This is a genomic window from Butyrivibrio sp. Su6 (genome assembly GCF_900108105.1).
Lineage (GTDB): Bacteria > Bacillota > Clostridia > Lachnospirales > Lachnospiraceae > Butyrivibrio.
In genome coordinates, this window is record NZ_FNUR01000003.1 from 57,672 (window position 1) to 288,357 (window position 230,686).

The window sequence follows — 230,686 nt, forward strand, 5'->3', positions numbered from 1 at the left end:
ACCCTCTCCTATGTAGCCTGTTGTATTGTATGTAAATTCCAGATCAGTTGTAAGGTCTGAATAGAACCTGATCACAAAGCCCTTATATCCTGATACTCCTCCAACAGTTACTTCTTCGCCATTCTTCACAGATATGTTTCCGCTATATCCAGCCTGTCTTATAGCAGCTTCAAGGTCTGACAGCTGAGACTCTGATAGATACTCATTACTATCCTGAATAGCATCCGTAAATGACCAGTACTCAGAATTGTTATTTCCTTCATTACATTTTATTGGAGCATGTATTGTAACATTCCATTTAACAAGTACTGTGGATGCATCATCAGTAGCATTATCTATGCCGTCAGCTTTTTTCTCTACTACCTTTGTATTGTCACCTGTATATACACTTGCTGTCTTGTCATCTCCATAGGTTTTACCATTCAATTCCCTGGTGATACTCGCTTCATTGACAAGACTCCCCCATTTGAGGTCAAAAACAGTGTAGGTATAAGTATAAGTAAATTCATATGTACTATAATCATCCGATGTAAACTTATATCCATTTTCATCAAGACTGATCTCTTGGCCAACTTTTAAAGAGGCCGTTTTACCACTTGGCGTTGAAACACTGGAAACCTTTATTTTTCCAACGTAAGGTGTTGAGACATCTTCCCAACCATTTTCAGCCAATGTATGAACAAAGTCTTTTAGTGTATAACCATTTAAGTTATTACCCAGCGAATTAAGTTTGATAGTCCAGGTAACAGTCTTATTGGCTGTATCTGCTGTTCCATACTTATCGATATTTGGAACATTACCATTAATATCAGTTTCTACCGTATATGACCTGTTCTTTTCCTCATCAAATACAGCCTTTACAGAGTTATTTACTTTAACAGGCGTATCGGTTCCCGCTACAGAATCTGGCACATTAAATGTATATGTGATTGTATAGCTCTCACCTTTACCAAGATCAGGGAGACTGATTGTGGCTGTTCCATCAGTTCCAACACTTACCGCATTTCCGGAAGCTATATTAGTGCCATCACTCTTTGTTATCTTAATCTTCTTCAGCTGGTTTTTCAGATTGATATCACTCGTCAATCCGGAATTCAGATTCTTATCAGTCAAACTATTGTTATATACAGTCAGGACATCCGTAAGAGTAATGCCTGAGGTACCTGTTCCATTATTGGATGAGATAACAATTGTATAATCTATAGTTTTATTTGTTTCATCATAACTTGAAGCTTTTTTCTCAAGTGTCAGGTCATAGCTATCGCCTTTTACAATATAGATGTATATTTTTAAGTCATCATCAAAAACATACTCTTTATATGTCTTTTCACTATCACTATTGGCATTTGCCATTTCGACAAAATAAAAATCGCCTTCGATTTCCTGCGTACTGTTCTTGGCAGCAAATTCAGGATAATAGGTGATAGTCACAAGGCCGCTTTTTTCAACCGAAAATGTACCAACAGCTTCATTTTCTGAGTTATAAACCATACCTGATATTGCTTCATAAACTTCTATCCCATGTTCAGCAAGATCATAAGTAATTGTTGGATTTTCTGCACTTACTGTATTCTTGGCAAGAGTATACTCAATAGTAAAATACAGCTTGTCACCTGCAGTTACTTCTGCACCGCTGCTTATGGGTGTTCCGCCGCTGTATGTTTTTGAACTTCCACTGCCTTTTTCATCAGGATTTTTAACTAAAGTAACACCAGTGATAGTCATTCCCGCTACTGTTGTGTATACAGTTGCTGATCCAGATGTACTGTCAGCTGCATATGCTGTAAGTGAAAAGAGGTCAAAAAAACTATCTATTCTCCCTATAAGAGAAGTAGCTTCATCGCTATTTTCTTCTTCACTCTCTCCGGCTTCACTAATTATTTCTTCTTTTACTTCGTCACTATACTGGATTATAAGCTGATTATCTTCAGTGACCTCATAGCTTCCCTTACCATCATCAAGTTCTGCAGTATCCGTCTCTGCTGTTCCAAACTCTTCAGGAATCTCAAGGTGGATATCATCACTAACAACCGCCTCTTTTGGCAGAACATAATTAAAGGTTATTCTAAGCTTATCAGCAGGCTTTATATCATCCTTGTCAATAACTTCCCATTCACCATCGGCATTTTTACGCTCAATGATCGTCTCTGTGACGTATTCCAAAAGATCTACAGACTCAGGAATATCTAATGCTGCCTTCCCTGAAGAAAGGCTAGTTGACTTTTCAGCATCCAAAGAGCTTCCGGAAGAAGCCATACCTGATGCCTCACTTGCAGAATCCTTCACTGTAGATGCTGATGAAGCACTTGAAGATATGCCTGATTCATCCTCTGATGATGCTGCATTTGAAGCCTCGCTGCTCGTTGCAGCTGCAGCACCAGCTTCCGGAGAGTTTTCCTCTTCCTGAATCTCATTGCCGTTTTCAGAAACTGTTTCAGGGGTAGCATTACCAGACTCTTCATTAGAAGTCTCTTCTGCAGTGCCCTCTTCATTCTCTAATGATACGGAACCCTCCCCGCTCTCCTCATCTTCTTTTTGCATCTGCTCTATAAGCCCCTGCTCAAACTCATTATCAGCAGTTTCCATAACAAGTCCAACCTGCCCTGCACCTTCTTCAGTCATTGCAGTAGCAGGCTTATTAAGGCCATAAAGCGTAGCCGTTCCTGTAAAAAGAGAAAGACAAAGAACAAAGGCTAACCACTTTTTTCGGTTCTTGTGATTTCTTATGTACTTTTCTGCGCGATTTTCAGTCTCCCCTCGCATTCTTTTACCTCAATCGAAGTCAATTGAAAGTTACCGTTATCAAAGTCCTCCAAATACATTAAATGGATAGACCCTAAATATCACTTTCCCAATAAGCTGCTCTTTAGTAACGCATCCCACCACGCTACTTCTTGAATCTATCGATGCACTTCTGTGATCCCCTAACACAAAATACCTGTTTTCAGGCACCTGATACGGAAATGAAATATCTGTTGGTTCAAGACTTTTGTCAGTAATATAACCTTCGTCAAGAACCTCCCCGTTAACAGAAACATTTCCGTCGCTGTCAATATTTATCCAGTCTCCAGGTGACCCGATTACTCTTTTTACCAGGACTTTGTTGTTATAATAAAATGCTATAAGTTCTCCCGGTTCAAAGCCCGAACTGTTCTGGGCTATAACTATCTGGCCTGTATCAAGAGTCGGAGTCATTGAATCACCGTTTATCTTAAGAACGGTGATAAAAAAGCTGGAAATAAGTACAGCCAAGGCAGCAACAACAACGACTACAAAAAGCGTATTCCTAAGTACTGTACGATATTCCTTTTTACTGTTTTCCCTCTTAAGTTCCTTCTTTAATTCCTCTATAGAGGGTTTATAATCCTTTACTTCACTCATCAGCTTTCTCTAATTAACACGCCTTTTCCTCTTTTTCTGTAACTTCTCTAAGAGGTCCGTATTTCTTTTCTGCCTGTTTTTCCATAAGTTTTATCTTCTTACGGGATTCTTCAATTTCCTGCATAAGCTGCTGATATTCAGCACTTGCATTCTTTTTAAGGGTTTCCACATACAGATCAGCCGACTTCTGGGCTGCTTCCATGATGCCTCCAAGCTGGATGGATGCTTCAGCAAGAGACTGTGAATTGTCTATCTTCATAAGAGCATCATCAACCTGCTTTTGAAGTTCTGCTTTCTCTCTGGTGAGTCTGTTCTTTAGACCTGCCATATCTTTTTCGAACTTCTCCTGCATCTGAGCCTTCTGTTCACCAAACTTAGCTCTCATCTGAGCTTTTTCTTCTTCAAAATTATTGAGCATTTTAGCTCTCTCTTCAGCAAAATCACGCTGAAGCTGCAGTTTCTCTTTATCTAATTCTTCCTTATATTCCTGCTCATGCTTTTTGGCGGCTTCCGCCTCCTCAGAGTAGGTGATCATCATCTCCAAAAGATCTGCTCTGGAGAGTTTCTTTAAATTTATATCTGACATACTTCTCCTTATTCAGGGTAAAAAAATAAGGTATGTTGCGACTTCACCGTGTCGCAAAATACCTTTTCAAAATTTATGACAAGGCAGTTGCAATACTAAATGACCAGTCGCTGAAATTACTTCCATGTACACCCTGATGCCACCTGCATCCAGGGGTTCTTCCCTGAACTTATATGTACCGTAATTACTGCAAATAAATAGACCGTCTGTTTTACACAGTCCGGTCACCATTAGTGCTTAAAATATGCACCAGCAACTGGCTGTCTGTCACATACCTATGTGATTTAGACCCTTTAGCTTTGCGTCACCACTTTTCAGCGGTTTTGCCCTTGTATCATACTTAACAAAAATTCTGTTTTTTAAGTACCAAACTATGATGTCTGAATCCCTTGTAATGTTGAATATACAACATAGCACACATTTTTACAACAGTTTTTTCATACATTTTTCACAGTTTCCATTTAAAAAGAGCTGGAAACCGCTCCAGCTCTATGAAACAAAATTTTATATTTTTTTTAGATTTTTCTCGTTTCCTTCTTAATAGTTTCCATGAAATATTAACGTTTTAACGATTTTAGTATCTGCAGCATCTCATCAGATGTGGTTATTACCTTACTATTTGCCTGGAAACCACGCTGAGTTGTGATCATATCCGTAAACTCTTTTGCTAGGTCAACATTACTGCCTTCCAAAACTCCCGATGACATATAGCCGCCATCACTTGTAATATCCATATACATAGGAACACCCGAGTTAAGTGAAGCTGCATAAAGATTATCACCAACCTTCTCAAGGCCCATGGCATTATTAAACTCTGCTACAACTATCTGAGCTTTTTTTACAGTCTGTCCGTTTGAGTATCTTCCAAATACAGATCCATCAGTACCAAAAGAGATTCCTACAAGCTCACCTTCCGGATATCCCATATTCTGTCCCTCTTTATCACCTTTATAGCCATAGATTGAAGATGAATGTGACCAAGCATCACCTGCATAGTTGGATGTACTTGAAAAATCAATATTCAAAGGTCCCACAACTGATGCGTCACCTGTAATTGTAAAATTGACTGACTCTGTAGGCAGACCATTTATAAAAAGAAGTTTTCCGGAATGAGCATCATATTCAAGCTCAATTTCAGTTGCTGTATCAAAAGCAACTTTTTTGGAGTTTTCATCAAGCACAGAAGACAAGGTAAGTTTGAAGGTTTCATCGTCGTTCTCATCACTTGTCAGGTTAAATTTTAAAGTATAGACCTTTCCATCACTTCCATAGGTCTCTATTGTAAGAGTCTTTCCGTTTTCCAGATTGGGATCATCGCTGTCAATGTTACCTTTAAAATAAGCAGCTGTAGTTGCTGCACCAGGCATAGCGTCAACCTGGTAAGTTACCTGATTGCCCTGTGCATCATAGCTTATTCGCTCAGTATTTCTGTTTATGACCTTGATGTTAGTAAGAGTTGGATTATCACCAATTGTTACATCCCCCATGACGCCCATAACATAGTAACCGCTGTTCTGAGTTACAAGGTCACCGTTCGCATCAATAGTAAAAGATCCATCTCTTGAAAAATTCACTTCCGCATCAGAAATATCCGGATCTATGCAAAAAAACGAATCTCCTGTAATCATAAGATCCAATACATTATCTGTCAGAACAGCTGAACCCTGCTTTGTGATATTAGTTAGGATAGAGCTCATCTTGGCTCCAAAACCAACCTGGGCAGCATTAGTTGTCGCTATGTTGTCGCCCGCTCCGGTTCCGGGTTTTATTGTCTGATAAAGAACATCCGAAAAACCTGTAGCCTGTGATTTATATGAAGTTGAGTTAACATTGGCAATATTGTTACCAATGACATCCATTTCTAACTGGTGGGTTTTAAGTCCGGCAACACCAGACCACATAGATCTCATCATAGAACACGCACCTCCATTGGAAGCTTTGTACATTGTTTAAATGATTTTCCACTTTCTTAAACATCCGTGTTCTACCAGAAAAGAGGCTTTCCTTGCCAAAAGAAAATCAAAATATTATTTGTCATGTCATATATCGGAGAATGATTAAAAAATATTTAGTCTTTTTGAAATTTTTTAAACAAAAATTAAAGTAATTACAATTTTCTTTTGCACCATCTAATAAGTAATGTATAATAGTCGGTAACAGTAAATCGCTCTATAGTTTGCTGATTAAAAAGGCATGGAGATTACAAGATGGACTATAAATCAAATGGCAGAGATGCTTTAAAAGAAGAAATCAAGGATATCGTAGACCTGATTCTTTCTGACTATGATAAGGCCAGAGACATTGATCAGATGGATGTCTACAACCAGCCTGACAGAGACGCGGTAAAAGATATTGTGATAAAACTCATCAGAATTCTTTACCCGGGCTATTACAGAGACAAGGTCTATAAAAGTTACAACGACAATAACAGGATCGCAGTTGTGCTTGAGGACGTTATCTACAACATGCAAAAGCAGATAGCCATCGCTTTTCATCACAGTCCTGACTATAAAAATGCATCCGATGAAACGCTGGACTGCGCTGCAAGATGCATCACTCATGAATTCTTTAAGCAGATTCCAAAGATTCGTGAATATCTGGACACAGACCTTCAGGCCTGCTATGACGGAGACCCTGCTGCCTACAGTAAGGGAGAGATAATCCTTTCATACCCGGGGCTTACTGCTACAACAATCAACAGGATTGCCCACGAGCTCTACGTGCTCAAGGTGCCGCTTATTCCCAGAATGATGACTGAATATGCCCATTCAAAAACAGGTATAGACATTCATCCCGGTGCAACCATCGGCAAATACTTCATGATAGATCACGGAACCGGTATTGTTATCGGCGAAACCTCCATAATCGGAGAACATGTTAAGATCTACCAGGGCGTAACTATCGGCGGTCTTTCAACTCGCGGCGGTCAGGCCCTTAAGGGAGTAAAAAGACATCCCACAATCGAGAACAATGTCACCATTTATTCAGGTGCTTCTATACTTGGCGGAGAAACAGTTATCGGTGCAGACACTGTAATCGGTGCCAACGCATTCATCACATCTTCTGTTCCATCGGGAAGCCGCATCAGTATGAAGAATCCTTGCGACTGCGTCGATAAGAAATAATTTAGATAACTTTTTTCACTCTGATATCTTTCGTTGCAATGTATAGGTCAAATAAAAAGAGCTTTAACTTGAAAGTTAAAGCTCTTTTTTATATTAGTTTGAACTTGCTTCTGAGGCTGCTTCTGCTTCAGATGTTTCAGCAGATGCCTCCTCTGATGATGCTTCTGATGACTCGTTTGCTGCCTCTTCAGAAGTTTCTACTGATGAAGCATCAACGGATGTCTCTACTGATGCACCTTCTGTAGCTTCAACTGATGTTCCGCGCTTGTTCCAGATAACTGCTCCTGCGATGCCTAGGGCTAATGCAACAACTACAATAAGACAAACAATCTTAGCAATTTTCTTTCTCTTTTTCTGTTTTGCAAGGCGCTCTTTTCTGCCTGCTTTTTCCTTCTTATAAGCGTCTATTTTTTCCTGACTCATACCCTTTTCCCTCTTTCCTTACATAGCTTTATAACGTAAAACTCATACGCTAATGCAGGTCTGTCATCATTAGCGTCAGTTGGTATTATATCACAATCAATAGATTTTGGGCGCTACGTTTTATCACAAGCTTCTATAGCTCATGAATTGCATTTTAGTCTGCTCAGTTTATAAACTCACAGCTTGAAAACATGTTGGTGACAGCAGCTTTGTATTCACCTTTGCTGCGGGATTTCCTGATGGTCTTAAGCTGTTTATCACAGTCTTTGAAATGAACATGGAGAAATGCCCAGTGCTCAAGCATCTTAAAAATTACATTCTGATCTTCCGGAATGTACTCTTCGTATGCATCATAGAGTCTGTCTAAATAGGTTCTAAGCTCTTCCGCCTTCAAAGCTTCTCCGCCCTCTATCTCTCTTGCAAGCGCGGGATCAAAGATAAGTCCTCGCCCGATCATAAACCTGTCAATACCGGAAACTTTGCTGTTTATCATATTAAAGCTTTCAACAGAAGTAATATCTCCGTTATAAACAATAGGAGCCTTTCCGCCATTTTCCCTGTAAACTTTGACCGCATCGCAGAAAGCATCCAGCCTTATAGCACCTTTGTAGTAATCATCCCTGACTCTTGAGTGGATAGTAAGTTCACTGGCAGGGTATTTGGCTAAAACCTCCATAATACCTGCAGTCTCACTTTCATCGTGCATCCCGAGTCTTGTCTTTAGAGAAAATTCAATTCCAGAATTTTCTTTTTCTAAAGTATCAAAAATCTCATACAACATTGCATCAAGTTTAGCAGTGTCTTCCAAGAGGCCTGAGCCCTTGTGCCTGTTTACTACTGTCGCAACCGGGCAGCCCATGTTCAGATTAGCCTCTTTGTATCCAAGGTCATACATCTTTTTGGCCGCCCAGACTATCTGCTCTGCCTTATTTCCCATGATCTGCGGAACAACCTCACTTTTATAATCATCAAAAGATGTACAAAACTCAGGAAGTATATCTCTTTGTTCTCTCTTTTTAAACTTATAAGTCCGCGCCGTCGACACAAATGGAGTGTAGTACTTGTCAACGCACTCTCCAAACATTTCCTTATGTATATTTCGCAACGGATAAAGGGTGATTCCTTCCATTGGCGCAAAATATATTTTCATCCAAAACCTCTTTGCCACATAAATTAAATAAAAGGATTATAGAATCTGCTTCCATCATAGAAAGTTATCACCATTGCAGCGATAAAAAAGCAGATGATAAAGGCAAGTGCAAGATAATCTCCCGTCTGAAGGGTTCTCTTCGAGTACCAGCTGCGCTGTTTTTTCTTGCCAAAGCCTCTAAGCTCCATGGCATTGCTGACAACATCGATCCTCTCCATTGTGGTAAAAAGAAGTGGGAAGATAATTGCTGAAGTGTTCTTTATCCTTGACATCAGTCTTCCCTTGGAACTCATCTCTATTCCCCTTGCTTCCTGCGCATTTTTGATCTTGTGGTATTCATCCTGCACATCCGGAATATATCTGAGTGCTATCTCTATTGAATAAGCGATCATGTAAGGCACTCCGATACTGTTCATAGAAGCTGCAAGCTCACTTGGATCAGTCGTTACAAGAAAAATAAATATGGAAGGGATTACTGTAAAATACTTGATAAGCACGTTAAATTCGTAAAACAGCTGCTCTTTTGTAAGGGTGTAACCTGCAAAAAGATGACATATATCTGTTCTGCTGCCGTATATTTTGCAGCCTTCATAAGGTGAAAAGAAAAATATCCACACAAGGTTTATCACCATAAAAAACATTATAGCTAAAAATACGCTGCTTACCTGCTTCCATTTCGTTCCTGAAACAATATAGAGCAAGGCTCCAATTACTATCATTGCAAGAAGTATTCTTGTGTCAAAAGTAAGCGCACTTGCCGTACACCATAAGAGGAAAAAGACAAGCTTTGTAAATCCGCTTAATCTGTGTATTGGCGTATTCTTTTTTTCATAAGAAATCATTCTGCTCATAAAAATATATCCAATCAAATAAGCTCAAAGGATCATGCTTTCTCGCTCAGGCATGTTTCCTTCTTTACGCGTTCAGACTCAATAAATCTTGCAACAAATTCATCTGCTTCAGCTATGTCGCATTTTTTTGCAAGATCATAAAGAGACGTTCTTTTAAGATATGCTCTATTACATATCTCATCATTTGTAAGTACTTCTTCCGGCTTGGCATCCATTATAAGCTTGCCATCTGTAAGCACTAGAGTTCTGTCAGTGTATTCAAGCATCAAATGCATATCATGAGTTATCATCATGATCGTAATTGACAATTTCTTTCTTATATCACACAAAAACTCCATGATTTCAGTGTAGTGCTGATAATCCTGACCTGCTGTAGGTTCATCCAGGATCAAAAGATCCGGATCAAGCACTAATATAGAGGCAATTGAAACTCTCTTTTTCTGTCCATAAGAAAGCGCTGATACTGGCCAATTTCTGAATGGGTAGAGACCGCATATCTTAAGAATCTCATTGACTCTTTGTTTTACCACATTTTCAGGAACTCCCCTGACTACAAGCCCCAAAGCTACTTCATCATATATCATAGGCTTGGATATCATCTGATTAGGGCTCTGCATTACATATCCAATCTTCTCGCCGCGCTCCTTAATTGATTTTTTCTTAAGGTCATCGCCGCAGAAGCTGATCTTACCTGCATCCGGTTCATAAAAGCCGCAGATAAGCGAAGCAAGAGTTGACTTACCCGCTCCATTTTTACCCACAAGTGATATCATTTCACCGCGTTTTATATCAAAGCTAACATCCTTAATGATCTGTCTGGAACCATCATATCTGAATTCAAGTCCACTGACAGACAAAAGAGTGTCAGCTGTACTCTTCTGTCTTGAAAGGCTTGTATTGGTAAACCACTCTTTTACCTGCGCCTTATAATTCTCAACATCCATTGTCTCTATATGCTGAGGCTTTGAGGATGGTGATAACTTAACACCTGCTGCCTTTAGAGCAGCAACATACAAAGGCTCTCTGATTCCGTGCTCAGGCAAAAGATCTGTACAGAGCATTTCATCCGGAGTCATATCCGCAACGATCTGTCCATCTTCCATAAGCACGATTCTGTCGATATCCTTATAAAGAACATCTTCAAGCCTGTGTTCAATTATTACAACTGTTAAATCTTCCTGTTTTAAAAGCTCATCAATAAGAGCGATAGTTCTTTTGCCTGTTGCAGGATCTAAGTTTGCAAGAGGCTCATCAAACAAAAGCACTTTGACATCAAGTGCCATTACTCCGCCAAGAGAAACTCTCTGTTTCTGTCCACCTGAAAGAGCTCCCGGTGCATTGGAAAGAAAATCTGTAAGTTCAAGTTTTTCTGCCACATCTGAGACTTTCTCGAACATCTCCTCCTGTGGCATATTGTCATTTTCAAGGGCAAATGCTATGTCCTCTGCTACTGTCAGGGCTATAAACTGGCCATCTGTATCCTGAAGGACAGTTCCAACAGTTTGTGACATGCCAAAAACTCCGAGTTTAGAAGGTTCTTTTCCGTCTACTCGGAGAGTTCCGCTCATGTCCCCCGCAAAAGAGCAGGGGATAAGAGCGTTAAGGCAATGTGCCAGTGTTGACTTTCCTGACCCGGACTGGCCCGCTATAAGGACCTTCTGTCCGGGATAAATTTTAAGATTAATATTTTTAAGTGTGGGCTGTGTCTGCGCACGGTACTTAAAAGAAACATCCGAAAATTCAATAATTGGGGATGCGGTATTCAAAAATTAATCCTCCATCTTCAAATCAGAAGATTTTCCAGAAATTCTAGAATAAACTGAAAGAAGAATTGTGCCAAGAATTCCTATTATAACTACATTACCAAGAAAAGCAAATGCACCCTGTGCAAATACTTTATTAGCTGGTTCTGAATATACTAAAATATCAAGAACCGGTGCAACTACGATCCAGGCAACAGCATTAGCTACAACCTGAGTTACATTAAAGAATATAATATTCTTTGTTGTATTAAAGCCACCCTCTTTTACAGCAAACTTCTTGGCAAAAAGACCTACTGCTATGCCAACAACTGCTTCTGGGAATACCCAGCTCCACCATACTGAGCCATAGAAAATAGCATCACCAAGAGCATGTCCAAAGAAGCCGATAACGCCGCCAACAATTGGTCCGAAAACAGCTGCAAAGAAGGCCATGATAGCCATACGTGGCTGAAGATATGTATTAGGAACAATAACAATCGGAATCTGAACATTTGTAAGGACAACAAACAGAGCAGTTCCAATACCCATAGCTACAACTTCTTTAATCCCAAACTTTTTTTCCATCACCTTTTCCTCCATCTGGTTAGATTTACCAGCTCATTTTAATACTTCTGCACCAATTCCTCAACAGTGACTATTATCAAATCTTATTTTCTTAATTATTTACACATTTTTAAGCATAAATTTGTCCGTTTTATAGTATGATGAGTATAGTGAAAGGGGTGCTAAGATGCACGAATCTACCAATATAAGCTATGGTTCAGGAAATGTAACTATCATAGCCAATTCCGACAGTCTTACAGAAGTTGCAGCTCCTATAATAAGGGCTGGAGACTACAACGAGCTTGTAACTTCATGTCTGACCAAGAAAGAAATGAATGAGGTTTTCGAAGGAGCATCTGCTGAAATTGTGTTTAATTATGTAATGCGAGATGATGCCCCATCAGAAGCTATTAAGGAACAGTTTTATGAAGTCATTGATGGTGACAGAACCCTTAGCAGCTACAATGAGGGCTTTTACATGGATGTTTCTGTTCAGAAATCCATTGGTTCAGAGCCTGAAAGTGACATCTATACTCTTAATAATGAAATCGAACTCCAAATAGAAATACCTCTTTTCCTGAAAAAAGACGGCAGGCGTTATATATGCATTGCCAACAATATGGGCGTTTGTAAAGTTCTCGACGATGTAGATGTAGACGCTGACACCTTTTCTATTTCAAGCGACTGTACAGGAAACTACATGCTTTTGTACAAAGACTCTTCGTTTTCTGCTGTAGAGAAGCAATTTTCCCACAAACCCGCCCAATACCTTTTCATCATCGGAATCATAGCTCTTTTGGGACTATGGTTCATCCTGGATAAAATACATAGCCAAAAATAATAAGCTCCCCGCAAAGAGGAGCTTATTTTTTGCTTATTCATAATGAAGAGCTTATTTTTTGCTTATTCAGAGCGCAAAAAAAGGACCGCATAACTATGCGGTCCTGAAATGATTGCTTATGAATAAGCAATGCTAATATCCGAAGTAATAGTAATATAAATCTCTTTTGTCAAATCTGAGGAGCAAGGATATCTACGTGATATCCTGCTTCATCATATGAAGCCTGGATCATGATATCATATCCATAGTCATTTCTGAATCTGAAATCTTTTCTGGACTTGTACGCTATGGCTGCGTCATCTCCGGGAGCGTAATAGTCAACCGGCTGTGTATGATTATGTCTTTCAATGATCTTGCATCCTGCGTTAGCCGCTGCATGGTAAAGAGCACTGCTTATCTTGCACACCCCTCCGCCATAATCATATCCACCAACAACATGGGCTATGACATATCCTCTCTCTGGCGGTGTTCCCTGACCGATAGTTGTTGCATATGAGAAAGTTTCACCTGCCTTAACCACATATCCGTTGATATATCCACACGCCACCTGAGCATTTGTATTATTGGCATTCTCCTCAGCAGGATATAAAACAATGTCTTCATGTCCGATGCTTACCCATGTTGTATTTGCAGCGACTGCAGTGTTTGGATCTGATGCTGCTGCCGGTGATGCGGGTGTTGTCGCTGCGGATGCCGCTGTCTGTTCTGATGCTGTCGCTGCTGCCGGATCCTGCGCTACCTGTTCTGACGCTGTAGCTGCAACTGCTGCCTGATTCTGCACTACCTGTTCTGACGCTGTAGCTGCAACTGCTGCCTGATTCTGCACTACCTGTTCTGACGCTGTAGCTGCAACTGCTGCCTGATTCGCATCCGCGGCAGGCGCTTCTATTGTCGCCGTAATGCCCTCTATTTCATTTTGTGCAAAGGCATTTTCCATAACCACTGTAACGCCTTCTGAATTTTCGTTTGATCCTACGCCTTTAAAAATCACTGCACAAAACACTGGTAAAGCTATTAATAACGCTATTCTATTACTTTTCATAATCTCCCTCAAACCTATCAAACATTTATGCTCAAAAGTAAATATCTTTTCACTAAGCAGTTTTCTTAATTACTAAACACATTTCTTAATTACTAAACTATTTCTTTATTACTAAACTATTTCTTAATTACTAAGCTATTTCTTAATTACTAAGCTATTTCTTAATTACTAAGCAATCATTTTATCCCTAAGCAATTGTCTTGAAATGTGCATAAAAATGGCGATGCTCACGCACCGCTATCGATAAATTGCAACTGGCTATCCTTGCGGACCCTATAGCTTTGCGACATTAGATTTCTCTAATTTTGCTAATCAATATATATTGCATAATTATTACTTTTTACAGCAGGATTTATTTTAACTGATAGGTATTGAAAAGTCCATGTTACAATTTGATATATTATGGATGATCTTGTGAAATATTATTATGAATTTTTTCTGATGATCATTGCTATTCTTCTACCTTTTTTTCACTATTTTTTTACTTGTTTGGTTCCACAATTACGGTTCCACAATTTGCTATTTATACTGTACAAAAAAGATTTTAACTGCTGGTACAGTAATTATTTATTCCCACTACTGCACCAACGCAAAAAATATTATTGATACAGTATTATTTTTCTTTTATTGATTAGTCCTGCCAGATTTACTACTGCAGGAATAAGATAATTTAGAGATCTACAGTAAATATTTTTTACATTTACTGTAGGATATTAAAAAACAAGATAATTACAGTAATCACGTTACTGTATGAATACAGTTCTTTTAAATGATACAGTATTCAAAAGAAAGCACTACTGCACATTCTAGGATTTCATTTAATATGCAGTAATGCTCCTTGTTCTCTTGTTCTCTTGTTCTCTTTGTTCTCTCTGTTCTCTTTGTTCTCTCTGTTCTCTTTGTTCTCTCTGTTTTCTTTGTTCTCTCTGTTTTCTTTGTTCTCTTTACCCTCTTTGTTCACTTTGTCCTCTTTGACTGTTCCCTTTTGTTCTCTTTGTTCTATTTATTGCATTATATATCTATTCTATCTAGCCCACTCATTTCATCCTTATTTACAGACTTTGCCTGCATCTCATCTCGCTGAAGCTTTGCAGCAAATATTTCCTAACTAATGTCTTTTGACTGTCTATTTACTGAAGTAATATCGATACCTGCCATAATCATCTACCTCCTTTTACATGATTTGTGAATATCACAAGGGTTTCTCTTTTTCCTTTCAGCATCAATCCTTTATCAGATAATACTAATGTCACCAATAGCATCATCTATGTCATGAATAGCCTTCTTATATCTGACTGTCAACAGCGCTGCCCTTAACATCATTTGAAAGTAAGCTCAGCTTATTGAGGATATTTGTAATTTCAGAATTAACAGCATTCTGTGCATCCTCCATTGAAGCACCCTCAGATATAATAGTTCTCTGGACATCCTCTGCTCCATAGCTGTCAGCTTCAGCTCGTTCTCTTCTTGCTATGGCACGTTTGGCATCAGCACTGGTCTTTTGAGTCTCTGCAGCGTGTTCTTTGATGTTCTCGATCATTTCCTGCTGCATAGCTTCTTTTTCCAGTTTCTTTGCCTCTTCCTTCTTCTCTTCTTTTTTCTTTTCGGCAGCTTCTTTGGCCTCTTCCTCTCGTTCCTTCTGCTCTTCGTCAACATGCTCTACTGCTTCCTGTGTCAAAAGAGCTATCGTCTCTTCGCCAGCGGCTTCCATAATATCTTCAGCTGCATCCTGGGCTTTCAGCATATCCTGCGATTTAGCACGTTCTCTTTTCATATCTGCATAGCCCTGAACATTTCCCATCTGCTGAGCTTTGGCCCTGTCTATATCAAGGCTGTTCTGCTGGTTCTTTGCAACAAAGTAAAGTGCCTGTTGCTGGTACTCGGACATTTTACTGATTTCTTCATCAGATAAACCATCTTTAGAATTGTTCATCTTAAACGCAAGCTTAGAAAGCTCATTATTCTCTTCGCTGTCAGGATCAATTCCATATGCTTCCTGGAGTTCTTTTAACCTGGCATCATTATCCCTTGTTTCCGCAGCCTTCTCGTTTATCTCGTCCTGAAGACGCTTTATCTCATCTTTGATAGACTGCATCTGGGCATCCAGCTTTTTCTCTCCATCAAAAGCATCGGAAACTACCTTGAGTGCCTGCTTTCTGGCCATTCCCTGCCTCTGCTGAACAAGACTTTCCCCTTTCAGATTAGCCCCGGATATTGAGGACAAATTGCCACTCTTATTAGCAGCCTTTCCTGCACCAGTGGCCGCCTTCACGCTGTCCTGGCTCTGAAATGGATTGAATTGAAGGTCAGTGTTCTGTTGTATTTTCATAAAGCACCTCCAAAATGGCCCTAAGGGACGGGGTTTGTGGTTCATTTCAAATTACGGTAAAAGAGCCGTCCCTTTGACTCACCTTGACTCTGTCACATATAACGCATAGTAATGGTTTTCTATTTGTATATCGGCAAAAATGAATTTTTTATCAAGCCCTACTGTTTCTTCCGCGACCTCCATCATGTCCTCGGCTGCCATTTCCAGCTTTTCCATGAGAGCTTCAAACTCAGCCTGCTCAAGTTCTTTTTAGATTAAGAATTGCTCAACATTTCTCTTGATAAGTTCAATATCTAAAGGTCTTTCACGAGTTTCTAATGTAATGATCAGGTTGTCTCCTAACAATAGTCCACTTTTTTCATAATCCATCAGCTTACTCATATTTCTAATGACATATCCAGCGTCATCCATTTTTCCGAGGTGTTCCCAATATATAGTCTTGTTATTTCTGACATTAAGAAGCACAAAGTCGGGATATACATTTTTTCCTGAAAAAAGAGTGAACTTGGGCTCGCACTGATATGGAATCCCGGCTCTATAAAAATAATCAGCCAATATTTTCTCAGATTTTGACCTGACATATTCTCCACGATTAGTTCTTATATCTGGTTCTTCGTCAATTGTGTTCATACCACCAGGATTCATTTCCATCCATTTATTTATTATCGAGTCCTTGTCAGGTTTTATCGGGGTAACCAATCTTTTTCGCCCTTCGCACATATTTTCATATATCGCATCTATGCTGTTTTCATCATAGTTTTTTATGAAGCGCTGAAGCCTTGCTTTAATAGTATTCAAATGCTCGTACATCTTTTCATCATATTCACGCTGAGCAAATAGTCTTACTTTTTCCCTCTCTATAGCAGGCATATATCTTGGAACAGTAGTCCCATCCTCGACAAATAAATACTGTATATTCCCATGGCTTGCAGTAACTTGCAATTTGCCTTTTTCAAGCCCTTTGTATTGTTTTAACCTGCTGTTTTCCTTGTCAATCAAGCTTTCTATCTCTAATAACTGCTGATTTAGCTCCTTCCTTATGTTATTCACTATAAATTCTCCTTTCCTGTTTTGTTCCGTAATTATCTATTCAATATATCCTGATGAGCTATTGAATATTTGCGCAGTTGACCGCTTTTGAGTTTTTTGAGGCATTTGGGTATTTTTTTATTTTCCTTGGACTTCCTTTTAATTCCTTTATGTTCCTGTTACACCTTTTACATATTTCTTTTAGTGCGTTTAGGCGCCATATTACTGCAATACATCCAGTTATTTGCCTCGTGCAGTAATTGCTAATTCCTATTACTGCACAAGTGCAAATACTATTATTGATACAGTATTATTTTTCTTTTATTGATTAGTCCTGCCAGATTTACTACTGCAGGAATAAGATAATTTAGAGATCTACAGTAAATATTTTTTACATTTACTGTAGGATTTTGAAAACCAAGATAATTACAGTAATCACGTTACTGCATAGATATATTTTTTCACAAGATACAGTATCTAAAGAGAAAACCTACTGCACATTTTAATAATTCATGTAGTATGCAGTAATGCCATTTGTTCTCTTTATATATTGATTTCATTGCAAAAAAGCTCATCACAAAATAGCTCTCTAAAACTAAAAGCTCTCTAAAACTAAAAGCTCTCTTAGCCATAAAATACCCAGTCTTTCCAGATATTAGGCACTAAAAAACCGCTCAACTGAGCGGTTTAAATCAATCGGAGTGACGTGATTCGAACACGCGGCCCCTACCTCCCTAAGATAGTGCTCTACCAACTGAGCCACACCCCGACGACGTTCTACATTATATAACGGCGAAAATATAAAATCAACCATTTTTATTTCGTTTATTGAAAATTGAAAATCAATTAGCCAACTGAGAGTCACATGCCTCTCCATAACTCAACTACTTCAATGTAAATCCCAGAACATATACACAACTGCGGAGCAGACAAGGGTCAAAATAACAGCAGTGTTGGTGATAAATCGAAGCACACGACCAAGTATACCTGTGACACCATTCTGACCAAGTTCACCTTGTGATACCCCTGCCTTTGTGACACCATCATGACCATGTTCACCTTGCGATACGTGGCTAATTGCAGCACCTTCACGATTAAAGCCACCCTTTGTAACACCCTCCTGAATCTTCACAAGCCCCAGTGAAGTAAATACAAGCGATGCTGTCATATATCTAAAGTCGCTGCTACAGGTATATGGATACTTAAATACAAAAAGGCTGTAACTGATGATCATAAATATATAAGTGAACAACACAAATGTGGTGCGAAGTCTTGTATCACGCTCCTTGTATGCGGAAAAATAGCACACAAAGAAAGCTACTGATGTTACAATTGCTGCTATTATGGATGCCACATAGGCAATCTGCGCAAAGGCAAGCAGGTAATCATTTATCTCGGCAGGAAAAGCCTCAGCAAAAAGACCTGTCTGGAAAAGAATGACCCATGAATTGTGGATTGATGCAGCACTTATCGGATGGAATGGGAATTCCACATGAAGATCTGCTATCCCCGGAATTCCTATGATAGACCATACTGAATAAGTTCCGGTGTACATCACTGATTCACTTGGAATAAGTGCAGGGGAGGGTATCCCCGGCTTTTCTCCAAAGAGAATAAGATTTCTGATGATATATGAAAGTCCAAGCGGAATAACTATCACTCCAAAGAGAAGATATTCTAAAATGCAGTCCCTAAGCTCTATAAGATTTCCCTCTCTTATGCACCAGATAAGATAGCACAGGAAAACAAGTGCGATTGAGAAAGCACAAATAGCCGTATTTAACTTGCTCACCATGCCAAATCCAAGAGAAAGGGCGATAAGAACGATGTTTATAAAACTCTTGTCTCTGATCCAGACAAGGGTTCTCCAAATAGTAGTCAGCAAAAGAAGCAGTGCCAAGATATCATTGTTAACAGAACCTGCAAGCACCATCATTCTTGGATGAAATGCAAAAAGAGCCATTCCAAAACAGATACCTTTTTCTGAAGCTTTGCACTCTTCCAAAATGTGAAGCATTACAATAATGCAAAGACTAGAATAAATAAGTGTCGGCACCTGAAGATTCTCAAAAGCTAGGGCCTCCGGAATGCCAATAAATCTCTGCAGAGTAAGCCAGATAGCCTCAATTATGTGATGAAGTGGTGGATGATAGTATCCAAAATGATCATAGGGGTTCATATCAGGCAAATGGAAAAACTTATAAATATACTCAATATATCCGATATGTCCGTTATTGATGTCAGGAGTTCCAAATCCGGTAAAGGTTCCGCCATCATTTTGCAGAGTCCAGATATCAGTGAAAAGAACATAGAATGTTCTCATGAGTGTTCCAAAAAATACTATCCAAAGAATCTTTCGTTCTGTGGATAGTTTCCCCGAAATATATGATTTAAAAAAGTAGCATACAACCAGCAAAGAAATCGCAAAGAAAACTGCTATCTGCGGCTGTCTGTCCACACCAATAGCCACTGATGTATATGGATTGCCCTGAAGAACCGCTACCATAAGTGCCATCAAAATGATGATAAGCACTGATTTTCTATAAACTTTTCCAGATATATTCATTACAAAATCCCCAAATGTCCTTATTTCTTTATTTTATCAAGTATTTCCTGCGCATTTTTGGTTGTTACCTTAACGTAGTGACAGCCTACATAATGCTCAACTTTTTCCATTTTGATATAGTTTATGGCCGTGTCTGCTGCGGAATGCGACTGTGAAATATAGTCATTAAAAACAGTGCCTGTAATTCGGCCTTCAAGCACACATCCTATAACTTCCTCAAGTGCATCAACACCAACAAGAAAAATATCCTGACCTACAACCTTGCCATCAGCCTCTATAGCCTCTAAAGCCCCCAATGCCATAGCATCATTATTGCAAAAAACAACTTCAATATCCTTATCTTCCTCTAAAAACTTAGCCATAAGCTGTCTTGCAGTCTCCTGGTGCCAGTTACCAACTTCATCACCCACACACTCAAGCTTCCATGCAGAATCCTTCAGAGTTCTGACGGAGTACTCTGTTCTGTACTGTGAGTCAATATTTTCAGGATCTCCTTCTATCATGTAATACTGCAGCTTGCCGTCACCATTTAGATCGACCGTGTCAAATCCCAAGGCTTCAATGATCTCGCCCTGATAAGTGCCTGACTGACGCGCGTCGCACCCAACATATGAAACATGATAATCATTGTCGACCCACCTGTCTTCCTCATCGCCATCAGGCTCTCTGTTCACATATACAAGAGGAATACCGGCACCAACAGCAAGATCTGTGATTTCTTTTGCAAAAGATGGATTGACGGGATTAACGATCAGCACATCAACTCCGTCATTTATAAGTTCCTTTACCTGCTCAACCTGTGTATTATGGTTATTCAGACTATCCAATATCTCGATATTATCTTCTGAAATGCCCTTCTCTACGAGACGATCCTTTAATTCGTCCCTAAACAAAGTCATAAAATCATCTGCAAATTGATAAATACATACGCCAACCTTCTTTTCTGAAAGAACGTCACCGCTTCCATAACCAGACTCAGTATTTTCTTTTTGAGAAGTTTTGACACCACAACCGGTCATGGAACATGTAGCTACCATGACTGCCATAAAAAGACTAATCAGTCTTCTTTTCATAACATAGTTCCCTCCACATAGAAAAATCCAACAATATTATACCAAAAAAAGAGCCGAAACCGACTCTTTTTTTATCCCTCTGTAATAATATTGAAAATCAGTCAAACTTAAGGATTATGCTAAGGATTCTCTTGGCGCTCGTTTCAAGCACATCGCGGCTTAACGCTCCTGCATCCATGGCTTTTCTTAATCTGTCCGGGAAGCCATTTCCCATCTTAAGATCATTTCCGGCATTTACTTCCTTGTAGTGTTCTGCTCTAGTCCACCAGTCAGAAGTGACAATCCCATCAAAATGCCACTCATCACGAAGAATTCCTGTCAAAAGATCTGTATTCTCAGAAGCCCTGTATCCATTCAATGCATTGTAAGAAGACATGATAGTATATGGCTGAGCTTCCTTAACAATAATCTCAAAGGCTTTTAAGTATATCTCACGAAGAGCTCTCTCTGAAACCCTTGAATCAGCGTGCTTTCTATTGGTCTCTTTATTATTGCAGGCAAAATGTTTTACGCTGGCACCGATGTGATTTCTCTGAATACCACATACCAGTGAAGCAGCCATTTTTCCTGTAAGGTATGGGTCTTCGGAGTAGTATTCAAAATTTCTTCCGCACATAGGATTCCTGTGGATGTTTATGGCCGGAGTAAGCCATACAGCCAAATTGTTTTCCTTAACTTCTTCTCCGCCTGCAAAACCAATTTCCTCCGCAATTTCCTTATTCCAGGTGCAGGCAATAGTAGTTGCACATGGGAACGCAGTTGTCACTATGCCTGTTTCCGGCGAAATTCTAAGGCCCGCAGGGCCATCTGCAGTACCTGCACTGGGAACACCATATTCCGGCATATTACCAAAGCTGAAGGTATTGGAAACACCCACATTAGGCTGCCCACCAACCAGGTCAATAAGCTCATCATCAGAAAGCTGCCCTACAAACTCATCAAGAGTTGCCTTGCCTTCTGCAACCTCATCAAAGCTCTTTGCTCCCTCCTTGTAAGGATTTATAAGTGAACGTATCGGAAGAGACTTCTGAGCCGGAAGAAGTGCTTCTTCCGTTCCCGGCTCCATCTTTTCAAAAATGCATTCATTGATATCCCTGTCATCACCTAGTGGAAGCTTCTCATATGTTCCATCAGAGAGCATTCTCTCCTTTAATGATACAGGAGCCGCCTTGTGGCTGAGCTGCACTATGACCTTATCCGCAGGATTCTCATATTCAAACTCAGTTTTCCTCGCATCTCTGACATTTGATCCCACATAGAACTTATATGTGCCCTTTTCAAGGACATATGCTGCATCACTGATCTTGCCCAGATCATCATAGGATGACATCTCATATTCACTGACCTTTAAAGTCAGAAGCTGACTCTCACCCGGTAAAAGATTTCTTGTCTTCTCAAAATCTCCAAGAGCCTTAGAAGGCTTGCCCAAAAGTCCCTGTGGTGCGCCATAATAGAGCTGCACAACTTCTTTTCCTGGCACATTGCCTGTGTTGGTGGCCTTAACTGTAAATACTATTTCTCCGTCAAAAGAAACTGCATCAACTACCTTTGTTTCAAAGCTTGTATAAGAAAGCCCAAATCCAAAGGGATAAACCACCTTTTTATCGGCACCGGGAATTGTTTCAAAATAGCGATACCCTACATAAATGTCCTCGTTGTAATCCACATAGTCAAAAGACTCATGGAACTTTTCTGTTGATGGATAATCCTCCAACGTTCCTGCAAATGTGTCTGATAGTCTTCCTGATGGATTAACTATTCCAAACAAAACATCCGCAGCGGCGTCGCCACCTTCCATTCCACCCTGACCGATGAAAAGAACTGAATCAATCTTCGGGTTTTCTTTTGCCCATCTCAGGTCTATGATCCCACCAATATTAAGGACAACTATAACCTTGTCAAAGCCTGCACAGGCAGTTTCAACCATCTCTTTTTCTTCTGATGTAAGATAAAAATCCCCATCAGGAAAGATCTGTCCTGAAATCTTTGGCATAGATGTTTCCGAAGGCCATGGATTGTACTCATTGTTACACTCTATGCTGCTTCGATCCCATCCCTCCCCGGAGAATCTGTTCAAAACGACAATTGCAGTATCGGTAAAAGACTTTGCGCCTTCAAGAAGATCATCAGGAATCTTCACCTCTCTTGTCATTCCCGGAGCCAGGCCCTCTTTATACTGCTTCTGAATTTCATCTTTGTAGAACCTCACAAGAGGCTCATACACTGCTATATCCTTGGCCCTTAAGCCGTCATAAAGTGAATGTATATATTTGCAGAAAACATCTCCTGATCCGCCTCCGCCTTTGACATAGTCAACTGACGCTTTTCCGATCAATGCAACCTTCTTATCCATGGAAAGCGGAAGTGTTCCATTGTTCTTTAAAAGAACTATTCCTTCACTGGCAGCTTTCCTTGATACTCCAATATGCTCCTTACTTCCGGTTATTCTTGTATCTCCATATAACGGAATTCCGGGCTGATATAGTAGCCTTGCCCATTTCTTCATTCTAGTTCCCTCCAAATGCATTACATTATTATTCCACGTGGACTCATTCTACCATTTAGTTCTTTAATTTAAAATCTGTTTTCATGCTGTTTTTTGCCAAAAAATAAAGAACCTTTGCGGCTCTTTATCCTTTACTATTATTCAACTATCCTGCTGCCGTCGTTGTAGGTTATAACCCAGTAGCCTTTTCCGGTTCCGCAGTCCTCATAATATACTTTATCGATTATTACTTTTTCAGGTTCCTTTTCGGCCTCTTCGCTTTGAGATGATCCGGTAAAAGAAATTACAGTTTTCCCTTCCGCTGCTGTTGCAGTAGTTGCATCTTCTATTTCGGTTATCTCATCTGCATATATCACAGGCTCGTTGCTGGCCTCAACCACAGGAATATCCTCTTTTCCAAGTGCTCCGTTTAGCGCCTCCCTATAAAAAGGAACTGTAGTATACAGCATTATGTTAAGCATGAAAAGGAAAACAAATGTAATAGGAATCGCCAGAAATATACCTGAAAATCTTCTCATAAAAGGTAACCCTCTTTCTCAATAATAGACAGTCCAGGTCAGCTGCTTTTCCAATGGTCCAGCCGGATAACTGTCATATGTCTGTTTGTAATAGCCTCCCCCTTTGGCATCCTGCATCTCTGAATCAAAGATGTACCATTTGTCTCCCAATTTAACTTCAGTCCAGGCGTGAGGTGTTTTCCCGCCAAGCGAAGACTGAACCATTCCACTGCATACCCTTGAGTCAAACCCAAGTCCCTTTGCTATATATGCAAAAGCCGCTGCGTACCCATAGCAGTTACCTTTGCCATTCAAGAGCATGTCCGTCGCATAACTCCCAGTCCAGTTCCCTATAGGAACATCCATCTTTCTCTCATAAGAAACTGAAGAAACCAGATAGTTAAAGGCATTTTCAAGCTGCTGCCTCTGATTCATGGACTCTGTTGTGCTAGCTTCTAAAACTGAAGCAATCAGCTTTTTTAAATCCGTGTCAGGCTCCACTGTATTTCCTTCAGCATCTTTCCATTTAACCCCGTAAGATGTATGAATGAAATGTGCCCCCGGAATCTGCCATTCCATGAGATTGCTTTCAGCCTGCGACTCGATAAGATGCCTTATCTCTGCCCTTAAGCTGTCAGCCACGCCGTACAAGGCATTTTTTCCAATGGAGGTGACTGTTTCCGGTATATAAGCTCCTGTCAGAGCAGCCGGAAAGCACAAAAGCTCTGTTTGGTCCTTGTTATAAAGGCAATTGCTGTATGAAGAATAAAAAGGATTGTTCTCGCTTACAGTAATTGACCTAAGAGCCATCAGCCCTCTGAATGCATTAGAGGAAATGTCCGTAACATCGCTTCCTATGTGGATTGTAGAAATGTCAGGTGTTCCTCTGAATGTTGCCTGATCAATCGTAGTTATCCCGCTTGCCCTTGCTTTTACAGGAAAGATCGTGGATATTACCATCAGCATAAGCGTAATAATCAATATTCTTTTGTAAAAAGAAATCTCTTTTCGCCCCATACCCTATCAATCCGTAGCTCTTGCTCTCTGTGAAGCCATATCAAACTTGCTTCTGATCTTTGCATAAGTTACTGCATCTTTAGCATTTCCACCTTCATTAGGATGCTTGCCATAGCCGGCACTTGCACTGATAGCATCGGCATAGCCTTCCTTGCCGTCAACAATTACCTGGCACCACTGATCATTCCAGGTATTTGCATTTTTGTGAACCCAGGTAATTCCCAAATAGTCAAGAACAAGTCCAAGGGCCCTTGTTGCGCCAGCACAGGAATATTCGCCGCCTACAAACACGCCATAGGCTGTCCTGTAGATTTTTCCTTCTGTTGTGTATGTGCCCTGAGCGCAATAGGCATTTATAACACCCGCTGCATAGGCAACCTTCTCAATGTCTTTTACTGTATTCTTACTCGAAGAGCTTGAGCTGCTGGAAGAACTGGATTTTTTTGATGAACTACTGGACTTTGAAGCATTCACCTCTTCAATAGCCTTGTTTATTCCATCCGCAATCTGCTTGGCGTAACTTCTGGCGATAACCTCCTGATCATAGGTCATTCCACCATTTCCATGCTTGGCTTTAGGAATGATAACAACACCCGTATCACCTGTAGGAACAACATACTCAGTGCTGTCGCCTATAAGTCTGTTGGCAACTCTTTTTTCTTTTTTGCCAAAAACAACCCAGTGCTCTATAAGCTTACCAGCATCTGTGCCATAAGCATCACGAAGGTCCTGATAATTCAGGTAGTAATAAAGCGGATTATACTCATTTTTATAATCCACGCCATTATATTTTGTTGTAGCTTTGGAAAGGGCTACGTACGGATCGTCCGCAGCCTGGACCATGATTGAACTTAAGTCTGATCCAATAATGAAAATACCGGCAATAACCGCCAGAACAATACTCAATGCCTTTTTTAAGATAAGCATCATATTCTCTCTCCATCCCGCGCCTTAGCGCGCACAAAACTAAAGTCTTAAAAATATGCTCACTTATCTTATCGACATTTAATACTTTTTATTAACCTTTTTTAAGAAAAAAACTTTTTATATTAAAACCGCCAAATATTAAAGCTACGGCAGCTATGCTGCTTAACAGAACAAGCACCCTTGCTGTAATATCAGCATTTTTATCACCTGTTGCAGACATTCTGGCTCCTAAAACAGATGAACCTGGAACGGCGCTGAGCGAATTCTCATCAAACTCCAAAAGAGCTGCATCTGCACTGCTGCCCAAAGCTGCCATTGATCCAAGTGTATTGACGCTTGCAGATACGTTTCCATTAGTGTCAGCTGTAACCGTAGAAGTCTCATAGTTTAAAGCCGCCTCATTCCTACTTGCATCAACAAGAACAAGTCTTCCCTTCTGGCACTTCACAACATATTGTGAAGAAACATCCCTGCCTTCACTATCCACAATAACAACAGAAGTTATCTCGTTGCAGCTCTCGCCCACTCCTGTCTGACTTCCATTGAACACTACTTTAGAAATGGTATGTCCATTCTTTAATTTTCCATCAACGATGGTGTAACTATCGTTGGTAAGTGTCTTTCCGTCATCATTTTTAACTGTGCTGCCGGCTTCGATAGTGATCACGTTACTCACATCTACCGCCGCCTGTTTTGTCTTTATCTCAACAGAAGACTCGCTCTTTAAGGCTGTAATCACACCTGTAACCGCATCTTTAATTCCAACCCTGATATTTTCAGGTTCAATTTCTTTTCCATCAAAAATAAAAGGAATAGTAAGCCCTTTTTCTGATAAATCCTTGGCAGTAACATAGGCATAGGCAGCATCAATACTTACCCAATATTCCCTGTTCTTGTATTTAAATGTTGTACCATTGCCATCAGATGCTGTTACTGTTAAGACATCTGTCCTAAGGAACTTACCAAAGGCATCATAAATCTTCTCTGTAAGCGTCTCTGGCTCTTTTTCATCGATGATCCTGATCTTAAATCCATCTCCCACAAGATGAGCTTCGCCATCATCAGGAACTATTGGATTATTACAGATAGTTTCAATCTCTATTGATATTTCAGGTTCCTCTGTATCATCCACAGAAGCTGATGAGCTTGTAGAAGCAGATGCTGCCTCTGAAGAAGCACTGCCAGCACTTTCTGATGAAGCTGATGATGAAGAAGATGCTTCACCTGAGTTTTCTGATGAAGCACTAGAAAGAGCCTCTGAAGAGGCTTCTTTTGATTCCCCATTGCCGGGATCATCTGTAATCTCAGAAATCGGATCTTCTGAAGGCTCCTCAGTAGGATCTACTACCGCTTGTCTAGTCCTTATAACACCGTCAACATGCATTTCATAACCAATATTTTTGATAACATACCATTGAATATAATGGACAGAAGGGTCAAAATCACTTCTAACTGACTGAATCTCCTCCAAAGAAGGAACCTTACTCAGGGACTCAAAAACTTCATTATCACAATAAAGATCATCCTCTGAAGGTTCCTCTTCAAGATCAGTTCCAACAATCTCATCAAAGCTGTTTACAGCTCCAAACTTATAAATCCCATCAGAATAGTTAGATGCTGGATATGCTGAAATTTCATATGGAATATCAGAATCTATTCCATTAAGAAGGTAAAAATATGTTGAGCAATAAAAAGAAGTATCCAAATCAGTAACTTCATCTGTCAAAATTTCTGTACCTGAATCTGTAGAGGCATCTGAGCTGTCATCGTCGGCATATGACGTAAAAGCAGTAAGTCCACTACTTAAAACTGCTATCACTGCCATCATCATTATCAAACTAAATACTACAGCTCTTTTTATCCCTTTCACTTTGATTCTCCAGTCATTGCCACCAGGCTTTTCCGATTTACCTTGTTAAAAACACATCTTCATAAATATAGCAGAAGAACAATCATACAATCAATCATAATTTGCTATAAAAATGATAAAAAAAGACCAAATATCTTTTCAGCCTCAGATAAGGCCCATGGCATCACTGACTGAATAAACACCAATTATCTCAATTCCCTTACAGCTTGACTTAAGCTTTTTTTCAAGAGCTTTAGGGACGATGCAGCGCTTAAATCCAAGCTTTTTGGCTTCCTGAACGCGGGCCTCAGCCATATTTACTGACCTCACTTCTCCTGAAAGACCAACTTCACCAAAAGCAATCGTGTCATCACTGATAGGTTTATTTTTAAAACTGGAAATAATCGCAAGGCAGATGCCAAGATCCAATGAAGGCTCTGCAATCTTCATTCCACCGGCAAGATTGATGTATGCATCATAGTCTGCCATCTGAAGACCTATCCTCTTTTCCAAAACTGCCATGAGAAGATTAACTCTGTTATAGTCTGTTCCATTGGCCTGACGCCTCGGAAAGCCGAAATTAGTCCTGCACACCAGCGCCTGAATTTCTATCAGTATAGGACGTGTTCCCTCAACAGAACAGGTGACGATGGACCCGCTTGCATTGACAGGTCTTCCATCCAGCATGAATTCTGAAGGATTGGCCACCTCCATAAGGCCTTTTTCCTGCATTTCAAATACGCCAATTTCATTGGTTGAACCAAATCTGTTTTTAACTGCCCTTAAAATCCTGTAAGAAGCGTGACGGTCTCCTTCAAAATAAAGAACTGTATCAACCATGTGTTCCAAAACTCTCGGTCCTGCAACCTGGCCTTCCTTGGTCACATGTCCAACAATAAACACTGATATATTCATGCTCTTGGCAATTCGAAGGAGTACCGATGTGGACTCCCTTACCTGTGAAACACTTCCGGGCGCAGATGAAACATCCTCGTTGTACATTGTCTGGATTGAGTCAATAACAAGCACCTGAGGTTTTTCTCTATTTATAGCCTCTTCGATATTGGAAAGATTTGTCTCACACATGAATTTCAAAGTATCAGAAAAGTCTCCAAGCCTGTTTGCACGAAGCTTTATCTGTCTTAAGGACTCCTCACCTGAAATATAGAGAACATCTCTTTTATCTCCTGAAAGATTTCCTGCAACCTGCAAAAGAAGCGTTGATTTACCGATTCCCGGATCTCCGCCCACAAGAATAAGAGAGCCTTTTACAAGCCCTCCACCAAGAACTCTGTTAAGCTCACCTATATGCGTATCAAAGCGGTCTTCATCTGTCATCACTATTTCCGACAAAGTCTGAGGCTTTTTATACTCGCCGTTTGTTAACGCTGAAGCTTTAGCTGCGCCACTTCCTGACTTAGGCGCTGCCTTGACAGTCTCCTCAACAAATGTATTCCATTCTCTGCATCCCGGACACTGCCCCATCCACTTGGATGATTCATACCCACACTTCTGACAAAAAAATACGGTCTTGATTTTTGTTGCCATAACTCCTCCAAAAAATAAGGGCCTTTCGAGTTTTCTCGAAAAGCCCTAAACTTTTTTTACCTTTCAACTCTTACCTGTGTTGCCTTCTCTTCAGAAAGTTCAACACTTAAATTAAGTTTACCACCTACGTTCGTAGTCATCTTACCAATGCTGGTGCCATTTACGAACACATTATATTCAGTTTTTTCAAGAAGTCCCAATGTTATCTGAGCATCACTGGAACCTTCAACAGCGAACTCTACGCCTTTTTCAGTTTCTTTAAACTCAGTAACTGTAGTTCCGGGCACGGACTCATATACGAAGTTCTCATTGCTTTCAAGCTTGGTAATATCCTTAAAAGTCTTTACCTTATAGATGTCTCCGCCATGCTCAAAATTTTCGAGTTTCTTTTTCTCTGGAAGCTTATAGTTACCAAAACTGATGCTCCCATCCTCTTCAGCACGAATCAACTGCTCAACAACAGGCATATCTAAACCTCCTAAAAATGTATAGCTCGTTTCTTATAAAACATTATAAGTCAAAGAACCTTAATGTAAAATTAAAATTTTGTTACTTTTTTGAAGTTTTTTTCGCTGGCTTTTTTACAGTTTTTTTAGCAGGTTTTTTGGTTGTTACAGTGCTTTTTGTCTTAGATGACTTTGAAGGCTTTGTGGTCTTGACGCTGACCTTTCTCACTGAAGTTTTGGATCCTTCTGCTGTGGTGAAAACAATCTTGTCATCCTTAAGTCCAACTGTCACATCTGTTCCGGCCTTTATATTTCCCTTTAAAAGCTCTTCTGCCATTGCATCCTCAATAGTCTGCTGAATAGCTCTCTTAAGAGGTCGTGCACCCATCTTTGCATCTGAATGCTTGGTCACAAGGAACTTCTTAACAGCAGGAGATATTGTAAGATTAATATCCATCTGATTCTTGCAACGCTTGCTTAAGTTCTGTGAAAGAAGTGTTACAATATCCATCATCTCTTTTTCATTGAGAGTATGGAATACCATAATCTCATCTATTCTGTTGATGAACTCAGGTTTAAAGAGACGTTTAACCTCTTCCATTACACCTGACTTCATATCTTCATAGTCCTTTTTTGCATCAGATCCGGCACCAAATCCAAGCTTCTTAGGATCAACTATCTTCTGGGCTCCAACATTTGAAGTCATGATAAGGATAGTGTTCTTAAAACTTACCTTTCTGCCCTTGGAATCTGTGATATGTCCATCATCCAGAACCTGCAAAAGAACATTAAAGATATCAGGATGTGCTTTTTCAATCTCATCAAAAAGAATTACTGAATATGGATGTCTTCTTACTTTCTCACTGAGCTGTCCGCCATCATCAAATCCCACATATCCTGGAGGTGATCCGATCATCTTGGATACGGAGTGACCTTCCATGTACTCAGACATATCTACTCTGATAAGAGCATTCTCATCGCCAAACATTGCCTCTGCAAGGGCCTTTGAAAGCTCTGTCTTACCTACACCTGTTGGGCCCAGGAAAAGGAAGGAACCAATTGGTCTGTTAGGATCCTGAAGTCCTACACGGCCTCTTCTGATAGCCTTGGATACAGCCTTAACTGCATCCTCCTGACCGATAACTCTTTTATGAAGGACTGACTCAAGTTTAAGAAGCTTTTCAGATTCTTTTTCTGCGATCTTCTTAACTGGAATTCTTGTCCACTCTGCTACAACCTCTGCTATATCATTCTCATTAACAACATAGGCAGATGTCATTTCTTTTTTCTTTTCAGCATTCTTTGCTCTGTTTAACTTGGAGATAAGAGCGTTCTGTTCTTTATTAAACTCACCTGCTGCCTTGAAATCCTGCTCTTTAAGGGCAGTTTCAATCTTTCCATCGTAAGACTTTATAAGCTCCTCAAGCTCTTTTATCTTGGGGGATACACCCATAGTCCTAAGTCTTACAGCTGATGCAGCCTCATCAATAAGGTCGATCGCCTTATCGGGAAGATTTCTGTCGTTGATATATCTCTCAGACAGCTCAACCGCAGCCTTGATAGCCTCAGGAGTTATAGTAACCTTGTGATGCTCCTCATACTTGCTGACAATTCCATTGAGGATCTCAGTAGCCTCTTCCTTGGTAGGTTCATCCACATTAACAGGCTGGAATCTTCTCTCCAAAGCGGCATCTTTTTCAACGTACTTGCGATACTCAGTAATGGTTGTAGCACCTATCATCTGAATCTCGCCTCTTGCAAGAGATGGCTTCAAGATATTGGAAGCATCAATTGCTCCCTCTGCACCACCGGCGCCAATAAGAGTATGCATCTCATCAACAAAAAGAATTATATTTCCATCTTCTGAAACTTCTTTGATGACTTTTTTGATACGCTCTTCAAACTCGCCTCTGTATTTGGAACCTGCGATCATTCCTGAAAGATCCAGAGTAACAAGGCGCTTGTTCTGAACTGTTAAAGGCACATTTCCGGAAGCAATCCTCTGGGCAAGTCCCTCAACAACTGCTGTCTTACCTACGCCCGGCTCACCGATAAGGCAAGGATTATTCTTGGTCCTTCTGCTGAGGATTTGAATAACTCTCTTTATCTCTCTTTCTCTTCCCACTACGGGATCGAGTTTGTTTTCGACAGCAAGAGCAGTAAGGTCTCTGCTGTACTGTGCAAGGATTGATGCCTTTTTGCCTGCCTTAGGAGCTGACTTTCTTCCAAGGTCCTCTTTTACAAGGTTAGGATCCTCTCCCATGGCTGCAAGGGTCTCAGCATATATCTTCTGTGCAGGGACATTGAGGGTACTGATAAGTCTTACTGCAACATTTTCTCCCTCTTTTATGAGCGCAAGCAAAATGTGCTCAGTTCCTGTCTTGTCTGCGTGGAATCTCTCAGCAAGTCTGTGAGCTTCCTCGAGCACTTTCTCCGCACGTGGAGAAAAGCCGTCTTTATCAAGGGTACTGACTGTAGAATCTGGAACGATCAGGTCTTTTATCATATCCATCATGCGATTCTCGTCGATACCGTTATCAATAAGGATTCTGGAAGCAACGCTTCCATCTTCTAATATAAGTCCCATGAGAATGTGCTCAGTACCTACATAATTAAGTTTAAGGCTTCTGGCTGTTTTCCTGGCAAGCTTAAGTGCATCCGCCGCCATTAAGGTAAACTTTGAATCCATATTATCTCTTCCTTTCTTCAAGAGTTTCTCTCGTAGTTGTCATAAAGCTGATCTACAAGTTTGTGAATATCATCTCTTCCAATCCCCTTACAGATAGCTCTTGCAAGTACGACCGCAAGTTCCGACTTGGCTTCACTAAGAGCCTGAAGCTTGTCAATATCAATAGCGATGATAGCTCCACGTCTCCTGTCAATCTTAACAAAGCCCTCCTGCTGAAGGATTGAATAAGCTTTGTTGACAGTGTGCATGTTGATACCGATTGTCTCAGCAAGCTGGCGCACACTTGGAAGCTGTTCTCCCTCGCGGAATTGAGACGTAGCTATACCTAATATGATCTGATTGCAAAGCTGCATATAGATTGCTTCACCACTATTAAAATCAATCTCTATGATCATAAACGCCTCCTAATCTGTGATATATTTAGTATAACACATGCTACAGATTAATCAAATCGAGACTTATCCGCAAGATGTAACAAGGTTTTTATAACAAATTTGGCAAATATTTGATATTCAAGATTTCATGTTTTATTCGTATAATAGTACCTATGAATAAAAATATGACTATTGGCATCCTGGCTCATGTGGATGCGGGAAAAACAACAATTTCAGAAGGTATTTTATATATTGCAGGTGCCCTGCGCAAAATGGGTAGAGTTGACCACAGGGACACCTTTCTTGATAACTATGATCTTGAGAGAGACCGCGGAATAACCATTTTCTCAAAGCAGGCGATTTTCGAGTACGACGGATATCATTTCACTCTTTTGGATACTCCCGGACATGCTGATTTTTCAGCTGAAATGGAGAGAACACTTTCCGTTCTTGATGCGGCTGTTCTTCTCATCAGCGCACCCGATGGCATAACAGGTCAGACAAGGACTTTGTGGAAGCTTCTTAAGCACTACCATGTACCAACTTTCATTTTCGTAAACAAAATGGACCAGTACCAGGGTGACAAAGAGGATTTGTTAAAAGAGATAAAGTCAAGCCTTAGCAGCAACTGCATTGATTTCAGTTCTGACTTTGCTTCTCCCGAATTTCAGGAAGAATTAGCTGTATGTGATGAGGAACTTCTGACCAGCTTTCTTGATGGAAAAGAGATAACAAATGATCAGATAAAAGAACTGATCTCAAAGAGAAAATGCTTTCCCTGTGCCTTTGGAAGTGCCCTGAAAATGGAAGGCATAGAGAGTTTTCTTTCTCTTGTTGCCTCTTTTGCCCCTGTTAAAAAATATGACGAAAATGGCGAATTTTCCGCAAAGGTCTTTAAAATAAGCAGAGACACAAATGGAAACAGGTTGACTCATATTAAGATCACCAGCGGATCCCTTGCTCCAAAAACTCTTCTTGGAGATGAAAAGATCGATCAGATCCGCTTCTACTCAGGAGAAAAGTATGACACTGCCACAAAGGCTGTCGCAGGTCAGATCTGCGCCGTAACAGGCTTATCTTCTGCTCTCCCCGGAGAGATGATAGGTTCATCCAAAGCCCTCTCAGCAGGCAGTATTATGCAACCCATCCTTTCCTGTTCAGTTCTTTTACCGGATGGCAAGGATCCAATCGCCTTTTACAAAGAGCTGAAGGTCTTGGAGGAAGAGGATCCGACTCTCCAGCTTAGTTTCAATAACAAAGCTCAGGTAATTGAGATCAAGGTAATGGGCGAAGTTCAGAAAGAGGTCCTAAAGCACATAGTAAAGCAGCGCTTTGGAACCGAAATAGACTTTGGCCCAGGTCACATTGTCTACAAAGAGACCATTGCAAATAAAGTTGAGGGTGTAGGTCACTTTGAACCTCTTCGCCACTACGCCGAAGTCCATCTCCTTCTTGAACCGGCAGCACCGGGAAGCGGCATTTCTTTTGCCACCAAATGCAGTACTGATAAGCTGTCTCTTAACTGGCAGAGGCTCGTACTTACTCACCTTCAGGAAAAGAAGCATCTCGGAGTCCTTACAGGGTCTGAGATCACTGACATTAAGATAACTCTAATCGCCGGAAAAGCTCATGAAAAGCACACCGAGGGCGGCGACTTCAGGCAAGCCACCTACAGAGCTGTAAGGCAGGGACTTATGAGTGCCAAGTCAGTTCTGCTTGAGCCTGTTTTGGATTACAGACTTGAGATCCCCGCAGATGCTGTAGGAAGAGCACTTACAGACATGCAGCGCATGAACGGAACTACTTCTCTTCCTGATATCATTGGTGAAAAAGCTCTTATCACAGGAACTGTTCCTGCTGCCTGTTTTCTCGACTATGCATCAGAGCTTTCATCCTATACAAGAGGCGAAGGTCAGATCTTTACAACCTTTAGGGGATACGAACCATGTCATAACGAAGAAGAAGTAATAGAAAGCTTTAGATATGACCCTGAGCTTGATCTGGACAATCCTTCATCTTCTGTATTTTGCTCTCACGGAAGTTCTTTAATAATCCCCTGGGATGAAGCTCCTGAAAAAATGCATGTAGATTCAGGTCTTTTCCCTAAAGAGAGAACTGCTGCTGTCATAGAAAAAGAGTTTGTGAAATATAAAAATTCTGAAGAAGAATTAAAAGCAATATTCGAAAGAACCTATGGAAAGATTGCTCCAAGGTACGTGGAAACTGCCGTCACCTATGATTCTTTAAACCAGGCTGATGCTCCTGAAAATGACAACAGAGACTACGATCTTGAAGCAGCCAAAAAGGAAAAGCACCAGAACACTGCTTCATCCATAAAAAATGAGCTAAATAAGGAATATCTTCTGGTTGATGGTTACAACATAATATATGCTTCACCTGAATTGTCAGACCTTGCAAAAACCGACTTAAAGGCTGCAAGAGATAAGCTTATCGATATTCTCATAAACTTTCAGGGATTCAGGCGTGAACAGGTGATTGTTGTGTTTGACGCCTACAAGGTCGCCGGAGGCAAAGAACATACAGAGGAAATGAGCGGGCTTTTGATTGTCTACACGAAGGAAGCAGAAACTGCGGATCAGTATATAGAAAAGGCAGCTCACGAAATAAGTAAAAAGTATAAAGTGACTGTTGCCACTTCTGATGCAATTGAGCAGGTGATCGTCCTTAGCAGCGGCGCCTATAGACTTTCTGCCAGAGACTTTTGGGATGAAATTAAAAGAACCAATATCCTCATCTCAGAGAGCATCGCATCGAAAACTTGGAAATAATATAGACTTTCACTAAAGCGCCAGTGAGAGTATTTTGTAATAAGCTTTGTGTTTATACCAAAATACTCTCACTTTTTATATGCGTAAGTAATTGGCTTCGTACGCCACCATTGACTGAACCTGAGGAAAACGCCCTGGTCTGCGAGCCGACGGTGAGGATGATGGGAACAGTAGTTAGATTCATGCACCGTCGTAACCAGCATTGTAGCGTTTTCCCCAGAACCCGTCAATGGCAGGCACCTGCGGTGTGGCTGGGGGAAGATGCCTCAGGATCCAATTCCGAGAACAGTAGGGGATGAAGGCGCCTCGGACTCTGAATTCAGTGGCAGCAGAAGCGGCTAGTTTCTAGGGAACATGGGCTCGCAGCTTTCGCATGCCGCATGTGAAAGCAGGGCTAAAAGGAGTTTATATGTGTACACTATACAAGTAGCAGTTTAGGGAGTCCGAAAGCGTTACCTTTGGGCATATAGCTTGTTTTTAATAGCTCAGCCACCTGCAATCAAACAAGTTTTGGGCTCATAGCCGGATATCAGGCTTGCAGCCACCCCTCGTCATAGCTTTTATCGCAGACGACTGGGCATATACGGTAACTATCCGTCCACAGCCACCCTTTTAACGGGTGGCCAGAGGCTTGAAATCAGGCTATATACCCATTTGAGCGCTCGTGAGGGTGGCTGGCCTCGCAAAAAGCTGCTATATGCCCAAAATAGTAAGAATCAGAGGTGGCTGGGAGCTTTACAAAGCGCTATATGCCCAGAATAACTATCTCCATTAAATATGGACTGTTATACGGACGGAATGATATGAATTGCATCTTCTCCTAGCTTTGGATTATCACAGTGAAATGGGTATATAGCTATACTTTTTAAGTTACCACATCCCTCGGCAGAATTTTTGGGAAGCGAAAATGGGCATATACGAGAAAAAATAGAACTACGCATCCATTGAATGAGTGATATGAGACGATCAACCACCTATAAAAGGATGTGTAAACTTCAAAAATGCCGTATATACCCAAAATCGCTAGTCAAAAGAATTGGCGAGTGGTGTGGTAATCATAAAAACATGAAATGTGCCCAAATCACGTTTTATTGCGGGTGGCCGAACTATTTAAAGCAAGCTATATGTCAAAACAACACTTTAACGCTTTGTATGCAGCATTCGAAAACCGCGTCCATGGAGCCTTGAAAGAAGCCACCCCTACTGTTCTCGGAATTGGATCCAGAGGCTATAAAACCAGCCACACCGAAGGTGCTTGCCATTGACGGGGGCTGAGGAAAACGCTACAATGCTGATTCCGACGGTGCGAGATAATCTACTGTTCCCATCATCCTCACCGTCGGCTCGCAGACCAGGGCGTTTTCCTCAGGCTCAGTCAATGGTGGCGTACGGAGCCAATTTCTTACGCATATACAAAAAGAGAGCATTTTGCTATAAGTAAAAACTCATGCAATAATACTCTCTCGTCTACCTGTAACTTAATGCACTGGCAAATCCTTTTATATCTTATTCTATTATTCTCCTATTATCGTTCGTATTTACACATCTGTTGCTACTACTGACATGTAGTATGAATAAAGATTCTTGTATGTAGTCTTGTCGTAGTGAAGACCATCTGGTGTGCTAAAGCCTGTCTGTGTAAGATATGAGTAGCTGTCGATCCACTTGATTCTTGGGTCAAGCTCGGCCTGCAGCTTGGCATTAAAGCTCTCAATCTGTGCATTGGACACTGAGTTGCAGTTGCCGACAGGTGTTACAGATGAATAATAAACTGTCACTCCTGCCGCATCCCAAACATCAATGTAGCTGTTCACAAGACTGATGTATTTAGACGCATTGGCCAGATCGTTAACACCAAAGTTAATGATCATAGTGGTCCCATTGCCGGCGTACTCCTGTATCTCTGAAAGAGCTGTGTTCTTAAACCAGCTGTATCCCTCACCAACCTTGGCAACATATGCCTTGTCGGTAGTTCCTACTGCATTCTCAAGCTGGACAGTTCTGGAATCACCAACGAAAAGATATGGGACACTTGGAAGTTCAGAAGTCACATAATCTCCGCTTATAAATCCTGCTCCATCGCCATAGGAAATCTCGTACCAGTTGTTGTCTGTTACTCCGATAACCTGAAGTTCACTTCCCCAGGTAATCCTTCCAAGCTTGTCATAATCTGTTCCAGCGCCGCTTCTGACATTAACCGTATCACTGGCATACATAACAAGGGGAGTTTCATAAGCTGTTACAGTATATGGCAGCACTTCCTCTATTACCTCTTCTGAAGAAGCTTCTGTAGCTGCTATCATATCCACTGTTTCTGTGACAGCCCCGTCACTCAGATCATCCTCTCCAAGTGCTTCATCAAGCTGGATATTTAAGACTTCACCTGCTACTAATGTGGTTTCATCTGAAGCAGCATTAGCCATAGCAATATGCTTGTCAGCAACAAGTCCTGCCAGCACAACTACTGAAAAAGCTGCAGCAAAAGAACCTAAAATTATTTGGTTTTTATTTGTTTTCTTTTTAAGCATGACACAAATTTTACAATAGTCGTAATAACTTGTCAAATTTCATTCACCTTTATACAGCTTCCATACCTTCCATCTGTGCAGTAAACAGATGATAGTAAGCTCCTTTGCGGGCCATCAGCTCATCGTGACTTCCACATTCAGTTATTCCACCGTTGTCTATATACATTATTTTATCACATTTGGTAATGGTAGACAGTCTATGAGCAATGATAAAACTCGTCCTGCCCTCTAGCATTGTATCAAGTCCCTTTTGAAGAGCTTTTTCTGTCTGAACGTCAATACTTGAAGTTGCTTCATCAAGTACCAGAATTGCTGGATCAGATAAAAGAGTTCTCGCAAAGGACAGAAGCTGCTTTTGCCCCTGAGAAAGAAGCGCGCCTCTTTCCTTAACTTCAGTGTTGTAGCCCTTAGGCATGACTTTTATAAAGTCGTGAGCACATACCGCCCTGCTGGCTCTTCTTATATCCGCCTCAGTTGCATCAAGTTTTCCATAGCGGATATTATCTCCAATTGTTCCGGAGAAAATAAAGCTGTCCTGAAGCATTATTCCCATCTGTGACCTCAGAGAATGAAGCGTCACCTTTGAAATATCCTGTCCATCAATAAGAATTCTTCCACTATCAACGTTATAAAATCTTGAAATAAGGCTTACAATAGTACTCTTTCCTGCTCCTGTAGGACCTACAAGAGCAATACTCTCTCCTGGTTTTACACTAAATGAAACATCATGCAGGATTTCTTTTCCCTTCTCATAGGAAAAAGAGACATGGTCAAAGGTCACTTCGCCGACCATCTTCTTCATCTCCACTGCATCAGGCGCATCATCTACAGTTACAGGCTCATCCATAGTCTCAAAAATTCTCTCTAGATAAGCCATGTTGTTGATGAAGTTATTAAATATATTTCCAAGGTTCATGATAGGCTGCCAAAATCTGGATGCATAGCTTGAGATAGCCACGATCACACCAAGGGACTCATTTCCCTTTGAAAAAACTACAAGTGCAAACATGAATATTGCAGCTCTGACAAGAACAGAGATAGTATCAATTCCCGGCCAGACCATTGTTGAATAGCTGACTGCCTTCATCCATGCCTTTCTGCAGTTGGAAGAAAGGACTTTGAATATCTCAGCATTCTCATCTTCTCTTGCAAAGATCTGTGTTATCCTTGCACCAACAATGTTCTCCTGAAGATAGGCGTTTAAATTGGAGTTCTTGTTTGATACTGCCTGCCAGGCTTTTCTCTGCTTGTTCTTTATCCAGAACATAAATACCATAAGAAATGGCACACCGGCCAGAACCACAAAGCTCAGCTTAACGTCCACTGCAAACATAAATATTACGATGAATACAAGGTTTAATATCTCAAGAACCACGTTGATAAGGCCGTTACTTAGCATATCTGAAACGGAATTTACGTAGTTTACTACTCTTACAAGGATCTTTCCGTGTGGTCTGTCATCGTAATACTGGAATGGCAGTTTCTGCAGGTGCTCAAATAGATCACTCCTTATCTGATAAATAATATTCTGGCTGACATTTACCATGATCCTTGAGCGGATTGTAGTAAATATCACGCTGCATACGTAAAATAGTGCCGCAGCGACAACCAGTTTGTAGAGAAGGCTCTCATCCCCACTTGGAATCGCCACATCCAAAGCCCTTTGCACGATCATGGGGCTCACAAGGGCTGCTGCTCCGCCAAGGGCAGAAAAAACAAGTGCCATCGCCATTTTTCCTGCATGCTTTTTTATATATCCTGAAGCCCTGAGAAGGTGCTTTATATCAAAGGGCTCTTCTAATATCTCATCTTCTTTATATGTATTTCGTCTCATGTACGTCTCTCCTGATTATATCTCCTGCCTATAGTTGCGGTATTACCTGTACTTTGAAAATTCATAGCATCTATAGAGTTTTGTAAGTGCATATATGTTTTTGCTGCCTTGAAAAACGTCAGCACTTAGCTTACGTTTTTTGTAAGCTTAGTACTGCTACGTTTTTCACGGAATGAAAATGTCAGCTAAAACAGATATGTGCGCATCAAAACGTTTAGCCTGCCTGCAGTTTCACAAGTTCTGCATAATATCCGCCAAGTTTGATAAGTTCCTCGTGAGTTCCACGCTCCGTTATCTCTCCATGCTGCATGATCAGTATCTGGTCTGCATCCTTGGTAGTTGATATACGCTGCGCAATGATGATCTTTGTGCACTCAAAATCAAGATTTCTTAGGCTCTCCTGAATCTCTTTTTCCGTCTCAAGGTCAACAGCTGAAGTTGTATCATCGAGAATAAGGATGGATGGCCTTACTGCCAGCGCTCTTGCAAGAGATATTCTCTGTTTCTGTCCGCCGGAAAGGCCAACACCTCTTTCACCTACTATAGTTTCGTAGCCTTCAGGCATCTTGGCGATAAAGTCGGAAGCCGCAGAATATTTGGCAAAACGAACAACCTCCTCACGACTTATTTCGCTGTCACCATAGGCAATATTTCCATCAATCGTGTCAGAATAAAGAAGTACATCCTGGGTAGCAAGACCTATGTTTTTCCTGAGCTGATTGAGTTTTAATTTATTGACATTTACGCCATCAATAAGGATTTCTCCGCTTGAAGGCTCATAGAATCTAGGGATCAGATGGATAAGAGAAGTCTTTCCGCATCCTGTCTCACCCATAATCGCAATTGTCTGTCCTTTTTTAGCAGTAAAAGAAATATGCTCAAGGACCGGGAGATCATTGTCTGCATAGTGAAAAGAAACATCTTTAAATTCTATGTTTCCTTCGAATCTTCCAGGCTTATCAACAGCGTCTTTAGCGTCAACGATCTCTGCCTCTGAGTAGTAGATCTCCATAACCTTTGCAGATGCTGCCGAGAATCTCTGGAATTCATTCATAACGTTTCCAAGCTGCCTCATAGGGTTGGCTATAGCCCAGATAAGGCCTGAAAATGCCACGTATTCGCCCATTGTCATATCGCCATGGATAAGGAAAAGACCTCCAACCAAAAGAAGTATTACCGCAAGGGCATTGGCAAGAGTTTCTACAAAAGGATAGAAACGAAGCCATATCATTGCTGTCTTTTTATTGGTATCTCTAAAATCAGAATTGCACTCATCAAATTTTTTTATCTCATAGGCTTCCCTTGCAAAAGCCTTAACCACTCTGTTTCCGGCTATATTCTCCTGCGCCACTGTGTTCATATATGCCAGTTTTTCACGAAGAAGCGCATGCATTGGCGCAACTAAAAGCTTAAATACATATATGATAAAGAAAATGAGCGGAGCCACGATCAAAAGGCTAAATGCCAGTCTCCAGTCCATGTAGATAAAGTAAATTGCAGTTGCTGTGACCAGAGAAAATGCTTCAACAACCATTCTGACTACCCACGCAACCATGTGCCTTACAGCATCAAGGTCTCCCGTAACTCTGGTCATCAGATCACCTGTACGATAGGTGTTGTAAAATTTCATGTCCTGTCTCTGAATCTTGTCATAGAGAAAATTCCTTACTTTAAAGAGAACCTGCTGCGATACAAACTCATATCCCATGCAGTCAAAATAGACTATGATGCACCTAAGTACAGTAAGGCTTATCATAAGAACAAGGAGCCTGATAAATTCATCCGGATGCCCCGTAAGATTTTCTTTTGCACCGGGGCCAGACAAAAATCTGTCCACAATTTGCGCAGAAAAAAATGGCACAGTCAGTTGCAACATATTGTAGACAACTGTGCCAATCACCGCCAGTACATATAAAGCTCTGTACCCTTCCATATTATCCCACAACCACTGAAGCCTCGTCCTGGGATACTTCCACCTCGAGTTTCGTTTTTTCATAATAACCACCCCATTAAATAAATAGTAATAATAAAAATAGTTTCTGCTAATCTTGATTGTATTCCACCCATACACCTAATTCAATCTAAAATAATCTGATTTCTTATCATTTTTTGCTTTGTTTTTATTCTTTTATCGCTTTGTTAATCAAATTATAAGAATTATCGTTATATAGCACATGATATAATTATAATCAGTAGATTTATGGAGGTTATTGCCTATGGATACGCGCTTTAGGAGACGTATAATTGCTTTTGCCTACATACTCATGATTCTATTGTTTATAGGACTTGGTTTTTGCTATTCAAACGAATCAAATAATTATTATAGAGAAAACTCTGTATCTCTTAATGACTATTGGAAAATTGATGGTAAATACATTACCTTTCCATTTAGCAGCGACGAAGCCTTTACGATCAACAACACCCTTCCCACAGTATATGGTGATCAGCTCCTTGTAATCCGGTGCTACTATAAATCTTTTTCCGTTTTCATCGATGGAACAGAAGTTTTAGAATCAAGAAACAACGTATTATTTGGTCATAGTACTGATGTTGGCAAAAAAGAGATCTGGATTCCGCTTGAATATGAATACACCGGAAAAAAAGTCGAAGTAAAGATTACTCCTCAAGAATCCCTTTATGGTGCAGAACTCACTGAAGCCTTTGTAACCACCAGATCCGCATACGTTATTGCCCAGTTAAGGAGCAACGTTCCCTCAGTTGTCCTGTTTATCCTTTTCACAGTTACCGGCTTTTTTGAGATGCTGGTATCAACTGTATTTATCCTAAAAAGAGCTAACCTTATCAGAAAGCTCTCATTTGAGGCCCTTTTCTATGCAGGAGCCTTTTCTATAGTTGCAGGGCAGTGGATCATAAACGAGACAAGGATCCCTTTCATTGCAGTTGGCTATATAACAGGCTTTTCAATCCTTACTATAGTCTCATTTTTGCTGATGCCTCTTTTGTTCTTTGAAATCGCAAGATGCATCTTCCTACGTGTAGCGCTGATCGATCATATAATTGATGGCGCTATTGCAATTGTTATCCTGATTGCCTGCACTTTAGCGTCATTCGACATCTTCGAGTGGGGATGGCTGGTCTATGTAGCGCATGTACTTGACATAGTTGTTATGGTCATGGTCGGCTACTACTCATATTCCAGTGTAAAAGAAGAAAAGAAGCTTTCAAGCAGAACAGGAATAGCTGTAGCTAATGGAATATTCATAATTCTGGCAGGATACTCACTTATTAAATACATCGACAATGTAGGCTATAACTACATCTTTTTCATAATAATAGCTCTTATGCTCTACATTATGGTGCAGGTTGGCCTCATTTACAGAAGAATAGGCCTTAACGTAAAGGAAGAAAAAGAATTTGCACAGGCCAAAATAGATGCCTATACAGATCAGCTTACAGGCATTGGTAACAGAAGGCATTTTTACGCACTTGCTGATGACTATGAAAAGAACCGTCTTCCAAATGATCTTACTTATATAGCCATAGACGTTAACAGGCTTAAATACTACAATGACACCTTAGGTCATGACGCCGGGGATGAGCTGTTAAAAGGAACTGCAACATGCCTTAAACTTGCATTTTCTTCATCCTCTACCAGCACCCTTTCAAGACTTGGCGGTGATGAATTTGCCATTTTGATAATCGCAAATAGGAATGAACTTGAAAAAAGAATCAGCTACTTAAGAACACAGCTTGAGCACTGGCATGGAGAATACGTTAAGGGAATCAGTGTCGCCCTTGGATATGCCACAGTCAGAGAAAATCCTCACTGTAACATAGAAGATCTCGCCAAGATTGCCGACAACAACATGTACGAGGATAAAAAAGCCTTCTACGAAAAGACAGGCTATGACAGGCGAGGCCAAAGCGACGTCAAAAACGATGTTTAAAGCCATATCCAGATGAATGTTAGAATTAATACAAAAAATCCCATCGGATAAACTCCGGTGGGATTTAATATACACAGCTGCTGACGGGAATCGAACCCGTGACCTCCGCACTACCAATGCGACGCACTACCGACTGTGCTACAACAGCTTGGGCAATTTAGCCACGAATGATATTATAGCAAGTGATAACCCTTAAGTCAATCACTCATCAAACATTAAATTATTGATCAAAAACTGATATACTTCCTGATTTTTTTCAAGCCAGTTTCTGCAGATGGCCTGAGCCATTTCCTCTGTAGGAACAGGAATCTGAATATCTATGAGAGTATGTCCGCTCTCTCTTGCAATAACGCGGGCTGTATACTCATTTTCACCTGTCTTCTGGTAATCTCCGATTATTGAGCCTTCACTTCTAAGCTTCATACTGTTGGCTTTTAAGTAATCATCGATCTGAGATTTGATAGAAGGATTGATCCTGTTTCCGAAAAACTTAAGGGCCTCTTCTCCCTCCTGCGTTATTTCAAGATAAGTTCTATTGGCAACAGTTTTTTCTTTGATAAGATCAGAGGAAGCCATCTCTGCAAAAACTTCCTGTAGAGTTAAGAATGTCGTATATTCTTTTTCCAGTATAAAATCATAAATCTGTGACTTGCTAAGAGGCACTTCGCACCTCTTTAACATGTACAGAACAATCATCTTGTATAAAGTAAGATACCTTGAGCTCACGCTCATACCTCCAAATTAAATAAGTTCTTTTACTGCTTTTGAAACAACTTCCGCACATCTCGGGTCAAATGCAGGAGGAAGTATATTTTCTTCGTTAAGTTCGCTATCAGGAACAAGACCTGCCAAAGCTTTTGCAGCTGCAAGCTTCATCTCATCAGTGATGCGCTTTGCGCCACCCTCAAGAGCGCCCTTAAAGATTCCTGGGAAAACAAGCACATTGTTTACCTGATTAGGGAAGTCACTTCTTCCTGTACCTATAACCCTTACTCCTGCTTCTCTGGCAAGGTCAGGCATGATCTCAGGAACAGGGTTTGCCATAGCAAACATTATAGCTCCATCATTCATTTCCTGTGCCATTTCTTTGGTAACAATCCCAGGTGCAGATACACCAACGAATATATCAGCTCCCTTTAAAGCATCAGCAAGCTTTCCTGTCTTCTGCTCAGGATTGGTAACATCCATCATCTTTTCCTGCATCCAGTTAAGATCTGCAGATGCCTTGGAAAGAATTCCTGACTTATCACACATTGTAACATTTTTAAATCCATAGGTAAGTAAAAGTTTTGTTATAGCAATTCCTGCGCTTCCTGCGCCGTTAACTACTACTTTGCATTCTTCTTTCTTTTTGCCTACTACTTTCAGGGCATTTATAATACCTGCAAGAACAACAATCGCTGTTCCATGCTGATCATCATGAAAAACAGGGATATCCAGCTTTTCTTTTAATCTCTCCTCTATTTCAAAGCATCTTGGTGCTGAAATATCTTCAAGATTTATTCCGCCAAAACCAGGTGCAAGATATGTAACTGCCTTAATGATTTCTTCTGTATCCTGAGTATCAAGGCAGATAGGAACAGCATTAACTCCGCCAAACTCTTTAAAAAGCACTGCCTTGCCTTCCATAACAGGCATTGCTGCATGAGGTCCAATATTACCAAGTCCCAAAACTGCGCTACCATCAGATACAACAGCAATTGTGTTTGACTTGATCGTGTATTTGTAAGCAAGGCTCTTGTCCTCAGCAATCAGCTTGCAAGGCTCTGCCACACCCGGTGTATAACATACAGCCAGATCTTCTTTTGAATTAACCTTGGCTTTGGAAACTATCTCAAGTTTTCCCTGCCATTTTTCATGCATCTCAAGTGCTTTTTCAGCGTTTGTCATAATAATGCTCCTCCTAAAACTTCTTTCCTATTATATCGTAAGCAAATGCGCATACTTCATCTCTTTTATCCGGGTCATCGATATATTTGAAAACAAAGTATAAATGTTTTGGTGAACCACTTGAAGTTTCAAGTCCAAGAGCAAGTCCAAGCGCCGCAATCTCTTCAGGGGCATCGACCTGCCTTGACAACATAAGAGCATCTATATAGCCATTTTGAACCATCTTGGTGTAGGCATAAGCAAAAGCAGCCGCCTGAAGGTTCTCGCCCTGTGTAGATGAATAACCGATCTCACTAAGGATAATAGATCTGACATCACCATTGGGGTTAAGCATGTTTGTTTTTTGCATGTAGTTAGTCAAAACCTCAATATTCTCCATAGTAATACAAGGTGTTGACTCAGTGTGGTTAACATATTTGGAAGTCTTCCAAAATGCGGTGTTGTCATTAGGGAACGAGTACGGATGCGCCGCAAGTCCCCAGTTGACATTTCCATAATCATTCATGGAAGAAGCAAAAATATCAAGGACATCCTTGGCATCATAATCACCGGTGCTCTCAGTATTATAGGTCCATCTCTGATCCAATGGAATATACACAAGGGCGCCAGCATTCTGACTCTTTATAGCATTGTAAAAAACTCTGAAAGCTCTTGTAAACGCCGTAGTGTAAGTATTCACATCTGTATAAGACATGTAGTTATATTCTCTTCTGGCATTGACCTCATTGGCAATGATCCACATGCTGACATTGCCGTGACCGGAACCGGAGTATCTGCCTGCAAGGAAACTTCCAATGGCAGCTAGTGCCTTTACACCGCTCTCATCGGCAGCATTGAACATATAGTACGGAGCCGTTGAGCCACTTCGCGCACTTGGATGCGTGATCTCAGGGTAAGCTGAAGTACTGGCGTCATTCAAGATGATGGCCGCTATATCTATGCCCATGGAATTGAGCTTTTTGAACAATGTATCATAGTCATTGATAATGCGGGCATTGAAGTGATATGTCACTCCGCCATATGAATAGGCAATTCCCCCTGACGTAGTAAGGATATGTGAAAGAGGAATATTATAAGCGCAATAATTAACTCCAAGGTCAGAGAGCTCATCAAGTCGAAGAGGATATGGCAAAATACCCTTTATAGAATCATGGTCCATGCTGTCATAATAGTATCCTGCACAATCCTCAGGATTGGTTATGTACTTGGCATGTGCCACCTGAACATACTGATCTTCCATCTTTACAGCAACTGCAAATTTGGAAAAGAGTCTTGTGTTAGAGAGACCTTTGTTAAGCTTTATGGTAAAAGAAGCGTCATCTCCCTTATAGATCTTGGAAAGAGGCTCTGCATCTGCAGCGATGCCATCCTCATAGGTCGCCATCTCAAAAAGGTAATAATACTTATCGTCACTGGCAGGAATGCCCTCAGAAGTAATGTTTACTTCAACATTGGATGTTCCGACAATCTGGCATTCAAGATTGCCAAATTCTGCAGCATCTTCAGCTGTAACTTCTACAGTTTTAGGTCTTTCAGAAAGGGCCTTTGACACTCTTTTTCCACCGTTTACGATCGTGTCAACAACGCTTTCCTGAACATACACGATCTCGCTGATGGATGTCTGTTCTATAGAAGCCTGATAAGGCGCTTCATCCTGCCCTTCATCAGACACTCTTCCGGTGCTGATAAACAGCCACATAGTCATGGCTACAATGAATAAAACCGCAACAACTACGCCTATTCCTGTAAGAATTATTAACTTTCTATTGTGACGGGCTTTTCTCCCTGTGCGAAGCCTGCGTTTCTTTTTATCCATGTAACCCCTTAGTTATCTTTATCTTCTCTGTTTTTGAGCTTTCTCATGTGATCTTTTATCTTGAGCTCATAGCCGTTTCCTGAAGGGCTGTAGAACTCCTTGCCATTAAGCTCATATGGCAAATACTGTTGTTTAACATAGTGATCAGGATAATCGTGGGCATATTTGTAACCAATACCGTGGCCCAGCTTGGATGCTGATTTATAATGTGCATCCTGAAGATGTGGTGGTATCGGAAGATTGCCTGTTTCTGTAACTGTACTCATTGCACTGTCTATTGCAACGATAGCTGAATTGCTCTTGGGCGCTGTAGCTATATAACTTGCAGCCTGGGCAAGTGTTATCCTCGCTTCCGGCATTCCAAGCCTCTCTACAGCAAGAGATGCCGCAACTGCCACTTGAAGTGCCTGAGGATCTGCATTTCCAACATCCTCAGAAGCACAGACCATCATACGTCTTACAATAAACTTGGGATCCTCTCCTGCATTCAACATTCGGGCAAGGTAGTAAACCGCCGCATCAGGATCTGAACCTCTCATGCTCTTGATAAAAGCGGAGATCGTATCATAGTGGTTGTCTCCATCCTTGTCATATCTGGCAACCTTTTTCTGGATACACTCCTCAGCAACCTCTTTAGTGATATGAATAAGTCCATCATCACTTCTCTCAGTCGTAAGGATTCCAAGTTCAAGAGCATTCAGAGCATGCCTTGCATCTCCATCAGCAAGATCTGCCAAAAAGTCAGCTGCATCAGGCTCCAAAACTGCCTTGTAGGAACCCATCCCACGCTCTTTGTCAGTAACAGCCCTACTCAGCAGCTCTTTTATATCATCTGGTCCAAGCGGCTTAAGCTCAAAGATAACAGACCTTGATATAAGAGCTCCGTTCACTTCAAAATAAGGGTTCTCAGTTGTAGCCCCAATAAGTATTACCGTTCCATCCTCAACAAATGGTAAAAGATAATCCTGCTGACCCTTATTAAATCTATGAATCTCATCTATAAAAAGAATTGTCTTTTTGCCATACATTCCAAGATTATCCTTGGCCTTTTGTACGACTTCCTCCATATCCTTTTTACCGGCTATGGTGGCATTTATCTGAGTAAACTCAGCCTTTGTGGTACCTGCTATGACCTTGGCAAGAGTAGTCTTTCCTGTTCCGGGCGGGCCATACAAAATGATAGAACTTAACTTATCTGCCAAAATCGCACGATAAAGAAGCTTGTCTTTTGCAATGATGTGCTGCTGACCCACTACTTCATCAAGGGTCCTCGGGCGCATCCTGGCGGCAAGCGGCGATTCCTTCTCATAGTTATTTTCTCTCATATATTCAAACAGATCCATAAATGCTTCGTTACTTTTCTTTATAATTGTAGACAGACTATATTATTCTACAATTTTTGCCCATAAAAATAAAGAGGATATATACACAAATTGCACAATCTTTTACAAGGTTTTCCACCAGTAGACGTAAAAGATTGTGCACTATAGATCAAGCGTGTTTAACTATATTGCGGACCCATACTCCGCTTCGCACTAAAAGAAATCCGATCGTACATTTTAACAGTTCAAGAGCTGAAACCATCATAAATATGCTAAGTACCGGAAGATTTGTAAACCTTGAAAGGATATAGGCTGCCGGTACACTGATAAGCCATGCAAAACAGCTGTCAAAGACAAATGTAACCGCTGTCTTCCCACCTGAACGAAGAGTGAAATAAGACACATTCGCATAGGAATTTATAGGCATGCAGATTGCAACAACCCAGATAAACCTGGTGGCAAGCTGCCTTATCTCCGGCTCAGTATTGTAGATCTGAGGGATTACAGGCGCTGCGATTGCAAGGAGCGAACCCATTACAAAGGTGGAAGCCACGCTAAGTGAGGCCATTCTCCAGGCAGTCCTGCGGGCAGATACAAGCCTGTCTGCGCCAAGCTCCTGTCCTACAATGATTCCTGTGGAATTACCAATTGATAAAAAGACCTCATTAAATATCTGAGATACTGTTCCGCTTATATTCATCGCAGCGATTACAGCTATTCCTCTTACCGAGTATGCCTGCAACAGCGTTGCCTGAGCAAGGCTCCATAAAAACTCATTGCAAAGAAGTGGAAGGGATTTTACAAGTATCGTTTTTACCAGATAAAAAGGTACATAAAGGCTTCTGAATACACCTTTAAAGAATGGATACTTGGAGTTCTTCCTGTGTGCACCTGTTATTACTATCAAAAGCTCTGTAAATCTGGAAATGACAGTTGCAGTAGCCGCACCCATAACTCCCATTTTAGGAAGACCCAAAAGTCCAAAAATAAGAAGTGCGTTGAACACGAAGTTCACAAGCATAGCTGTCATACCTGCGATCATTGGAAGAGTGGTCTTTCCTGATTCTCGCATGGCACTTGCATAGACCTGCGTCAGGCTAAAAGGGATAAGTCCCACAAGCATTATATCAAGGTACGATGTAGCGTAGGCCAAAGTGGCAGCCCTGTCTGCATCTGCAGTGCCGGAAGAAATGTAAAGGGATATCAGATTTTCTTTTGCCAGAAAAAGGAACGTTACTGCTATAGCGCAGATAACGACCGCATCCATCAGCTTAAATCTAATGGAATATCTGACGCCATCCATATCTCCTTTTCCAAAGAACTGTGTGCTGAAAATTCCGGCACCGGCAAGGGATCCCCATATGCACAAATAGAAAATAAACAGCAGCTGATTCACAATAGCTACTGCTGACATCGGAAGTGTTCCGACCTGTCCGACCATTACGTTATCCAAAAGTCCCACGACATTGGACAGCGTATTCTGTATGATCATCGGGGCAACTATCATAGCTGCCCTGCTGTAAAATGCCCTGTCTCCGACAAGGCATTCACGCAAAGTAAATTTATATTTTATTGCTTCTTCTCTGTTACTTGTTTCGTAGGTAGTCATAAGTATTTCCTTATTAACTGAAGTGGCTGCCTACTTTAAATGCAGCTTTACTCCAGATTTTCCTTTATCTTATTGATCATTTCTTCATATTCTGCATCTGTAAGGAACTTCTTGCCAGGGTTCATTTCAAAAACTCCTCCCCACTCAAATTCGTCCTTGTACTTTGGTACAAGATGCATGTGAAGATGACAGCCTGTATCGCCATATGCGCCATAGTTTACCTTATCAGGGTTAAAGGCCTTATGTATAGCCTTGGATGCTCTGTTTACATCTCTGAAAAATGCATCTCTTTCTGCATCTGAGATATCAACTATCTCACTGACATGATCCTTGTAAGCCACAATGCATCTTCCCGGATGGCTCTGCTCTTTAAAAAGAATAAGCTGGCTGACCTCAAGGTCGCAGATCTTTATACCAAATTTTGCAAGTGGCTCTCCGCCAACACAATATCCACAATTATTATCTTTTACCATCTTTTTATCCTCCAAAATCGTTTTTTTCTGACAAGTTGTCTGTGAAAAACTCCGCATCGCATCAGCAATACACATTCTTACAACTGCATCTTTTTTCCATTGAGAACTGCCTCAATGAGATTGTCTTCTCTATCATATACCATTTTCAGTGAAAAGAAATCATGACTTTTTTCCATGAGTCTGAAAAATATTTTGTCTCCTTCCCAGAGGTTAAGGTCAAAAAGCTTATCCTTCTCTACCCATGTGAGCACTCCTTCATCGCAATCTTTTGGCTCACCGTCAGGTGCTTTGGCAGTAAATAAAGACATAAGCTCATAGTCACCTTTTTGTGAAATGAATGTGATTATTGCACGATATTCCAAACTTTCAAGCGGAACATCATATCCTGTCTCCTCAAGAATTTCTCTTTTTATGCATTCTTCAGGGCTCTCATCTTCCTCAAAGTGCCCGCCAACGCCGATCCACTTGTCTTTACTGATATCATTCTTTTTTGATACTCTGTGAAGCATTAAGTATTTATCGTCTCTTTCAAGATAACAAAGAGTCGTTAAGCCTTCTCTTCTTGCCATTTCTTTGACCTCTCATAATTTACTATAATAATCCCGGCTGAAACAAGCAAAAGTGCCACAATGCTCGCCATTGACAGTGCTTCCTGTCCCTCTCCCAGAAAAAGCGCTGACAGCAAAACTCCCATTATCGGATTAACAAATCCAAGGACTGAAACTTTGCTGACCGGATTGTATTTAAGAAGAACTCCCCAAAGTGTGTATGCTCCTGCGGAAATAAAGCCCATGTAGATCAGGTTAAGATAACAGCCTGTACTGTAGAAATTAAGGCTTCCTCCAAGGGCCAGTCCAATGATAAGCAGAACTGCACCGCCTAAAAAGAACTGATAGCCACTGAGGATAACAGGATTCTCATGCTTTGAAAAGATTTTGATACTGCAGCCTGATATAGCATAGAAAAAAGCTGCTGCAAGCATCGCTCCCTCACCATTTAAAGTCATCGGCGCTCCGCTCACCAAAGCTCCTGCGCCGCCAAAGAACATAATGATTCCAAGAAAACCTGTTGCGCAGCCGATGAGTTTTTTGGCTGAAACCTTCTCAAGCTTAAATAGAAAAATAGCAAATAGCGGAGCCAGGAAGTTTCCTGATGCATTTATGATAGAGCCTCTCACGCCTGAAGTATTTGCCAGTGACATAAAAAAGAAATAATACTGACCTATAGTCTGAAAAAGTGAGAGTACCACTATATATTTCCACGAATCTTTCTGCGGTATCAAAGGCTTTTTGGCCAGTATTGAGCCCAAAAATATAGTCATAACTCCCGCAAGCATAAACCTCGCACCTGCAAGAACCAGCCTTGATGGCGTATCGCTTGCATCTATTTTGAATAACTCATAAGCAATCTTGATTGCAGGTGATGCGCTTCCCCACAACACGCAGCAAAATATGGCCACCAGCACAACCAACGGCGCAAGTGTCCAAAATGAATTTTTGTTTTCTGTCATTTTTCAATTTCCTCCATATAGCATATGAAGTTCATTATACAGGAAATTGATTGCAAATAACTATAGCATAATCTTAGCATTAACAAATATCAATTCTAATTATTCACCCTTTTGCATATAGCTCGTCGCTGTCAAGAAGTATTGTCACCGGTCCGTCATTTATAGACTCAACCTTCATATCAGCGCCAAAGACGCCTGTTTTAACTTCAAAGCCTCTGTTTCTGCACTCTTCAACTACAAGCTCGTACAGCGGATTTGATATTTCAGGTCTTGCGGCATCTGTAAAGCCCGGACGCCTTGACTTGCAATCTGCATAAAGTGTGAACTGGCTGACAATTAGTATCTGCGCTCCTGCATCTTTTGGATTAACATTCATCTTACCGTTTTCATCCTCAAATACTCTGAGCCCGCAGATCTTATCTGCTATTTTTATTGCTATTTCTTTTGTATCATTCGTATGGACTCCCAAAAGGACCATGAATCCTTTCCCGATTTCTGAATATTTCTCTCCATCTATCGTCACTGACGCCGAGAGAACCCTTGTAACAACTGCTCTCATTCTGCTTCCCCTCTTTCCGATACAATTTTTAGTGTGTTAGGTGTCACTTCACACAGATAAAAAACAATCTCAACTCCTGCTTTTTTCGCCTCATAAAACGCTTTGGCAAATTCAGGATCTGTCTCCTCATTTGGCCTTACTTCACTGATTCCCTCTCCCTGAATAACAAAGGCAACTCTGGTTTTTATTCCTTTTTCCAAGGCCATAGTCAGCTCTTTTAAATGCTTGGTTCCTCGCTCCGTCGGTGCATCAGGAAAATACCCTATTCCATCCTTAAAAAGCGTGCAGCCTTTAACTTCCATAAGGTAGGGCTGTACTGATTTATTAGGAATTTCTTTTTCCATATAAAAGTCAATTCTGGAATTTCCATACTTGTATTCAGGCTGCACCTTGCTGTACTTACCTGTGCTTTCAAGCCATTCCTTAACAACTTTATTTGGAGCCTGGGAATCAATATTTATTATTTTCCCGTCTTTTTCAACTGCAACAAGATCATACGGCGTCTTTCTCTCCGGATTGCCAGCCTTTTCAAGATATACCGTGCATCCTGGGATCAATAATTCTTTGCATCTGCCGGTGTTCTTTACATGCACCTTGATTTCATCGCCATCTACGCTCACTATGGCAATGAATCTGTTTGGTCTTGATATGAATTTTGCTTCTATAATGTTTTCGTAAATCATAAGCTGATTTTACCATTACTTTGTAGCTAATGACCAGTAATAAGGAATCAAAGATTCAAGATACATGCCTGCTATGATAAAATAATAGTGAGACAAATAATTCGCATTTCATAATCAGGAAAAATCAAGCCACATGAAAATAGATATTCAAAAAATCGATTTCGGCGAAGAAAGCATTACCATCAGGTATAAAGCGCTTTCTCCGGATTTAAAAAGAATAATTGGAATTCTGGAGAAGTCGGAAAATAAACTTTGGGGCAAGACTGATACAGAAACTGTAAGCATCAGCATTTCAAGTATCCTCTACCTGGAATCCGTTGATGATAAGCTTTTCGCATACACCGGAAACAGAGTCGTGCGTTTAGACGGAACTCTCAACTCATTTGTCATGGAAATCAGCGATGAAGCCTTTTTCAGATGCAGCAAGTCAATGGTGATCAATGTCAATAAGGTAAAGACCTTAAAGAGCCTGTCTTCAAACAGGATTGACGCGACCATGGAAAGTGGTGAACACATAATCATTTCAAGAAGATATGCATCAGATTTCAGGCGTCTTTTGAAAGGAGGCAGATAGATGAAGAACAAGAAAAAAGTAACACTTTGGGAGTTGTACCTTACAAAAGAAATAGGGATTGAGTTTAAAGCATGTCTTTACTTCTTTGCCTTCCTGTTCTATTACTGCGTATACAGGTTGATAAACGGTGTCTATGATGCCAGCATCCTGCACATGACAGAGCTGATCCTCGCCTGCTATATCATTGGCTACATTCAAGTTTACCTATTGTGGAACTTTGATGAAGCAGATACTCTTAAGGCAAAAGAAATTGTAGGAATGGTGGGGTGTACTTGCGTATACTGCCTACTTTCCTGGCTTTTTAACTGGTTTAACAAAGACCTTTTGGTCACTTTTCTATTTGCAGCATATATCCTTCTTGTCTATGTCTGCGTATATTTGATTTACAAGTATAAACGAATAATTGATGATAAAAAACTTAACGAAGATTTGAAACTCTTTCAGACTGAGCACAAAAAAGAGGATAGTTAAGTGAATGTTAGCGGCATAATAGTGCACCTTACGGGAACAGATATTGTTCCCGTTTTTTATTTTTGTTATGAATAAATTACAAGAACAAGAGGAGGTGCTTTATGAAAGAAAACGTTATTGAGATAAGTCATTTAACCAAAAGCTATGGCAAGAACAGAGGCGTTATCGACGTTTCCCTTAATGTAAAAGAAGGAGATATATTCGGTTTTCTTGGGCCTAATGGCGCAGGAAAGTCTACTACCATCCGCTCTATGCTGGGCTTTTTGAAGATAAATTCCGGCAACATAAGGATACTTGGCATGGACAGTGTAAAAGACCATGAGAAGATTTTAAAGAATGTTGGATATATGCCTTCAGAAGCCTGGTTCTACGATTCCCTGAAGGTAGCTGATGTCATAAAATACGCTGCAGATGTCCGCGGACTTAATTGCAGCGAAGAAGCAGGCAAACTTTGTGAAAGACTAAAAGTTGACACTCATAAAAAGATCAAACAACTATCCCTTGGAAACAGAAAAAAAGTCAGCATAGTCTGTGCCATGCAGCATAGACCTCGCCTTTTTATCTTTGATGAGCCCACCGGAGGTCTTGATCCTCTTATGCAAAAGAAATTCTTTGAACTTATAAATGAATATGTCGCCCAGGGAGCCACTTGTCTTTTGTCTACCCATGTGCTGTCGGAAGTCGATAAGTATTGTAAAAATGCCGCAATCATGAGAGAAGGCAGGCTCACGATGCTGGACACTCCGCATATAGATGATGAAACGTTCCTTAGTTTCTACGAAGAAGAGGAGGGATAAAAATGAGAGCTGTATTGAAAAGAGAGCTATTACTTAATCTTAAAAATCTTCTGATATGGAGCCTGTCCGTTGGTGCTCTCGGGCTCGTCTGCATATTATTATATAAGTCTATGGAAGGTGAAATGAAGGATATGGCTGATGCCTTTTCTAATATGGGAGCCTTTTCAGAGGCCTTTGGAATGAGCACTTTGAGCATCGCAACCTTGAAAGGGTACTTTGCCACTGAAATAGGCGCAGTTCACGGCCTTGGAAGCTGTATGTTTGCAGCGATCATCGCAATCAATATCATTTCAAAAGAGGAAGATGCCCACACAGGCGAATTTCTTTTTTCTCTTCCTCTTTCAAGGAATCGGATTCTTACTGCCAAATCGCTGTGCGTTGCTATTATGCTGGTTCTTTTTACCGCTGTATGCACTTTGTTTTATCTGCTGGGCTTTAGTATTTTAGGAGAAGAAATGCCTCTGGATCTCTTTTTCACATTTATGGCAAGACAGCTTCTTATGAACCTTGAAGTCGCAGGAATATGCCTTGCGCTCTCATCTCTTACCGGCAAAAACAGGATGGGACTTGGACTTGGAATGGCTCTTTTATTCTACGCCTATGACGTAATGGGCAGGGTTATTCCTGATTTAAAGAAGTATTTGTTCATCGGGCCCTTTTCCTATGCAAATGCTTCGGAGATATTCACTGAGGCTAAGCTTCCGGTGACCGGAATTGTCGTTGCCTGTGGCGTTTTGATTTGTGGAGTACTGTTTGCTTTCTGGTTCTATAACAAAAGAGATCTGGCGTCCTGAGAAATTACGTAAAGACGAACAACTCCAGCTTTGCGACAAGGTCCTCAATGATGTACCTTGAATCCACATCTGTGTATATTCTGATGTCCGGATTATCATCTTTTACTGCAGACGAAGTGTCATCCAGCACCAGAGGTGCCTTGGCAGTGTGATAGTGGCCGCATCCGGGATTAATAGTTACTGCAATAGCTGGAGAATCGCCAAGAGACCAGCTCTCTCCCTGGGTCCAGCCTGCTGCCTCGGACATATTGTATTCAGTCATCTGAGTGTAGAGGTGATTTCCTATTTTTCCGCATGGCTTTATACGGCGCTCAATCTCTGCAAGCCCTATGTTGACTGTAATGTATACATGTGAAGGAATAAGCCAGATATTGGCTCCGCTCTGAAGCACGTAGTTGGCTGCTTCGATGTCATTCACTGAATTAAACTCTGTAAATGGCGCTTTGCATGGAGCCTCCCCATGAGTTCCTATCCAGACTATCGTCATTTTGTCTTTTATCTCAGGACAGGTTTGAAGCGCTTTGGCCACATTGGTTATAGCGCCCTGACACAGAACGAATAAAGGATTGGGCTCATCCTTCAAGGCTTCATCAATTATAAATCTTGATGCTTCCGAAACTTCTTTATCCTCACTTAATGGTCCCTTTTGACCGTGAAGCACCGGAACTGATAAATCCATAGCATCAAGGATTGTCTCTATCTCTTTGTAGCTTCTTTGTTCTGAGTCTTTTACCTTAAAATGCTCTGCCGCTATGGCTTTAACAATAAGCTTAGGACTTAGCAGTCCATGAACAATTGCAAAAGGATCGTCCGCCTCACAGGCCGCATCCGTGTCTATTATTACTCTGATTTTCTTGTAATCCGGAACTTTGTACTGTATCCCCATTTTGTATTCCCCCAATAACTGTATTTGCTCGATAGATTATTTGACGCGCGTCAAATAGAATTTATAATCTTGATAACCGCTGATCATATTCCCCATATTCACAACCAACATTTTCACAGATAACTTCGTCGACAAGTCGTCCGCAATGGAAAAGCATTACTGTGCCCTTTCCGTTTCCGCCGTTCCAAAGACGTTTGTGAAGTTTCTTTCCATTTGGAGCTTCATAGTTCACAAGGAGCATGTCTTTTTTATCACATGAAATATTGGCAACTATACAATCAAACAGATTCTTTTGTTCTACTCGCCAAACAATCTTGTCATCAGTTTCCTTGCAATTAAATGAGGTTCGCGTAAAAGTCCAAAACTTAGAGAAATTGAACTCATATGGCTTTCCTTCATACCAATAGGCTGAAAGAAGCTCCCTGTTCAAGGCAATAGGCCCAACTTTTGGCCTTCCACCACCTATATCAAATACACTATTTTCAAGTTTCTTATCAAGAAGCTTACTTGTAAGATTGTTGGATGAAAGCCACACCCAGGGAGACGTAAAATCTTTTCCCCAATTCTTGTCAGCATATCCATAGCAGGTCTTGGGATCAACAGTGTACTTATGCCCATCCAATACTATCTCACCTGAATACTCTGTCTTCATGCCCTCTGCGTGCCAAAACATCTCAAAAAGCTGGAGCTTTCTAAAAAGGTTTCCTGCTCCGTATCCCACATTAAAGGCAATTTTCTTATTTATTGTCAGATTCCATGTAATTTCTCCACTTCCTGACATATATTCAGGGTGCTTATCCACTTCTTCCTCAGACAAACTCACTCTTCCCCAGGTTTTATCCTCAGTAAGAAAGCACTCTCCTGCCTTTATTGAAAAAGGAACTCCCATATCCACGTCAATCTTTTCCCAGCCATAGAAATTATGGATCTGTCTGGCTCCTTCGCCCCAGCAACCAGCCTTAACCATGAGGTACGAAGGCTTCACACCTTTCGCTCTATTCGCAGGAAGCTGCCCAAGTACTGGTTCAGCCCCTCCACAGGCAGGATTACATAAAAAGAACTCTATAAAAAAGGGCTTTTCATCTCCGGTTTCACTATCTATTGCAGTAAAAGAGTGCCACCACCAATCGTACCCAAGCTTCGCCTGACCACCAAAGAGTTGGCACTGATTTCTGGTTATGTCTGATCTGTTAAACAATGGTTTACCTCATTTTCACATTTTTACTATCTTACTTTTTGTCTTTTAAAAAAAATTCTTTTGTGCTATTATCATATTAACAAAAGTGCTACCGATAGACGGTTAGCCCTTTAAATGATTAGTTATGATAATAACCGTTCAGTTGCTAGGCTGGGGCGGTTATTTTCTTTTGCCTAAAAGATAAGCAAAGGTTGCTACGGCAACAATCATCATCGTGTATTGAAACAGATCTGAAAAGTTCACCATTATGTATGCCCTCCTTTCGATTGGATTATTACCTCCTTTCGTTAGGATAGGGCTAACCGCCTACCGTTATGGTAGCACCAGTCTATTTTAGCAAACATCAGTTCGGGTGACAACATATTCTTTTTTTCGCAAAAATGATAATTCCTAATACTGCCAAATAAAATATGCCACTTATTATTATTTTCACAAGCAAAGCAAGGATATCATTTTGCAATGGAGGCCTGTATCCCTTAAATACAACAAACATTAATATTCCAGAAATAATGAATGGTAAAGAATTGACCACATTTCTACCTATGTTGGCTTCCTTGTAAACGAAAGCTGCCTGGACAACACATACCACTATCTCCGCTGTCAAAGTACCTATCGAAGCACCAAGTGAAGCATATTGTGGTATAAGTATTAAATTCAGCAACACATTTACTGCCGCGCCCAAAAACAAAGATGTAATAAATAGTTTATCCTTTTTCCTTGGCAACAGATATTGTGTTCTAATAACATTAGCAAACGCAAGAAACAAACAACTTGGAAGAAGTATATAAAACAATGATATACATCTTTCAAATCCCATTCCATAAAATATAGGAACAAACTCTACTGCTACAGTCATTATTCCCATACAGACAGATGAAGACATAAACATTGCAAATATAATTGATTTATTAAATATGTTTCCTATTTCATCTTGTGTTTTTCCTACAGATATCATGTTGGACATCCTCGGAAGCATAACAGTCCCTAATGCTGTAATTAATGCCAACGGAACACTTATAATACTTTCACAACTATGGTAATATCCCAGCTCTAATTCCGTTGTCATAGAACCAAGCATTATTTTATCCATTGTCTTATAAATGCTTACCGCAATTGTAGGCAGGAACAAAAACAAATTAGGCTTAATGTGTGCCACTACCCCATTAATACTAGGAGCAACAAATTTCACCTTTGAACAAATATATGGTAATACAACAAGCTGGCTTAATAACCCCCCCGCTGAATAAATCAACGCATATTTCCAAACATCCGTCTCAGTTTTCACAAGCATAAAAATACATATTGCTGTAGCAATTTTTATTATAATATCTCTAACAGATGTTATTATGAATTCCTCAAGTCCATACAATAACCAAGTAAGATCTATTCCTCCTGCCATAACCAATAGTAAAAAAATAGATGCCAAAAGTTTATTAGGTGCTAAGCAAGCAACATATATAGCATATACTGATATTACTAGTCCCGCCATAAATAATTGAAATACATATATCTCACTAAATACTTTTGACAAGTTGTCTTTATCATTTCTTGCATACGCTATCGTTCTATTTCCGTAGTTTTGCAACCCCAACTTAATGAAAATATAAAAATAGTAGGCCACTGAATAAGCGAATGAATAACTCCCCAATCCATAAGCATGAAGAACGCGCGATAGATACGGGAGTGTAATAAGAGGCACAATTATACCTGAAATTTGGTACAAAGAATTAAAAACAAAATTAGTCTTTATACTTTTTCCTTTGCTTTTCATATTCCTAAATGTAAATTCCACTTTTCACCAATTATTTCATCAAACTCTTCCGGATCATATTTAAAAAAACCACTTCCAGTGGTAAACGTCATCTCTCCAAAATAAATTTTTCCATTAATATTGTATAGATCAACCCTAACGTGTGAAAAACCTTCAGACAATTTCTCTGCCAATTCAATCATTTTTTCATAATTCATAGGTTTTTTCAAAGGCCTTTCTATTGCTTCAAAATCCGCTCTTCGATAAGGCAACATATTAAAGTCCCGATCTAATATACCCAATTTAGCTTTTTTATGATCTGGATATGTGTCTATCATCACATATAAACAAAAAACTTTTCCATTGAAACAAAAGAATTTATAATCCGTCAAACCTTTCATTTCAGATGTAAGAAGATTTTTCTCAAAGTAAATTTTGGGTTCAATATTCTTATATTGCAGTTCAAGAGTTTCAAAAGCAAAATTATGTTTTAACCAGTTATCAGCTTCGAATCTAAGTCTATCCTTATCCACTTGGCATGCATCATTTATCACTGCAACAAAGCCGCATCCATGATTAGCTTTCATAACATATCTATTAGGCAAGTTATCAAAACTAATGTTCTCTGCCCTTGAATAAATATCACCAACTAAAGGAACTAGATATTCTTCTCCTACCTTTTCTTTTATCCATTCTCTAACTGTTATTTTATCTGATAGCCTAGTTAACAACTCATTTGTTCTATGTAGCTTACTCCACTGTATTTTTTCCGAATAGCTTTTGGGAGATGATAAGCTGCATATTTTCCCAAATTGCTTAAAATAGGCATATTTCAAGTATAATGGATACATTTCCTTAGGCATATATGACTTTATAGTATAATTAATTTTCTTTATATTTTGCATTGCTACCCCATAGAAAACACAAACTTTTTTATATAAGATAACCACAATTTATAGCAAAATCACAAACGTTCTCAATATCACAGACTAAACCTCTAAAGAATTCTTATTCTATTCGCATATAGCTTTTGTAAGATTGATATAAACATCTTAAAGCCATACCCCTTTGTAAGAGTCATAATAAGCATATTTCTACCATTAATATGTAAAGCTTTATAATCGCTTTCTGACAATTCGCATAGTAAATAATTACTTTTATTTATTAATACATCTATTCGGCTCATCCAATTTTCTGCTGATTTTTTGTTAGTAAGTGAACCATCATTCTCAGTAATAATATAAAATTTTTCATCTACAACGCATATTTTCTTAGCAACATTTCCCACTTTACATGAGAACATTACATCATTGGCCACTTTAATTTCATCAAACTTAATATTGTTCTTGGTAACAATCTCTTTCTTAATTAGTTTTGACCATGGTGCATCCCAAAGATATCTTATTCTGAGTTCGCCAACATTACTTTTATCATACGACCATATTAACCTTTGATAAAACAGAACTCGATTAGATCTTTTATCTTCATGATCTGGTGAAAAAAAAACTATATCATATTCAAAATAGGTATTGGCATATTTCAGCAGCAATTCAAATGCATCATCTAGGAAATAATCATCAGAATCTGCAAATAACAACCATTTTCCTTTAGCTTTTTTTATACCAATATTTCTACATCTTCCCGCGCTTCTCTGATTCACATCATTGCAGTAGAACTCCACCTTATCCTTATATTTTTCTACCAATTCTGCATATTGTTCAGTAAATAATGTGCTTTGATCATCCACTACAATTATTTGAATCATATCATCGTTATAAATTGATGCTATTAATCTACTTAGTTTTTGTGGACAATTATAGTGCGGAATAATAACAGATATAAGATAATTATCAATAGTTTCACTTCTAGAAATCATTCTATTCTCCCAATAAAGATGCTCTCTTCTCCCCCAAATACTTCATCCATTAAAAAAATAGTACTCCAATACCCCTGAATAATTACCATTCAGTTTCATTATCATATAAATAATCAAAGGCATTAGAGTTAATGCCAGCAAAAGATATTTGTACCCCTTAATGTTTTCAATAGAATTTGCTAACAAAATGATAATGTAAACAAATAACGTATATGATACCCTCGTGAACAAGATAACCGATGGAAAAAAGGCATTTATTACAAAAGTCACAGTCATCATAGCCATCAATTCAAACAAAAACTGTGTCTTATTAATAGTACTTTCACACTCAATCCTTTTATTGTTTATTATCAAAACAATAATCTGATTACTTGAAAGAATCCAGTATAGACAAAGCAATACTGCTAATGCTGCATAACTAGCCAATATAATAGAGCTTTTTCCACTAGAAGACCACTTATACAAATATGAGCTTTTTATTATCCACCTATATTTTGGAAAAAAAGCAACAAAAATGCTTAAAAATTGATTCTTAAGTACCGTAGCAATAGCAGTCGCAATTGACATAATCATGTATTTGGCTATCGTCCACTTAATGAAATGAAATATATAAAAAACGCCAAATACTATGGTTGAATTATGAATACTGATAGCCATAAAATAAAGAACCAACGATGATACTATTTTCTTTCTCTGTGTAAAGTCAAATGCCAACATAGTAATGGCTATTGCTAAGAATTGTCTACTTGCATTAAATGAAAAAAAATAAAGGTAAGATGATAGAAAAATAACTATACTAGCATAGTAGTTTTCAGAGTATTTTTTTATAATGTAAAAAACTATCGAAACAGTAGGAAAAGCAGTGGCTATCATGTACCCATTAGCTTTTTTTAAAAAAAGTGAAACGCCTCTAAGATAATAGTAAAATACTGAGTTTTTCTCAATAATTGTGCTCCCATTAAAAACTCCATCTACAATTCTCAAGTAATCAATAGTATACCTATATGTATCACTTCCAACATGGGCGCCTCTAAGTGTAGCTATCGTACACAAATGTACAAATGCTATCATTAAATACTTGTTATTCTTCTTTTCTATGAGTCCCCACAACGAGTAGACACCAAAAATAATCGCATTTATAAGCCAGAAAAGCATTCTTCCTACCTTTGAAACATATAATATACTATCTTCATCTTTTCATAGAAACGTACTATATACAGAAAAGCATCTCTTCCAAGATAACTTAGAATAGCCAATGCTCTTTCATATTTTTTGGCTCTTCCATCGTGCACAACTGCTTTTCTATAATTACAAATTTGATTCCAAATCATTTTTTTATTATCTATATCACGCCAATTAATTCTGTAATATACCAATCTGTTAACTCTAAACGCGGCGCAACACGCAGCATTATAACAGTAAGCATCGTCCTTTAAATCTTCCAACATCTGTTTAGAAACCCATATTGCACTGTAACATTTGTTAGAAAACGGACTATTTAAAGTTGAGCCCACACGCTTTCTATAGCCATATAATTTAGGTTCAATAATTGTAACTTTATCTGATAACAATAGTACTTTATAAGTCGTAGCCAAATCCTCAAAAATGAGTCCCTCCGGAAACATCACCTTTTCGAATAAAGAAGTTTTATATATTTTCCCTACAGGCTCTGTAATACGGATTTTTTCATATAAACTATCTGGTATTAGCTCCTTGCCTTCGTATGATCTATATTTTTCATTATACAAATATTCTTTAGTCCAAAGATTTTTTAGTTTGTTATTATCATTGTCCAAGAATTTTACAGTTTCGCAACACGCCAAATCACTTTTTTCCCGATTAACAGCGTTGTATAATAGTTCCACATACGTTGGCGCCAAAATATCATCGCTATCACAGAACATGATATATTTGCCTGTTGCTTGCCTTATGCCATAATTTCTAGCACTTGCTTGCCCATTATTGTCTTTACAAAAAACTTTAATTCTTTCATCTCCTTCAATTATAGATTTACATTTTTCAATAGAATTATCTTTTGATCCATCATCAATAAGTAATATTTCTATATTTTTATATGTCTGTGTTTTTATACTGAGGAGACACTCTACTATATACTTTTCTGCATTATATACAGGGACAATTATGCTTATTAATTCCATTCTATATAAACCTCTAAACACCTATGGCAAAAGTACCACATACACGTTACTCAAATTAGTGTTTCGCACATTGTATTCCTATAACAAATATATGCGGTCCCATTGCCAAGATTCCTATAGTTTTCAACATCCTCAATGCTAACCTTTTTTGCAAGTTCCTATTATCTTCATAACAACTTTTTCCATCCACAGCGTTAAATGTAATAACAAACACATTTTTCCCAAAAACACATTCTTACATATTTTCATAGTTTCATCATATTCATATTTTCCACATGCACTTATAATCACATGCGCTCAAGCACTGCAACCTGTGCATTTTTCTCTATCTGCTAACATACTCAAGTATCCAATTATATAATGTACTGTAGAGGTTTTATATACGCATGAATAAAGCCCGTAATCTCTATTCGAAATAATTTAGGCAATTTCATAGCAATATTCCTTGCTATCCTCTTTTTCTTGCTCCTATTATCTTTTGCTAACTCTCTATCTTTCCAGGGCGATTCGCTTTTATAATAATCCCATTTATCCTTAAATGGGTGACTACAATCTTCTACCCATGGCCTGTTATCCAAAAATGTAGAAGTAAAATGTACAATTCTCGGATCAGATAATGCTGCTTTTCTCTCCTCGTCAGTATACGTATGATAAGACTTTCTATACTTCTTCAATTCTTTTTCATTGAAATAAACTGTAAGTGAAGTAACATTGTACTTAGGATCTACACTCATAAGCTGTGAAGACAAAACACCATTTAGTACAGATTCATCTGCGTATTCAAGCTTTCCCTTATGACTTTTAACAAATATAGATGCCTTTTTATCTATTTCATATTCTCTCCATTTAGCTAAATCAATCAAAAATACCCCAGCATTATAATAATTATCGAAATTTTTTAATCCAATTGCCTTTTTATGAAGATTTCCCATAGCCTCACAGACTCCAGCTCCAATATAGCTACCAAGCTTAGTATTCCATAAGGTTTCTATATTCCCTAGAACCAAAGTATCACAATCAATATATAGTAGCCTATCTACATCAGGATATTCCTTAAATACTTCCTGTAAAAAAACACGCGAAAAAACATTTTCTATCCACCAATGCAATTGTATTCTTTCCCCTAACAATGGTTTAAGGTCTGGTTTAGGAATAAAAAAAACACTTCTATGAAATCTATCTACTAACTCTTTTATCTTGGTTTTATTTTCATCATCAATACCATCTTCAACAATGTAGAATGTTATATCCTCAACATCTTTATTATTATCCATAAGTGACAGAATACTTATTCCAGCAATATACGCGTAATTGTTATCGCAAAGATACATAATATTCATAATCAACCTCACTATGTAGAATGGTTAACCTTCTATTTAGATTAATTATAAACTATATATTGTTCTCTGTCATATTAAAAAGCGTAGATTTTGCATCAAATCTACGCTTTCAATCCTTTTAGTTTCATATTTTGATCAATAATCCCCCACATCAAATTTACGATCCCGATAGTAGAAGTCCCTATCCTTTTCAGTGATTTCGCGGATTATCTTACATGGATCACCGGCAGCTATTACATTATCCGGAATATCCTTAGTTACTACACTTCCCGCGCCGATCACCACATTGTTTCCTATGGTTACTCCCGGCAGAATACATGTATTTCCGCCAATCCAAACATTATCGCCGATAGTAATTGCTATTCCATATTCATAACCTGAATTGCGAGAGTCTGGATGAACAGGGTGACCAGCGGTATAAATTGAAACATTAGGTGCAATCTGAGCATTGTCACCGATTTTCACCTTTCCAACATCGAGAATAGTAAGATTATAATTGGCAAAAAAGTTCTCGCCCACCTCAATGTTATAACCATAGTCGCAATGAAAAGGAGCTTCAATATTGATATTTTTTCCTGTTTTACCTAGTATTTCTTTAATAAGCCTGTCTTGAGCTTCGAAATTACCAGGTTCAAGATTGTTGTACTTATATATCTTCTTTTTGTTTTCAAGACGTTCCTCGCTTAAGCCGTCCATCCATGCCTTGTAAGGAAGTTCTGCCAACATTCTCTCTTTTTGATTCATTTTTATCTCCTGGTTATTCATTACACAATGATTCCCACTACCATTTCCTACAAAAGTTAACAGCTTTTATCCATCGCATTTCTTGCATGCTCCACATAAAGGGCAGCATTATCAAGTATCCCCTGCTTTTCCTCATCTGTCAGCTGTCTTACTACTTTTGCAGGAGAGCCATAAACCATGGAGCCAGAAGGTATCTCTACATTCTCCGTAACAAGGGCGCCGGCACCAATTATACAGTCATCTCCTACCTTGGCACCGTTCATTATAATGGCTCCCATGCCGATAAGGACTCTGTTTCCAACCTCACATCCATGAACTATTGCGCTATGTCCGATGGTGACATCATCTCCAACTACAAGCTTATATTTTTTATCAACATGAAGGCATGCAAGATCCTGGATATTGGTACGTTCACCAATTGTAATCTTGCAAGAATCTCCTCTTACTACAGCGTTATACCAGACAGCACTGTCCTTACCTATCGATACATCACCTATTACTTTTGCGCCATCTGCTATGTAAGCAGTTTTATCAATTACATGTTCAGTATTTTTCATTACGCCACTTTTCCCCAGCTTACTTCAGATCATACTCCAACCTGACAGTTATAGTAGCAGTCTTATAACGTGAGCTTGTGTCGAAGGCTCCGTCGTAGGAGTAGCTGCTTGTGCCTGAGTTCTTGGCTGTGATCTGGAAAACTCCAAGGCTTGAGTTTTTGAGTTTTCCAAGCTTGGCACCGGAGTTCTCAGCAACTATATCGATCCTGTCCTTGGCATTTACAGAAGCTTTATCGATAAGGTCAAGCTTTAGGGCATCAAGATCTGAATAGTAGTACTCAGGATAATCAGATGTCAGTTCCACTCCTTTATCCAAAAGAGTTGAGATATCTCTGGAAATCTTTTCAACATTATCGAGATTACCTGATGAAACAGTTACGCTCTGGGTAAGCTGATAACCATCCGGTTCAGAGCCCGTATAATTACCGTTAGCATCATAAATATCTCTGTAAGTTCTTCTGATATCAACTGAACTGAAAACTATCTCATCCTCAGATACGTTGTTATCCAAAAGATACTGTCTTACATAATCTGCATCCTGTTTAACTTTTGCATAGGCTTCCTGAGATGTATATGCAACTGATGAAAAAGAACCTCTCCAGATAATAATGTCTGCTTCAAAATCAACGCTTGCGCTTCCTGTTGCAGAAATGACATGGCTGCTCTCTGACCTGAAATGAGACAAGCCAAATGCCAAAAGTGCACAGCTTGCTACAATGCAGACCCCAATAATAAGTGCGTTTACCCAACTATTTTTCTTTACTTCCATAACAACCTCCTGATAAGTAAAAGTGATGCCATTCACAAATAGCACCACTTTTATCATAGCATTTTTATTAAATTTACGCATTTCATATGATGGTTCAAATAGACCATTATCCGAAATCTACTCTTGCCGCTCCCGGTCAAATCAGTCCGCACTCGTAGGTCTCGACGGGATGTCCCAACAGCTCTATGATTTTAAGCTCTTCCACAGCGTCATATACTGCGTTATGAACTTCACGGTATCTGCTATCGCCTGTTAAATAATGCATGATCGGCTCAACGCCATAGCCTATCTTTAATCTGCCGGTTTTACAGCAAGGAAGCTCCGCAGGAATAGATGTGTTGAACTGCCTGTAGGCAGCTATACGCATAATGTCGTACCAGTCAAATTCCTGCAGCTCCGGAAGGTGATTGTAATCAAACTTTGCATTGTAAGCAAAAATTTTATCTATACCATTTTTATTCAAAAAAGCTTTCAGATCAGCCAATGCATCTGCCCTGTTCATTGATTTTCCTTTAACTCCGCCATAATACATAACATTGGAGTAAATACCGCCCACACGGCATTCCGGGTCAAAGACATAATATCTTTTCCCAAGAAGTTTATAGGTAGACGCATCTGCTATTGCAACGCCAAGACTCATCACTTCATCATTCCAATTGGTCTCAGTATCGATAACTGCAATTACGGCACCAAAATCATAGCTCTTTACTTCTTCAACCAGTCTATTTTCCTTAGCTTTTTCCTTATTCCCGGACTGATTTTTTATCATGTTCAAAAACTCGAGTGAGCCGTTCATATAAATCCTGCTTTCAATTATCTGGAACTTCTGTACTGAACAGGAGTCATTCCATATTTCTTCTTAAAGAGTCTGTTGAAATGCTCAACATTCTGATAGCCTGCTGCCTCTGCTACTTTCTCAACTTTCATGTTACCATTGCGAAGAAGTGTGCTGGCCTTATTGAGTCTTATCCTCTTCACATTCTCTCCAAAGGTCATTCCGGATTTTTCCTTAATGTACTTTGAAAGATATGGTTTTGAAAGATAAAACTGTTTTGAAAGATCATCAAGTGTTACTGTCAGGTAATTCTCCTGAATATAATTGATGATGGAGTTAATTCTTTCATCCTTACTATTCTTGATGTCTTTTACCGTATCAATCTGATTAACCGCTATTACAAGAGCGTTGATGGAAGATTTGATAATATCTTCATCAATTCCTACGCCCCAGAACTTCTTGCCATTGAAGGTAATGCCAACATATGTGCAGGCCTTTGAAGATGAACCTCTTGAAAGAGCATGCTCTTCATAAGTTGAAAGCTCATAGCTCACATTAAAGTACTGCTTTATAGCATTACTTACAGCGTCAAGACGACCGTTACCATTGGCCTCAACAATATGCTCTTTATCCGCATGAGCAATTGTAACCTCTGCAAGTATACCATCAATCTGCTTAAAGTGAACAGAAGGAATCTTGAACACATTGTCGTTGTGGACGTATTTGTCCTCGAAAATCTGATAGATTCTGGCAGGTGAAAGCTCAGCATGCTCTCTGTCAGAAATATCCTTGATGGTGTAGCTGACATCGGCCTGCATTTCCTTAGGAACCATCATGCCATAGTTAGTCTTAAGAATGTAGCTTACGCCGCCTTTACCGGACTGGCTGTTGATCCTGATAACATCACCGTCATACTCTCTTCCAAGGTCTTTTGGATCAATAGGAAGGTATGGAACTGACCAGATTCCGCCATCCTTTTTCTGCTCATGCCAGGCAAAGCCTTTTGAAATAGCATCCTGATGAGATCCTGAAAAAGCAGTAAATACAAGCTGTCCTGCGTATGGCTGTCTCTCATATATGTGCATTCTTGTAAGGCGCTCATAGGTCTCACCGACCTCTGTGATATGGCTGAAGTCAAGCTTTGGATCAACACCATGTGAATACATGTTGATTGCAAGAGTCACGATATCAACATTTCCTGTTCTCTCACCATTTCCAAAAAGAGTTCCCTCAATCCTGTCTGCACCGGCGAGGCATCCAAGCTCAGCATCACTGACGCCGGTACCTCTGTCATTGTGTGGATGAAGAGAAAGAACTACCGCATCACGGTACTTAAGATTCTTACTGATATACTCAACCTGAGTTGCAAAAACATGTGGCATTGCAATCTCAACAGTTGTTGGAATGTTGATGACAACTTTATTCTTTGCAGTTGGCTTCCATACATCCAAAACAGCATTGCAGACATCAACTGCATAGTCAACTTCTGTTCCCGGGAAACTTTCCGGTGAATATTCAAAAGAGAAATTGCCTGTTGTCTCTTTTGCAAGCTTATCAAGAAGCTTTGCGCCATCGACAGCAATTTTCATTACTTCCTCTTTGCTCTTTTTAAACACCTGCTCACGCTGTGCTACAGATGTGGAGTTGTAGAGGTGAATGATGGCTCTTGGAGCACCCTTTACAGCTTCGAAAGTTCTTTTGATAATATGCTCTCTTGCCTGTGTAAGAACCTGAACTGTAACGTCATCAGGAATCATGTTCTTCTCAATAAGAGTCCTGGCGAACTCAAACTCGGTTTCAGAAGCTGCTGGGAAACCAATTTCAATTTCCTTAAAGCCGAGGTTAACAAGCATGGTAAAGAACTCTAGTTTCTCATCGAGACTCATAGGCTCAATAAGTGCCTGATTACCATCTCTTAGATCAACACTGCACCAGATTGGCGGATGATCAAGGTAATCTTTTTTTACCCAATCATAGGTTGCTTTTGGCGGCATAAAGTACTGACGCTGATACTTGTTAACGTTTTTCATTGCTTTCTCCCCTTGATGTTTTTTATTGTAGCGATATTAATTATGTTCATCTTTATTGATATTTTTTCGCAAAAGAGATTAATATTGCTCTGTTTTATTGATAAATATTATGTTACCACAATTTTGTCCAATTACATCATGGTGAATTTAATCACTTTTATTGATTAAAATTAATGTGATTCCTTGCAAAGAAATATTTATGAAAAAAGAATCAGCCACGTTGGCAAGACGTGGCTGAAATAGGTAGGAGATTTCTTATGACTATGTATGTCATTTGATTGTTAGCTCTTGCTAACAATATGTATGTTAGCATTGTCTAACATGTTTGTCAAACACTTTTTTTAAATTTTTTTATTTTATCTCTCCCAAAACCTTAATAAGTGCATCATGAGCAAGGGTAAAGGCTTCAATTCCGGACAATTTTCTGCCTTCGCCGGAGGCAATTGAAACATTGTTCTGCTCAAGATCTGCAAATCCAACAAAATCAAAAAGGTGTGGCTCGAGAGATAAAAATCCATCAAATCCCTTTTCGAAAAGTTTTGTCAGTATCAGCTTTACATTTCCATCCCCAAGACCTGCAGGAACAACACTGCCGTCTTTTAAAAGCGCGTCCTTGACGTGAACATAAACAATGAAATCTTTCAAAAGCTCATAAGCTTCCAGCGTATCCTGGCCTACCTGAACAAAATTCGCAAAATCAAATATAGCCTTGAAATTATCTCCATAGAACTCATCCATAAGCTCACGGCATTCTGCTGCCTTGTCGCCATAGATTCCTTTTTCATTTTCATGAAGGAGTAGGATTTCTTCTGACTTTGCATAGTCTACAAATTTCCCAAGGCGATCAAAGACCTCTCCCTTATACATTTCATGTTTATCTTCAGGAACATAAAAGCTGAACATTCTGATCCTTGGTGTTTCCATCAGATGTGCTATCTCGACAGCTCTTTTGAACTCTTCAAAATGCTTTTCAAAGGGATCTGTTATCTGGATCTTGCCAAGAGGTGATCCAAGAGCCGAAAGGGCTATTCCATTTGAATCCAGTTTTTCCTTAATTTCTTTTACCTTCTCGTTACTGTGGAAAATAAGGTTGTTACCGTCAGCACCTCGCATTTCAATATGCTTCATGCCAAGTCCCTTTATTCCTTCTATCTGTTTATCAAGTTCAGGTGCAATTTCATCTGCAAAGCCTGTAAGAATGTATTTTTTATCCATGATTTATCTCTCCATTTTTAGGCTTTTTATTCAAAACATATGTCTGGCCAATTCGCTATTTAGTATGTTCCCGTAGTGTCAAAAACAATTCCCTTGTCTTCCTTCAGTTTTGATGTTGCTCTCCTTTTGTCCAATTCTCGAAAAAAAAGGTCTTCGTCAAACGGAAGTTCAATAGTCTCATCGAGCCAGGATGAAAGGTACATTGCATTTGAAAGAGTAAGTCCGTTTATTCCTTCTATTCCCTCGGCAACAAGCTCTCCCTTTCCCAAAATTTTGTCAGCAAATGCCTTTAAGACTCCAACATGCTGTTCATTTAGCCCATCTGTCTCAATCTCCACTCTGGTGCAATCCGGCTTTTTAAATCCTTCCTTTTCATGCTTGCAATGCTCAAAAACGCTCTCTGAAAGCTTGTCAAAAATAAGCTTGTCATCTTCGCAAACTATCTTGCCCATTTCAAAAGTAAGTTCAAGTCTGTTTGTTCCGGGAGCATCACCTGTTGTAGTAACAAAAACTCCTGTAGCGCCGTTTTCGAACTCCATATAAGCTGTAACATCATCTTCAACTTCAATATCATGCCATTTTGCATTGTGACAAAAAGCTCTCACTTTTACAGGCATGCCGCAGAGCCACTGCAACAGATCAAGCTGGTGAGGGCACTGATTTATAAGCACTCCGCCACCTTCGCCTGCCCATGTTGCCTTCCACCCGGCTGCATCGTAATAACTCTGAGTCCTGTACCAGTCAGTAATTATCCAGTTCATGCGCTTTAGCGCACCAAGTTCTCCACTTTCTATCATCTCATGGAGTTTTCTGTAAACACAGTTTGTTCGCTGATTGAGCATTATGGCAAAAACTTTATCACTCTTACCTGCTGCCTCATTCATCTCTTTTACCTGCCTGGTATATACACCCGCTGGTTTTTCTGTGATAGCATGAACTCCGTGAGAGAGTGCATAGATCACATAATCAGGATGCATATAATGTGGCGTTGCTACAAGTACCGCATCAACATCTCCTGAGTCGATCAGTTCCTTTCCATCTGAATAAAGAGCCAGATCCTTTGACAGCTCTTTTTCTGCAAATGAAAGCCTTTCTGGCCTGGTATCAGACACCGCAGTCAAAACCATGTTAGGCACTTTGCCTTCCAAAATGCTGCGTGCATGGTTGGTCCCCATTCCTCCAATACCAATAATCCCAAGTCTTACCTTCTCCATGTAACCACCTTGTCAGTAATTATTTACCGACTCCTTTCCATGTATATTCCCCATAAAATCAATCAAAACAAGCATTCAGGAATACTATATTTTCCACTATTTTAGTCCTCTGATTCATGATATGATATATACATATATAACTATTTATATGTACTTTTCCGACTTCTTTTGCAGCCGGTATAATCTGCAGATAATTAAGAACTATACGGAGAGCGTATGAAACATCCGATTTTCACTCAGGGACAGCCCTATACAATTGCATATAGAAAAAACAAGCCTCAAAACCCGGTTGCGATTCACTCACATGACGCAGCAGAACTTTATCTCACATTAACAGATTTAGAGGATGTGATTTTGGAGGATAAAGTCCTGAGGGTACCGGCTGGAACTTTGATAGTAATTCCACCCTTCTGCCTTCACCAGCTCTACCACAACAGCGATGTGTTCTATGAACGATATGTCATCAACATTCAGATGAAATGGCTTGATGATGTATTTTCAGGGACAGATGATTCTCTGCACTACTTAGGCCAGAGCTCAGCTCCTGTTTTGATCTCTCTATCTGATGATCAGTTAAAAGAAATAATAAAACAAATAAGAAAAATGATAGTTTTGGGGAATGAATTTAACTCAAGGTCATTTTCAGAATTCTTTCTTCTGATGGCCAAGATTGACGAGGCAGTATCTGAAACTGTCTCCAAGAATAAAGATGTGTACAACACAAATAAAACTCAGGAAAAAGTCAGCGAAATGATCAGCTACATAAACGACCATATATGCGATGAAATATCCGTTTCATCTATCGCTGACCATTTCTACCTAAATCCTGACTATATTTCCAGGTTGTTCAAGAGGTATGCTCATGCTTCCCTCGGAAAATATATAAGCCTATCAAAAATGAGCGCAGCTCAAAACCTTTTAAAACAAGGCTTTTCCGTTAAAGAGGTACAGGAAAAACTAGGGTATTCAAGCTATGCTCACTTCTTTAAAACCTTCAAAAAAATCGTTGGCATATCACCAAGTACTTTTAGGAAAAACAACGCAAAATAACCAGATTACAAAACAAGTTCTTTTACAATATCCTTAAGCTCCTGCTTTCTGTCATTTAGCAGCAGGAGCTTATTGTATTTATAATAAGCATCATTGCCTGTCTCACGGACAAATTTAAGACTGTGGTAAGCGCTTGATAACTCCGTAAGGAAAATAACCATTTCCTGACTTCCTGACAAAGACTCTTTATCTCCAAAGGTCTGCTCAAGGAACTCAAAGCTGTTTGTAAGATGTCGTCCGGTCTCCACAATCCTTGCCTGCCTTGCATCTTCTCTTTCTTTGAACCAGCTCTTTGAGGCTTCAAACTGATCACCATCAGTTAACGTTAGTTTTTCCACAAGCTCTTTCAAAATAGTAACAACAAGTCGCCTTGTTCGCTCATCCTCTCTGCTGATCATGCCTATAGAAAGCTGATCCTCAGTCTCTTTTTCCAACAAAGCAGCCCTGTTTTCCAGATAATCGCGCACACCTTCTGCATTCTCTGCCTGAAGCTTTCCTGCTGCCTTGATGATTTCAAACAGTTCCTTCTGAACAGCCTCATCCTGCGCATAATCTCTGAATTCTTCCATGAGCTTATCAGACAAAAGACCTATGATACTAAGCTTCTCATCGAAAGATCCTTTTCGTAAAGTCTCCTTATCCTCAGGAAATCTTCCCTCCAAAATATCAGGTATCTTGTAAAGCTCATTGTATCTTCTGTACAGCTCATAATATGTAGCAAAATTCCTCGCTATTTCCTTATTCTGCAGATACTGGGCAGTAAGGTTCTCATCAACACCAATACCAAGTTTCTCATAAACCTTGATTATCCTCGATAAATCTTCCCAGCCTCTGGCTGTCACAAAGCTCCTGCCATTTACATCTGTACTTATGTTGTAGAAATTATCTTTTTTAATCTCAAGATAGGCCAAAATAGAGCCATGAACTCCCGCCTTGTAGGCGTAATCCTTCCAGGCTTCAAAATCTTCTTCAATGTTGATCTGCCGTACTCGGTCCAAGGTTACAATATCAAAATCCCTAACAGACTTATTGTACTGGGGCGGATTACCTGCGGTAACAATTATGTAGCCTTCAGGAAGCTTATGTGATCCAAAGGTCTTGTACTGCAGGAACTGAAGCATTGTAGGCGCAAGCGTTTCAGACACGCAGTTAATCTCATCGAGGAAAAGAATTCCCTCTTTTACCCCTGACTTTTCAATCTGCTCATAGACAGCCCCAATAATCTCACTCATAGTGTACTCAGTCACAGAATACTCTTTTCCCCCAAAGCTCTTTTCCGTAATCTTTGGAAGACCTATTGCGCTCTGCCTTGTGTGGTGAGTTATTGTATAGGACACAAGTCCAATTCCCAGCTCATGGGCTATCTGCTCCATAACTGCAGTTTTACCTATTCCGGGAGGACCCATGAGAAGGATTGGCCTTTGCCTCTCCACAGGAATCTCATACTGTCCCACCTCATCTTTTTCAAGATAGGCTCTCACTGCATTTTTGACTTCAACTTTTGCTTCATCTATATTCATGATCTGCTTCCTCTTTAATCATACATACAATTTCATTGCCCAAACAGGCACATTTTCATCCTCATAGTCACCGTCCTGCGGAAAAATAAAGGCAGTGTCATACGAAGTCTCTTTTTCCGGATAGATGCCGTAGCCATCAGTAAAATAGATAAGACCCTTGAGATTCTCAAACTCGCCGGATAGTTGCAACTTATCAACATAGTCAAAGACAGGCCTGAAATCTGTTCCATAGCCGCCTTCAACATGTATCCCGGTAGCATATTTCTTCATTGCTTCTACGCTGTCAATAAGTTCATCCCTCTGAACCTGATCATCACACTGTATAACATGTATTTTTATCTTTTGGAAAAAAGATCCTTCTGTAAAAAGAAGTCTTGCTGTCTCATTAAGAAAGTGCTGAACAAGTTCGTCTTTACAAGACGCTGAAGTGTCGATGGCTATTACCAGCTCTTTTACCTTGCGAACTTCCTTAAACTCATTCTCCTCGATCAGAGGCATATTCCCATAGTGCTCTATTCCAAAGCTGTACATGCCATAGTCAAAGCTGTCCATGTCAATACCGCCCTCTTCGCGGATAACCTTAAAGCGGTTTAAAAACTCCCTGTAATCAGTCCGTGAAGTATTCTCGTACTTCAGTATCCATGCAAGTTTCCCGAGTTTATCGCTATGTCTTTTGCCGATAGTCTCTATCTCGGTTTCCATACGCTTTGCTGATTTTTCCCAGTCTTTTTCTTTGTTCTGTATAGCCTTAAGCCTTTTGGGATTTATGTACTTTTCCGTCGTTTTCTGATCTTCATTTTTACCGGAAGGGCCATCAAAATCCTCATCTATCGGAGGCTTCTCTTTCTCTTTGCCATCAGGCTTTTGGTCGTCTTTGGGAAGCCTTTGCCAAAAGCTGTGGTCATCCATCTTAAACTCTCTTGAGAGCTTTTCTATTTCCAAAATATCTATGTTATTTTCAGGATCAGAAAAGAACTTGTATAGCTTTTCTACCGTCAGGACCTTCAGCTCTTTTTCAAGGCGCTCGTACCACCTTTCGCGATAGTCCGATGTAACCCTGTAAATGCACTGATAGTCCATCCCATCAAGGATCATCTCCACCACTATGTCAGCACACAGGTCAAAAAGATCCACATCCTCGTATCTGGCCGAAGTGTACATGTGCCTGAAAATACAGTGAAGTATCATGTGAAGATAGGTTCTGTTTAATTTCCCCGGCTCTTCCACAAACAAAGATGACACGTAAGTCGGATTATACCTGATGGACACAGCATCAGTACCTACCGTAGTCGTTGAAAGGTCCATTTCATAAGAGAGCGAAGAAAGAGCTTCTCCCATAAATCTCATGGCTACGTAAAGCTCAGTTCTTGATGCTTCAAGAACCTGCCATCCTATCTTTTCAAGTTTTTCCCTGTAACTTATCTCCTCGTGTAACATAAGTTTATTGTCTGACCTGCTCCATGATCACATTAGTTTTCATTACATCGTACTTACAAATTTACCCAGCGGATTTTCATGTACTTTCATAGCTCCCTTTGGGCAAAACTCCTGACAACAAAAGCACTTAATGCACTTGCTTCTGTCAATCTCAGGGACCAGTAAAGCCTTCCCCTTCACATTTCTTTCTACCATTGTGATAGCCTTTGCAGGACATGTCTCATAGCATTTCTTGCAGCCAACGCATTCTGACGCCTTTACCTGTGGTCTGGTCTGTAAAAAGAGCTTTATCAATACGGACTTCATCTTATTGCCAAATCCGTCTCCGCTAAAGTCAATTGACTGATGTATAGTTGCTCTCTTAAAATCAGCTATCTTAATATGCTCTCCATCAGATGAAGAAACAATATCAACATCTGCAATGCTTTCAGGTCCAAGGCCCCTTTCAAAAGCAGCCCCTATAGTCGGAACATCCCTGATGCCCATTCCAATCATGTCTGCGCAGACAACGTCAAGAGCATAGGGCTTTTTAGAGGCCAAGACTGCACCGATATGTCTTTTGTCTCCTGCTGTAGGGCCATTGCCCTCCATTCCATCTATGGCATCAACGATATAAAGCTGCGGCTTAAAAAACTCATTGAGATCCACCATGACATTGGCAAACGCCCTCTCCTCTGGAAATCTCATATGATACTGAGGCTTAGTAACTCCGGGGATAGTTCCGAACATATTTTTAACCGCACAGCTCATACCCATCATAGCGTGAGTCTTAAGCTTTGATATATTTATGATAGCATCCACATCATCAAGCCAGCCTGTATAGGTAAAAGTCTTTATGCTGACTGCATCTGCAAACTCTGCATCTTTTTCCGAAAAGTCTTCATTAAGCTTCACCTTTCCGTCAAAATCCTTTTCAAGCTCAAGAAGCCCGCATGCCTTATAAATTCCAGACACGTAGTTTTTGTTAAATACTCCTCCCGGACTGTCTCCTATGACAACCCTTGCCCCCATTTGTGTCAGGCGCTCGCATAGTCTTCTGACAATCATAGGATGCGTTGTCACTGCCTTTTCCGGAGCTGCTGCCCCTACAAGATTAAGCTTAAGCCCAACAGTCATGCCTTCCTTAACAAAAGAAAGACCATCTATCTCATCAATTGCCTTATCAAGGCTATTTTTCACAAGTTCTTTATCGTATGATGCACACTTTTCTACAGATACTTTTTCAAACACCCTTTACCCTCAACATTTTCACTAGAATTCAAATCTCGAAACACTGGCCACAGGTGGCTTCTTACTCCCTATCAAAACTGCACTCAATAGAGTAAGTCCCTTTTCTGAAGCAAGCTTTATAGCATGATCCATGGCCTCATCATCCAAAAATGCGATCAGCTTTTTTATCAGATTCATCGGAGAAACCTCATCAGCATCCAAAGCTGCATTTTCTCCACTGCTTTCAATATTTTTTATGAGTCTTTCCACAATGCTTTTGCCATTTTTCTTTATAAAGCTCTCGTACTTTTCTTTATAGCCTTCTGCAAGCTCATATGGAAAAAGAACTCTTCCTATGGCGATATCTTCTGAAACAGCGTTTCCATCTATAACGGCCTTTTCAAAAAGTTTGTCATACTCCCTGTAGTTCACGTTCTTTCGGTCAACGCATTCCCTGTAGATCATCCCGCTGCCGCCAATCGAAAACTGGATTGTCCTTGCCATGGTATTTTCAGAAAAATCGTAAACATACTCAGGAAAAACAAGGCAGGATGTATATTCATCTCTTTTTATCAGAAACCTAAGTGTCTTGTCATTATCAGCCAGAAAGTTTCGAATTACCTCATACCAATTTCTCTCTATACGTATCTCAATATCAGACAAGGAGTCGCACTGCCTGCATACTCCGTCATAATAGTCATCAATACTGTCAAAAAGACTTATCTTCCTTAGTTTCCTGCAGTTATGAAAAGCAAAGCCGTAAAGAGTCTTTATAGTATTCGGAAGAACAACACTTTCGATATCATCTCTTCCGGAAAAAGCATGATTACCGATAGCCTCAACCACATAGCCATCAATTCTATCCGGCACAACCAGCTCTCTGACACTTCCCTCAAATCCTGTAATCTCTGCAAACTTATGACTGTCTTTTTTACTTACATTTATTACATATAAAAATGGCATATTGCCTTCACCCGACCTCAAATAAATTCCACCTCATAATAATATACATTCTAAAAATTACCAATTCAAGAATATATAGATACATGAGATTTCTATGTAAAAAGGGATATCAGCATCTTTGCCAATATCCCTTTTTATAACCATCATTCAATGGTATCCATATTCAGTGATTTTTCTTAACTCTTCAGGAAGAACAGCGATAATAGCATCTTTGGTTTTGCCTTCAATATAATAAGGCTTTAACTGGCTCTTATCATATTTCTTAATACTATCATCAGCAGTTGCTGTAATGAGCAAATCAGTAAAATACCTCTCCCAACTAAAGAACTCCTTGCTTACACGCCTTAGAAAAGAACTGATATCCAGACTTTGAATCTTCTACCAACACCAAAACTTCTTTATCCAATGCCTCATTTGAATCATTATAAATTCTGTAAAACTCGTGGTAGACTTGCTCGGGGTAGTGATATTTACCTGTAGTCCTGATTCCATAGATTTCCTGAACACTATATGGCAAATTATACAGAGGCTGTCTTGTAATCAAGACAAAATAATTCGAAGACGCCTGTACCAACTCCGCAAAATCTTTGGAATAAATAAATGGATAATCTTCATCGATAAATACTATACTATCTTGATAAGCTTCTAAAATCGTCTTCCAAAGACCTGCATCTCCACCAAATACCACACAAGGAACATCTGACTGTACGCTAATGCCACTTTCTTTTCCAAACCTTGAATGCGTCCCCAAAAGGTCCAAGAGTGTAGTCTTTCCAGATGCGCTATCACCTTGAATGACAGTAATATTCCTCTTTATATCAAATTCGTATTTAAGTCGCTTTGATTCAACAACTACATGATGTTTATTCTTCATATGTATAATACTTCCTAGTCATCAAACATATTTTAATGCTTCATGCATATAATCCTTGGCATTTGTTACCTTGATATTCTCATTAAGAATTTCGATTTCTATATCACCGCAATCATCAAAAGGCATGTAATATCTAAGATTTACGGTAATATCCTCTCTTCTTCCAATCTCTATAAGCCATTTTGCGCAGTTCTCTCCACAGCTTGTGGCATTGAAAACTAGATCCGGTCTTTTATAAATGCAAATAAGAGTCTGCAATCCACCTGATAGTTTCTCTGGCGGAATTGGTCCCAAAACATCACTTTCAATTAGCTGACCTCCCTTATAATGTGATTTATCAATATCTGTCATCATCTCTTCCACAAAAGGGTCTGCCAGCCATTCTTCATCATAATTAAATCTAAACCATGATGGCCCATGCATTACATCTTCTTTTTCACCAAAATATATTCTTAGCATATATGTTCACCTAATAAATGAAGTCTCATTATTACCGTATATCTTATGATATTATAGCATCATTTCTTCAATCATCGGAACTATATCATTTTTTACAGATGTACAAAATAGTTGTTGCCCAAAATGCAACAACCACTAATCTCAGCATACATTTTTACTGTGTCTTTGCGAATACTCCGAGATCTATCCGAAGTTATGGGCACTTCTGGATTTTATGCCACTCGCAAGAAAGTATATTTAATTGTCAAGTCTTACGGTTCTTGTGCAGACTTTTTCTGCAAGGGCCTTGTTGTGGGTGATCACTGCCATGCCCATGTTTCGCTCTTTGGCAATATCAAGAAGGATATTCCAGACCTGAGCCTGAGTGATCACATCCAGCATCGTTGAAATCTCATCACAGATAAGGATTTTTGTCTTTGGTGTAAGGATCCTTGCTATGCAGAATCTTTGAAGTTCTCCACCTGAGAGCTCTGAAGGCCAACGGTGCAACCACTCCTTCTCGATTCCCATTTTGGTCAAAAGAGCTTCATCCGGAGTAAAGCACTCATTAAGTGTCTTTTCCATTCTCCATCTGGGATTTACCGAAAGCTCCGGATGCTGATAGATAAGCTGCACCGGGCAAAAACCTTTTGAAGGCAGCTCCTTTCCATCTATGAGCACCTGGCCTTCCGATGGTTTCTCATATCCTGCCAGTATCCTTGCAAGAGTTGTCTTTCCAAAGCCGGATGGAGCAACTATTCCCACTCTCTCGCCTTCTTCTATTGAAAGTGAAACATCCTTCAAAACCCATGGACTTTTTTTGTCATATCTAAAGCTTATATTTTTTGCTTCAAGTTGCATGAGCGCACCTAACCTTTCCGCCTCTTACTTCACGCTCAGGCTGCGCACCGGCACAGGCATCGTCCCTGTATGGACAGCGGTCTGCAAAAAGACACCCTGAAGGAAGGCTTCCTGCATAGGGCTGTGCTCCGGGTATAGGCTTAAAGCCGTTTTGTGGAAGCGCATCATAAAGAGCCTTTGTGTATGGATGTCTAAGAGCATCTCTTCCACTTAAAAAGTCCTTTGTCGATGCAATCTCAACTATTGTTCCTGCGTAAAAAACTGCGATCCTGTCTGCCACATTAAGGGCAAGATCTATATCATGTGTGATCATAAGGATTCCTGTCCCCTGATCGGCAAGAGTTCTGAAATGCTTTAATGTCTCCATCGCCAGTTCAAGATCAAGGCCGGGTGTTGGTTCATCGGCTATTATAAGCTTTGGATCTCCCATCACCGCTCCTGAAATGAGCACACGCCTTGCCATTCCTCCAGAAAGCTGGAATGGATACTTTTTCTCTGTATCCCTGCCTAAACGGTACTTCTCAAAGAGTTCTTCCTGTCTTGCTTTGCTGCCTTTTACTCCCTGGACCTGCTTTCCAACCTTCATAAGTGGATCAAGATAATCCACAGACTGAGGGATAAAAGAGATTTCTTTTCCATAAAGATCAGGTGTAGCCTGCATGGAAAGTGGTTTACCATTGTATGTGATCTTTCCGCTCACAACTGCATTCTTAGGAAGAAGGTCAAGGACAGCGCTCGCCAAAATACTCTTTCCTGATCCGCTTGATCCAACAACAGCAAGGATCTCACCCTCTTTTACATCAAGTGAGAGTGAGTGGATAACTTCAAGGTTTTCTTTTTTTAATGAGTCGCCCTGGTACATAGAAAAAGCTACAACCAGGTCTTCAACGTTTAATAGTGTCTTTCCCATGTTCCCTCCTTACTCGTTACCACTGTTTGGATTCCAGAGTTTTTTGAGTGTCTCACCGATAAGGTCAAACAAGACAACAGCAAGTAGGAGCATAAGCCCTGGAAAAAGAGCCATCCACCATTTCCCGGTGGTGATATGGTTCATGGATTCTGCCAAAATAACTCCGATAGCCGGCATTTCTTTTGGCAGGCCAAATCCAAGGAAAGTAACTGATGCTTCATGCATGATAGCATGTGGGAACAAGAGTATAAGACCTATAAGATAAGCCGGAAGCACATGGGGAACCATATGTGTAAGGGCAATAGTCAGATAGCTTTTTCCCATTTTTCTGCTTGCCAGCACGTACTGCGTATTTCGAAGCTGCAAAACCTCCTGCCTCACGATTCGGGTAAGTGATGGCCAGTGTGTAAGGGCAACCGCCACAGTAACGCCAACTGTTCCTCTGCCTGCCATGCATGAAATAAGTATCAGCAAAACAAGATGTGGAAGTCCCATGCAAAGATCAACGCACAAATTCACAAATCGGTCCACAAATCCGCCAAATACCGCAGATGCAATTCCCATGACAAGCGCAACCACAGAGCTTACAAGAGAAGCCAAAAGACCTATCACAAGACTGTTTGAGAGTCCCTTGATGCAGCGCTTGAACATATCCCTTCCCATTGCATCTGTTCCAAAAAAATGCTGAGCGCTTGGAGCAAGGAGCTTATTTTCGTAATGAACACCATACTCGCTTGGATCAATAAAAAGGCCCCAGAAGAACACCCCTAAAAGATAAGTAGCTGCTAAAACAATAAGGAGAGTGAGTCGTGTTCGTCTGTTCCACAAAGATGTATTTCTCATGACTCCTCCTTTTCCCTGATCCTTGGATCACAAATTCCATACAAAATATTGGCAATAAGATTGCCTGTAAAAACAAAGAGTGCACTGATAAGCGCAATCCCCATAAGAAGAGGTGCATCGCCACTTAAAGCCGCAGCTGTAGTCGCTGTTCCAATCCCCGGATAAGCAAATACATTTTCAGCAAGTGCCATCCCGCCAAAGAGCTCACTAAATGAAGCAAACTGCAAAGTAATAGCAGGAAGCATAACGTTTCTAAGAACATGACGTCTAATGATCTGTCCCTGGTTCTCACCCCGGGCTCTTGCATACAAAATATAATCACTTCCGATAATCTCAACGACTCTTTGCCTTGTATAGAGAACCACTTCACTTATATTGGCCACAGTAAGAGTGATTACCGGGAGCACCAAATGATAAAGCCTGTCCCATACAGTAACTTCACTCTTTAATTTTCCCATAGGAACAGCCATTCCAATGGGGAACCATCCAAGGCTGACTGCAAATATAACAAGAAACATCAGTCCCAGCCAGAATGTAGGTGCTGATTTGACCATCAGGCAAAAGAGCTTTGTAATCCGGTCATATATTCCGCCCTGCTTTATTCCGCAGATAACGCCTATGACAAATCCCAGTATTCCTGACAATATCCACGCCAAAAGCATAAGCACTATCGAATATGAGAAGCGTTCAATAATAACGCTGCTAACTGCTTTTTTATATGTTATTGATATTCCCATATCTCCATGAAGGATATTAACAAGCCACTTAAAAAAGCGCGTAAAAACAGGCTCATTTAATCCCCAATGCTCCACAATCTCCTGTTTAGCTTCAGGTGACAATGTTGAGTTGGCTCCAATATAAGATACCAGCGGGTCAATTGGCGATTTTGCAATCAGTACAAAAGCCAAAAAGCTCACAAGTATCAATAAAAGAAGCATACGAATCAGTTCGTATAGGATATTTCTGGTTCTCATAGCTACTTACCTCAAAAAAGATACCACCTCATTCATGGGGTGGTATCCGAATGATTTATCTTCGATTTTAATATTTTATTAGTTTAACACCCAGTCCTTAAGGTTGCATATGATTGGGCTTCCATGTCCATGTGGATGCGGAATCTGCGTAGATTCTGAAATATCAAGATTATCTTTTACAAAGTATGAATGCTCTATATTTACAAGGTACAGGTATGGATACTCACTGTCACCGATAGCCTGCGCCTCTTTCCATGCAGCATTGGCATCTGCCTGATTTGATGCTGCAAAGGCTTTTTCAATAGCTGCATCGCAATCTGCATTTGTATATCCTGTTACATTGGCATACTGAGTCTCAAGGAACATCTCTGAATCATATGTTGAATAGATAACTGTTGGTGAGAACTGTCCCCAGCCCCAAACAATAGGAGTTGTATTTTCTTCTACTACAGCAACATCCCACGACTCGTTGCGAACGTTTATCTCTATTCCAAGGTTTTTAGCATTCTCAGCAAGAGCTGTCGCAAGCTTATAACGATCTTCATCGTTACCTGGAGCTATAAGATCAAATGAACACTTAAGATCTCCTTTTTCACGAATTCCATCGCCATCAGCATCAGTCCAACCAGCATCTTCAAGGATCTTTTTAGCCTCATCAACCTGATTGTCTTCATAGTCATCAGTTGAAGCCCAAGGAAGATTATCTGTGAAATTAACAGCAGGCTTTCCTTCGCCGTTAAATGCGTTATCAATGATCTCCTGACGATTGATACCGATTGAAAGTGCCTTACGAACGGCGATGTCACTTGTAACATTATTACCTACGTTGTACTCATTGCCCTGGCTGTCCTTCATAACCTGCTCTGTAAGAGTAGGAAGGCTCACATTACGAACGTCCATTGTCTCAAGCTTATGGAGAGTCATGCTGTCAATTGTCTCATTGATATATGTTGAACCAACCATGACTACATCAAGCTGACCTGATACTGCATTGGAATAAGCTGTATCCTGATCCATTGAAATGATGTTTACCTGCTCAATATCAGGTGTGCCACCCCAGTAGCTGTCATTGATCTGCAGAATGATCTGCTGATTTGTATCATACTGAGCAACCTTATATGCACCTGTTCCTATAGGCGCTGTATCAAATGTCTCGCTGTTATATGAATCGCTTGGAACGATCTGAAGCATTGCTACTGTATCAAGGAATGGTGAATAGCACTCATTAAGTGTGAATATAACTTTGTAATCACCGTCTGCTTCTACAGATTTAAGCTTTGTAAGATCAACATTTTCATTATTGGCCTGGTTCTTTTGAACCTCTTCATAGGTAAAAACAACATCTTCTGCTGTGAAAGGTGTTCCATCGCTGAATGTAACTCCCTCACGAAGATTAAATGTATAAGTAAGTGCGTCCTCACTTACTTCCCAATCAGTTGCAAGATCTGCAACATATTCAGAATTGGTATCAGCCTGGATAAGTGCCTCATTTACAAATGGATATCCATAGCTCATAAAGCCTTTAACAGGATCCATGCTCGAATCAAAAATAGATCCACCTATATAAACATTGATGCTCTCGGAATCATTAGATACCTCTGCATTTTCAGCTGTAGTTTCTGCCTGTCCCTGGCTTGCTTCCTGTTTTGCCTGTGCATTCTGAGTTTCTGAAGTTTGAACCTCCTTTGACTCAGTAGTTGCGCTCTGGCCACATCCGACCATAGAGAAAGCTAAAATGATCCCCAGTACTAATGAAATATTTTTACTCTTCATCCCCATCCTCCAATTTTTAATGTCTATTGGATTATATGACAGAGAAAAGTCCATTTTAAGCCCCCTGGGGGGTTATTTTTTTATATGATTTTATGCTTTTAATCAATTAAAGCAACGTTTCATCTGGATAAATCGAGTAATCAGAGTATTTGAGGGGCTCTTGAAATAATATAGATCACTACAGCACCAATGAGAGTATTTTTCGTAAGCTTTGTGCTTAGTAAAATGCTCTCATTTTGTATACACGTAAGTGAGTTGACTCCGTCCGCCACCATTGACTGAACCTGAAGAAAACGCCTTGGTCTGCGAGCCGACGGTGAGGATGATGGGAACAGTAGTTAGATTCATGCACCGTCGGATTCAGCATTGTAGCGTTTTCCTCAGAACCCGTCAATGGCAAGCACCTTGCGGTGTGGCTGGGTACAAGGGCCTCGGGATCCAAATCCGAGAACAGTAGGGGTAGCTACTTTCAAAGATATATGTGACTATATGTCTGCGTCTTTCAATGTAAAGAGAGTGAAGATACTGTTTTGGAAATATAGCCTGATTTTTGAGCTTACGACACCATGCGACAAGGGTTTTGACTTGTGATTTTGGGCATATACGGCCTTATTTGAGATTACCACACCATTATATAGAGATCATATGTCCTCAGTTCACTCATCCAATGGATGTGGCAATCCATTTTTTCTCGTATATGCCCAGTTTCACTTCCTGAAAATACTGTCAATGGATGTGTTAACTTAAAAATATGACTATATACCCAATTCGCTTTGACAATCCGAATTTTCTATGTTCCATTCAGTCCATATGATTGTGAAGAATAATGGTTTGGGTATATCGCGCTTTGTAAAGCTTCCAGCCACCTCTGATTCTTACTATTTTGGGCATATAGCAGTTTTTTGCGAGACCAGCCACCCTCACGAGCGCTCAAATGGGCATATAGGCTGATTTCAAGCCTTTGGCCACCCGTTAAAAGGGTGGCTGTGGACGGATAATTACCGTATATGCCCAATTGCCTGCGATAAAAGCTATGGTAAGGGGTGGCTGCAAGCCTGATATCCGGCTATAAGCCCAATAACGGTTTTATTACAGGTGGCCGAGCTATTAAAAACAAGCTATATGCCCAAAACAGAATTGCAGCTCTCTCTACAGCGGGAACCACGGGCATATAGCCCTATACATTTTGGAAAGTATCCGTATCTGCAATTCTTAGTCCTACATATTCCAGGAAGTATCCGCATCTACTATTCTTAGCCATACTCAGCCCTAAAAGTAGCCACCACTACTGTTCTCGGAATTGGATCCCGAGGCAATAATCCCAAGCCACACCGTAAGGTGCTTGCCATTGACGGGTTCTGAGGAAAACGCTACAATGCTGAATCCGACGGTGCATGAATCTAACTACTGTTCCCATCATCCTCACCGTCGGCTCGCAGACCAAAGCGTTTTCCTCAGGTTCAGTCAATGGTGGCGTACGCAGCTACAACCTATACTTTTCTAAGAAGTTAAATGGACGGTTGAGTGACTTGCTTTTAATAAGTCATTGGAACCGTCCCTGTGTCTTCTCACTTACGCATATTCAAAAAGAGAGCATCCTAACATAAGCAAAAACTTACGCTAGAATACTCTCTATGTCTTACATTTCTTTAGTTTTTATAACTTTTACAGAATCAATCACAAGACCACTCTGGGCAAAATAGAACTTCAGGTAGAAGTTCCCAAGGAAAGATGGAGCAAGTTTTATACGGAATTTCTTCCATTCTTTGTCCATTCCTGTAAGTGTGATGGTCTGTATGAGCTGTCTGTCCTGGAAGATAGAAAGAGGGAGCTGCGCAACATCTGGCTGATTATCTGCTCGAAGTACAAGTTCAACATCCATTTCGCACTTTGTAGGTGTAGACAAAAGAAATACTGTTGTTTCACCTTTTTCTGTATTTATAAGCTTTGTATCAAGTGAAAGTTCTTTTTTATCAAACTTAACCTTGATCATATCCTGAAGAGATGCATCATCCTCATCAATCGCATCCTTCAGTTCCTTATCAAGAGCAGACTCTTTGCCGATAAGATGCTCAAAAGCAGGTGTCTTAAGAAGGAATCTTAAGATATTTCCTGCACATCTTGCAAGCTCATCTCTTGTTACAAGTCCTTTTTCTATAGCATCATCAAGATTATCCTTGTTGGAATTCTCTTCAGCGCTTGAATTGACCATGTTGAGGTCGTTCTGGGCACGTACCTGTGCAGCAACGTTGGCATAGCTTCCCTTGCCATTTGCTTCATCATTTCCCATTGCCCACCAGTCTGTCATGACAATGCCATCAAATCCCCACTCTCCTCTAAGGATAGTAGTAAGAAGATCATAGCTGCTTGCTGTCCAGAGACCATTAACAGGGCCATATGTGCTCATGACTGCTCTTGCTCCGCCTTCTCTTACAGCAATTTCAAATCCCTTTAAGTAAATCTCACGAAGTGCTCTCTCAGATACAACATTGTTTACATTGTGTCTGTTAGTCTCCTGAGTGTTTCCCGCAAAGTGCTTGATAACTCCTGTTACGCCGTACTTGTGCATACCACGAAGCTGCGCAGAAACAAGCTTACCTGTAAGGAATGGGTCTTCAGAGAAATACTCAAAGTTTCTGCCGTTAAGAGGACTTCTGTGGATATTCATTCCAGGTCCTAAAAGGGCATCAATCCTGAACTTTCTAAGTTCAAGTCCCTCCCAGCCAAATAATTCTTCGTTTATATCTTCATTAAATGTGCAGGCAAGACATGTTCCATTCGGAAGTGAAAAAGCGTGGGTTCCACAGTCCATACGGATTCCGGAAGGTCCATCTGAACATCCGCCTACAGGAATTCCAAATTTTGAAAGAGAATCTGTTACTCCGCCATAAGCACCTGCAATTCCAGCAGTTACTTTTGGAGAGCACATTCCCTCGCCGCGCATCATAGTAACAAGATCACGGTCAGAAAGCTGAGCTATAAACTTATCAAGGCTGACTTTCTTATTGGCCACATCAACAAGCTTATATCCCTTGTCCCCTGTATATTTAAGAGCCTTTGGAAGTCTGTCCTTTCTCTTTTTGTTAGGATCAAGAGTTCTAAGAGGAACGTCTTCATAGGCTTTTTTAACGGTTTTTCCAGATACTTCTGCCTTAAGACGCTTAAACTTGTCAACAGGTGCATACGCTTCCTCGCATTCACATACAACTTCAAGTTTGTCTAAAGAAAACTCACCTGCCACTTCAGCACTTCTTACATCACTGCCTGCATAAACAGTGTATTTGCCCTCTTCAAGAACATATGAAGACTTGTGACCTGTAACACCGCCGTCATCATAAGAAGCCATCCAGTACTTAGGCACATCAAATTCAAGTTTCTGACACTGACCAGGCTTTAAAACATCTGTCTTTTCAAAGCCGCAAAGGACTCTTTTAGCCTTTCCAAGCTTGCCGTTTGGTGCTTCAAAATAAACCTGAACAACTTCCTTACCTGCTCTGTCACCGGTGTTCGAAACTAATACTTCAAGGGATACTCCTTCTTTTTTGTCAAAAGAAAAATCTCCCAAAGCTATATCAAAGCTTGTATACGACAGTCCATATCCGAATGGATAAAGAACCTTCTCTTTATCAAAAGTCTCAAAATAGCGGTATCCGACATAAATATCCTCTGCCTGGAAATTCTGTTTATCTGAGCCAAAGTTTTCAGTTGAAGCATAATCCTTAATATCTAAAGCAATCGTATCTGAAAGCTTACCTGAAGGATTAACATCTCCGCAAAGGACATCGCAAACAGCGTTTCCACCTTCCTGACCGCCCTGCCAGACGTACAGTACGGCTGAAGGCTTGCACTCCTTTACCCACTTCATATCTATGATATTTCCAACATTCAAAAGAACTATTGTCTGCTTAAATGCCTTGCATACCTTAGAAAGAGCCTTACTTTCTTCTTTGGTCAAAAGATAGCTTCCCTCTGTGGCCTTATTATCCTGATCTTCACCGGCAGTTCTTCCGATGATGAAAATAGCCTTATCAGATTCAGCTGCTGCCTTTTTTACAAGAGTATCAGTTATAGGCATTTCTTTCTGAAACCATGGTTCTGATGCCCAACCAAATCCTGACTCATAAGGATTTTCTTTTACAAAATCTTCATATGCTTTCCTGACATCTTTGTTTATCTTAAATTTGCCTGAAGCCTCTATCGCCTCGTAAATTCCTACAACGTAGCGGGCATTGACCATTCCGCCTGAACCTGTTCCACTCTTGTAATAGTTCATCTGAGCTCTTCCAAAAACAGCAATCTTCTCATTTTTCTCAAGAGGAAGCGCACCGTCTTTATTCTCGAGCATAACAATGCCCTCTGCTGCTGCACTTCTTGCTGCGAGCTTAAACTTTTCTATATCCCACGTCTTGCTCATAACCTAACCTCAAAAATAAATGTTTTTTACTAATGATATTGACTTACTTAAACGTTTTCGTCAATACTATTTTTTTCCGACAAGAATGGTTATTGCCTTTTCAACAACTTCTATCTCAGTTTCTTTGAATGCTCCGCCAAATTCCCCATCCAGAGTCCACTCAGTTTCATCGTCTGAGACAAACTTTGCGCTTTTTACCTGCTTGTAAATAATATATGGGTTGTCAGGCTCTTTTGTAGCAAGCGCAGCTATTACCGCATTGAATTCAGCCAGATTCTTAGGAGCTTTGATCAAAAGAAGCTCCATGAAACCATCATCCTGCTTTATATCGCTGTCTGCAAAAAGAGTCATTCCTGCAACTGAAGCAGAATTACTTACTGCGCCAAAAATAAAATCTCCCTCTTCATACAGATCATCAGCTTCAATCTTCATATGACAGCTATAACCTATATTCTGAGGAAGTTCTGCTATTGCACTGATAACATAGGCAGCGTAGCCCAATACGTTTTTCAGATCCTGATCTGTAGCATAGCTAACCTTTGAAAATGCACCAAATGCAGCCACATAATTAAAATATTTGTCGTTCATTCTTCCAACATCATAGGTATAAGGCATCCCTTTGGAAACCACCTCTATGGCTTTTGCCTTGGAAGAAGGAATTCCCAGTCCCTTGGCAAAATCATTTGTGCTTCCCGATGGAACATAGGAAAGAAGTGGCTTTTTCTTCATATGCATAATGGCGTTCATGACATGGTTCAGGGTTCCATCTCCGCCACTGCACATGATCATATCCACTTTTCCATCATATTGAGGTATTATCTCCTCTGATGTCAGATTGCTCCCCGGAAGAATAGGGTAAACAATTGGTTCATACCCTTTCTGTGCAAGAGCTGTCGCTATTTCCAAAGTCTCGCTGGCAGCCCTTCCTGTTCCGGATGTCTTGTTTATAAGAATCAATGCTCTTTTTTTATCCATAATTAAAAATACAACTCCGCTCACATTTTTTTATTACAGCCAAATCAGCACTGATGCCCGCTTATTATTTGCGTTTATAGGTCCTATATGTGTAGGTTATATCAAAATAAACCTGTTCGTCGCTCTCATCTACAAGTTCCCAGTTTGGATCCTTATCAAGATTAGGGAAGTAAGAATCAGCCTGGTATTCCTTGTCGATAAAAGTAACTATTGCAGTATCGCATTCATCAATAAACTCGTTATAGACACTTGATCCTCCAATAATAAATACGCTGTCTGTATCAACATCTTTAACAAGTTCCAAAAGCTCTTCTTTGCTGTGAGCCACCTCTGCATTTTTTACTGTATAGTCCTCTCTTGTTGAAAGGATTATGTTCCTTCTGTTTGGAAGAACCACCTGCTGTGGAAAAGTCTCAAGAGTCTTTCTCCCGTAAACTATAGTATTTCCTGTTGTGAGATTTCTGAAATTCTTCTGATCGGCAGGAATACTGACAAGGAGCTTGCCCTTGTGTCCAATTGCCCAATTGCTGTCTACTGCTACTATTGCTTTCATATGTCCTCCAAATTGTGTTATTAGATGGCTATCGGAATATCTTTTATCTGGTCTCCGGCTACTTCATAGCCTTCGAGTGATACATCGTTCCTTGTAAACTCATAGAAATCTTTTACATCAGGATTAAGTTTGAATTTTGGAGCCGGCAGAGGTTTTCTCTCAATAAGCTCCTTGATAAGCGGCACATGACGGTCATAGATGTGAGCATCTGCAATAACATGTACGAGCTCACCTACGTTCATATCACAAACCTGTGCGATCATGTGCACAAGAACTGCATACTGGACCACATTCCAGTTATTGGCTGCCAGAACATCCTGTGATCTCTGGTTGAGAATCGCATTAAGCGTAAGCCTGTCCTCACCTTTTTTCTGTGTTACATTGTAAGTTACGCTGTAAGCGCAAGGATAAAGATTCATTTCATGGAGATCAGAGAATACATAAGTATTAGTCATGATTCTGCGGCTAAAAGGGTTATTTTTCAGATCATAGATAACCCTGTCCATCTGGTCAAACTCACCCTCTTTATAAATGCTCTTTTGTCCGATCTGATAGCCGTATGCTTTTCCGATTGAACCTGTCTCATCAGCCCACTCATCCCAGATATGGCTGTTAAGATCATTTATGTTGTTACTCTTTTTCTGGTATATCCATAAAATCTCGTCTGTTGCGCTCTTAAGTGCTGTCTTTCTAAGGGTCATTATCGGAAATTCCTTGGAAAGATCATATCTGTTGACCACGCCGAATTTTTTTATGGTATAAGCCGGTGTTCCGTCCGGCCAGTGCGGTCTTACCTTTTCTCCCTCTGTTGAAGTTCCGTTCTCCAATATATCTTTACACATATTGATAAAGATCTCGTCAGCTCTGCTCATACTTTCCTCCTACTTGCTCCACTTATCACAAAGTGAATTAATCTGATCTGCAAATTTAGCTTTATCTTTATTGCTTATCCCCTCGCTCTTTGCAATTATACCCATAAGTCTTGCCCCGGCAGCTTTAAGCCTTGCATAAACATCCGAAACAAGCGTTGACTCTTTTCTCTTTACAGGAATAGGCAGTCCTTCCTTAAGAACAACTCCTGAAACAAGATCAACTTCCGTGCCGCTGTAAGGTGCCATGGCATCGAATCCGTATTCGCTTCTCAGACACTCGGCAAAAGAGCTGCATACACTGTCCTCACCATGAACCACAAAAACTTTTTTAGGTCTCTGCACAGTGAAGCCATTTATCCACTCTATAAGTCCATTTTTATCTGCGTGTCCTGACAAGCCCTCAAGCTTACAGATATCTGCCTTTACATCAATCGTCTCTCCAAAGAGTTTTACCTGCTCGGCTCCATCTACTATAGCACGTCCTGTCGTCCCTACCGACTGATATCCAACAAACAATATCGTGCACTCAGGTCGCCAGAGATTGTGCTTTAAATGGTGTCTTATTCGTCCTGCCTCGCACATTCCGGAAGCAGAAATGATGACCTTTGGCTCAGGGTCCTCATTTATTGCTCTTGATTCCTCGGTGGTGATTGCAAGATTAAGTCCAGGGAATGTGATAGGATTTATCCTATTTTTAACAAGCTCCATGGCTTCTTCATCATAGCAATCCATCTGATTGTCGTTGAATATCTCTGTGGCCTCAACAGCAAGCGGACTGTCCACAAACACCTGGAAATTCGGATTTGACTTTACCAGTCCTTCTTTTTTTATCTTTCTGATAAAATACAGCATTTCCTGGGTTCTGCCCACAGCAAAAGAAGGAATGACAACATTGCCGCCTCTTGCAAAGGTTCTTTCAAGAATCTCTGTAAGAGCTTTAATATAGTCAGGCCTGTCAGTTGTATGAAGTCTGTCACCATAAGTAGACTCCATTACCACGTAATCTGCCGCATCAGTTTTTTGTGGATCCCTTATAAGTGGCTGGTCCTTATTTCCAATGTCCCCGGAAAAAACAATCTTTTTAGATACATTTTTTTCCTGAAGCCACACCTCAATGCTGGACGATCCAAGCAGATGTCCTATATCGGTAAATCTGATCTTAATGCCTTCACAGACCTCAACCTCTTCATCATATCTGCAGGGCACAAAGCTCTTTATGGTCTTCTCGGCGTCTTCCATGGTATATGCCGGTTCCATCTCGGATATGTCTTTGGTTCTTTTGGCCTTTCTGTTCCTCCACTCTGCTTCCTGCATCTGTATATGGGCGCAGTCTCTTAGCATTATATTGCACAAAGAAGCTGTCGCAACAGTAGAAAAAATCTTTCCTCTAAAGCCCTTAGAATATAAAAGCGGAAGATTTCCGGAATGATCAACATGGGCATGAGTCAGAAAAACATAATCAATTTCAGGCGCACTCACCGGAAGTGAAACATTCTCAAAATAGTCCTTGCCCTGTTCCATTCCATAATCCACCAGTATCTTTTTACCTGCTGCCTCAAGATAATGACAACTACCCGTCACCTCATGATCAGCACCAATAAACATAAGTTTCATCTGCAATACCTCGCTTTTATCAGTATAACATACTTTCGGTTTCACACGGCACTTTGTTGTTTCTTTGACATTATTGGAAATATTTTCGTAAATTTGTTACAATATAGATTGACTTTATTTTAAGGAGACTTTGGAAATGTATATTAATAGATATGCCAAAAAAGCTATCGCTTCCATAATGTGTGCTGTTACTGTGTTTTCAGTAGCTGCATGTTCATCAACTGACACAGAGGATACTTCCTCAGGTGATGTTTCTTATGAAGCAATAGAAAAAAATGATTCAAGCACAGAAGCTACAACAGTAGAGGATGTTGCGACTTCTGACGAACCTTACGTTCTCCCTGAGGGAATGTATTTCAGTGAACTCACAGGTGAGCCGATTAGTGAAGAATTCAAGGATCAGCGCCCTATTGCAGTTATGGTAGATAACGAGATCAAGGCTCTTCCACATTATGAAACAGCCAAAGCTGACGTAGTCTACGAGATGATGAACAGCACTGCCAATGACCGTATTACACGTCTCATGTGTGTTGTAAAAGACTGGAAATCACTTGAACAGTTTGGAAGCATTCGTAGCACCAGACCTACCAATATCATCTTAGCTTCAGAGTGGAATGCAATTCTTTGTCATGATGGTGGTCCTGTCCATAACGATGCTTATTTTGCCATGGATTGGGCTAAAGACCATATATCAGGATTATTCTCAAGAATCAACAACGGTAAGGACAAAGAGTTTACTGAATACATTGTTTCCGGCGATCTTGAAAGAGAAATACCTAAAGCAAACATTTCAGAAACCTATAACGAATTTGCCAATGAAGGAAGCCACTTTAACTTTACAGACTATGGCACAGAGATAAAACTTGATGAGAAATATGACAGATCATATTCTGCCAACAAGGTATCTCTTCCATTCCCTCATAACAGTTCAACACTTACCTATAACCCTGAGACCGGACTTTATGAGTACTCTGAATATGGAGAGCCTCATGAAGATGCCGACAGCGGCGAAGTTCTTTCGTTCAAAAATGTTATTCTTCAGAAATGCAGCTTCACACAGCTTGATGATGAAGGATATCTGATCTATAACTGTGTCGGCGCTGGTGAATACGCCTGGTACCTCACAAACGGCGTTGCCAAGGACGTTACATGGGTTAAATCAGGATACACTGATGTAACAAAGTTCTATGATGAAAACGGCGATGAACTTGAGATCAACAACGGTAAAACATACATTGCACTTGTTCCTGATGACACCTGGGAAAAAATTATCTTCGAATAAAACAATATGACTTTCAATATAGACAAATACCGCAAACTTAATGGCAATACACTTAAATTAATAGCATGCATATGCATGCTTATAGACCATATCGGCGCAGCAGTCATTCTCCCGGTATTCCAGGCCGGAGTTCAGAAAGATATCTTTGAATTCGATAAGCTGAACATGTTTTACAAGGTTTTACGATTTGTAGGCCGCAGTGCCTTTCCGATATTTGCCTTTCTAATGGTTGAAGGTTTTTACCACACTAAAAACAGACTAAGATACGCTCTTAGTCTGTTTATTTTTGCTATTATTTCTGAATATCCCTATGATCTGGCCTTTAATAAGACTGAAGGTGATTTCATGTACAGCTCAAATGTCATGTTTTCACTTTTTATCGGTCTTCTCGTAATATGGGCTGTAGACTTTTTCAGAAAAGAATTTTCTATGTCAGATAAAAAGATATACCGCATTGCATTTTATCCTGCAAGTGCCCTTGTTATAGCAGTTGGCGCCTACACGGCGCATGTTATTAACTGTGACTATCGCGAATTTGGCATTGGCATAATGCTAATCTTTTACTTCTTTCATTCCTTTGAATCCGTAAGCCTTTTAGCTTCATATTTCCTGCTCTGCGGAATCAACAATGAATTCAAATCCTTCCCAGGCTTTATTCTCCTATTTTTCTATAACAAAAAGCGGGGCAAAAATCTAGGAAAGCTCAAATATCTTTTCTATATCTTCTACCCCGCACATTTACTACTGTTGTACGCAATCCGCTATGCAATTTATAAAATATGATCAGTTGCCTACGAGACTAGCCATAGCCTCCTGAGCACCACAAATATTTGTAGTAGAAAGTGTATAATTCTGCAATATGTTTGTCTGGAACTCAACACAATTCGGTTCATGAGCGACTACTTCAGCATACTGTGAATATCCACCATCCTTATTGCCTGTAAGAATATATACAGTCTCTCCCTCTTTTACCTGGAACTTAACCTCTATAGTTGCTGTATCAGTCAAAATAGCATTGTTACTGAAAACTATCTTGTATGTTCCCGGATAAAAAGCATCCTGCGACTTGGTAATCGTTCCGCTAAAAGGGAGCGTTCCCTCGTCAGTCTTAACTGTCACTCTCTGTGAGAGCCTAATATGTTCGCTCTTACTCGATGTTTCATGAGAACCCTCATAAATACTACGGCTAATATCCATATTGGCTTCACTTGCAGTACTAAATAACACTATCGCACCGGCAAGTATCGATATCCCCAAGAGAAATGCGCCAAGAACAATAAGCATTGTTCTCCTTGTTTTTGTCATTTCAACCCACCTATAAATTCATTTCTATTCACAAATACTACTAGAGTCTATCACATTTTGGACACAATTTTCAAGAGCTTGTTTATAGAAATTTAATAATTATTTTATCTTTTCCAGGTCTTGGGCTTTATGAATATGAGTATAGGAAGTAGCTCAAGTCTTCCTGCAAGCATGTCAAACATCAATACAATTTTGGCAAGAGGTGAAAACTCTGAATAATTGCCCATAGGACCAACCATCCCAAGTCCGGGACCAATGTTATTCATGGTTGCTGCCACTGAAGTAACTGTGGTCTGAAAATCAAAATTATCAAGAGCCACCAATATGCAGGAAATCATGAAAGTAACTACATAAAGACCCAAATAAGCTGAAACTGATTTTACAGTGGTACCCTCTACAGTATGACCATCCATATATACTCTTTTTACAGCCTTTGGATGAACAAGGTAGTTAAGCTCGTTTCTGGCATTTCTTATGACGATTATTGCTCTTGAAAACTTAAATCCGCCACCTGTTGAACCCGCGCAGGCTCCTACAAGAGATAACAGACAAAGGATCATTTTGGAAAACATAGGCCACTTATCAAAATCCATTGTTCCAAAACCTGTAGTTGTCATAACTGATGTAACTGCAAACAGAGAGTGATGGAAGGAAAGTCTTCCATCGGTAATGATTCCTGCTCTGTATACATTTATTGAGATAAGGCACGCAGCTATGAGCATAGTCGCAAAATAGTACTTAACCTCATCTACAGCAAAAGCCTCTTTTGGCTTTCTGTTGATCAGGAAATAATAAACGGTAAAGTTAACACCGCAAAGTGCCATGAATACAATGATAACCGCCTGGCTTGCGATTGAATATCCACCAATACCGGCATTATTAACTGCAAATCCACCGGTTCCCACAGTTGAAAAAGTAATTGTAACCGCATCGTAAATAGGCATTCCTGTGATAATAAGGCAGATGATCTCCAAAAGAGTGATAGCTATATATATCTGGTAAAGGATCTTCGCTGTATCTTTTACCTTTGGAACAATCTTACCAACAACCGGTCCCGGGCTCTCTGCCCTCATAAGGTGCATACTGTAGCCATCAACCATTGGAATAACAGCGATGAGGAACACCAAAACTCCCATTCCACCGATCCAGTGGGTAAATGTACGCCAGAACTGAACACTGTATTCAATGCCATCCACAGAGGTAAGGATACTTCCTCCTGTGGTCGTAAAGCCCGATATAGTCTCAAAAAGGGCATCAATATAATTGGGGATAGTTCCTGTCATAACAAAAGGCACAGCTCCAAGCATACTCATAAATATCCAGGCAAGAGCTGTTATGGCAAAGCCTTCTTTAGCATAAATAACGGTACTCTTTGGCTTTTTTATCGAGCCTAGTATACCGACAACAAGCGTGATAACAATCAGTAAAAAGAAAGACTCCGCGCTGTCATATTCCTTGTGAATGATTGCCACAAAAAACGGCAACATCAAAAGAAATCCCATGATCCTGAAAAGTCTGAACAGGATATATCTGATCATTGAATAGTTCATTTTACTTCTCCAGTATGTCGTTAATATCATCTAATCCGGTACGTGTTGTTACTACGATTACCGAATCTCTGTCTCTTATAACGCTCTCTCCACTAGGAGTTATGATCTCTCCGTAATGATTTATGCAGGCTATAAGAATACCCTTCTTAAGATTAAGCTGAGACAAAGGAACGCCAATAACAGGGCTTCCACTTCTTACAATAAATTCAAGAGCCTCGGCTCTTTCATCATTGAGCTTATAAAGTGCCTCTATGTTACTGTCCTTTGACGCCGACATTCCTCGTACAAACTGCACGATTCTCTCTGCAGTAATATTCTTTGGATAAATTATACTTCCAATATCAAGTGATCCGATTATCTCACCATAGTTAACTCTGTGGACCTTTGTTATGAGCTTAGCCTTTGGATTGATGTTTTTCACATACATTGAGAGCATTATGTTCTCTTCATCAAGATTGGTAAGGGAAGCAAAAGACTCAACTCTGGTAATTCCCTCTTCCAAAAGCATATCCTTATCAGTGCCGTCACCATTTATGACAAGCGCCTGTGGAAGAAGCTCAGAAAGCTCCTTGCAGCGCTCTGAATCTTTATCAAAAATAGTTACTTTAATACCGTAGGATATAAGCTGTCCCGCAAGATAGTAACCGGTTTCTCCGCCTCCAACAATAATTGTTGAGTGCACCTTTGCAGTAGGAAGTCCCATCTTTTTAAAGAAATTAAGTGTATTTCTGCTGGATCCGATGATAGTAATCTCATCTCCCGCCCTTAATATAAAGTTTCCATCAGGGATAAAGACATCTTTTCCTCTTGAAACAACTGCGATGATAACCTGCTTTTTCAGATCTGCTGGAATATCCTTAAGTGCCTTATCGCAAAGCCTTGAGTCCTCACTGATGACCATCTTGATAAGTTCTGCTCTGCCCCTTGCAAAGGTCTCAATCTTTGTAGCTGAAGGGAGCTTTAACAGTCTTGCAGCTTCATTTGCAGCTGCTTCTTCAGGGTTGATGACCATTGATAAGCCAAGTTCTTCTTTGATAAAATTAATCTCTTTTTTATAGACAGGGTTACGTACGCGTGCGATAGTATGGCAATTACCTGCCTTTTTAGCTATAAGGCAGCATAAAAGATTAAGCTCATCCGAATCAGTTACAGCCACCATCAGGTCTGCCTTTTCAATACCGGCATCCTTCATGATAGAGTAACTTGCGCCGTTGCCCACAATTCCCATAACGTCATAGCTGTTTACAACGTTTTGTACAACACTGCTTTTTTCTTCTATTACGGTTATATAATGTCCTTCTTTACTGAGCTGCTGAGTAAGAGTCTGACCAACATTTCCACAGCCCACGATAATAATTCGCATAACATTCCTCCAAAGACATAAAAATCCTTATATATTCTACCACAAATAGCTATTAATATATCGGCTATTCCAAAGAATAAGCTAAGTATTGCCCAAAAAACAGCAATACTTAGCTCATTTAATTTACATGAATTGTAGCTGCACTCTGCTCAAACAGCTCCTGACAATTGTCATCTTCCGCTCTCTGATAAGTAATCGTAAAGGTCTTGTACTTTGACATTATCATGTACACCGTCTGGTACGCCTTCTGCTGATCAGGCACCATAAAACTAGACTCGATATGGTAGCCCGGATAACCGTCGATAGTAATATTCTCAAAGCTCTCTACTGTAAAGTCCACGTCACTGCCAAAGGCTTCATTATAGGATTCTGACAAAAGCTTTTCATACTCACTCCTTGTGAGATTGGCTGTATTGTCTATAACTGCCTTTTCTATGGATGCAGGATTTCTTTTCTTCTCCCTGTTAGTAAGGGTGATATTTTTTCCATTATCATATATGTTGTAGCTGATGGATGAAGACTCCATAGGCTCATTCTTGTTGACAAAAGTGTCTGTTTCAGCCTGAAGTACAAAGTCTGAAGGCACAACAAAGGTGCACTGTCTGGCCTCTTTTAATTCATCCTTGGCAAAACTTGTTATGCCATCTAAAAATCCAACACTACTTACAATGGCTATGGTGACAGCCAGTAAAAGCAGATAAACGGCTCGTATCTTTTTCATATTTCCTCCAAATTAAAGGCTTAGCTCAAATACGTCAAACCAATATCTCTCCATGAGATAGCTTCCAAGGTTCTCATAGGTTATACCATATTCTTTATTCCACTCATCAAGAATGGCTTCTCTGCTATTAAAGCTTCCGAGAAAGAGGACTCTTTTTCCTGATAAAAGATAATTCTCAACATCCACAGAATCCTCGATTGTATAGAGTCCTGTGAGCATTTCATCCACAAGTGCTTCAGGCTGTCCGTAGTAGAGATATATCTTGTGCTCATCCTCTGACACATCTTCATTTAGATAATAAGCCAAAAGAGCCTGAACATGATCAAAGTTACTGATAATAAGTGTATCTGAATCTATTTCTGAAAAGAGTTCTAATGTCTTTTCCATGTTGACCTGTCGGTACTCTTCGTTGCCAATAAAGCCTTTAAAATCCACACATCCAACTATAGCAATAAGCATCCCTAATATACAATAGGATATATTTATTATTTTCCCGGATGTAGTCTTATTAAAAGCACTTCCTATAACAACACTTAAAGCCAGATAAAAAGTCCCCATTGCAGGAATCATATACCTGTTAACAAACACAGGGCGGATCAGCATCGATGCTACAATTCCTACAATAACCAGCAAAGGAAGCACCATGACTGCCATAAGATTCTGAAGGTCTTTTATCTTTTCTTTTTCATCCTGATATCCACATTTTATCAGCCTGATCACATTGTTAACCACAATTAAAGCAACAAGTATGAACAATATAACCGCCACTGCAGTAGTAATGATACCATTTGAGAAATATCCACTGAAAAGATATTTGATACAACTTCCAAAAGTTCTAAGTCCCACAGGCTGTATCCAGTAGCTGCCGCTCACAGTATGTGCCTGTCCAAGGAGCACTGAAAGCCATGGAACATAACAGACAGCAGTCAGGTTCGCACTGATGATAACAGCTGCGATTGCCTTGAAATTCAGGTGCTTTTTGCTATCGTTTCCGCGCATGACAGCAACGTACTTTATTATCATCCAAAGTAGAACATAGAAATAAATAATTGCTACTGAAAGTGCAGCATAGTAATGGGTATAAAACGCTGCTGTTCCATACAAAAACAATGCGATTCCGTTTAAGAAATCCCATTTTCTGTCCTCGCTCAGATAATTTTTCATCAGATTGAAGGCATGTATAAGTGAAGCTGTCACAAAGAAAAGTGCCCAGCTGTACATTCTGATTTCTGTTGTGTATTCAGGAAGTCCCGGCATGGTGACTGACGCAAAACAAAAAAGCCCGCTTGCAAGCATTCCATGGTTTTTCCTGATAACAGTGACTGCATAAATAAAAAGCAATAAAAACGGCAGGATTGAAGCAATCTTGCCACTTGTTTCAATTGGCAGACCAACGCTGCTTCCCAGAATCAAAAACACCCTCACGATCATGTAATAAAGCGGCGGGTGCACATCTTTTGAGGTAAGACTGATAAGCTCCCCGAAAGGTCTTTTGGCAAATTCCATGGAAAAGAGCTCGTCGTACCAAATATCAGTAGAAAAAGTCAGAAGAAATGCTCTGACCAGACAATATATAGCCGCAACAATAAAAGCTATTCCAATACAGTCTTTTGTGACTTTAATTCTTTTTTCAGACATTCCATCCTCTTAAATAGGCACAGCCAATAAATAGCTGTGCCTATGATTGATTAAAGTGATTCTATAAGTTCAAGTGAATGCTCTGTGTTAAGTTTCTTGCACATTTCAACAAATGTATCTAAAGGAACATTCTGAACCTGTTTGTTCGAACCGCGTACATTGATAGATACTGTACCCTCAGCAGCTTCCTTATCTCCAATTACAAGGATGTATGGATCTTTGTAATTCTTGAACTTTTTGATCTTCTCTTTCATGTTGTTGTCTGAGTAATCAGCTTCAACACGAACGCCTGCTGCCATAAGAGCTTTCTCTACCTTCTCAGCGTATTCGTTATGCTCAACTCTGATTGGAACGATACCAACCTGATATGGGCTGAGCCAGAATGGGAATACACCCTTGAAGTTCTCAATGATGATACCGATGAATCTCTCAAGTGATCCATAAATAGCTCTGTGGATAACTACAGGCATCTGCATTGTTCCATCCTGAGCCTGGTATGTAAGACCAAAGTTATGAGGAAGCTGGAAGTCAAGCTGTACTGTTCCGCACTGCCATTCTCTTCCAAGAGCGTCCTTGATCTGAAGGTCGATCTTAGGTCCGTAGAAAGCACCATCACCTTCATTTACTTCGTATCCACCCTCGCCGTACTTTTCATCAAGAATTTCCTTAAGAGCAGCCTCAGCTCTGTTCCAAACCTCAATATCACCCATGAAGTCTTCTGGTCTTGTTGAGAGCTCAGCTCTGTATGTTACACCGAATGTCTTGTAGATCTCATCTGCGATTGAGATAACGTCTGCAATTTCCTCTTTTATCTGAGATTCCATTACGAATGTATGGTCATCGTCCTGACGGAACTCCTGAACACGGAAAAGACCATTCATCTGTCCTGACTTCTCTTTACGGTGAAGAACATCATACTCGCTGTAACGGATAGGAAGCTCTTTGTAAGAGTGATTTGTTCTCTTATATGTCATCATGGCATTAGGACAGTTCATTGGCTTAGCTGCCATTGTGTCATCCTGCTCACGATTGTAGATAACTGAACCAGCCTGGATCTTGATGTTCTTTGGTTCTTCTGCAGGCTCATTGATGTTCTCAAGTACACCGGGGATCTCAGCATCTGCCTTAAGCCATCCTGAAACACCAGGAACCATGAACATGTTGTTTACGTAATGAGCCCAGTGACCACTGATAAGCCAGAGCTTTTTGTTGTTAACAAGAGGAGCAGCTATTTCTGTATAGCCGTGTCTTTCCTGTACTTCTCTTGAATACTTAAGAAGTGCCTGATACATCTTCCATCCTCTTGGAAGCCAGTAAGGCATACCTGGAGCTGTTTCATCAAACATGAAAAGATCAAGTGCAGCACCGATCTTCTTGTGATCTCTCTCCATAGCTTCCTGGATCATCTTGATGTGCTGTTTAAGCTCATCCTTGCTTGGGAAAGCATAAAGATAGATTCTTGAAAGCTGATCTCTATGCTCATCGCCTCTCCAGTATGCACCTGAAACAGACTTAATCTGATAAGATGCATTAAAGAGTTCCTGAGAGTTTTCTACGTGAGGTCCGCGGCAAAGATCCACATAATCCTCACCTGTATAGTAAACAGTGATTACCTCATCCTCTGGAAGGTCATTGATAAGTTCAGTCTTGAACTTCTGATTCTTGAACATTTCAAGTGCCTCCGACTTTGAGACCTCTTTACGTGTCCAATCCTCTCTTCTCTTGATGATCTCGCGCATCTTGTCTTCGATTGTCTTGAAGTCATCCTGTGTTACAGCCTTTGGAAGTACGAAATCATAGTAGCATCCATCCTCAATCTGAGGTCCGATAGCATACTGAACTTCCTCGCCGTAAAGCTCGATAACTGCCTTGGCAAGAATGTGCGCAAGTGAGTGACGGTAAACTTGTAAATACTCTTCTTTATTCATTTTTTCATCCTTTCGTGCTACCCCTACCGGGAGCAGCCTCTTTCATAATCTATATTGTATTAATCAACAAATAGAAATATTAAGACAAAAGTCTTTAATATTTCTACCTGTCGGATCAATATCTCAAATTAAGCGTTTTTGCCGTGGCACTTCTTGTACTTTTTGCCACTTCCGCATGGACATGGATCGTTAGGATATACCTTGTCCTCTTTTCTGATTGTATGTGAAGCCTTCTCCTCTTTGTAAAGAGCCTTTCTCTTGTCTGCATCAAAGATAGCTTCCCACTCTGTAAGGTTGTAAAGCCAGTCAGCACCAGCGTTTACCATGTTCTTATAAAGAAGTTCCTTGTCAAATCCAAGGTTAACCTCTGTATCCTCTTCCATATCGTCGATAGGGTTCTGCTCTTTAAGAGAGTCATTGATACCATCGAGGAATCCAACCATTGTCATAAGATCAACGCCGTATTTCTCAGCAAGTTCTTTTACAGTTCCCTTTACAACTTCATCAGGGTTCTTTAAAAGAGTTGCATAGATATCGCGTTCTTTCTGAAAATATTCTGTCCAGAGCTTCTGAAGACTTCCCTTATCTGCAGTCTCAGAATAAGCCATATCACGCCATTTTTTAAGTAATGCCATAACCAAATACTCCTATTTCTTTTTTTATTATAAATTTTTACTTTTGTTCAAAGCATACACGTTATTTTAATATATTTGCTTGGATATGTAAACCAGTGTTGCACCGTTCAGTTCCTAAATATGATACCAATCCGGATAGGTCTTTATCCAGGCATTTTTCCTGACTCTCTTGCGATAATGTAGATTCGCTCGCTTGCTTCAGTCGTGGCTTCATGAGTATCCGCATCTATAGCTGTTATGTACTCAAGACCGGCCTGTTTTACGAAAGAAATCATCTCTTCAAGAGTGTATCCCCTTTGATAATGAGTTTCTACTGACCTTCTAAACAGTTCTTTTTCCTTATCACAAAGGGCATAGATTGTCAGATCATATTCGTTGATATGCTCATCTTCATGATAGTAATTATCCCATATAAAGCTGCAGTCCTCGCGGTTTTCTGCAATTGTCACATCACCGATCTCATCTCTGTACTTGTGAAGGGTATTAAAATCGAATATAAATATTCCCTTTGGAAACAGGAAATTATTGACAAGTCTGAAGGTTTCTATAACGTCGTCATCTTCAAGCAGGTAGTTTATGCTGTCGCATACGCTGACTATTGTTCCCGCGGTGCAGTACAGGTCAAGCTCTCTCATATCCTGTTCAAGGAACATGAGGTTAAGTCCTTTATTTGCCGCTTTGTTTCTGGCAATATCAAGCATGTCGGGAGATAAGTCAATTCCCATTATGTCATAGCCTTTTTTTGCCATTTCAATGGTGAAGCTTCCTGTGCCACAACCAAGCTCAACCACAAGATTTTTTTCCTGGTCAAGGGCTTCCTGGCTTCCATCTTCTATTACATCTGCCTCTAAATCAGATTCAACATTTTCATTCTTGTCAAAAGCCACTGCTTTTTCATTGACATTCTCAATTTTTATAGGCTTGCTGACTCCATATTTCTCAATTAATTCAGCAATAAAATTACCCCATACGTCGTATGGGGTTTCATCCATGAATGTGTCATATACGCTTGCAAAATCTGTATAAGCTTCCATGTTTATTCCTTTTTATCACAACTGATTGATGATCAAACAGTCAAATCCATTTCAAAACTGATTCCTGATCAGAACAGACTTCCTATAAGAAGTACTACCTTTGTTCCAAGTCCCATTATAATACCGGCAAGTACTACACCGCAAATAACTGCCTTGACACTCTTTTTGAAATCCATATCAAGGATTGAAGCAGCAAGTGTACCTGTCCAGGCACCTGTTCCAGGAAGTGGAATTCCTACAAACAGGAAAAGTGCCCAATATAAGCCTTTTCCGGCTTTTTCTTTTAACTTTTCTCCACCCTTATGTCCCTTTTCAAGGCAGAATGTAAAGAATCCTCCAATCACTGGCTTATCTTTTCCCCACTCAAGAACTTTTCTCGCAAAGAAGAAAATAAAAGGCATTGGGATCATATTACCGATAATTGCTATAATGTAGCTTGGAAGTACCGGAAGTCCCATAGCAATTGCATAAGGTACTGCTCCTCTGAGCTCTACAAGCGGAACCATTGAGATTAAAAATACTATAATATACTTTTTTAACATGAATAAATCTCCTAATCGTATGTGCGTTCTTAACTAGTGTACATCTGACTGTAAACCTTTAATAATATGATCTACATTTGTTTTCAGTCAGCAACTCAGAAATTTTATCATTAAACTGTATTAATCGCAATCATGTATTATAGATTCTTCTTTTAGACAATTTTCCGTAAGCTCTCTATCAGCGTATCCATCTGTTCATCGGTGCCAACAGTGATTCTCAGGTATTCACTGATGCGTGGCAGATCCCATCTTCTTACGATAATTCCGCGCTTGCGCAGCTCCTCAAATATCTTTTTCCCGGAAACAGTTTTGTGCTTTGCAAAAATAAAGTTACTTGAAGAATCAGGAAAAACAAAGCCAAGCTCTGACAAAAGTGGCTTAACTCTCTCCCTGGTTGCGATTATCTTGCTGCAAGTTTCCTTAAAATACTCTTTGTCAGCCAGTGTTGCTGCTCCAAGCTCGAGAGATGGCCTGTTCATTGTATATGAGTTAAAAGAAAACTTGGCATCATTTAAGTAACCTATAAGCTTTTTAGAACCAAAAGCAAAGCCTATCCTCATGCCGGCCATAGCCCTTGATTTTGAGAAAGTCTGAACAACAAGCAGGTTCTCATATTTATCAATAAGCGGCAGGGCACTCTTTCCACCAAAATCAATGTAGGCCTCGTCCACGATTACAACCACGTCCCTGTTGTTCTTAAGGATGTCTTCTATCATGTCCAAATCTTCAACAAGGCCCGTTGGTGCATTGGGATTAGGAAAGATCACGCCGCCATTTTCAACATAGTAATCTTCCTTCTTTATCCTGAATTCCTCATCAAGTGGAATCTGCTTGTATGGAATTCTGTACAGGTCAGCCCACACATCATAAAAAGAATAGGTGATATCAGGGAAAAGAATGGGCTTATCCGAGTTAAAAAATGTCAAAAAAGCCATAGAAAGCACGTCATCCGATCCAACGCCAACAAATATCTGGTCTGCAGGCACGTTGTAATAATCTGACAAAGCATTTATCAATATGCCAGAACCCGGATCCGGATATAACCTTAAGGATTCATATTCAAAACTATCCAGGGCCTTCTTTACAGATGGAGCCGGCGGATAGGGGCATTCGTTTGTATTTAGTTTGATAATATTGCTTATTTTAGGCTGTTCTCCGGGAGTATATGGAACAACTTTCCTGACATTTTCTTCCCAAGACATGTTAAATCCTCCGTTACTTTATTACTCTACCATGATAAAGCATAGTCTAACATATCATTTTTAAACTGGCAATCTCTTTTATCCCTGCATGTCAAATTTACTTCTAATCCTACGTTACCCTATTATCATCACATCCAGTGTGATATCTTCACACCTCAATCTCGCCCTCAAACACTGTTGTTGCTGGGCCTTCCATAATGACAGATGAACCACTAACCCCGTCCCAGGAGACCATTACTTCCCCGCCAAGTACGTGAACTGTCACATTATTATCTGTAAGTCCGTTCAAAACGCAGGCAACTCCTGTTGCGCAGCATCCTGTACCGCAGGCAAGAGTCTCACCTGTTCCTCTTTCCCACACGCGCATGTGAACGTTGTTTTTATCATCAATCTTTACAAATTCAGTATTCACACGTCTTGGGAAAAGTTCATGATTTTCAAACTTTGGTCCGATCTTCTCAATATCAAGGTCCTCAAGGCTCATATCTTTAGGTAAAAATACTACCGCATGAGGGTTACCCATTGAAACACAGGTCATGTGCCATGTCTTACCATCTACGATAATTGGAGCATCAACGACCTGATCACCGGAATAGTTCACAGGCACTTCCTCCGGTTTTAATATAGGCGCACCCATATCAACCTTCACAGATGAGACCATTCCATCATCACCAATTGTAAGATCTATGTATTTCTTTTTTCCTGCACTTACGATGACAAGGTTCTTTTTAGTAGTAAGCCCCTTATCATATACGTACTTTGCAACGCATCTTATGCCATTACCGCACATTTCTGAACGAGAGCCGTCTGCGTTATACATCTCCATTTCAAAGTCGATGCTCTCATCATCCACAGGATTGATAAAAATAAGACCATCTGATCCTATTCCAAAATGTCTGTCAGAAACTTTTATGGCAAGCTCAGACTTCTTCTCCTGAGAAATCTTCTCACTTTTTCCATCTACATAAACATAATCGTTTCCACAGCCATGCATTTTCGTAAACTTCATATGCTAATCCCTCATCACTTCCAACAACCTTATAAAGTGCCCTTTCTATTTCAATTTATAGCCATTATCATTAAGGCGCCAATCGTTTCTACAATTAAAACCATGACTTTTCCTTACCAGCAGCCATAATTATATACTTCCATCTTTAATTTCCATATTAATCATTCCGCAAAAAAATCTCAAGAAAAATGTATACAATTATACAAAAATGGTGTAGGATAAATCACAAATTAAATTGTGCACGACAGATACGAGAAAAGTATAACACAGTAATGACAGGAGAACACACTATGTTTAAGCCAAATGAAGATTATTTAAAACTACCCGGAAGCTACCTTTTTAGTACAATTGCAAAAAAAGTTGCTGCTTTCCAGGAAGCAAACCCAGATAAAAAGATCATCCGACTTGGAATCGGTGACGTCACAAAGCCACTGCCAAAAGCAGTTATTGAGGCTCTTCACAAGGCTGTTGACGAGCAGGCAAATGCAGAAACTTTCAGAGGATATGCCCCTGACCTTGGATATGAGTTCCTTCGCCACGCAGTTGCTGAAAACGATTTTAGGGCTAGGGGATGCGAGATTTCAGATGATGAAGTTTTTATTTCTGACGGAGCTAAAAGTGATTCCGGAGCAATTCAGGAAATCTTTTCAAAAGATGCAAAGATAGCTGTATGCGATCCTGTTTACCCTGTATACGTTGATTCAAACGTTATGGCAGGTAGATGCGGGGATTATGATGAAAATACAGGAATGTGGAGCAATGTTATCTACATGCCTTGTACAGCTGAAAACGGCTTTGCACCTGAACTTCCATCAGAAACGCCAGACCTTATCTATCTGTGCTTCCCTAACAATCCGACAGGTGAAGCAATAACAAAGGACCAGCTCCAGAAATGGGTTGATTACGCAAACAAAGCAGGTGCTGTCATCATATTTGATGCTGCTTATGAGGCTTATATTTCAGAGGATAACATTCCTCATTCTATCTATGAGTGCGATGGTGCAAGAACATGTGCTATTGAGCTTAGATCTTTTTCCAAGAATGCAGGATTTACCGGTTTAAGACTCGGTGCAACGATTATTCCTCACGACCTCAAAGTTTCCTTCCAGGGAAAAGAGGTCGAGATGCACAGCCTCTGGGCAAGAAGACATGGAACCAAGTACAACGGCGCTCCATACATCGTACAGAGGGCAGGCGAAGCCATCTACAGCCCTGAAGGCAAAGCTCAGGTAAAAGAAATGATCGCATCCTACATGAAGAATGCAAAATACATTTATGATGGTCTTAAGGAAGCAGGATACACAGTATACGGCGGTAAAAATTCACCATATATCTGGCTTAAGACTCCTGACAACATGACAAGCTGGGAATTCTTTGACTACCTTCTCGAAAAAGCCAATGTTGTCGGAACTCCTGGTTCAGGCTTTGGTCCAAGCGGGGAACACTATTTCAGACTCACTGCTTTTGGCAGCTACGAAAACACCGTAGAGGCCATTAACCGAATTAAATCACTGTAAAAAATTTTCTATCGCAAGTGATAAATTAAATTTCAACCCTTATTAAGTTTTTTACGCATAAGAGATTAACGAGAGGAATACTGCCAACCTGTTTGGTTACGCAATATTCCTCTTTATTTGTATAAGCGTAAGCTAGTTGGGGAGTCAGTAAGACACCGGGACGGTTCTAATGACTTATTAAAAGCAAGTCATTCAACCGTCCATTTAACTTCTTAGAAAAGTATAGGTTGTAGCTGCGTACGCCACCATTGACTGAGTCTGAGGAAAACGCCTTGCCAGCTCTGCCGACGGTGATGATGATGGGAACAATAGATTTTCTAGCACCGTCGGATTTAGCATTGTAGCGTTTTCCTCAGCCCCCGTCAATGGCAAGCACCTGCGCTGTGGCTAGTTTAAAATGCCTCTGGCTCCAATTCCGAGAACAGTAGAGGCGGCTGCTTTCAAGGCTCCATTATCGCAGTTTTCGAATGCCGCATACAAAGCGTTAAAATGTTGCTTTGGCATATAGCTTGTTTTTAAGTGAACCTGCCATCTGCAATAGAACGTGATTTGGGCATATAACCTGATTTTGAATTTACAACACCACTCGACGATGATTTTGACTTGCGATTTTGGGTATATGCAGCATTTTTGAAGTTTGCGCACCATTTTATAGGTGATTGATCGTCTCATATCACTCATTCAATGGGTGTGTAGTTCTATTTTTTCTCGTATATGCCCAATTTCACTTCCTGAAAATTCTGCCGATGGATGTGGTAACTTAAAAAGTATAGCTATATACCCATTTCACTATGACAATCCGGATGTAGGAGAAGGTGTAGGAGAGAACGTAGGATAAGCGCTTGATTTTAGCGCTTTTTATCCTACAGATTTGACCATTCTGATAATGGATTTTGCTCGTGAGTAGGATAAACGTTTGACTTTTACTCATTTTATCCCACAATTCTCATGGTTCTGACTGAGAATTGTGGGATAAAACAATTGATTTTTTCACGATTATCCTACTTTTTGGACAATTACAGTGCTCAGAAGGCTGAAAATGTGGGATAATTTCAAGAGAATTTCAGGTTTTATCCCACACATCTGAAAATCGACTTGGATAGAATGGGATAAGTTTTACAAATCTATCTTTTTTATCCTACATCGTAGCATAAACTACTGCCTATAGAGTAGACACATACAAACTCCCGTTAGCCCCAATTTCGCGCGCGATATGAAAAGCTGCGAGCCCATGTTTCCTTGAAACTAGCCACTTCTGTTGTTTCCGAATTCGTAACCCGAGGCACCTTACATTATCCCCCTACTGTTCTCGGAGTCAGAGCCCGAGGCCCTGGTACCCAGCCACACCGTAGGTGCTTGCCATTGACGGGTTCTGAGGAAAACGCTACAATGCTGAATTCGACGGTGCGTGATAATCTACTGTTCCCATCATCCTCACCGTCGGCTCGCAGACCAAGGCGTTTTCCTCAGGCTCAGTCAATGGTGGCGTACGGAACCAAGCATTTACCAATTTCTTAAGCTTATACATATCAGTGTCTTCATAAGTCATTAGAACCGTCCCAATGTCTTCTAACTCACTTACGCATATACAAACATAAAGAGGATTACTGCGTAACCAAACAGGTTTGCAGTAATCCTCTCGTTAATCTACAGCATATAATTCTTATAATCCTTACCAGATCAGTATTCTGTTTTCCGGCGCAAGATACATTCCATCGCCCTCTTTTACATCAAAAGCTTCATAGAATTCATCGTACTGCTGTGCTGTTACATTTACTCTGAGGTAGCTAAGAGGATGTGGATCCTGAGTAAGCTGTGTATAGTTTGCTTCATATGTTTGTATATCTTTCCATATATTGGCGTAGCTATCAAAGAAAAGCTTATAATCAAAGTTTTCTTCCTTGGCTGCAAGAGTCAGCATAGCTTTGATACCTGCCATATCTGCAATAGCTTCAGTCTGAACAAGAGAACCAATAGCTTTTTCATCACCATAGACTGTTATTCCATCATAGTAATTGATCAGCTTCTGGGCTCTTTCCTGGAATGCAGCATAGTCCTCATCTGTCCACCAGCTACTGTAGTTACCATCCTTATCAAACTGAGCTCCATTTGTATCAAAAGCATGGCTTATCTCATGTCCGATAATAGAACCTATTCCTGCATAGAGCTGCTCTTTTGCCATATCATCACTGTAGAAATCTCCGTCAAGAATTCCCAGAAGTATGTTGATCGAATTTACAGTTGGGTCGTAGTAGGCATTTGTTTCAAGAGTAGATATGCCTTCCCAAATATTCTTATTTACTTTTCCATTTGTTCTCTTCTTATCGATTTCCCACCTATAATTCGCAAGTGCCTTCTGTACTTCAAAATATGAAAGGCCATTCAGATCAAGACCGCTATAGTCCTCATATTCATTTGGCTCAATTACATTGATCTTCAGAGAATCAAGCTTACTAATAGCATATTCTTTTGTTTCATCAGAGAGCCATTCCTCGCCTTCAAGCATTTCCCTGTAGACACTGGCCACATCTTCACAAAGCTTTGTTATAGTCTTTTTTGTCTCTGTAACATCATACTTAGCCATGTATGCCTTTTCCATTGATTCCGGCAAAGCATTATTTAAATAGACATATGCATATTTTTCATCAGAAAGAGCTCCTGACGCACCATAAATTGAACGCTGGGCATCAAGTCTTGCTTCAAAAGTCTCCTTGTCAAGATAAGCTGTACATCCTAAAACTGTCTGAACCATGAAATATCCTTTTATGTTCTCAAGATTCTCATCTGTATAGAGTTCAGATACCTTGGCAAGAGCTTCAGGCTCTGTTACAAGGAAAAGCTCTGCATTATCAAAACCATTTGACTTAATAAACTCATCTACCGGGAAATTAGGCGCAAGCTCTGCCATTTCCTCGGGAGCGTAGTAGTTTAGTATCTTATCATAAATTGCAGGATCGTTATTTTCGAGTGAAGTATATACCTTTTCAGCAAGCGCTGTCTCATAGGCCATACACTCTTCAAAGTACTTATCAGCCTCATCCTGTGTATATCCCATTCTTGTCATGATACTAGAAAAGAGTTTTTTATAAGCATCATATTTTAGCTTACCAACAGTACTAAACTCTTTATACTCTGCAGAATCTCCAAGAAGCAGACCTGTATGGTCAAAATCTGTCACATATCTGGTTGAATCTGTGAGATCTCCGGTATTTCCAACGCCCACCAAAGCAGGTGTAAAGAATGACCTGTCAGCATCAGTAACAAATGCTGTGACATCATCTATACTCGAAAGAGATTCGATGTCTTTCACATAAGGTTCAATCGGAGAAACACCTTTTGCATTTCGATCATCCCAATCAAGAAAAGCATTGTAAAATGCTCTTACAAGTTCAGCATCATGCCCCTCTATACTTTCATCCTCTAAAGTTGCCAACGCCTTGTCGTCAATTATCTGTCCAACCTCAACAAAGGTACCGGTAGAGGTGTATCCTGCAGGAATCTCGGTGTTTCTGACCCAGTCATAATTTACCGCCATGTTCAGATCGTCCTTCTCTGACGGCTTTTCGAAATTAAGACAATTCTCTTTGATGTTGGAGTTTATCCAGGGACTTCCTCCATCAACAACATAAGCTCCGCCCTCAGCCTGTGCTGTTTCTTCGGAAGACTCAGTACTAGCAGTATCTACCGATGTATCTGCTGCCACCTCTTCCTTACTTGCCCCCTCGGCAGGAGTTTCAGTTACCGCACTATCAGCTGCAGTTCCGCACCCGGCAAGTAACAAGCATCCTGTCAAAAGAGCTGCCAAAATCTGTTTTCTTTTCATAACATTTTTACTCCTTTTTTGAAATATCAACCAATACTATTTCTTTTATCGCATATATAATGCAATTATGCAAGCGTACTCACCTGCTTCCTAAAAGAAAAAGCCAGTGGAAGCCCCACACCTCCACTGGCTGTATTGACTGAAAATTATTTTATCACAAAAATGTGCATTTATGCCTCATTATCTTGATCTATAAGCTTTTCCATGCTCTTATCAACGACAAATTCAGCATCTATCGTTATATCTTTTGCATTTCTAAAATAAGTATATCCCATTTTCATAGAATAGCGGCCCCTGTCAGATGGACGCTCATCAAGAATAAGCTCTGTCTTGCCACTTTGATTCTTGAAAACAAATTTAGACTCAGTGACGCTGATATTTTCGATAGGAGAATAGTCTTCTCCGGCCATTATTATCGGTGACTCGCAGGTTATAAAAACATGATCGATATTTATATCCCTGACTTTTCCCGGGAGCCTGTCCACTCCGTCCCTCTTAGTCGCAGTAATAGCCAGCGGTTCACCTTCACCCCACCAGTTCCAGACTCCGGTCCTTCTGTCCTTGCAATCCACAAAATTTCTGGTTGTTCCGCGAACATGGTGGATATCGATGTTGTAGATTTCGCCGCCATCCCTTGACCAGATGCCTATTCCCCTGATGCAGTCACGAACTATACAATCAGAGATTATTATGTCGTGAATATCTCCAAAGGTCTCTGTTCCGATCTTGATCCCCGAACAATTTGATGACAAAAGACATCCGTTAACCACAATATCCTTGCAATCCCCATACTTTTTATACATTGGAGTTGTGGATTTAAGTACAATGCTGTCATCACCAGTTTTTATCCTGCAGCCTTTTATGATAACGTTCTGGCAGCAATCCGGATCTATTCCGTCATTATTGGGACCTCTTTTGTCATTATCAATAACAATGTTCTCTATTCTGACATTCCTGCAGCCCGCCATGTGAAGAGTCCAGAATGCGGAGTCAAAAAAAGTAACATCAGTAACAGTGAGGTTTTCCACATCCTCAAGATAGCTCATTCTGGGTCTGAAGCCTCTGACATTTAAAGGACTACCATTTTTAGCAGTCTCAGGATCATCATCGTCAAAAAAAGAATTCCTGCCCTGACCATCAATTGTTCCCGTTCCGGTTATCGCAATATTCTTTTCATGAAGCGCAAATAAAAAGCAACCGCCTTCCCAGCCGTCAACCTCATTGTCCTCGTCGCCATCCTTGAAATAATCGATAACATCCGCCTCATCAAGACTGGACAAAAGAACTGCTCCATGCTCCAAATGCAGATCCACATTGGACCTGAGGCGAAGGGTACCTGATAAAAATGTTCCTGCCGGCACCACAACTCTTCCGCCTTTTTCAGTGCAGGCATCTATTGCCGCCTGTATAGCAGATGTACATTTTGTTTTTCCGTCGGCCACTGCTCCATAATCCAGAATATTATAGGTCATTTTCTTTTAAATGCTCCTTTCCTTCCATATCCGTTTCGATGCGCTTTCCTCTGTCAAAAGAAAAGCTTTCCTTCCCGTCAATAAAAGCATGAACTACCCTCACCGACTCCACGTCGGAAAGGGTTTCTGTTATGCCGCATGGCGGCATGAACCTGCACGATGTTCTATGCATCCTGCAGAACAGGGCATGTCCACTATGCCCCTATCCCATTGGCTTACCTTTGGGAATACTTTCCTCAAGATATTTGCAGCTCCATTTATGTCTGCATTTGTTATTGTACCATCGTAGTGTCTGTAAAGTCCTCTCTGTATCCGCTTTCCTGAAAAAGAGTAGCTTTCCGGGCTATTCTTTTTATGCACAGGGATATAGTCTTTTGCAAGAAAGTCGGCCTTTGACGTGTAGCTCTCTTCTGTGAGGACAAACTTTATACCATATTCAGCAAGTTTGTATCTGAGCATGTCTGCAAATATCAGCATTGGTATCTGCACAAAGTTCTGGTTATTGACATGTCCTATACCTATCTCCTGCTTCTGGTATGTATTATGTCCCATCACTACTACATCTACATGGTTATCCCTTGCATAGTCTGCAAGCTGTCTGCTTACCTTATGGAACTGATCCTTTATCCTTCTGTTCCTCTTTTCAGTAAGAGCATTCATCTTTCTTGTCCTGTACCTGTTGTTGCATGTCATGGCACAGGAAGAGAGTCTTTTCATCTCTTTGTTGTAAAGCTGGTTGATTGACTTGATCACTCCTCCCTTAATCACAAATGGCCTTGCACCAAAAGTGTTTGCTACAGCAGCTATGTTGTCTGTTCCGGGATCGATAGCCATTACTCTCAAGCCCTTCAGATCTGATACGACCGAAAGGTCAGAGAGGATATCCTTATCAGACATTGGCATTATTCCTTTATCAGGAACAGAAAGAACTACATCCAGGACAAAACTGTTTCCGCTGGGCTTTATACGTACTTCCTTAAGGCACACTTCTTCAGGGAGCTGGCCAAGAGACAGCCTATCCTTTGTCCCCGGAAACTTTAGATACCCATCCTTGATCCTGCATATCTGATTAGTCAGGACAGCTGTCTTGAATGATCCCTGTGACATATATCCCGGCATCTTGGGGCGACCAGTAAATGCCCCAGGATTCCTGCCATATACTTTTACAGCTTCAAAGAAAGACTTATAGTCTCTGAGAAGAAGTTTCAATATCTGCTGATTAGCCTGTGACGGAAGGGCATAGTATGCCTTATCCCTTGTAACCTTTAGCATATGATCAAGGGCATTATATGAGAGCCATTTGCTGTCACCAAGATATTTAGTCCCCCAAAGGCTATCCCTTACGAGCCTGTAAACCATCATCTGATTTGGGAAAAGAGGCTTGAACAAGGCCATTGAATCTACTGCAGACGAATACTGCCTTAAGATGAAATTTGCCCTGTTGTACAGAATGGCTGATGATCTGCAGATATCCCTGCAATAGTCATAGAGTATGTGGTTTTTGCTTATCCTGTATTGCCTTGTTCTGTACACGGTTGTAAATTCCTTATCAGTATTCTATAGTTAGTATTATAGCACACATTTCATAATTCCGCAAACACATGTTCTCTTTAGATAAGGAGTAAATTTATGCAGAAATCGAGGCTGGAATCAGATATCCTGAACGAGTACAGAAGAGGCTCACATTCCGTATACAAACTCACATACCATGTGATTTTCGTAACTAAATACAGAAAGAAAGTGATCACAGATGAGATTGGTGATTTCATGAAGAATTATGCTGCTTACCTATGCGGACGCATGAACAGTGAACTCATTTCAGCAGAGACAGATGTCGATCACATGCATCTTCTGATCTCCATGCCACCTGATGTGGCTCCTGTAAAGCTCATCAACTCGTTAAAATCACAGCTTTCCAAAGAAGTGAGAAATACATATAGGACTCATATAGAAAAGTATCTGTGGGGAGATTCACCCTTCTGGAGTGCAAGTTACTTTTGTGCAACTACCGGAAGCGTTTCTCTTGATACTGTTAAGAAATATATTGAAGATCAGCGAACAGAAGAACACAAACGCAAATACATTAAGACGGGGGAATACAAAAAGAAAAGCTAGTGCGATTCATCCCACAACCGATTTCATCGGAAGGGGGTTTCTCGCACGATATTTATAAAAGCCCTCATCTTCTTTTATACTGCTCCAGATGAGTTTATCTCTTTTTACCACAACCCCGTACATCCTGCTCACATATTCCCCTTTGTATACTTCCTTATACATCCTTCCTCCACTGAATATATATTTATGCCTGAATTGCTACGTTATGATACAAGGTCCGTTTTTTCTGTTTTTATGTCAAAAATAGTGATTCTATAAAAAAATCCATGTGATAAAATTAAAAACAAAAACGAGGTTTTTACTATGACACTTGAAGAAATCAACATTCGTGATCCCTTTGTATTACCTTATAAAGACACATATTACATGTACGGAACAAGAGCCAAGACCTGTTGGGGACTCGCCGATGGCTTTGACTGCTATACCAGTAAGGACCTGGTAAATTGGGACGGCCCTTTTGAAGTATTCCACAAGCCTGAAAATTTCTGGGCTGACAAAAACTACTGGGCTCCTGAAGTACATATTTACAATAACACTTTTTACATGTTTGCGACATTTAATTCTGAAGCTCTCGATAAAAAAGGCACCATGATCCTATCATCTGAAAGCCCTCTTGGACCTTTTAAGGTTCACAGTGACGGCAAAATTACTCCGGATGAATGGAACAGCCTTGATGGAACCTTCTATCTGTCCCCTGAAGGAAAGCCATATATGGTATTCAGCCATGAGTGGGTAGACCTCGCAGATGGGGAGATTTGCTCTGTTGAACTCTCTGATGATCTGACACACCCCGTATCAGAGCCTGTAACCTTATTCAAAGCTTCCCAGGCAAAGCCATGGGTAAAAGGCATGAAGCACAGACTCCGCGATGAAATCTGCTACGTAACAGATGGTCCATTCATGCACCGCCTTGAAAACGGAGAGCTAATCATGCTCTGGGCAAGTATCTCAGAAGGTGGCTACGCTGAAGCCATTGCCCGCTCCGACAACGGAAACATCGACGGCACCTGGACCATAGACGAAAAGCCCCTTTTTGATAAAGACGGCGGCCACGGCATGCTCTTTAGAACATTTGACGGCGACCTTATGATGGTCCTTCACCAGCCAAATGAAACTCCAAAGGAGCACCCTGTTTTTATACCGGTCAGCGAAGAATCACTGGCAAGATGAACTATAGGCCACCAAAAATCCCACCCAAGAGCCAACAATCGCCATAGCCACGCATGCATACTTGGCAGATCTCAATTCCAACCTCTAGGCAGATATTTCTTCGTATTTTCAATCATGTCATCAACAAGCTTATGAATGTCTTCTGTAGAACAGTTCTTGCCTATGAACTGCGGATCATTTTCAAAAGCTTCATAAACAAGGGATTTGTCATATGTTGTGGCAGCCTTGTATATTCTCTCATGGTTCTTTATATGAGGCTCAATGAGTTTTTTCACATCTTCTTTGATAGCGCCTGCAAATATAGGCCTGATGGAGTCTCTTGAGAACACCGCATTGGTCTCAACGATAGCATCTGCCGGAAGATTCGGAATCTGAAGCGCCGAGTTTGGAATGTTTACGTTACTTACAAATCTGCTAAGTCCGCACAGTGCCTTAATGAGAAGGATTCCTTCTTCTCCTGTTTCTTTAAGCTCCATTTTTTCTTCGCCACTGGCAAGGCGCCTGCTTCTTGCAAGCCTGTCCTCCAGGTCTTTCTTTCTCCATGCAACACTTGTAAGTGCATAGTTCCAACTTGCAACTGTCTCAGGGTCTTTTAAGTACTCATTACCCGGCATAAACTCTGCAAGATGTCTGTCACCTGCTGCCGCGATCAGTCCATATCTATTAAAAAGATCCATCTTGACCCTGTGCTTACATACAAAGTTTGCATTTAGCCAGTTCTCACTTTCAAGAGAAACACCTTCATCAAAGTGCTTATCAATATAACTCCTGTAAATAGGGAAAAGATCTATTCCCTTGTATGAGCTCTCGGTAAACCATGTGAAATGATTGATCCCCACTACATTTACAAAAACATCATGCCAGTCATCAATTTTTTCACCTGTCTCTTTTTCATAAATTGTCTGTAAAACCTTCTGTGTACCAAATACTTCATGGCAGCAGCCAAAGGCCTTGATCTGAGGATATGCCTCATAAAGAGCCTTCACACAAAGTGACATCGGGTTAGTATAATTGATTACCCATGCGTCAGGTGAATACTTCCTGATAGCTTCTGCAATCTCAGTGAACATAGGAATAGTCCTTAGAGCACGGATCATTCCGCCGCAGCCGGCTGTATCGCCAACTGACTGATATACCCCAAGTCTCTCAGGCAGATGCACATCCGACTCCATCTCATCAAAAGTTCCCGGCAAGATTGAGATAACTACAAAGTCACAGCCTGTCAGGGCACTTTCCAGTGAGTTCTTAACTACAAACTTCCAGTCACCCTTCGCGTCACCTCTCGCCATAAGGTTATTACCTATTACAGCATTGGCCTCAGCTGCCTTCTCATCAAGGTCAAAAAGTCTTATGGTTCCTGAAATTTCATCATCCAAAGCAAGGTCTGTCATAAAAGTCCATGCCCAGCCTCTTGAGCCACCGCCTATATAGGCAATGTCCACATCCTTCATTTTTCCTGCTTCATACCTCATATTTTTTACCCCTTCCCTTTTGAACGAAAACTAATAATCTCTCGCATATTCATTATTTCATTATGCGAGAGATCATTCTTATTATTTATTACACTATTTTACGTATTTTTGTTGTTTTTATCCTTTAATACCTGAGCTTGCAATTCCCTCAACCAGAGACTTCTGGAATATAAGGAAAAGAATTGTTGCAGGAACGATTGAAAGTGTTGACATAGCAAGTGTTGCACCGATATCTGAACCGGCTGATGGATCGTTAAAGAGCTTTAAGGCCAGTGATATAGGTCTCATTTCAGGCTTTGTAACATAGAGCAAAGCTGAAAGGTAATCATCCCATCTCCATATAAATGAGAAGATGGCACTTGTGATCATGGCAGGTACGATAAGTGGCAGGATGATCCTGAAGTAGATTCCGTAAAATGAGCAGCCATCAATCTTGGCAGCCTCATCCAGCTCTTTTGGCACACCCTGAATAAAGTTCATAATCAGGTATACAAAGAATCCCTGAATAGCAAAGAAATATGGCAGGATCATTGGGAAGTAAGTACCAACCCAGCCAAGTCTTCTAAACCACATGTACTGAGGAATCATCAGAATCTGTGGTGGAAGCATCATTGTGGACAACACCAGAATGAACAAAGGCTTTTTAAGCTTAAAGTCAAGTCTCTGAAGTGCATAAGCCACAAGTGATGATGAAATCAGAGTTCCAAAGGTTGATGTGATGGAAATAAAGAAGGAATTCTTAAAGAAGGTTGCGAAGGTATAACCCATAAATCCCTTCCATCCTGTCTTGTAGTTGTCCAGTGTCCATACTGACGGAATGAGCTGTTTTGCAGTTGGAAGAACATAAGTTGTTGGTTTAAAAGAGCTGAAGATCATCCACAAAAGCGGATAGATCATAACAAAGGCTCCAAAAAGTACCAGTATATGATAGATCAAATCCAAGATCTTTCTTTTCGTATTCATAATAAGCGCCTCCCCTTAATCTTCATATACCCACTTGCTACGGCTCCAGAACAACAGAGCTGTTACAGCGGAAATAATGATGAGCATTATCCATGCAAGAGCTGATGCATAACCCATCTGGCTCTTTCCCATGTTAGGGAATGCTTTTTTGTACACATACAGTGTATAGAACAATGTGCTGTCGTTTGGCTGACCATCTGTAATAAGTTTACTCTGTGTGAAAGCAAGGAACGAGTTGATCGTCTGCTGTACCAGATTAAAGAAAATAGTAGGAGTCAAAAGAGGAAGTGTTATCCTCCAGAACTGTCTCCACTTGTTAGCTCCATCAACTTCCGCAGCCTCGTACAATTCGCGGTTGATCTGCTTAAGTGATGAAAGGAAAATAAGCATCGATGATCCAAACTGCCAGACAGTTAAGATAATGAGAACCCAGATCGCGCTTCCCTCTCCAAACCAGTTAAAATTGGATATTCCGGGATACACAACTGAAAGAATGGCATTGATAGTACCTGTGGGTTCAAACATTCTTCTCCAAAGAATTGCTACAGCAACTGATCCGCCAATGATTGAAGGAAGGTAGTATGCTGCACGATAAAAACCTGTAAGCTTTGTATCTTTTGCCAAAATAAGAGCGATGATAAGAGCGAAAACAACCTTTAACGGTGTGCCTATAAGTGCATAATAACAGGTAACCCTTAAGGCTTTCCAAAATGATGTGTCATCGGTAAAAATGTTGATATAGTTCCTAAGACCAATAAATTTTGCAGGGTTTTGAATGTCGTACTTACAAAATGAAAAATACAGCGATAGTATCATCGGTATAAGCATGAACATCAAAAAACCAATGATAAACGGCAAGCTGAACACATAGCCTGCCACTTTCTCCTGCCCAATCCATTGGCGGAAGGTTTTCTTTTTATCCATAGAACTCTCCCCTTTCTTCCTGATGTCCAGTAATTTTTGTAAAAAAAGAGAGGCGCCAGTTTATTAGTTATAAAAATAACGCCTCTCTTTGGTTCAATTGCTTAAGGTAAAACTGTTATTCCCCAGATCAATAATCAGCTGCTACCTTATTTGCGCCCTCTACGAATGCCTTTGCAAGGTCTGCAGGTGTATCTGAAGGATTCTTTGAAAGTGCTCTGCTTGTGATTCCCTCGATAACGTCTGTGTTAACTGTTCCTGCATATCCAGGAAGTGGAGGGAAGATTGATGTTGAATTCTTTGATACCATATCAAGGTAAGAAACAATGATAGGATATGTGTAGTCTGTCTGTGATACTGTATCAGCAATAGCTGCAGCTACTTCACTGTTAGCAGGAACACCACGCTCTGCTCTAAGAAGTGTGTTAGCCTCAACATCGTTGATGAGGTAGTTAAGGATTGCTACTGCAAGATCAGGATTCTGAGTATCTGTTGTGATTGAGAAGAACTGAGAAGGCTTAAGGTAGTTAGCCTGTGCTCCATTGTCCTCTGGCCATGTTGTGATACCAAGCTCGATTCCGTCAGCCTTAGCTGCATCGCAGAATGCCATGTACTGGTTTGAGAAGTTAAATGAGCACCAGCTTCTTACGCTAGGATCTGAACCATATACAAGTGGGCTCTGAGGAATTGTAGCTGTGTCAACAGATGCGAACTTATCTGTATCGAAGAGCCATCCTTCAGCTACAGCGTTCTGAAGACGTGTATAGAACTCAGTCATCTCTTCTTCTGTGACTGTAACGCCATCTGCTTCAAAGAGTGCGTTGTGGCCCTTGCCACGAGCAAAGTATGCAATTGGGTTCTCAGAGTTGAAGTTGTGCCATACAACACCGATTCCCTTTGCGTCATAAATCTGTTTTGAAATCTCTGCGAACTGATCCCATGTCATGTTATCAGGAACTGTGATTCCAAGTTCATCTGTAAGTGTCTTGTTGTATGAAAGAGCCGGAGCGTTCATACCTGCACAGATAGCGTAGATGTGTCCGTCGCTTGCGCTCTTACCTGTGTCTACGATACTCTCAGGAATCTTTGAAAGATCAAGTGCACCGCTCTCAACATAAGGTGTTAAGTCAAGAAGGTCTCCTGCCTCAACCCACTGCTCAAAGTATGCGTAATCCTGCTGCATAAGATCTGGCAATGTGTCACTTGATGAGAAGCTTGTCATCTGTGCCCAGTAGTCATTCCATGCCTGAGAATTGAGGTTAAAAGTAACATTTGGATAAAGCTCTGTGAAGTGGTCACATGCAGCCTTTGTAACTTCATCACGAACCTGGTTGCCCCACCATCCAAATCCAACAGTTACATCACCTGCTGTTGCAGGATCATAAGCTGCAGCTGAAGCATCAGCAGTCTCGGCTGCCGGAGTCTCTGCCGCTGGAGTCTCTGTCGCCGTCTCAGCCTTTGGTGTTTCCTCTGCTGCAGGTGCAGTAGTGTCTGCGGCTGTTTCTCCGCATGCTGCCAGGGACATGATCATCATTCCTGACAATACCATTGAAATAACTTTCTTTTTCATTTCTTTCCCTCCTAAGTTTAATTGCAGGCTTTTGTATAAATATACCATACCCTATTATATCGTTATTTTGTGCCTCTGTAAATATTAGACACAAAATATTGATATCCTATTGATAATATGTGCATGTTGCACAACCATATATATACAAAGCTTTGTGCAAGCACAGCTTTGTATCTACTTGAATCCTTATATCGCTCACATACCAATCAGGTCAAACTCTTCAAAAGATACCTTAAGCGTAGCATCGTGCTTTGGGTTCCTGAATTTGACAATGGCTGCTCTCAAGGTCTCGCTGTAATACCAGCAGTTATCGGATGCTTCAAACTTTTCCCTATCCAGAATGTGAGTTAGCTTCTTGTCTTCAAAGGATATCCACAAAGGCGCTTTCTCTTTATACACAACTGTCGCTACCACTGTTTCCACAGTATCTTTATAAGTTCCTTCGCCCTTAAATGAGATATCGATGATACCGCTGCCACTCATGGTAATAGTGGTCTTTCTGTATACTCCGTCCTCGAAATCATTGCTGCAGCCGTCATCATCGTAATATACATACTCTGATACATGCTCTTTTCCATCTGTATACGGAACAAATGTGAGGCTTAAATCCGTCACAGGGTCTTTTTCTGCATTCATAGGCTGATTGAGAGCTGTTGGCAGTATTGCACCCTCCCTCAAGAATCTTGGGATAGAGTTGATATTTACTGGTATTGATATTACCTGTCCGCCTTCGTAGCACTTAAAGTTATTCTCAAGATCAAACCATTTAGTACCTTCAGGAAGATAGATATCTTTTACTATCTGCCCCTTTTCAAGAACATTTGCCACAAGCAGGTCTTTTCCAAGCATAAACTCAAAGTTTTCTTCATAGACGTTCTCATCATTTTGGAACTCATAGACAAGAGGTCTCATTATTGGCGCACCGGTCACATGAGCTTCATACTCCAACGAGTAGAAATGTGGAAGCATGCGATATCTAAGCAGGATCGCATTTCTTATCCTGTCAGTCTGTCTTGAATACATCCACGGTTCTGTTACAGTGTTGTCACTACTTGCCGAATGAATTGAAAATCTCGGCTGGAATATGCCATGCTGCACCCATCTGACAAAAAGCTCCTCTTCAGGCGCTGGTCCTGCAAAGCCGCCAATATCACAGCCCGTATTAGGCTGACCTGAAAGTCCCACTCCAAGCATTGTCGGTATATTGTGTTTTAAAGTTCTCCACGCTGTGCAGTTATCACCAACCCAGTTCTGAGCATATTTCTGAATTCCGCTACTACCACTTCTGCAAACGACATAAGGTCTTTTGCTCTTGTCATGCTCTTTTACCGCTTCGCAGGCAAGCTTACTCATGATGGTGCACATAACTGGCTTAAACTCGCCAATTCTGCCACCCTCGCCGTCGTAGTCGCACTTGCTGTCATGGTCCAAAAGACTGTCATATTCGCAGTTATCATCCCAAATAGAATTGGTTCCAATATCAATAACAGTTTCTGTCAGATATTTTTTCCAGAGTTCTCTTCCCTTAGGGCTTGTGTAATCCCAAAATGCCCCGGGGCCACCCCACCAGGAACCTACAGCCGGTTCTTTATCATTTTCACTGTTTCTGACAAAAACGCCTTCTTTTTTGAACTCATCAAACTTTGGATGCATCAAGAGAATTCCCGGTTTAACATTAGGAACATTCTGAGCTCCAAGCTCGTTCATCTTTGCAAAATATCCCTTTGGATCAGGGAATCTTTCTTTATTCCAGGTAAATACACACCTCTTGTTGTCATATGATGTATAACCGGAAGAGAGATGGAATCCATCGATTGGGAATCCCTTTCTTCTGACGGTCTCGACAAATTCTATAAGTGCTTTATCAGAGTCTTTTTCCAGTTCCGAATAGTACATGGATGATCCCTGATAGCCAAGAGCCCTCTTAGGCAAAAGAGCTGGTCTTCCCGTCAAAGCTGTATAATCATCAAGCACATTCTTTATGGACGGGCCGGTGAATATGAAAAGATCAAGGTCTCCGCCATCAGCCTGGAAGTATGTGTATCTTGGCCAGTAATTACTCTTTTCTTTTCCCATGTTAAATACTGATTCATGGAAGTTGTTATAAAAAAGTCCCGTTGCCTTCCTTGTCTGCCTGTCAAGCCTTAAGTAAAAAGGAATGTGCTTGTACATGGTGTCGCACTTCTCAGGATCGTAGCTCCAGCAATCGGTGGCTCGTTCTCTGATAAAGTCCTTATTCTTGTTTATTGGACCAGTCTTTTCACCAAAACCATAGAAGCAGTCGTCCTCATTCATTCTGGTGTAACCGGTTACTCTGTTATTAGCATCCTTTATAAATGGACTTCCTTTTACACCTTCATAAATGACATCTCCATCTTTATCCACAAGCTTTATGCTAAGCGGGTTCTTTTCCAGCAAAAGACATACTGAATCAGTCTTCAGACATATCTCATTTTCTTTTTCCTCTAATAGAGCTTCAAGTGGAGTTACATGCTTTCTGCCTTCAAAAAGGAAATCAAGTCTGTCATCCCAACCTGTCATCTGAAGTATGTATGATCCTTCTGGCTTTTCAGCATCTGCAATATCTCCAAAAGATACCTTAATTCTGACAATGCTGTCAGTTAAAAAACATATCTTCATGTATGCTTTGTCAAGTTCAGCCAGATATCCGTAATCAGTCTTTTTTATGCTGTTTAACTTTTTACAAATTTTCATGGGATACTCCTAATCCTTTCAAATATAGAGAATTCACTTTACTCATCAGTTCATTTTTATACTCTGTTTCAATTATGCTGGAAACATCCAGTCAAGGATGCTTCTGATCTCCAGATCCCAGAATTCCCAGTTGTGCATATAGCCCGGAACTTCTTTATAGACTGTATTCACGCCCATCTTTTCAAGTTTCTCATGAACGCCCTGATTGAGCTTATATAAAAAGTCTTCTGTGCCGCATGACTGGTACAGTTCTGGAACCTGTCCGTTTTCCATATCTCTTTTTAATAATGCAAACAGGTCTCTGTCGCTCCCTTCAAGGTGGCCAGCCGTTTCACCAAAAGCATCCTCCCAAGGGAATGGGTTATCCACTTTACCGGCCATTGCTTCATCATGAAGGCGCACGATATCAAGAGCTCCTGACATTGATGCAGCTTTTGAATAAATATCGGGTCTTGAAAGTGCTAAAAACCAGGCTCCGTATCCTCCCATTGAAAGTCCTGCAACATACGTATCTTCTCTTTTCTTTGACGCAGGGAAAATACGTGTAATGTACTCCGGCAGTTCTTTTGTCATATATGTATAGTACTGGCCTCCCCGTGCCATATCCTGATAAAAGCTATTTTCAACGCCCGCCATTACCGCAATGCAGTTATGTGCCTGAGCGTATCTTTCTATGCTTGAAAACCTTGACCATGAGCTGTTGTCCCCAAAAGCTCCATGCAACAAATAAACTACAGGAAGACCATTCTCATAGTCATAACGCATATCTTTCCCTGTAGCAGTAATCTGCTCATTTCCTTCAGGAGTCGGAATTACAACATTAATCTCCGTATTGTGATTTAAAACGTGGCTAAAATAGTGACATGTACAAAACATATAGACCTCCCCAAGAATATCAATGAATTAATTGTACTCATGCGATATTGCGTTAGTCTATAGTGTAAATTTGATAAGAATAATAGATGAATTTTGTTGATTATGAAGATTGAAAACCACGGAATGATGTAACAGGAATCCTAGCAAGTTTCTATGCTGTAGATAAATGAGAACAAGCCGTTTCATGAACCTAATCCATGAAACGGCCTTTTTAAATAATTCTCATTCGGCAGTTAAGCCATATTTATTTCCAAGATACATAAATCCTGCAAAGTTGTTCTCTGTGAAAAGATCACTTGAATCTGCTCCTGCCGGAATCGTGAAGGATACACGGTTTCCTTTGTATTCTCCGTCAAGGAAGCTCACTTCAAGGCTTACGTCTGGTCTTGCAGCAAGTGCATCAAATACCATCTTGTGGAAAGAGATCCATCTGTCGGTGGTTATCTTAACTGTCTCGCCCTGTTTTGCTTTTGTAATCTTGTCTACTGTGTTGGCATTGAATACGTAATATGCAGAAAGAGGAACTCTTACAAGAATATCGTAGCACTCTGTACATTGATATCTAAGTTCACCATCTCTGTCTTCTGTAGCCTCAACTTTGTCCCACGCATATGTATGGGTATGAGGTCTTACTACCTTCTTTTCACTATCTTCTGCTGGTGCAGCGCCGTCCTCATATGCTATTGCATACATAGAAAACTTATCTGTATCTACGTCTACCGCATCCCCTGAGCCTTGTCCTATTATTTGTGCTCCTGAGTCATGGAATCTGAAAATAGAAAACAGTCTTCCGGATTTTTGAAGTACAGGTGGTATCGGGAACTTAACTTTTATTTTCCTTGATGTCTCTTTTATCTGATCTCTAGACTTCAGTGCACCGTTGGCATCTGTAACTTCATATATAAGAGTAAGGTCAACAAAACTTCCGACTGTAAGGCCATTTGCTTCAGCCATTCCTTTAATGGTATCAACAGCTTCTTTTTCATCGTCTGATAAGTTTCCCTCGTCCTTACTGTCAGTATTAAGGATAAGTTTTACCGTATCACTTTCATCAACAGGAGTAACCCCTGATACTAATGCACGCACCTCAGCAGGATCATTCTCTACAGAAGTCTTTTCATCATAAGGCGCTGTACCCTCTTTAGCAACAATTGTGTTTCCTGCCTGAACTGTAATTGATAATTCTTTTGACACACTGCCATATGAATTACTTGCTGTTACAGTAAATACGCTTGTTCCTGTGCTTGTCGGAGTTCCACTTATGACACCCGTATCTGATCCAAGTGCCAGTCCATCAGGAAGTGATCCAGCTGTGATTGCCCAGGTAATAGGCTGCGCTCCGCTTGCAGTAAGTGTCTGGTTATAGGCCTCTCCTTCTGTTGCTTCTGAAAGATCTGAAATAGATATCTCCGGAACAGTTTCACTTGGAGCTGAGCCCGTGACTGTTACCGTGCACTCTGCCTTGTACTGGGTGCCGGCAACATTTATGGTTACTGTTATCTTGGCTGTTCCTGCGCCTACTGCAGTTACCTTTCCGGTGTTATCTACTGTTGCAACTGTCTCCTTATCCGAACTCCAAGTAACCACTGCATCTGATGGTTCAACTGTTACCGCTATGGTACCGGTTTGACCACTCTCAAGTTCCATGGTTGTAACATCAAATCTAACTTCCGGAGTTACAGCTTTTTCTGAGATGGTTACTTCAATCACTGCTGCTTCTGAGTCTGCATGGTCATTATCGCCAACAGCTTTATACCACACATAATAGTTTTTCGCTTCATTACCTGTTGGAATGGATTCACTCCAGCCATCAGTAGGAACTGTGGTTGCATCCGTACCGAGCGCGTACTGCATCTCGCCGCCTTCGGCTGAACCAGCGGTCACAAGCGACTGTGCAGAACCGGTATAGGTCAGAGTCTTTGCTTCCGGTGCTTTTGTTACCGTTGGCGGTTGTTTCTCGCTGATCGTCAGCGTTCCTTTTGTATAGCTGATGGCATAGTTATCTCCTGCGCTTGCGCCGGAGGCAACGATGTCATAGGTGCCTGCCGCAGTATTATCCGGAGCGGCCGCGCTGCCGTCCTTCTGATAGGCCAGCGTTGGGGCGGTCGTCAATGTATCTTCTCCTACCAGTCCGGTAACGGTATAGAAATCCGAGCCGGAGAGCGTAGGAACTGTGCCACCTACATAGATGCTCTGATCCTTCGCTGTGATTCTAAGCGTCATTGTATTGACCGCAATAGCAGTAGTTTCTGTATCAATTGTTGTGTCAGACTCATATTTTGCCGTAACCGCAGCGGAGCCTGCCTTCAAAATCTTAACAGTCGCAGTTGCCCCGTTCGGTGTGATCTGGAACACCGTCTCATCGCTGGTACTCCAAGTCCAGTTGCCTGTTCCAGTTCCTTCGTTTGTCACGCTGCCTGTAATCGTGAAATCCGCGTCGCCGTAGGTCTTAGAAGCGGGAACACCTGTGATGTCCACCCCTGCGTCAGACTTTGCCGTGAGCGTTATTTTGACATTGACCGTGGAATCGGCATAGTTAGTAGAACCGATGGTCACAGGCAGGGTGACGGTATCGCCCGCCGCGCCGCCGGAGAGCGTGGCAGTCACAGTGCCACTTTCATTCACGGCGAAGTTGGAAACCGTAACGCTGCCGGTCTTGCTCGCGGACCCCACCGAATAAGTCAGCGTTCCAGCGTCATCGGGCATTTTGCCCGCCACGGACTCAGAAACGGAGGTCGCTTTATACAGCAGTGTGTCCGTCATGTCCGCGATAGTCTGTGCGCCCGCCTTGCCGATATCAACTGTGGCAGTCGTGGTATTCGTCGCAAGGCTGTAATTTGCGTTCTTGAGCGTCACGGTGACATTGACGGTCTTGCCGTCACCCGCATTCGCATCGGACATTGCGCCGGTAACGGTGTAATCTTTCTCTTCGCCCACCGTAAGTGCCACGGCTTGTTGACTGCTGTTCTCGAACGTAACGGCGCTGATTGTGACCGCTGTGCTGTTCTTATCGTAAGCGCGGTTCGTCGCTGTCGCACCAGTAATGGTCAGAGCAATGGGGGTGATCGTGAAATCCGCCGTTGCGGTCTTGCCGCCTACCGTGATGCTGGCGGTATAAGTACCTGCATTAGTCGGCGCTGTCTCGCTCTTTGTATAGCTTGTATTGCTGTGTCCTTCATATTCAATCGTTGGCACGGTCAGTCCAGCACCCGTCCACGCCGTCGTATCGGTAAGGCTTGCTCCGGTATAAGCGCTGCCGGTATAGGTCGTATCGGTGGCGCTCAGGGTCAGCGTTGCGGGAGAGCTATGCAGAGCACAACTCGTGTCACTACAAGTCGCTGTGATGGTTGCACCGGTTGCGGAGTAGGTGAAGCTGTGGATGTGTGAATTCGAGAACTCCACTTTCTTGTATATATTGGAAATCGGCTGTCCTTCAGAATTGACAGCAATATTCTGCCCGTCTGTCGTACCTTCCTTATTTGTCCAAGCCACTCCGGCGATATCATTTTGAACCGTTCTGTAATTACTGTCCGTATCATAATAGATTGCCCCATTGTCACCGCCAATAGCAATTAATTTAGCATTCGTTCCGATGAAAAGAGGGGCTCCGCCTCCATTTTGACCAATTCCAAAGGTGCCGCCTTCAGCTGTTACATTACCATTTGTTATCTCAATTTTTCCATCACTATGCAGTCCCGAAATCGATCCTTTTACGTTTATTTCACCAGTACTTTCCAATGTCAAACTTCCACAAATAATACCAGTACCACTCTTATCAGCCGTAATGTTAACGCTTTCGGAAATAGTCAAATCACCCTGTGAATGGATGGCCGAACCACCTGCGCCTTCTATTTTCAGCGTTCCGTTTCCTTTAATATTTAATGAGCCCACGGAAACAATATACGATCCTATAGTGTTAGTATTCTCAATAATGACTGTTAACCCGTCAATATTATTAAGAATGCCAGGAAAAATACCATTATAATTAAAACCATTCAATGTCAATGTGTTGTTCGTTGCATCATAACTTGCAGTATTATCGCCAACAATATTCGAAGCATTTGAACTCGTTACCTCTGTTCCGCCGACACTGAGATTGTAGTTGGTGACATTATCTGCATATGCCGTCAGGCTCATCCACGGCGTCATACCCAGCATCAGCGCAAGGCTGAGCAGGATTCCTAAAAAACGTTTCTTAATTTTCATAAGCAATCTTTCTCCTTTTTTCTTATTCATGGCTGTTATGACCGCCGCATTGCCATTATGCACCATACCTTCGTATAAGCTACGGATAGTTCATTAACAAGAACTTATACGTAAAAACCGCCGAACCTGACAGGGTATACTACCCCCGTCAAGTCCGACGGTTATCCATCACAAATGTAGTATTCAGTTTCAAACGCCCTGCAGAACGCAAAAAGGGCGAAGTTAGCCCATGCTCTGCTCTGCTCTGCTCTGCTCTGCTCTGCTCTGCTCTAAGGAGCGTAGTTCTATTCCTCATGGCTGTAAACTCCTTTTCATAAAACCACACTGATATTATACCATACATTTTTTAACTATAACTCATTAACAATTATGCATTTTTCCACTCCTCATATATCTTCTCTTCGTCATAATCGGGAAGGTACTTTTCAGCTATAGAAGCGATTTCCTTTACATGCTCTTCATCTTCCTCCACTTCAGAAGCTATAATATTTTTGCTTTTTCCATTAAAAAGTTTTTTACATATCTGTCCAATTAGCTTTATTTATTTTCCTTCATCCTTGGCTTCTTTGACCAGGATTTAATGCACTAATTTTCTCTCCTGATACTATGTATTTTAACACTTCCACTAATTGCGCAATAAAAGAATGCTTACGCCGGTGGCGTAAGCATTCGTAATAATCTTCAATTCTATTTTATTCAATAATAATTCCGTCTTACTCTGTCAAAACTGTAGCACCAAAAACATCTACAAGGTGCATATATCCACAGTATCCATTTGAATCAAGAAGTGTTGTTACATTGTATCCTGCTGGAATTGTAACTTTAAGCTTCTGACCATCTTTATTCTTAAAGATAATGCTGATTGCGACGTCAGTTCTTTTTGACATAGAATCAACCATATTTTTGTCAAGGCATGCAATAGTATTGGTTTCGATAACTACTTCTCCACTAGTTGGAGCATTAGCAACAGTATCAATTACTGCTGAACTAAACTGAGCCGGTGAAACACTGAATACATCGATTGATACTGTCTTAGTAGGAGCCTGGGCATTACCAAGTTCAGTAGTTGGAAGAGCATTTCCTACTGCTGTATTTACTACATTGATCTTACCTGTTGTGTCAGGAGCCTGAGGTTCCTGAGTACTCTGCTGATTCTGAGAATCGTCAGATGTATTTGTAGCCTGTTCAGTATTTGAGCTCTGTTCTGCTGGAGTCTCTGGCTGTGCTGGCTCTACAGTTGGCTCTGATGCAGGTTCTGTAGCAGGCTCTGTAGTCTGTCCCTGTTCACTTGAACCTTCCTGTGGATTTGTCTGTTCTCCTTCACTACCACTTTTTTCTGATGATTCTGATCCTGATGAAGCAGTTATCAAACTCAATCTATAATTCTTAGTGTCCTCTCCTAAATAAGAAAGTTTTAATACCTGTCCATCTGTCAGTGGTTCACTATGACCTGTAATATAAGGGTCTTTCAAGCCTCCTACATAGCCTGATTCTGGGCTTTGGGCGCAATCAAAAGCATGTCCAGCTCCATACTCTTTCCCATTGGCACTATTATCAGTAACCTGAGTGAAAGCCGTATTATCACCATCTATAGGATATGGGGTTTCTTTATTCTCGTGTTCCGTATCAGATAAGAAAAAACCATTCTTCCCTACAAACAAGTAGTCACTACCTTTATCATCGCACTGATACAATTTACCATCCTGATAAACATCTTCCTCTGCAAAAGCAACAACCGGTGCCTGAATAAACAATAATCCGCTTAAAGCGACCGCAAATAATCTACTTAGTTTCATCAATTTACCTCTCTTTCAAAGAGAACTTCTGGCTTTTTATATCAAAAGCCATCCCACACAGTTACACTTCTAGTCTACCCTCCCCACAAAAAAATACAATTAAACGAGCATTAACTATCATTAAAAGGAAATAGCTTTCTTAAATTACAATAAAAAATTATATAGGTGATGCAAAGCTTTCGAAGGATACTTACATTTTGTATATGCGTAAGTAATTGGCTGCGTCCGCCACCATTGACTGAACCTGAGGAAAACGCTTTGGTTTGCGAGCCGACGGTGAGGATGATGGGAACAGTAGATTTCTCGCAACGTCGGATTCAGCATTGTAGCGTTTTTCTCAGCCCCGTCAATGGCAAGCACCTTGCGGTGTGGCTGGTTTTATTGCCTCAGGATCCAATTCCGAGAACAGTAGATGTTGATACTTCTAGAACGTATAAGGCTTTATTCCCTCGGCTCCCAATGTTAGGAGAGCGAGCTGCTGTTTTGGGCATATAGCTCGTTTTCAATAGCTCAGCCACCTGCAATTAAACCGGTTTTGGGCTCATAGCCTGATTTCAGGCTTTCAGCCACCCCGCATTATAGCTTTTATCGTAGGCAATTGGGCATATACGGTAATTATCCGTCCGTAGCCACCTTTTAACAGGTGGCTCGAGTTTTGAAATCGGCCTATATGCCCAGTTGAATTTCATGAGGGGTGGCTGGCCTCGCAAAAAGCTGCTATATACCCAAAATAGTAAGAATCAGAGGTGGCTGGAAGCTTTACAAAGCGCTATATGCCCAAAATAACTATCTCCATTAAATATGTACTGTTATACGGACGGAATCTCTGGATTGTCACAGTAAAATGGGCACATAGATATATTTTTTAAGTTACTACATCCATCGGCTAAATTTTCAGGAAGTGAAAATGGGCATATACGAGAAATAATGGATTGCCACATCCATTGGATGAGTGATTCGAGACAATCAATCATCTATAAAAGGATGTGTAAACTTCAAAAATGCCGTATATACCCAAAATCGCAAGTCAAAAACATTGGCGAGGGATGTGGTAATCTTGAAAGACAGGAAATATGCCCAAATCACGTTTTATTTCGGGGGCCGAGCTATTTAAAGCAAGCTATATATCAAAGCAACTCTTTAACGCTTTGTATGCAGCATTCGAAAGCTGCGTCCATGGAGCCTTGAAAGCAGCCCCCCTACTGTTCTCGGAGTCAGAGCCTGAGGCAATAATCTCTAGCCACACCGAAGGTGCTTGCCATTGACGGGTTCTGAGGAAAACGCTAAAATGCTTAATTCGACGGTGCATGAATCTGACTACTGTTCCCATCATCCTCACCGTCGGCTCGCAGACCAAGGCGTTTTCCTCAGGTTCAGTCAATGGTGGCGTACGGAGCCAATCACTTACGCATATACAAAGTGTAATTATCCTTCGAAAGCTTTGCATCCCCTTTATAATTTTGGATAAAAAAAGCCTGCACAGAAATCTATCTGTGCAGGCGCATCTTATTCAATCAGTACGCTCCGTCCTGTCCGAAGATTGCCGGGAAGGTACGGAAAATAAGTTCTATATCTTTTGCAATACTCATATCTTCAATGTACTTAAGATCAAGTTCAACCCATTTATCCCACTTTATCTTTGCCCTTCCGCATACCTGCCAGTAGCAGGTAAGCCCGGGTTTTACGATAGTGCGCTGCTTCTCGTAAGCATTACATGCCTCCATCTGAGATGTAAGGATAGGTCTTGGTCCAACAATACTCATATCACCCTTGATGATATTAAAGAGCTGTGGAAGTTCATCAATTGAATACCGTCTGATGAACCTACCCACATGGGTAACTCTCGGATCATTTTTTATCTTGAACGCATGTCCGGTCTGCTCATTTTGTGACTGCATCCTCTCGAACATGGATTCAGCATTCTTATACATGCTTCTGAACTTATAAATCTTGAAGCTCTTCATGTCCTTGCCTGATCTCAGCTGCGTAAAGAAGACAGGTCCGCCATCCTCAAGTAATATGGCAATTGCTGTCAGTACAAATATAGGCGAGAGGATAATGATCGCAATACTTGATGCGACAATATCAAACACCCTTTTTATCCACTTATAAATATTGGGCTTATGATCATAGATTTCCTGATAATTAAGCTCAATTATCTTTTTTCCGGCCAGGACCCGTTCAACCCTTACCGGCACTGTAGAAGCCTTTGCCATATATTAGCCCCCTCATAGGTCAAAAATGACAGCTTATCTTTTGTCAGTTAGTAGCATATGCAAGAACAGGAACTCTGATAAATGCTACTGTGCCGTGTCTGGTCATATTTACAATGACATGGTCTTTTCTTGTCTCAACAACCGGAAGCTGAACCCATTTGCTTCCCTGAAGCTGGTAAACTGCGATATTGTCTCCTGCATTTACTCCACTTACATAGAAGTTAACTTTAGCTGTTTTAAATGAAGCTCCGGGAGAACTTGTATTTACAACGTTGAGAAGCGCTCCGCCCAGACCTGCAGAGAAGCCTGTAGCTGCTGTGAGCTGTCCGCCTGTAGCAGGAGTAAGAACAAATGTTACATTACTCTTTCCACCGTTGATCTCAACGTGACCGCCCTGTCCAACAATTGTTGAGCCATAGCCGATTATATTATTTCTCTTGTAAAAATCGTTAGCAGATGAGGAGCTTCCTCCGCCGCCTCCGCCTGATCCGCCGGATGAACCTGATGAGCCTGAACTCTTTCCGCCTCCTGCATTGATCGCATTGGCAAGATTCTGAACCTGAGTAGTAAGGCTTGCAAGCTGAGCAGTGTTTACATAAAGCTCTTCCTCATACTCGGTAAGAGCCTTTTCATACTCAGTCATCTTTTCATTAAGTTCTTCTATTTTTTCTGTATTAGCACTCTCGCTGCTTTCAAGAGTAGCTATTTCCTCTTTAAGAGTCTGTATTTTTTCCTGCAAAGTTACAACATTCTCTCTCAAAGTAGCCACGCTCTCCCTAAGAGTTGTAACCTGCTCACTGGTGCTTGTTTCACTTTCTTTAATTGCACTTTCAAGCTTTGTCTGCAGTTCTTCAATCTGCTTCATCAGATCATCTGTAGTCACACTGTTTGATCCCGTATTGGTGGTACCATCTGCTGCACACACACTTAGTGATGAACATGCAAGCAAAACACCTGCAACTGTGAGAGCAAGAATTTTCTTCATAATAATTTGCCTCCATACACTTTCAAAAACACAACTTAGCCATCTATATCTGATCTGGATCCCTCCAGCTGTGGCTCTTTGGCCATTTTAAGGCTTGCTCCAACCTATTGTGGAAAAGTCCTCTTCCGGATCTCCCCAGTCGATTTCTCTGTCAATCTTTCCTGCCGCATCTCCAACAAGACACCCGATTACCACAATCTGCCTGTCGCTGTCATCCGATGTAAGTGTCAAAAGAAAATGGCTGGGCTCAAGGCCCGTCTCCCATCCTGACCTTATATTCTTGTTCATGGTCCTGCCGGAATAAATCTCATCGATAAACTGCTGGCACCCTGACGCATAGGAAAAGTCATATTGTTCCAAGAGTCTTGTATTTTCTCTTGTATAAGCAGCCATAATGTAATAGATAAGAGCATTTCCTTCCATATATACATGTATGTACTGCTGCCCTTCAAAATAGCTCCTGTCAAGGAACTTACTAAGTTCCTCTGTTGGCACTCCGTGGACAACTTCATTAAAGTCGCACATATTCGCCATATTAGCGGCTTCTATGTAAAAGCACCCTTTTGCATCCGGTTCTTTTGCCACATTATGACTTGCATAAAAACTGTCATCACCATCTGCATTTTGAAGGATTGGACCATTGATTGGCGTTCCCGGAACATATATCCATGCAAATATATCTCCGTTCTCCTTTTTTAATTTTTCGAAATCAATGATCGGTCCGCCTTCTTCTGAAGTACTGACAACTTCCTCTTTTTTGCCACATCCTGTCATGATCAGCAAAAAAAGGAATATTAAAATAAGACTTTTAACAGCTTTCCTATCTATATCAATATATCGTCTAGTTTTATTCATTTATTTAGCCCATAACATCAACTTTTTCATAAAAAACTTCTAATATTGTTTTGTACAGGTCATCATCATCCACATAAAACTCTTCAAACTTTCCATTTTTCACGTTTTCGCCCTTTATGGTAATAATGTCATCAGAGCTAAAACTGAATGAAGAAATATATGGTGCCAGATAGCTTATTTCATCTGCACTTATATTGGTAACCATTTTGCTGCTTATGGCTGTAAAGAGCTCCACTGCCGCATTATTATTCTCTTTTGTAGTCTCTCTTGCAGCATCTATAAAGCCTTCAAGGTACTGCCTCTGCCTCTCAAGTCTGTTTTCATTGGAGCCAAAGACATGTACATCCCTTGCTTTAACATAGTAAAAAGCGCTGTCGCCTTCCAGATGGACCTGTGCCCCCTCCTTCAGCGTTTTATCCCATTTGGTAAGGTCCTCCAAGACAGTTACATCTACGCCACCAACCTGATCATTTATGGTAGGAATTGCGCTCATATTTATGGCCGCATAACCATGTATCGGAAGCTGGTAAAACATATTTGAAACCGCTTTGACCTGATAGTTACAGCTCTCTTCCATTCCGTCTCCAAAGCCGTGCTGGGTCGCGATCTGAGCTATAACAGTGGTCATATATCTTCCATATTCATCGTAAACATCTATATCAGTCATGCTGTTTCTGTTAATTCCAATTACTTTTATGGACTGATCACGTGGATTTAGTACCAAAAGAAACAGCGCATCCGCCTGGCCTCCATCAGTTCCCTCTGCAACCTTAACCACGGTTTCGTCGTCCTTATCGATTCCCATTATCAAAAAAGTAATTATGTCATCGTTGTAATCGTAAACATTTCCATTGTAAGGTACCCAGTCGTCTTCCCAGTAAGCAGCTGTACTTTCAGAGACAGACATATCCGTCTGCGCCATCATTGGTGTTGACGTCGCAGATTTAGAGTCAAGATTCGATTTTCCAAGTATTCTCATAACTTCAAAACCAGCAAGACCAAGAGTCGTCACTGTCATAAGCACTGCCCAGATTATGAGAAAAACCTTTCCTGCTCCTCGCATTTGCTATCGCTCCTAGTTTTCAGTTTCTGTTGATGCACCCGTTGCTGAATCCCCCTCACTGCTTTCTTCGCCGGCTTCCATCTCTCCACCTGATAACATATCAGGGAAAAGACCATCCTCCATAACATCCACAGCATCTCCGTTGTTATCAATATCTTTTATATCTGCCGGAAATACTCTGGACTGTTTTGTCACATTCCCGCTATAATCCGCAACAGCATAGTACACAACCGCTGTTCCGGCATCCCTGTTGAGCACCACCTTTTCAACTACAATTCTCTGCGTAAGATCTCCATCTCTGGAATCATACGCATTTATGCCAACAAGCAAGTCTTTGTCCGTAGTCTCGGAGTCGTAAGTCAGATTAAGGGCTGAGAATCTGAACTCCGGTGCCATCCTGTCGCTTCTTCCATAAGCAAGCACTATAAGTGCTATCAGAACCCCGCTTAATATGGTAAAAAAAATGCCTAAAATGTTTCCTTTCACCTGCATCTCCCCATAAAATCAGTCTTTTCTTGTAACTCCGGCAAGATAGTTAAGTTCATCAAGGTCATCATCGTCCGGAGGTGCCGGTTCTGCTGCCTTTGGGCGAACCTGCTTGTCAGCTGTATCCTCTCCGTTTCCATAGTATTTGCCATAATACTTACCGTAGTATTTGCCGTAATAATTTCCATAGTGGCCGTAATAGCCTTTTCCTGAAATATCAACTTTATTAAGTACAACTCCAAGTATCTTTGCCCCTGCTTTATCCAGCTGGTCTTTTACCCTCTGGGCAAATCTATAACTTATGGAATTGCTCTCAATCACCATCACAGTGCCATCGCATTGCTTTGAGACAACTGCCGCATCAATAACGCTTCCAAGAGGCGGCGTATCTATGATTACATAGTCAAAGACCTGCTTCATATTCTCAAGGACCTTTTCAAAGATTCTTCCGCCCAAAAGCTCACTGGGGTTCGGCGGTACAGGTCCACTAAATACAACATAGAGATTGGGCGTATCCGTCTCACATATAACACTTGAAAGCCTCTCTCTTCCGACAAGGCAATGAGTAAGTCCAAGCCTTACCGAGCCTGTCCTGTATCTTCCCACAAGGACTGACTTTCTCATATCGGCGTCCACCAGAATAGTCTTTTTACCTGCCTCAGCAAAGGCTCTTGCAAGAGCCATGGCCACAGTTGTCTTCCCTTCACCGGGAGTACAGCTGGTAACTGAGATGATCCTCACATTCTGGCCGCTGAACTCAATATTGCTTCGCAAGGTCTTATAGGCTTCTTTTATCTGATAATTGTTTTCTGACTGGCTAAAATGAAGCTTCGCGTTCTGCATAAATCCCCCATTTACTTCTTCTTTGCTTTTTTCTTATTTTTCTTTTTATCCTGTTCCTCTAAAGTCAGTGGAACAAGCGCCAGTGTACTAAGTCCAAGATATCTCTCCACATCGTCATTGCTCTTTATTGTGTCATCAAGAAGGTAACCAAGTATTACAAAAAACGCTACTATAACCGCTCCGATAAATCCTGAAAAAACTGTCCATCTGCCTACGCTGGGGCTTGCCTTCTCTGTGGGGACATTGGCTGTTTCTGCCACATTTATGGCGTCAATATCCATAACGTTTGTGATATGTTCACTTGCAACTTCACGGATGCAGTTTGCAATCTTCATTGCCATGAGAGGATCTTCGTCTTTTACTGTAATTGCAACAATTCTGGTGTCAGATGGTGTATCAACCCTTAAAACATCTGAGAGGTCTTTATAATCCATCTCTATCAGATTGAGCCTTTGGATAACCTCTTCCAAAACATATCTGCTTTTTATAAGTTCAGCGTAGTCCTGTGTGAGCTGTGTGGATATCTGCACATCAGAATACGTAACCGTTTGGTTTTCTTCTTTGTTCAGGATATAAATCTTGGTTGTTGATTCATATACGGGGTGAAGCACAAATTTGCTGACGAACAGCCCCGCCAGGGCAAAAAAGATTCCGGCGGTTATGATCACAAAAGCTCTCCCCAAAAGGATTGCAAACAGTTCCCCAAGATTAATTTCGATGATGTCATCTCTCTTGTTCACACTAAATCTCCCCTGATACTTGTTATCAGCTGCACAGTTTATATCACTTCATTTTTTAAAACGCTTAATGGATTATCGCAAAAAATCTTTTGACCATAATCAGCGCCTATTTTCTTATCCACATAGTTCCTGCAGTCCTGTAAATGTGGTGCCCTTCTTCCTGTGTCATGGGCATCAGAGGCCACAAAATGAACCAGCCGCTTTTTCAATATCTTCTTAGTAAAATGAGCTATACCAAAACCATATTTCCCCATTACACTGGAAGCATTTACCTGTATATAACAGCCCATACTTATCAGCTCTTCTATATAAGACGGGTGAGACACTATGTCACTGTATCTTTCAACATGGGCAATAATAGGAATATATCCCGCTCCAAGTAACTGATAAACTGCATTATGAATCGCTTTATAGGGATTGGTTGGATGAAACTCAACAAGGACATAATCAGATCCAGCCAGAGTACATATCTTACCCTCTTCGAGCTCTTCAAGAACCTTCTCGCTGTAATATATTTCGTTTCCGGAATAAAGCTTTATTTTTAATCCAAGATCTTTGGCTTTGCTTTTAAGAGAATCTTTGTAAGATGCGTTGTGCGCAGGGCTTACATTATGATGCATAGGCTTATGATGCGGTGTCAGGATCATGGCCACAATGCCGTCTTTTTCAGCTATCTGCAGCATTTTCAGGCTCGTTTCCATATCCGGCGAACCATCATCAACTCCAGGCATTACATGACAATGAATATCAATACAAGTCTGCATTTACCATCTACCTTTTTAGCTTTTTCGAATGACCGCACAAAAATATATGATATATCAAAATAATTATACACCTTTATTTTCGGGCGTTTCAACATGATGTGGTAATTTATAAAATTTTAACCAATATGTTGGGTGGCTAAAAATGCTTATTCTTGCTGATAAAAAAACAGAATGATAAACTGTTAAATGCAGCATGGCCAAAATGCCATAATCACAGAACATACAAACAAAGGAGAAAGATCATGATTCCACAGGACCCTGTAATGCTACTTAGTTTTATCAATATGAAACTTCGAGATGAATACGGAAGCCTTGAAGCTCTTCAGGAAGGCCTCGATATTTCAAATGATGAATTACAAGATATTGTATCTAAACTAAAAGGCATCGGCTATATATACGATAAAGTCAACAATAAATTTTCTTAATTTTCTAAAAATTCAATACAAAATATAACCCAAAAATAAAGAAAATAAAGCCATCATAAACATTTGGTTAATAAACATTTCAGAGCGCAATTATGATAATTTTCATGATTGCGCTCTTGTTATTATGACCCTAACAAAAGGGTGAAACGCACATATAAACGAAAAGTGAGGGTGAATGTTATGATGAGAAAAAATTATTGGAACTACAAATTAAAGAACATGATGGTGATCTTCCTTTCAGCCGCTGTATCTTTTTCATCAGCTGCAGGAATGAGTCTTAAGTCCTACGCCGCAGATGAACAGCAGGAAAATGAAGAAGAAACAAACGACAGCAGTGAGAACGGTGATGCCGGTGACAACAACGATGCTGAAGAAAATAATGAAGCCGGTGACAACAACGATGCTGCTGAAAACAACAATAATAATGAAAATAACGAGAACGCCGAAGAAAATGCTTCAAATGATGAAGCAGACGATAATGAATCCGATACCAATGGCAATGACGCAGGCGAAGAAAACGAGTCTGATGAAGCAGGCAATTCCGATGAAACAGATAATAGCACATCAAACAATGATGACAATAATTTAGGCGATGAGACAGAAAATAATGAAAATGCACAGAGTGAAGAAAACAATGGAACACCAGAAAGCGCATCTTCTGCCCCTGTAGAACCGACAAAGCCTGAGATTGAAGGCGAACTTGATAACGACAAGATCCGCCAGTACAACCAGGAAGCTGAGAATTACAACCAGCAGGTTGATGACTACAACAAGGCTGTTGATGAAGAATATGAGCAGGCGCTTATAGATACTGAGAAAAAGAACGAAGAAATCGAGCAGAACAATCAGGAACAACTTGCAAGGGCTGCTGAAGTAGAGAGTGAAAACGCGCAGCTTCAAGCGCAGTATGAGGAAGAACTTACACAGTATAATAAGGACCTCGTAATAGAAGGAAAAATACTTGCTTTGGGTTACTCTTCCGTAGAGCAATACAATGCCACAATGATCAAAGCAAATAATGAAGCAAATGCTTCTGTTCCAAAAAATTCCGATGAAAACGCAGTATTTTCCATGGCAAACTCCTATGTAATTGAGGAAGCAGAAATAAAATCAGGCAACGCTGTTCCGGTCCATATTGAGCACCTTTTTCCAGAAGTAAACCTTTACTACACAGAAGATTTTGAGATAGACGAAAATGACATAATAACTTTTTATTCTGCTGCAGTTCAGCTTGAGAGCACTGAACCAGGGTATGCATCATTTTATATGAACACAGATGAATCTCACCTGATGGGCTTTTGGAGTCAATACTCCATTTGCGAAGCTGCGGCAAATTTTTCAGAATATATTATCAACTGTGGGGCATCGCATAGAGTATCATTCAAGGATGGAACCTTATATCCATCTGATATTCCGGAAATCTACATGACATATAACTATTTATGGTATCCTCTGAAAAATAATTATAAGACATACAATGTTCCAAAAGAGCCAACCTTAAACCTTATAGACTTTACTCCAAATATTATGGAAAAACTCGCTGCTCCAAGTAAAAGATCTTACTTAGATCATATAAGTCTTATGGATCTTCTTGCAGAGCCTGAAATAGAAGTAACACCTGAGCCTGAACCTGAAGTTATTCCTGAAATAACTCCTGTAATACCGGTAGTTCCTACTATCACTCCGGTTGTTCCAGAAGTTCCGGCACCTGCAGCTCCTGCAGATGAAACGCCATCTGATGGTACTCCTGATGCAGCTGACGACGCTGCACCTGCTGAAGACGCAGTTACTACAGCACCTGCACCTGCAGCGATAACAATCGAAGAAGCTCCTGCTCCTTTGGCAGCAGTTCCTGAACAGGGCGCAGTTCTTGGTGCAAGCAGAGATACAAATAAAGCAGCAGTTCTTGGTGCAAGAAGAGCTTCAACAGAAGATACAACCAATGCACCTATAAGAGTTATGTTTATCCTTCTTGCAGGATTTACAGCAATAACAGTTATCAGAAAGTCAGGAAAAAGAACTCTTCTTAAATAATATAATAATGAACCCCTTTTAAACGTTCATATATTTCACCCCAAATACAGGGGCTGCACTCATCGCAGTCCCTGTATTTTATTGCCTCTTTACGAATTTCTGCCCCAGTCCTGGTAATTCATAAAAATAGGATTTGACATTATCATTTTCTGTGTTATAGTTGTAATAGAACAACAATAACAATTGTATATTGATCCTTTTTTATGAGGAGGGAACTTTATGAATATACAGAAATTCACACAAAAATCTATCGAAGCTGTCAATGGCTGCGAAAAAGTGGCTATTGAATATGGCAATCAGGAGATTGAACAGGAACACCTTCTGTACTCTCTCATGACTATTGAGGACAGCCTTATTTCCAAGCTCATAGAGAAAATGGGCATAGATAAGGAAGCTTTCCTAAACAGAATCATCTCCGCTATTGAAAAGAGAACCAAAGTTTCCGGCGGACAGCCCTACATCGGAGCCGACCTCAACAAAGCTCTTTTGTCTGCTGAGGATGAAGCCAGGGCTCTTGGAGATCAGTACGTATCCGTCGAGCATCTGTTTATGTCTCTTATTAAGAAGCCCAACAGAGAAGTAAAAGAGATCTTCAGAGAATTTGGTATCGACAGAAACAGATTCCTTCAGGTCCTTTCAGAGGTACGAGGCAACAGAAATGTTACAACTGACAACCCTGAGGCAACCTATGACACCTTAAGTAAATATGGAACAGAGCTGGTAGAGAAAGCCAAAAAGCAAAAGCTCGACCCTGTAATAGGAAGAGACACAGAAATACGTAATGTGATCAGGATCCTGTCCAGAAAGAGCAAGAACAATCCTGTTCTTATCGGTGAGCCCGGTGTCGGCAAGACTGCAGTCGTTGAGGCCCTTGCCCAGAGAATTGCCAGTGGCGATGTCCCAACTGCTCTTAAGGATAAAAAGATCTTTTCACTTGATATGGGTGCGCTGGTAGCCGGTGCCAAATACCGCGGCGAATTCGAGGAGAGGTTAAAGGCAGTCCTTGAGGACGTCAAGGCCTCCGATGGAGAGATAATTCTTTTCATAGATGAACTTCATCTTATAGTAGGTGCAGGTAAAACAGACGGTGCCATGGATGCCGGTAATATGCTTAAGCCAATGCTTGCAAGAGGCGAGCTCCACTGCATCGGTGCTACCACCCTCAATGAATACAGACAGTATATTGAGAAGGATGCCGCTCTTGAGAGACGTTTTCAGCCTGTTATGGTTGAAGAGCCTACAGTTGAGGACACCATCAGTATCCTTCGTGGATTAAAAGAGAGATATGAAGTTTTCCATGGCGTTAAGATCATGGACAGTGCTCTTGTTAGTGCCGCTGTTCTTTCTAATAGATACATCTCAGACAGATTCCTTCCTGATAAGGCAATCGACCTTGTGGATGAAGCCTGTGCTCTCATCAAAACTGAGATGGATTCAATGCCCGCTGAGCTCGATGAACTAAACCGTAAAATCATGCAGATGCAGATTGAAGAGGCTGCCCTTAAAAAGGAAGATGATTCCCTCAGCAAAGAGAGACTTATGAATCTTCAGAAAGAGCTTGCTGAACTTAAGGAAGACTTTGATACCAGAAAGGCTCAGTGGTCCAATGAAAAAGAAGCTGTAGATAAGCTTGCAGCAATGCGTGAACAGATTGATACCATCAATTCAGAGATTGCCATTGCCCAGCGAGATGGCGACTATGAGAAAGCCGGTGAGCTCCAGTATGGAAAGCTCCCTGCTCTCAAAAAACAGCTTGAAGAGGCTGAGGAAAAAGCCAAAGAAAAAGAGGCAGACGGTGCCCTTGTACACGAAAAAGTTTCAGAGGACGAGATTGCCGGAATCATCAGCAGATGGACAGGCATTCCTGTAAACAAGCTCACAGAGAGTGAGAGAAACAAGACTCTTCATCTTCCTGATGAGCTTCATCAGAGAGTAATTGGTCAGGATGATGCCGTTGTAAAAGTATCCGAAGCCATTATGAGATCCAAAGCCGGTATCAAGGATCCAAGTAAGCCTATAGGGTCATTTCTTTTCCTTGGTCCAACAGGTGTTGGTAAGACAGAACTTGCCAAGAGCCTTGCCCAGTCACTGTTTGACGATGAGAACAACATGGTCAGAATTGACATGAGCGAATACATGGAAAAATACAGTGTGTCCAGGCTTATAGGAGCGCCTCCAGGATATGTAGGTTATGAGGAAGGCGGTCAGCTTACTGAGGCTGTTCGCAGAAAACCTTATGCTGTCGTTCTTTTCGATGAGATAGAAAAAGCCCACCCTGATGTATTCAATATTCTTCTTCAGGTGCTTGATGACGGAAGAATTACTGATTCACAGGGACGAACTGTAGATTTCAAGAATACTATCCTGATAATGACTTCAAATATTGGAGCTCAGTATCTGCTCGATGGTATCAGAGATGACGGTTCAATAAGTGAAGATGCTGAAAAGGCCACAATGGAAGATTTGCGTTCTCACTTTAGACCTGAGTTCCTGAACAGGCTTGATGAAATAATAATGTTTAAGCCTCTCACCAAGGACAACATCGGCGGAATAGTCGATCTTGTAATAAATGATCTCAATAAGCGTCTATCCGACAGAGAAATCAGCATAAAGCTCACAGATGCTGCCAAGAGCTATGTAATTGATAACGCCTACGATCCTATATACGGCGCAAGACCTCTTAAGCGTTACATACAAAAATATGTGGAAACACTTTCTGCCAAGATCATTCTTGAAGATAAAGTAAAACCACACGATATTATCACTTTTGACGTAGAAAATGGCGAACTTGTTGCAAATGCCCAAAATATATGATAAATTTTTTGCTTTGCAACACACTAAAAGCTAAATTGCGTGTACAATTTAACGCTTGTGCAATATCACCAAATTAAAGTGGTAAGCTTTGTCATTTATGCAAAACAGTATATAAATTTTTTATAAACAAAAAATAAATATTGCATTAAGTAAGCTGGTACATTATAATCCTCACTAGTTTTTAATTTTACATTTGGCAAAGCAGGCCAAAGCCTGTGACGCAAAGCTATAGGGACTTTAAAATGTCAGCCAGTTGTACCTTTAAGTAGGTTATTACTTAACTAATAGGAGCATGGGACATTTTCGTCCCATGCTTTTTTTGTCATAAGTTTTTTATCTTCCATGACAAAACAATGTTAAGTGGTCGGTTAGAGGAAAGGGAAAAAAAATGAACAAGAAAAACAGAAACATGGTCCGCGGTATAATACTTATTGCATCAGTGCTTGCACTGCTTATGGCTGCATGTGTAGGCATAATTGGATTCAGGAACATCCAGAAAGCTTATCTCACATCATTCTCTGAGGGTCTGCACGCGGCAGCTGTACTTTTAGATGATGAAGTATCAAATCAGTTTCAGGGTGACTGGACACTTTCAGAAGATGGTCAGCTTATGAAAGGTGACGTAGCTGTTCACGACATTTATCAGGCACAGCTCGATGCACTTCATGAGAAAACCGGTATGCACTATACATTATTTTATGGTGATACACGTTTTGTTACATCTCTTACAGACGCAACTACAGGTCAGCGTATGGAAGGAACAAAAGCTTCTGAAGCTGTAATAAGCGAAGTACTTAATAGCGGTAACGAATATCTTGCTTCAAATTTTGAGATTGCAGGTCAGGATTGGTACGCATACTATCTTCCACTTAAGAACTCTGATGGTTCTGTTGTTGGTATGGTTTTTGCAGGACGTGATACTTCTATCGTAAAAGCAAATATGAACGCAGCGCTTCGTTCTATTGTTATAACTTTTGTATGTTTCTTTTTATTTAATTTTGGTGTTGCCCGCTATTTGATAAGCACATCCACAAGATCAATACGTGACATCGTTTCTGGACTTAAGAATCTGGAAGATGGTGAACTTTCTTTCTACATCAATGATCGTACATTCAACCGTAAGGATGAGCTTGGTGTAATTGCAGAAAGTTCCGCTATGGTTCGTGATAAGTTGCAGGATGTTATCAGTGCAACCAAAAAACTCTCAGAAGACGTTACAAATTCAGGTGTAAAGCTTGCCACTTCTGCTGAGTCAGCATCTAACGTTGCTGAGCAGATTACAGCAGCTGTTGAAGATATCAGCCGCGGCGCTGCTTCCCAGGCTGAGAGCATGGAAAGTTCAGTTGCAAATACTAACCAGATGGGTGACAGCATTGACGAGATCACAGGAAGAATTGAAGATCTTTCAAATGCAGCAAATGAGATGATGTCCGGTGCACAGAGAACTGTTGAAACACTTAACGACCTTATGGACAAAAATCAGGGCGTTATGTCTTCAATGCAGGACATCCACAACCAGATCCGCACAACAAACGATTCAGTTAAAAACATTGCAGAAGCTTCAAACATGATCACTGCAATCGCTGAGCAGACTCATCTTCTTTCTCTCAATGCTTCTATCGAGGCTGCAAGGGCCGGTGAGTACGGCAAAGGATTCTCAGTGGTTGCTACAGAGATCGGTAACCTCTCACAGCAGTCAAAAGAGGCAGCTGTTTCAATCAAGCAGATTGTTGAGTCACTCGTAGCTGAGTCACAGAAAAATGTTGAGACAATAGAACTCCTTGGCAAGAGCATGCAGGAGCAGAACACACAGCTCAACACAACAAAGGATGATATGGACGTAGTAGTTGAAAACGTAAATAACGTAGACAGCTCAACAAAGCTCATCTCCAAAAAGATTCACCTGCTCAACGAGCTTAAGGCAGGATTCTCAGACATTATCACAGAGCTCTCTGCAATATCACAGCAGAACGCAGCATCAACAGAGGAAACAAACGCTTCCATGGAGGAGCTTAACGCAACATTTTCTCTTATAAGCAGTGCTGCCAATGACCTCCGTGACATGGCAGAAACCCTCAACGAAAAAATGTCCTTCTTCACATTAAGTGAAGCAAATTCATAATCGCAAAGATAGCACAAATAAAGAGCCTCATCACAGCTGTATAAGCCAGATGGGGCTCTTTTTGTTAATATTCAATGCCCAGGCGCGCTTCAATGCCCCCGTCGTAGGGATGCCTTATTTTTTTCATCTCTGTGATGTAATTAGCATGTTCAACGAAGAAGTCAGGGGCATTTCTGCCTGTGAGGACAATTTCCATTGAAACGGGTTTATTAGTGATAAGCGCTTCAAATCTTGCTTTGTCGATGATGCCATAGTTGTAGGGGTAGGTGGATTCATCCATGATAAGGACGTCACACTCTCCACCGCTTATGAGTTTTTCTATTTCTGTGAGGATTCTGTTGTGTTCGTTTGTAAAAGCAGCTATGGATTCTTCTGAGTCCTTTTTGAACCAGCCGAGGTTTTTCTCACTCCTTATGACTTTGATATTGGGGATCTTGTCAAAAGAGTTTAGTTCTGAAGTTTTTCTTCCTTTCATGAACTGGGTGAATACAACTTTTTTGCCGGCTCCTGCTGCCCTTATGGCAAGTCCGATAGATGCTGTAGTCTTGCCCTTACCATCGCCGGTATAGAGGTGGATCAGACCTTTGGGCTCATTATCAACATTTCCCATGTTTTCTCTCTTCTCTTTCGACAAATCTATTTTCACAGCTGCATTATCTTTCAAAACTCTTGTAGCTCCGGCATACTCACTTGTCCTGTATACGCATTTTTCAGCGCTGCAGCTACTACACTTGGAATGCTTTTCCTGCTGATTTTCAAATAGTTGAGTCCTAAACACAACACTCTTTTTGGGAACAAGCACAAAGGCGTCATTATATCTTATTTTCTTTTGTCCAAGCTTTTTCATGGCTTCAGGAATACTTTCGAGTGAAAAGCCATCACTCCCTGCAAACTGATATCCGCCAGCATAAAGACCTGTGGACTCATGGAGCTTTTCATCTATTTTTTCATAGGCAAGTGATAAAAGATCCAGTCCCAGACAATCAACAATGTAGGCTTCCTGAATATTTCCTTTTTCCAAAAGATTATTCTGAAACTCGTCAATTGCTCGTCCAAGGCTTGCTACTACCAGTGCAGACTTTTTTCCCTCTTCATCCTCTTCGATGATATGGTGAAAAATAGCATGAACTCTTGGAGCAATCTTCCTGTAGATTCTTATTATTTCTGCTTTTTCATTGTCATTAAAATGATATCGCCTGATGAAAGCATCAATGCAGCCCTCATCAAGCGATACCTCTATTGGTTCAAATGTCATTATTGTTCCTCAATTTCCAGCATTACTTTTTATCTACATCCTCAACAACTGCTTCAGCATCAACAGCATTCATCTCCTGGTTAACTCTCTTTGCATACTTGGAGACTCTTGATATTGTCCACAGATTGGTGATTCCATCATAAACCAGGAATATTCCGATGATAGTCACCGCTATTTCTTTTGCATCCTTAGGATTAAACAAAAGAAATGCTCCCATACCGATAGTTCCTACTGCAAGGATCAATGAGATCCACCAAAGTGAATATCTATAGCTTACAAGGGAGATTGTCTGCCCCAGATTCATAAGTCCGCTAAGAAGGATAAATACGCCAAAGAGCTTGGGGATAAAATCGGTAAATGCGTCAGGCTTAAGGAAAATCCATACACCAATGGCTGCAATAATCACTCCCATTGCAAAACCGCCCGACATTACTATACTGCGCTCTTTATGTAAAAAATAGCTGAATACAAATATCACACCTGCTATTACCAGCAGGATTGCCAACGCTCTTGCCATGATGAGAAGACTTGCTTCTGTCCAGAATATAAGAACAGCACCTATAGCAATCATCACAATGGCTTCAATCACGTAATTTAACTTCATTTTTTTAAGTGTTTCCATACTCTGCCTCCGAATATGCTATAATGTATTAACATTCACCTTAAATTTTAACTTAATCAATGATTATTGTTAAGCATCAATTACAAAGAATAGAGAGAATAGTATGGTTATCAAAAATGTAAATCTTGAAACAGTTTGTGGAATCACAAGCACACTTCCGGACAATCAGTTTCCTGAATTTGCCTTCGCAGGAAAAAGTAATGTAGGAAAAAGCTCCCTCATCAACGGCATTATGAATCGTAAAAACTATGCCAGAACTTCACAGGAGCCCGGAAAAACTCAGACAATCAATTACTACAATATAAACAACGAGTTCTATCTTGTAGACCTCCCGGGATATGGATTTGCTCGTGTCCCCGAAAAGGTTAAGGAGCAGTGGGGAAAAATGATTGAAAACTACCTCCACACATCCAAGCAGCTCCTTAGAGTTTTCCTTCTTATCGATATTCGTCACGAGCCCTCAGCCAACGACGTTCAGATGTACAAATGGATCGTCCATCAGGGCTTCCAGCCGGTCATCATCGCTACCAAAGCTGACAAGATCAAACCTTCTCAGCGTGAAAAGCACCTGAACATGTTAAGGAACGGCCTTGGCCTTCCTGATGAAATTAAAATCTTCCCATATTCAGCATTATCCAAAGAAGGAAGACAGGAAATCTACGATTTCATGGATGAACTGCTCGCGGAAGCATCTCCTTCAAATGAAGCTTAAATGAAGCAAAAAATAAGCTGTGAAAAATGATCTCTCATTTTTCACAGCTTTTATTTATTTAGCCTGTTTTAATTTCTTGCTGTCCTTGTGGACAATGAGTGGCTGGCTTGTGCCATCTACAGAAGCATCTGTGATAACGCACTCACTGATGGTGTCATCAGAAGGAATCTGATACATAACATCCATCATAGTCTTCTCCATGATAGAACGAAGTCCACGGGCTCCTGTTTCTCTCTCATAAGCCATCTCAGCAATTCTCTGAACTGCTTCATCCTCGAATGTAAGCTTAACATCATCGAAGTCAAAGAGCTTCTGATACTGCTTAACAAGTGCATTCCTTGGCTTTGTAAGAATCTTGACCAAAGCTTCCTTGGAAAGACCTTCCAAAGTAACTGTGATCGGTACACGTCCTACAAACTCAGGAATAAGACCAAACTTTACAAGATCCTGAGGTGTTACCTCTTTAAGAACCTCTCCGATCTCTCTTTCTGACTTATCAGCAATCTCTGCATTAAATCCGATTGAATTTCTGTCAAGTCTTGCCTCAACGATCTTATCAAGACCATCAAATGCACCGCCGCAGATGAAGAGGATATTGCTTGTATCAATCTGGATAAGCTCCTGATGAGGATGCTTTCTTCCGCCCTGAGGTGGAACACTTGCAACAGTACCTTCTACGATCTTAAGAAGTGCCTGCTGTACACCTTCACCTGAAACATCTCTTGTTATAGATACATTCTCACTCTTTTTGGTGATCTTATCAATTTCATCGATATAAACAATTCCATACTGAGCTCTTTCAATATCGTAGTCAGCGTTCTGGATAAGTTTAAGAAGAATATTCTCAACGTCCTCACCAACATATCCTGCCTCAGTAAGAGTAGTAGCATCAGCGATAGCAAAAGGAACATTTATGATCTTGGCAAGTGTCTGCGCAAGATATGTCTTACCGGAACCTGTAGGTCCGATCATGATGATGTTACTCTTTTGAAGCTCAACATCGTTTTTGTCCTCGCTCTTAGGAGCAAGAACTCTCTTGTAATGGTTATAAACAGAAACTGCTAAAACCTTTTTAGCTTCATCCTGTCCGATTACATACTCATCAAGAAAGTTTCTGATCTCAACCGGTTTGAGAAGATTGATGTTCTTCTCACTGGCTGCAACAGGCTCGTCCTCGAACTCTTCCTCTATGATATCTGCGCATATTTCAACGCACTCATCACAAATATATACTCCTGCAGGTCCTGCTATTAACTTTTTTACCTGATCCTGTGTCTTGTTACAAAAAGAGCACCTGATCTCTCCGGAATTTTTTCCTGCCATAACATCTCCTTTGATTACTTAGATTCCTTTTCTACAGGACGATTCTCAATAATGGAATCGATAAGACCGTAGTCAAGAGCTTCCTGAGCTGAAAGCCAGTTGTCACGCTCTGTATCTGCGCAAACCTGCTCATATGTCTTTCCTGTATTTTCTGCAAGCATTCTGTTCATCTTCTCTTTTGTTCTGAGAATGTGCTTTGCAGCGATCTCGATTTCTGTAGCCTGGCCCTGTGTTCCGCCAAGTGGCTGATGGATCATTACTTCAGCGTTAGGAAGTGCCATTCTCTTACCCTTTGCACCACCTGCAAGAAGGAACGCACCCATGCTGGCAGCCATACCTATACAGATTGTGCTTACATCACACTTGATGTAGTGCATTGTATCGTAGATAGCCATTCCGGAAGTGATCTCTCCTCCAGGACTGTTAATGTACATGTGGATATCCTTGTTAGGATCCTCTGCCTCAAGGAAAAGAAGCTGTGCAACCACAATACTTGCTGATGTAGCATTAACTTCCTCACCAAGGAATACGATTCTTTCTTTTAAAAGTCTGGAGTAAATATCGTAAGATCTCTCTCCACGGCTTGTTTGTTCAATGACATAAGGTATTAAACTCATTATCTGTCCTCCAACCTTGCCTTATCAAAAAGCATTATTTACCACTAAACCTAAATAGTGTGGTCTGCACAGCTAAAAAACTATACACAACCACACTATATTATACGGCTAAATACTGTTTTTTGAAAGTCTTTCGCACAATTTAATAAACTCTTAATTATTCGCTCTTCTTGAATAATTTGTTAAAAAAGCTCTTTATTGCGTTTCCAATCTTCTTGATAGGGCTTGTCTTCTCAACAGATTTATCAGCACTTCCATCTTCATTTACGGCAGGCTCTGCATCCTTTGGTGCAATTTCTTCGGATAACTCTTCACCATTCTCAATAGCCTCTGGTGCCTCATCACCTGTCTTTGGCTCAAGGTCAAAATCGATACCTGCTTCTTCCAAAGCGCTCTGCAGCGCTGCTCTCGCATCTTCAACAGCCTGCTTAACTTCAGCTAATGTATCTTCATCAGATTCTGCATCTATTGCTGCCTGCTCTGCATCAAGAGCATCTACAAATGCATCATATAATTCTGTAATGTTTTCTTTTACATCTTCATCATCCAGAGCTTCGATCGACTCAAGAAGATTTTCAAGCAAAGTTGTCATATCTGCGTCTGCTAAAGGCTTTTCTCCATCCTTAGGCTCTTCTTTAGGAGCTTCACCCTCTTTTGGTGCCTCACCCTCTGGTTTTTCAGGTGCTTCGCCCTGGGCAGGTGTCGCTCCCTGAGCAGGTGGCTGCGCATCTTTTGCCTGAGGTGCTGCCATGGCTGTAACCTGCACAGTCGCAAGCATTATAATCGCCGAAGCTATTGCTGTCATTGTTCCTATTATTCTTTTCATCATAGATTCCTCCATTTTTAATTTATTTTTAGTTCCTCACAGTAATATTTCTTGCAAGCAAACAAATATAGTGGGGTCACATTAAAAAAATTCAAAAAATCTTTTTTGGCGGGCTACCCCATTCTTTGTCCATCCATATTCGAATAATTCAATATACTCGGGAGTTAATTATGGAAAAGAATGCATTTAGCGAAGAAGTCATAGAGGTAAAAAATACTCCGTCTCAGCTGAATTCTTTTATTGAAAAAAACACAGGGTACATAAAATACTGTGCATATAAATGTGTGGGAAGATTCATAACAGAAAGTGATGATGAGTACTCCATTGCACTTAGCGCTTTCCTTGAAGCTATCGATTCTTACGATATTTCCAAAGGAGCTTTCTCAAGTTTTGCAAATCTGGTCATAAAAAGAAGGCTTCTTGATCATATGAGAAAGGCAAAGCACCATGAATGCGAGCTTAGCGTAGAACCCTACCTTTTTGAAGGAGAAATAGATGAGGACAAGGAGTCTCCTATTTCATTTGAGCTCAAGGAAAAATCAGCAAATATTTCTTATGCAAAGCAAAATTCCATAGACCATCAGGTAACTGTAAAGGATGAGATAGCAGAGATCAGCAGCAAGCTTACTGACTATGGTTTTAGCTTTATGGATCTGACAAAATGCTCCCCCTGCACGGAAAAGACTAAGAGAGCATGCGCTAAGGCTATAAAGGTGATGTTAACTTCAGAAGAACTGCTGCAGAAAATGAAACGTTCAAAAACTCTTCCAATGAAAGAACTCGAGGAAAAAAGCCGGATATCAAGAAAAATGCTGGATAGATACAGACGCTACATAATCACTGCAACACTGATAATAAATGGTGATTATCCACAGCTTTCAGAATATATGTGGTTTATAACTAACTCTCCATCAAATTTGTAAAGGGACAGATCATGCACGCAATTGTAATGGAAAAAAAGAAAAGAATATGTGCCGTTCTTTGCGATGACGGATGCTTTAGAAAAATAGCCGGTAACTTTGACGTCGGCCAGGAAATATCAGTCATTGCAGACTCGCCAACAACCTGTCATATAAGAGGCAAAAAAAACAGGCATCAAAGCATGTATAGATTATTTCTGCCATATGCGGCTGCTGCCCTTATCATCATTGCTGCAGGCCTCTCCTATATGTACGAGACAGCTCTTGCCTATTCCTATGTTACAGTCGATGTAAATCCATCCATAGAATACACCTTAAACAGACTGAACAGGGTAATAAACGTAACCGCCCTCAATGACGATGCTGCCGAGGTTGTTGATGCCCTTAGTGATAGTCTGAAAAACAAAAGTCTTTCCGATGCACTATCAGAAACAGTTGCTGTTTTGCAGGAAAACAATTATCTCCTCGGTGACGATGCCTCAATACTAATTGATGTCGTCCCCGGAAGTGAACGCTCTTACAGTGATCTTTCTGGTGATATATCCGAAGCTTTTGATGATAGCAATATCAGTCTTTGCCTCCTTGAATCTAATATAGCTTCAAGGCAGGAAGCCATAGACTCCGGTATGAGTACCGGAAGGCTCGAAGCCATGAAGCAGATAGCTGATAACACTCCTCTAAATGAAACTGATTCTTTTACCGGTGATAACAGCCAGGACTTATCAACACTTAAAGATGTTTATAAGTCACTCCCCGTAAAAGAGATACTCTCAGAGTACTCTGGTGCTGAAGGTAACGGAAATGGTCCTTCTGAAATTCCAGGCGAGATTCCGGAGGAAAACACAACTGATAAGCAAATCCCAATTGAAGATCCCGAGAGCCTGCAAAATCCCGACATCCCATCCGGTGACAACAACAATCCTGATTTGCAAATAGCACCAGATAGTCAAAATACATCTCAGTTAAATGAAGCTTCCAAAGAAAATAGCGTTGCTTCAGAAAATGCTCCTCCTGCAGATAACAGGCCAACTACAGAAGGTGCCCCAAACGAAACCAATAATAATGCAATAAAAGAACCGGTACCACAAGATACCGGTTCTAAAGGCATTTCAGAAATGCCGTCGGCTCCGCAAAATGCTCCGTCACCAACAAATTAGTGCTCATCAACTCTTGCTGCACATATTACCAGTCTCATGGAATCATCGTAAGTACAGGTAGAGAGCGTAACTATATGGTCAAGGCTCTGAGGCGCAACACTTGATTCAACATCTGCATTCTTGATGATATCACTGAGTGCACTCCAGTAATGCCTTGGATCCTGTCCATATGCATAATAGATCTCGTGATCATCAGAGATCAGTTTGCAGGCAAATATCTGGTAGCGATAAACCTTGTCCTTCGTAAATATCTGGAAGAATTTGTGCTCATCATAATACTCTTTGTCATTCTCATAGAATTTAAGTTTACCAAACATGGTAAGATTACCCATATTATGGCCATAGATCAGAGTATTAGGGTCGTTAAAATCAGGGGTTGAAAGGCCATCTACAAATATCGCTCCAGCATTGGCCCACTCTCCATTGTATGCAGTCTCAAGGTAAGTGGTATTATCGCCGCTATAAACTATAGGATAGCTTATATCCTCGTTTTCAAACATTATCCATCCAACGGCATCCACATAGTCTTTGCTCATTTCTTTTACATCGACCTGAGCAAGATTCCACCAGTCATTTGACGCACTCGTCACAAGCACCTGCTCATCCGCATAGCCAAAAGACTCTGCTACAGTTTTACTTACAGCCGCGCTTGTAACTGTCATCTTACCGGCGTTTCCTGATGAAGTAGTGACATATTCATTCTTTACTTCATCGTACATAGCCTTAGACTTTATATAGTCCTGGTTAAGCCTGTATATAAGGATAAAAGAAACAGCCATTATCAAAAGTCCTACGCGGCATATGGACTTCCATCCATCCTTGTACCACAGCTTATCTTTTTTCTTTTCACCTATGTAAATATATATACCTGCCAGTAAAACTGTAATAATTGCCTCAAGGATAAGAATCCACACTCCGGTAAACTTTCCAACATAGAATCCACTGGTCTTAGGGGCTCTTCCCGGAGTTATGATCACAGGAGGCGCTGGCACTTCCACTGGGGCCGGAGTATAAACCACTTCCTCATGTTTTACTTCCGGATCAGGTGTAGGCTCCGGAGTTGGCGCTGGTGCAGGCTTTGGTTCCGGTTTAGCCTCTGGCTTTGGCTCTGGCTGTGGCTCCGGTGTAGGAGTTGGCGTTGGCTCAGGCTGTGGTTCTGGTTCAGGCTCTGGTTCCGGCTCCGGAACTACTTCCACAGGAACTACATATGAAAGAACATATGTAGAAAAGTACCTTGAATAGATGCAGATCACATCTTCACCAAAATATACAGTACCATCAACATAGTCATCTGTTGGCCTGTCTGAAAGTGAAGCAAAGGCAAGGACTTCTCCATCGTGTTCTCTGACAAGTTTAAAGTCCTCTTTATCAGTCATATCAAAGCCGACTTCAATCTCTATTGTCCTGTCAAGGTCATGGATATTCTCAGGATCTTCGTCATTGATACGCCTTGTAACACCAATATCCAAAAACTCTTTTTTCACATTATCTAATACTTCGCTGTCATAGAGGCTTTCTATCTTCGAAGTGACGCTATTTACAATGCCACTATCAATATCTTCAGGTTTTTTAGGAGTTACAAAAAGTCTTACTCTGACCTTATCTCCTGTCTGCTCATCCGTATAATCCGAGAGTTTATCAGCCTTTACAGAGGAAATTGAGCTTTCCACATCCCCATTTTCAAGATCCACAATTGTCTCTTTTTCAGGGGGCAATATGGTTATTATCATGCTTCCATATTCTGTCACATAGCCAACCTTAGCCGCCTGATAGTAGACTGTATACTGACCAACGTCCTTGAAAATAGGCGTAGAGTACCCGTTATGCTTATCATCACCAATTGAATATCTGAGGATCGCATCAGCCGGGTCAGAAGTACAAACAAATGAATGATACTCGCCGTCTGCGACTATGGTCTTTTTATCAGGCTCAGTAACAATGATACGTAAAAGATCCACAGGGTTTAGTCTTGTATGTACCGTTGTACCTTCAGAAATTTCGGATTTGAAATTACTGTCTGTAGCCGGAATCCAGGTCTTTATAATATAATCAGTATCTTCATCAAGTCCTCCAAATGTCAAAGGAGTCCCATCCATTGGTGCATCCACCCAGTCTCTTCCAGGGATCTCATTGCCATCTTTATCATAAAGCCTGTATTTCTGTAAAGGCTTCGTAGGATCAGGAGCTGGGAAAATAACTGAAACCGTCTCAGGATCAGCAGATATCCCTCCGCCACTTGGATCTATATCTTCAGCTATTGGCCTTGGAGGAATAGCCAGCAGCTGTGGAGGTGAATCTCCGTATCCGCCGGTACCTTTTTTTACTATAGCTACAGCAGTATCAATAATGTTATAAGGTGTTCCGTTGTCATCCGTTCCTATAAGCGGAATAACACCACTTCCCGATGAGGTTATGCTAAGGATAGTGCCGTCATCAGTTGTTATTTCAAATAGAGATGACGGATCAAGATTATCCAGTTCTTCATCAATATATCCAATCTCAGCCTCAGGCGCATGGAAGGAAAGAGAGCCCGCCTCTATGAAAATATACGAATTAACAGCAGTGTCTGTAATATCACAGATTGCAAGCTTGATCTTTACTGTATCTCCAATGTTAACCTGTTTCTGGGCTGTAAAAACATTAGAAACTCCATTAATAGTACCGCCATTAATCTGAATTTGCTTTTCTGTAAAAAGACTGTGAATTCCTCCTAAAGTAGTACTGGTACCACCACTCATCTCAGTGCCGTCAACACCGGCTCTTAAGTTATTTATAGTGACAGGAACCTGGCTTCCATTTGTCCTTGTTATAAGCGCAATATTGTCATATGCTCCGCCATTGACACTTACAAAGAGTCCAAATATATCATTAAATTGCGGCCCCTGATTAAACTCTCCTGAAGCAAAAGCATAATTAAATGTCAAAAGAGGTCCATTGGCAACCAGCGAAAACTCCAAAGTGGACGTATGGCCGCCATAGCTATAGGCAGAGTCCTTAATTGAATTAAGCTGCGCATCATTTCCACCAGCAATCTTTCCGCTTGTATCAAGAATAATTCCTGCATCTATCCCTACATCTGCTAGTCCATTTGAAAACGTATATACTGTTCCCGTCCTTGACTCGTTAGTTGCAGCTATACCGCCTCCGAGGATTTCTTTTACCAGATCACCGGCAGACTTACTAAAATCATCATCGTATACCAAGGTTCCGTTACCTGCAGTAACAGTTGCATCGGTCATAAGGATCTCATAGGTTATACCACTAATATCCACTTCAAGCTTTTCATCTGAATGGAACTCCCTGTTGGAAACAAGATATATCTCGCCTTCGTCATTTCTTTTTACACTGACCAGGTCCTCATCGCTTGATCTCGCATCCGTAGCAGTTCCTTTAAGTCCCACTGCATCAAGGATTTCTGAAAGAAATACCCTTCCGCCGCCTTTAATTGAGTATTCGATCTTCCCATAGGTGAACTCAACAGTGTAAAAAGAAAAGCCGTCAGTTTCTACAGTAACTTCATTTCCACTAGTTTCTGCATCAAGCTTTGACGCATTAAGGTCTCCCGCTTCGTCTGCCACATGATAAACTTCTGTATCAAGGTTATCATTTTCCACTTCCACCAGAGAAAAGCTAACCTTTACTTCACCCTTTGAAGTATCAGGCTGCAATTCTTTTCCATCTTTATCAACGATCTTTATATCAAAAGAATATGATACTGCCACATTGACATCATCAGTTCTTTCCTTTTCTACAGCATCTAAGATCTGCTCCTCTTCATTTTGAGACACCTGGCTTACTATAAGGCGCGCACCTTTCGGGAATACTCCTTCGGCTGCCTTCACAGTTATTGAAACGCCATTTATAATACTGGTCTGTTCAAAAGAAACAGCTTCTTCATCCTCTTTTTTCTCATCCACATATACAGTGATAGTTGGAAAACTACTCTCAATCCTGTATTCATCAGAAATAACAGGAAAGTAAACAAATACTGCCCCGGATTCCTTAGTATTAAATTCCTCCGAAGTACTCTTGGTGTCATCAAGTTTCCACTCAATTCCTGAAATCGAGATTTCTTCAAGAGTTCTCTCATCATCCTCTTTATCAATATCATCTTCAGTATCGTCTTCGTTGTAATCTCCGGGTGCTATGTAAGATGATGTCTTATCGTCATCTTCTTCAGCAGCATAAACTGTTATTCTGCCAAAAAGTCTCTCCCATAATGTTAACTTAGCGCTGTCACCTGAAGTTTCTTCTGAATTATCACTGTCCTCACTATCTGAGCCTTTATCCTGATCATCCTCAGAATTTTCAGCACCATTTCCGGAATTACCATCGCCTTCCTCATCCCCGTTTCCGGAGTCAGTATTTGCATCCACCTGGTCACTGTCAGAGGTACTATCTTCTTCATCCTGATCATTTACAGAATTTATGCCTTCACTTGTAGCCTCTTCGTCTTTATTTCCATCACTGTTATTTTCGTCTGTATTCCCATCACCGGATTCATCAATCGTATTGTCTTTGGCTGATGTATCTGATTCAGTGGCATTTTCATTTTGGGAAGAGCCGCTTTCACTGCTATCAGTTTGGTTATCGACCATACTTCCTGCTGTTGCTGCATCGGAATGCTCTTCTTCAGTTGATGCGCTTGCAGCAGCATCTGCCTCGTCTAGTGAACTGCTACTGCTTGCTGCAGCATCTGCCGAATCTCCACTTGAAGCGCTAAGTGAAACTGCAGACTCATCAGAAGATAGAAGTGACGAAGCTTCTCCACCTTCAGTTACCACATATGCTATTAAATTATCCGGGAATATTATCTTTTCAAACGGATCCCCCACAGACAGACGCTGGGTAGCAATACCCTCAGGAAGTTCTAGAAAACTACTGATGACTTTCGCATCATCTTTTTCGGGCTTGGCAAAAGATGTCAAATTGATGACAGATGCTGCCAACACAAATGACATAGATATTGCAGCTATTCTTTTATTAAGTACTGATTTAATAGTCATGAACATTAATCACCCTTAATAAAAAGACTATTACTTATCTGTTTATCGTACGTTTTGCTATATTAGTTAACGATGTAAATCTAACTTTTTTATAAAAATGCTACGTCAAAATAAAAATATAAACGAGCGATAATTACGCATATACGAAAAAAAAGGACTCTCGCGCAAGCGATTAGCTTGCGCAAGAATCCTCTTTATAATCTATTTCTCTATAAATTGTTGTGCCCTAATATACAGAGTTAATTAAGCCTCTTCTTCTGTCTTTTTCTTTCTTGTTGTCTTCTTAGGCTTCTCTTCTGCGTCGTCATCCTTCTTAGCAGCTTTCTTTGTAGCTGTCTTCTTAGGCTTTTCCTCAGCATCGTCTGCTTTCTTTGTTGTCTTCTTTGCAGCTGTCTTCTTTGCTGTCTTTTCTTCAGCATCGTCAGCCTTCTTTGTAGCTTTCTTCTTAGCTACTTCTTTAACGTTCTCTACAAGGAAATCAGCAGCTTTCTGAACAGCAAGGTCACTTCTCATTGTCTTCTGCTCAGACTCTGACATAAGCTCTTTAAGCTTGTCAAGTTCCATCTTGTACTGCTCAGCCATCTTCTTGAGTTCTTCCTCGAAGTCCTCATCGCTAACTGTGATGTTCTCAGCCTTAGCAACTTCCTCAAGAACAAGTCTAGCCTGAATTCTTTCGATAGCCTGTGGCTTAACCTGCTCGATCATCTTGTCTACAGTGTTGCCTGTATACTGAAGGTACTGATCCATGCTCATGCCCTGCATCTGAAGTCTCTGAGCAAAATCATTAACGATCTGTCTAGCCTGAGTCTCAACCATAGCTTCTGGAAGTTCCATCTCAGAATCTTCGATAACAGCCTTAACTACAGCGTCCTCTCTCTTAGCCTTCTCTTCGTTTGTCTTTCTCTCTACGAGTTTCTTCTTAACATCTTCCTTGTACTCAGCAAGTGTATCGAAATCAGATACATCGCTAGCGAACTCATCATTGAGTTCAGGAAGCTCTTTAGCCTTGATAGCCTTAACTGTGCACTTGAATGTTGCAGCCTTACCAGCAAGGTTGTCAGCCTGGTAATCCTCAGGGAATGTTACGTTAACATCGCCTTCCTTACCAATTTCAAATCCAACAAGCTGCTCTTCGAATCCAGGAATGAAAGCACCTGAACCGATTGTAAGAGGATAATCTGTTCCCTTACCACCTTCGAATGCAACTCCGTCAACAAATCCTTCGAAATCAAGAGTAACGATATCGCCATCTTTAACAGCTCTGTCTGTTACTTCTACTGTTCTTGCGTTTGTATTTCTCTGCTTGTCGATTTCAGCATCAACATCTTCGTCAGATACTTCGAGATCCATCTTCTCAGCCTCTACGCCCTTATATTTACCAAGCTTAACCGGAGGCTTAAGAGCTACTTCTGCTGTAAAGATGAAATCCTTACCAGCCTCAAGCTGCTCAACATCAATCTTAGGTGAAGAAACAACCTCTTCTCCGCACTCCTCTACAGCCTTAGGATACTCTTCCTCGATAAGCTCGTTAGCAGCATCCTCATAGAATACTCCCTTGCCATACATCTGCTCGATCATCTTACGAGGAGCCTTGCCCTTACGGAATCCTGGGATCTGAATCTTGTTTTTGTTCTTGTCATAGGCCTTCTGGATAGCCTTTTCAAGCTGCTCTGCAGATACTTCGATCTTAAGCTTAGCCATGCTCTTCTCAAGCTTCTCTACTGTTACGCTCATTTTTGCTAAATTCTCCTTCTAAAAATTGTTTATATAAAGGGTTTTTAAACCCTTCTGGCCTTTTAGGCACAATCGCTTGTAGATTATAACATAGCTGAATATTTTTTTCCACAACAATTTATCTTAAAAAAGTCAATTCTCATCAAATCACAATTTTACTGAGCTCATGTGAGAGTTGCTGTATTTAACATCGCCGGTAACATCCTCAAAGAACCACTTTGCCGGCTTATACGCTCTTGCTGCCTCTTCACTTGGGAATTCAACTTCCGCAAGAATAGTCCCTTCAAAAGGCGCATCAAAAATATCCAATTCTATCTTGATCTTTCCCTCTTCTATAGCTTTTTTTATATCAGGCTCACCGGCAAAAAAAGCTTCATCAAATCCATCGCTGTTTAATGGAATAAGGTATCTCTTTTTCCTTATCATATTGCCATCAGCCTTGAGTACAAGATGATCATAAGATTCTTTATCAAGGGGCATGTTATATTCTACTTTACCTATTGGCCTGCTCTGGCCATCCTGCGATGGATCTTCATTTTCCATGGAAGATCCCTTATATGTCATGTAATAGGTGTCATCTTCCCTGCGCACCCTGACTGCCGGGTGAACATTAAGATACCCCTGCTCAATAACATGGTAGGGGTATCGGTCTAAGTCCTTGGGAAGCTCTTTTACTGTGAATTTACGTTCAATCTCTATTCCCATATATTTTTCCTCAATAGACAGGAATGCCTTCTGAAACATTCCCTGGAGCTTACTGTTTATATACTATTTTTGCAGCCATATCATCAGCAGCTTTTTTGCCCTGGAATTTCTCGATAATAGCAAGACCAAATGGAATTGCTGTTCCCATTCCGCGGCTGGTAATAAAGTTATCATCAAAGGTAACTTCTGATGTCTGCACGTCGGCCCCGTTGAGATCCACTTCGCATCCCGGATAGCAGCAGGCTTTTTTGCCATCAAGAAGACCCATTCTGCCATAGACTGTAGGTGCCGCACATATAGCAGAAAGAAGCTTTCCTGAATTACTGAACTCTGTGATCTTTTCTCTTAATGGCTCACAGTTAAACAGATTGTTTGTTCCAGGCATTCCACCCGGAAGAATTATCATGTCGATTTCATCAAAGTTCACATCATCAAATAACTTATCAGCTTTTACTGTAATGTTATGTGATCCTGTAACCTCGAGAGAATCACTGATTGAAACTGTACTGATCTCTATCTGAGCTCTTCTTAAAAGATCAACAACTGTAAGTGCCTCAATTTCTTCAAACCCATTTGCTAAAAAAATCGCTGTTCTGTTCATGATTTCCTCCTGGTTGATTCACCCTCGATCAGTTCGCCGGGGAATGTAATGTGGCGATGACCACTTTCACCGTCGATGATGTCAAATAATAACTTCATTGTTGCCTTTGATATGTCTTCAAGGGGCTGCCTTACTGTTGTAAGTCTCGGCACGCAGAACCTTGAAATATCCTGTCCGTCAAAGCCTGCCACGCTCACATCCTCAGGAACTCTTATCCCTGCATCGGCAAAAGCCCTTAGAGCGCCAACAGCCAGCACGTCAGAAATGCAGTAAAGAGCTGTGAACTCTTCTCCGGACTCAATGAGTGCTTTAGTAGTCTGGTAGCCGTTTTCCATGGAATAAATTCTCTTATCAACCAAACGGATAAGATTCTCATTTATCTCTAGGCCATTTTCCTTAAGTGCCTCCAGATAACCTTCAAGACGAAGCTTTACTATGGAAGGCTTATCGCTGCCTTCAGATAAAATTGCGATCTTTTTATGTCCAAGTCCGATCAGATACTCAGTCATCTTGCGGCTTTCAAGCAAGTCATCCACAGATACTGTCGAGTACTCTTTTTTGCTTAATTTTTCTGATACTTCCGAACCAATAGTAGCAAAAACAACAGGGACATTAAGCTGCTTTATCTTGGAAGAAGAATGTCTTGAGCTTCCTCCCATAAATATAATGCCGCGAAGCCTCTTTTCTTTTTCCAGCTCAAGAGCCACATCCAGTTCATCCTCATAAGCCTCAACATGTCTGAGGACCAACGCATACTTGCGATTCTCTGCCTCCTGCTCTGCTATCTGTATCATCGGGGTAAAAAATGGATTGGTAATTCCCTTTACCAGGACTGCAATGCATTTTGCATCTGTTCGTTTCAAATTCCTCGCGCTGTTATTGGGAACGTAGCCTGTTTCCTTTATTACCTCAAGAATCCTTTTTTTAGTTTCAGGATTGATATCAGAGTGGTCATTGATTGCTCTGGATACCGTGCTAACACCTACACCGCATCTTTTCGCAATCTCAACTATTGTAATATCCGCCATAACATCCACCTATCTCTATGAAACTACAAGTCCGATGCCGCATGGATTTCTGTCCACACGCCATCGGATCCGTTTTTTCTTTTTATCTCAATCTTCCATAGATTCTAGCATAGTCATACATTTCCTTGCAAAGAGAATCTGAAAGAGCATCTTTTCTCATACGCCATACCCAGTTGCCACCGAGTGTTGAAGGAGTATTGATCCTTGCCTCTGCACCAAGTTCCAGATAATCCTGCATTGGAATGATCGCTGTGTCAGATACGCTGGCAAAAGCCGCTCTGACCATAGCTTTAACTGCATCTTTTGAGTATGTGATACCCAGATATTCCTTGGCAAATCTCTTGTCGCTTCTTGGAAGTGCATCGAACCAGCCTCTGCAGGTTTCATTGTCGTGAGTTCCTGTGTAAACGATGCAGTTCTTTGTATAGTTGTGAGGAAGATAGTCACTCTCCTCCCTTGAATCAAAAGCAAATTCAAGGATCTTCATTCCCGGGAAGCCTGTCTTTTTAACAAGCTTTATTACAGAAGGAGTCAAAAATCCAAGATCCTCTGCAATAACTCTCTGCTCTCCAAGTTCCTTTTTCATGACATCGAAAAGCTCGATGCCCGGGCCTTTTCTCCACTCACCAATCTCAGCTGTTGGATTGCCATATGGAATTGCATAGTACTCATCAAAGCCTCTGAAGTGATCAATTCTTACGACATCATAGAGCTTAAAGCAGTGGGCAAGTCTCTTCATCCACCACTTGTAGCCTGTTTTCTTGTGATAATCCCATCTGTACAAAGGATTGCCCCAAAGCTGGCCTGTTGCACTGAATGCATCCGGTGGGCATCCTGCAACATCCGTAGGAACATTGTCCTTATCTAGCTGGAAGAGTTCAGGATTTGCCCATGTATCAGCGCTGTCAAATGCCACATAGATCGGGATATCTCCAACGATGTCAACTCCGTTTTCGTTGGCATAGGCCTTGAGGGCTTTCCACTGTTTTGAAAAAAGATACTGCAAAAAGCTGTAAAACTCTATTTCTACCTTATATTTTTCTGTGGCTGCCTTAAGTGCATCTTTCTTTCTAAGTCTCACACCCTCTTCCCATGTATCCCAGGCCTTACCGCCATTGACATTTTTAAGAGCCATGAAAAGAGAATAATCAGAGAGCCAGTCATTGTCCTTATCATTTTTGAAAGCTTCAAATTCCTTCTTTATCTCTGCTGCCTTTGAAACCTTATCCAGATTATCAAAAGCCTTTTTAAGAAGCTTAAACCTTGATCTGTAAAGCTTCTCATAGTCTATATATTCGTCGCTGACACCAAAATCGCACTTATCTGCATCAGCTTTGTCCAAAAATCCCTCTTCAATAAGGGCCTCGATATCTATAAAATATGGATTCCCTGCAAATGTGGAAAAAGACTGATATGGTGAATCTCCATAACTTGTAGGGCCAAGCGGAAGGATCTGCCAGTAGCTCTGTCCTGCCTTTTTCAAAAAATCAACAAATTCATACGCCTGTTTTGAAAATGTTCCAATCCCATACTTGGACGGAAGTGAAAAAATCGGAAGTAAAACCCCACATGCTCTTGTCTTCTTTTTACTTTTTTTAGCCATAACAAATCCTCTCAACACTAATAAAATCTATCACTGTAACAGTTCTTTCATCAAAAGAGCTACGGAAAAAATTACCGTTCCCGGTAACGTTTCCATAGCTCTACTTTATCAGTTTATAAAAACTATTTCAAGTGAAAAAATCAAACACCATGCTCTTCAAAAGGAGTCTTTTTAATTCCCCAAATAAGATTTCTCCACTGCTCAAGCTGGTCTACAGTCATAAATCCATTGGATGTACCCATGTAACCGATCTTGTAGGATGCAAATAAAAGAGCATTCTTTATTGCGTTTACACTGTCTCCCGTCTCCATGTAGAAATGAAGAAAACATGCAAACAGGGCATTACCGGCACCTATTGTATTGACAACTTCGTTGGTCTTAACTGTCTTGTAATGAGCCTTTATATCCTTGGTCTTGTCAAACAGGATAAGACCTTCACTACCCTGTCCAAGAATGATGACCTCTGTTCCATAGGTTGATGCCATTCTGTCTATGAAATCATATGGATCTTCAGTGAGAGTATCATCGCTGAAATACAGTACTTTTGCGGGTTCAAGGAAATCCGTATTGTATTTTTCCTTTTCAGGATTATAGCTTCTTATGTTGACTGCTATCGGCTTTCCAAGCTCAGCAGCAGTCTTGGCAAAAGGCCTGCAGAAATTAGCATTGGCAAGGACCATCATGTCACATGCACCGGCTATTGGTGCTACCACGTTCATGTCGTAGACATTTTCTCTAAGGTCTTTAATATCCTCAAATATCTGCTGTTTTCTCTGTTTGTCATACAGCACCACTTCAGTGGGAGTTTCCTGCATCTGAGGAATGATATAGTCAGTAGAAAGAGTTATCCTTCTGTCAGGCGGGTTTATAAGGCCAAAATCCTGATTTCTTCCAACAATGGACATGAATGTAACGTCATCTCCCAGCCACTTAAGAGCCAGTGACTCATTGTAAGCATCGCCGCCCATGGCAGTGTAGATAGAATCCTGAACCCTGGTCAAAGGAGCATAATTTACGGGAATCTTGTCCACTCTGACAATTGTTTCAATCTGCGTTACTCCAGCTACTAAAAACTTGCTCATGTTTGCCTCCTTTTATGAGAGAACCATTTTGCTTACCATATCAACATATTCAATAGCTTCTTCTAAAAACAGATCTGACCTGAAGGTGTCCTGCTTCAGCTCTTTTTCCATAACTCCATCAACAGTATGATCGAGCATATTCCAAACCTTGTTATAGTTAATTTCAGGAGAAAAAACTGTTATATCAGCTCTCTCTCTTAAAGCTTCCATTATTCTTTGATATTTTTCACGCCTTTCCATTATTTCGGAAAGAGCCTCCGCATAGGTCTCATCCTCAGCTCTTTTCAGGAAAAGATATATATATGGATACTGGCCCATAGAAGCTGCCTTGGCTGAAACTATCTGCTTGTACAGTTCAAAGTACTCTGTCTCGCCTTTATCCACATTCTGCGCAAGCTCAAGGGTTACAAAACGGGTCGCATAGTCATATAGAAAAGAGTACAGCCCGATCTTGCTCCCAAAATAGTGAAAAAGAAGTCCCTTACTTATTCCGGCAACTTTAACAATTTCATCAGTGCTTGCATGATAATATCCATAACGGGAAAACACCAAAAGTGCAGCATTTATCATGCGGTCCTGCTTCTCTTTTTTTAGTTCAAAAAATTTTTCATTCATCCTGCATCACCTACGAAGCCCAAATTGACTACAACAGTCTAGTTTAAATATAGCATTTTACCAAGTCCAGTTCAAACGTTTTATCGTACTTTATCAATTTTTAATCATTAATATGGTATACTAGTAGTATCTATAAATATAGTCTTTCGGCAGGTATTTGTATGTACGATTTTTTGAGAACTTACCAACTTGATATCATGCTGTTTCTAAGTGGTGGTTGTGGAGTATTGACAATCCTTGCTTTGTCCACCAAAACTCTTACCAAGTCTCGAAAACACGCTCTTGTTTCCATGGAACTTTCTTCCATGTTTCTTCTTATTTTTGACAGACTCGCATATATATACAGAGGTGATATATCAGAAAAAGGATACTGGATGGTAAGGATAAGTAATTTCCTCGTTTATTTGCTGTCCTTATATGTATCCCACGCTTTTAACGTATATCTGCTAGACATAATAAAAACGACAGTAAAGACTAAAAAGCCACCGATACTTCTGGTTATCAGTGAATTTCTTTTCACTATCGGTGCACTTATGATAGTCGCTAACCTCTTTACCAAATTCTATTATCACTTTGACGAATCCAATCACTATGTGAGAAACCCGGGATTTCTTGTGTCATATTTATTCCCGCTTTCTATAACTATGCTCCAGATTATCACTATCATCAGGATCAGAAAATATTTGTACCGCAGTTCTACTATCTTTCTGCTTCTGTTTAGCATTCTTCCATACGTGGCAACAGTAATACAGATCTTTTCCTATGGCCTTTCACTCACGAACACGACCATAGTTGGAATGGTAGTGCTTGTCTATGTATTTGAGATCATTAATATGAATAAGCTCGAAGAAGCCAAAATGGCTGCTGAAAAGGCCAACAATGCAAAATCAAGATTCCTGGCAAATATGTCTCATGAGATCAGAACCCCTATCAACACCATCATGGGAATGGATGAGATGATCTTAAGAGAAGACGCCACCGGCGTTCCTAAGCCATATTTCATGTCAATTACAAACTACGCACTCGATATCAGATATGCCTCTGAATCTTTGCTTGGACTTATCAATGACATCCTGGATATCTCCAAGATCGAGTCAGGTAAAATGCACATTGTTGAGCAGGAATACGACGTTACTACGCTTCTTAGGGGAGTCATTACCATGATCCGCATAAGAAGTAATCAGAAAGACCTGTACTTTGAACTCGATATAGATAAAGAGCTGCCTACAAAACTTTATGGCGATATGGGAAAAATAAAGCAGATAGTACTTAATCTCTTAACAAACGCCGTAAAATACACAGAAGAAGGTGGCTTTACTCTTACTGCGAAAGTTCTCTCAGTAGAAGGTGATAAATGTAATCTTCTTTTCTCTGTTAAAGATACCGGAATCGGCGTTAAAGAAGAAGATATTCCTAAGCTCTTTTCAGCTTTTGAAAGACTTGATGAAGAAAGAAACACCAGCATTCAGGGAACAGGTCTTGGGCTTGATATTTCCAGACAGTTCGCAGAGCTTTTAGGCGGAAGCCTCACCTGCGAAAGTGTCTATGGTGAAGGTTCTACTTTTATTTTCACAGTAAACCAGAAAATAATTGACGCCACTCCTATTGGAGAGTTTAAGGAAACAGAAGAAACGAAATCTGTCGGACTCCACGTGGCCGGATTTACAGCAGAAGATGCCAGAATTCTGGTTGTTGATGACAACTCCATGAACCTTGCAGTTGTAAAAGGATTCCTTAAGCCCATCAAAGTGCAGATTGACACAGCTGAATCAGGCTTCGCCTGCCTGGATATGCTAAAAGAAAAAAACTACGACCTTCTTCTTTTGGATCACATGATGCCAGGAATGGATGGAATTGAAACCCTTGAGAAGGTAAGAGAATTTAACAAAGAAATACCTGCCATTGCCCTGACCGCAAACTATATGGCCAATGGCGATGAGTTCTATGGTTCAAAAGGCTTTATCGGTTATATCAGTAAACCTATTGATGCAGCCGCCTTAGAAAAGGCTCTTATCGACAACATTCCAAAGGAAAAAATCAAAAAGGCCGTTTCTCCTATAATTCCTGAAGAAAGTCCAGAACTGCCTCCTGATAAAAAGTGGCTTGAAGAGGTAGAAGGTATTAAAGCTGAAGATGGAATCAAAAACTCCGGTGGTGCCATAGGCTTTGTTTTCTCTGCACAGCTCTTTTATGACACCATAGATGAGAATGCAAAAGTAATTGAAAACGCCTACAAAGAAAACGACATAAAACTCTACACAATTAAGGTCCATGCCTTAAAGAGTGCTGCACGCATTATGGGAGCTAATGAGCTTTCAGAACTTGCAAAGTCTCTTGAGGACGCCGGAAACAAATCCGATTTGGGCTTTATTACCACCCACAACGATGAGCTTCTCGAAATGTACAGGAGCTTTAAAGATAAGCTTTCAAAACTTGGCAGCAAAGAAACCTCTGACGACACAGGAAAAGAGCCTATTTCTTCTGATGATCTGAGTAGTGCATATGCCTCATTAAAAGAAATAGCTGAGCAAATGGACTATGATAGTGCTGAATTAGTCCTTGCCCAGCTAAATGATTACGCTCTTCCAAAAGAGGATAAAGCTGTATTTGATAATATTGCATCAGCCCTTAAGGCCTTTGATTGGGATAAGATCGATGAACTTTTATCATCTCACTGATCTATTTTAATAAATTTTCCATTTCATCCCAGTCCGCCTTTTTAAGAAGGTCCTGAAGTTTATTTATCTTCTCCTTTTCTTCAGAAGGAAGATCATATTTATCAAGTTCATTAAGTACCATTTCTACCGCATCATAATCCATTGCAGGGACAAGCTCTTTGAGAGCGCCGTAGGCATCTTTCAGCATGTCCTCTGTAATGGTTTCTTTTTCGCCTTCGTTCTGATGCCTTTTAGCAAAATAGTTGTGCAGTTTTCCCTTGTAACTTCTGTAGAGGGACAAAAGAGTTTTTGTCTTTTCTTTTATAAGATCAATATTGCCACTCTTCCCCGCTTCTTCAAGACTAAGTGCCAGCTCTGAAAGTTCTTTTGCACCTATTATCCTTGCAGTGCTCTTCAAGGCGTGTACCTTAATGGTATAAAAGCTATAATCCCCTGAAGTAAAAGCATCCTCGATCTCTTTTGCCTTTTCATCGATGGTCCCGTAGAAAGTATCAAGGAATTTCTCGAGTGAATCAGTACTTCCGCAGAAGTTGATACCGTCATCAAGATTTATTCCCTCAATACCTATCAATTTTTTTAGGCTTTCAGAAAGATGCGGCTTTTCTTTTTCAACTTCATTTGGATCAACATCATGAATAAGATTGTCGGGCAGATACTTTCTGATAGTTTCTTCAAGCAGATCTCCATCAACCGGTTTAGCAAGGTAATCAATAAATCCCTTGCTTCTATAGTAATCCCTTCCATCGTGAGCGGCATTGGCTGTAAGCGCAATTACCGGAATCTCAACAGTGATCTGATGTATCTCCTGAAGAGTCTCAATTCCATCCATACCGGGCATCATGTGGTCAAGTAAAATAAGATTATAGCTGTCATCCAATTTATCAAGGCACTCTCGTCCACTCATGGCTGTAACGATATTTATCTTAGACCTCTTTAAAAGGCCAAGTACAACCTGAAGATTCATCTCATTGTCGTCAACAACCATGATCTTGGCGTCAGGTGCAACAAATTTTGGAACATATTTTCCCACATGCTGTTCATACTCTTTCTCAACAAACTCGCCTATAGGATCAGAATTTATCACCTTTTGACTTATTGTGAAGAAAAATGTTGAACCTTCGCCGTACTCACTTTCACACTTAAGTTCTCCGCCCATGAGCTTAACGAATTGTCTTGAGATGTTAAGACCAAGACCAGTTCCCTGAACAGCTTCATTTTTAACTTCATCAACTCGCTCAAATGGTGCAAAGATTTTTTCTATGTCCCCGGATTTAATGCCTATTCCGGTGTCATTAACGCCAAAATACAGATCACATTTGTTGCCATCTGAACGAAGAAGGGCCATTTTTAAAGTAAAGCCACCTTCATTTGTGTATTTAATCGCATTTGTAAGAAGGTTTAATGCAACCTGTTTCAGTTTTCCTACATCACCATAAAGTACTTTCGGAATATCTTTATCTATCTCAACTTTGAAATCCAAGCCTTTTTCATTGCTCTTAACACGTATCATTGATACTATGCTTCTAAGAGCTTCCGCTGTATCATAGTTCTGCTCTACCAAATTCATCTTCCCTGATTCTATCTTGGACAGATCAAGGATATCATTTATCAATCCCAGAAGAATCTCGGATGCTTTCTTGATAGATGCGGCATACCCCTGAATATTTTCCACATAGTCCCTTGAAACACCTTCTGTGTCCTGACGAAGTATCATCTCATCCATGCCCATGATGGTATTAATAGGCGTTCTGATCTCATGAGACATATTTGCAAGGAATCTTGTCTTTGCCCTGTTGGCGCTGTCAGCTTCCTCTTTTGCCTCGCGAAGCATGTCGTACTGTCTGTCCAAAATTGTATGATATTTACCTGCCAGCCATACTCCCAAAGAAATGCTAAGTACAAGGAAGCTCACGGCAACCAGTAAAACTCTTATTGTAAAATCATGTTTATAACTTAATATATCCTTCATGGACATATCCGCGCCAACATAAGCCACGCACTCTCCCGCACTGTTATACACAGGTTGAAGTCCGGTTATATACCAGCCGCTGTCGTCATTGATCTCCACAGGATCTATCTTTTCACCTGCCACAAGTTGCGGAACATAAGGCAAAAATCCCTCAATATGCGGATGATACTCACCAACAGAGCCACCCACCTTAAATCCCGGATCAGAATCAAAAATTATATAATAACCATTTTCTTTTATCTGATAAACATATGCCCTGTCTACCCCGGGAGAATTAACACAGGCCGCAACTAATAGACCCTCCAGGCCAAGATACTGTTGATTGGAAAAACCTTCCCGAAGAAAAACAGGCATCATATCGCCATCAAAGGCTCCTGAAATAAGTCTTGTCACTCCATTAACCTGCTCAATTCTATCGCGTACAGCATTTTCATTGTAGAGCGAAATACTCACATACGAAATAACTGCTGAAAGGAATGTAGCTTCCAAAGCAATTATGGAAAGAAGTCTTATTCTTATCTTTCGACGATTCATGTCATTATATTCGCCGTTATAGAACTGCTCCTTTGCTACTTCAGCATAGTTTATCTCCCTGTTCCATATTCCATCCCTTACTCCACCAGGAATCAGCCAGACCAAAAGAAGTGCTATGACCACAGCTACTGTTTTATCAATGAAATTGACTGCCACATCGCCAATAACATAGGAAAGCATGTATGGAAGATCTGCCTTGTCCAAAACAAGTGCAGTAAATCCGGCAACCAGTTCATTTTCCGGCACTCCAAGGATAGACCACTCTATAAATGCTGAGAGGGTTCCTGATATTATAGATATCACAGAAATAAAAGAAATAAGTCCGGACTTTCTCTTAAGATAATTCTTATAAAAGAATCTTGTAGAACAAAGCGCAACAACCATATTTACAATGGCAAAATACAAGGATACGCCATCAAAATAATTGCCTGCCACATTTGTCATAAGCGCAACAAAAAGGCCTGCAAACAAGCCACATTCAGCAGAGGCGAATATTGTTCCTATAGTATCAAGAAAAAGCGGAAGTCCAAAAAAACCGGCAATCCATTTTCCGGCAAGGTTCAAAAGGATGCCCGCCAGGATCAACGTCACCTTGTAAATATATATTTCTTTTGATGAATAATCTTTAAAAGCTCTTTTTCTCATCAGATATCATTCACCTTGACATAAAAAATTTGCGAATAGTGTTTACAAGTTCCTCTTTTCCACTAGTCTTTAGTATATAGCCTTCGGGCTTCAACGAAAGAACTGCCATTACGCTTTCTTTGTCATCTTTTCCGGTAAGGAACATGACCGGAATATCCTTGGTTTCCTGATCACTTCGCAACATCTCAAGAACCTGCGGTCCGTCGGTAACCGGCATCTCATAGTCAAGGAGTATAAGGTCTGCACTGTTTGAGCTAAGCCACTTTATTGCTCTCATTCCTGAATTGGCCATAGAAACTTTATAGCTATCTTTTAGCCACTCTCTAACAAGTCCCATATAGTTAGGATCATCATCCACGATCAGGACGCTGCGTTTAGTTTCGCCCTCAGCCACCATATTGAAATAAGCAAGGGTTGCGCTGACAAAGTTCTCATAATTAAGCGGCCTTTCAAAGACTTTACCAATAAGATGTGGTGGCATTGAATCTATCACGCTTCTGGTATCAACAGCATCACCAATGACAAAGAGCTGTTTATTGTCCTCTGACAGCTTATCCTTCAAAAAAGTGGATATTTCAGGTGAAATTCTGTTTCCTGCTTCCAGATAGTACACAATAAGACCATCCTCTGGCCATGCCTCATTTATTGCATTTAAATTTTCTGAAGCAAAAGACGTCTGCAATCTTGCATCATTTAGTTTTCCAAGTAAGACTTTTATTATAAAAGTCTCTTTCTCGCCTATTACCAGCACCTTACCTGAGCCAAAAAACATAAATTATCCTCCGTAAGTATCATGTCTTTAGTTCATCTTCAACTTTGTCCCAGTCAAATTGTTTTAAAGCATGTTCTATATTATCAAATTTCTTTTTATCTTTTTCCGGCAGCTTGTACTTCTTAACCTGCTCCACTACCATTATAGCGCCATCATACTCCATTTGGGTAACGAATTCATTCAAAGCATCATAAGCTTCCTTAAGTTCAGTCTCCGGAATGGGATCTTTGTCAGAATTATCCTCTTCTTTATCAACAAGCCCTTTGAGCTTATCCTTGAAATTCCTGTATTTTTCCAGAAGTTGCTTTGTCTTTTCGTTTATGAATTCAATGTCGTTATTATTGCCTGCTGCCTCAAGCTTTTTGGCCAGTTCCGAAAGTTCCATCGCACCGATGAGCCTTGCGGCACTCTTTAGGGCATGGACCTTAATGGTAAAAGCTTTAATATCCTTCTCGTTAAAAGCTTTTTCAATAACATCCGAATTATCTGATACCGTGTTTGCAAAAAGAGTAAGTGCACTTACATAAGAGTCTTTGCCTCCACAGTTTAGTATTCCTTCATCCACAGAGATATCATCGATGTCTTTTACCCAGGATAATTCTCCCATGTCTGCCCCCGCATTATCCTGCTTTTCTCTGATTTCTTCCGGTATTTCATCCTGCAAAAGATCTTTTGGAATATATTTCTTTATTGCCTTTTCAAGATCAGCACCATTTATAGGTTTGGGGAGATATCCATTAAAACCATGGCTTAAATAAAACTCATTTCCGCTGTTAGCTGCATTTGCAGTCAGCATGAGTACAGGCAGATCCGGGTAGTCCTTTCTTATCTCTTTTATTGTCTCTATTCCGTCCATAACAGGCATCATATGATCCAAAAGGACTAAGTGGAAAGAGTCCTCTTTTAGCTTTTCCAGACACTCTTTTCCATTGGTAGCAGTTGTGAGTTTAAGGCCTGTTTTGCTCAAAAGTCCTGAAATAACCTGCCTGTTCATGGCATCATCATCCACCACAAGAACCTTTGCTTCAGGCGCATAAACCTCAGGTACATATGGACCAATATGTATATCACCACTGCTTTCTGTGAAACTACCAATGGCACTTCCATCAACTATTTTTTGCTCGACCTCAAAAGTGAAAGTTGAACCTTTTCCATACTCACTTTCGCACCTTAAATCACCTTTCATAAGTTCTGCAAACTGCTTCGAAATGTGAAGTCCAAGTCCTGTCCCCTGGATAGAGCGGTTTCTGTTTTCTTCAAATCTCTCAAAGGCGGAAAAGAGCTTTTCAATATCCTCTTCTTTAACTCCGATTCCTGTGTCTTTTACCACAAACTTAAGTCTGCAGTCTTTAGCATCAGCCCAAACCCTTTCGACCTTTAAGGTAAATTCGCCTTCTTCGGTATACTTCACTGCGTTTGTAAGAAGGTTTAGTACCACCTGTTTTATCTTGCCATCATCACCATATAATTTCTTGGGAAGATTTTCATCTACTTCCACCTTGAAATCAAGATTCTTTAAATTGCTTCTTACCCTGATCATAGGGATGATCGCTCTTAATAGTTCAACAAGATCATACTCTTCTTCCACAAGATGAACTTTTCCTGACTCGATCTTGGACAGGTCAAGAACGTCATTTATAAGTCCCAAAAGAGATTCCGACGCTCTTTTTATATCGCTTGCATAACTCATTATGCTCTGATAATACTCTTTGGGAACTCCATCAGAGTTCTGTCTCATTATCATCTCATCCATTCCCATGATAGTGTTTATAGGCGTTCTGATCTCATGGGACATATTTGCAAGAAATCGCGACTTTGCGCTGTTTGCTCTCTCAGCGTCATCTTTAGCTATGCGGATCTGCTCATATTGCCTTCTTATAATGGTTCCGCTTAAGATCTGCCACACAACCACCGCAATAAGAATAGCTCCCAGGATGCCAATTGTTACCTTTACGGCAACTATCTCTGTGGGCCTTGCCTCCTTTTTTATGTTAAATACTTCATCCTGATATACTTTTCCATTGGCCTGACTCTGAAGCTGGACATGAAGCTTGTAATTTCCGTAAGGAAGACTCGTATATGTCAAGGCTGACATATTATTCTGAAACATAGTCACGCCTTCATCTTTTGATCCCTCAAGGTAGATTCTCACCAGCGGATTTATAAGTGTGTAATTAAGTATAGAAGCATTTATCTGAATTCTGCCTTTGGAAGCAGGTATAACATAAGTCCCATCCTCTCTCTGTTTTACCTCCCTGTCATCACAGGTTATGGATTTGATATAGATCTTTACATGCGCTTCGCGATCCTGATAGTCATCTATATTTACCCTGCTGACCCCGCTTCGTCCGCATATGAAAAGATTTCCATCAACATCTATTTCGCTATATGAGTTACCTGTCGGAACGCTTGGAAGACCGCTTGAGGCATCAAAGAACTGATATTTAAACTCTTTTCCACTCATTATGTCTTCTATGTTTGCCACATATATACCATTTGAGGCCAGAACCCAGGCATCTCCTGATTTAGAAAAGAAAATGTCATAATTATTTGAATATGGAAATTTTGTGAGATTGTAGATCTTCTCATCTTTCATGTAACACAGAGCATTAGATGTTATGACCCAATAGATTTGTCTTTCTTCGTCATATTTAATGCGCATGATAACATCACTGGTAAGCCCCTCATCTCTTCCCAGTCTTTTAACATTGTGATCCTTATCAACTATATAGATACCATCTCCATCAGAGCCAATATAAATATCGCCATTTGGCCCCTCACAGGAAGTAAGTAATAAAGTATTACTTATGGTCTCTTTTCCAATTGTGTCTACGACAGCTTTATCTTTGATAACTGCCAGGCCTCTGTTAGTTGCAACTAAAACAGCTCCGTCTTTTCTCAATGTGATGCTTCTTATCTCATTGCATATAAAGCCGGACTTCTCATTAAACTTAACGATTTCGCCTCTTTTGTTATAACGGATAAGGCCTTTATCTTTTGTAAAGGTCCCAATCCAAAGATTGTTATCATAATCCTCTATAATGCACCTTATTCTTACATCTTTGAGCTCTTCTGTCAGTTCATTCTCCACCTTGTGATTTCCTGCAGTAACGACCTCAAGGCCTTTTTCTGTTCCAATGTATAATGACCCGTTATAAGTACAAGTAGCATTAACAACTTCATTACCTGCATTGGCCTGGTCAGAGAGGTTCACAAAGCTGTTAGCAACAAGTTTCATTACTCCCTGTCTTGTGGAAGTAAACCATAAATTTCCCTCATAATCCTCTACCATGGAACCAATAAGGCTTGTAAGAGGAAGGTTATCCAATGTGATATATCTGTTATTTTTATCAAGGTATCCAACCACACTGCCTGACATGACCCATATTCTGTCTGCAGCTTTGCCTATCCAGGAAATATCTGATGCAGGACTTACAGAGACTCTCTTAAGTCCCATTCCCTTACTGCCATATCTGCCGTAATATACAAGGTCATTGGTTGTACCATAATAAAGATATCCCTTTGAATCAGGATTCACAAAGATTGTTGTAATTGTATCTATTCCAAGATCCTCGCTGGAATAGCAGGATATTATCTCTCCGTCCTCTATACAAAAAACTTCTCCAAGCCTGTTACATCCATACACTTTTCCGTCAGAATCAGCTATAAGCCTGATGATATATGCATCAGACAAAAGAGAATCATCAACCAGGTGAAGTCTCATATATTCGTCAACATATGAGATACCGTTAGTAGATCCGGCATAAACATTTCCATCTATACTCTCTGCAAGAGACCTCATTGTGGAAGATTTAAGACCATCAAGGTAGCTGTATCTGATAGTATTTCCATTATCAAGGACCACTATTCCATTGTCATTAGTTCCCACCCACAGCCTGTGCTTATGGTCTTCTAAAAGTGTATTGGCATTGGTGAGACCATTAGTCGAATCCTGGCGTTCAAAGGTAATACCGTCATACTTCATAAGTCCGGCATATCCGCCAACCCATATATACCCATCGCTGCCTGATAAAATACAATTTGCATCAGAAGTGGGAAGTCCATTCGATGAATTATAGAGCTTGGTGGCGTATCCAAGACCTTTCACCTGCCCTGTGGCTGCCATGGCTCCGCCGACATTTTCTTCAGTGTTTTCTTCCTCGGCATTTACAGATAAAGGCATCAGAAAGAAGCCTAATAAAAACAGATATATAATTCCTATCTTTCTAAGATTAATTGAAAGCATTAAAAAATCTCCCAAAAGGCACAGTTATCGCAATTATGTTTTGCTGTATTACATTATATCATCAAGGTCATCTCCTAATTATTTCTTAATTCTTATAAAAGCATTAGATTTCCTTAAACTTTTTTTGCCCATCAATGAATTAACGCTTTTATTTGTAATTAAATTGTATTAAAATTAAACTATCGTTCGATAGGAGGATTATTAAAATGTCCAAAAACAGTGGATTTGGTAAGTTTATATTGTTCTGTACAGCAGTAGGCGCTGCAGCTGCAGGTGCTTATTACTATCTTTCCAAGAGAGAAGCTGAGATAGCTGACAGCTTCGACGATGATTTTGATGAATATGATGATTTCGAGGATGATCTCGATGAGGAAAAAGATATAAAGACAACTTCCAGAAAGTATGTTGATATCAAGACTTCTGAATCTGATACAAAAGATGAGGAAGAAAACGAAGCTGATAAGGAGCCATCCTCATCAGAAGAATTCTTTGACGACGAAGACGAGAAATAATGAGTATTAAAAAAGAGGTGCTTAGCACCTCTTTTTTTATTGTTCTCCAGTTTTTTCTGTGAGCATATCCTTTAAAACTCTGGCCTTATCCTTGATCCTGCTGTTTGCAACTCTGGATGTAAGAAGCTCAGAGATCATCTTGCTTGCAACATCATACTGATCTGTTTCCATAGCAAGAGCTGCAATCAGATAGTCAAGAGTTGTTGAATCCATACCTGCAATAGGGAATTCCTCAGACTGTCTTGCCATTACAAATCCGTTAAGGGCATTTGTAAGGAGCTCTTTCTCCTGCTCATCATTTTCCTTCTTTTTGGTCTCATAATCAGGATCAGACTCATCAAGACGCTGTGTCTCTCCTCTTATGACCCATGCGGTTTTCATACAGATGTATGCCTTTTCACTGTTTTTTGCTTTCTTTACAACTGCATTGGCAAGTGCAAGCTGATAAAGACTCTTGGCATGTTCATAGCTGTATGTAGGTTCTTTATAGACTATTTTCCTATAATTCATGCAGATCTTTATTCTGATATCTTCGATCTGATACTTATTAAGAGTTGAAAAATATCTTCCAAGAGCTGCATAGCCACATTCTGGACAGCCTATAACATCATATTTATTCTGATCGACCTCGCTGTAATCTGGTCTAAGGTCAATATCTACAGCCTTCATTCTGACCTTACCTGTTCTTACAGTTTTAGCTTCAAATTCTGATTCGCAAACCGGACATTTATATTTCTTGTCAAAAAGGTAATCTTCCTCATTAACAAGCGCAAGCTTTTTCTTGGGTTCTTCCTTTTTAACTACAGTTTCTTTTTTCTTTGGATCCTCAAAAAGGTCTCCGCCACCGATGTTTCCCAGTCCAAGTTTCTCAAGTCCAGAAAAAATACCAGCCATGCCTATACCTCTTTTCTTAAATTAATTTTTAGGTAATACAAATGAGCTCTTTAATGACACTATTCTGTTGAATACAGGTGCTCCCTCCTTGGAATCCTTTGAATCAACACAGAAAAATCCATTTCTTACAAACTGGAATTTGTCATAAGCTACTGCATTTTTAAGCTCAGGTTCAAGTTTTGCATTCTTGATCACAGTGATGGAGTTAGGATTAAGGTTAAGTGATCCATCCTCATTATAAACACCCTTTTCTTCATCAATGATATTCTCATACAAACGTACTTCTGCATTAAGTGCTTCCTTAGCAGAAACCCAATGAATTGTACCTTTAACTTTTCTCTCGTTAAATCCGCTTCCTGACTTTGTTGCAGGATCATATGTGCAATGAACAGCAATAACATTGCCATTCTCATCCTTATCACATCCTGTACAGGTTACAAAGTAAGCGTTCATAAGTCTTACTTCATTTCCAGGGAAAAGACGGAAATACTTTTTAGGAGGATTCTCATAGAAGTCCTCTCTCTCAATATAGAGCTCTTTTCCGAAAGGAATCTTTCTTGTTCCCATTTCAGGAACTTCCTTGTTATTCTCAATCTCAAGATACTCTGTTTCACCTTCAGGATAATTGTCGATAATAAGCTTTACAGGATCAAGGATAGCAAGCATTCTCTTAGCCTTGAGCTTAAGATCTTCTCTTATGCAATACTCAAGCATAGCATACTCAGCTGTAGAGTTTGCCTTACTGATACCACACATATCAACAAACATCTTTATAGATTCAGGAGTAAATCCTCTTCTTCTAAGTGAAGCGATAGTAACAAGTCTTGGATCATCCCATCCGTCAACTATGCCATCTTCTACAAGACGCTTGATATATCTTTTACCTGTAACAACATTGTTGAGATAGAGCTTTGCAAACTCAATCTGTCTTGGTGGGTTCTTATATTCACATTCTGTCTTAACCCAGTCGTATAAAGGTCTGTGATCCTCAAACTCAAGTGTGCAGAGAGAATGTGTGATGCCCTCAATAGCATCCTCAATAGGATGAGCAAAGTCGTACATAGGATAAATGCACCACTTGTCACCTGTTCTTGCATGTGTCATATGAGCAACCCTATAGATAATAGGATCTCTCATGTTGATATTAGGTGAAGCCATATCGATCTTGGCACGAAGTGTCATAGCGCCATCTTCAACCTTGCCGCTCTTCATCTCTTCAAAGAGTCTTAAGTTCTCTTCTACACTTCTGTCCCTGTTAGGATCATTCTTACCCGGTTCTGTAAGAGTTCCTCTGTACTCACGCATTTCATCAGCTGTGAGTTCAGAAACATAAGCCTTGCCCTTTTTGATAAGCTTTACAGCGTCTTCATACATCTCATCAAAATAATCTGATGCATGGAATAAACGATCCTCATAATCTGCACCAAGCCACTTAACATCCTCGATGATAGAGTCCATAAACTCTGCCTTCTCTTTTGTAGGGTTGGTGTCGTCAAATCTCATATTAAACTTGCCGCCGTACTCTTTTGCCATTCCATAGTTTAAAAGAATACTCTTAGCATGTCCTATATGTAAAAAGCCGTTAGGTTCAGGAGGAAAACGAGTATGTACGTGGTCGTATACTCCGTCCTGAAGATCCTTATCAATTGCTGCTTCAATAAAATGCCTTGAAGGAGTATTGCCTTCTTCAGCATTTTCATTTGTTTTTGTTACTACTTCTTCTGCCATTTTGTTCTTATAACCAACTTTCTAAAAATTATAATCGTACAACATAGTATATCATAGTACGCAACATTTAACTATAGACGTATTTTTCCTCAAATGCAGCCCTTCTTAAAGGCTTGTCATAATAATAGCCCTGAACGTATTTTACTCCCAGTCCCTTTAAAGCACTTAGCTGCTGTTTGGTCTCTATACCTTCCACGCATACCTCTGCACCTATAGTCTTGCCAAGCTGACTTATGGTCTTTATGAAAGCTTTGGAATAATCATCTGTTTCTATTCCCTTGGAGAAATTCTGGTCAACTTTGATAATATCAAAGGGCAGCGCTCTCAAACTGCTAAGTGCTGAATATCCCGTTCCAAAATCATCAAGTGCAAGCCTTACTCCAAGTGCTTTTATATCAAGAAGAGTCTGCTTGGTCCTTGCAAGATCATTTATAGCAAGTCTCTCAGTGAGCTCTAATATGAGATTCTGAGGTTTTAAATGGTTTTCTTCTATGCACTTTTTAATTACATCCACAATATCTGTCTGCATGATCTGAACTACGGAAAGATTTACGCTGACCGCAAACTCTCCTGTTCCCGATTCATTCCACTGTCTGCAGCATTCACAGGCTTTTTTCAGGACATAATTGCCAATAGGATTTATAAGTCCCAAATACTCCGCCAGAGGAACGAATTCATCAGGACTAAGGAATCCCAGTTTTTCACTGTTCCATCTGACAAGAGCCTCCGCTCCTATATGCTTATACTGACCGGTGCCGCTCTTAAGGTCAGAAGGCTGCATGATAATTGGCTGGAAAAATACTTCAAACTCATCACAGCTCTTTCCAATGGCATCATACATGCTCTTTTCAAGATCAAGTCTGTGGATAGAAGAAGAATCAATATTATCTGAGTACTCTGCCACGCGGTTTTTGCCGGATTTCTTGGCTTCATACATGGCAACATCAGATTTTCTGATAAGCTCAGATACACTATCCCCGTGATCAGGAAACTTCACAATACCCATACTCATAGTGCAGTAGTAATCACTGTCTTTAAGATACCAGGGCGTAGCAAAGGCATCCTTGATCTCCTCCATTATCTTATCAAGTCTGTCAAAACTATCAGGTGGAACGATGATGACAAACTCATCTCCGCCCATTCTGTAGCAGGAATTTCCGATACCCTCAATCCTGCTGATCGACTTGGAAATATCCTGCAAAAGAATATCGCCATACTGATGCCCCAAACTGTCATTTATATGCTTAAAGTCATCAAGATCAAGGTACATAAGCGCGCCGTGGGTATTATTCTGCCTTGCTTCATCCACATATCTGGCAAGGTCTTTTTCACAGCACATTCTGTTATAGAGACCTGTCAGGAAATCAGTATAAGCCTGAAGCTCAATCCTTCTCTGATATAACTTTTTCTCCGTTATGTCATACAAGGCGCAAAGAGATACAGGCCTTCCGTCAACCCACTTTATTCTTGTGTAGTAAACGTCGTACCATTTTCCTCTTGCCCTGTGATTAACTTCATAGTTACCGCTTCGGCTTCTTGACGGAATATTGGATTCAAAAAGATCCACAAGAGAGTTCTCACTTATTTCCCTGCTGAAGTTCTTTTTAAAGCTTCTGTTTGCAAACAGAAGAACTCCAGTTTCAATATCTCTTACATAAATGGAACTTCCCACATTATCAAGAACTGACTCAAGTGATGCAAAAGAGCTTGCAAGGGAGTTCTTTTGAAGTCTCTTGGTAATAATACTCTGGAGCACTCTTATAGCATCATTTATGTACTTGATGTCATCAATGGACCATATCCTTATTTCTCTGGTCTCTGCAAAGCACGCATAGAACAGGATAGCGCCGTTGACAATTATAGGCATGGCCACAAGTGCCTTTATTGACAGATTATCAAGCTGTTCCCTTTCACCTGCATTCATCTGGCTGTCGCTTGATACAACAACCGCTTTTTCAGAGCCAAGGAACCAGCATTTCTCCTGATCTGTCGTATCAGGAAACATCTTGGATACGCCTGCTGCCGTCCACTGAACTACAATATCCATCAGATGGCCATGATGGATCCTACAGGTGTATGCATTACTTACCTGAAGATACTCACAGAGTTTAGATAGCATATCCACCATTATCTCTTCAATCGAATCGTCACTATCAAGAAGGGATACTATCTCTGTCATGGTTTCAGCTCTTCTAAAGGAACTGGTCATCTCAAGCTCCTGCTTTTTACTGACCTTACTGCTGGCTTCAGCCATTGTTCTGGATGTTTCAATACCCAAAATCACACTAAGGGACTCTCTGAGAAGATCTAAAGTCTTATATAGTTTTCTTTCTGAAATCTGGTAAGCAAAGGATTCTAATGGCGGAACATGATAGAACTCTTTTTCATATTCTGCATCAGTAAGTACGCCGCATACGATCCACACAGCGGCAGTAGAATTATCATTTTTGACAGCAACAGCAGCGAGCTTTAAATTTGGAACCTCTGTGATCTCCACAGCCTGATCCTCAAGCTCGCTCTCGGATACACGCTTGAATATGTTGTGTATCCTTACTTCTGTCACGTATTTTTGAATTATTTTTATTTCTCTCGGATTACCTGAAAAATTACTTATAGGTACTTCATTAGTGTCAAGGCAAAAAGCATATATGCCAGCCATCTCACAGAATCTGTCCTGCCATGACTGGATCGAAGCGGCATTTTTTTGCGCAAAATCACCAAGGGCTCCGCTAAAATCCTTTAGAGAACCCATTTCACTGGCGTTTTTTGCTTCTGCTTCGTTAATAAACTCTTGCAAGTTTTCACTCCCGGAGATTATTTTTATCTATCAGATGCGCTGTAGTTAGGCGCCTCTTTTGTGATCTGAATATCATGAGGATGTGACTCACGAAGTGCTGCTGAAGTGATTTTTATGAATCTTCCGTTTTCCTTAAGCTCCTCAATTGTCTGACATCCGCAATATCCCATTCCTGAACGAAGTCCACCGATAAGCTGGAATACAGTATCTTCAACTGTTCCCTTGTATGCTACACGGCCTTCAACACCTTCAGGAACAAGCTTCTTGGCATCTTCCTGGAAATAACGATCCTTTGAACCGTTCTCCATTGCTGAAATAGAGCCCATTCCACGGTAAACCTTGTATTTTCTTCCCTGGAAAAGTTCAAACTCACCAGGTGCTTCGTCACAACCAGCAAACATTGAACCCATCATAACGATGTTTCCACCGGCTGCGATAGCCTTTGTAATATCTCCTGAGTACTTGATACCACCATCAGCGATGATCGGGATACCATACTCCTTAGCAACTGCATAGCAGTCCATGATAGCTGAGATCTGAGGAACACCAATACCTGCAACTACACGTGTTGTGCAGATAGAACCAGGTCCGATACCAACCTTGACAGCATCAGCACCAGCCTCGATGAGGTCTTTTGTTGCAGCGCCTGTTGCACAGTTTCCTGCGATAACCTGAAGATCAGGGAACTTCTCCTTGATCATTCTAAGGCACTTAAGAACGTTCTCTGAATGTCCATGTGCAGAATCAAGAACAACAACGTCAACCTTAGCATCCACAAGAGCTGCTACACGGTCAAGACAGTTTGCAGAGATACCAACACCGGCTCCGCATAAGAGTCTTCCCTGGTCATCCTTTGCAGCAAGAGGATACTTGATTGTCTTTTCAATATCTTTAATAGTGATAAGTCCTACAAGATTGTAGTCATCATCAACGATTGGGAGTTTTTCTTTTTTGGACTTGGCGAGGATACTCTTTGCTTCTTCAAGAGTGATACCCTCTTTTGCAGTAATGAGGTTTTCGCTTGTCATTACTTCCTTGATCTTCTTGGAGTAGTCTTTTTCAAACTTAAGATCTCTGTTAGTAATGATACCAACAAGCTTTCTGCCCTCTGTGATAGGTACACCTGAAATACGGAATTTAGCCATGAGTGAATCTGCATCTGCAAGTGTATGTTCCGGTGAAAGAGAAAATGGATCTGTGATTACGCCATTCTCAGATCTTTTAACCTTATCAACCTCTTCAGCCTGAGCTTCAATTGACATATTTTTGTGGATGATTCCGATACCACCCTGTCTGGCCATCGCAATAGCCATTCTGTGCTCTGTAACTGTGTCCATTCCTGCACTCATCATAGGAATGTTAAGTCTGATCTTTTTTGTAAGCCATGTTCCAACATCTACCTGATTAGGTATAACCTGTGAATAAGCAGGTACCAAAAGCACATCGTCAAAAGTAATTCCTTCACCAATTATCTGTCCCATTATAATCTCCCATTATCTATAAATCTTTTATTCAATTACAATCTTTAATTTAATCTGTAAAAACTTTTCTAGGTGCCACAGCCTTAACTGCTGCAACGAACTCTTCTGTTGGTTCAAATATTATCTTGTCTTTTCCATCGTAATAGATTGTGTATGTAGGATCCGGCTGTGCGTCCTTATTTTTTGATGAAAAATCTGATGTCTTGTATGTCTTATTCTTGAATTCGTCTAAATGATATGATCTGGATGGAGCCATTGCCTCAATGTGCTCAACTGAATAAGTACCCACATGCTTACGGGAACTTTTATTAAGAACTTTGTCTACTGAAATCTCTTTGTCACAATACTGATACTCGTACTCAATGTTTGCATTAAGTGCTGCGAAATGATAACCAAAACCTGCTGCCACGCAAAGTATAAGACCAATTATTCCAAAACCAAGCATGAAAGCTGCAATGAAGAAAACAACTGCAAAGAAAATGCTCAAATACTTGAGAAAAGTAATAACCGGCGATGCCTTACTTTCAACGAGGCATTCTACATAACTATTGTCGTTAACCATCTGTAAAACTACTCCTCCTGTTAGTCGCCATTTTTATCAAGTATCTTATATTCAAATTAATGCCATGTCAAGGGCAACCACGATTATTCTTATTGACATTGAAGGACATAAATTTGTATCATATGTGACAAGTGCTCTTAAACAAATTATTTTGTTCCTGCACACAGTCATCAATTCTATTATATACATTTTTACGAACAAAAAATATTATATTTCTGTTAATATTTTTTGATGCTCCGGAGGTTTTAAAATGTCAGTACATGAAGAGATCAGAGAACAGCAAAAGAAATTAAAAGGTCAGGGCATAAAGGCTCATCTGCAGTATTTTTGGGACTACTATAAAATACATACGATCGTCGCCTTAGCCGCCATCATATTTATAGTAGTTTTGGTAAAAGATGTTACAAACAATAAGCCTTACGCTTTTTACGCGCTAATGCTCAACAGCTATTCATCAAATGCAGAAGAAGTCCTTGAGAGTGAATTCACAGAATATGCCGGCATTGATACTACAACAAACAGTTGCTTTATAGACACTTCAGTTACATATAATACAGAAATAATTGATGAAGTAACGATTGCCACCAGCCAGAAGATCATGGCAAATCTCTCAGCTGCAGAGCTTGATTCCATGGCAGCTGATAAGAACACCTTTGCATATTACGCACATCAGGATATATTCACGGATCTCAGGACTATATATGATGAGAATTTCCTTAATGAATATGCCGATAAGCTTTTCTATGTAGACAGAGGTCTTGTGGATTACATCGCATCTGATGCTTACCAGGATTTTCTTATGAATGGCTCCTACGATAAAAACAATAAGTACGCAGTCATGGCTGCTGATATATATGCAACAGGCCAGTATCCTGATACTCCTGTAAATGAAATGGATAACCCTATCCCCGTAGGAATCATTATTGATGATTCAAGTGTTATAACAGACAACAGTCTCTATCAGGGTACAACACCTGTAGTCGGTATAATCGCCAACACAACCCGCCTTGATAACGCAAAACTTTTCATTGAATATCTTCTAAAATAAATAAGTATATTTTATATTTGTCACATCGATTAAAAAATCAATAAAGTAAGTAAAGCCTTGTTTTCTTTCATGGTAATTGTTCATGAAAAAACAAGGCTTTTTATATTAGCTGATCTCTATTGATCATGCAAAATTGCTCTATACTCAACTGCTCTATTCATAGCTATAGATTTTATTGAAACAAATGAATTGTTTTTTACAAAGCCGTACGCCACCATTGACTGAATCTGAGGAAAACGCCTTGTCAGCTTTGCCGACGGTGAGGATGATGGGAACAGTAATTCGATATATTCATACACCGTCGGAAGGTGCATTTTACCGTTTTCCTCAGCCCCGTCAATGGCACGCACCTTCGGTGTGGCTGGATATAAGCGCCTCGGGCTCTGAATCCGAGAACAGTAGGGGCGGCTGCTTTCAAGTCCCTCTGGCCCCGAATCTAGGAACAGCAGATGTGGCTATTTTCAAGAATGTGTAGGGCTATATTCCCGCGGTTCCCCATGTAATGAGAGCGGAGTGCTGTTTTGGGCATATAGCTCGTTTTCAATAGCTCAGCCACCTGTAATGAAACCGTATTTGGGCTCATAGCCGGATATCAGACTTGCAGCCACCTTTTAACGGGTGGCTAGAGTCTTGCAATCAGCCTATATGCCCATTTGAACTTTCACGAGGGGTGGCTGGAAGCTTTAAAAAGCGCTATATGCCCAGAAGAATTATTTCCATTTACATGGACTGTTATATGGACAGTTATACGGACGGAATGATATGGATTGAATGAGCATAATGCTTCATATAAATCATTACAACTGCTAGCTGGTGGCGATTCAAACATTGTTTATATGTGGGATCATTTCGGGGATTAGCTGCGATGTAGGATAAAAAAGATAGATTTGTAAAACTTATCCCATCCTATCACAGTCGATTTTCAGAGTCGTAGGATAAAACATGAAATTCTATCGAAGTTATCCCACATTTTCAGCCTTCTGAACACTGCGCTTTACCAGAAAGTAGGATAAAACTTGAAAGAAACATCGATTTATCCTACAAGCCAGCAGAATTGTTAACAAAAATGATAAGACGAGTGGGATAAAAAGAAAAAAATTCAAACACTTATCCTATGCATGCGCAAAATCCACTATCAGGATGGTTAAATCCGAGGATAAAAAGAAAAATATTTAAGCAATTATCATCCCCCACGAATTGTCGCAGCCGCCTCTACTGTTCCTGGATTCAGAGCCCGAGGCACTTGTACCCAGTCACACCGAAGGTGCATGCCATTGACGGGTTCTGAGGAAAACGCTACAATGCTGAATCCGACGGTGCATGAATGTAATTACTGTTCCCATCATCCTCGCCGTCGGCACGCAGACCAAGGCGTTTTCCTCAGGTTCAGTCAATGGTGGCGGTCGCCTGAAAAGCAAGTTATTTAATCTCTAGTTTATCGTCATACAGTTTATTTTGTAATATAATTGTATTAACAATTTTTTCACCTAGTCCGAAGGCAGGATAAAGCATGTCAAAAGAAAAAACAAAAAACAAAAAATCATTGAAAAGACAGGCTTTACAACTGATTTTTGTCAGTGTTCTTTTGCTGCAATTTATAACCGTACTGGTATGTTCTCGTTTTTTCCTGAAATCCACAGTAAGAAATCATAAAATATTTTATGAAAAGCTTGCCGCATACGTACAGTCTGAACTGGATATGGAGTATGTGGAAAAAATATTCCGTGAAACAAAAGAAATATATGAAAAAATCCCTGAAGAAAATCGTAAGGATCCATTTGCCGATGATTATAAGGAATATTTTATTCCTCTTTTGGATGACGACTTTTTTCAAGCAAGGAAAGTTCTGACTAACTGCAGGGAAGCCACTGATATTATTAATATAAGTCTCACATTCTATGACAGAGAAAATGTAAGGCTTGTTCTTGTTGTAGACGGAGACAAGTCCGGATACGCCTACCTCCCCGGGCAATATATCTCTAATGATAACGGTGTAGTAGAAAGCTGGGATGAGATTCAAAAAACAATAAGTTCAGATTCTTACATGCCTCTAAGCCATACTTCACTGCTTGGCTACTCTGCAACTGACTATGAGCCGCTGTATGGTCCGGACGGAACTATGATCGGATTCACAACACTTGATATAAGTCTCAACGTTCTTTCCGATAATTTATTTCTTTTCCTTACAATGTTTGTACCTACTATTCTTGCGCTATTCCTTATTCTTTCAATTATCCTTTCAAGAAGTATAGATATAAGGATAATCTCACCTATTCACTTGCTTGTAAAAGCTGCCAGAAGTTATACCGAAAGGGATAAGGTCTCCGAAGAAGAAAGCTCTGTCTTTTTTGGAAATGTAAATATTCACTCCTCTGATGAATTGGCCGAGCTTCGCGATACCATGGCTGATATGGAGCAGAATATCAACAGATCCATGAAAGAAATCAGACTTGTCAGCGCTGAAAAAGAGCGAATCGCAGCTGAGCTTGATATCGCTGCCCAGATTCAGCAGTCAGCACTGCCCACAGACTTCTCCATAAATGAAAATGTAGATCTGTGTGCCTCAATGACCCCTGCAAAAGAAGTTGCAGGAGACTTCTATGACTTCTTTATGATCGACGAGGATCATCTTGCCATGATCATAGCCGATGTATCCGGAAAAGGCGTACCTGCGGCCCTCTTTATGATGAAAGGAAAAGAACTCCTTAAGATCAGAGCCGAGAAAGGTGGAAAACCATCAGAAATACTTGGATATGTCAACAATGCTCTCGCAAAAGGTAACGACAATGCCATGTTCATAACTGTCTGGCTTGGAATACTTGAAATAAGTACAGGTATAATTACTGCCTCTAATGCTGGGCACGAATACCCATTTATTGCCGATGAAAATCAGGTCTTTAGCATATATAAAGACCCTCACGGCGCTTTTTGCGGTGCCTTTGAGGGCCTTGAATACGAAGACTATGAGATTAAAATCACGAAAGGCGGAGGCATATTCCTCTACACCGATGGCGTTGCCGAAGCTAAAAGAGCTGATGATAAGATGTTCGAGACAGATCGCATTGAAAGCTGCCTAAACGCTCATAAAGGCTCATCTTCTCAGGAGCTACTGACCGCTATCACCGAAGCTATCAACGACTTCACCTCAGGCGAAGAGCAATACGATGACATTACTATGCTGTGCCTTTTACTAAAGTAATGCCGTCTTTGATAAGCCAACACCAGCATTAAGCCAATCCATTTTCACAATTATTCCCAGGCTTTTACTTCCCACCTGTAAAGTAGTCGTCATTCTTACCGGGGTTACTCTTCGGCCCCATTGGTTTTGGAGCATTTTTAAGATGCTCCATCATTTTTTTATATTCCTCAGAATCGACACCGCCTGACACAAATTCAAGGTCATTATCAGAAATCTTTTTCATTTCCATCTCCTTATTAGCCATAATAATTACCTCCATCGTAACTTTTTTGGTTACCATTATATACGAGGCATTTTCCTCTATACTGTGCCTTATTCTAATGTAAAGCACGCCACTTACGCCAGTCCTGCGCCTTCATTCTCACCCTCTTTATTCTTAAGGGCACTAAAACAGTCATTGCCGCCAGGACTATTCTTTGGTGCCAGTGCATCCGGTATTCTCTTCATCTTTGCATTGTTATTAAGGATAGTCTCCATACCGACTCCGCCGGTAACATATTCAAGATTACTATCAGAAATAACTTTCTTATCTATATCCATATTATTCATGATCTTTACCTCCATCATATCTTTGTTTCTGTTACCATTATATACGAGCCATTTTCCTACATGGCAAAAAAGAATCATAAAAAAGTATTACCAATTTATAAACAAAAACTTCCCTTGCAGCCGCGGGGCGGCTACAAAGGAAGTCTATTTTTACAAAATGTCTCAGACCTGTGTTGTTACAAAGATGTCGTAGATGGCGCTTATGGCTTTTTCAAAGTCGCGGGTTTCTACGCCGATGATGATGTTAAGCTCTGATGAGCCCTGGTCGATCATACGGACGTTTACGCTGGCATGTGCAAGTGCTGAGAAGATTCTTCCGGCAGTGCCTCGTGTTGATTTCATGCCGCGGCCTACTACTGCGATGAGTGCAAGGTCTGATTCGATCTCGAGCATGTCAGGTCTTGCAAGTCTGTGAATCTCTGATACTACTGCCTGCTCTTTTTCAATGAACTCATCCTGCTGAACAAATACTGTCATAGTATCAATTCCTGATGGAACATGCTCAATTGAAATATTCTGATCTTCAAATGCCTGAAGTACTTTTCTTACAAAGCCAACCTCAGAGTTCATCTGATCCTTTAAGATATTTACGCAGCAAAAACCTTTTTTGCCGGCAATACCGGTGATAACATATTTGGACTTTTTAGCTGTTGACTCTACAATCCATGTTCCTGGATCCTCAGGCTTATTGGTATTTCTGATATTGATCGGGATTCCTTCTTTTCTGACAGGGAAGATTGCATCTTCGTGAAGAACTGAAGCACCCATGTATGCAAGCTCTCGAAGCTCTGTGTAAGTTATTGTCTCGATGTGCGGTGGCTTCTCAATGATCCTTGGATCAGCAACCAAAAATCCTGATACGTCTGTCCAGTTCTCATAGACATCTGCCTTTATGGCCCTTGCTACGATAGAACCTGTAATATCTGAGCCTCCTCTTGAGAAGGTCTTGATGCTTCCATCAGGATAAGCTCCATAAAAGCCAGGGATAACAGCCTTTGGAGATTTCTCAAGCTTTTTGGCCATCTGCTTGTTGGTCTTTTCTCCATCGAACTCTCCGTTCTTATCAAAAGATACTACTGTTGCAGCATCAATAAATTCATAGCCAAGGTATGCAGCCATGATAATACCGTTCAAGTACTCGCCGCGGCTTGCAGCGTAGTCCTTTCCGGCTGCTGCCTTAAAGTTCTTTTCTATGGTCTTAAACTCGTTTGAAAGGTTGAGCTTGAGTCCAAGTCCTTTTATGATCTCATCATATCTTGCTTTGATGTCTGATAGCTGTTTTGAAAAGTCTTTTCCTGCCTCTGCAAGAGCATATGTCTTGTAAAGCATATCCGTAACTTTAGTGTCCTTGGAATTTCTTTTTCCTGGTGCTGAAGGAACCACATAAACCCTGTCAGGATCAGACTTTATGATATTTCCTACTTTTTCAAACTGTTCGCTGCTGGCAAGTGAACTTCCGCCAAATTTAACTACTTTTTTCATAATATTCTCCTAAAAAATAATAGCTATTTTTAATACATTCTTATATAACCTTTAACACTATCAAGCTTCCAAAGCTTCTCTTCAAAATCCTTTTCAGAAATAAGATCTGTAACAAATGCAAATTCACCGGAAATGCTGTTTCTTTTTACAACGTCGATATCTGATCCAAAGAGCTCAATTGCCTGGTCCTTAAGGGATTCAGAAACTCTCACAAAGAATCTTCTGACAGCGTTGTCCTTTGAAGTGAGCTTAGCCTTTTCAGAATTCATGTTAACTTCGATATGTTTGCCCTTATGCTTGACCATATCGATAACATCGGCAACTACAGCGCTTGCTGTGGCGTTTTTACCTGCGCCCTTTCCATAGAACATTACATCACCCAGCATGTTTCCATGAACATTTATCGCATTAAATACACCATTAACATTGGCAAGCGGATGCTCATAAGGAATAAGGAATGGCGCAACAATAGTAAAGAAGCCATTCTCATTTCTTTTACACATAGCAAGGAGCTTGATGGCCATATTAAGTGCACGCGCATACTCAAAATCTTCAATTGAGATGTGTGTGATGCCCTCAGTGTAGATATCTTCATAATCCACATGTTTGCCACTCATAAGGCTTGAAAGGATGGCAATCTTACGGCATGCATCATATCCTTCTACATCAGCTTCAGGATTTCTTTCTGCATATCCCTTTTCCTGAGCCTTTTTAAGGACTGTTGCAAAGCCTACTCCCTCTTTATCCATCTTGGTAAGAATATAGTTTGTAGTGCCGTTTAAGATACCTGTAATTGAGTCAATCTTCTCATGCTTAAGGGAATCATTTATTGAACGAAGAACCGGTATTCCACCACCCACACTTGCTTCAAAAAGATAGCTTACTCCATTTTTCTTTGCAAGCTCCACAAGTTCCGGTCCATGAGCTGCAACAAGCTCCTTATTGGATGTGCATACACATTTGCCCTTGGAAAGAGCCTGTTTTTCAAAAGTAAATGCGGGTTCAATACCACCCATGGTCTCGCAAATAACGTCTACTTCAGGATCATCCAAAATAGTATTGATATCGTGAACTACCTGTGATTCATGCTTATCCCCAGGGAAATCGCGCAAATCAAGAATATACTTAAGTTCTATCTTTTCACCGGCGCTTTTTGCAACTTCATTTGCATTAGTATCCAATACTTCAACTACGCCGCTACCAACTGTGCCATATCCTAATACTGCTACTTTTGCCATGTCTTCCTCCAAAATTGTATCTATTATGTAAAAGTTGCACTTCGTCCCGTAATGTGTACCTTGTGGACTCCGTCAGCTTTTTCCATCTTATTTATCATGTCCATGATATCTCTTGTGGTGGGAAGGACCTGAATAGTTATAGAAATGGATGCCACACCATTAAGTGGGATTGATTGATGAATCGTAAGTATATTGGCTCCAAACTCAGCGATGAGTCCAAGCACATAAGATAACAGCCCCACCTCATCATTCATCTGGAAAGTGAGTGTCAGGGTAGTTCCCTGCAGGCTATCGTGGAATTCATAGATATCTTCTTTATATTTGTAAAAAGAACTTCTGCTGATTCCGACTCTGTCAGCAGCTTCATTTACAGTTTTTACTTTACCGGATTCCAGAAGCTTTTTGGCATCTACAACCTTTAAAAGCACCTCTGGCACCGCTTGCTTTTTAATTACATAAAAACCGGTATCCTGCTCCATTTTCCTTCTCGCTTACATTTTTTAATATTTGTTTTTCTACCACGGACATTTGTATGTACTGGAAAGAATTTTAGCACATTAAAGTTTTAAAGACAAGAGGCAAAATTAAATTTTTAGTTTTTTTACTTCAAAGAATCAAGCTTTTCTTTATTTATCTTTCCTTCAGCTATTGTGCCATTAACCCAGAGCTTGAGTGCCTCAACTGTAGCATCTATATGTTCAAGCTGCTTCTGGATATTTGCAAAATCTTCAAGCTCGTCATCAGATATCTGTCCATCGGCTGTTATCTCTATGAGTCTGTCTTTCTGACGTTCAAGCGAATTGAGAGATGAAAGCATTCCAAGTACTATCTCTGAAAGTGATGATATTTTTACCTCAGGCACAGATGTCTTTCCAATAGCACATTCATGAGTGCAGTAATAATTACAAAGATCAGGTCTCTTATAGGCTTTGGCCATAAGAACAACGTCCTCAGGATATATATTTGTTTTGCCTGTTTCCATCTTCTCAAGACTGCTCTCTGAAATGCCTTCCATAAGTTCACTGGCCTGAGCTCTTGACAATCCAAGATTATCCCTGCATTCAAAGTAAATGTTTTTATTTTCCTTAATAGATCTTTTTCCCATATAAACCTCCAACTAACACACTGCTTGAATCCATTTCTACTAATTCTACAATACATCTTAGCCCATGTCACCACTTACAGACGCAATCTCACTTATTTCGTATCTTTTTTCACATATTAATGCAGAAAGCCATGACACGGGGAATGTCATGGCTTCCTAAACGCTTATAAAAGGAAAGAGTAAAATATGAAGATAAACTTATAAAAAATAAGTCACCTCATCAAATTAAAACAACGAATTGTTGTACAAAAAATCAACCTTTTACTGCTCCAGCTGAAACTCCTCCTACAATATACTTAGAAAGGATAAGGTATATTACGATAACAGGGAAAATAGATGCTGCAATCATAATGTATATCTGACCCATATCAAATCTAAGCCAGTCAGCTCCTCGAAGCTGAGCGATCATAACAGGCAAAGTCTTCTTTGTGTCTGTATGTAAGATAAGAGCTGGTGTGAAGTAGTTATTCCAGCTACCTACAAAGCTGAATATCATCTGAACGCTGATAGCAGGCTTTATAAGCGGAATAATAATTGTGTTAAATGTTCTGAACTCACCTGAGCCGTCAATTCTCGCCGCCTCAACCAGTGATAATGGAAGGTTACTCTCCATGTACTGTTTAAGGTAGAAATAAGTAATAGGTGAAGCAATTGCCGGTAAGATAAGTGGAATAATTGAGTCATCCAGTTTCATTCTGTTAATGAGCTGTAAGAAACCAAGTGCTGTAACCTGTCCAGGAATCATCATAATTGCCAGGATGAATGCAGCAATCGCATCTCTTCCTTTAAATCTGTATGTATTAATCGCATATGCTGTCATAGCTGAGAAGTATACGCAAAGAATACTTGTACAAACTGAAACTGTAATACTGTTTGCAAAACCTCTTGCAATAGGAATAGTTCCTGTTATAAGGCTATTCCAGTTATCTAAAAGATGTGTGCTTGGAAGAACTGTAAATCCAAGTGTCATCTCTGAATGTGATCTTGTTGAATTAATAAGCAATATATAAAACCAAATGAGACATAAGAATGAGAAGAAAACAAGCACAATATATGCAATAGTTCTTCTTGCTCCTATAGGAAGTCCATGGGTTTTAGCCGCTGTCTGATTTTCCATAATCCCTTTTCCTCCTTAGTCTTTGTCCTTTGAGCTGTTAATTCTAAATACAACCAGACTCAAAATACCAGTTACTATGAATAAGAATACTGACAAGGCACCACCACGGCCAACGTCCTTACTTGTAAGGTATCTGTTGAGCAACATGATAACTGTGGTAAGAGAATCTGTAGGATTACCTCTACCATTTGTCAGGATCTGAGGAACATCAAACATCTGCAGACCACCGATAAGAGATGTTATAAGTACATATGTGAAAATAGGCTTAAGGATAGGCATTGTGATCTTAAAGAATACCTGTGAAGCTGTTGCCCCATCCACCTGCGCTGCCTCATAAAGTGAAGCATCAATACCAAGCATTCCAGCCATCAAAAGAATTGTTGTATTACCGAACCACATAAGGAAGTTCATAAGCATTACAAGAGCTCTTGATGCAACTACGTACTGGAAAAATTTAAATGGTTCTTTAATAAAACCAACGCTTAAAAGAATCTGATTTACAGGGCCTGAATCTGAGAACAAAGCAAAGAACAACATAGAGAATGCTGATGCCATGATCAGGTTAGGCATGTAAATTACTGTCTTGAAGAATCTCTGTCCCTTAAGACGAAGAGATGGATCAGAGAACCAGTAAGCAAGTAAAAGAGCTATAGTGATCTGTGGAATAAAACCACCAACCCACATGATCAGTGTATTTATCAAATATTTCCAAATTTCCGGTGAGTTAAGAAGATTAATATAGTTGTTGATTCCAACAAAGTTAGGTCCTATCTGCTTAAGACCGGAACGATAATTTTCAAAGAAACTGTTATAAATTGTTGAACATAGTGGAATTAAACTAAAAATTACATATGTTACAAAGAATGGTATAAGAAAGATGTATCCCCATCTGTTAAACTTAACCACGTTAGAATTGGACTTCTTTTTGTCCATACTCCCGTACCTCCGCGATATTTTACTCTTTAAACCCAAAGCGTTTTAAAGAATTGCCTGCCGGCGAACCGGCAGGCAGTTTATTAGGCAATAATCTTAAGAATGATTATCTTGTAAGTTCAGGATATCTCTGAAGTGCTAATGTGTAGAACTGCTCAAGAGCTTCATCATATGTAGCGAAGTTGCCGTTGATGTAGTCGCCCATAGCTGTCTGGAAGTCACCAAGAAGACCCTGATCATAAGCTGTAAGGTTAGCCATATCGATGTTATCAGCACCAGCGCAGAACATCTTAAGAGGGTTCTGTCCGCCAAGAACTGCATTTGAGTATGATGTATCAGCTGCAAGACCTTCCATAACTGGTCTGTTGTTTACGAAATCATTGTCCTTAAGAACGATGTCCTTCATAACTTCTGGATCGCATGTCATCTTTCTCATGATATCTGCTACAAGGTTAGCATTATCTGTTCCAGCTGCTGCGCAGATCCATGTACCGCCCCAATAGAAGCCCTGAGGTCCTTCTGTAGCAGCCCAGCCGCCATCATGTGCAACAGAACCTTCTACATCAGCTGCCATACAGAAATCGATAAGCCAAGCTGGTCCAAAGTAAGCAAATACCTTTCCTTCAGGATAGAAGCCCTTGTTCCAGTCTTCGCCCCACTGTCCCCAAGTGTTGCAGTAGCCAGCGTCAGCAAGTTTCTTAGAATCTTCAACCCATTTCTTAAGGTTGTCATCAACCTGGATCTTTGTTCCGTCTACCCAAGGAAGTTTAGCATTGTTCTGATATACACGGAATGTATCAGCTGTTGAAGAAATTACATCGTAGCCAGCCTTATCAAGTTCGCCTGCTGACTCAAAGAACTTATCCCAATCTGAGAACTTAGCCTGGATATCTGCAGGTTCGTCTGTTCCGAATACTTCTTTTGCAATTGCTCTGTTGTAGATCATAACGCCAGGGCAGCCCTGCCATGATGTTCCCTTAAGAACTCCGTTAGAATCTGTAACAACTGCCTGTGTGTATGCATACTGATCCTTAAGATCATCATCTGTGATTCCAAGATCCTTTACAGGAAGTGTGTAATCTGTATCTGTGTACTTAACAGCGTAGTCAGCTTCTACAAGGAAAAGGTCAACCTTATCATCTGCTGCTGCACTATCCTGTGCAAGAAGAAGCTCATCAAGTCTGTTCTGGTAAGCGTTCTCTTCGTTAGGAGTAATGAGCCAGTTAACTGTTACATCACCGATCTTACCTGTTGTTCCATCGATTACCTCATATCCTGGATAGTGATCTGTAAGACGAGACTTAAACTCTTCGTTCCATGCTGAAATGTTAAGAACTTTTCCCTCATCTGCTGGTAATTCAGCAGCTGCTTCTGTTGTTGCCTCAGCTGCAGGTGTCTCTGCTGCTGGAGCTTCTGTTGTTGTCTCAGCTGCAGGTGTCTCTGCTGCTGGAGTCTCTGTTGTAGTAGCTGTGCTACCGCATGCTGAAAGCATACCTGCTACCATAGTTGTTGAAAGTAACAATCCAAGTACTTTCTTCTTCATAACTAATGTACCTCCCTTTTATATGAGTGTTTTTTAGTATTATCTAAAACGGCTTTGCCGTCTTAAACCTTATTTAACTGTTTCAATACGCCCTACGGACTCACCCTTCTCAAGAGTCCCTTCTATAACTATCTGCTCGATCAGCGTTCCTTTCGGATTATTTATCAGATCAATCAGCTTGGCTGCTGCTGTCCTTCCAATTTTGTCTGTATTCTGAACTATTGTTGTCATCAAAGGACTTATTCGCCTTGCCAGCTCAATTCCATCATAACCGGCAATGGAAATATCTTCCGGGATGCGCAAGTTCCTCTCTCTGACTGCATTAAATCCGCCAAACGCTGCAAAGTCATCAGGATAAAGAATACATGTCGGTGGATCAGGAAGATCAAGAAGCTTTTTGGTAGCTTCATAAGCCTTCTCAGTATCTCTGTAAGGACTTCCCACAATATATTCATCCGGAACGTTTATACCAAGTTCCTGCAATGTATTGTAGAAACTTGCCAATCTGCTCTGTGTAACGGCGGTATTTTCATAACCGTGTACATAAGCTATCTTCCTATGTCCCATTTCATATATATAAGTAACTAAATCCTTAATACCTTTTATATTGTCAGACATGATCGATATTCTATTGAAGAAAGAGTGGTCGATAGTGACAACAGGAATGTTGCTCTTAATAAGCTCATCCACTTGCGGATCTGAAAAATCAACACAGGCAATTACCACACCGTCAAATCCTCTGTAGATTGCGTGAGATAAATAGCTCATATTGTTGCGGGTCTTATCACCATTAATAAAGGTGATATCGAAACCTTCCTGCTCCGCTTTCTTTTTGAAACTATCAAGAACATGTGAAAAGTAATCATGCGTAAGGCCGCTGTTTGCCTCATCAACAAAAAGGACTCCTATGTTATTGGTTCTGTTTGTCTTGAGCGCCTGGGCCGCAGCATTGGGATGATACCCAAGCTGTTCAGCGATTTCTCTGACACGTTCTTTTGTTTCTTTACTTATATCACTATGATCATTAAGGGCCTTGGAAACGGTCGCAACCGACACTCCGCAAGCCTTAGATATGTCTTTGAGTGAAACCATTCTCTTTGTCATTTGTACCTTTTCACATACACTTAATCGTTTTCGTGATTTCAATATACATCATTTTGACTTTCAAATCAAGTATCATTAATACTTTTTTGTGCACATTATATAATTTTGTTTGTTTTTTACAAATTCATTATCGCTTTTTCATACATTATTCTGAACTTGTACATAGTTTGTTCATTTTTGATTTAAACGTTTTCGATATAATTCAGGTTCTACGCTTCTTTTGTGGAAACGATTTATCTATTTTAATTACCCTTAGGTTTTGTGCGGCATTCAGGTGAATCTTTTTTCGATTTTTTCTATTGCATTCCATCAACTTGCCATATATAATGTCACTAGGAAATTATCTTAAACGTTTAAGTATTAGGAGGTCGATATGAAATACGGTTACTTTGACGACGCAGCTCGTGAATACGTCATCACTACCCCAAAGACTCCCCTTCCCTGGATCAACTACCTCGGGAATAAAGAGTTCTTTTCACTAATATCCAACACTTGTGGCGGTTATACATTCTATAAGGATGCCAAGCTTTTAAGACTCACAAGATATCGCTATAACAACGTGCCTTATGACAACAATGGTAAATACTTCTATATTAAAGATGTAACAGATGCCGCTAACACTGTTGTATGGAATCCGGGTTGGCAGCCGGTCAAGACAAAGCTTGACAGCTACGAATGTCGTCACGGCCTTGGATATAGCAAGTTCACATCATCCAAAAATGATGTTGAAGCAAAGCTTTTAACATTCGTTCCTATGAATGACAACTGTGAGATTTCAAAGCTCACTATCACAAATAACAAGAGCACAGCAGCTAAATTGTCACTCTTTTCTTATGTAGAATGGTGCCTTTGGAATGCTGACGATGATATGAAGAACTTCCAGAGAAACCTTAGCACAGGTGAAGTTGAAGTTATTGACGGCGGATCTTTTATCTTCCACAAGACAGAGTACAGAGAGCGTCGTAACCACTATGCTATCTACGGTGTAAATGCTAAAGTTGATGGATTCGACACTAGCAGAGATGCTTTCCTTGGTGCATACAACGGCCCTGACAGCCCTGATGTAGTTGCAGAAGGAAAGGCAACAAACTCAGTTGCAAGCGGATGGTCTCCTATTGCATCTCAGCAGATCAACCTTGAGCTTGCTCCTGGCGAGTCCAAGACTTTCATCTTTACACTCGGTTATATCGAGAATCCTGAAGATGATAAATGGGAAGCTCCTTCTGTTGTTAATAAAAAACCTGCATTCAAGATGCTTGACAGCTACAAGACAGAGGAAGCTGTTGATAAAGCTCTTAAAGAGCTTTGTGATTACTGGGATAACCTCCTTGGAATCTACCATATTTCTTCTAAGAATGAGAAGGTTGACAGAATGGTCAACATTTGGAACCAGTATCAGTGCATGGTTACATTTAACATGTCACGTTCTGCTTCCTATTATGAGTCAGGAATCGGCCGTGGAATGGGCTTTAGAGATTCATGTCAGGATCTTCTGGGCTTTGTTCACCTTATTCCGGACAGAGCAAGACAGCGTATAATTGATATCGCTTCTACTCAGTTCCAGGATGGTAGCGCATATCATCAGTATCAGCCACTTACCAAGAAGGGTAACTCCGATATCGGATCTGGCTTCAATGATGATCCACTCTGGCTCATTGCAGGAACAAGCGCATATGTGAGAGAGACAGGTGATCTTTCTATATTAAAAGAGATTGTGCCTTTCGATAACGATATGAGTGTTGCAAAGACACTTATGGAACACTTAAAGTGCTCACTTAACTTCACTATCACTCACAAGGGACCTCATGGACTTCCTCTTATCGGAAGAGCTGACTGGAACGACTGCCTGAACCTCAACTGCTTCTCAGAGCACCCAGGTGAATCATTCCAGACATTCGGACCTTCTGAAGGACCTGTTGCAGAATCTGTATTCATTGCCGGAATGTTCGTTAAGTACGGTGAAGAGTACGCTCAGCTCGCTGAACTCTTAGGCGATGATGCTGAAGCAAAGCGCGCAAGAGACGAAGTTAAAAAAGTTTATGACGCTGTGCTCGATGCAGGTTGGGACGGCGAATGGTTTGTTAGAGCATATGATGCTTACAGCAACAAAGTTGGTTCAAAAGAATGTGAAGAAGGTCAGATCTACATCGAGCCTCAGGGCTTCTGCGTTCTCGCAGGAATCGGTGTTAAGGAAGGCCTTGCAGCTAAGGCTCTTAAGAGCGTTGAAGAAAGACTTGATACCAAGTATGGCGTAATGATCCTTCAGCCTGCTTACACAAAATATCACCTTGAACTTGGTGAAGTAAGCTCATATCCACCGGGATACAAGGAAAACGCAGGTATCTTCTGTCACAACAATCCTTGGGTTTCTATTGCTGAGACAGTTCTTGGCCACGGAAACAGAGCTTTTGAGATCTATAAAAAGACATGTCCTGCTTATATTGAAGACATCAGCGATGTTCACTGCACTGAGCCTTATGTATATTCTCAGATGGTTGCAGGAAAAGATGCTAAGTTCTTCGGACAGGGTAAGAACAGCTGGCTTACAGGTACTGCTGCCTGGACATTTGTTAATATCTCACAGTACATCCTTGGTGTATATCCTACTCACAACGGTCTTTCAATAAACCCTTGTGTACCTGAGGACTTTGGTGACTTTACACTCACAAGAAAGTACAGAGATGCCGTTTATACAATCGATGTTAAGACAAATGGTTCACAGAGCGGAGTTAAGAAGCTCACTGTAAATGGCAAAGAGATTGAAGGAACTGTAATTCCTTACGAAGCAGGAGTAAAAGAATACAAAGTTGAAGTTATCATGTAATCTTATTTCATAAAAACTATCGACCACAAAACTTAATTTTCATAAAAAAATTATACTTTTTTATACCTCTTTTAAGAAGTGCCTAAAAGCCGCATGAATTCTGATTCAAAACAGATTTGTGCGGCTTTTTGCATATCGACTTTATCTACTTTTTTTTGATAAAATTACTTCGCCGATAAGTTATCAGGAGGGGTAGTATGGTAACACATGACGATTCTTTTGTAAGCGGATTTAAGGTCTACAATGGCTTAACTTCTTTTGATGATGACTCTTTTGAAAAAGAGCTTACTAAGTGTGAATCTTTAGGACTGAAACCGGAGGTCCTTCGCAAATATAATTTCAACGCACTTCAGCTTGCAGAGATCAGAAAAGGTCTGGAAGCTGATATTGATGTAAAAAAATATCTGAATCCCAAATTATCCTGGCTCGAAATGGAGGAAATGCGTCTTGAAGCTATTCAGGGAATAGACATGACCTCCTATCGTGAGCAGAACTTTAACAGCAGTCAGATATACCAGATAAGGCGCGGCATTTATGAAAATGTCGATGTATCTCTTTATGCAAAAAAAGAATTTCTTGCTGAACAGATGAAGCAAATAAGAAAAGGTCTTGTTTTCTCTAAAAATTTCCCGGTGATCTTCTATCTCGATCCTGAATTTGATTTTCTTCAGATGAGAGAAATAAGAAAGGGCCTTGAAGCACAGATCGACGTTGCAGATTACGCTCACGTTGATATTCCTTACCTCAAAATGCGTGTTGTCCGCGAAAGCGCTGAAGATGGATTTTTCCTCACTGAAGAACAGATCAAGAATTATTCCTATGGAATCCTGGACCAGCTCCATAAGGCTTTCCTTGATGGCGTTGATCTTACAGATTATATTGCCCAGAAATATGACGCAGACCAGTTGGAGGAAATCCGCTCTGCCCTTGTTGAAAACCTCCCGATCGATGATTATATTTCGCCGGATATCAGAAGTGATGCCATCCACGAAATACGTCTCGGCATAGAAAATGGTGTCATTGTAGACCAGTATGCAAATGTTGCCTTTAACTGGCAGCAAATGCGTGAGATGCGACTTGGTCTAGAGCACGGCATTGATATTACGCCTTTATGCCAGCCACTTTACTGGGCAGACCAGATGCACGAGCTAAGGCTCGGCCTTGAGGAAGGCATTGATATATCCAAGTATTCATCAATGATGTACACAGCAAAAGACATGCGCCGTGTCCGTCAACAGTTGATGCTTGGCACTTTTGTTGATAAAGCGGATGCTACTTTAAAAGCCAAAGAACCTGCCGCAAAAAGTAGTAAAGAAGAAGTCCTTCTCTATATGCTTGAGCATAAGGATGACTTTATTTCTTTTACCCACGAAAGAATGCTGTGCTGGTTCAAGCCGATAGATGTCCCGCAGATAAAAGAGTATACCGAAGATATCATCATGAGTTTTCTGACAAAATGCGGTATTTCTTTTGGTATAAACAGGCAGGAAATAAAAAGGATCGCAAAAGAAGGAAAAACAGGCAAAGAACAACTGGTTGCATCCGGAATTGATGCCGTCAACGGAAATGACGGCTACTACGAGTACTTTTTTGACCTGCCAAAAGAATGCGAGCTGTCTGAAAATGAAGATGGAACCGCTGATTTTTCAAATTTAGACTCTCTGATAAAAATAAATGTAGGCGATGTAATTGCCAAATATCACCGCTCTACCCTTGGTACGGACGGCTTTGACGTATTCGGAAAGAAGCTCTTTGCCAAAAAAGGCCGTGAGATTCCTATGCTAAAAGGCGCAGGTTTCATGGTATTAAACGACAAAGTTACTTATGTTTCCAGATATACCGGCGCTCTCTCAATGCACGATGGCAATATATTCATAAAGAAAATTCTTGTAATGAGTGAAGTTAAGATTACAGACAAGGTCGTAAGATACGATGGAACTGTGTTCATTACAGGTGATGTCAACTCAGGTTCAGAGATCCGTGCATCAGGAGATATTGTCATAAGTGGCCACATGGAGAGCTCTCTTCTTGTAAGCGGAGGAAATGTCTCCATTAAGGGCGGCGCCACATGCCCTGTCCGCGGAGGTATTGACGCAAAAGGCAATGTATCTGCCAAATTCCTGGAGGGTGTGAAAGTTAATGCCATGAATGTCTATGCCAACTCTTTTGTAAACTGCAATATTCTCGCAAAAGGAATAGTAAAGACTTTTGGAAAAGACGGAGTAATATACGGCGGAACAACACAGAGCTTTTTAGGTATTGAAACGGCCAACCTAGGAAGTAAGGGCGGCGCTAAAACCATAGTAAGTCTTGGAGCTGTTGACAATCTTTATGCTGACCATATGCAGAGAAAAAAAGAGCTTGAAAGAGACAACGAAGAGCTGCAGACTCTTGAAACAGAAAAGATAAGACTCAATGAGCTTGGCGTAAAAAACAGGGAAATGCTCCAATGGAAAATCAGGATAAGTGCAGCTGTCGATGTAAAGAAAAAAATGATAAATGAGCGTATTGCTGAAATAAAAGCTATTGAAGAGACGCTAAATAAAAGTGCGAAAGCAACAGCTTCTATCAGCAACCATATATATGCAGGTGTTATTTTTGTTATCGGTGGGGTTATCCACAAAATTGATCAGGATAAGCCACTTTACTCCACAACTACGGTAAGAGTAGACGGCAAACGCGAGAATATAATTATTGTTTAATTTTTTGGTCATTTCTTTTTAAGTTAAATTTTAGGTTCAAGCTCCATAATGCATGCATAAACAAAAAGCAAATCATTTAGGAGATTACTTAAGATGAAAAAGAATTATGTCAAAAAACTGATATCTACTGCAGCTATAACAGTAATGTGCGCATCACTTGCTGCCTGCGGTCAGGAAAGTACAGTTTCAACTCAGGATGCCCAGGCTGAAAGCAGTGTTGAAGCACCTGCAGAAGCTGGTGAAAAAGACATGGCTCAGGGCGAAGCGCCTGCAGATAATAAGGAAGGTGAAAAGCCTGAAGGCGAAGCACCTGATGGAGAAAAGCCTCAGGGCGAAGCGCCAGACGGAGCACCTGGCGGCGGCCCCGGAGGAGAAGGCGGTGGTGGCTTTGGCGGCGGAAGCAGCAGCGCTGATATAGATTATTCAGGTGCAGTTGAGATCACATCAGCCGACTCTCAGGATTCAAAGACATATTCAACAAGTACAGTTGATCAGAGTGCTCTTTTGATCGCAACTTCTGAAGACGTAACAATAACTAATCCAACTGTAGAAAAGACAGGAGATTCAGACGGTGGCGACAACTGTAACTTCTATGGACTTAACGCTGCTGTCCTTGTAAAAGACGGATCAACAACTACTATTACAGGTGGAACTATCACTTCTGACGCAGACGGCGCAAACGGCGTATTTTCTTACGGCGGTAACGGCGGACAGAACGGCGCTTCAGGAGATGGCACAACAGTTATCATTTCAGATACATCCATTACAACAACTGGTGACGGTTCAGGCGGTATCATGACAACAGGTGGCGGTATAACAAAAGCTTCCAACCTCACTGTTGAGACCTCAGGCCAGTCTTCTGCTGCTATCAGAACTGACAGAGGAGGCGGAACTGTTACAGTAGATGGCGGAACTTATACAACAAACGGACTTGGATCACCTGCAATCTACTCAACTGCAGATATCACCGTTTCTAACGCAACACTCACTTCAAATCTTTCAGAGGGTGTATGCATAGAGGGTATAAACTCCATTACACTTAACGATTGTGACATGACCGCAAATAACACTGACACTAATGGTAATGCGACATTCTACGACACTATTATGATCTACCAGTCAATGTCAGGTGATGCAGACAGCGGAACATCTACATTCACAATGAACGGCGGCTCACTTACAAGTAAAAATGGTCACGTATTCCACGTTACAAATACAAACGCAGTTATCAATCTTTCAAGCGTAAGCATCAACAACAAAGATTCAGATAACATCCTTCTTTCTGTATGTGCAGACGGATGGACCGGCGACAATAATATAGCTACACTTAATGCAGATGACCAGATTCTCTCCGGAACAATTCTTGTTGGAGACGATTCTGAATTCACACTAAACCTCACAAACGGATCAACCTTTGAAGGAGCTATCGACGGTAACATAACAAACGCAGACGGCGAGACAGTGTCAACAAAGGTCGGCACAGTATCAGTAAGTATCGACTCAAGCAGTACCTGGACACTTACCGCTGACACTTATATCACATCCTTCGACGGCGACGCATCAAGCATCATCAGTAATGGCTACACTCTTTATGTAAATGGCACCGCATTAACAGGCACAAAATAAAATCTAAAACTCCCGCGCCCTGTGGCTCAATTAGAGCCCTACGGTGTAGGGAGTTTTTTTGCATAGATTTGTGAATTACGCTGGGGATTTGCGCAAAATTTGCCATTTTACTGGCATATATGATAGAATATTTAGTCAGTCGGAGGTGAATATGAGCGCAGATAAAAAGCCCAGAAAGCACAGGCATAAGAGACATTATACTTTTATGATCATTTCAGGAGATTCTGATGGAAGCACAAAGCGACTCCATCTTAATCATTTTAAGACCCAGCTGCTTGCCTACTGTTCTTTTGCAATAGTTCTTGCACTGGTCTGCTACATTATCTACTCGGCAATGACCATAAATACTCTTAGGTCCATACAGGCTGAGCAGAAAAAACAGATTGAAGATCTCAAAGTAGAAAACAGTACTTTGGAAGCATCGAATGAGACTCTCGTAACAGAGGAACAACAACTTAGAGCAGCTCTTAATCTGAGACTGGAAAACGAACAGCAGTCAGCTGAAGAAGCTGAGACTCTGGCTGTCCCAACAGGTTTTCCGCTTACAGCGGGAGCTTCAGCACCTATTGCAGCAGTTGACGATACGAATTCTACCACTGTTACCAAGCTTACAGATGAGAATAAAGATACTGCTACCGGCAATCCTATTGTTTTATTTGAAGCTGCAGCCGGCAGCAATGTAATTGCAACAGGTACAGGCACAGTTTTATCAGTAACTACTGATGCCAAATTTGGCAATATGGTCACCATTGACCATGGCAACGGATATATCACTTTCTATAGAAACGCAGGCGATCCACTTGTTTCTGAAGGCGATGCCATAGACAGAGGTGATATAATCTTTGTGGTAAGCGATAATACCACCCTTGGATATCAGATTCAGCAGGATGATAAATTTATCGATCCTGAAGAACTAATAGAGATTAATGGTTAAATCGGAGGATAATCATGTTCGGAAACAAAAAAGACTCAGCCGAAGACAACGCATTACTGGAACAGGTTGGAACTATCATTGGCCCCGGCGCAGTAATTGAAGGCCCACTGACAACTAAAGATTCAACCAGAATTGACGGTATCATTAAGGGAAACGTAACCATCTCTGGTGCACTTATCATTGGACAGGATGGCAAGATTACCGGTACTGTATCAGCACTTAATGTATATGTTGCCGGTGAGGTTACAGGTAATATCACTGCTCCACAGGGCAAAATAGAAATAAGTGATACCGGAAAAGTTTACGGCGACATTTCCTGCAAAGGAATCATCATCGATGAAAATGCTGTTTTCCAGGGTAAATGTGAGATGACCGGTCAGGACAAGTCTTCTGCTTCTATAGCAAAAGAAAGAGCAGTTGCTGACAAGGAATCAAAAGAAGAAACAGCTGAAGAAAATAAGACAGAAACAAACTGATAATGAATTAAATAAAAAACGCTTGCCCACGGAAATTATCCAAGGCAAGCGCATTTTTTTGTTTTATTTCATTCTCTCGAAAACTAACTCGTAACCATCATCACCATAGTTAAGTGAACGGTTAACTCTGCTTATGGTTGCGGTAGACGCACCGGTCTTCTCCGCTATCTCCAGATAAGTCTTATGTTCTCTCAACATAGAAGCAACTTCAAATCTCTGTGAAAGAGAAAGAAGCTCGTTAACAGTACACAGATCTTCAAAGAAGCTGTAACACTCCTCTTTATTCTGAAGGCAAAGAATTGCATCAAACAGGTGATCTACTGCATCTGTTCTTATTTTTTTGTTCATATGCCATGTCCTCCAATTCAATATTTTTTCTGTCGCCACAACTTATCAATATTTCGTATAAAACACTTTCGTGCTTAAACATTTTATCACTCTAAATTTGTAAAGTAAAGAGGTAATTTTAATATCGGAAAAGCACTAAAAATTGTAATGATTATACGCAAAATACAAAATATGCGCTTTACTTTTGTTTTTTACTGTGCTATTGTAAATATGTTGTCATAGACTAGACAACAGAACGAATATTTTTTTATTTTTAGTGGAGGTATTACAATGAACAAAGGTACTGTTAAGTGGTTCAACAACCAGAAGGGTTACGGCTTCATCTCAGACGAGGCTGGAAATGATGTATTCGTACATTATTCAGGACTCAACATGGAAGGTTTCAAGTCTCTCGAAGAGGGCGCTTCTGTAGAGTATGATGTAATCCAGGGCGAAAAGGGACCTCAGGCCGTAAACGTAAACAAGCTTTAATTCTGAATTAGAGCAATTAATCAGACTACAAAGTGCCTTATTCTAATATATATATATTGAATTTGCAAGATTGTAACAATGATTAATAGAAAAAGCCATCTGACATTAGTCAGATGGCCTTTTTTAGCCTTGAATCACTCACATGCTGTGATCACATCTTCCATCTTCAGCTTCCCACCAAATATATCAAGCGCAGATCCAACAGTAACATCTATCTTTTCTTTTCCAAGCTTTTTCAAAGTTTTAATATCAGATATACTGCCAACACCGCCGGCATATGTGATAGGTCTTTTCCCCCAATCGGCCAGGAGCTTAACCACATTCTTTTCTATTCCGTTTTGCTTGCCCTCAACATCTGCTGCATGAACCAGAAACTCATCGCAATACTCTGAAAGTTCATCCAAAGTTTCGCTGCAAAGTTTCACATCGGTCATCTTCTGCCATCTATCAGTGACAATATAGTAAGCTGCAGGCTCATCCTTGCTTTCATCTTCTCCTGCTTTACAGGAAAGATCAAGAACTATCCTTTCTTTACCAACAGCCTTAACGAGCTTTTTCAGGTTCGTATAGCTGACCTTGCCATTTTTGAACACATATGAAGTGACTATAACATGAGAAGCACCTGCATCAATGAATTCCTGCGCATTGTCAGCAGTTATCCCGCCGCCAACCTGCAAAAGACCAGGATTAGCTAAAAGAGCTCCAAAAGCCTGTTTTTTTGTCATTTCATAATAAGGACTGTCCACAGAATTAAGAAGAATCACATGACCGCCTGAAAGCCCCAGTTCTCTATACATATTGGAATAAAATGCCGCTTCCCTTGTAGACACATAGTTCTCACTGGCCACATCTCCGGCATCTCTAAGACTGCTACCCACAATCTGTTTAACTTTTCCGTTATGAATATCAATACATGGTCTAAGCTTCATGATCATTCCTCTCATAAATAATGGCTGAAGTCCTGCTGCACATACATCCCAAAAGAGTGTGTAGTATAACTTCAGCCATATCATCAGGCAAGTACGTCACTCATGTCATACATTCCGGCAGGCTTTCCAGCAAGGTACTTGGCTGCCTCTATAGCTCCTTTTCCAAAAATAGCTCTGGAATAAGCCCTGTGAGAAAGAGTTACAACTTCGTCGTGTCCCGCAAAGATAACATCGTGATCCCCAACGATCGTACCGCCACGTACCGCTGAAATTCCTATCTCTTTTTCAGGTCTCTTTTCTCTTCTTGTGCTTCTGTCATATACATACTCGTATTCATTGCCAAGAGAATCGTTGATGCTGTCAGCAAGGGCTATTGCTGTTCCACTAGGTGCATCAAGTTTCTGATTGTGGTGCTTTTCTACTATCTCAATGTCAAATCCTGCTGCCGCAAAAAGTGGAGAAACCTCTTTTAAAACCTTCATAAGAGCATTAACACCAACAGACATATTGGCAGACTTTAAAACTGCAACTTTCTTAGATGTCTCTTTTACCTTAAGAAGCTGCTCCTCAGAAAGGCCTGTGGAACACAAAACAACAGGTGTTGATGTCTTTTCACAATAAGCCAGAAGGCCTTCTGCCGCAGAAGCATTTGAAAAATCAACAATGACATCTGCTGCCACATTGCACTCCTCAAGGCTTTTAAAAACAGGAAAATCGTAGGAGCTCTCTCCATATGCATCTACTCCTGCAACAACTTCTATATCCTTATCTTCCTTAACAAGGTCGATAATTACATGTCCCATGCGGCCATTACAGCCGTGCATTATCATTTTTGTCATATTTACTCCTCTGAAATCGTATGTTTAAACTGAGTTATACACAGATCAATTGTGGATATCTTACTTTTTTGAGCACGTTCCTGGTGATAAACGCGATCAGATAAGTCCAAACTTCTTCATCTCTGCGCGAAGCTTCTCCTGATTCTCAGGTTCCATCTCTGTAAGAGGAAGGCGAAGAGGGCCTGCCGCAAAGCCTACCATTTTAAGGGCACTCTTAACAGGGATAGGATTAACCTCAGAGAAAAGAGCTTTCACGAGAGGAAAAGCTTTGAACTGAAGCTCTCTTGCAGCTGCATAATCCCCCTCAAGACACTTCTGGCAAATCTCATGTGTCTGTCGTGGAGCGATATTTGAAAGAACTGAGATGACACCAAGACCACCAATTGACATGATAGGTACAATCTGATCATCATCACCTGAGTAAAGATCGATGCATCCTTCTGCAAGCTGCATCATCTTGGTTGTCTGTGAAATATTGCCTGTAGCATCCTTGATACCAACAATATTTTTGTATTCACGCGCAAGCTTAACAGCTGTCTCGGGAAGGATATTGCAGCCTGTTCTGCTTGGTACATTGTAGAGAATGATCGGTATATTTACCTCTTTTGCTACTGCTGAGAAATGTGCGATGAGACCGCCCTGTGTAGCTTTGTTGTAATAAGGAGTAACAAGCAGTAATCCGTCAGCACCATACTCCTCGGCAAGCTTTGAAAGCTTAACAGCTGTCTCTGTGCAATTAGAACCTGTTCCTGCGATAACAGGAATTCTTTTTGCTACCTTGTCTATACAAAACTTTACAACATCCATGTGCTCTTCCTCGCTCATGGTCGCTGCCTCTCCGGTGGTTCCGCATACGATTATGGCATCTGTTCCGTTCTCGATCTGGAACTCGATAAGACGCTCGAATTCTTCGTAATTAACCTCTCCGTTTTCCTTAAATGGTGTTGCGATTGCAACTCCTGCTCCCTTAAAAATAGCCATTTTGCCCTCCTTTTGGCTTTTGGTGCGCTAATACTGTTTTTTCAAAGAAAAAGGCTCAACAGAAAATCTGATGAGCCTATAACAATCCTGGTTAAAGCATTTGTATTGTTGATAGCGCCCCATCTTTCGATGACAGTCATACAGCTGTTTACTGCATGCCCAAGTATCCAATCCTCAGGTAATTGAACCTTTCGGCGTATTTACCTTTTTTCCTGATTCATCTGTGCCTGACACATCCACAGAAATACTCATTAAATACGCAACCTCTATCTAAACCGTCTTTAGTTGTTTTAAATACTACAACACGAAGAAAAGCGTGTCAAGAGCGCCGCACGTTTTCCAATAAAGTAGCCACTATAAACATTTTATTATTACTTTCTTAAGGAAATGAAAATGGGGTTGAACTAGAAAAAAACGCGTGCTATACTACTAAAGTTTTGAGAAATAATTGTTAATTGTATTAATTATAAGAAAGGTTTATTTATGAAGCAGACTAGAAATGATGTAAGAAACGTTGCTATTATCGCTCACGTTGACCATGGTAAAACAACTCTGGTTGACGGACTTTTAAGACAGAGTGGTGTATTCCGTGCCGGTCAGGAAGTTGTAGAACGTGTTATGGACTCCGGGGATATCGAAAAAGAGCGTGGTATTACCATCATGTCTAAAAACACAGCTATCACATATAAAGATATCAAGATCAACATCATTGATACTCCAGGTCACGCAGACTTTGGTGGTGAGGTTGAGCGAGTTCTTAAGATGGTTAACGGCGTAATCCTTGTCGTTGACGCTTTCGAAGGTCCTATGCCACAGACCAAGTTCGTTCTTGGTAAGGCAATGGATCTTGGTCTTCCTGTTATTGTATGTATCAACAAGATTGACCGTCCTGAAGCAAGACCAAACGATGTTATCGATGAAGTACTTGAGCTCCTTATGGATCTTGGTGCCGATGATAACCAGCTTGACTGCCCATTCGTATTTGCATCAGCCAAGGCTGGAACATCATCACTTTCACTTGATGAACCCGGCACAGATATGAAGCCACTTCTTGATACAATCGTTAATTATATTCCAGCTCCTGTTGGTGATCCTGATGCGAGCACACAGGTACTTATCAGCACAATCGATTACAACGAGTACGTTGGACGTATCGGTGTAGGTAAGGTTGATAACGGTGTCGTTAAGGTTAACCAGGAAGTTGTTGTTGTTAACCACCACGAGCCAGCCAGACGTATCAAGACCAAGATCAGCAAGCTCTATGAGTACGATGGCCTTGGAAGAGTTGAAGTTCAGGAAGCAAAGATTGGTTCAATCGTTGCTATTTCAGGTATCGAAGATCTGAAGATCGGTGATACACTTTGCTCAGTTGATAATCAGGTTGCTATTCCATTCCAGAAGATTTCAGAGCCTACTATTTCAATGAACTTCATTGTAAATGACTCTCCACTTGCTGGTCAGGAAGGTAAATATGTAACCAGCCGTCACCTTCGTGACAGACTTTATAAGGAACTTAACACTGACGTTTCTCTTCGTGTAGAAGATACAGATACAACAGAGACATTCAAAGTTTCAGGACGTGGTGAGCTTCACCTTTCAGTTCTTATTGAGACAATGCGTCGTGAAGGCTTTGAGTTCGCTGTAAGTAAGGCAGAGGTTATCTACCACACAGATGAACAGGGTCACAAACTTGAGCCTATGGAAAAATGCTACATTGATGTTCCTGATGAATTCTCAGGAAGCGTTATCCAGAAGCTCGGTGAGAGAAAAGGTGAGCTTGTAAACATGGGTGCCGGAAACGGTGGATACACTCGTCTTGAGTTCAACATTCCTTCACGTGGACTTATCGGATACAGAGGTGAGTTCATGACTGATACAAAGGGTAATGGTATCATCAACACAATCTTCGACGGATATGCTCCTTATAAGGGAGATATGAATTACCGTAAGACAGGTTCAGTCATCGCTTTCGAGACAGGTGAAGCTACAGCATACGGTCTTTTCAATGCTCAGGATCGTGGACAGCTCTTCATCAAGACAGGTGATAAGGTTTACTCAGGAATGGTTATCGGAACAAGTGGTAAGTCTGAGGACGTTGAGGTTAATGTCTGCAAGACAAAGCACCTTACAAATACAAGAACATCATCTTCTGATGAAGCTCTTCGTCTTGTTCCACCTAGGATCATGTCCCTTGAGCAGTGCATCGAATTCATCGATAACGATGAGCTTTTGGAGGTAACACCTACAAGCCTTCGTATCAGAAAGAGAATCCTTGATCCTACTCTTCGTAAAAGAGCTGGCTTCAAGAAATAATTCTTTTTTGCAAGCAGGACACAGTAAACTGTCAAAATATACATTGTAAATTAGGGAGAGTGTTCTGATGGATGCAATTAGCATACATCAGAGTACTCTCTTTTTGTATATGCGTAAGTATTGCTTTGAATAACTTTTAAGAAATAGGTAGGTAATCGGCTACGTACGCCACCATTGACTGAACCTGAGGAAAACGCCTTGGTCTGCAAGCCGACGGTGATGATGATGGGAACAGTAAAATTTCACGCACCGTCGGAACCAGCATTGTAGCGTTTTCCTCAGAACCCGTCAATGGCAAGCACCTTCGGTGTGGCTGGTTTTTATGCCTCAGGATCCAATTCCGAGAACAGTAGGGATGGCTACTTTCAAGAGCGTGTAGGGCTATATTTTCATTTTACTGTGAGAATTTATTATGATACGCCTTGCGATTACAGAATCCATGGCCTAATCAGCAGATTTCAAATGTCTAGGTCATGTTTTTTGTCATGATACGCCCTGCTATTACAGAATTCATGACCTAATCAACGGATTTCATAAGTCTAGGTCATGTTTTTTGTCATGGAATCGCTCTGCCATTACAGAATCCATGACCTAATCAACGGATTTCATAAGTCTAGGTCATGTTTTTTGTCATGGAATCGCTCTGCTATTGCAGAATCCATGACCTAATCAGTGGATTTCATAAGTCTAGGTCATGTTTAGATAGCTCGTCCACCCGGCTTTGGGCATATAGCATGATATCGAGCTTGCAGCCACCCCTCATCATAGCTTTTATCGCAGGCATTTGGGCATATACGGCGATTATCCGTCCGCAGCCACCATTTTAACGGGTGGCTCGAGTCTTGAAATCGGCCTATATGCCCAGTTGACCTTCATGAGGGGTGGCTGGCCTCGCAAAAAGTTGCTATAAGGACAAATTAGTAAAAATCTTAGGTGGCTGGAAGCTCTAAAAAGCGCTATATGCCCAAAGCAATTTCTATTGGTTGCCGATTCAAATTGGATAAATGTGAGATTAACTGAGATGTGGGATAAGATCAAAAAAACTGTAACGTTTATCCTATTATGTCCTAGTGATACTGCTGTGATGTAGGATAAAAGCGAAAGAATTATAATACTTATCCTATTCTATCCAAGCCGATTTTCAGAGACGCGGGATAAAACCAGGAATTCTATTGAAGTTATCCTACATTTTCAGCCTTTGAGCACTGCGCTTGAATGAAAAATAGGATAAGCGCGATAAAAACCACCGAATTATCCCACAAATCAGCAGAATTGTTAACAAAAATGATAAGAATAGTGGGATAAAAAGCGCTAAAATCAAGCAGTTATCCTACATCCTCTCCTACATCAGTTCCTATCTCCAGATTGTCACAGTGAAATGAGCATATAGCACTGCACACTCTTGAAAGTAGCCACTCCTACTGTTCTCGGAGTCAGAGCCCGAGGCAATAACACCCAGCCACACCGCAGGTGCTTGCCATTGACGGGTTCTGAGGAAAACGCTACAATGCTGAATCCGACGGTGCGATAGAATCTACTGTTCCCATCATCCTCACCGTCGGCTCGCAGGCCAAGGCGTTTTCCTCAGGTTCAGTCAATTGTGGCGTACGTAGCCGCAATCTAAAATTTTTAGAGAGTTAAAGAAGTCACTTACGCATATACAAATAAAGAGTATTCAGATTTATGCTAATTACATTTATCTGAATACTCTCCCTTAATCTTCAGCATAAAATTTTGTAAATGGCTCTGAAAATGAGAAAAATATTATTCACAGTGCCTCCGAGCTTACGATGTTAATATAGAATACATCTACTGCCGAAAATAGTCCTTATCCCCTTCTATAATGCTTATCTGGCCTTCACATTTTTGGGTAAGGCCGTCAGTTATGCGTTTTACATCTGCTTCTTTTACGCAGATATCAAACTGAACGTTAGCTTCATAACGGGAGTCTGCGATGGTGATATTGTTCTGCCCAAGGTAATACTGAACATTATTTACCATGTTATAGGCAACTTCCAAGGTGAGCTTCTGTGAATATACCATTTCACCAATCCGGGCATCTGCGATTCCTGCCTGTGCAGCCTGGGTATAAGCCCTTACAAGGCCACCTGTTCCAAGTAATACCCCACCAAAATATCTGGTTACTATTACAAGGGTATTGGTAAGGCCCTCACCTTTTATTACCTCAAGTATTGGCTTTCCTGCTGTTCCTGAAGGCTCGCCATTATCACTGCATCTTGTATTCTCGCTATTTTTTCCAATAACAAAAGCGTAGCAGTTATGACGTGCATCCCAATATTTTTTGGAAATCTCTGCTATTTTTTCTTCTGCCTGCTGCTGGTTTTCCACAGGAAAAACATTTGCGATAAAGCGGGATTTTTTCTCGACAATCTCTCCGCATCCATTTGAAATTACTACTTTATAAGAATCTCTTTCACTCATGTGCTAAATTATATCAGAAATGTGGCATAATTGTTACAATTCTTAATTTTCGCCCCATTTCTTTATTATCCCTTGGATTCATGTTATACTTTATTGGTTAAAATGGACTAAGTATAGGAAGGTTAATGTATGAATTACGGAAAAAGAGGTATCGTAAATCAAGCCAAAGAGCTTAACTCCGGTACCGATAAATGGGGAAAGAAATTTAGTCTCTTCGGATTCTATATTCTGCTTTCTCTTATAATAGGCTTCTTTATTATTGGAGCAAGCGCCGGAATAGGTGTTTTCAACGGCATCATTGCAACAGCGCCTGATATCACAAATATTGATGTCACTCCATCCGGTTTCTCAACTTTTGTATATGACACAGAAGGAAACCAGACTGCAAAGCTTGTCTCCACAGATTCTAACCGTATTCCTGTAACTATGGATATGGTTCCCGAGAATCTGGCACACGCTTTTGTAGCCATTGAGGACGAAAGATTTTATGAGCACAATGGTATTGATATTCAGGGTATTATCCGTGCCGCAGTAAGAGGTATCACAACCGGTAATTTCTCTGAAGGTGCCAGTACCATAACGCAGCAGCTTCTTAAGAACAACGTTTTCTCAGGTTGGACAAACGAGACAAAGCTCCAGAGTGTCAAGCGTAAGATCCAGGAACAGTATCTTGCAATACAGCTTGAAAAGAAAATGAGCAAGGATGATATTCTGATCAACTACATGAACACTATCAACCTTGGTTCTAACACTCTTGGCGTTCAGGCTGCATCACTTCGCTACTTTAATAAATCTGTCAGTGAGCTTACTCTTTCAGAGTGTGCTGTTATCGCCGGAATCACTCAGAACCCTAGCAGATTTAACCCTATCACTCACCCTGAAAACAACTCAGAGCGCCGTAACAAGGTTCTTAGAAAAATGCTTGAGCAGGGTTATATTTCACAGATTGAATATGATTCGGCCATGGCAGATGATGTATATGCAAGGATCCAGAATGTAAACCAGGAGACAGGCGGCGATTCAACTGTTAACTCCTACTTTGTAGATGCACTTACAAATGAAGTCTTAGAAGACCTTATTGATGCGGGCTACAATGAAACTCAGGCTTATACACTTCTTTACAGCGGTGGCCTTAAGATTTATTCAACACAGGATCCTAAGATCCAGGCAATCTGTGATGAAGTCTACACAGACGAAAGCAACTATCCTGAAGGAACTAAGTACCTTCTTGCTTATGAATTATCTGTACAGGCAGCTGATGGTACTGTTACAAACTACAGCAGCGAGATGTTTACAAGCTACTTCAAAGAGCAAAAGAGCAGCTTCAATATGCTCTTTAATTCCTCAGAAGAAGCAGACGCTGCTATAGAAGAATACAAGGCAGCTGTTATGTCAGATGGTGACACAGTCCTTGGTGAAAAGATAAATCTCACACCTCAGCCTCAGGTATCACTTACTATTGAGGAACAGAGCACAGGTTACATCGTTGCAATGGTCGGAGGTCGTGGTACCAAGACAGCCAGCAGAACTCTTAACAGAGCTACTGATTCTTACAGACAGCCCGGTTCAACATTTAAGGTTATATCAACTTATGCTCCCGGTATTGACAGTGCAGGTCTCACACTTGCTACAGTATTTAATGATGCTCCATTTGCTTATTCAAACGGAACTCTTGTAAGAAACTGGTGGGGTTCTGAATACAGAGGACTCAACAACGTAAGAGCTGCGATCAGAGATTCAATGAACGTTATCGCAGTTGAAGCTATTACGCTCATCACTCCTCAGCTTGCATTTGATTACCTAAAGAACTTCGGATTCACAACAATTGTTGAAAAAGAAGTGATCAACGGCAAGACATATTCAGATATTCAGCAGTCAACTGCTCTTGGTGGTCTTACAAAGGGTGTTAAGAACTTTGAACTTAATGCAGCATACGCTGCTATCGCTAATGGCGGTGTCTATATTGAGCCTAAGTTATACACTAAGGTTGTGGATCACGATGGAAATGTTATCCTTGATAATACACAGGCTAACTCAAAGAGAATTTTAAAAGAAACAACAGCATTCCTTCTCACAAGCGCAATGCAGGACGTTGTTACAAGTGGTACCGGTGGTTCAGTTAACTTTGGTACAACAGCAATAGCAGGTAAGACCGGTACAACTTCAGACTATGTAGATGTATGGTTTGCAGGATTTACTAACTACTACACAGCAACAACCTGGACCGGTTATGACAACAACGAAAAGATGACCAATTCAGCTGAAAAGAACCTCTCCAAGACAATGTGGAGAAAGGTAATGGAAAAGATCCACGCTGATCTTCCATACTCCTCCTTCAGCATACCAGATGGAATTGTTTCAGCAACGGTTTGCTCAAGATCAGGCAAACAGCCGATTGCAGGCCTTTGTGACGGAACTCTTTATACTGAGTATTTTGAAGAAGGCACAGTACCTACAGAAAGCTGTGATGTTCACTATGCAGGAACAATGTGTGCAATAGATGGTTGTCCATCCACTGAAAGCTGTCCATTTAAGACTGCCGGAGTATTTGAACTTACTCCTGAAGTACCTGCAGCTCTTCAGTCAGGATTTGTAAATTATACACCTACCAATTCTGCATATACGACTGTTACAGACGAAAACGGAAATACTACTACTGTTCTCAACACCTGTCACCATACAGCCGAATTTATGGCTCAGGAAGGCATAGACGAGATAATCGCCGCAGAACAGGCTGCAGCTCAGGCCGCTGCCGCAGCAGCTAACCCAGAAGCCGCTGCAGAAGCTGCACCGGAAACTGTAGTCGACACAGTTCCTGAAAACGTAGCTGCCGGCAACTAACTACATAAAACTTTTCAAAAATTAAGACCACCGGTTAATCCGGTGGTCTTCTTAGTTTTTTAAAGTCTGTGTTTTTTGGTGTAATAAATATAATAAATTGTGAATAAGATTGTGGTTGTTATCCAGGTTAGTGGATAACTGAATTCTATAGTTTCAATCGTCTTATTGAGAGGAAATGCGATAAGTATCCAGGCTACACGAAGAACACATATACCGCTCAAGGTAATGAGCATCGGAACCACAGCTGTTCCCATCCCACGAAGCACTCCGGATAAAACTTCCACGCCTATATAAGTGAAGTAGAACGGAGCAAGATATTTTATCATTTGTATTCCTACCTCAATTACTTCTCTGTCTGCTACGAATATTTTAAGGAAGATATCACCATAACAATACAATAATGTACTTAAAGGAATTGTAATTATAAATGCGATGACAAAGGCGTACCGTGTGCTTTTATGAACTCTGTCATTTTTGCCTGCACCGAAATTCTGCCCTGCAAAGGTCGTTACCGCTGTTCCTAAAGAGCTTATAGTCATCCAGAAAAGTACATCGATCTTTCCATATGCTGCCCATGCTGCTGTAGCATTTTTCCCAACCTCATTTATAGCAGTCTGTATAAGCATATTTGAAATAGTATACATGGTTGTCTGAATACCTGCAGGAAGTCCGATACTGATGATTCTGTGAAGCATATCAGGGTCAATCCTTATCTCTTTTAGATACAGCTTGTATGAACCAATACTTTTCATCAGCATAAAAAGAACTATTGCAGCACTTAATATCTGACACATAACTGTGGCTATGGCAACACCGATAACTCCCATCGTTACGCTCATGCTGCCCATTTTAAAGCCTATAACAAACAAAAGATCAAGAAATATGTTTACAAAGCAGCTGATAATAAGAACGTAGAGAGGTCTTTTTGAGTCTCCTATTGCTCTTAATATTCCTGCGCCCATATTGTAAACCAGATTGGCTACCATACCAAGGAAATATATCCTTAAATAAGCCGTAGAGGCGTCTATAATCTCCTCTGGAGTCTTCATAATATAAATGACCCATGAGGCAGATAAAAGGCCTATTACAGTGATTATAATGCCTCCAATGACAGCCATGGCAATTGAAGTATGTACAGCTCTTTTAACCTCATCATCTCTTGAAGCGCCATAGAACTGGGCAATTACTACAGAAGCTCCTGTCGAAAGCCCTTGGAAAAAGCCAACAAAAAGGCTTACGATCATAGCTGCGGAACCACCTACTGCCGCAAGTCCATCTGCGCCAACTACACGCCCTACTATGACAGCGTCAACCGTGTTATAGAACTGCTGGAAAAAAGCGCCTAAAAGAAGGGCTGCAAAAAAGGAAAGCATTCCGGAAACTATTGGTCCTTCAGTTATTTTATTCATTGATTTATCACTAGTTCTCATAAGGATGTATTTTATCACAGTTTGACCGTTTTGACATTGTTGAAGTAAGATTAATCATAGTGAGGTTGTAAAAATGTACATTAGTATAAAAAAGCACATTCTCTCAAGGGCAATTCTTTCAGTTGCCATAATAAAAATAATTGCCGCTCTGATCGAAGGTGCCATAAGGATATTCTTAAGCAGCAATTCATCTGACTCTCCAAGCATGCTCGATTCAATGCTTTGGACCTGTCAGATAATCAGCTCCATGCTGCAGATTCTTTTAATTTTTATAATTTTTTATTTATCCTGGAAAAAGCTTTGGCATTACATGAATCTTGTTCCGAAGGATGATCAGAATGAGATAGGTCTTTTACAGCAGGAGTACCTTGGAAAAAATCTTGCCACATTATCAGCAAGCTCTGTAAGCAGACTTTTGCAGCTCTGGGCAGTAATTTTTATCTGTGCAGAACTGATCTATGATTTTACTTCGATCATGTACAGGAGATTTATCGCTATACTGATGAGCCTTTTTGATCAGGCCAGCGACTTAACAGACAGCACCTTTATTCTCCTATATAACATGACTCACGGATTTAAATATATCGAGATCCTCGTGGCGATTCTTTTAGGAATTGTTATGACAGGTATTTTTCTTAACGACAAGTACCTAAAGATTGCATCCCTTATCATACTGATATTATTTTTACTGTCTTTTTCCATATTACAAATGCAGACAGTGTATCTGATGGGTCATGAAATAGGAATAGTATGGACATCCATAATTTATCACTTCACGGAAACCCTTGGACTGATACTTCTGTCTGCATATTTGGCAAAAAGATATAAAGGTTTATAAATACTTTTTATACGGAAAGAATAAGCTTGCTATTGTTTGCCTTTCTTTCCTCTTTCATATACTTGTGAACATCAATCATCATGGAGATAACAAATATTGTGTTCATATAAAGGTCTGCCATAAAATTTGTAATAAAGTTGTTCATATCAATTACCCCCTTAAAAATATTGTGGATAATTATTTATACGAACAGAAATAAAAAAGGGCAAAAGAAAAGACTAATCATGAAAATATCATGAATAGTCTTTTTTAATGCGGATGACAGGACTTGAACCTGCACGTCGGAGACACTAGAACCTAAATCTAGCGCGTCTGCCAGTTCCGCCACATCCGCATATCCGCTTCACACGAACAAAATTGATTATACAAAGTTTATAAACTAATTTCAAGTATTATTCTCAAAAACCTTGGTGAGCCAGTTGCCTTTGAAATAGTAGATTATAAAGATTATGGCACTGACAGACCAGGTAAGTGGATAAGCCCAGAATATAACATTGACCACAGGAATTATCCTGACAATTATAGTTATATAGGTAATTCTCAGAAGACACCAGCTAGAGAGCATGACAACCATTGGTACTGTTGTCTTACCTGCTCCTCTGTATATTCCTGCCAGACAATGATTTAAGGCCAAAAGGCAGTAGAATAAGCTCTCTGTTCTTGCCTGAGTTGCTCCTATCAAAAGAACCTCCGGCTCAGATGAAAACATTCTGAGAAATACCGGTGCAAACAAAAATACCATGAGGCCTATAAATTCAGCACAGCTGACGCTGATAACACTTCCGATAACAGCGCCTTTCTTTACCCTCGCAAGTTCTTTTGCTCCTACATTCTGACTTACGAAAGTGGTCAAAGCCATGGACATACATGTTATAGGCAAAAATACAAAACCTTCAAGTTTAAAGTAGCTTCCGCATCCTGCCATTGCAGCTGAGCCAAATGCGTTGATATTGGACTGAACCACAACATTTCCGATGGCAATAACACTATTCTGTATTCCTGTAGGAAAACCTATCATAAGCTCTTTTTTAATAGTCTCAGGATCCATTCTAAGTTTCCTTATATTGATCCTGTGAGGCCCCTGAACCTGTGTTAGCTTAATAAACGCAAGCAGTGCACTGACAAACTGAGCAATAACCGTGGCAAGAGCTGCCCCTGCGATTCCAAAACCAAGATCTCTTACAAATAAAAGATCCAGTACCGTATTAAGCACCGTGCTGACCATCAGATAGTACAAAGGCCTCTTGGAATCACCCATGGCCTGAAATACGCCGCAGCAGGCGCTATAAAGTACATTTCCAAGTCCGCCAAGGAAATATATCTTAAAATACATGATCGAATTGGGCATTACATCTTCAGGAGTTCCCATCCATCCAAGCAGCACCGGTGTAAAGAAATAACCAAATACTGTAAGTACAAGTCCCATAAGGATTGAGAATGTTATCCCTGTATGAGCAGCAATTGATACTCCCTTTTCATCTCCGGCTCCGTATCTTTTTCCGATGATAACACTGCTTCCCATAAAAAGACCATTTATAAAGCCAACCATCAAAAAAATAAGGCTACCTGTGGTACTAACAGCAGCCAGAGCTTCTTTACCAAGAACATTACCAACTACAACTGAATCGACTACATTGTACAGCTGCTGTAAGAGCTGTCCTAAAAAAAGTGGAATTGCAAATAAAATCAGATTTTTGGAAATAGAACCCTTTGTCATAACACACCTAAAAAATTAAGAACAATTAAATCATGCACATGCATGTGGCAAAACAAAAACCTTGCAAACATACCGTTTACAAGGCTTCTTGAAATGAGACACGGGGGAATCGAACCCCCGACAACTTGATTAAAAGTCAAGTGCTCTACCGACTGAGCTAGTATCCCATGTATTACTATGAACAAATTTCGACGCAAAATCACATCCTGTTACGCCTAACTGGGCTAGCCGGATTCGAACCGTCGTATGCAGCAGTCAAAGTGCTGTGCCTTACCGCTTGGCGATAGCCCAACGCACTTTCGTGCAGGGTGGCTAGAGGGACTCGAACCCTCGGTCTCCAGAACCACAATCTGGCGCGTTAACCAACTACGCTATAGCCACCATATTGCGGTGCTACACTAACGATGGAACTGTCAGTGTCCACCAATGGCTCGCACTAGCCATAAAACCGGCAAGTACTCTGCTCATAAAAAAGATGTGCCCGAAGGGATTCGAACCCCCGACCCACGGCTTAGAAGGCCGTTGCTCTATCCAGCTGAGCTACGGACACATGAAGCGGGTGATGGGAATCGAACCCACGTATCTAGCTTGGAAGGCTAGTGTTCTACCATTGAACTACACCCGCAAAACATTTCATAATGAAATTGTCTTGCTTTTACGTTTTCGGCAAAGCTGACGTTTCAAGTTGAAAACTTGAGTCGGGGTGACAGGATTCGAACCTGCGACCCCCTGCTCCCAAAGCAGGTGCTCTAGCCAAACTGAGCCACACCCCGTCTTGCTTTATTGCCTTTCGCCGTAACGCGAGATTTATTATATAATGATTCGGGCCGAAATGTCAACAAGTTTTTTGCAATTTTTTTAACGTTTTTATAAGTACTTTATTTCATAGTTTATTATATCACTGTCATCTGTCGTAAGTATGATGTAGCTTGGTCTTCTGCCCTCCTGCCTGGGGTATGATAAACTGCCAGGATTGAACAGGTAAACTCCTCCCATGGTCTTGGCAACAGGTTTATGAGTGTGACCAAAAAATACAACTTCGGCTCCTCTGGCAATTCCTTCACTGCGAATATAATCAAGATCCATAGATACCATATAGTTATGTCCATGGGTCAAAAAAGCTTTGTGACCATCAAATGTAAATTCCAATTCTCTATTCAGGTCAGAGAAAAAATCATTATTTCCGGCAACGAAATATACAGGGCAGTTTGCAGCTATGGCAAATTTGCCCTCAGAGCCTTCAAAATCCCCACAGTGAATAATTCCATCCAAAGGTTCTTCAAGGTCTAAAACATCGTAAAAATTATTATCTCTGCCATGAGTATCACTCACAACTAAATACTTATGCATAAATCAAATTCCTTCCCCAAGTAACTTTGCCATTTCTCTGAGAGCTTTTCCCCTGTGGCTGATAGAGTTCTTTTCCTCCGGACTAATCTCTGCGGATGTCTTTCCAAATTCAGGTAAAAAGAAAATAGGATCATATCCAAAGCCGTTCTCTCCGGCAATCTCATAGCCTATTCTGCCCTCCATGGTTCCCTGGCAGGAATAGGTCTTTCCATCAGGAAGTACCGCTGAAATAGCACATACAAAGCGCGCTGTTCTCTCTTCATCAGGCACTCCTTCAAGTCTTTCAATGATCTTATTATTCTTTATAGTATAGGATGTATCCTCTCCCATGTATCTTGCAGAGTAGATTCCGGGTTCCCCGTTTAAATAATCAACCTCAAGCCCCGAATCATCGGCAAGAACAATTGTCTCCCCCGCTTCTTCCGAGCTTTTTTCCCTTATCATTTCATAGACAGCTTTGGCCTTTATCATGGAGTTTTCAGCAAAAGATGTTCCATTCTCCACAATATCTCCATCTACGCCTGCTTCTTTCATAGAGAGAATTTCCATACCAAGTCCGCCAAGTATCTCGCGGATCTCTCTCATCTTATTCTTATTGCCTGTCGCAAATACTATCCTCATACCAGATATCTCCCAATTATTTATTTACAGCTGCTTCCGCTTTTAATATAGCCTCATAAAGCCCCTCAGCTGCCTTTTTTTCATCCCCGTTGGACTCATATTCAATGTATAACCTTGCAGATGGTATAGTAGCTGTATTCAGCAGCATATCGTCTTCTTTGGCCTCATAGATTCCTTCAGCCACTGCCCCAAGCTTTTCTGCCGTGCTTCTTTCAAGCATATCAGCAAATTCCGCGTTATTTAGGCTTCGTAAAAAGAACTGACTATTATAGTAGGCTGATACGTTTGCTCCGTTCGTATCATCCTTTTTCGTAGCATTTAAAGCTACTAAAAGGTCAGCCTGAGCTTCATTAACAAACTCTGCCGCACGCTGTTGTGTAACAGTATCTCCCGAAAGATCTGTAAAGTATATCTTTAAGTTGTTTTCTTCATCTTTTGCAGAAATATCTTTTAACTCACGGGCAATCTCTATTGCACCACCCATACCGTATATATCGCTGGCACACGGATCAACAACAACTACGCCGTCATATATGTCTGAAGGCTTATTAAACTCAACCTCAATAGTACTTGACTCCGTAAGAGAGATTGAACTTGCATACAGTCCATCAAGCACAAAGTCAAGGCAAACACTTCCGCTGTCATTTTCAGCAACACACACCGCGCTTCTTAAAATATCAATATCCGTAACCACTGCATTGTCGAGGTAAAATCCCTCTTCTCTGCTGTCTATATAAATCCTCAGTTCATGATCAATATACCTGTCTTCGAGTACGATGTCATCAGAACTTACAGTCCTGGACAATGGTATTATAAGCTTGCCAGACTGTCCTTTTTGGACATTCCGGTCAATCAGTATATTATAAGAATCCACAGTAGTTGCCCTGTCTATATGCGTTCCTGCGGCATCCGTGATCAGAATATGCTTGGTGGCAGCCCTTTGAAGCATGACCACAAGGGAAATTGCTCCAAAAATCCCGGCTTTTATAGCCACCCTTTTCATCTGCTCGTTATTCATAGATCTTTTTCCCCATCATAAGAGGCCTCCAAAAAGCTTAGCTGTTCTTTCTTGGAGGCTTTGGCCCCATAAACTGATAAAAATATGTTTTGATCATACCGTTATAGATCTTCCTGTTTTTATCAGCTTTTTTGCCAATATATTTCTCAGCCTGTTCAAATCCTGTAATAAGGTACATTGACCAGGCGTCAAGTGCTTTGTATCTCTCACCAATAGTCCTATAAAGAGAAGGAAGCTCCTTCTGGTCACCAATTCTCTCACCATAAGGAGGATTAGTTATAATAAAGCCGTATTTTTTCCTGTGACTAAGTTCAGCAATGTCTCTGGCCTGGAAATGGATCAGATGATCAACACCGGCCTTTTTGGCATTTATCCTGGCTATTTCAACCATTTCAGGATCAAGATCATACCCCTGAATGTCAGTTTCAATATCGGGCAGGATTTCTTCTCTGGCCTCTTCACGGACATCCTCCCAGTTCTTGGGATCTATCAGATTGGTCCACTTCTCAGCTGTGAAATGCCTGTTTATACCAGGTGCGATATGAGCCGCGATCATGGCCGCTTCAATAGGAATAGTTCCACTTCCACAGAAAGGATCCACCAAAATCCTGTCCCCGTGCCATGGAGTGAGCATTATAAGAGCAGCCGCAAGGTTCTCTGCGATAGGAGCCTTGGACTCAAGCTTTCTGTAGCCTCTTTTGTGAAGAGAATCACCTGTAGTATCAAGAGCTACCGTAACCTCATCCTTCATTAAAAAGACTCTGATAGGGTATTCTTCAGCGTCCTCTTTGAACCAGTCAGTATTGTAGCTCTGCTTCATTCTTTCAACGATAGCTTTTTTCACAATGGACTGAATGTCAGAAGGGCTAAAGAGCTTACTCTTAACACTGGATGCTTTTTTTACCCAGAACTTGCCTCTCTCCGGAATAAACTCTTCCCAGGCAAGCGCCTTAACTCCCTGATAAAGATCCTCAAAGGTCTCAGCGTGAAAGCTTCCGACTTTAATAAGGACTCTTTCTGCAGTTCTCAGGCAGATATTGGCGCGACATACAGCATCTGCATCTCCGGCAAAAGAAATCCTTCCGTCTGAGACTTCTGTGATATCATAGCCAAGGTCTATTATTTCTTTTTTCAAAACGGATTCCAGGCCAAAATGACATGGACAAATTAAATCATATTTTTTCATCATAACTCCGATTATAACAAACAAAAGGGCACAAAAAAAGATGCATCTAATGTTAAACTAGATGCATCTTCCAGTGTGCGTGACAGGATTCGAACCCACGACCTTCTGGTCCGTAGCCAGACGCTCTATCCAGCTGAGCTACACGCACATGTGCCATATCGACAACAAAATATATTATATGCATGGCACAGTTCTTTGTCAACATTATTTTTAATTATTTGCCAACAGGTTTTCCGTATGGAGAATAACCGCCCTTTTCAGCTGCTTCTTCAGCCTTCGTCTCAGCAATGAGCTTTTCCATATCAGTTCTTGCAAATTCAAAGCAGGCCATAAGGCTTGGAGAAAATACTCCGCATTCACCATTTTTGATCATATCATAGGCTTTATCCACAGGGTAAGCTGCCTTATACACTCTGTCACTTACAAGAGCATCATATACATCCGCCAAAGCTGTAAGCTGGGCTGCAATAGAGTTTTCTTTTCCCTTAAGTCCGTCAGGATAGCCTCTTCCATCATATCTTTCATGATGATGCCTGCAGATATCAAGGCACACCTCATAATACTCTTTATCCTGGATATCTTTGAGCATCTCTATGATCTCACCCCCTCTTGTGGTGTGGGACTTCATGACTTCAAATTCCTCTGTGGTCAGTCTTCCAGGTTTTAAAAGAATAGAGTCTGGAACAGATATTTTTCCTATATCATGCATGGCTGACGCCTGAGTTATAACCTCTATCATATGGGGAGTAAGGCCAAGCTCAGGATAATTATTCATAGCAACAAGAGCCAGTATACGCACGATGCCCTTTATTCGCTTTAAGTGGTAAACTGACTCCATGCTCCTGAATTCAACAATTGTCGCTATGGTATCAATAACCCTTTCGTTGCTGTTTTTAAGTTTCTCCTCCTGCTTTTTCAGGTACAGAAACTGCTTTTTCAAAACTCTGGACTGATCATCGACTTTCTCTTCGAGGTTATTCTTGTGATCGTAAAGCTCTATAGTTCTGGAAACCCTTCTGTCAACGATAACAGGGTCAAATGGCTTATGTATAACGTCCGCTGCACCTTTCTGATAACTGGTTCTCTCAGCTTCGGTGGATGTGTCTGCTGTGATCATAAGAACAGGGATACTTTCATTTAAATTGTCCTTATTTGTCATGGCCTCCAGCACTGCGTAACCATCCATCTCAGGCATGACAATATCAAGCAGAATTGCCGCGAGCTTATCCTCATTCTGCTCCATGATCTTCATAGCCTCAACGCCGTCTCCAGCCTCAAGAATATTGTACTTGTCCTTAAATATTTCTCCTAAGATGCCTCTGTTTATCTCATTGTCATCTACAACAAGTATTGAGCGATCCGCCATATGCCCTCCGATTTAAATGCTTTTTAAAAAAACTTATCTTTCAACTATAGCTGCGCATCCCATTCCGCCGCCGACGCAAAGAGTAGCAAGGCCTCTGTGAACGTCTCTTCTCTGCATTTCATACAAAAGAGATACAAGGATTCTGTTGCCTGAGCATCCAACAGGGTGTCCAAGTGCGATAGCGCCACCATTCACATTGAGGATATCACTGCTAAATCCAAGGTCGTGCTGAACTGCAACAGACTGCGCTGCAAAAGCTTCATTTGCCTCAATAAGATCAAAGTCACCAATTGAAAGGCCTGTCTTTTTCATAACCTTCTGTGTTGCAGCAACAGGTCCGATACCCATGATGCTTGGCTCAACGCCTGCAAGTTCTCCTGCAATCCATGTTCCAAGAGGCTTAACACCAAGTTCTTTTGCCTTCTCCTCGCTCATAACGATTATTGCAGATGCAGCATCGTTGATTCCTGAAGAGTTAGCAGCTGTAACAACACCGCCATCCTTCTTGAATGCAGGCTTAAGATGTGAAATGCCTTCAACTGTAACGCCTTTTCTTGGTCCTTCATCTGTATCAAAAATGATTGTCTCTTTCTTTTTCTTAATTTCTACAGGAACAATCTCTTCCTTGAATTTTCCTTCTGCAATTGCCTTCTCAGCCTTGTTCTGTGACCAGGCTGCAAACTCATCAAGCTGCTCCCTTGTAAGATGCCACTGCTCAGCGATGTTTTCAGCTGTGATACCCATGTGATATCCGCCAAATGCATCCGTAAGGGCATCCTTGATCATTGCATCCTGAAGTTCTCCTGAACCCATTCTGTATCCGTAACGGCCCTGCTGCATAAGGTATGGCGCCATTGACATGTTCTCCATGCCGCCTGCTACGATAATATCAGCATCGCCCATTCCAATAAGCTTTGCTGCAAGGTTTACGCAGTGAAGTCCTGATCCGCAAAGTACATTTATTGTTGTTGCAGGAACTTCAACAGGGATTCCTGCATTTATTGCTGATTGTCTTGCAGGGTTCTGTCCAAGGCCTGCCTGGATTACGCAACCCATATATACTTCATCAACCTGCTCCGGTTTAACTCCGGCTCTTTTAAGCGCTTCCTTTATAACAATAGCGCCAAGTGCCGGTGCCGGTGTTGTTGATAATGTTCCACCCATTGTTCCTATTGCTGTTCTGCATGCTCCCGCCAAAACTACTTTTCTTGCCATAACTTTTCCTCCAGTTTTTTTATAAATAAAAAGAAGTAGTGTATACCACTTCTATTTTATCATTTTAATAACGCACACTCAACGTAATATAATTTGTTTTTTAGCATTTTATCATCCAGTGATTCCTGTTAGTTTCTAGAAAAAAGACCGGCACCAAAATGGCACCGGCCTTTAATGATCAATTTATCAGTTCTTTGCTG

Annotated in this window: 181 protein-coding genes, 10 tRNA genes and 4 riboswitches (2 of these 195 only partly in view); of the genes, 34 read left to right on the plus strand and 157 right to left on the minus strand. The window is 40.6% G+C overall.

Annotated features, from left to right (window positions below; all coding sequences use genetic code 11):
• The 4 genes from C4S54_RS04465 to C4S54_RS04480 form a co-directional block, all read right to left on the minus strand.
• Positions 1-2,763, minus strand: partial view of a SpaA isopeptide-forming pilin-related protein gene (locus C4S54_RS04465; RefSeq protein WP_103868466.1) — the 5' portion only. The gene continues 2,376 nt to the left of window position 1, outside the view; the window shows 2,763 of its 5,139 coding nt (coding positions 1-2,763); its start codon is at positions 2,761-2,763; its stop codon lies off the left edge, out of view.
• Between the two features lie 39 nt (positions 2,764-2,802).
• Entirely contained in the window at positions 2,803-3,381 is a 579-nt protein-coding gene (gene lepB / locus C4S54_RS04470) for a signal peptidase I (protein WP_103868467.1), read from the minus strand.
• A gap of 13 nt (positions 3,382-3,394) precedes the next feature.
• On the minus strand, positions 3,395-3,967 hold the full coding sequence (locus C4S54_RS04475; protein WP_103868468.1) for a hypothetical protein: 573 nt from the start codon (positions 3,965-3,967) through the stop codon (positions 3,395-3,397).
• Between the two features lie 248 nt (positions 3,968-4,215).
• A riboswitch (cyclic di-GMP riboswitch) is annotated at positions 4,216-4,305 on the minus strand.
• A gap of 219 nt (positions 4,306-4,524) precedes the next feature.
• Positions 4,525-5,880 (minus strand): flagellar hook protein FlgE, encoded by a 1,356-nt coding sequence (locus C4S54_RS04480; protein ID WP_160110677.1) that lies wholly within the window; start codon positions 5,878-5,880, stop codon positions 4,525-4,527.
• A 294-nt stretch (positions 5,881-6,174) separates the two neighbouring features.
• On the opposite strand from C4S54_RS04480, the gene epsC reads away from it, so the two are divergent.
• On the plus strand, positions 6,175-7,092 hold the full coding sequence (gene epsC / locus C4S54_RS04485) for a serine O-acetyltransferase EpsC (protein ID WP_103868470.1): 918 nt from the start codon (positions 6,175-6,177) through the stop codon (positions 7,090-7,092).
• A 93-nt stretch (positions 7,093-7,185) separates the two neighbouring features.
• Here the strand turns inward: epsC and C4S54_RS04490 are convergent, their stop codons facing one another.
• The 5 genes from C4S54_RS04490 to C4S54_RS04510 form a co-directional block, all read right to left on the minus strand.
• Positions 7,186-7,515, minus strand: a complete 330-nt coding sequence (locus C4S54_RS04490; RefSeq protein ID WP_103868471.1) for a hypothetical protein — start codon at positions 7,513-7,515, stop codon at positions 7,186-7,188.
• A 163-nt stretch (positions 7,516-7,678) separates the two neighbouring features.
• Positions 7,679-8,665: a tRNA dihydrouridine synthase gene (locus C4S54_RS04495; RefSeq protein WP_103868472.1), complete on the minus strand. Its 987-nt coding sequence runs from the start codon at positions 8,663-8,665 to the stop codon at positions 7,679-7,681.
• Between the two features lie 23 nt (positions 8,666-8,688).
• The gene (locus tag C4S54_RS04500) at positions 8,689-9,516 is read right to left on the minus strand and encodes an energy-coupling factor transporter transmembrane component T family protein (RefSeq protein ID WP_103868473.1); all 828 of its coding nucleotides are present in this window, start codon (positions 9,514-9,516) and stop codon (positions 8,689-8,691) included.
• Between the two features lie 32 nt (positions 9,517-9,548).
• The gene (locus C4S54_RS04505; protein WP_103868474.1) at positions 9,549-11,282 is read right to left on the minus strand and encodes an ABC transporter ATP-binding protein; all 1,734 of its coding nucleotides are present in this window, start codon (positions 11,280-11,282) and stop codon (positions 9,549-9,551) included.
• Positions 11,283-11,285: 3 nt separating this feature from the next.
• Entirely contained in the window at positions 11,286-11,843 is a 558-nt protein-coding gene (locus C4S54_RS04510; protein ID WP_103868475.1) for an ECF-type riboflavin transporter substrate-binding protein, read from the minus strand.
• A gap of 166 nt (positions 11,844-12,009) precedes the next feature.
• Here C4S54_RS04510 and C4S54_RS04515 point away from each other — a divergent pair, with 166 nt between their 5' ends.
• Positions 12,010-12,663 carry a hypothetical protein gene (locus tag C4S54_RS04515; protein WP_103868476.1) on the plus strand — a complete coding sequence of 218 codons (654 nt, stop codon included), beginning with the start codon at positions 12,010-12,012 and terminating at the stop codon, positions 12,661-12,663.
• Between the two features lie 169 nt (positions 12,664-12,832).
• Here the strand turns inward: C4S54_RS04515 and C4S54_RS04520 are convergent, their stop codons facing one another.
• From C4S54_RS04520 to C4S54_RS04590, 17 genes are all read right to left on the minus strand, one after another.
• Positions 12,833-13,705 (minus strand): VanW family protein, encoded by an 873-nt coding sequence (locus C4S54_RS04520; RefSeq protein ID WP_103868477.1) that lies wholly within the window; start codon positions 13,703-13,705, stop codon positions 12,833-12,835.
• Positions 13,706-13,951: 246 nt separating this feature from the next.
• Positions 13,952-14,025, minus strand: a riboswitch (cyclic di-GMP riboswitch).
• 494 nt (positions 14,026-14,519) lie between these two features.
• Positions 14,520-14,666, minus strand: a complete 147-nt coding sequence (locus C4S54_RS15925; RefSeq protein ID WP_160110678.1) for a hypothetical protein — start codon at positions 14,664-14,666, stop codon at positions 14,520-14,522.
• 324 nt (positions 14,667-14,990) lie between these two features.
• Positions 14,991-16,034 (minus strand): hypothetical protein, encoded by a 1,044-nt coding sequence (locus tag C4S54_RS04525; RefSeq protein ID WP_103868478.1) that lies wholly within the window; start codon positions 16,032-16,034, stop codon positions 14,991-14,993.
• A 78-nt stretch (positions 16,035-16,112) separates the two neighbouring features.
• On the minus strand, positions 16,113-16,250 hold the full coding sequence (locus C4S54_RS15930) for a hypothetical protein (RefSeq protein WP_160110679.1): 138 nt from the start codon (positions 16,248-16,250) through the stop codon (positions 16,113-16,115).
• 33 nt (positions 16,251-16,283) lie between these two features.
• On the minus strand, positions 16,284-17,084 hold the full coding sequence (locus C4S54_RS04530; RefSeq protein WP_103868479.1) for a hypothetical protein: 801 nt from the start codon (positions 17,082-17,084) through the stop codon (positions 16,284-16,286).
• A gap of 675 nt (positions 17,085-17,759) precedes the next feature.
• Positions 17,760-17,832 (minus strand) — tRNA-Pro (locus tag C4S54_RS04535).
• 120 nt (positions 17,833-17,952) lie between these two features.
• Entirely contained in the window at positions 17,953-19,629 is a 1,677-nt protein-coding gene (locus C4S54_RS04540) for a glycosyltransferase family 39 protein (RefSeq protein WP_103868480.1), read from the minus strand.
• A gap of 20 nt (positions 19,630-19,649) precedes the next feature.
• Entirely contained in the window at positions 19,650-20,702 is a 1,053-nt protein-coding gene (locus C4S54_RS04545) for a substrate-binding domain-containing protein (protein WP_103868481.1), read from the minus strand.
• 97 nt (positions 20,703-20,799) lie between these two features.
• Positions 20,800-23,208, minus strand: coding sequence for a glycoside hydrolase family 3 protein (locus C4S54_RS04550; RefSeq protein ID WP_103868482.1), 2,409 nt, complete (start codon positions 23,206-23,208; stop codon positions 20,800-20,802).
• Between the two features lie 137 nt (positions 23,209-23,345).
• Positions 23,346-23,726, minus strand: coding sequence for a hypothetical protein (locus C4S54_RS04555; protein ID WP_103868483.1), 381 nt, complete (start codon positions 23,724-23,726; stop codon positions 23,346-23,348).
• 18 nt (positions 23,727-23,744) lie between these two features.
• Entirely contained in the window at positions 23,745-24,722 is a 978-nt protein-coding gene (locus tag C4S54_RS04560) for a transglutaminase domain-containing protein (RefSeq protein WP_103868484.1), read from the minus strand.
• Positions 24,723-24,728: 6 nt separating this feature from the next.
• Positions 24,729-25,652, minus strand: a complete 924-nt coding sequence (locus tag C4S54_RS04565) for a hypothetical protein (RefSeq protein WP_103868485.1) — start codon at positions 25,650-25,652, stop codon at positions 24,729-24,731.
• 88 nt (positions 25,653-25,740) lie between these two features.
• Positions 25,741-27,519, minus strand: coding sequence for a hypothetical protein (locus C4S54_RS04570; protein ID WP_103868486.1), 1,779 nt, complete (start codon positions 27,517-27,519; stop codon positions 25,741-25,743).
• Positions 27,520-27,663: 144 nt separating this feature from the next.
• Positions 27,664-29,046, minus strand: coding sequence for a DNA repair protein RadA (radA, locus tag C4S54_RS04575; RefSeq protein WP_103868487.1), 1,383 nt, complete (start codon positions 29,044-29,046; stop codon positions 27,664-27,666).
• Between the two features lie 56 nt (positions 29,047-29,102).
• Positions 29,103-29,513, minus strand: coding sequence for an endosialidase (locus tag C4S54_RS04580; RefSeq protein WP_103868488.1), 411 nt, complete (start codon positions 29,511-29,513; stop codon positions 29,103-29,105).
• An 82-nt stretch (positions 29,514-29,595) separates the two neighbouring features.
• Complete coding sequence (locus tag C4S54_RS04585; RefSeq protein ID WP_103868688.1) at positions 29,596-32,181, minus strand: ATP-dependent Clp protease ATP-binding subunit; 2,586 nt, start codon at positions 32,179-32,181, stop codon at positions 29,596-29,598.
• A gap of 17 nt (positions 32,182-32,198) precedes the next feature.
• Complete coding sequence (locus C4S54_RS04590) at positions 32,199-32,576, minus strand: GntR family transcriptional regulator (RefSeq protein ID WP_022774989.1); 378 nt, start codon at positions 32,574-32,576, stop codon at positions 32,199-32,201.
• 152 nt (positions 32,577-32,728) lie between these two features.
• Between C4S54_RS04590 and C4S54_RS04595 the strand changes: the two genes are divergently transcribed.
• Entirely contained in the window at positions 32,729-35,344 is a 2,616-nt protein-coding gene (locus C4S54_RS04595; protein ID WP_103868489.1) for a translation factor GTPase family protein, read from the plus strand.
• A gap of 1,538 nt (positions 35,345-36,882) precedes the next feature.
• Here C4S54_RS04595 and C4S54_RS04600 read toward each other — a convergent pair.
• The 3 genes from C4S54_RS04600 to C4S54_RS04610 all read right to left on the minus strand — a co-directional run bounded on the left by C4S54_RS04600 (position 36,883) and on the right by C4S54_RS04610 (position 41,702).
• Positions 36,883-37,908, minus strand: coding sequence for an SH3 domain-containing protein (locus C4S54_RS04600; protein WP_103868490.1), 1,026 nt, complete (start codon positions 37,906-37,908; stop codon positions 36,883-36,885).
• A gap of 13 nt (positions 37,909-37,921) precedes the next feature.
• Complete coding sequence (locus tag C4S54_RS04605) at positions 37,922-39,706, minus strand: ABC transporter ATP-binding protein (RefSeq protein ID WP_103868491.1); 1,785 nt, start codon at positions 39,704-39,706, stop codon at positions 37,922-37,924.
• Positions 39,707-39,920: 214 nt separating this feature from the next.
• Positions 39,921-41,702 (minus strand): ABC transporter ATP-binding protein, encoded by a 1,782-nt coding sequence (locus tag C4S54_RS04610; protein WP_103868492.1) that lies wholly within the window; start codon positions 41,700-41,702, stop codon positions 39,921-39,923.
• 220 nt (positions 41,703-41,922) lie between these two features.
• On the opposite strand from C4S54_RS04610, the gene C4S54_RS04615 reads away from it, so the two are divergent.
• A complete protein-coding gene (locus C4S54_RS04615) occupies positions 41,923-43,614 on the plus strand; it encodes a sensor domain-containing diguanylate cyclase (RefSeq protein WP_103868493.1) in 1,692 nt (563 codons plus the stop codon).
• A gap of 75 nt (positions 43,615-43,689) precedes the next feature.
• On the opposite strand, the gene C4S54_RS04620 is transcribed toward C4S54_RS04615, so the two are convergent.
• From C4S54_RS04620 to sfsA, 11 genes are all read right to left on the minus strand, one after another.
• Positions 43,690-43,762, minus strand: a tRNA-Thr gene (locus tag C4S54_RS04620).
• Positions 43,763-43,815: 53 nt separating this feature from the next.
• The gene (locus tag C4S54_RS04625) at positions 43,816-44,340 is read right to left on the minus strand and encodes a DUF4364 family protein (protein ID WP_103868494.1); all 525 of its coding nucleotides are present in this window, start codon (positions 44,338-44,340) and stop codon (positions 43,816-43,818) included.
• A gap of 15 nt (positions 44,341-44,355) precedes the next feature.
• Complete coding sequence (locus tag C4S54_RS04630; RefSeq protein ID WP_103868495.1) at positions 44,356-45,504, minus strand: NAD(P)-dependent malic enzyme; 1,149 nt, start codon at positions 45,502-45,504, stop codon at positions 44,356-44,358.
• A gap of 13 nt (positions 45,505-45,517) precedes the next feature.
• The gene (locus C4S54_RS04635) at positions 45,518-47,320 is read right to left on the minus strand and encodes a DUF5722 domain-containing protein (protein WP_103868496.1); all 1,803 of its coding nucleotides are present in this window, start codon (positions 47,318-47,320) and stop codon (positions 45,518-45,520) included.
• A gap of 8 nt (positions 47,321-47,328) precedes the next feature.
• On the minus strand, positions 47,329-48,663 hold the full coding sequence (locus C4S54_RS04640) for a replication-associated recombination protein A (RefSeq protein ID WP_103868497.1): 1,335 nt from the start codon (positions 48,661-48,663) through the stop codon (positions 47,329-47,331).
• A 148-nt stretch (positions 48,664-48,811) separates the two neighbouring features.
• Positions 48,812-50,251 (minus strand): MATE family efflux transporter, encoded by a 1,440-nt coding sequence (locus C4S54_RS04645; RefSeq protein WP_103868498.1) that lies wholly within the window; start codon positions 50,249-50,251, stop codon positions 48,812-48,814.
• A 47-nt stretch (positions 50,252-50,298) separates the two neighbouring features.
• Positions 50,299-50,724: an HIT family protein gene (locus C4S54_RS04650; protein WP_103868499.1), complete on the minus strand. Its 426-nt coding sequence runs from the start codon at positions 50,722-50,724 to the stop codon at positions 50,299-50,301.
• Between the two features lie 77 nt (positions 50,725-50,801).
• A complete protein-coding gene (locus tag C4S54_RS04655) occupies positions 50,802-51,293 on the minus strand; it encodes an NUDIX hydrolase (RefSeq protein WP_103868500.1) in 492 nt (163 codons plus the stop codon).
• Complete coding sequence (locus C4S54_RS04660; RefSeq protein WP_103868501.1) at positions 51,272-52,234, minus strand: DMT family transporter; 963 nt, start codon at positions 52,232-52,234, stop codon at positions 51,272-51,274. The genes C4S54_RS04655 and C4S54_RS04660 overlap by 22 nt, the downstream gene beginning before the upstream one ends.
• A 103-nt stretch (positions 52,235-52,337) precedes the next feature.
• Positions 52,338-52,793 (minus strand): D-aminoacyl-tRNA deacylase, encoded by a 456-nt coding sequence (gene dtd, locus C4S54_RS04665; protein WP_103868502.1) that lies wholly within the window; start codon positions 52,791-52,793, stop codon positions 52,338-52,340.
• The gene (gene sfsA / locus C4S54_RS04670) at positions 52,790-53,476 is read right to left on the minus strand and encodes a DNA/RNA nuclease SfsA (protein ID WP_103868503.1); all 687 of its coding nucleotides are present in this window, start codon (positions 53,474-53,476) and stop codon (positions 52,790-52,792) included. Before sfsA ends, dtd begins: the two co-directional genes overlap by 4 nt.
• A gap of 133 nt (positions 53,477-53,609) precedes the next feature.
• Between sfsA and C4S54_RS04675 the strand changes: the two genes are divergently transcribed.
• From C4S54_RS04675 to C4S54_RS04690, 4 genes are all read left to right on the plus strand, one after another.
• Positions 53,610-54,050 carry a LytTR family DNA-binding domain-containing protein gene (locus C4S54_RS04675; protein ID WP_103868504.1) on the plus strand — a complete coding sequence of 147 codons (441 nt, stop codon included), beginning with the start codon at positions 53,610-53,612 and terminating at the stop codon, positions 54,048-54,050.
• Positions 54,051-54,521: a DUF3021 domain-containing protein gene (locus C4S54_RS04680; RefSeq protein WP_103868505.1), complete on the plus strand. Its 471-nt coding sequence runs from the start codon at positions 54,051-54,053 to the stop codon at positions 54,519-54,521. It abuts the gene before it with no gap.
• Between the two features lie 101 nt (positions 54,522-54,622).
• Positions 54,623-55,318 (plus strand): ABC transporter ATP-binding protein, encoded by a 696-nt coding sequence (locus tag C4S54_RS04685; protein ID WP_103868506.1) that lies wholly within the window; start codon positions 54,623-54,625, stop codon positions 55,316-55,318.
• 2 nt (positions 55,319-55,320) lie between these two features.
• Positions 55,321-56,112: an ABC transporter permease subunit gene (locus C4S54_RS04690; protein WP_103868507.1), complete on the plus strand. Its 792-nt coding sequence runs from the start codon at positions 55,321-55,323 to the stop codon at positions 56,110-56,112.
• Positions 56,113-56,116: 4 nt separating this feature from the next.
• Here the strand turns inward: C4S54_RS04690 and C4S54_RS04695 are convergent, their stop codons facing one another.
• The 15 genes from C4S54_RS04695 to C4S54_RS04770 form a co-directional block, all read right to left on the minus strand.
• A complete protein-coding gene (locus C4S54_RS04695; protein WP_103868508.1) occupies positions 56,117-56,998 on the minus strand; it encodes a nucleoside hydrolase in 882 nt (293 codons plus the stop codon).
• Between the two features lie 61 nt (positions 56,999-57,059).
• A complete protein-coding gene (locus C4S54_RS16095; RefSeq protein WP_200821041.1) occupies positions 57,060-58,196 on the minus strand; it encodes a tocopherol cyclase family protein in 1,137 nt (378 codons plus the stop codon).
• A 343-nt stretch (positions 58,197-58,539) separates the two neighbouring features.
• On the minus strand, positions 58,540-59,967 hold the full coding sequence (locus C4S54_RS04710) for a flippase (RefSeq protein ID WP_103868509.1): 1,428 nt from the start codon (positions 59,965-59,967) through the stop codon (positions 58,540-58,542).
• Entirely contained in the window at positions 59,964-60,851 is an 888-nt protein-coding gene (locus tag C4S54_RS04715; protein ID WP_103868510.1) for an ATP-grasp fold amidoligase family protein, read from the minus strand. Before C4S54_RS04715 ends, C4S54_RS04710 begins: the two co-directional genes overlap by 4 nt.
• A gap of 92 nt (positions 60,852-60,943) precedes the next feature.
• The gene (locus tag C4S54_RS04720) at positions 60,944-61,822 is read right to left on the minus strand and encodes a glycosyltransferase family 2 protein (RefSeq protein WP_103868511.1); all 879 of its coding nucleotides are present in this window, start codon (positions 61,820-61,822) and stop codon (positions 60,944-60,946) included.
• A gap of 42 nt (positions 61,823-61,864) precedes the next feature.
• Entirely contained in the window at positions 61,865-62,977 is a 1,113-nt protein-coding gene (locus C4S54_RS04725; RefSeq protein ID WP_103868512.1) for an EpsG family protein, read from the minus strand.
• Positions 62,978-62,982: 5 nt separating this feature from the next.
• The gene (locus tag C4S54_RS04730; RefSeq protein WP_103868513.1) at positions 62,983-63,981 is read right to left on the minus strand and encodes a glycosyltransferase family 2 protein; all 999 of its coding nucleotides are present in this window, start codon (positions 63,979-63,981) and stop codon (positions 62,983-62,985) included.
• Positions 63,982-64,334: 353 nt separating this feature from the next.
• Positions 64,335-65,321 carry a glycosyltransferase family 8 protein gene (locus tag C4S54_RS04735; RefSeq protein ID WP_103868514.1) on the minus strand — a complete coding sequence of 329 codons (987 nt, stop codon included), beginning with the start codon at positions 65,319-65,321 and terminating at the stop codon, positions 64,335-64,337.
• A gap of 135 nt (positions 65,322-65,456) precedes the next feature.
• Positions 65,457-66,065: a sugar O-acetyltransferase gene (locus C4S54_RS04740; protein WP_103868515.1), complete on the minus strand. Its 609-nt coding sequence runs from the start codon at positions 66,063-66,065 to the stop codon at positions 65,457-65,459.
• A gap of 56 nt (positions 66,066-66,121) precedes the next feature.
• The gene (locus C4S54_RS04745) at positions 66,122-66,622 is read right to left on the minus strand and encodes a gamma carbonic anhydrase family protein (RefSeq protein WP_103868516.1); all 501 of its coding nucleotides are present in this window, start codon (positions 66,620-66,622) and stop codon (positions 66,122-66,124) included.
• A 19-nt stretch (positions 66,623-66,641) separates the two neighbouring features.
• Positions 66,642-67,391, minus strand: a complete 750-nt coding sequence (locus C4S54_RS04750) for an SIMPL domain-containing protein (RefSeq protein ID WP_103868517.1) — start codon at positions 67,389-67,391, stop codon at positions 66,642-66,644.
• Positions 67,392-67,527: 136 nt separating this feature from the next.
• A complete protein-coding gene (locus C4S54_RS04755; protein WP_242973742.1) occupies positions 67,528-68,187 on the minus strand; it encodes a hypothetical protein in 660 nt (219 codons plus the stop codon).
• 17 nt (positions 68,188-68,204) lie between these two features.
• On the minus strand, positions 68,205-70,196 hold the full coding sequence (locus tag C4S54_RS04760) for a 2-isopropylmalate synthase (RefSeq protein ID WP_022774938.1): 1,992 nt from the start codon (positions 70,194-70,196) through the stop codon (positions 68,205-68,207).
• Positions 70,197-70,547: 351 nt separating this feature from the next.
• Complete coding sequence (locus C4S54_RS04765) at positions 70,548-71,411, minus strand: sugar phosphate isomerase/epimerase family protein (protein ID WP_103868518.1); 864 nt, start codon at positions 71,409-71,411, stop codon at positions 70,548-70,550.
• Positions 71,412-71,470: 59 nt separating this feature from the next.
• The gene (locus C4S54_RS04770; RefSeq protein WP_103868519.1) at positions 71,471-72,625 is read right to left on the minus strand and encodes a Gfo/Idh/MocA family protein; all 1,155 of its coding nucleotides are present in this window, start codon (positions 72,623-72,625) and stop codon (positions 71,471-71,473) included.
• Positions 72,626-72,841: 216 nt separating this feature from the next.
• Between C4S54_RS04770 and C4S54_RS04775 the strand changes: the two genes are divergently transcribed.
• Positions 72,842-73,675 (plus strand): helix-turn-helix domain-containing protein, encoded by an 834-nt coding sequence (locus C4S54_RS04775; RefSeq protein WP_103868520.1) that lies wholly within the window; start codon positions 72,842-72,844, stop codon positions 73,673-73,675.
• 5 nt (positions 73,676-73,680) lie between these two features.
• Here the strand turns inward: C4S54_RS04775 and C4S54_RS04780 are convergent, their stop codons facing one another.
• The 17 genes from C4S54_RS04780 to C4S54_RS04855 form a co-directional block, all read right to left on the minus strand.
• The gene (locus C4S54_RS04780) at positions 73,681-75,195 is read right to left on the minus strand and encodes an AAA family ATPase (RefSeq protein ID WP_103868521.1); all 1,515 of its coding nucleotides are present in this window, start codon (positions 75,193-75,195) and stop codon (positions 73,681-73,683) included.
• 18 nt (positions 75,196-75,213) lie between these two features.
• Positions 75,214-76,632 (minus strand): vWA domain-containing protein, encoded by a 1,419-nt coding sequence (locus C4S54_RS04785; protein ID WP_103868522.1) that lies wholly within the window; start codon positions 76,630-76,632, stop codon positions 75,214-75,216.
• 42 nt (positions 76,633-76,674) lie between these two features.
• On the minus strand, positions 76,675-77,862 hold the full coding sequence (locus tag C4S54_RS04790; protein WP_103868523.1) for a DUF362 domain-containing protein: 1,188 nt from the start codon (positions 77,860-77,862) through the stop codon (positions 76,675-76,677).
• A 21-nt stretch (positions 77,863-77,883) separates the two neighbouring features.
• Complete coding sequence (locus C4S54_RS04795) at positions 77,884-78,804, minus strand: leucine-rich repeat protein (RefSeq protein ID WP_103868524.1); 921 nt, start codon at positions 78,802-78,804, stop codon at positions 77,884-77,886.
• A gap of 147 nt (positions 78,805-78,951) precedes the next feature.
• Positions 78,952-79,101 carry a hypothetical protein gene (locus tag C4S54_RS15935; protein WP_160110680.1) on the minus strand — a complete coding sequence of 50 codons (150 nt, stop codon included), beginning with the start codon at positions 79,099-79,101 and terminating at the stop codon, positions 78,952-78,954.
• A gap of 22 nt (positions 79,102-79,123) precedes the next feature.
• Positions 79,124-79,678: a hypothetical protein gene (locus C4S54_RS04800; RefSeq protein ID WP_103868525.1), complete on the minus strand. Its 555-nt coding sequence runs from the start codon at positions 79,676-79,678 to the stop codon at positions 79,124-79,126.
• A gap of 21 nt (positions 79,679-79,699) precedes the next feature.
• Positions 79,700-80,137 carry a DUF4869 domain-containing protein gene (locus tag C4S54_RS04805; protein WP_103868526.1) on the minus strand — a complete coding sequence of 146 codons (438 nt, stop codon included), beginning with the start codon at positions 80,135-80,137 and terminating at the stop codon, positions 79,700-79,702.
• Between the two features lie 237 nt (positions 80,138-80,374).
• Complete coding sequence (locus C4S54_RS04810; RefSeq protein WP_103868527.1) at positions 80,375-80,977, minus strand: ABC transporter ATP-binding protein; 603 nt, start codon at positions 80,975-80,977, stop codon at positions 80,375-80,377.
• Complete coding sequence (locus C4S54_RS04815) at positions 80,967-81,887, minus strand: ABC transporter ATP-binding protein (protein ID WP_103868528.1); 921 nt, start codon at positions 81,885-81,887, stop codon at positions 80,967-80,969. Before C4S54_RS04815 ends, C4S54_RS04810 begins: the two co-directional genes overlap by 11 nt.
• A gap of 9 nt (positions 81,888-81,896) precedes the next feature.
• Positions 81,897-82,730, minus strand: a complete 834-nt coding sequence (locus tag C4S54_RS04820) for an ABC transporter permease (RefSeq protein ID WP_103868529.1) — start codon at positions 82,728-82,730, stop codon at positions 81,897-81,899.
• Positions 82,727-83,704: an ABC transporter permease gene (locus C4S54_RS04825; protein WP_103868530.1), complete on the minus strand. Its 978-nt coding sequence runs from the start codon at positions 83,702-83,704 to the stop codon at positions 82,727-82,729. The genes C4S54_RS04820 and C4S54_RS04825 overlap by 4 nt, the downstream gene beginning before the upstream one ends.
• 78 nt (positions 83,705-83,782) lie before the next feature.
• Positions 83,783-85,477, minus strand: a complete 1,695-nt coding sequence (locus C4S54_RS04830) for an ABC transporter substrate-binding protein (RefSeq protein ID WP_103868531.1) — start codon at positions 85,475-85,477, stop codon at positions 83,783-83,785.
• Between the two features lie 1,639 nt (positions 85,478-87,116).
• On the minus strand, positions 87,117-89,891 hold the full coding sequence (locus tag C4S54_RS04835) for a glycoside hydrolase family 3 protein (RefSeq protein WP_103868532.1): 2,775 nt from the start codon (positions 89,889-89,891) through the stop codon (positions 87,117-87,119).
• A gap of 66 nt (positions 89,892-89,957) precedes the next feature.
• Entirely contained in the window at positions 89,958-90,866 is a 909-nt protein-coding gene (locus C4S54_RS04840; protein ID WP_103868533.1) for a diacylglycerol/lipid kinase family protein, read from the minus strand.
• 64 nt (positions 90,867-90,930) lie between these two features.
• Entirely contained in the window at positions 90,931-91,419 is a 489-nt protein-coding gene (locus tag C4S54_RS04845) for a dihydrofolate reductase (protein WP_022774608.1), read from the minus strand.
• A gap of 20 nt (positions 91,420-91,439) precedes the next feature.
• Positions 91,440-92,291, minus strand: a complete 852-nt coding sequence (gene thyA, locus C4S54_RS04850) for a thymidylate synthase (protein ID WP_103868534.1) — start codon at positions 92,289-92,291, stop codon at positions 91,440-91,442.
• Positions 92,292-92,300: 9 nt separating this feature from the next.
• Entirely contained in the window at positions 92,301-93,905 is a 1,605-nt protein-coding gene (locus C4S54_RS04855; protein ID WP_103868535.1) for an MBL fold metallo-hydrolase RNA specificity domain-containing protein, read from the minus strand.
• 136 nt (positions 93,906-94,041) lie between these two features.
• On the opposite strand from C4S54_RS04855, the gene C4S54_RS04860 reads away from it, so the two are divergent.
• Both C4S54_RS04860 and C4S54_RS04865 read left to right on the plus strand, forming a co-directional pair.
• Complete coding sequence (locus C4S54_RS04860) at positions 94,042-95,187, plus strand: DUF3048 domain-containing protein (RefSeq protein ID WP_103868536.1); 1,146 nt, start codon at positions 94,042-94,044, stop codon at positions 95,185-95,187.
• Between the two features lie 6 nt (positions 95,188-95,193).
• Positions 95,194-95,970 (plus strand): TraX family protein, encoded by a 777-nt coding sequence (locus C4S54_RS04865; protein ID WP_103868537.1) that lies wholly within the window; start codon positions 95,194-95,196, stop codon positions 95,968-95,970.
• On the opposite strand, the gene C4S54_RS04870 is transcribed toward C4S54_RS04865, so the two are convergent.
• The 11 genes from C4S54_RS04870 to dapF form a co-directional block, all read right to left on the minus strand.
• Positions 95,971-96,492, minus strand: a complete 522-nt coding sequence (locus C4S54_RS04870; protein ID WP_103868538.1) for a hypothetical protein — start codon at positions 96,490-96,492, stop codon at positions 95,971-95,973.
• 104 nt (positions 96,493-96,596) lie between these two features.
• Positions 96,597-98,042, minus strand: a complete 1,446-nt coding sequence (locus tag C4S54_RS04875; protein WP_022774600.1) for a TrkH family potassium uptake protein — start codon at positions 98,040-98,042, stop codon at positions 96,597-96,599.
• Position 98,043: 1 nt separating this feature from the next.
• Positions 98,044-99,405 carry a Trk system potassium transporter TrkA gene (trkA, locus tag C4S54_RS04880; protein WP_103868539.1) on the minus strand — a complete coding sequence of 454 codons (1,362 nt, stop codon included), beginning with the start codon at positions 99,403-99,405 and terminating at the stop codon, positions 98,044-98,046.
• 118 nt (positions 99,406-99,523) lie between these two features.
• Positions 99,524-100,126 (minus strand): hypothetical protein, encoded by a 603-nt coding sequence (locus C4S54_RS04885; protein WP_103868540.1) that lies wholly within the window; start codon positions 100,124-100,126, stop codon positions 99,524-99,526.
• Between the two features lie 12 nt (positions 100,127-100,138).
• Positions 100,139-101,764, minus strand: a complete 1,626-nt coding sequence (locus C4S54_RS04890; RefSeq protein WP_103868541.1) for a glycosyltransferase family 39 protein — start codon at positions 101,762-101,764, stop codon at positions 100,139-100,141.
• Between the two features lie 50 nt (positions 101,765-101,814).
• Entirely contained in the window at positions 101,815-103,692 is a 1,878-nt protein-coding gene (locus C4S54_RS04895; RefSeq protein ID WP_103868542.1) for a threonine--tRNA ligase, read from the minus strand.
• 128 nt (positions 103,693-103,820) lie between these two features.
• The gene (locus C4S54_RS04900; protein ID WP_103868543.1) at positions 103,821-104,327 is read right to left on the minus strand and encodes an SEC-C metal-binding domain-containing protein; all 507 of its coding nucleotides are present in this window, start codon (positions 104,325-104,327) and stop codon (positions 103,821-103,823) included.
• 143 nt (positions 104,328-104,470) lie between these two features.
• Complete coding sequence (locus tag C4S54_RS04905; protein WP_103868544.1) at positions 104,471-105,361, minus strand: class I SAM-dependent DNA methyltransferase; 891 nt, start codon at positions 105,359-105,361, stop codon at positions 104,471-104,473.
• A gap of 68 nt (positions 105,362-105,429) precedes the next feature.
• The gene (locus C4S54_RS04910; RefSeq protein WP_103868545.1) at positions 105,430-105,903 is read right to left on the minus strand and encodes a COG2426 family protein; all 474 of its coding nucleotides are present in this window, start codon (positions 105,901-105,903) and stop codon (positions 105,430-105,432) included.
• Positions 105,904-106,055: 152 nt separating this feature from the next.
• The gene (gene hisC / locus C4S54_RS04915) at positions 106,056-107,105 is read right to left on the minus strand and encodes a histidinol-phosphate transaminase (protein ID WP_103868546.1); all 1,050 of its coding nucleotides are present in this window, start codon (positions 107,103-107,105) and stop codon (positions 106,056-106,058) included.
• A 148-nt stretch (positions 107,106-107,253) separates the two neighbouring features.
• A complete protein-coding gene (dapF, locus tag C4S54_RS04920; protein ID WP_103868547.1) occupies positions 107,254-108,114 on the minus strand; it encodes a diaminopimelate epimerase in 861 nt (286 codons plus the stop codon).
• A gap of 290 nt (positions 108,115-108,404) precedes the next feature.
• Between dapF and C4S54_RS04925 the strand changes: the two genes are divergently transcribed.
• On the plus strand, positions 108,405-109,631 hold the full coding sequence (locus C4S54_RS04925; protein WP_103868548.1) for an LL-diaminopimelate aminotransferase: 1,227 nt from the start codon (positions 108,405-108,407) through the stop codon (positions 109,629-109,631).
• A 1,672-nt stretch (positions 109,632-111,303) separates the two neighbouring features.
• Here C4S54_RS04925 and C4S54_RS04930 read toward each other — a convergent pair.
• The 3 genes from C4S54_RS04930 to C4S54_RS04940 form a co-directional block, all read right to left on the minus strand.
• A complete protein-coding gene (locus C4S54_RS04930) occupies positions 111,304-113,454 on the minus strand; it encodes a M13-type metalloendopeptidase (protein ID WP_103868549.1) in 2,151 nt (716 codons plus the stop codon).
• Positions 113,455-113,624: 170 nt separating this feature from the next.
• A complete protein-coding gene (locus C4S54_RS04935) occupies positions 113,625-114,926 on the minus strand; it encodes a glycoside hydrolase family 28 protein (RefSeq protein ID WP_103868550.1) in 1,302 nt (433 codons plus the stop codon).
• 129 nt (positions 114,927-115,055) lie between these two features.
• The gene (locus C4S54_RS04940) at positions 115,056-116,459 is read right to left on the minus strand and encodes an RNA-guided endonuclease InsQ/TnpB family protein (protein ID WP_103868551.1); all 1,404 of its coding nucleotides are present in this window, start codon (positions 116,457-116,459) and stop codon (positions 115,056-115,058) included.
• A 96-nt stretch (positions 116,460-116,555) separates the two neighbouring features.
• Here C4S54_RS04940 and tnpA point away from each other — a divergent pair, with 96 nt between their 5' ends.
• Positions 116,556-117,041, plus strand: coding sequence for an IS200/IS605 family transposase (gene tnpA, locus C4S54_RS04945; protein ID WP_103868552.1), 486 nt, complete (start codon positions 116,556-116,558; stop codon positions 117,039-117,041).
• A 6-nt stretch (positions 117,042-117,047) separates the two neighbouring features.
• On the opposite strand, the gene C4S54_RS15940 is transcribed toward tnpA, so the two are convergent.
• On the minus strand, positions 117,048-117,203 hold the full coding sequence (locus C4S54_RS15940; RefSeq protein ID WP_160110682.1) for a hypothetical protein: 156 nt from the start codon (positions 117,201-117,203) through the stop codon (positions 117,048-117,050).
• 141 nt (positions 117,204-117,344) lie between these two features.
• On the opposite strand from C4S54_RS15940, the gene C4S54_RS04950 reads away from it, so the two are divergent.
• Entirely contained in the window at positions 117,345-118,211 is an 867-nt protein-coding gene (locus tag C4S54_RS04950; RefSeq protein ID WP_103868553.1) for a glycoside hydrolase family 43 protein, read from the plus strand.
• Between the two features lie 71 nt (positions 118,212-118,282).
• Here the strand turns inward: C4S54_RS04950 and C4S54_RS04955 are convergent, their stop codons facing one another.
• The 16 genes from C4S54_RS04955 to C4S54_RS05040 all read right to left on the minus strand — a co-directional run bounded on the left by C4S54_RS04955 (position 118,283) and on the right by C4S54_RS05040 (position 140,682).
• The gene (locus tag C4S54_RS04955; RefSeq protein ID WP_103868554.1) at positions 118,283-119,683 is read right to left on the minus strand and encodes a family 4 glycosyl hydrolase; all 1,401 of its coding nucleotides are present in this window, start codon (positions 119,681-119,683) and stop codon (positions 118,283-118,285) included.
• Between the two features lie 117 nt (positions 119,684-119,800).
• Positions 119,801-120,646, minus strand: a complete 846-nt coding sequence (locus C4S54_RS04960; protein ID WP_022774573.1) for a carbohydrate ABC transporter permease — start codon at positions 120,644-120,646, stop codon at positions 119,801-119,803.
• A gap of 15 nt (positions 120,647-120,661) precedes the next feature.
• On the minus strand, positions 120,662-121,570 hold the full coding sequence (locus tag C4S54_RS04965; protein ID WP_022774572.1) for a carbohydrate ABC transporter permease: 909 nt from the start codon (positions 121,568-121,570) through the stop codon (positions 120,662-120,664).
• 127 nt (positions 121,571-121,697) lie between these two features.
• The gene (locus C4S54_RS04970) at positions 121,698-123,137 is read right to left on the minus strand and encodes an ABC transporter substrate-binding protein (protein WP_160110683.1); all 1,440 of its coding nucleotides are present in this window, start codon (positions 123,135-123,137) and stop codon (positions 121,698-121,700) included.
• A gap of 195 nt (positions 123,138-123,332) precedes the next feature.
• Complete coding sequence (locus C4S54_RS04975; RefSeq protein ID WP_103868556.1) at positions 123,333-125,852, minus strand: glycoside hydrolase family 31 protein; 2,520 nt, start codon at positions 125,850-125,852, stop codon at positions 123,333-123,335.
• Positions 125,853-125,924: 72 nt separating this feature from the next.
• A complete protein-coding gene (locus C4S54_RS04980) occupies positions 125,925-126,728 on the minus strand; it encodes an alpha/beta hydrolase (RefSeq protein WP_103868557.1) in 804 nt (267 codons plus the stop codon).
• A 222-nt stretch (positions 126,729-126,950) separates the two neighbouring features.
• Positions 126,951-130,934 carry a beta strand repeat-containing protein gene (locus C4S54_RS04985; protein WP_160110684.1) on the minus strand — a complete coding sequence of 1,328 codons (3,984 nt, stop codon included), beginning with the start codon at positions 130,932-130,934 and terminating at the stop codon, positions 126,951-126,953.
• A gap of 713 nt (positions 130,935-131,647) precedes the next feature.
• Positions 131,648-132,730, minus strand: coding sequence for a hypothetical protein (locus tag C4S54_RS04990; RefSeq protein WP_103868559.1), 1,083 nt, complete (start codon positions 132,728-132,730; stop codon positions 131,648-131,650).
• A gap of 1,514 nt (positions 132,731-134,244) precedes the next feature.
• Positions 134,245-134,946, minus strand: a complete 702-nt coding sequence (locus tag C4S54_RS05005; RefSeq protein ID WP_103868562.1) for a sugar transferase — start codon at positions 134,944-134,946, stop codon at positions 134,245-134,247.
• 43 nt (positions 134,947-134,989) lie between these two features.
• Positions 134,990-135,931 carry a hypothetical protein gene (locus C4S54_RS05010; RefSeq protein WP_103868563.1) on the minus strand — a complete coding sequence of 314 codons (942 nt, stop codon included), beginning with the start codon at positions 135,929-135,931 and terminating at the stop codon, positions 134,990-134,992.
• 87 nt (positions 135,932-136,018) lie between these two features.
• The gene (locus C4S54_RS05015) at positions 136,019-136,786 is read right to left on the minus strand and encodes a class B sortase (protein WP_103868564.1); all 768 of its coding nucleotides are present in this window, start codon (positions 136,784-136,786) and stop codon (positions 136,019-136,021) included.
• Positions 136,787-136,790: 4 nt separating this feature from the next.
• Complete coding sequence (locus C4S54_RS05020) at positions 136,791-137,849, minus strand: LCP family protein (RefSeq protein WP_103868565.1); 1,059 nt, start codon at positions 137,847-137,849, stop codon at positions 136,791-136,793.
• 12 nt (positions 137,850-137,861) lie between these two features.
• Positions 137,862-138,335 (minus strand): hypothetical protein, encoded by a 474-nt coding sequence (locus C4S54_RS05025; protein WP_103868566.1) that lies wholly within the window; start codon positions 138,333-138,335, stop codon positions 137,862-137,864.
• A gap of 18 nt (positions 138,336-138,353) precedes the next feature.
• Positions 138,354-139,178, minus strand: coding sequence for a polysaccharide biosynthesis tyrosine autokinase (locus C4S54_RS05030; RefSeq protein WP_103868567.1), 825 nt, complete (start codon positions 139,176-139,178; stop codon positions 138,354-138,356).
• Positions 139,179-139,189: 11 nt separating this feature from the next.
• A complete protein-coding gene (locus C4S54_RS05035; protein WP_103868568.1) occupies positions 139,190-139,918 on the minus strand; it encodes a YveK family protein in 729 nt (242 codons plus the stop codon).
• A gap of 38 nt (positions 139,919-139,956) precedes the next feature.
• Positions 139,957-140,682 (minus strand): CpsB/CapC family capsule biosynthesis tyrosine phosphatase, encoded by a 726-nt coding sequence (locus C4S54_RS05040; RefSeq protein ID WP_103868569.1) that lies wholly within the window; start codon positions 140,680-140,682, stop codon positions 139,957-139,959.
• 242 nt (positions 140,683-140,924) lie between these two features.
• Between C4S54_RS05040 and C4S54_RS05045 the strand changes: the two genes are divergently transcribed.
• The 4 genes from C4S54_RS05045 (at position 140,925) to C4S54_RS05060 (ending at position 148,077) form a co-directional block, all read left to right on the plus strand.
• Positions 140,925-141,107: a DUF4250 domain-containing protein gene (locus C4S54_RS05045; protein ID WP_103868570.1), complete on the plus strand. Its 183-nt coding sequence runs from the start codon at positions 140,925-140,927 to the stop codon at positions 141,105-141,107.
• 180 nt (positions 141,108-141,287) lie between these two features.
• Positions 141,288-143,141, plus strand: a complete 1,854-nt coding sequence (locus C4S54_RS05050) for a hypothetical protein (protein WP_103868571.1) — start codon at positions 141,288-141,290, stop codon at positions 143,139-143,141.
• A gap of 219 nt (positions 143,142-143,360) precedes the next feature.
• Positions 143,361-145,955: an ATP-dependent chaperone ClpB gene (gene clpB, locus C4S54_RS05055; RefSeq protein ID WP_103868572.1), complete on the plus strand. Its 2,595-nt coding sequence runs from the start codon at positions 143,361-143,363 to the stop codon at positions 145,953-145,955.
• A gap of 185 nt (positions 145,956-146,140) precedes the next feature.
• A riboswitch (cyclic di-GMP riboswitch) is annotated at positions 146,141-146,216 on the plus strand.
• A 127-nt stretch (positions 146,217-146,343) separates the two neighbouring features.
• On the plus strand, positions 146,344-148,077 hold the full coding sequence (locus C4S54_RS05060) for a methyl-accepting chemotaxis protein (protein WP_103868573.1): 1,734 nt from the start codon (positions 146,344-146,346) through the stop codon (positions 148,075-148,077).
• A 64-nt stretch (positions 148,078-148,141) separates the two neighbouring features.
• Here the strand turns inward: C4S54_RS05060 and C4S54_RS16205 are convergent, their stop codons facing one another.
• Together C4S54_RS16205 and C4S54_RS05070 are read right to left on the minus strand one after the other, a co-directional pair.
• Entirely contained in the window at positions 148,142-149,332 is a 1,191-nt protein-coding gene (locus tag C4S54_RS16205) for a cob(I)yrinic acid a,c-diamide adenosyltransferase (protein ID WP_242973743.1), read from the minus strand.
• A gap of 22 nt (positions 149,333-149,354) precedes the next feature.
• Positions 149,355-149,954, minus strand: coding sequence for an HdeD family acid-resistance protein (locus C4S54_RS05070; RefSeq protein WP_103868574.1), 600 nt, complete (start codon positions 149,952-149,954; stop codon positions 149,355-149,357).
• A gap of 103 nt (positions 149,955-150,057) precedes the next feature.
• On the opposite strand from C4S54_RS05070, the gene yihA reads away from it, so the two are divergent.
• Positions 150,058-150,666, plus strand: a complete 609-nt coding sequence (gene yihA / locus C4S54_RS05075; protein ID WP_103868575.1) for a ribosome biogenesis GTP-binding protein YihA/YsxC — start codon at positions 150,058-150,060, stop codon at positions 150,664-150,666.
• A 54-nt stretch (positions 150,667-150,720) separates the two neighbouring features.
• Here the strand turns inward: yihA and clpX are convergent, their stop codons facing one another.
• The 3 genes from clpX to C4S54_RS05090 form a co-directional block, all read right to left on the minus strand.
• Positions 150,721-151,989 carry an ATP-dependent Clp protease ATP-binding subunit ClpX gene (clpX, locus tag C4S54_RS05080; RefSeq protein WP_022774546.1) on the minus strand — a complete coding sequence of 423 codons (1,269 nt, stop codon included), beginning with the start codon at positions 151,987-151,989 and terminating at the stop codon, positions 150,721-150,723.
• 14 nt (positions 151,990-152,003) lie between these two features.
• Positions 152,004-152,606 carry an ATP-dependent Clp endopeptidase proteolytic subunit ClpP gene (clpP, locus tag C4S54_RS05085; protein ID WP_022774545.1) on the minus strand — a complete coding sequence of 201 codons (603 nt, stop codon included), beginning with the start codon at positions 152,604-152,606 and terminating at the stop codon, positions 152,004-152,006.
• A 157-nt stretch (positions 152,607-152,763) separates the two neighbouring features.
• Positions 152,764-153,435 carry a hypothetical protein gene (locus C4S54_RS05090; RefSeq protein WP_103868576.1) on the minus strand — a complete coding sequence of 224 codons (672 nt, stop codon included), beginning with the start codon at positions 153,433-153,435 and terminating at the stop codon, positions 152,764-152,766.
• Positions 153,436-153,602: 167 nt separating this feature from the next.
• Between C4S54_RS05090 and C4S54_RS05095 the strand changes: the two genes are divergently transcribed.
• Both C4S54_RS05095 and C4S54_RS05100 read left to right on the plus strand, forming a co-directional pair.
• Entirely contained in the window at positions 153,603-154,355 is a 753-nt protein-coding gene (locus tag C4S54_RS05095; RefSeq protein WP_103868577.1) for a sigma factor, read from the plus strand.
• A gap of 11 nt (positions 154,356-154,366) precedes the next feature.
• A complete protein-coding gene (locus tag C4S54_RS05100) occupies positions 154,367-155,509 on the plus strand; it encodes an anti-sigma-I factor RsgI family protein (RefSeq protein ID WP_103868578.1) in 1,143 nt (380 codons plus the stop codon).
• On the opposite strand, the gene C4S54_RS05105 is transcribed toward C4S54_RS05100, so the two are convergent.
• The 8 genes from C4S54_RS05105 to C4S54_RS05140 all read right to left on the minus strand — a co-directional run bounded on the left by C4S54_RS05105 (position 155,506) and on the right by C4S54_RS05140 (position 167,883).
• Positions 155,506-160,515, minus strand: a complete 5,010-nt coding sequence (locus C4S54_RS05105) for a choice-of-anchor L domain-containing protein (protein ID WP_146059962.1) — start codon at positions 160,513-160,515, stop codon at positions 155,506-155,508. The two genes, C4S54_RS05100 and C4S54_RS05105, sit on opposite strands and share 4 nt — an antisense overlap.
• 243 nt (positions 160,516-160,758) lie before the next feature.
• Complete coding sequence (gene tig, locus C4S54_RS05110; RefSeq protein ID WP_103868580.1) at positions 160,759-162,249, minus strand: trigger factor; 1,491 nt, start codon at positions 162,247-162,249, stop codon at positions 160,759-160,761.
• Positions 162,250-162,396: 147 nt separating this feature from the next.
• Positions 162,397-162,954 (minus strand): CYTH domain-containing protein, encoded by a 558-nt coding sequence (locus tag C4S54_RS05115; protein ID WP_330405588.1) that lies wholly within the window; start codon positions 162,952-162,954, stop codon positions 162,397-162,399.
• Positions 162,955-163,003: 49 nt separating this feature from the next.
• Positions 163,004-163,555 carry a DJ-1 family glyoxalase III gene (locus C4S54_RS05120; protein WP_103868581.1) on the minus strand — a complete coding sequence of 184 codons (552 nt, stop codon included), beginning with the start codon at positions 163,553-163,555 and terminating at the stop codon, positions 163,004-163,006.
• Entirely contained in the window at positions 163,552-164,583 is a 1,032-nt protein-coding gene (locus tag C4S54_RS05125; RefSeq protein ID WP_103868582.1) for a LacI family DNA-binding transcriptional regulator, read from the minus strand. The genes C4S54_RS05120 and C4S54_RS05125 overlap by 4 nt, the downstream gene beginning before the upstream one ends.
• 82 nt (positions 164,584-164,665) lie before the next feature.
• Entirely contained in the window at positions 164,666-166,186 is a 1,521-nt protein-coding gene (malQ, locus tag C4S54_RS05130; protein WP_103868583.1) for a 4-alpha-glucanotransferase, read from the minus strand.
• Positions 166,187-166,326: 140 nt separating this feature from the next.
• Entirely contained in the window at positions 166,327-167,268 is a 942-nt protein-coding gene (locus C4S54_RS05135; RefSeq protein ID WP_103868584.1) for a carbohydrate kinase family protein, read from the minus strand.
• 12 nt (positions 167,269-167,280) lie between these two features.
• Positions 167,281-167,883: a TetR/AcrR family transcriptional regulator gene (locus C4S54_RS05140; RefSeq protein WP_103868585.1), complete on the minus strand. Its 603-nt coding sequence runs from the start codon at positions 167,881-167,883 to the stop codon at positions 167,281-167,283.
• A 161-nt stretch (positions 167,884-168,044) separates the two neighbouring features.
• Between C4S54_RS05140 and C4S54_RS05145 the strand changes: the two genes are divergently transcribed.
• On the plus strand, positions 168,045-170,561 hold the full coding sequence (locus C4S54_RS05145) for an ATP-binding protein (RefSeq protein ID WP_103868586.1): 2,517 nt from the start codon (positions 168,045-168,047) through the stop codon (positions 170,559-170,561).
• A gap of 1 nt (position 170,562) precedes the next feature.
• Here the strand turns inward: C4S54_RS05145 and C4S54_RS05150 are convergent, their stop codons facing one another.
• The 3 genes from C4S54_RS05150 to C4S54_RS05160 are packed head-to-tail and all read right to left on the minus strand — an operon-like array spanning position 170,563 to position 178,727.
• Positions 170,563-173,709 carry an ATP-binding protein gene (locus tag C4S54_RS05150; protein WP_103868587.1) on the minus strand — a complete coding sequence of 1,049 codons (3,147 nt, stop codon included), beginning with the start codon at positions 173,707-173,709 and terminating at the stop codon, positions 170,563-170,565.
• 10 nt (positions 173,710-173,719) lie between these two features.
• Positions 173,720-174,481, minus strand: a complete 762-nt coding sequence (locus C4S54_RS05155) for a response regulator (RefSeq protein WP_103868588.1) — start codon at positions 174,479-174,481, stop codon at positions 173,720-173,722.
• 19 nt (positions 174,482-174,500) lie between these two features.
• Entirely contained in the window at positions 174,501-178,727 is a 4,227-nt protein-coding gene (locus C4S54_RS05160) for a hybrid sensor histidine kinase/response regulator (RefSeq protein WP_103868589.1), read from the minus strand.
• Positions 178,728-178,933: 206 nt separating this feature from the next.
• Between C4S54_RS05160 and C4S54_RS05165 the strand changes: the two genes are divergently transcribed.
• Positions 178,934-179,239: a hypothetical protein gene (locus C4S54_RS05165; protein ID WP_022773866.1), complete on the plus strand. Its 306-nt coding sequence runs from the start codon at positions 178,934-178,936 to the stop codon at positions 179,237-179,239.
• A 36-nt stretch (positions 179,240-179,275) separates the two neighbouring features.
• Here C4S54_RS05165 and C4S54_RS05170 read toward each other — a convergent pair whose 3' ends face one another.
• The 5 genes from C4S54_RS05170 to C4S54_RS05190 form a co-directional block, all read right to left on the minus strand.
• On the minus strand, positions 179,276-180,133 hold the full coding sequence (locus tag C4S54_RS05170; protein ID WP_103868590.1) for a DUF2225 domain-containing protein: 858 nt from the start codon (positions 180,131-180,133) through the stop codon (positions 179,276-179,278).
• 21 nt (positions 180,134-180,154) lie between these two features.
• Positions 180,155-181,861, minus strand: coding sequence for a glutamine--tRNA ligase/YqeY domain fusion protein (locus C4S54_RS05175; RefSeq protein ID WP_103868591.1), 1,707 nt, complete (start codon positions 181,859-181,861; stop codon positions 180,155-180,157).
• Positions 181,862-181,928: 67 nt separating this feature from the next.
• The gene (locus tag C4S54_RS05180) at positions 181,929-184,658 is read right to left on the minus strand and encodes a putative bifunctional diguanylate cyclase/phosphodiesterase (RefSeq protein WP_242973744.1); all 2,730 of its coding nucleotides are present in this window, start codon (positions 184,656-184,658) and stop codon (positions 181,929-181,931) included.
• A 23-nt stretch (positions 184,659-184,681) separates the two neighbouring features.
• Positions 184,682-186,139: an IMP dehydrogenase gene (gene guaB, locus C4S54_RS05185; protein WP_103868592.1), complete on the minus strand. Its 1,458-nt coding sequence runs from the start codon at positions 186,137-186,139 to the stop codon at positions 184,682-184,684.
• A 49-nt stretch (positions 186,140-186,188) separates the two neighbouring features.
• Positions 186,189-186,701, minus strand: coding sequence for a DUF6106 family protein (locus C4S54_RS05190; RefSeq protein WP_022773860.1), 513 nt, complete (start codon positions 186,699-186,701; stop codon positions 186,189-186,191).
• Between the two features lie 250 nt (positions 186,702-186,951).
• On the opposite strand from C4S54_RS05190, the gene C4S54_RS05195 reads away from it, so the two are divergent.
• Both C4S54_RS05195 and C4S54_RS05205 read left to right on the plus strand, forming a co-directional pair.
• Positions 186,952-187,749 (plus strand): hypothetical protein, encoded by a 798-nt coding sequence (locus tag C4S54_RS05195; protein ID WP_103868593.1) that lies wholly within the window; start codon positions 186,952-186,954, stop codon positions 187,747-187,749.
• 1,708 nt (positions 187,750-189,457) lie between these two features.
• Entirely contained in the window at positions 189,458-190,948 is a 1,491-nt protein-coding gene (locus C4S54_RS05205) for a PP2C family protein-serine/threonine phosphatase (protein ID WP_160110685.1), read from the plus strand.
• Between the two features lie 64 nt (positions 190,949-191,012).
• On the opposite strand, the gene C4S54_RS05210 is transcribed toward C4S54_RS05205, so the two are convergent.
• The 10 genes from C4S54_RS05210 to C4S54_RS05255 form a co-directional block, all read right to left on the minus strand.
• The gene (locus tag C4S54_RS05210) at positions 191,013-191,192 is read right to left on the minus strand and encodes a hypothetical protein (protein ID WP_103868596.1); all 180 of its coding nucleotides are present in this window, start codon (positions 191,190-191,192) and stop codon (positions 191,013-191,015) included.
• A gap of 92 nt (positions 191,193-191,284) precedes the next feature.
• Positions 191,285-191,497: a hypothetical protein gene (locus tag C4S54_RS05215; RefSeq protein ID WP_146059963.1), complete on the minus strand. Its 213-nt coding sequence runs from the start codon at positions 191,495-191,497 to the stop codon at positions 191,285-191,287.
• Positions 191,498-191,659: 162 nt separating this feature from the next.
• Complete coding sequence (locus C4S54_RS05220) at positions 191,660-192,979, minus strand: aspartate kinase (protein ID WP_103868598.1); 1,320 nt, start codon at positions 192,977-192,979, stop codon at positions 191,660-191,662.
• A gap of 29 nt (positions 192,980-193,008) precedes the next feature.
• Entirely contained in the window at positions 193,009-194,217 is a 1,209-nt protein-coding gene (locus tag C4S54_RS05225; protein ID WP_103868599.1) for a homoserine dehydrogenase, read from the minus strand.
• 23 nt (positions 194,218-194,240) lie between these two features.
• On the minus strand, positions 194,241-194,696 hold the full coding sequence (locus C4S54_RS05230) for an ACT domain-containing protein (RefSeq protein ID WP_022773851.1): 456 nt from the start codon (positions 194,694-194,696) through the stop codon (positions 194,241-194,243).
• A 122-nt stretch (positions 194,697-194,818) separates the two neighbouring features.
• Entirely contained in the window at positions 194,819-195,322 is a 504-nt protein-coding gene (locus C4S54_RS05235; RefSeq protein WP_103868600.1) for a helix-turn-helix domain-containing protein, read from the minus strand.
• A gap of 253 nt (positions 195,323-195,575) precedes the next feature.
• Positions 195,576-196,439 (minus strand): carbohydrate ABC transporter permease, encoded by an 864-nt coding sequence (locus C4S54_RS05240; protein ID WP_103868601.1) that lies wholly within the window; start codon positions 196,437-196,439, stop codon positions 195,576-195,578.
• 15 nt (positions 196,440-196,454) lie between these two features.
• Positions 196,455-197,372 carry a carbohydrate ABC transporter permease gene (locus C4S54_RS05245; protein ID WP_103868602.1) on the minus strand — a complete coding sequence of 306 codons (918 nt, stop codon included), beginning with the start codon at positions 197,370-197,372 and terminating at the stop codon, positions 196,455-196,457.
• A 106-nt stretch (positions 197,373-197,478) separates the two neighbouring features.
• Entirely contained in the window at positions 197,479-198,915 is a 1,437-nt protein-coding gene (locus C4S54_RS05250; protein ID WP_103868603.1) for an ABC transporter substrate-binding protein, read from the minus strand.
• A 69-nt stretch (positions 198,916-198,984) separates the two neighbouring features.
• Positions 198,985-200,007: a LacI family DNA-binding transcriptional regulator gene (locus C4S54_RS05255; RefSeq protein WP_026663828.1), complete on the minus strand. Its 1,023-nt coding sequence runs from the start codon at positions 200,005-200,007 to the stop codon at positions 198,985-198,987.
• A gap of 385 nt (positions 200,008-200,392) precedes the next feature.
• Here C4S54_RS05255 and C4S54_RS05260 point away from each other — a divergent pair, with 385 nt between their 5' ends.
• The 5 genes from C4S54_RS05260 (at position 200,393) to C4S54_RS05280 (ending at position 208,581) form a co-directional block, all read left to right on the plus strand.
• A complete protein-coding gene (locus C4S54_RS05260; protein WP_103868604.1) occupies positions 200,393-202,843 on the plus strand; it encodes a GH36-type glycosyl hydrolase domain-containing protein in 2,451 nt (816 codons plus the stop codon).
• A 197-nt stretch (positions 202,844-203,040) separates the two neighbouring features.
• Positions 203,041-205,545 (plus strand): DUF342 domain-containing protein, encoded by a 2,505-nt coding sequence (locus tag C4S54_RS05265; protein WP_103868605.1) that lies wholly within the window; start codon positions 203,041-203,043, stop codon positions 205,543-205,545.
• A 93-nt stretch (positions 205,546-205,638) separates the two neighbouring features.
• A complete protein-coding gene (locus C4S54_RS05270; protein WP_103868606.1) occupies positions 205,639-207,171 on the plus strand; it encodes a hypothetical protein in 1,533 nt (510 codons plus the stop codon).
• A 151-nt stretch (positions 207,172-207,322) separates the two neighbouring features.
• Positions 207,323-208,105, plus strand: a complete 783-nt coding sequence (locus tag C4S54_RS05275; protein WP_103868607.1) for a murein hydrolase activator EnvC family protein — start codon at positions 207,323-207,325, stop codon at positions 208,103-208,105.
• A 14-nt stretch (positions 208,106-208,119) separates the two neighbouring features.
• A complete protein-coding gene (locus C4S54_RS05280; protein ID WP_103868608.1) occupies positions 208,120-208,581 on the plus strand; it encodes a bactofilin family protein in 462 nt (153 codons plus the stop codon).
• A gap of 63 nt (positions 208,582-208,644) precedes the next feature.
• Here C4S54_RS05280 and C4S54_RS05285 read toward each other — a convergent pair whose 3' ends face one another.
• Positions 208,645-208,929, minus strand: a complete 285-nt coding sequence (locus C4S54_RS05285) for a YerC/YecD family TrpR-related protein (protein WP_022773837.1) — start codon at positions 208,927-208,929, stop codon at positions 208,645-208,647.
• A 270-nt stretch (positions 208,930-209,199) separates the two neighbouring features.
• On the opposite strand from C4S54_RS05285, the gene C4S54_RS05290 reads away from it, so the two are divergent.
• Positions 209,200-209,400, plus strand: a complete 201-nt coding sequence (locus tag C4S54_RS05290) for a cold-shock protein (protein ID WP_013281837.1) — start codon at positions 209,200-209,202, stop codon at positions 209,398-209,400.
• A 134-nt stretch (positions 209,401-209,534) separates the two neighbouring features.
• On the opposite strand, the gene hisA is transcribed toward C4S54_RS05290, so the two are convergent.
• From hisA to dapA, 3 genes are all read right to left on the minus strand, one after another.
• Positions 209,535-210,329 (minus strand): phosphoribosylformimino-5-aminoimidazole carboxamide ribotide isomerase, encoded by a 795-nt coding sequence (gene hisA / locus C4S54_RS05295; protein ID WP_103868694.1) that lies wholly within the window; start codon positions 210,327-210,329, stop codon positions 209,535-209,537.
• An 83-nt stretch (positions 210,330-210,412) separates the two neighbouring features.
• Positions 210,413-211,168, minus strand: coding sequence for a 4-hydroxy-tetrahydrodipicolinate reductase (gene dapB, locus C4S54_RS05300; RefSeq protein WP_103868609.1), 756 nt, complete (start codon positions 211,166-211,168; stop codon positions 210,413-210,415).
• A 96-nt stretch (positions 211,169-211,264) separates the two neighbouring features.
• Positions 211,265-212,149: a 4-hydroxy-tetrahydrodipicolinate synthase gene (dapA, locus tag C4S54_RS05305; protein WP_022773833.1), complete on the minus strand. Its 885-nt coding sequence runs from the start codon at positions 212,147-212,149 to the stop codon at positions 211,265-211,267.
• Positions 212,150-212,253: 104 nt separating this feature from the next.
• Positions 212,254-212,426, minus strand: a riboswitch (Lysine riboswitch).
• 206 nt (positions 212,427-212,632) lie between these two features.
• On the opposite strand from dapA, the gene typA reads away from it, so the two are divergent.
• Positions 212,633-214,462: a translational GTPase TypA gene (gene typA, locus C4S54_RS05310; RefSeq protein ID WP_103868610.1), complete on the plus strand. Its 1,830-nt coding sequence runs from the start codon at positions 212,633-212,635 to the stop codon at positions 214,460-214,462.
• A gap of 1,809 nt (positions 214,463-216,271) precedes the next feature.
• Here the strand turns inward: typA and C4S54_RS05315 are convergent.
• The gene (locus C4S54_RS05315) at positions 216,272-216,904 is read right to left on the minus strand and encodes a YigZ family protein (protein WP_103868611.1); all 633 of its coding nucleotides are present in this window, start codon (positions 216,902-216,904) and stop codon (positions 216,272-216,274) included.
• Positions 216,905-217,033: 129 nt separating this feature from the next.
• On the opposite strand from C4S54_RS05315, the gene C4S54_RS05320 reads away from it, so the two are divergent.
• Complete coding sequence (locus tag C4S54_RS05320; RefSeq protein WP_103868612.1) at positions 217,034-219,745, plus strand: transglycosylase domain-containing protein; 2,712 nt, start codon at positions 217,034-217,036, stop codon at positions 219,743-219,745.
• A 59-nt stretch (positions 219,746-219,804) separates the two neighbouring features.
• On the opposite strand, the gene C4S54_RS05325 is transcribed toward C4S54_RS05320, so the two are convergent.
• Positions 219,805-221,154 carry an MATE family efflux transporter gene (locus tag C4S54_RS05325; RefSeq protein ID WP_242973745.1) on the minus strand — a complete coding sequence of 450 codons (1,350 nt, stop codon included), beginning with the start codon at positions 221,152-221,154 and terminating at the stop codon, positions 219,805-219,807.
• A 94-nt stretch (positions 221,155-221,248) separates the two neighbouring features.
• On the opposite strand from C4S54_RS05325, the gene C4S54_RS05330 reads away from it, so the two are divergent.
• Positions 221,249-222,013 (plus strand): hypothetical protein, encoded by a 765-nt coding sequence (locus C4S54_RS05330; protein ID WP_103868614.1) that lies wholly within the window; start codon positions 221,249-221,251, stop codon positions 222,011-222,013.
• 7 nt (positions 222,014-222,020) lie between these two features.
• On the opposite strand, the gene C4S54_RS15945 is transcribed toward C4S54_RS05330, so the two are convergent.
• From C4S54_RS15945 to C4S54_RS05410, 17 genes are all read right to left on the minus strand, one after another.
• On the minus strand, positions 222,021-222,158 hold the full coding sequence (locus C4S54_RS15945) for a hypothetical protein (protein WP_160110686.1): 138 nt from the start codon (positions 222,156-222,158) through the stop codon (positions 222,021-222,023).
• A gap of 108 nt (positions 222,159-222,266) precedes the next feature.
• A tRNA-Leu gene (locus C4S54_RS05335) sits at positions 222,267-222,347 on the minus strand.
• Between the two features lie 51 nt (positions 222,348-222,398).
• A complete protein-coding gene (locus tag C4S54_RS05340) occupies positions 222,399-223,730 on the minus strand; it encodes an MATE family efflux transporter (protein ID WP_103868615.1) in 1,332 nt (443 codons plus the stop codon).
• A 94-nt stretch (positions 223,731-223,824) separates the two neighbouring features.
• A tRNA-Lys gene (locus C4S54_RS05345) sits at positions 223,825-223,897 on the minus strand.
• 52 nt (positions 223,898-223,949) lie between these two features.
• Positions 223,950-224,021 (minus strand) — tRNA-Gln (locus C4S54_RS05350).
• Positions 224,022-224,037: 16 nt separating this feature from the next.
• Positions 224,038-224,111, minus strand: a tRNA-His gene (locus C4S54_RS05355).
• A gap of 95 nt (positions 224,112-224,206) precedes the next feature.
• A tRNA-Arg gene (locus tag C4S54_RS05360) sits at positions 224,207-224,280 on the minus strand.
• A gap of 4 nt (positions 224,281-224,284) precedes the next feature.
• Positions 224,285-224,355, minus strand: a tRNA-Gly gene (locus C4S54_RS05365).
• A gap of 73 nt (positions 224,356-224,428) precedes the next feature.
• A tRNA-Pro gene (locus tag C4S54_RS05370) sits at positions 224,429-224,503 on the minus strand.
• Positions 224,504-224,597: 94 nt separating this feature from the next.
• Positions 224,598-225,080 (minus strand): metallophosphoesterase, encoded by a 483-nt coding sequence (locus C4S54_RS05375; RefSeq protein WP_103868616.1) that lies wholly within the window; start codon positions 225,078-225,080, stop codon positions 224,598-224,600.
• Positions 225,081-225,083: 3 nt separating this feature from the next.
• A complete protein-coding gene (rdgB, locus tag C4S54_RS05380) occupies positions 225,084-225,701 on the minus strand; it encodes an RdgB/HAM1 family non-canonical purine NTP pyrophosphatase (RefSeq protein ID WP_103868617.1) in 618 nt (205 codons plus the stop codon).
• 16 nt (positions 225,702-225,717) lie between these two features.
• Entirely contained in the window at positions 225,718-226,719 is a 1,002-nt protein-coding gene (locus C4S54_RS05385; protein WP_103868618.1) for an N-acetylmuramoyl-L-alanine amidase, read from the minus strand.
• 37 nt (positions 226,720-226,756) lie between these two features.
• On the minus strand, positions 226,757-227,905 hold the full coding sequence (locus C4S54_RS05390) for a THUMP domain-containing class I SAM-dependent RNA methyltransferase (protein ID WP_103868619.1): 1,149 nt from the start codon (positions 227,903-227,905) through the stop codon (positions 226,757-226,759).
• Between the two features lie 74 nt (positions 227,906-227,979).
• Positions 227,980-228,053, minus strand: a tRNA-Arg gene (locus C4S54_RS05395).
• 66 nt (positions 228,054-228,119) lie between these two features.
• On the minus strand, positions 228,120-229,271 hold the full coding sequence (locus tag C4S54_RS05400) for an HD domain-containing phosphohydrolase (protein WP_103868620.1): 1,152 nt from the start codon (positions 229,269-229,271) through the stop codon (positions 228,120-228,122).
• Between the two features lie 33 nt (positions 229,272-229,304).
• Positions 229,305-230,486, minus strand: coding sequence for an acetyl-CoA C-acetyltransferase (locus C4S54_RS05405; protein WP_022773799.1), 1,182 nt, complete (start codon positions 230,484-230,486; stop codon positions 229,305-229,307).
• Positions 230,487-230,672: 186 nt separating this feature from the next.
• Positions 230,673-230,686 carry the 3' end of an electron transfer flavoprotein subunit alpha/FixB family protein gene (locus C4S54_RS05410; protein WP_103868621.1) on the minus strand. Its footprint extends 1,036 nt past the window's final position, so 14 of the gene's 1,050 nt are visible here — the last part of the coding sequence; the start codon falls outside the window, past its right edge — the gene reads right to left on this strand; its stop codon occupies positions 230,673-230,675.

What these genes read in the sequence shown, in the direction of transcription:
- lepB (WP_103868467.1), bottom strand. Translation starts at nt 3,381, where the DNA reads ATGAGTGAAGTAAAGGATTATAAACCCTCTATAGAGGAATTAAAGAAG.
- C4S54_RS04475 (WP_103868468.1), bottom strand. Translation starts at nt 3,967, where the DNA reads ATGTCAGATATAAATTTAAAGAAACTCTCCAGAGCAGATCTTTTGGAG.
- C4S54_RS04480 (WP_160110677.1), bottom strand. Translation starts at nt 5,880, where the DNA reads ATGATGAGATCTATGTGGTCTGGTGTTGCCGGACTTAAAACCCACCAG.
- epsC (WP_103868470.1), top strand. Translation starts at nt 6,175, where the DNA reads ATGGACTATAAATCAAATGGCAGAGATGCTTTAAAAGAAGAAATCAAG.
- C4S54_RS04490 (WP_103868471.1), bottom strand. Translation starts at nt 7,515, where the DNA reads ATGAGTCAGGAAAAAATAGACGCTTATAAGAAGGAAAAAGCAGGCAGA.
- C4S54_RS04495 (WP_103868472.1), bottom strand. Translation starts at nt 8,665, where the DNA reads ATGAAAATATATTTTGCGCCAATGGAAGGAATCACCCTTTATCCGTTG.
- C4S54_RS04500 (WP_103868473.1), bottom strand. Translation starts at nt 9,516, where the DNA reads ATGAGCAGAATGATTTCTTATGAAAAAAAGAATACGCCAATACACAGA.
- C4S54_RS04510 (WP_103868475.1), bottom strand. Translation starts at nt 11,843, where the DNA reads ATGGAAAAAAAGTTTGGGATTAAAGAAGTTGTAGCTATGGGTATTGGA.
- C4S54_RS04515 (WP_103868476.1), top strand. Translation starts at nt 12,010, where the DNA reads ATGCACGAATCTACCAATATAAGCTATGGTTCAGGAAATGTAACTATC.
- C4S54_RS04520 (WP_103868477.1), bottom strand. Translation starts at nt 13,705, where the DNA reads ATGAAAAGTAATAGAATAGCGTTATTAATAGCTTTACCAGTGTTTTGT.
- C4S54_RS04525 (WP_103868478.1), bottom strand. Translation starts at nt 16,034, where the DNA reads ATGAAAATACAACAGAACACTGACCTTCAATTCAATCCATTTCAGAGC.
- C4S54_RS15930 (WP_160110679.1), bottom strand. Translation starts at nt 16,250, where the DNA reads ATGGAAAAGCTGGAAATGGCAGCCGAGGACATGATGGAGGTCGCGGAA.
- C4S54_RS04540 (WP_103868480.1), bottom strand. Translation starts at nt 19,629, where the DNA reads ATGAATATATCTGGAAAAGTTTATAGAAAATCAGTGCTTATCATCATT.
- C4S54_RS04545 (WP_103868481.1), bottom strand. Translation starts at nt 20,702, where the DNA reads ATGAAAAGAAGACTGATTAGTCTTTTTATGGCAGTCATGGTAGCTACA.
- C4S54_RS04550 (WP_103868482.1), bottom strand. Translation starts at nt 23,208, where the DNA reads ATGAAGAAATGGGCAAGGCTACTATATCAGCCCGGAATTCCGTTATAT.
- C4S54_RS04555 (WP_103868483.1), bottom strand. Translation starts at nt 23,726, where the DNA reads ATGAGAAGATTTTCAGGTATATTTCTGGCGATTCCTATTACATTTGTT.
- C4S54_RS04560 (WP_103868484.1), bottom strand. Translation starts at nt 24,722, where the DNA reads ATGGGGCGAAAAGAGATTTCTTTTTACAAAAGAATATTGATTATTACG.
- C4S54_RS04565 (WP_103868485.1), bottom strand. Translation starts at nt 25,652, where the DNA reads ATGATGCTTATCTTAAAAAAGGCATTGAGTATTGTTCTGGCGGTTATT.
- radA (WP_103868487.1), bottom strand. Translation starts at nt 29,046, where the DNA reads ATGGCAACAAAAATCAAGACCGTATTTTTTTGTCAGAAGTGTGGGTAT.
- C4S54_RS04580 (WP_103868488.1), bottom strand. Translation starts at nt 29,513, where the DNA reads ATGCCTGTTGTTGAGCAGTTGATTCGTGCTGAAGAGGATGGGAGCATC.
- C4S54_RS04585 (WP_103868688.1), bottom strand. Translation starts at nt 32,181, where the DNA reads ATGGATTCAAAGTTTACCTTAATGGCGGCGGATGCACTTAAGCTTGCC.
- C4S54_RS04590 (WP_022774989.1), bottom strand. Translation starts at nt 32,576, where the DNA reads ATGATCATAGAGATTGATTTTAATAGTGGTGAAGCAATCTATATGCAG.
- C4S54_RS04595 (WP_103868489.1), top strand. Translation starts at nt 32,729, where the DNA reads ATGAATAAAAATATGACTATTGGCATCCTGGCTCATGTGGATGCGGGA.
- C4S54_RS04605 (WP_103868491.1), bottom strand. Translation starts at nt 39,706, where the DNA reads ATGAGACGAAATACATATAAAGAAGATGAGATATTAGAAGAGCCCTTT.
- C4S54_RS04610 (WP_103868492.1), bottom strand. Translation starts at nt 41,702, where the DNA reads ATGAAAAAACGAAACTCGAGGTGGAAGTATCCCAGGACGAGGCTTCAG.
- C4S54_RS04615 (WP_103868493.1), top strand. Translation starts at nt 41,923, where the DNA reads ATGGATACGCGCTTTAGGAGACGTATAATTGCTTTTGCCTACATACTC.
- C4S54_RS04630 (WP_103868495.1), bottom strand. Translation starts at nt 45,504, where the DNA reads ATGACAAACGCTGAAAAAGCACTTGAGATGCATGAAAAATGGCAGGGA.
- C4S54_RS04635 (WP_103868496.1), bottom strand. Translation starts at nt 47,320, where the DNA reads ATGGATAAAAAGAAACGCAGGCTTCGCACAGGGAGAAAAGCCCGTCAC.
- C4S54_RS04640 (WP_103868497.1), bottom strand. Translation starts at nt 48,663, where the DNA reads ATGGATCTGTTTGAATATATGAGAGAAAATAACTATGAGAAGGAATCG.
- C4S54_RS04645 (WP_103868498.1), bottom strand. Translation starts at nt 50,251, where the DNA reads ATGACTACCTACGAAACAAGTAACAGAGAAGAAGCAATAAAATATAAA.
- C4S54_RS04650 (WP_103868499.1), bottom strand. Translation starts at nt 50,724, where the DNA reads ATGGTAAAAGATAATAATTGTGGATATTGTGTTGGCGGAGAGCCACTT.
- C4S54_RS04655 (WP_103868500.1), bottom strand. Translation starts at nt 51,293, where the DNA reads ATGGCAAGAAGAGAAGGCTTAACGACTCTTTGTTATCTTGAAAGAGAC.
- C4S54_RS04660 (WP_103868501.1), bottom strand. Translation starts at nt 52,234, where the DNA reads ATGACAGAAAACAAAAATTCATTTTGGACACTTGCGCCGTTGGTTGTG.
- dtd (WP_103868502.1), bottom strand. Translation starts at nt 52,793, where the DNA reads ATGAGAGCAGTTGTTACAAGGGTTCTCTCGGCGTCAGTGACGATAGAT.
- sfsA (WP_103868503.1), bottom strand. Translation starts at nt 53,476, where the DNA reads ATGATTTACGAAAACATTATAGAAGCAAAATTCATATCAAGACCAAAC.
- C4S54_RS04675 (WP_103868504.1), top strand. Translation starts at nt 53,610, where the DNA reads ATGAAAATAGATATTCAAAAAATCGATTTCGGCGAAGAAAGCATTACC.
- C4S54_RS04680 (WP_103868505.1), top strand. Translation starts at nt 54,051, where the DNA reads ATGAAGAACAAGAAAAAAGTAACACTTTGGGAGTTGTACCTTACAAAA.
- C4S54_RS04685 (WP_103868506.1), top strand. Translation starts at nt 54,623, where the DNA reads ATGAAAGAAAACGTTATTGAGATAAGTCATTTAACCAAAAGCTATGGC.
- C4S54_RS04690 (WP_103868507.1), top strand. Translation starts at nt 55,321, where the DNA reads ATGAGAGCTGTATTGAAAAGAGAGCTATTACTTAATCTTAAAAATCTT.
- C4S54_RS04695 (WP_103868508.1), bottom strand. Translation starts at nt 56,998, where the DNA reads ATGGGGATACAGTACAAAGTTCCGGATTACAAGAAAATCAGAGTAATA.
- C4S54_RS04710 (WP_103868509.1), bottom strand. Translation starts at nt 59,967, where the DNA reads ATGAAAAGCAAAGGAAAAAGTATAAAGACTAATTTTGTTTTTAATTCT.
- C4S54_RS04715 (WP_103868510.1), bottom strand. Translation starts at nt 60,851, where the DNA reads ATGCAAAATATAAAGAAAATTAATTATACTATAAAGTCATATATGCCT.
- C4S54_RS04720 (WP_103868511.1), bottom strand. Translation starts at nt 61,822, where the DNA reads ATGATTTCTAGAAGTGAAACTATTGATAATTATCTTATATCTGTTATT.
- C4S54_RS04725 (WP_103868512.1), bottom strand. Translation starts at nt 62,977, where the DNA reads ATGCTTTTCTGGCTTATAAATGCGATTATTTTTGGTGTCTACTCGTTG.
- C4S54_RS04730 (WP_103868513.1), bottom strand. Translation starts at nt 63,981, where the DNA reads ATGGAATTAATAAGCATAATTGTCCCTGTATATAATGCAGAAAAGTAT.
- C4S54_RS04735 (WP_103868514.1), bottom strand. Translation starts at nt 65,321, where the DNA reads ATGAATATTATGTATCTTTGCGATAACAATTACGCGTATATTGCTGGA.
- C4S54_RS04740 (WP_103868515.1), bottom strand. Translation starts at nt 66,065, where the DNA reads ATGAATCAAAAAGAGAGAATGTTGGCAGAACTTCCTTACAAGGCATGG.
- C4S54_RS04745 (WP_103868516.1), bottom strand. Translation starts at nt 66,622, where the DNA reads ATGAAAAATACTGAACATGTAATTGATAAAACTGCTTACATAGCAGAT.
- C4S54_RS04750 (WP_103868517.1), bottom strand. Translation starts at nt 67,391, where the DNA reads ATGGAAGTAAAGAAAAATAGTTGGGTAAACGCACTTATTATTGGGGTC.
- C4S54_RS04755 (WP_242973742.1), bottom strand. Translation starts at nt 68,187, where the DNA reads ATGAACGGCTCACTCGAGTTTTTGAACATGATAAAAAATCAGTCCGGG.
- C4S54_RS04760 (WP_022774938.1), bottom strand. Translation starts at nt 70,196, where the DNA reads ATGAAAAACGTTAACAAGTATCAGCGTCAGTACTTTATGCCGCCAAAA.
- C4S54_RS04765 (WP_103868518.1), bottom strand. Translation starts at nt 71,411, where the DNA reads ATGGATAAAAAATACATTCTTACAGGCTTTGCAGATGAAATTGCACCT.
- C4S54_RS04770 (WP_103868519.1), bottom strand. Translation starts at nt 72,625, where the DNA reads ATGGAGAAGGTAAGACTTGGGATTATTGGTATTGGAGGAATGGGGACC.
- C4S54_RS04775 (WP_103868520.1), top strand. Translation starts at nt 72,842, where the DNA reads ATGAAACATCCGATTTTCACTCAGGGACAGCCCTATACAATTGCATAT.
- C4S54_RS04780 (WP_103868521.1), bottom strand. Translation starts at nt 75,195, where the DNA reads ATGAATATAGATGAAGCAAAAGTTGAAGTCAAAAATGCAGTGAGAGCC.
- C4S54_RS04785 (WP_103868522.1), bottom strand. Translation starts at nt 76,632, where the DNA reads ATGTTACACGAGGAGATAAGTTACAGGGAAAAACTTGAAAAGATAGGA.
- C4S54_RS04795 (WP_103868524.1), bottom strand. Translation starts at nt 78,804, where the DNA reads ATGCCATTTTTATATGTAATAAATGTAAGTAAAAAAGACAGTCATAAG.
- C4S54_RS04800 (WP_103868525.1), bottom strand. Translation starts at nt 79,678, where the DNA reads ATGAAGAATAAACATCATGTAGTTGTTGAATCAAAGCGACTTAAATAC.
- C4S54_RS04805 (WP_103868526.1), bottom strand. Translation starts at nt 80,137, where the DNA reads ATGCTAAGAATATATTTTGGTGAAAAAGAAGATGTAATGCATGGGCCA.
- C4S54_RS04810 (WP_103868527.1), bottom strand. Translation starts at nt 80,977, where the DNA reads ATGCAACTTGAAGCAAAAAATATAAGCTTTAGATATGACAAAAAAAGT.
- C4S54_RS04815 (WP_103868528.1), bottom strand. Translation starts at nt 81,887, where the DNA reads ATGGGAAAGACACTATTAAACGTTGAAGACCTGGTTGTAGCTTTTTCT.
- C4S54_RS04820 (WP_103868529.1), bottom strand. Translation starts at nt 82,730, where the DNA reads ATGAGAAATACATCTTTGTGGAACAGACGAACACGACTCACTCTCCTT.
- C4S54_RS04825 (WP_103868530.1), bottom strand. Translation starts at nt 83,704, where the DNA reads ATGAGAACCAGAAATATCCTATACGAACTGATTCGTATGCTTCTTTTA.
- C4S54_RS04830 (WP_103868531.1), bottom strand. Translation starts at nt 85,477, where the DNA reads ATGAAGAGTAAAAATATTTCATTAGTACTGGGGATCATTTTAGCTTTC.
- C4S54_RS04835 (WP_103868532.1), bottom strand. Translation starts at nt 89,891, where the DNA reads ATGAGCAAGACGTGGGATATAGAAAAGTTTAAGCTCGCAGCAAGAAGT.
- C4S54_RS04840 (WP_103868533.1), bottom strand. Translation starts at nt 90,866, where the DNA reads ATGGATAAAAAAAGAGCATTGATTCTTATAAACAAGACATCCGGAACA.
- C4S54_RS04845 (WP_022774608.1), bottom strand. Translation starts at nt 91,419, where the DNA reads ATGAAAGCAATAGTAGCAGTAGACAGCAATTGGGCAATTGGACACAAG.
- thyA (WP_103868534.1), bottom strand. Translation starts at nt 92,291, where the DNA reads ATGAGCAGAGCTGACGAGATCTTTATCAATATGTGTAAAGATATATTG.
- C4S54_RS04855 (WP_103868535.1), bottom strand. Translation starts at nt 93,905, where the DNA reads ATGAAACTTATGTTTATTGGTGCTGATCATGAGGTGACGGGTAGTTGT.
- C4S54_RS04860 (WP_103868536.1), top strand. Translation starts at nt 94,042, where the DNA reads ATGTATATTAATAGATATGCCAAAAAAGCTATCGCTTCCATAATGTGT.
- C4S54_RS04865 (WP_103868537.1), top strand. Translation starts at nt 95,194, where the DNA reads ATGACTTTCAATATAGACAAATACCGCAAACTTAATGGCAATACACTT.
- C4S54_RS04870 (WP_103868538.1), bottom strand. Translation starts at nt 96,492, where the DNA reads ATGACAAAAACAAGGAGAACAATGCTTATTGTTCTTGGCGCATTTCTC.
- C4S54_RS04875 (WP_022774600.1), bottom strand. Translation starts at nt 98,042, where the DNA reads ATGAACTATTCAATGATCAGATATATCCTGTTCAGACTTTTCAGGATC.
- trkA (WP_103868539.1), bottom strand. Translation starts at nt 99,405, where the DNA reads ATGCGAATTATTATCGTGGGCTGTGGAAATGTTGGTCAGACTCTTACT.
- C4S54_RS04885 (WP_103868540.1), bottom strand. Translation starts at nt 100,126, where the DNA reads ATGAAAAAGATACGAGCCGTTTATCTGCTTTTACTGGCTGTCACCATA.
- C4S54_RS04890 (WP_103868541.1), bottom strand. Translation starts at nt 101,764, where the DNA reads ATGTCTGAAAAAAGAATTAAAGTCACAAAAGACTGTATTGGAATAGCT.
- C4S54_RS04895 (WP_103868542.1), bottom strand. Translation starts at nt 103,692, where the DNA reads ATGAATAAAGAAGAGTATTTACAAGTTTACCGTCACTCACTTGCGCAC.
- C4S54_RS04900 (WP_103868543.1), bottom strand. Translation starts at nt 104,327, where the DNA reads ATGGCATTACTTAAAAAATGGCGTGATATGGCTTATTCTGAGACTGCA.
- C4S54_RS04905 (WP_103868544.1), bottom strand. Translation starts at nt 105,361, where the DNA reads ATGGAAGCTTATACAGATTTTGCAAGCGTATATGACACATTCATGGAT.
- C4S54_RS04910 (WP_103868545.1), bottom strand. Translation starts at nt 105,903, where the DNA reads ATGTTAAAAAAGTATATTATAGTATTTTTAATCTCAATGGTTCCGCTT.
- hisC (WP_103868546.1), bottom strand. Translation starts at nt 107,105, where the DNA reads ATGTCTTGGGAAGAAAATGTCAGGAAAGTTGTTCCATATACTCCCGGA.
- dapF (WP_103868547.1), bottom strand. Translation starts at nt 108,114, where the DNA reads ATGAAGTTTACGAAAATGCATGGCTGTGGAAACGATTATGTTTATGTA.
- C4S54_RS04925 (WP_103868548.1), top strand. Translation starts at nt 108,405, where the DNA reads ATGTTTAAGCCAAATGAAGATTATTTAAAACTACCCGGAAGCTACCTT.
- C4S54_RS04930 (WP_103868549.1), bottom strand. Translation starts at nt 113,454, where the DNA reads ATGAAAAGAAAACAGATTTTGGCAGCTCTTTTGACAGGATGCTTGTTA.
- C4S54_RS04935 (WP_103868550.1), bottom strand. Translation starts at nt 114,926, where the DNA reads ATGACCTATAATATTCTGGATTATGGAGCAGTGGCCGACGGAAAAACA.
- tnpA (WP_103868552.1), top strand. Translation starts at nt 116,556, where the DNA reads ATGCAGAAATCGAGGCTGGAATCAGATATCCTGAACGAGTACAGAAGA.
- C4S54_RS15940 (WP_160110682.1), bottom strand. Translation starts at nt 117,203, where the DNA reads ATGTATAAGGAAGTATACAAAGGGGAATATGTGAGCAGGATGTACGGG.
- C4S54_RS04950 (WP_103868553.1), top strand. Translation starts at nt 117,345, where the DNA reads ATGACACTTGAAGAAATCAACATTCGTGATCCCTTTGTATTACCTTAT.
- C4S54_RS04955 (WP_103868554.1), bottom strand. Translation starts at nt 119,683, where the DNA reads ATGAGGTATGAAGCAGGAAAAATGAAGGATGTGGACATTGCCTATATA.
- C4S54_RS04960 (WP_022774573.1), bottom strand. Translation starts at nt 120,646, where the DNA reads ATGAATACGAAAAGAAAGATCTTGGATTTGATCTATCATATACTGGTA.
- C4S54_RS04965 (WP_022774572.1), bottom strand. Translation starts at nt 121,570, where the DNA reads ATGGATAAAAAGAAAACCTTCCGCCAATGGATTGGGCAGGAGAAAGTG.
- C4S54_RS04970 (WP_160110683.1), bottom strand. Translation starts at nt 123,137, where the DNA reads ATGAAAAAGAAAGTTATTTCAATGGTATTGTCAGGAATGATGATCATG.
- C4S54_RS04975 (WP_103868556.1), bottom strand. Translation starts at nt 125,852, where the DNA reads ATGAAAATTTGTAAAAAGTTAAACAGCATAAAAAAGACTGATTACGGA.
- C4S54_RS04980 (WP_103868557.1), bottom strand. Translation starts at nt 126,728, where the DNA reads ATGTTTTGTACATGTCACTATTTTAGCCACGTTTTAAATCACAATACG.
- C4S54_RS04985 (WP_160110684.1), bottom strand. Translation starts at nt 130,934, where the DNA reads ATGAAAATTAAGAAACGTTTTTTAGGAATCCTGCTCAGCCTTGCGCTG.
- C4S54_RS04990 (WP_103868559.1), bottom strand. Translation starts at nt 132,730, where the DNA reads ATGAAACTAAGTAGATTATTTGCGGTCGCTTTAAGCGGATTATTGTTT.
- C4S54_RS05005 (WP_103868562.1), bottom strand. Translation starts at nt 134,946, where the DNA reads ATGGCAAAGGCTTCTACAGTGCCGGTAAGGGTTGAACGGGTCCTGGCC.
- C4S54_RS05010 (WP_103868563.1), bottom strand. Translation starts at nt 135,931, where the DNA reads ATGAAGAAAATTCTTGCTCTCACAGTTGCAGGTGTTTTGCTTGCATGT.
- C4S54_RS05015 (WP_103868564.1), bottom strand. Translation starts at nt 136,786, where the DNA reads ATGAATAAAACTAGACGATATATTGATATAGATAGGAAAGCTGTTAAA.
- C4S54_RS05020 (WP_103868565.1), bottom strand. Translation starts at nt 137,849, where the DNA reads ATGCGAGGAGCAGGAAAGGTTTTTCTCATAATCTGGGCAGTGCTTATG.
- C4S54_RS05030 (WP_103868567.1), bottom strand. Translation starts at nt 139,178, where the DNA reads ATGCAGAACGCGAAGCTTCATTTTAGCCAGTCAGAAAACAATTATCAG.
- C4S54_RS05040 (WP_103868569.1), bottom strand. Translation starts at nt 140,682, where the DNA reads ATGCAGACTTGTATTGATATTCATTGTCATGTAATGCCTGGAGTTGAT.
- C4S54_RS05045 (WP_103868570.1), top strand. Translation starts at nt 140,925, where the DNA reads ATGATTCCACAGGACCCTGTAATGCTACTTAGTTTTATCAATATGAAA.
- C4S54_RS05050 (WP_103868571.1), top strand. Translation starts at nt 141,288, where the DNA reads ATGATGAGAAAAAATTATTGGAACTACAAATTAAAGAACATGATGGTG.
- clpB (WP_103868572.1), top strand. Translation starts at nt 143,361, where the DNA reads ATGAATATACAGAAATTCACACAAAAATCTATCGAAGCTGTCAATGGC.
- C4S54_RS05060 (WP_103868573.1), top strand. Translation starts at nt 146,344, where the DNA reads ATGAACAAGAAAAACAGAAACATGGTCCGCGGTATAATACTTATTGCA.
- C4S54_RS16205 (WP_242973743.1), bottom strand. Translation starts at nt 149,332, where the DNA reads ATGACATTTGAACCAATAGAGGTATCGCTTGATGAGGGCTGCATTGAT.
- C4S54_RS05070 (WP_103868574.1), bottom strand. Translation starts at nt 149,954, where the DNA reads ATGGAAACACTTAAAAAAATGAAGTTAAATTACGTGATTGAAGCCATT.
- yihA (WP_103868575.1), top strand. Translation starts at nt 150,058, where the DNA reads ATGGTTATCAAAAATGTAAATCTTGAAACAGTTTGTGGAATCACAAGC.
- clpX (WP_022774546.1), bottom strand. Translation starts at nt 151,989, where the DNA reads ATGGCAGGAAAAAATTCCGGAGAGATCAGGTGCTCTTTTTGTAACAAG.
- clpP (WP_022774545.1), bottom strand. Translation starts at nt 152,606, where the DNA reads ATGAGTTTAATACCTTATGTCATTGAACAAACAAGCCGTGGAGAGAGA.
- C4S54_RS05090 (WP_103868576.1), bottom strand. Translation starts at nt 153,435, where the DNA reads ATGATGAAAAGAATAATAGGAACAATGACAGCAATAGCTTCGGCGATT.
- C4S54_RS05095 (WP_103868577.1), top strand. Translation starts at nt 153,603, where the DNA reads ATGGAAAAGAATGCATTTAGCGAAGAAGTCATAGAGGTAAAAAATACT.
- C4S54_RS05100 (WP_103868578.1), top strand. Translation starts at nt 154,367, where the DNA reads ATGCACGCAATTGTAATGGAAAAAAAGAAAAGAATATGTGCCGTTCTT.
- C4S54_RS05105 (WP_146059962.1), bottom strand. Translation starts at nt 160,515, where the DNA reads ATGACTATTAAATCAGTACTTAATAAAAGAATAGCTGCAATATCTATG.
- tig (WP_103868580.1), bottom strand. Translation starts at nt 162,249, where the DNA reads ATGAGCGTAACAGTAGAGAAGCTTGAGAAGAGCATGGCTAAGCTTAAG.
- C4S54_RS05115 (WP_330405588.1), bottom strand. Translation starts at nt 162,954, where the DNA reads ATGGGAATAGAGATTGAACGTAAATTCACAGTAAAAGAGCTTCCCAAG.
- C4S54_RS05120 (WP_103868581.1), bottom strand. Translation starts at nt 163,555, where the DNA reads ATGAACAGAACAGCGATTTTTTTAGCAAATGGGTTTGAAGAAATTGAG.
- C4S54_RS05125 (WP_103868582.1), bottom strand. Translation starts at nt 164,583, where the DNA reads ATGGCGGATATTACAATAGTTGAGATTGCGAAAAGATGCGGTGTAGGT.
- malQ (WP_103868583.1), bottom strand. Translation starts at nt 166,186, where the DNA reads ATGGCTAAAAAAAGTAAAAAGAAGACAAGAGCATGTGGGGTTTTACTT.
- C4S54_RS05135 (WP_103868584.1), bottom strand. Translation starts at nt 167,268, where the DNA reads ATGAGCAAGTTTTTAGTAGCTGGAGTAACGCAGATTGAAACAATTGTC.
- C4S54_RS05140 (WP_103868585.1), bottom strand. Translation starts at nt 167,883, where the DNA reads ATGAATGAAAAATTTTTTGAACTAAAAAAAGAGAAGCAGGACCGCATG.
- C4S54_RS05145 (WP_103868586.1), top strand. Translation starts at nt 168,045, where the DNA reads ATGTACGATTTTTTGAGAACTTACCAACTTGATATCATGCTGTTTCTA.
- C4S54_RS05150 (WP_103868587.1), bottom strand. Translation starts at nt 173,709, where the DNA reads ATGAGAAAAAGAGCTTTTAAAGATTATTCATCAAAAGAAATATATATT.
- C4S54_RS05155 (WP_103868588.1), bottom strand. Translation starts at nt 174,481, where the DNA reads ATGTTTTTTGGCTCAGGTAAGGTGCTGGTAATAGGCGAGAAAGAGACT.
- C4S54_RS05160 (WP_103868589.1), bottom strand. Translation starts at nt 178,727, where the DNA reads ATGCTTTCAATTAATCTTAGAAAGATAGGAATTATATATCTGTTTTTA.
- C4S54_RS05165 (WP_022773866.1), top strand. Translation starts at nt 178,934, where the DNA reads ATGTCCAAAAACAGTGGATTTGGTAAGTTTATATTGTTCTGTACAGCA.
- C4S54_RS05170 (WP_103868590.1), bottom strand. Translation starts at nt 180,133, where the DNA reads ATGGCTGGTATTTTTTCTGGACTTGAGAAACTTGGACTGGGAAACATC.
- C4S54_RS05175 (WP_103868591.1), bottom strand. Translation starts at nt 181,861, where the DNA reads ATGGCAGAAGAAGTAGTAACAAAAACAAATGAAAATGCTGAAGAAGGC.
- guaB (WP_103868592.1), bottom strand. Translation starts at nt 186,139, where the DNA reads ATGGGACAGATAATTGGTGAAGGAATTACTTTTGACGATGTGCTTTTG.
- C4S54_RS05190 (WP_022773860.1), bottom strand. Translation starts at nt 186,701, where the DNA reads ATGGTTAACGACAATAGTTATGTAGAATGCCTCGTTGAAAGTAAGGCA.
- C4S54_RS05195 (WP_103868593.1), top strand. Translation starts at nt 186,952, where the DNA reads ATGTCAGTACATGAAGAGATCAGAGAACAGCAAAAGAAATTAAAAGGT.
- C4S54_RS05210 (WP_103868596.1), bottom strand. Translation starts at nt 191,192, where the DNA reads ATGGCTAATAAGGAGATGGAAATGAAAAAGATTTCTGATAATGACCTT.
- C4S54_RS05215 (WP_146059963.1), bottom strand. Translation starts at nt 191,497, where the DNA reads ATGAATAATATGGATATAGATAAGAAAGTTATTTCTGATAGTAATCTT.
- C4S54_RS05220 (WP_103868598.1), bottom strand. Translation starts at nt 192,979, where the DNA reads ATGAAAAAAGTAGTTAAATTTGGCGGAAGTTCACTTGCCAGCAGCGAA.
- C4S54_RS05225 (WP_103868599.1), bottom strand. Translation starts at nt 194,217, where the DNA reads ATGGCAAAAGTAGCAGTATTAGGATATGGCACAGTTGGTAGCGGCGTA.
- C4S54_RS05230 (WP_022773851.1), bottom strand. Translation starts at nt 194,696, where the DNA reads ATGGAGCAGGATACCGGTTTTTATGTAATTAAAAAGCAAGCGGTGCCA.
- C4S54_RS05235 (WP_103868600.1), bottom strand. Translation starts at nt 195,322, where the DNA reads ATGGGAAAAAGATCTATTAAGGAAAATAAAAACATTTACTTTGAATGC.
- C4S54_RS05240 (WP_103868601.1), bottom strand. Translation starts at nt 196,439, where the DNA reads ATGGAAAATCAGACAGCGGCTAAAACCCATGGACTTCCTATAGGAGCA.
- C4S54_RS05245 (WP_103868602.1), bottom strand. Translation starts at nt 197,372, where the DNA reads ATGGACAAAAAGAAGTCCAATTCTAACGTGGTTAAGTTTAACAGATGG.
- C4S54_RS05250 (WP_103868603.1), bottom strand. Translation starts at nt 198,915, where the DNA reads ATGAAGAAGAAAGTACTTGGATTGTTACTTTCAACAACTATGGTAGCA.
- C4S54_RS05255 (WP_026663828.1), bottom strand. Translation starts at nt 200,007, where the DNA reads ATGGTTTCACTCAAAGACATATCTAAGGCTTGCGGAGTGTCGGTTGCG.
- C4S54_RS05260 (WP_103868604.1), top strand. Translation starts at nt 200,393, where the DNA reads ATGAAATACGGTTACTTTGACGACGCAGCTCGTGAATACGTCATCACT.
- C4S54_RS05265 (WP_103868605.1), top strand. Translation starts at nt 203,041, where the DNA reads ATGGTAACACATGACGATTCTTTTGTAAGCGGATTTAAGGTCTACAAT.
- C4S54_RS05270 (WP_103868606.1), top strand. Translation starts at nt 205,639, where the DNA reads ATGAAAAAGAATTATGTCAAAAAACTGATATCTACTGCAGCTATAACA.
- C4S54_RS05275 (WP_103868607.1), top strand. Translation starts at nt 207,323, where the DNA reads ATGAGCGCAGATAAAAAGCCCAGAAAGCACAGGCATAAGAGACATTAT.
- C4S54_RS05280 (WP_103868608.1), top strand. Translation starts at nt 208,120, where the DNA reads ATGTTCGGAAACAAAAAAGACTCAGCCGAAGACAACGCATTACTGGAA.
- C4S54_RS05285 (WP_022773837.1), bottom strand. Translation starts at nt 208,929, where the DNA reads ATGAACAAAAAAATAAGAACAGATGCAGTAGATCACCTGTTTGATGCA.
- C4S54_RS05290 (WP_013281837.1), top strand. Translation starts at nt 209,200, where the DNA reads ATGAACAAAGGTACTGTTAAGTGGTTCAACAACCAGAAGGGTTACGGC.
- hisA (WP_103868694.1), bottom strand. Translation starts at nt 210,329, where the DNA reads ATGAAGCTTAGACCATGTATTGATATTCATAACGGAAAAGTTAAACAG.
- dapB (WP_103868609.1), bottom strand. Translation starts at nt 211,168, where the DNA reads ATGACAAAAATGATAATGCACGGCTGTAATGGCCGCATGGGACATGTA.
- dapA (WP_022773833.1), bottom strand. Translation starts at nt 212,149, where the DNA reads ATGGCTATTTTTAAGGGAGCAGGAGTTGCAATCGCAACACCATTTAAG.
- typA (WP_103868610.1), top strand. Translation starts at nt 212,633, where the DNA reads ATGAAGCAGACTAGAAATGATGTAAGAAACGTTGCTATTATCGCTCAC.
- C4S54_RS05315 (WP_103868611.1), bottom strand. Translation starts at nt 216,904, where the DNA reads ATGAGTGAAAGAGATTCTTATAAAGTAGTAATTTCAAATGGATGCGGA.
- C4S54_RS05320 (WP_103868612.1), top strand. Translation starts at nt 217,034, where the DNA reads ATGAATTACGGAAAAAGAGGTATCGTAAATCAAGCCAAAGAGCTTAAC.
- C4S54_RS05325 (WP_242973745.1), bottom strand. Translation starts at nt 221,154, where the DNA reads ATGAATAAAATAACTGAAGGACCAATAGTTTCCGGAATGCTTTCCTTT.
- C4S54_RS05330 (WP_103868614.1), top strand. Translation starts at nt 221,249, where the DNA reads ATGTACATTAGTATAAAAAAGCACATTCTCTCAAGGGCAATTCTTTCA.
- C4S54_RS15945 (WP_160110686.1), bottom strand. Translation starts at nt 222,158, where the DNA reads ATGAACAACTTTATTACAAATTTTATGGCAGACCTTTATATGAACACA.
- C4S54_RS05340 (WP_103868615.1), bottom strand. Translation starts at nt 223,730, where the DNA reads ATGACAAAGGGTTCTATTTCCAAAAATCTGATTTTATTTGCAATTCCA.
- C4S54_RS05375 (WP_103868616.1), bottom strand. Translation starts at nt 225,080, where the DNA reads ATGCATAAGTATTTAGTTGTGAGTGATACTCATGGCAGAGATAATAAT.
- rdgB (WP_103868617.1), bottom strand. Translation starts at nt 225,701, where the DNA reads ATGAGGATAGTATTTGCGACAGGCAATAAGAATAAGATGAGAGAGATC.
- C4S54_RS05385 (WP_103868618.1), bottom strand. Translation starts at nt 226,719, where the DNA reads ATGAATAACGAGCAGATGAAAAGGGTGGCTATAAAAGCCGGGATTTTT.
- C4S54_RS05390 (WP_103868619.1), bottom strand. Translation starts at nt 227,905, where the DNA reads ATGAAAAAATATGATTTAATTTGTCCATGTCATTTTGGCCTGGAATCC.
- C4S54_RS05400 (WP_103868620.1), bottom strand. Translation starts at nt 229,271, where the DNA reads ATGGCGGATCGCTCAATACTTGTTGTAGATGACAATGAGATAAACAGA.
- C4S54_RS05405 (WP_022773799.1), bottom strand. Translation starts at nt 230,486, where the DNA reads ATGGCAAGAAAAGTAGTTTTGGCGGGAGCATGCAGAACAGCAATAGGA.